The organism is Kribbella sp. NBC_00889, from assembly GCF_045207705.1.
In the GTDB taxonomy this organism is placed as follows: Bacteria; Actinomycetota; Actinomycetes; order Propionibacteriales; family Kribbellaceae; genus Kribbella.
In genome coordinates this window covers 2,788,580-3,014,069 of sequence record NZ_CP108783.1, presented here as the reverse complement: position 1 = coordinate 3,014,069, position 225,490 = coordinate 2,788,580, and the positions used below count along the sequence as shown (strand labels likewise).

Genomic DNA, 225,490 nt, shown 5'->3' with positions numbered 1-225,490 from the left:
ACGGCGAGGTGCCGGTGTTCCTGCTGTCGTTGAAGGCGGCCGGGACCGGGCTGAACCTGACCCGGGCGGATCACGTCGTGCACTACGACCGGTGGTGGAATCCGGCGGTCGAGGATCAGGCGACGGACCGCGCGTACCGGATCGGGCAGACGCGGCCTGTGCAGGTGCACCGCTTGATTGCCGAAGGCACCATCGAGGACCGCATCGCCACGATGCTGAGCAGCAAGCGTGAACTCGCCGAAGCCGTCCTGACCGGCGGCGAGGCGGCCCTCACCGAACTCTCCGACACCGAACTCGCCGACCTCGTTGAGCTAAGAGGTGCACGATGACGGAGGCTCAGGGATTTCCTGCCTTTCCGGCACAGCGGCGGAGTACTCAAGGACGGTCGTGGTGGGCGCGGACGTGGGTGCAGGCACTCGAGGACACCTCGCTCGATGCGGACCAGCTGCGGAAGGGACGGCGGTACGCGAACTCCGGTCAGGTCGGGACGATCACGATCAGCCCGGGCCGGATCGCGGCGACCGTCTACTCCCCCGACGACACCTTCGAGGCCGTCGTTCACGTCGATGAGTTGAGTGACTCCGACTGGAGCCGCTTCCTCGACCAGGTAGCCGCTCGCGCAGGTCACATCGCCGCGCTCCTCGACGGTGAGATGCCGCACGACCTGGTGGAAGCGGCCGCCGACGCGGGCGTCTCGCTGCTCCCCGGTATCGGCGACCTCGACCCCAGCTGTACCTGCGACGGCTGGGAACTCCCCTGCCGGCACGCGGCCGCCCTCTGCTACCAAGTTGCCTGGCTACTCGACTCCGACCCGTTCGTCCTCCTCCTTCTCCGCGGCACCTCCCGCGACGACTTGCTCGACCAATTGCAAACGAGGAGCCAGACGGCACCGGCTGACGAAGCTGACGAAGCCGGCGCGTCACTGCACGACGTACTCGCGACTCCGGTCGGCGCGCTGCCCGACGTTCCGGACCTGCCGGGGAAGGTCGTCATCGACGAGCTGGCGGTCACTGGGATCGAGGCGCCCGCAGGCTTCGGGCCGACTCTGTTGCCGCTGCTCGTGTTGGACGCCGCTCGGCGGGCTCGCGCGTTGTTGAGTGCGCTTCTCAGCGGCGCCGGCGAGCCGCAGAGGCTCGACGAATGGCAGGACGCCGTACGACTGGCCGCGGACTTCCCCGAGTTAAGTGACGCTCTGGCCAACGCAACCGGGCGGAGCGAAGAGCTTGCCCTGGGCATCCAAGCCTGGCGGTACGGCGGAGCGCCCGGCCTCGACGTCCTCGAGCACACCTGGACACCCGATCCCGCCGAGCTCGCCCGCGCCCGGACCGAACTGCTTGCCGCCGACGACGAGCTCACCATCCAGGTCCTCGGCAACCAACTCGTCCTCGGGCGGGACACCCAGCTCAGACTCGACCACCACGGCCGTTGGCACGCGTACCGCCTGGTCGACGACACCTGGACCCCAACGGCGCCCGCCACGACCGATCCCCTTACCGCCCTGGCCACCGAGTCGTAAATCCGGTGCGGCCACCTGACAACGTGGCTAAGGTGGCGGGAACTTCGGAGCATCGAGGAGGTGAGTTGATGTCGGCGCGAACGAGTGCTGCCGCACGCCCGGCAGCCGACACGCTCATCCAACTCACCCCGGGTTCTGTCTGACCAAGACCGGCGGAACCCCTTGCCCGAAAGGGATTCTCCGTTGTCCATCACCTGGAACACCCGCGCCGAGACGCCGGCCGACGCCGACACGGTCCGTGACATCACCTGGCAGGCCTTCGGCCGCCAGTTCGAGGTCGACTTCCTCGATGCCTTGCGTTCGGACCCGAGCGCCATCCTGCCGGGGTTGTCGCTCGTGGCAACCACCCCGGACGACCGACCGGTTGCCTACGCGGTGCTCACCCGCGCCCACGTCGGCGACACCCCGATCGTGTCCCTGGGTCCGGTTGCCGTACTTCCGGCGTACCAGAGACAAGGCGCAGGGAGCGCGGCGGTCATCGCGGCGCTCGACACCGCGCGTGATCGTGATGAGCAGACTGTCATCGTGCTCGGTCACGACACGTACTACCCGAGGTTCGGATTCCGGCAGGCGACCGAGTTCGGTATCCATCATCCGCAGTACGACGGACCGAACCTGATGGCGCTCGCCCTCGGTGATCAGCGACCGCCCATTGGTGACCTCACGTATCCAGTGACGACCTGATCGACCGCGGGGCCGCCGGGGCGTAACACAGTCTCCGGCGGCCTCGCGGCGGTCGGCACTCGGGCGTTCGGCAGTGACTACGGCAGGCGGTCGTAAAAGGTTCAGCCAAACTCGCCGAATCACTTGCGCACCTGCCTTGTATACATGAAACAGTCGACAGGACCGCCTACTCAGGAGCACGCGATGACTCGTCGACTTCCGTCCTTACTGAACCGCTCCAGCAGGAGCTACCGCCGCCCGATGGTCGCCGGAACCATGGTGGGGGTGATCGCGCTCGCGCTCGTCGGAACGGCTTGTTCTCCCGTCGAGCCGGCCGGCAATGACGGGGGCGGGGAAACCCAGTCGGCGGAGGGCAAAGACGTGTTCGGCGACCCGGCCGACCCGGCACAGGTCAAGCAGGGCGGCACGCTCACGGTCGCGCTGTCCGCGGACCCGGACAAGCTGGATCCGTCGCTGTCGCGCAGCCTGTACTCGCGCTACGTCTTCCACACCATGTGCGAGAAGCTGTACGACCTCGGCCCGGACGCGAAGGTCGTGCCGCAACTGGCCACCGCGCTGCCGACCATCTCGGCCGACGGGCTGAGCCTGACCATCCCGCTGAAGCAGGGCGTGAAGTTCGCCGACGGCGGGACGATGGACTCGAACGCGGTGAAGATCTCGATCGAGCGCGGCCTGACGATCGCCGGTTCCGGCCGCAAGAGCGAACTCGGCCCGATCACCTCGATCGAGACGCCGGACCCGAACACCGTGGTGATCAAGCTGTCGAAGCCGTTCGCCCCGCTGACCGCCGCGCTGGCCGACCGGGCCGGTATGGTGCTGAGCCCGGCCGCGGTGTCGAAGCTCGGCGCGAACTTCTCCAACGCACCGGTGTGTGTCGGACCGTTCAAGTTCGCCAGCCGGGTCGCGCAGAACTCGATCAAGGTGGTCAAGGACCCGCTGTACTACGACGCCGCCAAGGTGCACCTGGACGCGATCGAGTACCGGATCATCACCGACTCCAGCATCCGTTCGGCCAACCTGAAGTCCGGTGACGCGCAGATCGCCGACTCGCTGTCGACGCAGGACGCGCCGCAGCTGCAGAAGGACAGCACGATGACCGTGCTGCAGTCGCAGTCGCTGGGGTACCAGGGCCTGACCATCAACGTCGCGAACGCGAACGGCATCGGCAAGCCGCTCAAGCCGCTCGACACCCCGATCGCGAAGGACCCGCGGGTCCGGCAGGCGCTGGCGCTGTCGATCGACCGGGAGGCCTTGGTGAAGACGATCTTCAACGGGCTGAACACGGTCGCCTGCTCGCCTGTCTCACCGAAGAGCGAGTTCACCTCCGACGCCGCGCAGGTCTGCCCGCCGCACGACCCGGCGAAGGCGAAGCAACTGCTGGCCGACGCCGGCGTGCCCACGCCGTACAAGGTCAGCATGATCACCTCCAACAACCCGGACAGTCTGCGGCTCGCGCAGGCGCTGCAGGCGATGGTGAAGGACGGCGGGTTCGAGCTGGAGATCAAGCCGGTCGAGTACGCGTCACTGCTCGACCAGCAGGACCGTGGTGAGTTCGAGCTGTTGCAGCTCGGCTGGTCCGGCCGGGTCGACCCGGACGCGAACATCTACAACTTCGTCGGCTCGGAAGGCAGCCAGAACGTCGCCGGCTACAGCAGCCCCGACGTGGACAAGCTGCTGACCGACGCGCGGCAGTCGACCGACAAGGCGCAGCGGATCAAGCTGTACGGCGATGTCGTGAGCAAGCTGCAGGAGGACGACCCGCTGATCTACATGTACCGCCAGCGCAACCTGACCGGCGTCTCGAAGAAGCTCCTGGGTGTCCAGACGTTCCCGGACGGCGTGATCCGGACGGCGTTCGCCGGATTCGCCAAGTGAGCGTTCTCTCCGCCTGCGGGCGGCGGGAACGGGCGAGGTGGTGGGGTTCGTGAGGCGATACCTCTTCCATCGGCTGTGGCAGTCGGCCGTCACGTTGGTGCTGGCAACGATCGTGGTCTTCGCCGGCGTACGGGCGTTGCCGGGTGACCCGGCGCTCGCCCTCGCCGGTGAGGACCGGGATCCGGAGTCGTTGCGGGCGATCCGGGAGCAGTACGGGCTGGACCAGTCGTGGCTCGTGCAGTTCTGGCAGTTCGTCAGTCACGCGGCCCGGGGCGACCTGGGCCAGTCGATCCGGACCGGTGCGCCGGTGCGCGGGATGATCGGTAGTGCGTTGCCGGTGACGATCGAGCTGTCCGTGCTGGCGATCCTGATCGCCAGCCTGATCGGTGTCGGCGCCGGGGTGGTCGCGGCTGTCCGCCGCGGCCGTCCGGCCGAGTGGGCTGCCAACGCGTTGGCGTTGCTCGGCCTGTCGGTGCCGCACTTCTGGCTCGGCCTGATGGCGATCCTGTACCTGTCCGTTGCCCTCGGCCTCTTCCCGGCGTCCGGATTCGTACCGTTCTTCAGCGACCCGGCCGGCAACCTGCACCACCTGGTCCTGCCCGCGCTGATCCTCGGCACCGGTCTCGCCGCGGTCATCATGCGGCAGACCAGATCGTCGATGCTCGACGCCCTCTCGGCCGACTACATCCGGACGGCCGAGGCGAAGGGCCTGCCACCCAAGTCGGTGATCGGCAAACATGCCTTACGCAACAGCCTGATCGTGGTGGTCACGATCGTCGGCCTGCAGCTCGGTGCGTTGATCTCCGGCGCGGTCGTCACCGAGCGCATCTTCGCCCTGCCGGGATTCGGCAAGCTCACCGTCGATGCGGTCTTCCAGCGCGACTACCCCGTGATCCAGGCGGTCGTCCTGGTGACCGCGACGGCGTACATCGTGATCAATCTGCTGGTCGACCTGCTGTACTCCGTGATCGACCCGCGCATCCGCGTGCGAGGTGACGCGTGATGGCCGTCGCCGAAGCAATCACCGCCGGTACGCCGCTGCGCAGCAACCGCAGCAAGGTGGTACGGCGGATCCTCCGCAACCCGCTCGCGATCAGCGGTCTCGTGGTGCTCGTGATCGCGGTGATCCTGGCGGTGTTCGCGCCCTGGCTGGCACCGCACGAGCCGACCCAGACGAATCTCGGTCAGGCCTTCGCGCCCCCGGGTACGCCGGGACACCTGCTCGGCACCGACGACCTCGGCCGCGATGTGCTGTCCCGGATCATGTTCGGTCTGCGAGCCTCGCTCCACGTCGCCCTGCTCGCGGTTGCGACGTCGCTCGTGGTCGGCGTACCCCTCGGATTGCTGGCCGGGTACTTCCGGGCGATCGACGCGCTGATCTCTCGCATGACCGATCTGGTGCTCGCGTTCCCGTTCCTGATCCTGGCGGTCGGACTGGCCGCGATCCGCGGTGCCAGCCTCGGCAACGCGGCGATCGCGATCGGGATCGCGCAGATCCCCGGCATGATCCGGATCGTTCGATCCGAGACCTTGCGGCTCAAGTCACTGGACTTCGTCGCGGCCGCGATCGTCGAGGGCGCCGGAGATGTCTGGGTGATGGGCCGGCACATCCTCCCGAACGCAGCCTCAGTGGTCATCGTCCAGACCACGGTCGGGCTCCCGGCCGCGATCCTGGGCGAGGCGGTGCTGTCGTTCCTCGGTCTCGGCATCCAGCCACCGGCACCCAGCCTCGGCACGATGCTGGCCGATGCGCAGCAGTTCGCGTCCCGCGCACCGTGGGCCGCGGTGATGCCCGGCGTCGCGATCATGCTGCTGACGTTGGCGTTCAACGTCGTCGGCGACAGCCTGCGCGACGCGCTCGACCCGAAAGCGAGCCGCCGATGACCGCAGGAATCACCACAGCTCCGGTTCTCCAGGTGAACGACCTCTCGATCACCTTCCGGACCGAGGACGGCCTGGTGTCGGCTGTCGACCGCGTCAGCTTCGAGGTCGGCGACGGCGAGGTCCTCGCGGTCGTCGGCGAGTCGGGCTGCGGAAAGAGCGTCACCGCGATGAGTCTGGCCGGGCTGCTCCCCCGTACCGCCACGGTCGGCGGCTCGGTACGGCTCGACGGCGTCGAGTTGATCGGCGCCGACAAACGCACGCTCCGTACGATCCGCGGCCGCGAGGTGGCGTACATCTTCCAGGAGCCGATGACGTCGCTGAACCCGGTCTTCACAGTCGGGCGCCAGATCGGCGAGGTCCTCCGTACGCACATCGGACTGAACCGGCAGGCTGCCCGGGACCGCTCGATCGAGCTTCTCAAGCTCGTCGGCATCCCGTCGGCCGAGCGCCGCATCAGCGACTACCCGCACCAACTGTCCGGCGGCATGCGCCAGCGCGTGATGATCGCGATGGCGGTCGCCTGCGATCCGAAGGTACTGATCGCCGACGAGCCGACCACCGCGCTCGACGTGACGATCCAGGCCGGCATCCTCGACGTACTGCGCGAACTGCGCGAACGGCTCGGGACCAGCATCGTCCTGATCACGCACGACCTCGGAGTGGTCGCGGACCTCGCCGACCGAGTGGCGGTCATGTACGCCGGACGCGTCGTCGAGACAGCCGATGTGCACGAACTGTTCGCGCATCCGCAGCACCCCTACACGTCCGGCCTGCTCGGTGCCTCACCCGCCGCCGGGCGCCATGCGGAGAGCCATCGGCTGAACGAGATCCCTGGTCTGGTGCCGGTCCTCACCCAACAGCCGGACGCCTGCACCTTCGCCGACCGCTGCCCGCGAGCAATCGACACCTGTACGGCGACCGAGCCGGACCTGACCCCTGGTCACCACCGGGTCGCATGCTGGAACCCGGTCAGAGAATCAGTGGAGGTCCGATGAGCACCCTCGCTCTGGAGGTAGAAGACCTCGTCATGCACTTCGGTCCGGTCCGGGCGGTCGACGGGGTGACCCTGCGGATCCGCCAAGGCTCTGTGGTCGCTCTGGTCGGTGAGAGCGGCTCCGGGAAGTCCACGGTGGGGCGCTGCATCGTCCGGCTGCTGGAGCCGACCGGTGGGACGGTCCGACTCGCCGATGCCGATGTCACGCACCTCACCCGCCGGCAGTTGCGTCCACACCGCCGGAACGTGTCGATCGTCTTTCAGGACCCAGCGGGCTCGCTCGACCCGCGGCTGTCCGTCGGAGACATCGTCGGAGAGCCACTGCGGCTCATGCACCGCAAAGACATCTCAGCCAAGGTGTCCGAGTCGCTGCGTCGCGTCGGACTGCGCCCAGAGGTCGCCCAGCGCTCACCACACGAGCTGTCCGGAGGGCAGCGTCAGCGCGTCAGCATCGCTCGCGCTCTGATCTCAGAGCCGCGTCTGCTGGTCGCGGACGAACCGACGAGCGCACTGGACGTGTCGGTCCAGGCGTCGGTCCTCAACCTGCTCGCCGACCTTCAGCGCGACCTCGGCTTCGCCTGCCTCTTCATCACTCACGACCTGTCCGCGGTCGAGTACCTGGCCGACGAGGTCGCCGTGATGTACCTGGGGCAGCTGGTCGAACAAGGCCCGCGTTCGCGCATCTTCGGCGTACCGGCGCATCCCTACACGCAGGCGCTGCTGTCCGCGGCGCCCGTGCCCGATCCGGCCGAGCAGCGGGCGCGGAGGCCCGTACTGCTCGGTGACGACCTGCCGTCGGCGATCGACCCGCCGTCCGGGTGCCGATTCCACACCAGATGTCCGGTAGCGGTCGACACATGCCGGACAGTCATCCCGGAGCCGCGCGTGATCGGAGAAGGTGGACACCAGGTCGCCTGTCATCTGGTCGACGACAACGGCACCGGTCCCGATGTTCGTACTGGAGAGGGAGTTGCCCGATGACCTTCACCACCCGGCCCACGCTGCGCGGCACGTTCGGGATGGTTTCGTCCACGCACTGGCTGGCGTCTCAGTCGGCGATGCGCATCCTCGAGCTCGGAGGCAATGCGTTCGACGCCGCCGTGGCCGCGGGGTTCGTGCTGCACGTGGTGGAGCCGCACCTCAACGGCCCAGGTGGTGAGGTTCCGGGGATCATCGCGACCGCCGACAACCCCACACCGCGCGTGCTGTGCGGTCAGGGCGTCGCTCCGGCCGGCGCGACGATCGACCACTACACCTCGCTCGGCCTGACGCTCGTACCCGGCTCTGGACCGCTGGCTGCGACGGTACCGGGTGCAGTCGACGCCTGGCTGCTCCTGCTGCACGACCACGGGACACTGCCGCTGCGCGTCGTACTCGAGCCGGCCATCGACTACGCCCGCAACGGCCACCCGCTGGTGCCGCGGGTCGGTGAGACGGTCAGCACCGTGCAGGAGCTCTTCGAGGAGAACTGGAAGACGTCTGCCGCACTGTGGCTGCGTGACGGGCGACCGCCGACCGGCATGTTCCGCAACGAGGCGTACGCCGCCACCCTCGAGCGACTGCTCACCGAGGGCGAAGCGGCCGGCGCGGATCGGCAGGCGCAGGTCGAGCAGGCCCGCAAGACCTGGCGTGAAGGCTTCGTCGCCGAGGCAGTCGACAAGTTCTCCAAGCTGCCGCATCGAGACTCCAGCGGCGAGGACCACGCCGGACTCATCACGGGCGACGACATGGCCGCGTTCCAGGCGACCTGGGAGGACCCGGCCACGCTGGACTGGAACGGCTACACCGTCGCCAAGACCGGACCCTGGGGGCAAGGTCCGGCTCTGCTGCAGTCGCTCGCCGTACTGGCCGAGCTCGGCGACGTCGACCTGGACAGCGCGGACGGCGTACACACCACCGTCGAGGTGATGAAGCTGTCGTACGCCGACCGCGAGGCCTGGTACGGCGACGACGCCGACGTACCGCTGAAGACCCTCCTCTCCCCCGCGTACGCCGCGGAGCGGGCGAAGCTGGTCGGCCCGGAGGCAACGCGCGAGCTTCGTCCCGGCCATCCGGACGGCCGGAAGCCCGTGCTGCATTCGATTGCCGTGGGCAATGACCTCGGCGACGCCACGACCGGTGAGCCGACCGTCTCCTCGGACGGGGTGACGCGGGGCGACACCTGCCACGTCGACGTGATCGACCGCTGGGGCAACATCATCTCCGCCACGCCCAGCGGCGGTTGGCTGCAGTCGTCGCCGACGATTCCGGAGCTCGGGTTCTGTCTCGGCAGCCGGGCACAGATGTTCTGGCTCGAGGATGGACTGCCCGCGTCGCTCGCACCCGGCAGGCGTCCGCGGACCACACTCACGCCGACGCTCGTACTGCGCGACGGGCAGCCGGTGATGGCCTGCGGTTCGCCGGGTGGCGACCAGCAGGACCAGTGGCAGCTGCTCTTCCTGCTGCGGCACCTCGGCGCCGGTATGGATCTGCAGGAGGCGATCGACGCACCCGCCTGGCACACCACGGGCTTCCCGTCGTCGTTCTACCCGAGGGCGACCGAGCCGGGCGGTCTGGTGATGGAGAGCCGCCTCGGCTCAGCCGTGCGCGACGAGCTGGTACGGCGCGGGCACGTCGTCACCGAAGGCGATGCGTGGAGCCTCGGCCGGCTGTGCGCCGTACGCAAGGAGGCCGACGGCGTGCTGGCCGCGGCCGCCAACCCGCGCGGGATGCAGGGCTATGCGGTAGGACGCTGACCTAGAGCCGCCTTCGCCGCAGCCGCCACGTGCAGGGCGGCTGCGGTGCTGGCGGCGTCCGGATCCTTGGCTGCGATGGCGTCGACCAGGCGAATGTGCTCTTCCGTGGAGTGTGGCGCCCGCTGGGCGGCGCCGACGCGGAACACCCAGTGGACGTGGTGATACATCGCTGTCGAGATCGAGTGCAGCCAGCGGTTGCCGCTGACCTCGATCACCGCGCGGTGGAACGCGCTGTTCAGCTCGGCGAGCTGGTCGAAATCCTTGGCCTCACTCGCCTTGTTCGCGTCCTCGAGCAGCCGCTGCAACTGCGCGACGTCGGCGGCGTCCGCGCGCTCCGCCGCGAGTCCGGCGGCCAGCGTCTCCAGTTGCTGCCGTACGGCGAACAGGTCGCGCACGGCGGTGTCGTCGAGGGTGGCGACCACCGCACCACGCCGCGGCAGGATCTGGACGAAGCCCTCGGCCTCCACCACCCGCAGCGCCTCACGCACCGGGTTGCGCGACACCCCGAAGTCGTCCGCGAGCCGGGTCTCGGTCAGCCGCTCGCCCTGCCCGTATTCGCCGTCCACGATCCGGCGACGCAGCTCCGTCAGTACCTGCTCGCGCAAGGCGACATGGTCCGCACCGATCGTCCGCATCTTGGCCCCACCCGGCTGATCCACCCGGTGCTCCTCTCCCCGTCGGCTCCGAAGCACGGTAGCCGATCGAGCGAGCCAGTGTCCGAAATCTCACGTCGAACTCCCGACTCAGGACACTTAGGGCACGTGATCCACCGGCGCGATATGTTGCCGCCTTGAGCATCACGCTGACTCCCCTGACGGATCCTGACTTCCGGCCGTTCAGCCGCCGGATCGCCTGGCTCGCCGCGGACGCCGACGGCAACCCGGTCGGATCGGCCTTCCTCCGGCTCAACAGCCGCGAGTCCCATGCCCATCTGGCCGAGCTCGAGCTGAACGTGCACCCAGCCGAGCGCCGCCGCGGCATCGGCGCCCGTCTCCTCGACGCGGTCGTCGCCGCGGCCCGTGCGCACGAGGTCCGGACCATCCTGGCCGATACCCCGGACGACTCCCCGGCGTACCACTTCCTGACGGCACGCGGTTTCACGATCGGCCTGACGCTCGTCTACGCGCGTCTGCGGCTGGCCGACCTCAACGACGCCGTACTGATCGTTCCTCAGGACCCGGGCTACCGGTTGCAGTCGTGGGCAGGTGTCGTGCCCGATGAGTTGGCGCAGACGTTCACGGACGCGCGGTCCGGGATGGACGACGCGCCCTCCGGAGACATCGCGTACGGCGCTGACACGTGGGATCTGGAGCGGACCCGGCACGCGGCCCGGGTGATCGAGCAGCGCGGTGATCACCTCTCGACCGTGGCGGCCGTGGACAGGTCGACCGGGACGATCGTGGGTTTCACCGAACTCGTCGTACCGGGGAACGGCAAGGGCGATGCGCAGCACTACGGCACCGCGGTCCTCCCGGCGCATCGTGGTCGCGGTCTCGCTCTGTGGATGAAGGCCGAGCAGGTCCGCTCGGTCCGCACCCACTTCCCCGACCTCGACGGCCTCCTGACCGACACGGTCAGCACGAACCTGCCGATGCAGCGAGTCAACAACCACCTCGGCTACCTACCGACCGAGACCACCCATCGCTGCACCCTGGACGTCTGTACCTACTAGTATGTCGGCATGCCACTGATCCGGATCGACGCCCTCCGGGCCGCCCCCGACCGTCTCGCCGGCCTCGGCCGCGCCGTGCACGACGCGCTGGTCGAGACGATCGGCATCCCGCCCGACGATCTCTTCCAGGTGCTCACCAGCCACGACGGCACCACCAGCACACTGCGGTACGGCGGCTTCCCCGGCATCGAGCGCGACGACGATGTCGTGTTCATCGTCATCACGTTGCGAGCCGGCCGACCTGACGAGGTCAAGCAGGCGATGTACCGCCGGATCGCCGAGCTCGTCCACGACTACACCGGCACCGACCCGCGCAACGTCCTCATCACGCTCACCGAGAACGCATCCCCCGACTGGTCCTTCGCCAACGGCGAAGCGCAGTATCTCTGACCTGTGCAGCTCGACAGGATGTGTCGCCGGTGACCCCGGACTGGTGAGGCTCACGGGCCAGGCCAATCGTCGAATCCAGGGGGACACGTCCTGTCGAGCTGCACGCTGATCAGGTGGTGGGTGCTAGAGCAAGCGGTACAGGACCAGGGGGCCGGCGACCGCGACGTTGAGGCTGGCTCCGGTGGCCATCGTCGACTGTGGTTCGTCGTCTGCCTACGCGAGCCCGAGCTCGCCTGGTCACTCGCCGAGGATCTTCTGGACGGCGGCGGTGGTGATGGGGTGGTAGCCGGGGCGCGCCTTGGCGAAGACCTCGGCTGCGAACTCGCGGTCGGTGCCGGCCAGCGCTCGGTAGACCGGCAGGACCAGCTTCATGCGGCCGACGTTCGTGAGGAACCCGGCCAGCTCGGCGTACGCCGCCTCGTAGCTGCTGGCGGCAACGATCTGGTACCAGCGGCGGGCGATCTCGCCGTTCGCCGTACCGGTCAGGCCGAACTCCCGGTCGAGCTGCTGCAGCTGCACCGCACCCAGCACGTCCGGCGCCGCGTCCAGGAACCGCAGCCACTCCTGCGTCGTCCACGCCGCCGCGCCCTGCGGCAGTTCGCCCGTGCCGAGCCACCTGTCCCGCGCCTCGTCGACCGCCTCGAAGCGCTCCGACACCGCCCGCGCCGCGAACGCCGGAATGCCTGCCTCGTCCAGCCATGCCGCGACCTCGGCGTCCGTCACCACGCCCGGGTGCGGCTCCAGCAGGTGCTCGCGCAGGTGCGCCACGAAGTCCTCGGAGTTGATGCTGCGGAACGCGAACCGGTCGAAGTAGCCACGCAGGAACGGGTCGAACACCTCGCGCGTGAACCGCTCCTCGAGCCAGGACAGGAACCACGACCCCTTCAGCGGGCCGCACGACGTCGTGCCGTGGTACTCGGACCGGTGATTCAGCCCGGGCAGCTCCACCGCCAGTTCGGCCGGCGTCAGCGGGTCCAGCTTCACCACGGTCGCATGCTGCTTGATCGCCGTCTCCATCACCGCGAACTCGGTGCCGTAGACCGCCTCGACGATCCGGTTCTCGACGTACGACGTGAAGCCCTCGTTCAGCCAGATGTCGTCCCAGCTGTCCTGGGTGACCAGGTTGCCGGACCAGCTGTGCGCCAACTCGTGCGCGACCACGCTGACCAGCGACTTGTCACCGATCACCACGGTCGGCGTCGCGAACGTCATCCGCGGGTTCTCCATGCCGCCGTACGGGAACGACGGCGGCAGCACGAGGATGTCGTAGCGGCCCCAGCGATACGGCCCGAAGAGCGCCTCGGTGACCCGCATCATCTCCTCGGTGTCGGCGAACTCGGTCGCCGCCCGCCGGGCCATCTCCGGCTCGGCCCACACGCCGGACCGCTCACCGATCGGCTCGAACACCAGGTCGCCCGCGGCGATCGCCAGCAGGTACGACGGGATCGGCTCAGGCATCACCACGTCGTACGAACCGGTGCGCCGGGATGTCGTCCCGTTGTCGGCGCTCATCAGCACCATCAGCTCGGGCGGTGCGGTGACATGAGCGGCGTAGCTGAAGCGGACGCTCGGAGTGTCCTGCACCGGCACCCAGCTGCGGGCGTGGATCGCCTGCGACTGGCTGAACATGAACGGCATGACGCCGCCCGCGGTCATGGACGGCTCCAGCCACTGCAGTCCGGTCGCGGTCGGCGCGGTCCGGTAGCTGATGCGCACCCGCTGGTGCTGGGGTGTGCGGATCGTCAGCGCGGCGCCGAGCTCCTTGTCGGGTACGGCGACGCTGTACTCGAGCGGCTCCCAGCCGTCGGCCGTCGCACCCTCGACCGCCAGCACGGTCAGATCCCGCGTGTCGAGCACGAGCCGGTCACTGGTGCCGGTCCAGGCGAGCGTGTGCGTGGCCGTGCCGGCCAGCACCTTCTCGTCGAAGTCCAGCTCGAGGTCGAGGTCGAGATGGGTGGTCCGAACCAAGGCAGGTTCGGCATAGGAATGCCGGTCGTACGTCACAGAGTCTCCCCGAGAGAGGTGGTCCGGGGAACAGTACCCAGGCTGGAGCATGATCAGGCGGCCAATCTGAGCCAACAGCACCACCGTGCCAAAACACTGCTGTCTTGGTGCGGCCCGGCACCATGGAGACATGCGGGCCGCGTTGGCCGCCATCCTCGTCCTGCTGGCCGCCGCGTGCACCAGCAGCACCCCGCCACGCCTCCCTTCTCCCGCACCATCCTCGAGCGCACCTCAACCCCGACCGACGCCCACTCCCACGCCCACCCCTCGGCCGACCCCAGCTGTCTTCGACACCCGCGCCGCACTGCAGACGGTCGGCCACCTCGCGGGCCTAGGTCCACGTGAGGCGACCGGTCCGGCGTACCTGCGCGCTCTCACCTGGCTGGAGCAGCGCTTCCGCGCCGCCGGCTACCAGACCACGCGTCAGCCTGTGCGCGTGCCGTCAGGGGTCTCCTGGGGCGTGCCGGTCCGCGCCGGGACCAGCTGGAACCTGATCGCCGCCAAACCAGGTTTCACACCGTCAGCGCCGCACCGCATCGTCGGCGCCCACCTGGACACAGTCCCCCAGGCACCCGGCGCCGAGGACAACGCTTCGGGCGTCTCCGTCCTGCTCGGCACCGCTCAGCTCTACCAACGCCGGGCACCGAGGTTCCCGACCATCTTTGTTGCCTTCGGCGCCGAGGAGCCACGTGGCGACGGCGACAACCGCCACCACTACGGCTCGCGCACCTATGTGGCCGCGCTGCCGCCCGCACAGCGCAGAGCGCTTCGCGGCATGGTGTCCCTCGACCGCGTCGGCGTAGGAACCGTCGTACCGATCTGCTCTGCTCAAGCGAACGCCGTCGCGTTGCGGAACGAGCTTCGGACGGTCGCAGCGCGCGCTCGCGTGCCGAGTCGAGCGTGTGTGAACAGGTCGAGTGACCACTGGTCGTTCGTCCGCTCCGGACTACCAGGCGTCCGGCTGGGAAGCACGCCGTACGCCGAGTATCACAGCGCCCGCGACCTCCCTCGGGTTGTGTCGCCCGCCCAGCTCGGCCGGATGGGTCGTGTGGTGACCACCTGGCTCGACAGCTAGCGGATGTCCGACAGGATCTGCTCCGCCCGGGCGCCGGTCACGACCCGCGGGCTGAAGTCACTACCGATCACGTACGGCGTGAGCCGCGCGGCCTTGAGTGACTTGCCCCAATAGGTGAGCTCCAGCAGGACGCCCTCCTGGGTCTGCTGGGAGAAGTCCATGTCGAACACCAGGTTGCCCAGCGCGTGCGCGACCACCTTCCCGGCCGCGAACTGCACGTCCTGCACCCAGTGCGGATGCCCGCCGATCACCAGATCCGCCCCAGCATTGGTCAGCGCAGACGCAACCGTCCGCTGCGCCGGAACGGGTGTGTGCGTGTACTGCTGGCCCCAATGCGGCAGTACGACGACAACGTCGACGGCAGACTTCACCGTTGCCACGACCTTCGTGAGCGCAGCCAGGTCGCCGGCGTTCAGCGGTCCTGTCCGTGGCGGCATCCGCACGCTGAGCGCACCGGGACTCGTTGACGTCGCGCGTGGCGTCTCGCCGATCGCGTTGAACGCGAGGAAGCCGAACCGAACTCCATCGCGCTCGACGATCGCCGGGCGGAGAGCCTCCGCGACGTTGCGTCCGGCCCCTACCGGGTGGACGCCGCCGGCTCGCACCAACCGGACCGTCTCCAGCAGGGCGCGATCCTGGAAGTCGCCGGTGTGGTTGTTGGCCAACGACAGCACATCGACGCCGGCGTCCCGCAGACCCTTCACCACGCCTGGTGGCGCGGCGAAAGAGTCACCGCCTTGCTGCGCCGTTCCTGCCCGGGACAGTGTGCTCTCCAGGTTCACGACGGTGACGTCGGCTGCGGCCAGCCTCGGTCCGATGACGCGCAGCGGTCCGGACACATCACCGGTCCTGGCCGCCGCAGTCGCCACCCGTCGGCCGAGCATGACGTCACCGCCGAACGTCACGTCGACGACCGGCCCTGCAGGCTTCGGCCCCGATGTGCGAAGTGGATACCGCGCGGGTTGCTTCAGCGGGTCGATCCCGCCGACCGTCACCGGCCGCACACTCGGCCCGACCACGGCAGCAGGCACGACGGCGAGTGCGCTGGTGGATCGTTGCGCGTCCCGCAACGATGTGACGCGGAATCCCCGCCAGGACTTGGTCGTTCCCCGCGCGATCGCCTTCGCGGTCGCCAGGTCGATGTCCTGTGCCGCCCGGGTCGGATGAATAACGAGAACGAGCGGTTGAGTTTCTTTGACGGTGGGAGTCGGTTGCGGACGGCTCGGCGAAGACTTCGGCGTACTCGCAGGGCTGGGCGAGGGCCGCGTTGTGGTGTTGTCCGAGCAGGCGACCAGGGCTGCCGCCGCAGCAGCCAGCGAGACACGCCGCCATACCGCCATGGATCCACGGTAGCCAGACTCGCCAAGGAATAAGACGGTTGCGGGAACCGGGGTGGTTGCTAGCAGACTGTCACCATGATGTCCGAGGGACGACCCGAACTCGTGCTGAAGCGGCGGCCGTTCGGATCGTGGTTGCTCGGACCGGCCGACCAGAGTACGACGCTGCTGCGGTTCCGGCTGCAGGTGCTGATGACAACTTTCTCGATCGTCACCAACCTGATCGGTGCCGCGGTCGTGTTCGTGCTGGCCGTCTTCGTGCTGCCCGGACCACCGCTGGTCGACGAGCTCCAGCTCGCCGAGGCGATCGTGATCCCGCTGTACTTCCTTCTCGCGGTGGCGATCGGCTGCATCTGGAGCACGCGGCTCACTCGCCACGTCACCCGGTGGGTCGACGAAGAACGGCCCGCCACCCGGAAGGAGCAGCTCGCGACGCTCCAGCTACCGCTGCGGCTGACGTTGATCGAGGTGCTGCTCTGGTCGTTCGCCGGGGTGATCTTCACCGCGATGACACTCGCCCTCCAGCCGGAGAACGCGCTCCGCGTCGCGGCCACGGTCTTCGACGGCATGATCATCACCTGCACGATCTCCTACCTGTTGACCGAGTTCGCGCTCCGGCCGGTCGCCGCGCGGGCGCTGGCCGACTCCTCACCGCCGCGCCGGGTGCTCGCGGCGGGCCTCAAAGCCCGCATCGTGATCTTCTGGGCGGTCGGCTCCGGCGTACCAGTGGCCGGCCTGATGCTGGCGGCCATCGTCGCCCTGTTCGAGAAGGACCTCTCCACGACCCGGCTCTCGGTCGTGATCCTTGCCCTGGGCATCGTGGCCATCGGCAACGGCTGGTTGCTCACCGTACTGTCGGCCCGGTCGGTGGTCGCGCCGGTGCGCTCGGTCCGCAACGCGCTCACGCTGATCGGCGAGGGAGAGCTGAACATCCGCATCCCGGTCTTCGACGGTACCGAGCTCGGCTCGCTGCAGTCGGGCTTCAACCAGATGGCGGAAGGCCTGCGCGAGCGCGAGCGGATCCGGGATGTCTTCGGCCGGTACGTCGGTCCGGATGTCGTGCAGGAGGCACTGGCGAGTGATCGGCTCGGCGGTGAGGAACGCTTCGTCGCCGTACTCTTCGTCGACCTGATCGGCTCGACGGAGCTGGCCGCCGAGCACCCACCGGCCGAGGTGGTGCAGTTGCTGAACCGCTTCTTCACGATCGTGGTCGACGAGGTCGACCAGCAAGGCGGGTTCGTCAACAAGTTCGCCGGCGACGCCGCACTCGCGATCTTCGGCGCCCCGGCCGAGCTCCCGGACGCGGCCGGGAGTGCTCTCCGGGCCGCCCGCACGCTGGCCGCCCGGCTCGACGACGAGCTGCCCGAGGTCACAGCCGGCATCGGGGTCACCGCCGGCATCGTGGTCGCGGGCACGGTCGGCGACGTACGCCGGCACGAGTACACGGTCATCGGCGACCCCGTGAACGAAGCCGCCCGCCTCAGCGAACTCGCCAAGTCGACGCCCGGCCGGCTGATCGCCTCGATGACCGCCGTCTCGGAGGCAGTCCCGACGGAGGCGCAGAACTGGCACTCAAGTGACCAGGTGACCGTCAGGGGCCGCGCCGCCCCGACCCATCTGGCCATCCCGCACTGACTTCTCCTGGAGGAGCTGGTGCAGCAAGGCCGCGCCGTGGAGCATCGCATTCGTCTGACGGTTGTGCGCGACCCGGCGCTCGGCAATCGCACTGCGAAGAGCCTCGGTGCTGCCGGTACGACGGAGGCCGTCGAGGACAGGCCTGATCTGCTCGAAGTAGTAGCGTCCCTGCCGCAGCATGTGGATGATCCGGGCATCACGGATCTGCTCCGGTCCGTACTTCCGGTACTTCGTCCCGGGCTCCCGCGTCGGCGACAGGAGCCCAGCCGCCTCCCAGACCCGCAGCGCCGAGGTACGCACTCCCAGCTGATGCGCCAGCTCACCGACCAGCAACGACGGACCATTGGCCGGTGTCTCGTCCAGGAACTCGGCCGCCATCGCCCGGAGCGCCTCGCTGGCCTCATCGGTCGCCAGCCGTTGCTGGTGGAGTCCGGCATGCGCGGCGTCGACCAGCCGGTAGGCCAGCTCGTGATTCCCCGCATGTACGGCCTGCATGATCGACGTCGCCACCTCAGGCGCGAACCCAGGTGCCAGCGCCCGATAGGTCAACAGCGCGGTCAGATGCTCATCGCCGTACTGGCGGTACCCGCTCGCACTCCGCGGCGCCGGCGGCAGGATCCCGGCCGCCTCGTAGTTGCGCACCAACTGTGTTGAGACCCCAGCCCGCCGCGCCAGATCCACCGGCCGCAACCCCACGCCACACCTCCTTCCGGCAACAGCTCTGGCGGTCAGCGGCCGCCGGAGACGTCGAGGGTGGTGCCGGTCATGTAGGAGGAGCGATCGGAAGCGAGGAAGGCGATCGCCTCGGCAACCTCCTCCGGCTTGCCAGGGCGGGCCAGTGGCGGCGTGGTTCCGATGCGGTCCAGCCGGCCGGGCTCGTGGATGTCGGTCTCGATCAGTCCGGGGCGGACGCCGAGGACGCGAACGCCCTCCTCCGCCACCTCGCTCGCCAGGCCGATCGTGAGCGCATCGACGGCGGCCTTGCTCGCGGCGTAGTCGACGTACTCGCCCGCCGAGCCGAGCACGGCTGCTCGCGACGACACGTTGACGATCACGCCCCCGGTACCGCCGTACGCCGTGGACATCCGCCGTACCGCGGCGCCCGCGACCAGGAAGGCGCTGATCGAGTTGATCCGGAACACCCGGTCCAGCCGTTCGGCGTCGTACTCTGCCACCCGGCCCAACGGCGAGACGATGCCGGCATTGTTGATCACGGCACCGATCGGCCCGAGTGCGGCGGCGACGGTGTCGAAGAGGTGCTCGATCTGGTCCGCCTCGAGCACGTCGGCCTGGACAGCGACCGCGCGCCGGCCGAGCCGCGCGCACGCCTTCACGACGCGTGCTGCCTCGTCCGCACGAGTTCGGTAGTTCACGCCCATGTCCCAGCCGTCGGCCGCCAGAGCGATCGACGCCGCTGCACCGATGCCGCGGCTCCCACCGGTGATCAGAGCGACCCCGCGCCGTCCGTCAGTACCAGTCATGCCCCTACCCTGCCATGCCTCACGAAGCAGGCGGCAGGGTGAACTGCAGCTGGGTTTCCGTGTCCTGGAAGCCGAGCGCGCGATACAGCCTGATCGCGAGGTACTCCGGGTCCGCCACCATCACCAGCGTCCGCGCACCACCGTCGGTCAGCCCGTACGTCGACGCGTGGTGGACCAGCGTGCTCGCGATGCCACGGTTGCGGTCGTCCGGGTGGGTCTGCACGTGCTGGAATCGGGCGAGACCCTTGCCGTCGAACATCAGCCCGAGCGAGCTCTGCAACCGGTCATCGTCGAATGCGCCGAACCACTTCCCGTGCCCGGCCTCCACCAGCGCACGATGCGCCGCGTCCCTGCGCCGGGTGAACTCGACGTACCCGTCGTCGACCTCCATCGTCGCGGTCGCCAGGCCGAGCTGGGTCACCTGCTCCCAGTCGTCGTCACTGGTGATGAACCGGTACGTCGACTCGTCATTGGGCCGGTGGGGTGCGACGACGTGACTCGCGGTCATCACCACGTTCCGGTCGACCGTGAAGCCGGCGGCGGCGACCTCGTCCTCGGCGCCGATCTCGCCGTCGACGCTGTCGATGCCGAAGGCAACATGCTTCCCGGCCGGGAACTCGGCGCGGTACGTCTCCAGCCGGGACTTCACGTCACCGGCGGCGAAGATCGAGCGGTACAGCAGGAAGTTCCCCCACCAGTACGTCGGGTTCGCCGGCGTCCGGATCACGACGTACTCACCGGCGTCATGGAATTCGCTGTCGCTCAGCTCCAGTAGCAACAGATCGGTCCGGTAGCCGAGGCTCTTGATCTCCACCCGCTCATCCTCCAGTGCACGTCAATCGGATTCGAGCATTGACATGCAGCCGGTTGGCTGCCTATTGTCGTCATGCAGCCAGACGGCTGCATATCCCGATCGGAGTGCGATGGACGACGAGGTGTTCCGCGCCCTGGCCGACCCCAGCCGCCGGCAGTTGCTCGACATGCTGAACGCGCGCAACGGCCAGACGCTGCGAGAGCTCTGCGCCGGCCTCGACATGGCCCGGCAGTCGGTGAGCAAGCACCTCACCGTCCTCGAGACGGCGAACCTCGTCACCACCGTGTGGCGGGGCCGGGAGAAGCTGCACCACCTGAACGCCGAGCCGATCAACGCCATCGCCGAGCGCTGGATCAACCGGTACGACCGCCGGCGGGTCGAGCTGTTCGCCGATCTCAAGACGGTTCTGGAGGCCGAAACCATGGGCGACAACGACTTCGTCTACACCACGTACATCAAGACCACGCCGGAGCGGCTGTGGCAGGCACTGACCGACCCGAAGTTCACCGAGCAGTACTGGGGCGTCCAGTTCGAGACCGACTGGACCGCCGGCTCCGAGTTGGTCTGGCACCAGGGTGACGTCACGATGGCTGGGCCGGGCCAGGTCGTGCTGGAGCACGACCCCTACACGCGGCTGTCCTACGCCTGGCATCACATGACGCCCGAGTTCGCCAAGGCGGTGGAGATGGATGACGACCTCTACCGCAGAGCCAGCGCCGAGCCGCTGTCCACGGCGACCTTCGAGCTCGTGCCGACCGGCGACCAGGTCAAGCTGACCGTCGTCCACAGCGGCTTCGGGCCGGGCAGCGCCATCCGCGAGATGGTCAGCGAGGGCTGGGTCGCACTGCTGTCCGACCTCAAGTCCTTCGTCGAATCCACCCCTGAACTCGCGGCCGTGAAGTAGTCCCTACGGACGCTTGTGGATGAGAAGTGGGAGGACTGCTGCCGCACCGGATTCGCGGAGCTTGGCGGCCGCGACGGTGACGGGCCACTGGGAGGAACTGGCGTCGACGAGGAGAAGTACGGTGCGGCCCGTGACCGACTGTGCGGTCTGGTCGTCGACGTGGAGGCCGTCCCGCCAGACCTTGGCCTCCTCGGCTGAGGACAGGTCGTCGGTGAAGCCGGTCGGGTTGATCGTGAGCTCGGCGAGGTCCAGGTGGCCGACGGATGCGACGTGGTCGGCGAGTGCCGAGGTCAGTCGGCCGTGGCCCGCGGCCGGCAGCGGTACAACGACCTCGGGGCGACCCGACCAGCTGCTGCGCCAGCGCGACAGCGCGGCGACAGCGCCGGACTTCAAGGCTTCGAGAGGCTCGGCCGGGAGCTCGGCATCTGCGTTGAGGGTGGCACGGAGGACCTCGCGCCATTCGGGAGCGTCGGCGTAGATGAGGCTCCGGCCGGGCTCGGCCATCAGCTCCGCGGGGATGCGCCCCTTCGCACCGAACGCGCCACCCGGCCACATCTTCCGCGGCTCCAGCACATGCACCTCGCCGCGCAACAACCGGATGACCGTCGCCACCGTCTCCGCCTGCGCCGAAGGCAGCAGCGGATCCGGCAACGCCCCGAGACAGACCGAGCATCGCCCGCACGGCTCGGCCGACGGGTCGTCCAGCGACTCCTGGAGCAGTTGCATCAGGCAACGGTCGCCACGCGTGTAGGCGCGCATGATGTCCGCCTCGCGCCGCCGTACCGCGACGATCCCGTCGTAGTGCGCGGCGTCGAAGCTCCACTCCACGCCGGTCCGCACCCAGCCGCGCTCGACCCGGTCGACCGCACCGTCGACCGCCAACTGCTTCAGCATCAACTCGACCCGCGTCCGGCGCAGTCCGGTCTCCGCCTCGAGCATGGGAACAGTGGCCGGCTGATCAGGCCCGTAGCCTTCGAGCGCCTGCAGCAGACGATTCACGTTCTCCGGAACAGGGATGGTCGCGGTCGCGAAGTAGTCCCACACACCGGCATCCGCGTCCGATGGCAGCAGCGCCACAATCGCGTGGTCGATGCCACGCCCGGCCCGCCCGACCTGCTGGTAGTACGACACCGGCGACGGCGGCGATCCGACGTGCACCACGAACCCCAGGTCCGGCTTGTCGTAGCCCATGCCGAGCGCCGAGGTCGCGATCAGCGCCTTCAACTGGTTCGCGCGCAGCGCGTCCTCGAGACTCTCCCGCTCCCCCGCCTCCAACCCGCCCGTGTACGCCGCCACTGGCACATCGCGCCCGTGGACCTCCTGGATGGTCGCCGCCAGCCGCTGCGCGTCGGCCACGGTGAGCGTGTAGACGATCCCGGATCCCGGCAGCTTCGGCAGGTGATCGACGACCCACGCGAACCGATCCAGCGGCGACAGCGCATCGACCACCGCCAGCTGCAGGCTCGATCGCGCCAGCGGACCTCGCAGTACCAGCGTGGACTCGCCCAACTGATGCGCGACGTCGTCGGTGACGCGTGAGTTCGCTGTCGCCGTGGTCGCGAGAACCGGGGTCTTCGGGTTCAGCTGCTGCAGTACGTCGGACACCCGGCGATAGTCCGGCCGGAAGTCGTGACCCCAGTCCGACACCGCATGCGCCTCGTCGATCACCAGCAGCCCGACCTGGCCGGCCAGCCCGTCGAGCACCCGCCTCCCGAACCCCGGATTCGCGAGCCGCTCAGGCGACACCAGCAGTACGTCGATGCCCCCGGAACGCAGGTCGTGCTCGATGCTCGACCATTCGTCGATGTTGTTCGAGTTCAGTGTCGCCGCGCGCAGCCCGGCACGGCTCGCGGCCGCGACCTGGTCCCGCATCAACGACAGCAACGGCGACACGACAAGCGTCGGCCCAGCCCCCTCGGCCCGGCGAATCGCGGTCGCCGCCCAGTACACAGCCGACTTCCCCCACCCGGTCGCTTGGACGACCAGCACTCGCGCGCCCGCCTCGCACAGGGCGGCGACCGCCGTCTCCTGATCGGGCCGCAACCGCGCGCTCTCCCCCGCGATCGCCTGGATCAGGCCGCCCGCGATCCCTGCGCGCGTGTCGGTCAGAGTGAGCGTCGCACTGGAGTCAGCCATGCCGAAACCCTAGACGCCTGCACCCCCAGTTCGCTGGGCGCGGCCGCCAACCTGTGGAAAACCCTCGGTCAGGCGCACTTTCCGGGATGACACGGCTCGCCGTTCGCCGCCATCAGTCGCTGCGGGCCGGGTCCGTTCGCGGACAGAGCGTCGTACGGGTTGGCGAGGGCGCAGCGGTCGAGGGACAGGCAGCCGCAGCCGACGCACTCCTTGAAGTCGTCCCGGAGTTGTTCGAGGTGCAGGATGCGCTTGTCCAGTTCGGCCTGCCAGCACTCCGAGATGCGCTCCCAGTCCTGCCGGGTCGGCGTGCGGCTCTCGGGCAGCAACGCCAGGATCGCCGCCACCTCCGCGAGCGGGATTCCGACCCTCTGGGCGATCCGGATCAAGGCGACCCGGCGCAGCGTGTCGCGCTTGTACCGGCGCTGGTTGCCCGACGTACGGCGACTCACGATCAGGTGCTGCCGCTCGTAGAAGTGCAGCGCCGAGATCGCCACGCCACTGCGCTGCGACAGCTGCCCGACCGTCAACTCACCTGGCTCGATGTCCACCGCTCCGCCCTCCGACCTCAACCTAGATCGAGGCTAGCTCAGAGGGTCAGGCGGTCACGAGTCGGCGTCCGATGCTCGCGGACATCAGCGCGGCCGCCGCGCACAGTCCCCCGGCCAGGTACCAGGCGAGGTTGTAGCTGCCCTGCGCGTCGCGGATCACGCCCGCTCCGGTGGCTGCCAGCGCGGCTCCGATCTGGTGCGACGCGAACACCCAGCCGAACACGATCGGCCCGTCCACTCCGAACCATTCCCGGCACAGCGCGACCGTCGGCGGCACGGTCGCGACCCAGTCGAGGCCGTAGAAGACGATGAACACCCAGACGCTCGGTTGCGCGGTCGGACCGAGCAGCGACGGCAGGATCAGCAGCGACAGCCCGCGCAGCGAGTAGTAGCCGATCAGCAGGTACCGCGGATCCCACCGGTCCGTCAGCCAGCCGGATACGATCGTCCCGCCGACGTCGAACACACCCACCAGCGCCAGCAGCGACGCCGCAGTCGTGGCCGGCATGCCATGGTCGTGCGCAGCCGTGACGAAGTGCGTGCCGATCAGACCGTTGGTCGACGCTCCACAGATCGCGAACCCACCCGCGAGCAACCAGAACGCCGGCCGCCGCATCGCGGTCCACAACGCGGTCACCGCGCGCACTGCGCTGCTCCCGGTCGACTCGACCCGTTGCCCGGCCGTGCTCCCCTCCGGAGCGCCGTACGCCCTCAGTCCGACGTCGCTCGGGTAGTCGCGCAGGAACAGCAACACCAGCGGCACGACGGCCAGTGCAGTGCCGGCCGCGACCAGGGCCGGCACACGCCAGCCATAGTCGGTCGCCAGGTTCGCGATCAGCGGTAGGAAGATGAGCTGCCCGGTCGCACCGGCAGCTGTGAGGATCCCGGTGACCAGTCCGCGGCGGGCAACGAACCAGCGACCGGTGATGGTCGCGACGAACGTCATGGACATCGATCCGGTGCCCACACCGACGAGCAGACCCCAGCAGAGCAGCAACTGCCAGGACGAGTTCATGAAGATCGTCAGTCCGCTGCCGAGAGCGATCAGCACCAGCGCACCGCTGACCACCCGGCGCAGACCGAGCCGGTCCATGAGCGCGGCGGCGAACGGCGAGATCAGGCCGTACAGCAGCAGGTTGATCGACACCGCCGACGAGATCGTCGCGTGCGACCAGCCGAACTCGTCGTGCAGCGGGTCGAGCAGCACGCTCGGCACGGACCGGAACCCGGCCGCGCCGATCAGGGTCACGAACCCAACAGCGGCGACTGCCCAGGCCAGATGGACCCGGGCAGCCTTTTTCGTCGGCAGAATCTGCGTCACCCGCCTAGATTGCCGCCCGGAGCGTCGCCGAACCAGTGGCCATGCCGCCACCATGTGTCAAGATATGGCCATGACAGCGCGAGGCAAGCGGCATCTGGCCGCGGTCGGCCCGCACCGGGTCGCCGTCCTGGCCCTCGAACCGGTGGTCGGTTTCGACCTGACCATCCCACCGGCCGTGCTCGGCGCCGCGGCCCGCGCAGACGGCAAGCCGCTGTACGACGTCCGCGTCTGCGGCCTGGACAGGTCGCCGGTCCGGACCAGCGCCGGATTCAGCCTGCTCCCGGACTACGGACCCGAGGAACTCGCGGAAGCCGACACGGTCATCATCCCGGGGACCTACTACCCGAAGCCGCGTAACGAGGGCATCCTGCCCGACGACCTCGCCGCCGCCCTCGCCACGATCCGTCCCGGAACGCGGATCGCCTCGATCTGCACCGGTGCGTTCGTGCTCGCCGCGGCGGGCTACCTGGACGGGCGGCCGGCCACGACGCATTGGAAGCGGGCCGAGCTGTTCCGCCGCATCTACCCGCACATCGACCTGCAGGAGGAGTTGCTGTTCGTCGACGACGGTGACGTGGTCACGTCCGCCGGTCTGGCCGCAGGCGTCGACATGTGCCTGCACCTGGTCCGCCGCGACTTCGGCAGCGAGGTCGCCAACCGCGCTGCGCGGAGCTGCGTCGTACCGCCGTGGCGCGACGGTGGCCAGTCCCAGTTCATCGAGCGCGTCGTACCGGACGAAGGCACCGACGGTACGGCGCCCACCCGGGCCTGGGCGCTGCGGCGGCTCGACGAGGAGCTGACCTTGCCGGGGCTGGCCGCGCACGCCCGGATGAGCGTGCGCACGTTCAGCCGCCGGTTCAAGGCCGAGACCGGGCAGTCACCAGGAGCGTGGCTGTTGCAGCAACGCGTGCGGCATGCCTGTGAGCTGCTGGAGACGACCGACCTCTCTGTGGACCGCGTCGCCGACGCTGCCGGCCTGGGCACCGCGGCGTCGTTGCGGCACCACCTCCGGTCCGAGCTCGGGGTGTCGCCGCTCGCCTACCGCAAGACCTTCCGCGCCGGCTGACGGGCGTCAGAGCACGACGAGGTCGTGCGGCCGCTGGTTCATCGGCTCGACGCCGTCCTCGGTGACGACCACGATGTCCTCGATCCGTGCACCCCACCGGCCCGGCTGGTAGATGCCTGGTTCGACGCTGAACGCCATCCCCGGCTCGAGCAGCAGTCCGTTCCCACCGACGATGTACGGCTCCTCGTGGACGTCGAGCCCGATCCCGTGACCGGTCCGGTGGATGAAGAAGTCGCCGAAGCCGGCTGCCGTGATCACCTCCCGCGCCGCCGCGTCGATCGATTCCGCGGACACCCCCGGCCGCACCGCGTCCACCGCCGCTTGCTGCGCATCCCGCAGTACGGCGTACGTCGCGGCGACGTCGGCGTCACGCGGTGTGCCCACGGCGTACGTCCGGGTCGAGTCCGAGTTGTAGCCCTCAGCAACGGGTCCGCCGATGTCGACCACCACGACGTCGCCCGCCTGGATGACCCGATCGGACAGGGCGTGGTGCGGGCTCGCACCGTTCGGTCCGCTGGCGACGATGACGAAGTCGGCCACGACGTGACCCTCCTCGACGATCGCGTCCGCGATGTCCGCGCCGACCTCCGCCTCGGTCCGGCCGGGCCGCAGCCACTCGCCGACCCGGGCGTGCACGCGGTCGATCGCCGCGCCTGCCTTCCGCAGAGCCTCGACCTCCGCCGCGTCCTTCCGCATCCGCAACTCACGCACGATCGGACCGGCCAGCGTCTGCTCCGCCTTGGGCAGTGCGTCCCTCAGCGCCAGCACGTGGAGCGCGGGCGTGAAGTCGCTGACCGCGACCCGGTCCGAACCGCGCAGCCGATCCGCCGCCAGGCCGTACGCATCCTCGCCGTCGACCCACGTGACGACCTCGACCCCGAGTTCCCCCAGCGGCAGCCCGTCGTACCCAGGTGCTTCCAGCTTCGGTACGACAAGCGCCGGGGCCCCGTCGGCGGGGATCACCAACGTCGTGAGGCGTTCGAAGGATCCGCCGGGCTGACCGAGGAGATAGCGCAGGTCGGAACCCGGCGCGATCAGAAGGCCGGTGCCGGCCGCGGCCTCTCGGGCACGCTCCAGGCGGGAACGGAGAACCGCGGATTCAGGGACAGGACCAAGGGGTGAGCGACGAGCCATGGGTCGACTCTAGAACTGTCGGCGGCGATTGTTACAACTTGTTTCGCCCTGACCGGGCTTGGCGAAAGGCGATTCTGATGACACTGCACCACGTGTCCTACGGCGACGGCACTCCCGTGCTGGCGCTGCACGGCTGGACTCCCGACCACCGGCTGATGACCGGCTGCCTCGAGCCGATCTTCACCGATCTGCCCGGCTATCGCCGGCTCTACCCCGACCTGCCCGGCATGGGGCAGAGCCCTGCCGGCGACATCGACAGCTCGGACGGGATCCTCGCGGCCGTGCAGAGCTTCGTCGACGAGCAGATCGGCGCCGAGCCCTTCCTGCTCATCGGGGAGTCGTACGGCGGCTACCTGGCGCGAGCCCTGGCTCGGGAGAGACCGGACCAGGTGCTCGGTCTCAGCCTGATCTGCCCGATCGGCACGGTCGTCGAGAACGCGGACCGCACCGTGCCCGAGCACGTCGTGCTGCGATCGGAGCCAGGCGTCGTCGAGTCGCTGACCGAGGGTGAGGACTTCACCGAGCTGGCCGTCGTGCGGACCGCCACGGCCTTGGCGGCGTACCGGAAGGACGTTGCGCCAGGGCTCGCGATCGCCGACACCGCAGCGCTCGATCGTATCGAGAGGAAGCGCAGGCTGTCAGTCGATCCGGAGAGCGGTCCCGTCTGGACCCGCCCGACGCTGATCGTCTGCGGCCGGCAGGACTCGATCACCGGATACGAGGACACCTATGTCCTGCTCCCCCACTACCCGCGGGCGAGCCTCGCCGTCCTCGACGTGGCGGGGCACAACCTCCAACTCGAGCAACCGGAGCTGTTCGCTGCTCTGACCCGCGAGTGGTTGCAGCGGGTCGCCGACGACGCGCAGGGCCTGCCGCAGCCGCCTACCAGCGGGTAATGTCACGGTCATGGTGACTGGGAAGCGGTCGATCGGGTGGTCGTTGCTTGTCGCGCTGACCAACGGGCGGGCGCGCATCGGCGACGACCAGCTAGCCGCTGCCGTCGGTGGACAGGTCATCCTGGTGACCGGGGCGTCGTACGGGATCGGCGAAGCGACCGCGCGGCGACTCGCCCGGGCCGGAGCGACCGTGCTGCTAGTGGCTCGGACGGCCGACCAACTGGAGGTGGTGGCCGGCGAGATCCGGGCAGCAGGAGGTACGGCGTTCGTCTACCCCACCAACCTGGCTGATCCGGCTGCTGTCGAGGAGCTCGTGCGGACAGTGCTGACCGAGCACGGATATGTTGACGTGCTCGTGAGCAACGCGGGCAAGTCGATCCGCCGATCGATCGCCGACTCCTACCAACGCTTCCACGACATCGAGCGGACGAACGCGGTCAACTACCTCGGCCCGGCCAAGCTCGTCCTCGAGCTGCTCCCGTCGATGCGCGAACGCCGCTCCGGCCACATCGTGAACGTCTCGACCGCTGGGGTCCGGACACCACCGATGGCGCGCTGGTCGGCGTACCTGGCCTCGAAGAGCGCGTTCGACGTGTGGCTGCGGTCCGTGGCGCAGGAGATCCGCGGCGACGGAGTCACTACGTCGACCGTCTACATGGGTCTCGTGCACACGCGGATGAGCGAGCCGACCCCCTTGCTGAACAAGATGCCCGGACTGTCGCCCGAGCAGGCCGCCGATCAGGTGTGTACGGCGGTCGCCGAACGGCCGCACAACATCACGCCACCGATGGTCCGGCCGGCCGATGCCTTGGGCAACCTGTTGCGCGTGCCCACCGACCGGCTCTTCGAGCAGTACTTCCGACGTACCGACGGGAGATCCAAACGCAGGGGGCAGCCGTGAGGGCGCCGCGGCCGATCGCGCCGATCCGGCCGCCGGACTGGCTGGTCCAGGGCGCGGCCGAGGTCGGCGGTGTGTCCGTCGCGTTGCTCAGGTCCGGAGTCTGGCGGTCCGCGCGACCTTCACACCTCATCGGGATCGAGCGAGCTCTGCGCCACTGGGGCCAGTCGATGGCCGCACTGGGCGTGATCGCCGCGATCCGCTACCCCGATCGCCCCGCCGTGATCGACGAGGACGGCAGTACGACGTACGCCGAGCTGGACCACCGGTGCGAACGGATCGCGGCGGCGATGCACGCCCGGCACAAGATCGTTGCCGGCAGCAAGGTGGCGGTGCTGTGCCGGAACCACCGTGGCTTCCTCGAGGCGACGCTGTCTGCTTCCCGGGTGGGCGCGGACGTGTTGTTCGTGAACACCGATTTCGCTCCCCCGCAGCTGGCCGCGGTGCTGGCGCGGCATCGACCCGATCTACTCATCCACGACGCGGAATTCAACCCACCGGCGGACATCCCGTCCGTGCTCTCGGATCTCGACGAGCTCGCCGCATCCGATGCACCTGAAGCGCCGAAGCCGGAATCGCCCGGGCACATCACCATCCTCACCTCCGGCACGACCGGGGCGCCGAAGGCCGCGCCCCGGGTGCCGACCGCGCTCGGCCTCGCCGGACTGACCGCGAGTGCGCTCAATCGCATCGGGCTGCGGTCGGGCGAGCCGATGGTGATCTGCCCGCCGCTGTTCCACGGACTCGGTCTGCTGACCTCGATGCTCGCGCTCTTCCTCGGCTCGCCGCTGGTGCTGGCCCGCCGGTTCGACGCCGGCGCGGTGCTCGCCTCGGTCGAACGGACCAGAGCCGGCTCGATGGTCGCCGTACCGGTGATGCTGCGGCGGATGCTGGAGCTCGGCCCGACGGAGATCGCGACGCACGATCTGCGGTCGCTGCGGGCGGTGATCTCCGGTGCGTCCGCGCTCGGCGCGCCACTGGCCGAGCGGTTCATCACGCAGTTCGGGCCGGTGTTGTGTGACGCCTACGGATCGAGCGAGGTCGGCATCGCGACCATTGCGACGTCCGCCGACCTGATCGCCGCGCCCGGGACGGTCGGGCGGCCGTGTCTCGGCAGCTCGATCCGGATCCTCGACGACGACGATCGACCGGTGCCCACCGGCGAGACCGGTCGGATCTTCGCCGGCGGCGGGCTCGTGTTCGGCGGCTACTCCGATGGCTCCAGCAAGACGATCGTCGACGGGCGGATGAGCACCGGCGACCTCGGTCACCTGGACCGGATCGGTCGGCTGTTCGTGGACGGGCGCGAGGACGACATGATCGTGTCAGGCGGCGAGAACGTGTACCCGGTCGAGGTCGAGGAGTGCCTGGCCAGTCACCCCGCGGTCGCCGAGGCCGCGGTGGTCGGCGTACCGGACGAGGAGTTCGGCCAACGCCTGATCGCGTACGTCGTACTGCGCGAACCGGTGTCGGAGGACGACCTGATGGCGCACGTCCGCGCGAACCTGGCCCGCTACAAGACGCCCCGCGAGATCCGCATCGTGGACGAGTTTCCCCGCAACGCCACCGGCAAGGTTCTTCGCAATCGGCTACTCGACGGCTAGTCCGAAAGCGTCGCGGAAGCGGGTCATGCGGTCCAGGGTTCGGTTGTGGTCGCCGAAGGAGACCGCCAGGGAATCGGCGCCGGCTTCGGTGAGTTCGGTGCCCTGCCGGACGACGGCGTCGAGTTCTGACGCTGCACCGGACCAGTGCAGGCGCCTGCCGACCCTGACTTGACGGTCTGTCTGAGCGCGGATCTTCGCGACGGCCGCGCGGAAGGACGATGAATCGAGGCCCAAGCCCTGCCACTCGTCGCCGAAACGTGCGACGCGACGGAGGGCCGGCGCACTGTCGCCACCGATCATGATCGGGAGCGGGGCCTGCAGCTTCGGCTCGAACACACCGCCGCGGTCCTCACCGTCGAACAACCCCCGGATGATCTCCAGCGACTCGTCCGTCCGTCGCCCCCGCTCGCGGAACGGAGCACCGACAGCGGCGAACTCGGACTCGGTCCACCCCACGCCGACGCCGAGCACCACTCGCTCCCCGGACAGCCGATGCAGGGTCGCTGCCTGCTTCGCGACGACGTACGGGTTGCGCAGCGGGAGGATCATCACCGAGGTCCCGAACCGGATCCGCGTCGTCCGTGCCGCGAGGTAGCCGATCGTCACCAGCGGCTCGTACACCCCGCCGTACTCCGAGCCGAACTCGCCCGGCGGCAGGATGTGATCGGGCAACCACGCCGTACCGTAGCCGAGTTCCTCCGCGGCGACGGCCAGTTCGACCAGCCGTTCGGGCGGCATGGTCGCCGATTCGTCCGGCAGCACCACTTGCAGTTCGACCATGCGGTCGACGCTATCGCCTCACACCGGTGTCAGAGTCAAGCAACCGGGGTGGGGCGGACGTGCGCCACTCCACAACCCACGCGGATCGCCTGGACGAGGCGCTGGATGAGCGTGAGCCGGTCGGCTTCCGCGTCGTTGATGAGTGGCACAGGTCCGGAGATGGGAGAGTGAACCTGTGAAGATCCTGGTCGGTTATGTGCCAACTCCCGAGGGTGAGGCCGCGCTCACGGCGGCGGCTGTGGAGGCCGAGCTGCGGGGGGCGTCGGTGCTGCTGCTGAACACCAGCCGTGGCGACGCGTACATCGACGCTCGCTATGCCAACGCCGACGAGCTGGCCGCCGCCGCGGCTCGGCTTGGGGAGCGTGGCGTCGAGGTGACGATCCAGCAGGCCGTCTCCTCGGGCGACGTGGCCGGCGAACTCCTCAAGGCAGCCGGCGCTGAAGACGTCGGCCTAATCGTTCTGGGCCTCCGCCGCCGCAGCCCGGTCGGCAAACTCATCCTCGGCAGCACCGCCCAAAGGGTCCTCCTCGAGTCCCCCGTCCCCGTGCTCGCCGTGAAGGCGTCGTCTCGGGACGAAGACTGAGGAGCCGGACCTCCACGCCATCACAATCCACGCGGACGGGACGTTCGCCCGCGTAGGCCGGTGCGGAGGCGACGGTTGTGATGGCCTGGCGGTCCACTAAACCCAGGTGAGGCGCTGGGGTGGGGCGCCTAAACTGGTGGGGTTATGCCAGAAGCCCGGACCGAGTCCCCCAGTCCCTACCCTGCTCCCACCAACCGGCGTCCCCGTCGCCGGGGGCGTGGCCCGAAACCGCCATCGGATCAGACTCCGGCCGCTGAGCTGAATCTGGGTGACGTGGTGGCGCGGCTCGAGGGGCTTTCGGTGTACGACCGGGAGCAGCTCGGGCGCAGACTGGAGCGGGTTCGGAGTACGAAGGAAGCTCACAAGCGCGAGCAGGCGTTGCAGGGTGTGCTCGGGGCGGTGGAGCAGGCCGAGCAGCGGGTGGAGTTGCGCCGGCTGGCAGTGCCCGAGATCACGTATCCGCCGGAGCTGCCCGTCAGTCAGCTGAAGGACGACATCGCGGCCGCGATCCGGGACCACCAGGTCGTGGTCGTCGCCGGCGAGACCGGCTCCGGGAAGACGACCCAGCTACCGAAGATCTGCCTCGAGCTCGGCCGCGGCATCCAGGGCATGATCGGTCACACCCAGCCCCGGCGTCTCGCCGCACGCACCGTGGCGGAGCGGATCGCGCAGGAGCTCGGCACGGAGCTCGGCGAGACCATCGGGTTCGCCGTACGGTTCACCGACAAGGTCAGTGAGCGCTCGCTGGTGAAGCTCATGACCGACGGCATCCTGCTGAACGAACTGCAGCGCGATCGCGACCTGAGCCGGTACGACACGCTCATCATCGACGAGGCGCACGAGCGCAGCCTGAACATCGACTTCATCCTCGGCTACCTCAGGCGCCTGCTCCCCCGCCGCCCGGACCTCAAGGTCATCATCACCTCCGCGACGATCGACCCGGAGCGGTTCGCCGAACACTTCTCCGACAGCCAGGGCAACCCCGCGCCCATCGTCGAGGTCTCCGGCCGGACCTACCCGGTCGAGGTGCGCTACCGCCCGATCAACGACCCGGACGACCCGAGCACGCTGGACCGCGACCAGACCCAGGCGATCCTGGACGCCGTCGACGAACTCGAGCACGAGGCCTCGGGCGACGTACTGGTGTTCCTCAGCGGTGAGCGGGAGATCCGCGACACCGCCGACGCGCTCAACGACAAGTACGCCGGCCAGCGCGGCCGGCCCGGGGCCGTCGAGGTCCTGCCGCTCTACGCCAGACTCTCCAACGCCGAACAGCACCGCGTCTTCCAGCCGCACTCGAACCGCCGCATCGTCCTCGCGACCAACGTCGCCGAGACCTCGCTGACCGTCCCCGGCATCAAGTACGTCGTCGACCCCGGTACGGCGCGGATCTCGCGGTACAGCCATCGCACCAAGGTCCAGCACCTGCCGATCGAGTCCGTCTCGCAGGCCAGCGCCAACCAGCGCAAGGGCCGCTCCGGACGGACCAGCGACGGCATCTGTATCCGGCTGTACTCCGAGGAGCACTTCGAGAGCCGGCCCGAGTTCACCGACCCCGAGATCCTGCGGACCAATCTCGCGTCCGTCATTCTCCAGATGACCTCGATCGGGCTCGGCGACATCGCCGCGTTCCCGTTCATCGACGAGCCGGACAAGCGCAGCATCACCGACGGCCTGCAACTGCTCACCGAGCTCGGCGCGATCGAGTCCGCGAAGGCGACCGAGCGGCACCGCAGGCTCACCCCGATCGGCCGCCAGCTGGCCCAGATCCCGCTGGACCCGCGGTTGGCCCGGATGATCGTCGAGGCGGACAAGCACGGCTGTGTCCGCGAGGTGATGGTGATCGCCGCCGCGCTGTCGATCCAGGATCCGCGCGAGCGGCCGACGGACGCCGAGGCGCAGGCGCAGCAGGCGCACGCTCGTTTCCGCGATCCCACCAGCGACTTCCTCGGGTTCCTGAACCTCTGGAACTACCTGAAGAAGCAGCAGAAAGAGCTGTCCGGCAACCAGTTCCGCCGGATGTGCCGCAGCGAGTACCTCAACTATCTGCGCGTCCGGGAGTGGCAAGACATCTTCGCCCAGCTCCGCCAGGTCGCGTCCCAGATCGGCGTCACGCTGAACAGCGGCGAGGCGGCCGACCCACAGGCCGTCCACGTCTCGCTGATGTCCGGTCTGCTGTCCCATCTCGGCATGAAGGACCCGGCCAACCAGCACCAGTACCTCGGTGCCCGCGGCACCAAGTTCGCGATCTTCCCCGGCTCCGGACTGTTCAAGAAGCCGCCGCAGTTCGTGATGGCCGCCGAGCTGGTCGAGACCTCGCGGCTGTGGGCGCGGGTGAACGCCAAGATCGAGCCCGAGTGGGCCGAGAACATCGCGCAGCACCTGATCAAACGCACGTACTCCGAGCCGCACTGGGAGCGCAAGGCCGGCGCGGTGATGGCCTACGAGAAGGTCACCCTGTACGGCGTACCGATCGTGGCGCGGCGCAAGGTCAATTACGGCAAGGTCGACCCCGAGGTCTCCCGCGAGCTGTTCATCCGGCACGCGCTGGTCGAGGGCGACTGGGACACGCACCACAAGTTCTTCCACGAGAACCGCAAGCTGGTCGAGGAAGTCGAGGAGCTCGAGGAGCGGACCCGGCGGCGCGACCTGCTGGTCGACGACGAGACGCTGTTCACCTTCTACGACGAACGCGTCGGCGCGGAGGTCGTCACCGGTCGGCACTTCGACACCTGGTGGAAGAACGCCCGGCAGCGTGACGCCGACCTGCTCGACTTCGAGCGGTCCCTGGTCGTCCGCGAGGGTGCCGAGGTCAAGGAGGAGGAGTTCCCGCTGCACTGGATGCAGAACGGGATGACCTTCGACCTCACCTACGCCTTCGAGCCGGGCACCGACGCGGACGGCGTGACCGTACACATCCCACTGCTGGTGCTGAACCAGGTCACCGCGGACGGCTTCGAGTGGAGCGTGCCCGGCTTCCGCGAGGAGCTCGTCACCACCCTGATCAAGTCTTTGCCCAAGGCAATCCGGCGGAACATCGTGCCGGCCCCGGACCACGCCCGCCAGATCCTCCCCCACCTCGACCCGGCCTCCGGTCCGCTCACCGACGCGATGGCGCGTGAACTGCGCAACCTGCGCGATGTGGTGATCGAGCCGGGCGACTGGGACTGGAGCAGGGTGCCGGAGCACCTGCGGATGACGTTCCGGGTGATCGACGACAAGCGCAAGACGGTGGCCGAGGGCAAGGATCTGGCCAAGCTCAAGGAACGCCTCAAGCCGAAGACCAAGGCCGCCATCTCGCAGGTCGCGTCGAAGGCTGTCAGCGGGCTGGAGCGGTCCGGCCTGACCGACTGGACGTTCGGCGACCTGCCGCGCAGCTTCTCCGAGCACCGCAACGGGCTCACGGTCGCCGGCTACCCAGCGCTGGTCGACGAGGGCAAGACCGTCGCGATCAGACTGCAGGAGACCGAGCGGGACCAGTCGGCTGCGATGTGGAACGGCACCCGCCGGCTCCTGCTGCTGACGATGCCGTCCGTGATCGACGTGGTCCAGCGCAACCTGACCAACCAGCAGAAGATGACGCTGATGGCTGGCCCGCACCGCAACGTCGGTGAACTGCTCGAGGACGCGATCTCCGCGGCCGTCGACCAGTTGATGACCGCGGCGCACGGCCCGGCGTGGAACCTGACGGCGTTCTCCGTACTGCGGGACGCCGTACGGTCGGAGCTCGCCGACACGGTGCTGACGATCCTGCGCCAGGTCGAGCAGGTGCTGGCCCACGCGCGCACGGTGGACAAGCTGATCTCGCGGGCATCGAGCCCGGCGCTGCTCGCGGCGTTGTCCGACGTTCGCGGCCAGCTGGAAGGTCTGGTCCACCCGGGCTTCATCACCGAGACCGGAGCCACCCGGCTGCCCGATCTCGTCCGCTACCTGCGCGGGATCGAGCAACGGCTCGACAAGATCGGCGCCAACGCGATGCGCGACCGCTCGGGCATGGCGATCATCCAAACGCTCGATGCCGACTATCGCGCCCGGTTGAACGCCGTACCGACCGGCAAGTACCCGAGCCCGGAGCTTCTCGAGGTGCGGTGGATGCTCGAGGAGCTGCGGATCAGTCTGTTCGCGCAGACCCTCGGTACGCCGTACCCGGTCTCGGAGAAGCGGATCCGCAAGGCGCTCGCGACGGCTTGATCGATCGTTGATGCCGGCGCGGGATCGTCGGGTCATGACTGGACGATTCTTGAGGGTGCGGGCCCTGTGCGCGCTCGCTGCGCTTGTCATGACGCCGCTGGTGGCTGTGGGTACAGCCCCGGCGAGCGCCGTCGCGACCGGTGACTGGACCCAGTTCCGCAACGGGCCTGCTCACCAGGGCGTCAACACTGCCGAGACAGCGCTGTCGGTGTCGACCGTCGGCGGATTGCGGCAGCAGTGGGTGACCAAGATCGGAGGGAGCGTCTGGTCGTCGCCGGCGACCGCCGACGGCCGGGTGTACGTCGGCGGGCTGGACGGCCGGCTGCACGCGCTCGACGCGGCCACTGGCCAGCAGCTCTGGGCGAAGCCAGACAGCGCGCTGACCGGCGACTGGACGTTCACGTCGCCGGCCATCGGCGACGGCGTGGTCTACCTGGGGATCAACCGGCCGGCCGCCGAGATCTGGGCCTTCGACGCGGTGACCGGAGCGACCCGGTGGCGCACTGGAGCCTCGGTCAGCAACATCAACGGATCGCCCGTGGTCGCCGGCGGAGTGCTGTACGCCGCCACCACCGAGGACCAGGTGCTGGCCCTGGACGCCGCCACCGGTGCGCGGATCTGGGACGCCAAGCCCAACGGCGGTCGTGGTTCCGGCTTCTACTCGAGCCCGACTGTTGCCGGTGGCAAGGTGTTCGCGGCCTCGCTCAACCAGCAGGTCTATGCCCTGGATGCGGCGACCGGCGCCGTTGTGTGGTCGTTCCCGACCGGCGGGCACAACTCCTCGACACCGGCCGTGGTCGACGGCACCGTGTACTTCGGCTCGCGGGACGGCAATGTGTACGCCGTAAACGCCGAGACCGGCGTACAGCGGTGGAAGGTGCGGTACGGCACGAACATCCTCGCGTCGTTCCAGTCCTCGCCGGCAGTCGTCAACGGCACGGTCTACATCGGCACGAACAACGACCGCCGGGTGCTCGCACTCGACGCGGCGACCGGCGCCATCAAGTGGAGCTTCCGTACTGGCGGCGTGGTGATGTCATCGCCCGTGGTGGCGAACGGCGTCGTGTACGTCGGGTCGGACGACCGCAGCGTCTACGCACTGCGCGCAACCAACGGGCAGCGGCTGTGGTCGGCTCGGGTGTCCGGCGCGGTCGACTCCGGACCGGTCGTGGCCCAGGGCAAGGTATACGCAGGAACGTACGGCGACAACGGCGGCGGGAACGTCTACTCGTTCGCACTCAGTCGTTGACCCTTGCCATGCGGCCCGGCCTGGCGAAGGGTCTCGCGGATCAGCCGTAGGCACCGCGCCGCACCACGCTGGTCGTCGGTGCGCTCACAGATCGCCAGCGCGGACCGCAGACACTCGAGCGCTTGGTCGACGCGGCCCAGGTCGCGATGGGCGAGGCCGAGGTGGGTCAGGCAATGCTCCTGGCCCGCCTCGTCGGCCAGCTCGCGGAAGATCGCGAGTCCCGCGGTGAACCTAGGGAGCGCCTCGCCGGGTGAGCCGGCGGCTTCGTGGACCTCACCGAGATTCGTGACTGCCGCCGCCTGGCCGCGACGGTTGCCCAGCTCGGCGAAGATCGCCCCTGACTCGGCGAGATACCGCAAGGCTTCGGCGTACCGGCCGAGCTGCCCCAAGACCGGCCCGAGGTTGTTCAGGTAGACGCCCTGGCTGTGCGGGTCGCCGAGCCGGCGGGCGATCGACAGCGCCTGCGAGAGGCAATCCGCAGCCTGGTCGTAGCGTTGCAGGCTGTCGTAGACAGTGCCGAGGCCGTTCAGACACGAGGCCTGCCCGGTGTCGTCACCCGCCTCGGTGAACAGTTGCAGGCCAGCCCGCAGATACCCCGCGGCCTGATCGAAATCGCCTTGCAGTTCGTAGGCCGCACCCAGGTCGCGATGCGCGAACCCTTCGGCGTACGCATCCTTCGTACGGCGTGCGACCGCCAACGCAGTCTGGTTGAGCCGGATCCAGTCGGCCCGATGACCGCGAATGTGGAAGAACGCGAACAGCGCCCGCGCCAACTGGCCAGGGATCTCGTCCGGTACGCCGTCCGTCGCGGCGGCCTGCTCGGCACTGGCCAGCAGGTTGGCCCGCTCGGTCTCGAACCACTCCAGCGCCTGCCTGACCCCGTTGAACGCCGTGCCTCCAGCGGCCCACGCGCCGGCGGTGTCCAACCGTGGGTCGCCCGGGCGCAGCATGGCGTACCCACTCCAGGCGGTGGCGACTTGCCAGCGCATCGCGCGGGTCAGTGCGGCGGTCCTCTCGTCAACGGATCGCTCGGCGCCGACCTCACGGGCCAGTAGCCGCAGCAGCTCGTGCAGCCGATAGCGACCCGGCGCAGGACTCTCCAGCAACTGCGCATCTACCAGCAACTCCAGCACCGGCGTCGCGTCCACTGCTCCGAGCAACCGTTCGGCGAACGGCGGACTCAGGTCCGCTGCGTCGGGCAGGCCGAGCAACCCAAAGGCCGATGCAGCTGCACGCTCCTCCACCGATCCGGCCGCCAGCAACCGGTGACCGACCTGCAGGGAGGCCCGGACGTCGAGATCATCCGCGCGCAGCTCGTCGAGGCGGCTGCGGGCATTCGCAAGCCGATCGGTCAGGGTGCGCACCGGCCAGGTGGGCCGTGCCGCCAACCGGGCGCCGGCAATCCGCACCGCCAACGGCAGTCCCCCGCACAACCCGACCAGCTTCCGCGCGGCGGCCGGATCCGCGGCGATTCGGTCAGCCCCGGCCAACCGGCCGAGCAGCGTCGTGGACTCGCCAGGAGCCAACGGGCGAAGGTGCAGGTGACGTACGCCGTCCAGCGTCGCAAGCACCCGGCGACTGGTGACCAGCACCGCACACCCAGGTCCGGCCGGCAGCAACTGCCGCACCTGCGCGCATCCGTCGCGTTGTCCAGTACGACGAGCGCTACGGCACGAACGCTCGCTGCGAGCGACGGCGGAAGTCCCGGGGCGAGAGCTGGTGGGCGGCGGTGAAGCAGCGGGTGAAGTACGACTGACTGGTGAAACCGCAGCGGGCCGCGATCGCGGCGACCGGGTGATTGGTTGCTGCGAGCAACGATGCGGCGTGTTCCAGGCGGAGGTCGGCGACGAAGGCGGTCGGCGTACGTCCGTAGGCCGCCCGCATCGAGCGGGACAGGTGGGCCGGGCTGACACCGGACAGCTCGAGGAGCCGCGGCACTCCTCCGCGCAGATTCTCCTCGGCCCGCATCGACCGGCAGGCCTTCGACAGCCAGTCCGGTGCGATGGGCGTGCCCGCGGGTGAGGCGAGTTCCCCGGGCGAGACCAGTGGCAGCAGGTCGATCCAGAAACGCATCAGATCGTAGGCGCCGGGCTCGTCCTGGAAACGGTCCAGGGCGTGTTCGAACACGGCGATCGCGGCGGGCGTGTGGAAGGCCACCGGCCCACGCGCGGTGGCCCAGCTTCCGGTCGGGTTGGTCCTGGTCAGGTCGAGGAAGCCTTGCCAGGCCGAACTCGGGAAGGCGACGTTCACGAACTCCAGCCCGTCAGGTGCCGCACCGCGGACGGCGTGCCGATCCTGCGGCCGCACGAGTACGACGTCGCCGGCCACGAGGCTCTGCGTACCTGTGGTCAACAGGTGCTCTCCGCTGCCGGACACCACGCCCATCAACTCATGGAAGTCCGCATGGGTGTGCAGTTCGGTGTCGCGCGCTCGCGCGGCGATCCGGACGCGGGCCGCGTGATACGGACGGCCGAACGCGTGCGACTCGAAGCGCAGCGCCTGATCCACATCAACACGCTACAAGTTCTCGTCAGCTTGCTGCTAGTAGCCGCTGTCGCCACACCGCAGCATGGAGACATGTTCGAAGACGACGGCTCTGTGATCTTCCGCGATGTCATCGATCCGGCCCTGATCAAGGAAGTGAATGATCATGTCGAGTGGCTGCAGGCCCGGCACCCCGACGTACGGCCGGAACAACTCGGGCACGTGTACCTGCGCGACGACCCGTTCTGGGTGCGGTTGGTGAGTGACGAACGGCTGCTCGACATCGCGTCGCAGTTCGTCGGACCCGATCTCGCGCTGTTCGCGTCGCACTACATCTCCAAGCCGCCGTACTCCGGGCAGCCGGTGCTGTGGCACCAGGACGCGGCGTTCTGGCCGCTCGACCCGATGAAGGTCGTGACGCTCTGGCTGGCGGTCGACCACTCCACGCCGGAGAACGGCTGCGTGCGGGTGATCCCGGGCAGCCATCGCTCGGGGGTGGCCGGGATGCGCGACAACACCGAGGTGGAGAGCGTTCTCGGTCAGGAGATCGCGGTCGAGGTCGACGAGTCCGCGGCCGTCGACATGGTGCTCGCGCCGGGTGACGTCGAGGTGCACCACCCGAACATCGTGCACGGCAGCAACGCGAACACGTCGCCGAACCGGCGGTGCGGACTGACGATCCGCTACATCCCCACGTCGACGCGGATCACGGATCCCGAGGTGCCGTACCCGAGCGCCTTCCACCTGCGCGGTGAGCCGGGGGTCAACAGCTACCAGCCACGGCCGAAGTACGTCGAAGGTACGCATTTCCCTTTCACCGGAAGCAGCGCGTGGGTCTGACACAGCGAGCGCCCGCCCCGGCCGATAGCTGGGGCGGGCGCTGGACGGTCGCCTTACTCGAGGCAGATCCGGAACGGGTGCCCTGCGGGGTCGGCGTAGATCCGCCAGCCGCGACCGTTGCCGGCCGGTGGCGGGTCCAGGGGGTCGAGCGGTTCGGCCCCGAGGGCGACCACGGTCGCGTGGCCGCTGGAAATGTCCTCGACGATGAGGTCGAGATGGAGATCCTGCGCGTCGGTGCCGGGCCAGGTGGCCGGCACGTACTCCTCCGAGCGGCGGAAGGCCAGCACCGAGTTGCCCAGCGACGAACCGGGGCCGGTCAGGCTCCGCCAGTCGTCGTCACCGTTCTCGTCGATGTCCAGCCCCAGCAGCGCTGAGTAGAACTGGGCGAGCTCGAGTGGGTCCGGGCAATCCAGCACCACCGAGCCGAGCCGCCCGGCAGTACTGCCCGGCTGCTCTGCCACCTGCGTCATCTGTCCTCCAGCTTCTGTTCACCAACTGCCCGCCCCTGTCTGGGGCAGGACCGGCCAGGCCCGTCGTGTTCGGAAGGCCCGGCCGCCTACGATGACAGGTCCGACGGACACTTCGCATCTTTCGACACGCCTTCTTGACGGGTCAGCCGGTCGCGGACAGTGAGCAGCCGCCAGGACTACCGGCATAACTCCTAGACACTGGTAGCGCGCCGCCGCTCGGACAGCTTGCGGATCTTCGCGCGGGTGCCGCAGTCCTCCATCGAGCACCAGCGGCGTGATCCGTTCCGGCTCCGGTCGAGGAACAGCCAGCCGCACCCACCCTCGTCGGTCGGGCAGGCGCGCAAATGCCGCAGCTCGACGGTCCGGAGCAGCTCGATCGCGGCGGCCACCAACCGGTCCGGGATCATCAACGCCGGTGCGGTGCCGACGCGCAGGTCGACGACCCCGGAACCGTCGGTCCGCGCGACCAGCATCGAGCGTGCGGCCGCAGCGGCCCAGCGCAGCATCAACCGTTCGTAGACGGACGCCTGCGAGGTTTCCGCCGGCAGCGCAGAAGCCCCGCCCGCGCGCGGAGCCAGGACGGCGTACGTCGCCTCGCGGATCTCGTCCGTCGCCCGGAGAGCCTTCTCGGCCAGGTCCGGGGCACCCTCCCAGACCGCCGCGATCGCCTCACCCTCGGCCGGGTCGACGAGCTCGATCCGGCGACTCCAGTCGAGCAGGTCCGTCGGCCGTCTCAGATAGTCGCGCAGGTCGGGACGGCCCGGAATCCGGGGCGTTACCGTGTTCACGAGGTCCAGGGCCGGATGCCCACCGACAATCCTGAGCTCGTCGCGAAAACTGTCGGTCATGGGTGAGATGCTACCACCATACAGTCCTTCAGTGGAATCACAGGTGAAGTCATGCCCATCACATCCCGTCGGGCCAACGCGGCCCTGCTCATGCTCGCCGTCAGCACCTTCTCGTACGTGACGATCGAAGTTCTCCCGATCGGCCTGCTGACCGTGATCGCCGGCGACCTCGATCGATCCCGGTCCGAGGTCGGCCTCCTGGTGACCGGGTACGCCGCCGTCGTGGTGGTGGCCTCGATCCCGCTCGCCCGTCTGACGCTGCGGCTGCCCCGCCGCCTTGTGCTGGGCAGCACGCTCGGCGTCCTGGCCGTGTCGACTGCGCTCTCCGCCGCCGCGCCGACGTACCAGATCCTCTTCGCCAGCCGGCTGCTCACCGCGCTCTCCCAGGCACTGTTCTGGGCGATCGCGCCGCCGATCGCGACCAGCCTGTTCCCACCGCAGGTCCGCGGCCGGGTGGTGGCCAGGCTGGCGATCGGCACGGCGCTCGCGCCGGTCCTCGGCATCCCACTCGGCACCTGGCTCGGCGAGCAGGCCGGCTGGCGGGTCCCACTCGCCGTGATGGCCGTTCTCGGCGCCATCGCGTGCGCCGGCATCCTCTTGCTGCTTCCGGCCGTCGAGGGTCGCAACAGAGCAACCGGTCGCGGCAGTTCGCCCGACTTCCGGCGGTACGGCGTGATCCTCGCCAGCTCGGCGATCGGGGTGACCGGCTTCCTGACGTTCAACACCTACGTCACGCCCTTCCTGCTGGACATCACCGGCCTGCCCCGGGATGCCCTTGGCCCGATGCTGTTCGCGAGTGGACTGGGTGGCCTGGCCGGGACGCTGATCGTGGGCCGGATCCTTGATCGATTTCCGTGGGGATCGGTGGTCGTCTCCTATGCGCTCCTCAGCTCTGCGCTCGCGGGCCTCTACGTCTTCGGCAGTCACCTGGTGGCCACAGTCGCCCTGATCGCTGTCACCGGCCTCGCCTTCATGGGGATGGCCGTCGCAGTGCAGAACCGCACACTGCAGGTCGCTCCAGGCAGCACCGACCTCGCCTCGGCCGGCACGAGCTCCGCGTTCAACGTGGGCATCGCTGCGGGTGCGTTCATCGGTGGTGGCCTGGTCGACGGTGTCGGAGTGCGCAGCGTGGCCCTGGTCGGCGCCCTGCTGGCCGCCGCAGCGGTTCTGACGCTGTTGGCCGAGCCGGTGCTGGCTCGGCGCCCGGTCCGGGTGGCAGAGTGCGAACATGACCGTCCTGAGCGACAGGTTTGTGAAGAGGCGGCATGACGCGCCCCACGGGTTCTTCGAGGTCGAGGCCGCCGGCCTGCACTGGCTCGCCGTACCGGGCGGTGTGCCGGTGGCCACGCCGGTCGATGTCTCCAGCGACCACCTGAGCACTGTCCGGCTCGACCTCGTTCCGCCGACCGGAGCGGCCGCGGACGAGTTCGGCCGGCGGCTTGCGGTCACCCACGACGCCGGCGCGCGGCACTTCGGCGTACCGCCGGATGGGTGGGACGGCGACGGCTACATCGGCACGATCGGGTTGCCGCACGCGCTGGAGCCGCTGAAGCCGTGGGGTGAGTTCTTCGCCAACCTCCGGCTCCGGCCGTACCTGCGGGCGGCGTACGACCGAGGCACGATCGACGGGCACCAACTGGAGGTGTTCGAGCTGGTGTGCAGGCGGCTGGCGGCCGGCCAGTACGACGACCCGTCGGAGCCGCCGAGCCGGATCCACGGTGACCTCTGGTCGGGCAACGTCCTCTGGAGGGCGGACGGCGTACACCTGATCGACCCTGCCGCGCACGGCGGTCACCGCGAGACGGACCTGGCCATGCTCGGCCTCTTCGGCATGCCGCAGCTCGAGCGAGTCCTGCGTGTGTACGACGAGGTGCATCCGCTTGCGGAGGGTTGGCGTGACCGGGTCGGACTGCACCGGCTGCACCCCTTGCTGACCCACGTGGTGATGTTCGGCGGGAGCTATGTCGCGCAGGCGATCGCCATCGCGCACAAATATGGATAAGACTCTTCCAAACAACCCACGCGATCACCGGAGCCCACCCTGATTCCGCAGCCTGTCACCCAGACCCCCCTGCCCGACCAGACCTTCACGCTGCAGTCCTCGGCGACTGTCGGCGTACTCAGCACCGACGAGGCGGCCACCTCGGTGGCTGACCAGCTCGCCGCTCAGCTCCGCCTGTCCACCGGCTTCGCCTTGCCTGTGGAGCCGGGCACCGGCACCATCACGCTCTCGACCGACGGGCCGAGCTCGCTCGGCGCGGAGGGCTACGAGCTCCGCGTGGACAGCTCGGCGGTGACGCTCACCGCGGCCACGGCCGAGGGCCTCTTCCGGGCCGTGACCACGCTCCGCCAGCTGCTTCCGGCCATGGCGGATGCCGGCACGGAGCAGTCCGGCCCCTGGGAGATCGCCGGTACGACGATCGCCGACGCACCGCGCTACCCGTACCGCGGCGTCATGCTCGACGTGTCCCGGCACTTCCGCTCGGTCGCCGAGGTCAAGCGCTGCATCGACCTCGCGTCGCTCTACAAGCTCAACCGGCTCCACCTGCATCTGTCCGACGACCAGGGCTGGCGAGTCCAGGTGGACTCCTGGCCGGAGCTGACCAAGCACGGAGCCAGCTCCGAGGTCGGGGGCGGCCCAGGTGGCCACTACACCAAGGCGGACTTCGCCGAGATCATCCTGTACGCCGCGGAGCGGTTCGTCACCGTGGTCCCGGAGATCGACACCCCGGGACACACCAACGCGGCGCTGACGTCGTACCCCGAGCTGAACGCCGACGGCGAGGCCACGGAGTACTTCACCGGCACCGAGGTCGGATTCAGCTCGCTCGCCGTGCACAAGGACGTCACCTACGACTTCCTGGACGATGTCTTCCGGGAGGTGGCCGAGCAGACGCCGGGCGACGTCATCCACCTCGGTGGGGACGAGGCACACTCGACTCCGCACTCGGACTACCTCACGTTCGTGCCGAAGGCGGCCGAACTGGTCGTCAAGCACGGCAAGCGCGTGATGGGCTGGCACGAGATCGCCGATGCACCGCTGCCCGCCGGAAGCATCGTGCAGTACTGGGGTACCGACGACGACCGGTCGCGGGAGCTGACCCGCAACGCGGCGGCCAACGGCGCCGAGGTGGTGATGTCACCGGCCAACCGGGCGTACTTGGACATGAAGTACGACCAGGACACGCCGTACGGCCTCGACTGGGCCGGTCTGGTGAGTGTGGAGAAGGCCTATCGCTGGGACCCCGCGACGCTGATCCCGAACCTGCCGGAGAGCGCCGTGATCGGCGTGGAGGCGCCGCTGTGGTCGGAGACCTTCGACGACATGTCGAAGATCGAGTACATGGCGTTCCCGCGGCTGCCGGGCATCGCCGAGCTCGGGTGGTCGCGGGCGTCCGCGCTGGACTGGGAGTCGTACAGGGCACGGCTGGCCGGACAGGCGGCGCGCTGGGACGTGCTGAACGTGAACTACTACCGCGCTCCTGAGGTCGACTGGCGCTAGGGGTTGTCAGACACGCCCTTAGTGCCCCAGGACGCGGTCCAGCAGCCATGCGGTGGTCTGGTCCACGTCCTGTTCGGCGACGGTGAGGTGCGTGGCATCCGCTCCTGTGGTGTCACGCACCTCGAGCCGGTAGACGTACCGGTCCGGTTGCGGACGGCCGGTGCCGAGCTTGTCCTGGTCGAGCGCACGCACCGCGGCCTCCAGCTCGCCGGCGTCCGGTTCGGCGCTCGTGTCGAGTTCACCGTGTGCCATCAGGCCGGCGAAACCGCCACTGCGGGTCACTTTGACGATCAAGAGTGCCTCCTCGGGCACACCATTGCGTGCCGCGCAACGAATGTCCAGAGCCGCGCGACACGCCGGGAAACCCGCTCAGGTTCGCGCGACCATCACCCGGCGTACCGGCGAAATGTCCTTCGTTGCCATCGGCCGGAACCCGGCGCCGGCCGCGAATCAGCAGGTCGGCGCGGGATTCGGCGTACGCCGGGGTCCCGGAGAGGCTGGATCGAGCGCACACACAGCGTCGCAGGCGGCGACTATTAGCGACACGTGTTCGTGGTCACCCCTTCCACGCGGCCCCAGATCGGCTACAGTTGTCGCGTTGCACTTTTGGACTCCCACTGACTTTCGCTGTGCTGCATGGCCGGTTCTGTCTTCTGGGGCCTTTCGGCGACACGTGGCTCATGAGGTGTGGGTCGCGGTTTGTTACAAGCCATCAAGGAGATAGACACAAATGGCTGTCGGTACTGTCAAGTGGTTCAACGCTGACAAGGGCTTCGGCTTCATCACCCCGGATGACGGTGGCGCGGACGTGTTCGCGCACTACTCGGCCATCCAGACCTCGGGCTTCCGCTCGCTGGACGAGAACCAGCGCGTCGAGTTCGAGATCACCCAGGGCCAGAAGGGCCTGCAGGCGGAGAACATCCGCCCGATCTGATCTCTGGATCACCCTTCTCGAAACTGAAATGAAAGAGCCGCACACCGCCCGGTGTGCGGCTCTTTCGCCACCCCGGCGCCCTAGCGGTAGCGGGGAACGACCTCGGCGACAACCTGCTCCAGGACGTCCTCGCTGCTCGCGTAGACGCCTTCGGAGCGGGGCCAATGGGTGATGACGTCGGTGAAGCCCAGCTCCCCCGCACGGCCGACGACGTCCTCGAAGGCGGCCACGCTGGACAGTGAGTAGCGAGCCGAGTCCAAGGCCAGGTAGCGGTCGAACGACTTGCCCTGGAGTACGTCGTCCAGCCGGTGGCTGAGATCGACGACGGACGCGAACCAGGTGTCGAAGTCCGGCGACTTCAGGCCCGTCGTCACCCAGCCGGTGCCGTACTTCGTGGCGAGCCGGAGCGACCGTGGTCCGTTCGCGGCCATGATGAACGGCACCCGCGGCTGCTGCACGCATCCCGGCAGAGTGCGGCCGTTGCGGGTCTCGAAGTACTCGCCGAGGTAGTCGACACCGTCGGTCGTCAGCAGCTTGTCCAGCACCTCGACGAACTCCGTCAGCCGGTCCACCTTCTCCCGCGCGGTCAGCTCCGGACCGCCCTGGATCGTCGCGTCGATGCCGCCGCCCGACCCGATGCCGCACAGGAAGCGCCCGCCGGACACGTCGTCGAGGGCCAGGATGTCGCGGGTCAGCGCGAGTGGATGACGGAAGTTCGGCGACGTCACGAACGTGCCCAGCCGGATCGTCGACGTCACCAGCGCCGCCGCGGTCAGCGTCGGCGTCGTGCCGTACCACGGCGAGTCCTGCAGGCCGCCCCAGGTCAGGTGGTCGTAGGTCCAGACATGGTCGAAGCCGAGCTCCTCCGCCCGCCGCCACCGCGGCGCCGCGTCCTTCCACCGGTACTCCGGCAGGATCGTGATCCCGAATCGCATGCCCGCACCCTAGTACGCCGGCTGTTTCCCGAGTTTGCCGAAGGCATCCAATGGCTGCGTCTTCTGCTAGCGCGCCGGGGTCGGGAAGCTGGCCAGGGAGCTCGTGCCGATGCTGCCCAGCCAGACTTTGCCGTCCCGCTCGCGCACCCCGGTGGGCATGTGGAAGTCCGGGTGTTTGGCGCGGAGGTCGTGCACCAGCGTGCCGTTGTCGTCGTACGCCTGGATCTCGATGATGTCGGCGGCCTTCGGTTTGAGGGCTTCGGGCAACTGCCAGACGAGCTTGCGGAAGACTGGCTGCTTCGGCAGCAGGAGGTCGAGGAGCGCGTTGCGAGGCGAGCCGATCGCCACCCAGATCAGGCCGTCCGAGCCACGCGCGATGTTGTCCGGGAGCCCTGGGATCGCGGCCACCTGTACCGGATCGGCTTCAGGATCCACGAGGTCGAGCTTGAACAGCCCGTACGTCGCGGTCTCGGCCCAGAAGAGCGTACGGCGATCACCGCTGAGCGCCACGCCGTTGGGGAACGAACGGCCAGTGGCCAGCTGGGTGATCTGACCGTCCGGGGTCAGCCGGTACACACTGCCCGTCGAGGAATGCTCCAGCAGGTCGGCCATCCACTCGTCGACGCCGAAGCGCGTGGACGAGTCGGTGAAGTAGATCGTGCCGTCCGGCATCACGTCCGCGTTGTTGCAGAAACGCATCGGGCGGCCGTCGATCTCGGCCAGCAGCGTCGCGATCCGGCCGTCCTTGTCCAGCGTCAGCAGACCGCGGTTCGCGTCGCAGACCAGCACCTTGCCGTCCGGCAACCACTCGAGACCGAGTGGCCGCCCACCGGTGTCCGCCACCGTGGTGATCGTCTTCCCGTCCCCGCTGACCCGCAGGATCCGCCCGTCGAACAGACCGGTCAGCACACTCCCGTCGTCATCGATCAGCGTGTCCTCCGGCCCCTTCCCCGGCATCGCCACCGTCTCCACAGCGACGTTCTTCGGGTGACGAGCCGCGGCAGCCGGCGGCGGCGTCCAACGCACCGGCGAGATCGAAGACTTCATGCCGCCGACCTTAACGCGTATGTCGCACTGCCTGTCAGTGGGTCAGCACGAAACGCGACAGCCCGGGCCGATCGGCGATCGGTCCGGGCTGGGCGTTGCAGATCAGAAGATGACCTCGCCGCGGGCGCGGCGGGCGCGGAGTTTTTCGAGGGCCTCTTCGAGGATCTCGGCGGCCTCCTGCTCGCTGCGCCGTTCCTTCACGTAGGCCAGGTGCGTCTTGTAGGGCTCGATCTTCGGCGGCGGGGGCGGGTTGTTCACATCGGTGCTGGTCGGCAGACCGCACCGCGGACAATCCCACGCCTCCGGGATCGCTGCCTCGACGGCGAACACCGTCGCGGTCTCGTGCCCGTTCGCACAGAAGAACACGATGCGCTGCCGGGGCGCGCTGTCGCCGCGCTCCGCCTCGCCCATCGGGCCCGCACCGACCCGGCTGCCACGAATCGCACTACCACCACCAGCCACGGGAACCTACTCCCCCTCAGCCGAGCTTGTAGAGCAGGCCGAGCGCCACGATGGCAGCGAACCAGACCAGACCGATGCCGATCGTGATCCGGTCCAGGTTCCGCTCCGCGACCGATGAGCCGCCCAGGCTGGACGACACACCGCCACCGAACAGGTCGGACAGACCGCCACCGCGGCCTTTGTGCAGCAGCACGAGCAGCGTGAGGATCAGGCTGCAGATGATCACGACGATCGAGAAAGCGAGAATCACGAGGAGTAGCCTAACTGAAGGTCCAGGTAACGGCAGATTCCGGCGAACTCGTCGACCTGCAGGCTGGCACCGCCCACCAGGCAACCGTCCACGTCCGGTTGGGCCATGATGCCACCTGCGCTGGCCATCTTCACCGATCCGCCGTAAAGAATCCGTACCGAGTCGGCCACCGAGGGTGAGAACGTCTCCTCCAGCCGGCCGCGGATCCCCGCGATGACCTCCTGCGCGTCCTCCGGGGTGGCCACCTCGCCGGTGCCGATCGCCCAGACCGGCTCGTAGGCGATGACGAGCTTGCGAACGTCGTCCGCCTTCAGCCCGGCGAGCGCGCCGTCGATCTGGTTCACGCAGTGCTCGACGTGACCGTTGGCCTGCCGGACCTCGAGGCCCTCGCCGACACAGACGATCGGGATCAGTCCGGCCTCGAGCACCTTGGCCGCCTTGGCGTTCACCACCGCATCGGTCTCGTGGTGGTACTGCCTGCGCTCGGAGTGCCCGGCCAGCACATAGGTGCAGCCGAGCTTGGACAGCATCGCCGCCGAGATCTCACCGGTGTAGGCGCCCGCGTCATGCACCGACACGTCCTGGGCGCCGTACTTGATCTTCATCCGGTCACCGTCGACCAGCGTCTGCACGCTGCGGATGTCGGTGAACGGCGGCAGCACCGCGACCTCGACCCGATCGAAGTCGTGCTTCTTGTCCTGCAGCGTCCACGACAGCTTCTGTAGCAGGTGCACGGCCTCAACATGGTTGAGGTTCATCTTCCAGTTGCCCGCCATGAGTGGCGTACGGGCAGCATCTGCCATCGTGCTCAGTCCTCTTCCAGTACTGCGAGACCCGGGAGCTCCTTGCCCTCCAGATATTCGAGCGACGCCCCACCACCGGTGGAGATGTGCCCGAACGCGTCGTCCGCGAAGCCTAGCTGGCGCACGGCCGCGGCGGAGTCACCGCCACCCACCACGCTCAGCCCGTCCACCTCGGTCAACGCCTGCGCGACGGCCTTCGTTCCGCCCGCGAACGCCTCCATCTCGAAGACGCCCATCGGGCCGTTCCAGAACACCGTCTTCGCCCCGGCGATCTCGGCGGCGAACGCCTTGCCGGACTCCGGGCCGATGTCGAGGCCGAGCTGGTCGGCCGGGATCGCGTCCGCGGCCACGACAGTCGCCGGCGAATCGGCCTTGAACTCGGGCGCGACCACGATGTCGGTCGGCAGCACGATCTCGACGCCCTTGGCCTTCGCGGTCTCCAGGTAGCCCTTGACCGTGTCCAGCTGGTCGTCCTCGAGCAGGCTCTTGCCGACCTCGTGCCCCTGCGCCTTCAGGAAGGTGAAGACCATGCCGCCACCGATCAGCAGCTTGTCGGCCTTGGCCAGCAGGTTGTCGATCACCGCGAGCTTGTCCGACACCTTCGCGCCGCCGAGCACGACGACGTACGGGCGCTGCGGGCTCTCGGTCAGCTTCTTCAGTACGTCGACCTCCGCCAGCACCAGGCCGCCCGCGGCGTGCGGCAGCTGGCGTGCGACGTCGTACACACTGGCCTGCTTGCGGTGCACCACACCGAAGCCATCGCTGACGAACACATCGGCCAGCGCGGCCAGCTCTTCGGCCAACGCACCCCGCTGCGTCTCGTCCTTGCTCTCCTCGCGCGGGTCGTACCGCACGTTCTCGAGCAGCAGCACCTCGCCCTCGTCCAGCTCCTGGACGGCCTCCTGCGCGCTGTCACCGGTGACGTCGGCCGCGAAGCGCACGGTGATGCCCTCGGGCTGCAGGAGCTCGCCGAGCCGCTTGGCCACCGGGGCCAGGGTGAACTTCGGGTCCGGCGTGCCCTTCGGGCGGCCGAGGTGCGCGGTGACGATCACCTTCGCGCCGGCCTTGGCCAGCTGGACCAGCGTCGGCAGCGACGCGCGGATCCGGCCGTCGTCGCCGATCGTGTCGCCGTCGATCGGCACATTCAGGTCGGAGCGGACCAGCACCCGCAGGCCGGCCACGTCGCCCAGTTCTTCAATCGTCTTCACTGTCAGCTTCCTTCGAAGAAACGGCTAACGTCCGGAGAACTGTGGCACGAAGCCACAGTTCTCCGGACGCAACGTGAACGGGACGCGTCAGAGCGAGGCGCCGACGTGGTTGACCAGGTCGACGAGGCGGTTCGAGTAGCCCCACTCGTTGTCGTACCAGCCGACGACCTTGACCTGGTTGCCGATCACCTTGGTCAGGCCCGCGTCGAAGATGCAGGACGCCGGGTCGGTGACGATGTCGGTGGAGACGATCTCGTCCTCGGTGTAGGTCAGGTAGCCCTTCAGGCTGCCCTCGGCGGCGGCGGCCTTGTAGGCCTCCTTGACCTCGTCGGCGGTGACCTCGCGGCCGACGGTGACGGTGAGGTCGGTGGCCGAGCCGGTCGGGACCGGGACGCGCAGCGCGTAGCCGTCCAGCTTGCCCTTGAGCTCGGGCAGCACCAGGCCGATCGCCTTCGCGGCGCCGGTGGAGGTCGGCACGATGTTCAGCGCGGCGGCGCGGGCGCGACGCAGGTCCTTGTGCGGGCCGTCCTGCAGGTTCTGGTCCTGCGTGTACGCGTGGATCGTGGTCATCAGACCCTTCTCGATCGTGAACGCGTCGTGCAGGACCTTGGCCAGCGGGGCGATGCAGTTGGTGGTGCAGGACGCGTTCGAGATCACGGTGTGCTTCTCGGCGTCGTACAGGTCGTGGTTCACGCCCATCACCACGGTCAGGTCCTCGTTCTTCGCCGGGGCGGAGATGATGACCTTCTTGGCTCCGTTGTCGGCGTGCGTCTTGGCCTTGGTGGCGTCGGTGAAGAAGCCGGTCGACTCGATCACGACGTCGGCGCCGACGTCGGCCCACTTCAGGTTCGAGGGGTCGCGCTCGGCGAACGCCTTGAAGCTGTGACCGGAGACGGTGATGTCGTCGTCGGTCGCGGAGACCTCACCAGGGAAGCGGCCCAGGATCGAGTCGTACTTCAGCAGGTGAGCGAGGGTCTGGTTGTCGGTCAGGTCGTTGACGGCGACGACCTCGATGTCGGCACCGGACGCCTGCGCGGCGCGGAAGAAGTTACGGCCGATCCGGCCGAAGCCGTTGATACCTACGCGTACGGTCACGGGACTGCGTCTCCTCAGAACTAGCTTTCGAGCACTGCCGCTTCACCCCGAACACTAGCCCAAGAGCCCACTCGGCCAACTGGTAGCGTCCACAGCAGACCAGCGCCGCTCGCGACGGCCCGACGGGCGGACCAGCGGCACGCACAACGGCCCCGGAAACCTTCCGGGGCCGCCATGTGAATACCAGTTGACTGGCTGGTACTGGATCAGGCCGGGTCGAGCATCTCCGGCGTCAGGTTCGCCTCGGTGTTCGGGATGCCGAGGTCGGCGGCGCGCTTGTCCGCCATCGCCAGCAGGCGGCGGATGCGGCCGGCGACCGCGTCCTTGGTGAGGGCCGGCTCGTGCAGCTGGCCGAGCTCCTCCAGACTCGCCTGCTTGTGCTCGAGCCGCAGCTTGCCCGCCACCTGCAGATGGTCGGGTACGTCGTCGCCCAGGATCTCCAGCGCACGCTCGACGCGTGCACCGGCCGCGACCGCTGCACGCGCGGAGCGGCGCAGATTCGCGTCGTCGAAGTTGGCCAGCCGGTTCGCTGTCGCGCGGACCTCGCGGCGCATCCGCCGCTCCTCCCACGCCAGCACGGACTCGTGCGCACCGAGGCGGGTCAGCAGTGCACCGATCGCGTCGCCGTCGCGGATCACCACGCGGTCGACGTTGCGTACTTCGCGGGCCTTCGAACCGATGCCGAGTCGCCGGGCAGCGCCGACCAGCGCCAGAGCAGCCTCGGGACCGGGGCAGGTCACCTCGAGCGAGGACGACCGGCCGGGCTCGGTCAGCGAGCCGTGCGCGAGGAAGGCACCACGCCACGCGGCCACCGCATCGCAGGAGGCGCCCGACACGACGGCCGGCGGAAGGCCGCGGACCGGACGGCCGCGGTTGTCGACCAGCCCGGTCTGGCGGGCCAGCGCGTCACCGTCGCGCACCACGCGGACGACGTACTTCGTCTGCTTCCGGATTCCGGACGGGGAGATCACGACGACGTCCGACGGGTGGCCGAAGATCTCGGCGATGTCCTTGCGCAGCCGGCGAGCGGCGGCGCCGCTGTCCAGTTCGGCTTCGATGACGATCCGCCCGGACACCAGGTGCAGACCGCCCGCGAAGCGTAGGACGGAGGACACCTCGGCCTTGCGGCAACAGGGTTTCGTGACCTGAATACTGGTCAACTCGGACTTCACCTGTGCTGTCATCGCCATGAACGCCATCCTCCCACCGCTGTCAAAGACCCTCGGGCTGCAACTCCAACGGCCACCCGGCCGATCTGTTACGGGCGGTGCAACCTTCCGAACAACTCGCCGCATTCCCTCATCGACACCTGTGAGGAGGCTGGATGAGACGACGCGACGAGGACGAGTTCACCGAGTTCGCCGCGCTGACCATGCCCAGGCTGCGCCGTACGGCGTACCTGATGTGCGGCGACTGGCATCGCGCTGAGGACGCCGCCCAGGACGCACTCGTGAGTGTGTACCGGCGCTGGAACCGGATCGAGCGCGGGGACGGTCTGCTGGGGTACGCCCACCGCTGCGTGGTGAACGCCGTGCTGACGCAGGCCCGCCGCCCCTGGCGCCGCGAACGCCTCGACGACATCACCGACGAGAGCACCGCACCGCTGCGGGATGCCGTCGGGGCCGTTGACGACCGTCTGCTCGTGGTGCGGGCACTCGCCGCACTGCCGCCGAGTCAGCGGGCCTGCGTCGTCCTACGGCACTACGCGGACCTGAGCCTCGAACAGACCGCCGAAGTCCTCGGTGTCGGCATCGGCGGAGTGAAGAGCCAGACCTCTCGCGGCCTGGCCCGCCTCCGCGAACTACTCGACCAGACCGTGAGGAGCACACCGTGAGCACCGACCTCGAACAGCTGATGATCCAGGCCGCCGACGACACTGATCACCCACTGCAGACGTCCGTCGACGACATCGTTCGCCGCGGCCGCCGGACGACGCGGATCACTCGGGCCGCGACCGCCGCCACCACCCTTGTCACCACCGCCGCGGTGGTCGCAGGCATCACCGCGTGGACCGGACACCGCCCCGACGGCGTCCAGCCGGCCGGTGTCCCGGGTGCCGGGCCGACGCTCCAGCCGGCAGCCAGCCATCTCACCGACGCGCAGATCGTCAGTCGCTGCAGACCTCTCGACGACCAATGGCAGCTCGGCAACCACAAGGCCGGCGGCGGCACAGGATCGATCGCCGGCTGGAAGGTCGCCATCAGCCAGGCGGCCGACAACTGGATCCGGGCGATCCTGGTGTCCCCCGACAAGAAGAAATGGGCGATCTGCCAGGAGAACTCCAACGCCGGCGCCCCCACCGACTACTACCTGCGCGAGGACCTCAAGTTCCAGGAGGCCTTCGTGAACTGGACCGACAACAACGGCACGGAAGGACCCGTGCCCAAGAGCGTCGCTTCGGTCGAGATCCAGATCGACGGCGTCACCAGCGAGGCCGCGGTGAAGAACGGCTTCATGCTCTGGTACGCCGATCTCACCCCCCTCAAGGTGCGGGACAAGCCGATCTGGGCGATCTACTACGACAAGAACGGCCGGGAGCTCGCGCGGTTCGACACGAACATCTACAACCCGTGGGAGGGGGAAAGCTCGCACCGCAAACCGGTCTACCCGCGGTGAGTCACTCGAAGAGTTCGCGGTAGATCTTGGCCAGTTTGCCTGGGTCGTGGTGGAGCTGGCGGTCCTCGGCGGCGATGTCGGCGATCACCAGGTCGGCGCCGAGGGCTTGCGCAGTACGGCGCAGCGACTCCGGGTCGGGGACATGTTGTTCGTCGGCGAGGACGACATCGATGCGCAGATCCGGCGCATGAGCCGCCAGCACTTCGAGGTGCGTTTCCGGCGAGAAACCGTCGGTCTCGCCCTTCTGTTCACCGAGGTTCAGGGTGAGCAACCGGCGAGCGCTCGTTTCCTGGAGGCCGCGAGACAGTTCGGGAACCAGCAAGTTCGGGATCACTGACGTGAACCACGAGCCCGGGCCGACCACCACCCAGTCGGCCTCCGCGATGGCCACCAGAGCCTCGGGACAGGCCGGCGGATCAGCCGGGTCGAGTGTGACATCGACGACGTGACCCTCGGTCGTCGCCACCTCGGCCTGGCCGCGGATCTCCGCGATCGCCTCCGGATGCTCCGGATCCAGCCCGAGCACGCGCGCGGTGATGTCCAGCGGTACGGCGGACATCGGCAGGACGCGGCCTTGTGCGCCGAGTAGCCGGGCCACCCAGTCGAGTCCGTCGACTGCTTCGCCGAGCAACTCCCACAACGCGACGATCAGCAGGTTGCCGACCGCGTGATCGTGCAATTCACCGTTACTGCGGAACCTGTGCTGCAGTACGTCGGCCCACGTCCTGCCCCACTCGTCGTCGCGGCACAGCGCGGCCAGCGCCATCCGCAGATCACCAGGCGGCAGCACACCGAGCTCGCGACGCAACCGTCCGGATGAGCCACCGTTGTCGGCGACCGTGACGACCGCGGTCAGCTGGTCGGTGACATGACGGAGTGCGGACAGAGAGGCTGCCAGGCCATGCCCCCCACCCAGAGCGACGACCCGCGGGGCTGAGCGGGGGTCTGTGGGTCGCCCCCCAGCCGGCACGTCAGAGCGCCCCGGCCCGTGCTCTCCGCGGGCAGAGTCGTCCCAGACGCCCTGGCTCACTCCCGCCCCAGATCCCGGTGTACGACCAACGTCGGCGACCCTCTCTCGCGCAGCCTGCGGGCGATCTCCTCGGCCATCGCGACACTGCGGTGCTTACCCCCGGTGCATCCGATCGCGACGGTGACGAAGCGCTTGCCCTCGTTCAGGTAGCCGGTCCGCAGGGTGTCCAGCACGTCCACGTAATTCTGCAGGAACTGCTGGGCCAGCGGATGGCCGAGGACGAAGTCTGACACAGGCTTGTCCTGCCCGGTCATCGGGCGCAGATCCGGCTGCCAGTACGGGTTCGGGATGAACCGCATGTCGGCCACCACGTCGGCGTCCACCGGGATGCCGTACTTGAACCCGAACGACACCACGGTCGCCCGCAGCTCGGCGTTCTCCTCGTCGCCGAAGGCGTTCACGATCTTCGCGGCGAGCTGGTGGATGTTCATGTTCGAGGTGTCGATGACCAGGTCCGCGCCGGCCCGGATGTCGCCGAGCAGTTCACGCTCGCGCTGGATCCCGGTCAGCAGCCGGCCCTCGCCCTGCAGCGGGTGCGGCCGGCGGACGCTCTCCTGCCGGCGCACGATCACGTCGTCGGAGGCCTCGAGGAACAGCGTCAGCGGCCGGTACCCCTTCAGCCGCAGGTCGTGGATCGCCGAGCTCAGCTCGTCGAAGAACAGCCCGGTCCGTACGTCGACGACGATCGCGAGCCGCGGCGCCGCGCCGGTGCCGACGACCTGCTCGACGAGGGTCGTCAGGAACATCGGTGGCAGGTTGTCGACCACGAACCAGCCGAGGTCCTCCAGTACGTCCGCGACCGAGCTCCGTCCCGCGCCGGACATACCGGACACGATGATGAGATTGCCGCCCGAGTCGTCCATCAGCTCTCAGTTCTCCCTGGGTCCCCGTCGGGCGCCCCGGCCGGCGCCGGGACGTCGTCATCCAGTATCTCGCCTGTGGCGGTGTTCACCGACGGCGCCCGGCCGGTATCGGCCTTCGTTGCCGCAGCGTTCACCGCGAGTACGACGGACTCCGCCGTCCGACGACCGAACCCGGGCAGGTCGGCGACCTCGTCCACGGTCGCCTGCCGCAGCTTCTTCAAGGACCCGAAATGCCGCAGCAGCGTCTTGCGCCGCACCTCGCCCAGGCCAGAGACCTCGTCGAGGACGCTCTCCACCATCGACTTCGACCGCCGGCTGCGGTGATGGGTGATGGCGAACCGGTGCGCCTCGTCGCGCAGTCTCTGCAGGAGATACAGCCCTTCGGACGTGCGGGAGAAGATGACCGGGTCCTCCTCGTCCGGGACCCAGACCTCCTCGAGCCGCTTGGCCAGGCCGACGACCGGAATGTCGCCGAGGCCGAGCTCGTCCATCGCCTGTCGCGCGGCCGCGACCTGCGGCGGACCGCCGTCGACCACGACCAGGCCGGGCGCGTAGGAGAACTTCCGCGCGCGACCGGTCTCCGGGTCGATCAGGCCGGCAACCGGGTCCTCGTCCTCCTGCAACGTGGCCCGCTCGTCCAGCAGCCGCTTGAACCTCCGGGTCAGCACCTCGGCGATCGAGGCGACGTCGTTCTGTCCGTCGACACCCTTGATGACGAACCGCCGGTACTCGCTCTTGCGGGGCAGGCCGTCCTCGAAGACGACCATCGAGGCGACCACCTCGGTGCCCTGCAGGTTCGAGACGTCGTAACACTCCAGCCGCAGCGGCGCCTCCGGCAGATCGAGCGCGGCCTGGATCTCCTCCAGCGCCAGGTTGCGAGTGGTCAGATCGCTGGCCCGCTTGGTCTTGTGCATGGTCAGCGTCTGCAGCGCGTTCCGCCCGACCGTCTCCATCAGCGCCTTCTTGTCACCGCGCTGCGGGACCCGGATGAACACCTTCGAGCCGCGCAGCTCCGACAGCCACTCGGTCAGCGCCTCGGCGTCGTCCGGCTCGGTCGGGACCAGGATCTCGCGCGGGATCACGTCGCCCGAGTCCCCGGCGTACGTCTGCTGGATGAACCGCGAGACCAGGTCGCCGGTGGTCGCCGTACCGTCGGCCTTGTCCGCGATCCAGCCGCGCTCACCGCGGATCCGGCCGCCGCGCACGTAGAAGATCTGCACCGCGACCTCGAGCGGGTCCTCGCTGAGGGCGATCACGTCGGTGTCGGTCCCGTCGCCGAGGACCACCGCGTTCTTTGCCAGCGCCTTCTCCAGCGCGGCCAGGTCGTCGCGGATCTTCGCGGCCCGCTCGTACTCCAGCTCGGCCGCCGCGGCCTTCATCTCCTTCTCCAGCCGGCGCACGTACGTCGCGGTCTGGCCGGAAAGGAAGGCGGCGAAGTCGTCGACGATCTTGCGGTGCTCCTCCTGGCTCACCTGACCGGTGCAGGGCGCGGCGCACTTGCCGATGTAGCCGAGCAGGCACGGACGGCCGATCTGGCGGTGCCGGTTGAACACGCCCTTGCTGCACGAGCGCATCGGGAACACCCGCAGCAGCAGGTCGACGGTCTCGCGGATCGCCCAGGCGTGGCTGTACGGACCGAAGTACCGGACGCCCTTCTTCTTCTGGCCCCGGCCGACCATCACCCGCGGGTAGTCCTCGTTGAGGGTGATGGCGAGCCACGGGTACGACTTGTCGTCGCGGTACTTCACGTTGAAGCGCGGGTCGTACTCCTTGATCCAGGAGTATTCGAGCTGCAGCGACTCGACCTCGCTGCCGACCACGGTCCACTCGACCTTCGAGGCCGTCGTGACCATCGCCTGGGTGCGCGGGTGCAGGTTGATCAGGTCCTGGAAGTACGACGACAACCGGGCCCGCAGGTTCTTCGCCTTGCCGACGTAGATCACCCGTCCGGCGGCATCACTGAAGCGGTAGACACCGGGTGAGTCGGGGATCGACCCTGGAGCGGGACGGTACGAGGACGGATCAGCCACCCAACCACCCTAGTTCGGTTCGCCGACAAATCCGGAATTCCGCAAAAGTCTCTACTGCAGATTCAATGACACACTTGAAGGCATGAACGTCGACGAACTGGATCGGCTGATCCGCGCGGACGACGGCCTGCGGGTACTCGAGGCCCAGGACGACCTGTTCTACCTGTACGACCCGGCCGCGGACCTGCCGCCGGAGCGGCAGCAACCCTTCGCCACGATTGTCACCGGCGACCACTACGAGAAGGTCTCCCGGCTGGACGAGTCCGGCGCGTGGCGACTGAACATCGGCCTGACCAAAGCGACGTACACCTCACTGTTCGGACCGGTGCCGACCGAGCGGGATATCGACTGGGTGCTCGACTCGGGCCACGACTACACCCAACGCGACAAGCTGATGCCGCATCCCTTCTACGCCTCGCAGTACTGGGTCTGCATCGTCTCCCCCACCGAACTCGACCCGTTGAAGCCGTTGCTGACCGAGGCCTACGCGTTCGCGGTCCGCAAGTACGACCGGCATCGGGCCCGGCAAACCAAGTGAACATTGCGGTCGTGTTGCGGGTTGTCCCATAAGGCCGGTCTGACCCCCGGTTGGGATGAGCGGGCTCTCTAGCGTGTGACTCAGGGTAGACAGGCAGGTCCTTTGCGTGAGGCAACAAGGCCTTGCGCTGACTCGAGGGAGTTCCGCCCATGTCCCTATCCGTACGCAGGCCACGTGCCGTTCTCGGCGCCGTGGCAGCGGCCGCGCTTGCCGCCACAGCGATCGTCGCCACCGCTGCCGGCAGTGATGCCGCACAGCAGGCCGACGTGACGATCCGCGGCGCCGGCACGGCAGACGCGATCCCAGGCAGCTACATCGTCGTACTCGCGGGCCAGCGCTCGCAGGCCCAGACCAGGGCCACCAACCAGAGCCTGGCGAGCAGCTACGACGTGAAGGTCCGCGACCAGTACGACGCGTCGATCAAGGGCTTCTCGGCGAGCATGAGTGAGGAGCAGGCGAAGAAGCTGGCCGGCGACGAGCGAGTCGCCTACGTACAGCAGAACCAGAAGATCACGGTGAGCCAGGACGACCCGCCGTGGGGCCTGGACCGGGCCGACCAGCGCGATCTGCCGCTGGACAAGAAGTACGAGGCAGCCACCACCGCCGACAACGTGAACGTCTACGTGATCGACACCGGCATCTACGCCGAGCACAAGGACTTCGGCGGCCGCGCGTCGGTCGGCACCGACACCGTCGGCGACGGCCAGAACGGCGTCGACTGCATGGGGCACGGCAGCCACGTGGCCGGCACCATCGCCGGTACGACGTACGGTCTCGCCAAGGGCGCCAAGGTGTTCGGCGTCCGGGTGCTCGACTGCAGCGGCTCGGGTTCGACCGAGTCCGTGGTGGCCGGGATCGACTGGGTGACCAAGAACGCGAAGAAGCCCGCGGTGGCGAACATGAGCCTGGGCGGCGGCGCGGACGACGCGCTCGACGCGGCGGTGAAGGCGTCGGTCGACTCCGGCGTCACGTACGCCGTTGCCGCGGGCAACGAGAGTTCGGACGCGTGCGGTGGCTCGCCGGCCAAGGAGCCGTCCGCGATCACGGTCGGCGCGACCGACGACCAGGACCAGAAGGCGACGTTCTCGAACTGGGGCACGTGCGTCGACCTGTTCGCGCCTGGTGTCGACATCACGTCGGTCGGCATCACCGACCCGGACGCGACCGCCAAGATGAGCGGTACGTCGATGGCCACGCCGCACGTGGCCGGTGGGGTCGCGCTCTACCTGGCCGACCACCCGGACGCGACGCCGGCTGACGTCGCCACCGCCCTGGTCGGCGCCTCGACGCCGGACAAGGTGGGCGACCCGGGCACCGGTTCGCCGAACAAGCTCCTGTTCGTCGGCAAGGCCGACCCGGCACAGGGCTGACCGGTGTGAAGGCCCGGCCGCTCTCTGGGAGTGGCCGGGCCTTTCGCTGTTGTCAGGCGGACTGCACGATGTTGCTGCCCTCGACGGCCACGTTGACCGCCGGGAGCGGGCGCTGCGCCGGACCACTGGTCGGGCTGCCGTCGCTGATGCTGAAGTGGCTGCCGTGGAACGGGCAGACGATCTGTCCGCTCTCGATCGAGCCCACCGGGTTGCCCTGGTGGGTGCAGACCGCGGAGAAGCCCTTGAACTGGCCCGCGGCCGGCTGCGTCACGACCACCTTCGCGTCGGTGAAGATCTTGCCGCCACCGACCGGTACGTCGGACACCGGGCCGAGGACTGTGCCCCCGCTCGCACTGGACGGCGGCGCCGAGCTGGTCCCGCTGGTCGGTGCCGAGCTGGTGCCCGTCGTCGGTGCTGAGCTGGTGCCGGTCGTCGGCGCGGAGCTGCTGGTGCCGCCTCCCGCCGTGTCGTTGCCACCACCACAGGCCGCGAGAATCGGGGCGCTGGCACCTACGAGTGCAGCCATGGCCGCACAGCGCAACACCGTCCTCCGGTCGCGCACGTCCTCGGGCGCAGGGGTCGCCTCGGTCGACTGCGGGGTGGGTGGTGCCATGGTGTCATCGCTCATGAATCTGGACCTCCAGGAGCTTGCTGGTCGAAGTAATTGAATGCTCTGCTTCTTTGCTGTCTACCCGACCCCTCCAAACGGGCGGATACCGAGTCAAACGACCAGCTGAGGCGAACGGTTCAACCGCTACGGGATTCAACCGCGATTTGAAAGTTTGCTGAGAATCAGCTGGCAGTGCGGGAGACCGTGTCGACCACCCGGGCGGCCAGGTCCAGCACAGCGCGCCGCGTCTCGGCCTGGAGCTCCTCGGTATGTATCGGCCAGGCCTGCGCGATGTGGACGTCGTACGGCAGCACGATCGGCTCCAGACCGCGTTGCCGGAAGGCCTCGACCAGCCAGTTGATCGAGCCCGAGTGGACGTTCTCGACCATGGTGATGACGACGACGCCGCGGCTCAGCAGCACGTCCTGTCCGTCCGGCGTCAGCTGGTCGAGCTGCGTCAGGCAGTAGTTCGCCACCTGCTGCGCGGACGGCACCACGAGCACCGCGCAGTGCCCCGAGGACGCCATCATGGTGGCGATCTCGTCGAACATGGTCCCCGGGCAGTCCACCACGGCCAGACCGACGTCCCGCGCGCCTTGGCCCTGCACCTCGGCGAGCGTCGTACGCACCGCGTCGGCGCTGGCGTCGCTTCGGACCAGACTGACGCCCTCGATCGGACCGGCGCCCAGCGACAGCTCGAGCCGTCGCGACAGCTCCGCACCGGCCGGGTCGACGTCCACCGCGACCACGCGGTCGCTGCGTTGCGCCGCAAGCATGGTGGCGAGCAGCGCGGTGACAGTCGACGTACCGCCGTCGGTGACCGGACTCAGCACGCCGACGCGACGCATGATGGCGATCGGACGGCGGATGGTCGCGATGTGGTCGACGTCGCGCTGCATCCGTCCGGACGCGCCGATCAGGTACGCCGCCTCGGACGCGATCCGGCGGAAGTGCCGGAACACCGAGTCGCCCTCGTCCCCCTCCTGCTGCGGCTGCGGCGCTCCCCACCCGTCCTGCTGAGGTTGAGGCGGCGGCTGCTGCGGTGGGTACTGCTGGGGCGGCGGCGCCTCCTGGTACGGAGGAGGTGGCGGCGGCATGTACTGATACGGATCTGGCTGCGGCGACGGGTACTGGCCCTGGCCGTACTGCTGCGGGTACTGCTGTGGTGGGTATTGCTCCTGCGGATACGGCTGCTGCGGGTACTGCTCGTACGGCTGCTGTGGCGGGTAGTACTGCTGCGGCGGGTACGGCTGCTGGTCGTACGGCGGCGGCGGGTACTGCTCCTGGGGGTAGGGCTGGGGCGGGTGCTGCTGTTGCGGTGGCGCCGGGGCAGGCGGTACTTCCGGACCCGGTTCCGCGGGAGCCGGCGGGTTGTCGGTGCGGGCCTGTTCTTCGGCCGGTGGCTGCTCCGCCATCTGGCGCAGCATGTCACCCTGCCAGTTCGATTCAGTCATTCCATCCGGTCGTCAGAACGCGTGCAGCAGTTTGGAGTAGACGCCGAACACACCCAGCGCCAGGGGGACCGTCACGATGATCGCCCCGACCTCAAGATAGTCGAGCAGTTGCGTGAGCCGCGCGCGGACATGCTCCGCCGGTGCGAAACCGAGACCGAAGGCGCAGAACATCGCCACCAGCACCAGCAACCCGAGCGCGATGAACGCACCGCCCTGACCGTTCAGCGCCGCGATCAGCACGCACCCCGTCACGATCGTGAACGCGGCCGCGAACAGAACAGCCACCTCACTCACCAGCGGGTACAACCGCGACCGCGACGCCAGCAGGAACGCCAGCACCAGCGCAAGTGCGACCGCCCACGCACCACTCTGCCGGAGCAGCATGATCCCGGCGACTGCCGACGACACTGCGATCGGCACGGTCGCCAACGCGAGACCCAGGTGCGCCGCGTTCAGCGCACTCTGAACGTCGCCTCGCATGATCTCCTGGCCGGACGCGCGACGGTCGTCCAGGTTGGACAGTCCGGACAGCGCCAGCGCCATCCGCGGCAGCAGTCCGAGCAGCAGTACGGCGAGCAGTGCCGCGAGCGCACCGACCCGCTCGGTGGCCAGTCCGGTGCCGACACCGATCATCCAGACCGCGACGAACAGGATCGACGTCGCGGAAGCGACCGCGCCACCACCGGCCACGCCCGCGGCGGCGTACAGCAACGGTCCGAAGGCAAGGCAGAGTGCGCCGAGCGTGATGACGAGCCCGAGATCCCATCCCGCGTCGAGCGCCCAGAAGCCCACCGACAGCGCCAGCAGCACCGTCGCGACCGTGACCAGCGGGATCGCGACCACCTTGCTGCCGCCGCGACCGAGGGCGATGCCGATGAAGGCACAGATCGCGGCCAGCACCACCAGGATCGCCGCGGTCAGCGCGTTCGGCGCGGCCACCAGCAGCGAGATCGCGCCGGCGATGATCGAGAACACCAGCCCGGCTCCGGCCAGGATCCGCCGGTGCGCGGGCTTGAACGTCGTACCGCGGCGCTTGAGGTCCTCGACGGCTTCCTCGGTGACGTCGTACACGGTCGGAGGCGGAGGCAGCTCACCCTCGGCCGCGAGCCGCAGCACCGTGCCGTCGATGATCTGCGCGGACGCGAGCGTGCCCTCCGGTGGAACCAACGCACCGGCCGCGGTGGTGAGGAAGCGCCGCTGAGGTGTCTGCTGGAGCGGCTCGTCCAGCATCCGCAGCAGGTCCGGCAGCAGTACGCCGAGCGGTTCGTCGGCGGGCAGCACCGCATCCAGCCGACGGCGCTGACCGATCACCGTCACCCGGCTGTACACGCTCATCCTTGTCTACTCCCGTCGTACTCGTTCGTCACTTCCGGCCGGCCAGCGCCTCGGCCGGGATGAGCTTCTTCATCAGCGCCGCGTACTTCTCCCAGTCGCGCGGATCCCGCCCGTTCCCGATCGGGTACCAGATCGCGGGCGAGTGCGCCGGGCCGATGGCCAGCGCCTTGCTGATCCCCTCGACCTTCACCATCTCCGCCACGCTGGAACCCTCGACCGCCTCGTGGCCGGCCGCGATCCCGATCGGGCTCGCCATCGCGACGAACCGCGGCTGGTAGGTCCCGTCGGCGGCGCCGTACGACCCCATCACCATCGCCGAGATCAGCTCGAAATTGTCGGCGATCTCGTCGATCCAGTCGCCGACCTTGTTCACGTCGGGAAAGTCCATCCCGGGCTGGGCGACCGCCAGCGTCACCGTCTCGTCCAGGCCGGACTGGGTCCGGCGAGCCTCCAAGGTGCCGACCGCGGGCCGGAACTCCGCGCCGGGCTGCCCCGCGAGGATCAACCAGGTCGGATCCGGCACCCGGCCACGGCAGTACTCGGTCAGCGCCTCCGGGCTCCAGGGCTGGGTGACCGGCTCGGACGTCGACCAGCCGGCCGGTCCGGTGCCGGTGGTCGCGGTGAACAGTCGTTCGGCGACGCGGCCCAGCACCAGGCTCGCAACCGGCTTGTGCCGGACCCGCACGGTGAACTGCAACTGGCCGAACAAGTCCTCCTGGACGGCGAAGTCAGGATGCAGATCCGACGTCTGCTCCCCTGGCTTGGCCGTCGACCGGGCCAGGAACTGCTCGCCGTTCCACTTCAGCCGGACCCCGTTGAGGCCGTCGAAGTACTCCCCGTCGTCGGCGGTGACGACCCACTTCGCGTTCAGGCCGCCGAACAGCGTCGAGCGGACCGGCCAGGTCAGCCGGGACGTCTTCGGCGTGATCAGCTGGACGTCGCGCCCGGCCGCCTTGGCCGACGTCAGCGCGTCGCTGAGCCAGGCCGACATGCCGATCACCGGGCGGTCCTGCATGACGACGGCGACCTTGTCCGTGATCAGGTCGACGCCCGGGCTGAAGGTCAGGTCGTTCGGCATCTCAGTTCGTCCCTTCGGTCTCGGGTGCCCCGACGCCCGCGGACGTCCAGACCTTGCCGCCGAGCCGGTCGATCAGCGAGTTCGCGTACTTCTCCGCCACGTCGCGGCCACCCTTGGTCGCCGTCGCGCGGATCTCCACCCACCACGCCGGCGTCTGCACCGGACCGACGCCGGGACCGAGCATCCGCTCGACCTCACCCGGCACCTGGATCAGCAACGGCAGCTCGACCGACACCAGCGGCAGGTCGTCGGCGTCGCAGAGCTGGACGACGGCCCCGTCGCTGACCGCGCGTACACCGAGCTCCTCCCCCGCGGCCTGCAGCCCCGCCAGGATGTCGTCGCTCGACGGGCGCCCGTTCACGAGCGCCACCAGGTCGTAGGTCATGTCGTTCCTCCGCTGCTCTGGGCGACGGCCGGTGCCGGATCCGCCATCGCCGTCTGGACCAGCTCCGGCCCGTCTCCCCGCCGTACGAACAAACCGCGGCCGGGCGGGTAGTCGCCCGGGTAGGCTCCGGTGAAGAGCTGTCCCTCGCTGCGGTCGCCGGACAGGACCAGGCCGGCCGCTCCGGACTCGAGCACTGCGGACATGAACGGCTCGTACATCTGCCGCGACGCACCCGAGGCGCGCCTGGTGACGATGAAGTGCAGCTTGATGTCGCGGCCCGACGCGACGTACGGCAGGAACGCGTCCATCGGCGACTGGCCGCCCGATGTCAGCAGGTCGTAGTCGTCGGCCAGCACGACGATCCGCGGGCCGCCCTGCCCTGCCTCGGGGATCGCGCCGGTGTCGTCCGGCATCCGCTTCGCCAGCTCCTCCGACACCCCGTTGGCGAGCCCGGCGGCGACCCGGCCCGTCGGCGCGTAGCCACCGACGTACGCCTCCGGGACGAACTCGCGCAGGCCGCGTCGCGGGTCCATCACCGCGAACACGAGCTGGTCCGAGGTGTGCTGGTCGATCAGCTGCTGCACGACCAGCCGGACGATGTTCGTCTTGCCGGAACCGCTGTCGCCGAAGACGACCAGGTTGGTGTCCCGGCCGGCCAGGTCGAGATACACCGGTGCCAGCGCCCGCTCGTCCACACCGATCGGGACGACGGCCGGCTGCCGGACCTCGTCGGCCACCTGGTTGCGCGGCAGCTGCAGCGGCAGGATCCGGATCTGCGGTGCCCGCGGACCCTGCCAGGTGGACCGCGCCGCCACGGCCTGGGCCTCGAGTACGTCGGTCAGGTTCGTGTCGTCGGCCGCACCGTCGATCTGGGGCAGTGCGAACTGGGCGTACAGCTTGCTGCCCGGGATCAGCATTCGGCCCGGGCCTGCCTTGCGCAGCACGTCCTGCAGGCGCCGGTCGATAGTGGAGTCCGACGGGTCGTTCAGCCGGAGCTCGAGCATCGTCCCGAACATCGACTGGTTCTGCATCCGGATGTCGTTCCACCGCATCATCGCCGTGACCACGTGCACGCCGTAGCTGCTGCCCCGCTGGAGGATGTCGGTGATCGGCTCGTCCAGTTCGTCGAACGTCGTCCGGATCGCGCCGAAGTTGTCGATCACGAGGACAACGTCCGCCGTCGGCAGCTCCGGGAGGCTGCCGGCCGCGTGGTCCGCGCGCAGCGCCTCCATCGTGTCGATGGCGTGGTTGCGGAACACCCGCTCGCGCTGGTCGATCATGCCGCGGATCTCTTCGACCGTCCGCCGGATCCGCTCCCGGTCGGTGCGCAGCGCGACACCGCCGACGTGCGGAAGCTCGGACAGCGCCTGCATACCGCCACCGGCGAGATCGAGCGCGTAGATCGCGACCTCTTGCGGGGTGTGGGTGTGCGCCAGCGAGGTCACCAGCGTCCGCAGCGCAGTCGTCTTGCCGGACTGCGGGCCGCCGACGATCGCGGCGTGACCACCGGCCCGGGTCAGGTCCAGCCGGAGGACCTCCTGGCGCTGGTTGGCCGGGTCGTCGACCACGCCCACCGGCGGGCACATCTGCGGCGATCGGACGGCCAGCTGCAGCCCACGGCCGTCGATGTAGTCCGCACGGCCGGCCAGACCGTCCAGCGTGCAGGAGGCCGGCAGCGGCGGCAGCCAGATCTTCAGCACCGGCTGAGCAGTACGGCGTACCTGGTCGACGAACACGTTCAGCACCGTCGGACCGGTCGTCCGCTCGGTCGCCTTCTCCGCGACCGGCATGCGGGCCTCCAGCTCCGCCTCGGACTGCTGGTACGGCGTCAGCTCGTGCGGCCGGACGTACTCGCCCTGGTCCTCGACGACCTCGTCGGCCGGCGGGACGTACGGGCCGGAGATGTACGCCGCCCGGAACCGCTGGTAGACGCTCGTGTCGACCTTCAGGAACCCGAAGCCCGGCAGCGGCGGCAGGTGGAACGCGTCGGTGGTGTCCAGCACCGTCCGGCTCTCTTCCTCGGAGAACGTCCGCAGGCCGAGCCGGTACGACAGGTAGGTCTCGAGCCCGCGCAGCTTGCCGGACTCGATCCGCTGGCTGGACAGCAGCAGGTGCACACCGATCGACCGGCCGATCCGGCCGATCGAAAGGAACAGATCGATGAAGTCCGGCCGCTCGTTCAGCAACTCGCCGAACTCGTCGATGATCACGAACAGGTGCGGCAGCGCCGGCAGGTCCGGGTTCTGCTCGCGGTGCAGCCGGTAGTCGGTGATGTTGGCGATGTTGCCCGCGTCCTTCAGCACCTGCTGGCGGCGCAGCACCTCGCCTTCCAGGCTCTTGTACGCGCGCTCGATCAGACTGGCGTCGTCACGCAGGTTGGTGATGATGCCGGCCACGTGCGGCACACCGGCGAACGGCGCGAACGACGCACCACCCTTGAAGTCGACCAGAACCAGAGCGAGATCCTCCGGACTGTGCGTGGCCAGCAGAGCCAGCACCATGGTCCGCAGTACCTCGGACTTGCCCGAACCGGTCGCACCGATGCACAGGCCGTGCGGGCCCATACCGAGCTGGGCGGATTCCTTCAGGTCGACCAGGACGACGGCGCCGTTGTCGTCGACCCCCAGCGGGACCCGCAGGAACTGCCGATCGGACCGCGGCTTCCACAGCTGGCTGAAGTCCAGCTCGGCGACGTCCCCGATGCCGATCAGGCCCATGAAGTCGACGTCATCGAGCTGGGCGTCCTCCTCCAGGGACTCCGCCGACAGCCGCAGCGGCGCGAGCTCGCGGGCCACCCCCTCGGCCACCGCGGCGTCCAGGCGGTCGACCTGGCCGCTGGCGACCATCGGGTACTGCCCGCGCAGGTCCTCGATGCGGACGTCGTCGCCGTACACGGTGATGCGCATCGTCACCGAGCTCGGCTCCTGGACGCGGTCGGCGACCAGGTGCAGCACGGTGACACCGAGCTCGCCGGGGACGAGGGAGTCGTCGGCCTGCGGGCGGACCTCCGCCGCGACGTCGCCGTACGTGTCGTGCAGGACCAGGATCCGCTGGGTCAGCTTGCGGCGGTCCTCGAAGCTCACCGAGCCGCGGCGCGACTCGGTCGCCCACTGGACCCGCTCGGACAGGTCGTCGGTGAGCAGTTGCGACAGCTTCTGCGGCGTGTCGGCGATCCGGCGGAACGGCGTCGGGCCGTCCGCGCGCTCCGGGTCCTGGACATGCGGCAGCCAGCTCAGCCACTGCCAGTCCGGGAGCGCGGCCCGCGGATACGCGGCCGCCAGGATCACGTCCTCCGGTGCCTGGAACACCGCCGTCTGCACGAGCAGTGACCGAGCCACCCGGACGACGCCCTCGCGGTCACCGATGATGCTGACATTGCCGACATGGTCCAGCGGGACCGTCAGCGGCATGTCCGGCATCAGCGTGAACCGCCGGACCAGCGCGTTGGCCTCCGCCATCATGAACTGGTCCGGGGGCTCCATCGCGGAACCGCCCTGGCCTACCGACGCCGGGACCACCGGCACCCGGCCGCTACCGCAGCGCGGCTGCAGGAAGTCACTGTCGGTACGGCGCCGCTCCCACAGCCGGGACACGTCCACGACGCAGTCGAGCAGCGCGTCCGGTGGCGGGTTCAGCTCGAGCGCCTGGGCCCGGGCCTTCCGCTCCTCTTTCGAGAAGTCGTCCCGCATCCGCTCCAGGTAGTCCAGGTAGCGGGTGCGCTGCTGCTTGCGGTCCTTGCCACCCTTGCCCCGAGACGCGATCATGCCGCCGATGGAACCGACCATGGTGAGCGCCAGCAGTCCGACACCGACCATGACCATCGGACCGGAGCGGCCCATCGTCATCATCGCGACCGAACCGATGCTGCCGACCATCGGCAGCAGCATCTGCATGGCGCCGCCGCCTCCACCGCCGCCGGCACCGCCGAGACTCGGTGCGACCTCGATCACTCGCTGCTGCTGCACCCTGGGGGCAGGTGTACGCCGCGCCGGGCGGTGCACGATCCGGCTTGCCACTAAGGTTTTCCTCCGCTGGACCAGCCCGCGGTTGCGCGGGGGACTTCGTACTTCTTACCGACGGACGTGCGAGACACTCTAGTGGTGGGTGAGGTCAAGGGATGACGGGCGCGAACGATTCCACCGTGGTGGAAATGATTTCGGATCTCGCACCGATCTGGTTACCGGGTTGCGTGGTGGACGCCGACGAGCGGACCGTGGAGGTCGGCTGGGGCCGGGGTGCACTGCAGATGTCCGCGGTGGTCGGCGTCGGCGAGATCGTCAATCGTTGCCTCCAGCTACCACAGCCGCGCTGGCCGGAGCAGATCGAGGCCTGGCTGCGGGCCGTCGTCGCGGAGGGTGAGCTCGCCACCGAGGAGCACCGGTACGGCGACGTCGGCGAACGTCAGCGTGCCCTGCTGGTGCAGCGCGGCTGGTCCGCCCGGACGGCAGGCCCGGTCGCCGACGCGTTGATCCCGTTCGGGGACCACTTCGAGGTCGTCGTCTTCGTCCGTACCGGCGACGAATTGCGCCGGCTGACCGTGGTCCGGCGCGCGATGCTCGGGCTCGCCGATCCCGGCGTACCGTCACCGGTGCAGTTGTCCCTGGCCGAGATCACCGACCTGGAGCCGCAGCAGCACGATGGCTTCACTGTTCTCGGCCGCGACGACGACCCGCTGGTCTCGATGGCGATCGTGGACCGGGAACACTTGTTGCCACAGGCATCGATGGGAGCGGGCCTGTTGATCGGCGTACCCCGATTGAGCACGCTCGCGTACTGCCCCGCCGACGCCGGGCAGGCGCGCGCCGACGCGCTCGCCCGGTGGGTCGCCGAGAGCTACCAGGGCGCGCCGGACCGATGCTCGCCGGATCTCTTCTGGTTGCAGGGCGACCAGATGGTCCAGGTTCCCGTGACGCTGGCGACACCGCCGACCGCGGTACTCCCGGCCGCGGTCAAGCCACAACCGCGGCGGACCTGGCTTCGGCACCTGTTCGGTCGCTGAGGCCGGCTACTTCTTCGACGGTGACGGACTGACCGGGCCGGAGGTCGTTGCCGTCGGCACCGGCTGCTGGTTCTTCTCGTTCTCCTTGGCCATCGAGGTCTTGAAGTACGAGACTCCGGCACACCCGGCACAGGCGACCGCCCCGATCATCACGCTGGCGAACACCTTCCCGGTCTGCTCGGTCAGCGTGTTCCTGGCCCGTTCGGCCCCGAACAACCAGGCCTCCCGCAACCGCCGCCGCCGGACCGCGACCGACTCGATGACCTGCGTACCGTAGTTCCCGGACATCTCAGCCCTCCCGGTCCAACGCGTCCAACGACGCCGCGTCGATCGGTTGCGGCGCAAGCGAAGCCCGCTCTGCCACCGACAGGATCGGGAGCGTGCCGTAGCCCAGCTCGATCGCGCCGTTCGCCACCGTGTACGCACCGCCACGGCCGAACATCACCAGCAACGGCTCGTACGGATCAGCCAGCTCTGGGAACCGTTGCCGCGGGAGGCTCCCGAGCGCTGCCCACCGCACGATCACCGCGGCATCCGTCGGACGGACCGGAAACTCGCCCGCGGTCGCCGCGTCGAGCGCGAGCCTGGCCTGCAGCGCCGGGTCGACAGCGACCGCCGGATCCACGGCGCCGGCCAGATCGCCGAACGGCCAACTCTCGATCGCTCCGACGGCCAGCGCCCACTGCGCCGTCCGTCGCAGGAACTCGCTCGCCAGCCGTGCGCGGGAGCGGCGCCGCTGGTAGGCGACGTCGTCGTCCCACTTCACGGCGAGGAGGCGGTCGACCATGCGCTCCGCGGCGGTCGTGTCGGTCACCATCCCATCCCCTCGATCGCAGCTCGGACGACCTCGTCCAGGTTCGACAGATCAGGCGCGATCCCACCGGGAGGAGGGGTCAGCCCGAGCGTTCTCCAGTGTTTCAGCAAGTCCGCCTCGTCCCAGCTCTGCAACGACCGGGGTGCCACCTGATGCGCACCCGCGTGCTCGCGACTGAAGTCGTAGTACTTGTCCGGTCCCCACAGCTTCGGTTCGGCGAAGTTGTACGGTACCCCGGCCTCGATCAGCTTGGCTTCCACGACCTCGTGGGCGATCAGTGACCGCAGCATGTTGACCTTGTCGCGGGACAACTGCTTCCCCGACGCCGCTTCCTTCCACAGGTCGGCGATCACCTCGTCCGCTCTGAAGTTCCCGTGCCGGACATCGCCAGGGCCGATCGCGACATCGTGGGTGTTCACGAAGAGGTTCCGCCTCGCTGTGTCCACCAGCGACGGATCGAGGTTCGCCGCCGCGGCGACGTTCGGAACGTCATCCGTCATGTTCCGGACGTCGCGGAACCCGGCCTCCGCCTTCGGGGTGTCGTTCTCGACGAACTCGTTGTGGTCCGGTTCGCGCACCGGGTACTCAGAGTTTCGCTGGGCCGCCGGCGAGGCACCCTCCGGCGCGGTCCCGTGCGTTGGCTGTTCACTGTGCGTTGGCCGCTCACCGTGCGTCGGCTGCTCGCCGTGGCCGGCGTGTGACGAGTAGTCCGGCTGCGGACCTTCCGGCGCGGATCCGTATCCGCTCTGCCGCGGCGGCTGGTCGTGGCGGGCGTACGGCCCGTGTTCCTGCGGCGAGTACCCCGGCTGCTGCTGCGGGTTGTGCGGCTGCTGCGGGTTGTGCGGCTGCTGCGGGTTGTAGGGCTGCTGCGGGTTATGCGGCTGCTGCGGGTTGTGCGGCTGCTGATGCCGTTGCTGCGGCGGCCCGTACGGCGACTCCGGCTGACGCGGAGGCCCGTACGGATCATGCCCCGCCGGCCCAAACGGCTCCTGCCCCGGGTGATACGGCGGCTGCCCCGGCTGCTCCCCTGGGTGATACGGCGGCTGCCCCGGGTGGTGCGGGGGTCGGCCCGGCTGCGGCGGATGCGGCTGCCCAGGCTGATTCGGCGCATGCGGCTGCTGATGGCCCGGCCCGTACGGCGGCCGCTGATGAGGCGGGCCGTACGCCTGGTGCGGCTGCCCCGGACCGAACCCCGGCTCCCCCGGTTGGCCCGGCTGGTACGGCTGCCCCGGCTGCTGCCCCGGGTACCCCGGCTGCTCCGGCTCCCGATGCCCCGGACCGAACCCCGGCTCCCCCGGTTGCCGATGTCCTGGACCAAACCCCGGCTGCCCGGGTTGGCCCGGCTGGTTCGGCGCATGCGGCTGCTGATGCGGTGGCCCGTATGGCTGATGCGGCTGCCCCGGCTGCTGATGCCCCGGGTACTGCTGATGTGGTTGCTGCCCTGGCTGGTTCCCCGGCTGCTGCGGCCCGTAGTCCGGCTCCGGATGGGGCGGACCGTAGCCAGGCTGCTGCTGCCCAGGCCCAAACGACTCACCCGGCTGATGCGACTGCCCAGGTCCGTACGACTCACCCGGCTGGTGCTGGCCCGGACCGAACGACTGCCCCGGCTGAGGCGGCTGAGGCGGCCCATAGTCCGGCTGACCCGGACCGAACGACTGCCCCGGCTGGGGCGGGCCGTAGTTCGGCTGGCCTGGGCCGTAGGGCTGCTGGTGCTGGCTCGGGGCGAACGGGTCGGCTGGCTGGTGCGGCTGGCCGGGGCCGAACGGTGCCGTCGGGTGCACAGGCTGGCCGGGAACGGACAGGTCTACCGGAGGCTGCGGCGACGGGTAGCGGCTCTCCGCCTGCTGCCGCCAGTACGAACTCGTGTTGTCAGGCTCCACCACAACCCGCGGCGCTTCGCCGACGGGCGCGTCGACCGGCCCACCGTGGTCACGCACATGCACGTGCCACGTCTTGGTCTCCGGATCGAACTCCAGCTTCGTCGGGTAGAACGACGTGTGCGGCGGGTGGATGACCTCGTCCACACCGAGGTCCGGATCACGCAGGAACGACATGTCCTTGCCGTGGTGAGCATCGATGTGCATGACCACCCGAGCCGGCGCGTACTGCCCGCCGCTGAAGATCTCGGCGCCGGCCGGGTCCTTGTCCGAGTGTGTGAACGCCGGCTCCCGGACGGTGTTGCCCGGTGTGTACCGGTCCAGGAACGCCTGCAGTTCGCCGGGTGTGTCGAAGGTGATCCCTCGATGGATCTCCCCCACGTGGTCAGGCAGTCTGTTCATCGCCGACGTCGCCACGCGGACGAGCGGCATCCGCTCGACAGTCGGGTCGCCTGCACGGAACGCTCGGTTGATGTCCTGATGGGGCATCCCGAGCATCTCTTCCATGGCATTGAGCTCGACGTCCGACAGGTCGTCGATCTGATCCCCGAGCTGGGCTCGCCCACGCCCCCGGTGCTCGGCCATCTTGGCCCGGTCGATCGACCGCAACGTGGCCCGGTACGCCGCCTCGTCCTGCGCCGAAGCCCGGAACCCCCGATCAGCCAACTCCGATCCCGCAAACGGTCCGCCATCGTCCACCCGCCCAACCCCGAACTGCTGAGCCCCACGCCCCTCCGGCGCATACGTGCCGGAAGTGTGCGTGTCCGGGGCACGCGTCTCTGCCGCATTTGTATCCGGCGAATGCCCCTCCGGCACATGCGTCTCTGCCGCATGTGTATCCGGCGTGCGCGCGTCCGGAGTGTGCCCATCCGGCGTACGCCCGTCGGCCCCCGGTGTACGCCCCGTCGGGGTGTGCGTTTCCGGGGTACGCCCGTCAGGCGCATGCGTCTCCGGCGCACGACCCTCCGCCGCACGCGTCTCCGGCGTACGACCCTCCGGCGCACGCGTCTTCGGAGTGTGCCCATCCGGCGTACGCCCGTCGGCCCCCGAGGTACGCGCCGCCGGGGTGTGCCGATCCGGCGCACGACCCTCCGGCGCACGCGTCTCCGGAGTGTGCCCATCCGGCGTACGCCCGTCGGCCCCCGGGGTATGCCCCGCCGGGGTACGCCCCTCCGGCGCGTGCGGATCTGGTGTGCGGCCCTCCGGTGCGTGCTGGTCTGGCGTGTGGGCGTCCGGTGCATGCGTTTCCGGGGCGTGGTGTGGCTGCTCCGGGGTGCGGGATTCCGGTTGATCCGTGTGACGGGGCGTTTCGGACTGCGGAGCGTCGGACCGCGAACTCGGCGTACCGGACTCTGGTGCACGCCCCTCGGGGCGTGAGGTTATTGGTGACGCCGGGTCCGGGGTGCGGGCTGGCGCGTCTGGTGGGTTGAGGCGGTCCGCGATGGGCGGGGACGCGTTGGGTACGTCGGGAGCGCCCGAGACGGGACGTACGTCGCGCTGGAAGCGCAGCTGGGACGCCGGCGGGGTGTTCGGCGAGCGCGGGATGCCGTCCCAGCGTCCGCCTGGTTCACGGGTGGCGAACATGATGGAGTCGATGTCCACCGGCCGGCCGTTGGCGTCGTGGTACGGGTTCACCGGGTGCGGGGACGTGTGTCCGGGCGGGAACGAGTCGACCAGCCTGCCGCCCGGAGGCTGCGCGTCCAGGAACTTGACCCGGCCGCCCTCGTCGACGAAGGCGTTGAAGACGTGCCCGCCGGTCCCGCCCTTCCAGGTCACGAAGATGTTCGCGTGCGTGCCCGGCGGCTTACCGGTCAGCGCGTCGTACACCCGGCGGTACGCCGCATTCGTGAAGTCCGCCGGGTTGTGCGGGCCCTGCGGCGCCGCCATCTTGTGCTCCGGCCGGAAGTCGTCCAGGTCCATCCACTCGAGGGTCCCCTCGGGATCCTCGCCGCTCTTGAACGCGTTCCCGGACGCCAGCCGCGGCTCACCGCCGTTCAGGATGTCGGCGACGTTCCGCGAGATGTCCGGGCAGTTCATCCGGTAGTGCGGGCTCAGGTCGTGGTCCGGATTGACCCGGCCCACCCAGTCCGGCACGTTGCTCACCGGCGGGTCGCCGACCGAATCGTTCAGCTCGCCCCAGCGCGGATCCTCCCGCCGCGCCGGAATGTGCTGGTGCGGGTCGACCATCGAGCGCGGCTTTCCCGGCTCCGGACGCAGATAGTCCGGCTTCAACCGGTCGAGCTCGACCTGCCGGCGCAGCGGGTCGTCCCACGTCGGATCGTTCGCCGCGTCATGCGGCCGATTCGGCGCACCCGGCGCGTTGGAGTGCGGCGCGTTCGGCGTCCCCGGGGCGTTGGGATGCGGGGCATTCGGCGTCCCCGGCGCGTTGGAATGCGGGGCATTCGGTGCGCCGTGCGGTCCGCCGACGTGCCCTGGTACGCCGGGGTGCACCGGCATGACCGGCTGGACCACGGGGTCGGCGTTCCTCGCCGCAGGTGCCACGTCCGGCGCCCGCGCCGGCCCCGGCTCAGGCGTGCGGGGCGCCTCCGGCGTGTGCGTACCGGGGGTCTCCGGGGAGCGCGTACCGGGGGTCTCCGGGGAGCGCGTACCGGGCGTCTCCGAGGTGTGCGTGCTCGGTGTCGTCGACTCAGGTGTGCGACCCGGGGTGGTCGATTCCGGCGTATGCGGAGTCCCGCTTTCCGGCGTGCGCGGAGTGTGCGTGCCCGGGGTCTCCGGGGAGCGTGTGCCGGGGGTCTCCGAGGTGTGCGTGCCGGGTGAGTCCGGCGTGTGGCTGGTCCCCGGCGTGTGCGAGCTCGGCGTAGACGGCTCGGGCGTGCGTGTGGTTCCCGGAGTCGTGGTGGAGTCCGGGGTACGCGTGGTGCTCGGCGACGTGGAATCCGGCGTGCGGGTTCCGCTGGGCGTGGTCGAGTCGGGCGCGCGGGTCGAACCAGGTGCCGAGGACTCCGGCCCGCGGGACGTGCCCGGCGTCGTCTGCCCGTCGGGACTGCGCGTCGTCCCCGGCGTGGTCGAGTCCGGCGCACGCGACGTGGACGGCGTGCTCGACTCCGGCGCACGCGACGTGGACGGAGTGCTCGACTCCGGCGCACGCGACGTGGACGGAGTGCTCGACTCCGGCGCACGCGACGTGCTCGGCGTACCGGACTCCGGCGCACGGGACGTGGACGGCGTGGTCGGCTCCGGGCCGCGCGACGTGCTCGGCGTACCGGACTCCGGTGCGCGGGAGGTGCCTGGCGTGGGCTGGGTGTCGGGGGCGTGAGTGGTTGGCGCCGACATTTGGGTTGTCGGGGCCGGGGAGTTGCCGCCGGGTGTGGTGGTGGCGGGGCCGGTGTGCGCGGCGGGCGACGTCGTACTCGGGTCGGCGTGCGACAGCGGAGCCGACGGGGCATCGCTGACCGGACTCTGCGGCGTGCCGCCTGTGTCGTGTACCGCAGGCGTGTCCACCGATGGACTGTCGACCGTCGGCGCATCCGCGCGGGCCGCAGGCGTGCTGACATCCGGGGTGTGCGTCGGCGTGCTGACATCCGGGGTGTCCGACGAACTGACGTCCGGAGTGTGCGTCGACGGTACGTCGATGTTCGGGACGCCCTGCAGCTTGAAGGTGTCGCCGACGATCGGGATCTTCGACAGGCCGCCGACCACGTCGCCGACCTTCGGGATCTTCGTCACCGCGCCGAGGACGCCGTCGTGCATGGCGATCCTGGTCCCCTGCGCGAACTCGGCCACCTTGGCGACCTTCGCCACCGCCATGCTCGCTGCGCCGAACTTGCCGGCCATCGCCGCGGTCTTGATCGCACCGGCACTACCACCGCTGGCCACGGTCGCGACCACGTTGGTAAGCGCCATGCCGAACGCCTTGCCCGGGTTCTTCGCCCACTCGTCCCAAGCGACGAAGCCCTTGACCATGCCCAGACCCATCTGGGCGCCCTGCTCGCTGTACGACTTCACCGCGTCAGGCCGGGTGTCCAGGCCGGTGAGCTGATCGAAGCCCCACCAGGCGAGCTCAATGGGCGCGGTCGCAAGATGGGCGACCATCAGGCCCAGGCCCTTCCAGGCGTTGCCCGCGTCCTCCCAGGTGGGCATGTCCCACCCGAGCTTGTCCTTCGCCCAGTCCCGGACGCCGGGGATGCTGGCGATCGCGGGCAGCACCGGGATCAGGGTCAGCAGACCCTCGAGCGTCTCACCGACCACGGTGGCGACACCGACGACGAAGTTCACCGGGAACTCGAGGCAGTCCTGCCACAGCGGCTTGTCCCGATCCTCGGACGTTCCCCACGCCTCCGGCGGCGGATCGCCGTCCTGCTCCTTCTGCTCCGGCGGCTTCTCGCCCTCGCGCACACCGGTCTTCGAGTCCCAGGGCTTACCGCCGTGCAGCTTGACGATCTCGTTGGCGGCGGAGAAGCAGAGGTTCGGAATCTCCTCCCGGACGATCCGGCGGACGTCCTCGACCATCCGGTTGTTGTCGTCGATCATGTCCTGATCGTTCTTCCACTCCGGGTTGCGGTTCTTCCGCCGATGCCACTCGTAGGCCTCCTCCCGGATGTCCTTCAGCGTGCCGAGCTTGCCCCGGACGTCGCCGGTCAGGTTGGTCAGATGCCGCGACATGGCCGGCAGACTCGGACCGAACTCGGTCAGGTTCGTCTGGATCTTCTTCGTCGAGTTGACCAGGACCTCACGCTCAGGCGCGTGGTACACCCCGTTCAGGCGCTGGAAGGTGTTGTGGACGTTGTTGCCCAGGTCGGTGAACTTCTGCCCGAGGCCGCTGAGTCCTGGCACGTTCTGCTCGAGCGCCGTGACCACGGTCGAGATCTTCTCGATCGGGATGCCGTTCGGTTCGATCATGTCGGTTCAATTCCTCGGTCGCGCTGGGTCAACAGGATGCTGGTTCCGCCGGGGGGCCTACCGGGTACGGCGACGTACGCTCAGGCCCGTGGCCGAGCCGCAGCCATCGCCTCTTCGAGCGACTGCTCGCTCGGGGCGAACGAGCTGACACCGTGCTCGGCCACCAGGAACACCTGGTTGGCGTAGCCCGGCGGCACGAAGACCAGGAACTCCTCGGCGGGTCGCGCCTGCCAGTCGGCCAGATCCTCCGGCGTCGCGCCCAGATCCGGCGACGGCGCCTGCGCGGTCAGCCACTCGGCCAGCCGGACCCGGCCCGCCTCGATCACCTCGGCCGGCACCTCGGCCGGCTGCTGCTCACTCATTCCGCCCTGCTCCCCGCGGTCCGCCGGGTCGAGCCGGGCGGCTTCGGGATCTCGCCCCGCCCCGCGGCCTGCTGCGCGTTCAGGACCATGTCGTGCTGGCCGTTCATGTAGGCCTTGACCGCGTTCGACGCGCCGGTCAGGGAGGAGCCGACCTGCTTGGCGGCGGCCTCGATCGTCGGCTGCCAGTGCTGGGCGTACTCCCCGATCGCGACCGCGACGACCGCGAAGGCGTCGTACTTCAACGGGGTGATCAGGTTGGTCAGCTTGTCGCCGTAGTCCTTCGACAGCTTGTTGAACGGCTCGGCCGCCGTCTGTGTGTCCGTGAGGACCTTGCTGGTGCCGGCGACATCGATATCCCAGTCCACTCTTGCTCCTCCGAGGGGTCGGGGGCCAACTTGGGCTCACAAACCGGCCCGGACGCAGCCAGTCGCTGGCCGGCGTCCGGGGCCGTGCGGATCCGACGGTGCGTCAGCCGATTCCGTCGACCGCGGCGGACGCTTTCTTCAGCGTCGCGGCGGCGGTGGCGTCGTTCGCCGACATGGTGTCCTGGAGCGACTTGATGATCGCCAGCGTCGACGCGGCGGCCTTGTCGAAGCGCGCCTCGACACCGCGGTACTTCTCGGTCACGTCGGTGGCCGAGGCGTCCCCGAGCGCGGCGGCGACGTTCTTCTTGTGCGCCGCGATCAGACCCTCGATCTGGCCGGAGAGGTTCTTGATGGTCGTCTGCACCTCGCCGGAGGCGGCAGTGTCGTAGCTGTTGCGGTTCGCCATCGTCAGTTCCTCTCTCAGCGCTTGCCGAACTTGGCGGCGTTGAAGTCCGCGCCGCCCTGGTTCTTCTTCGCGGTGTCGGCCATCTCCGTGTCACCGCCGCGAAAGGCGGTGTCCATCCCCGACTGGCCCTGGTTGATCGCCGCGAGGCCGGCGTTCAGGTCGCCCGCAATGCTGTCGACGTTGGCCTTGAAGGCCATGAACGCCTGCTTGCCGGAGCCGTTCATCTTGCCTTCCAGCGGTTGCGCCGCGGCGACCAGTTGCTTCACCAAGCCGCCGAGGTCCTGCGTTCCGGTCGTGGTCTTCTTGGCCAGTTGGCCCAGGGTGTCCTGGCCCATGTCCCAGCGTCCGCTCACAGTCTCTCCTTCGCAGTGTCGTTGCGCCGCACCGTCAGGTTAGTGGTCGCAGCGGGTCACTCGGCGAACCTTGTCGGCAGACCCGTCACTTTCGGCTCAGGTCGACCAGAGCGATCGCGCAACACCCGGAACTCGTTGCCTTAGCCAACTTGTTTCCGGGTACACCGACGCCCTCAGCCCGATATGAGCTGAGGGTCGGCCGGCCGCAGGGACTAGCTCGCGACGCGCTTCCTCGCCGCGGTCTTCTTCACAGCCGTCGTCTTCTTCGCCGCGCTGGACTTCGCTGCCGCCGTCTTCTTGGCTGCCGTCTTCTTCGCGGCGACTGCCTTCTTGGCCGGCACCTTCTTCGCTGCGGCTGCCTGCTTCGCACCTGGCTTGGCCGCGCGACCGGCCAGGATCTCCTTCAGGAACTCCCCCGTGTACGACGCCGGGTTCTCCGAGACCTCCTCCGGCGTACCTTCAGCGACCAGCGTTCCGCCGCGACGCCCACCATCGGGTCCGAGGTCGATGATCCAGTCCGCGGTCTTGATCACGTCGAGGTTGTGCTCGATGACCAGCACCGAGTTGCCCTTGTCCACCAGGCCGCCGAGGACGCCCAGCAGCTTGCGGATGTCCTCGAAGTGCAGACCCGTCGTCGGCTCGTCCAGCACGTACACGGTCCGGCCGGTGGAACGCCGCTGCAGCTCCGACGCCAGCTTGACCCGCTGCGCCTCACCACCGGACAGCGTCGGCGCCGGCTGCCCGAGCCGGACGTACCCGAGGCCGACCTCGACCAGAGTCTTCAGGTGTCGCGAGATCGCCGGGATCGCAGCGAAGAACTCCGACGCTTCCTCGATCGGCATATCCAGTACGTCGGCGACCGTCTTGCTCTTGTAGTGCACCTCGAGCGTCTCGCGGTTGTACCGCGCGCCGTGGCACACCTCGCACGGCACGTAGACGTCCGGGAGGAAGTTCATCTCGATCTTCAGCGTGCCGTCACCCGAGCACGCCTCGCACCGGCCGCCCTTGACGTTGAACGAGAACCGGCCCTGCTGGTATCCGCGGACCTTCGCCTCCGGGGTGTCCGCGAACAGCTTGCGGATGTGGTCCCAAACCCCGGTGTACGTCGCCGGGTTGGATCGCGGCGTCCGGCCGATCGGCGACTGGTCCACATGGATGACCTTGTCGACCAACTCCATGCCGGAGATCTTCGTGTGCCGCCCCGGCACCGTGCGGGCGCCGTAGATGTGCCGCGCCAGCGACGTGTAGAGGATGTCGTTGACCAGCGTCGACTTGCCCGAGCCGGACACCCCGGTGACTGCGACGAAGACCCCGAGCGGGATCGTCACGTCGATGTCCTTGAGGTTGTTCTGCCGGGCGCCGTACACGGTCAGCTCGCGGCCCTCTGTCAGCGGCCGGCGGACCGCCGGCATCGGGATCTCCCGGCGGCCGGAGATGTACGCGCCGGTGATCGAGTCCGGGTGGTTGCGCAGGTCGTCGACCGTGCCGGAGACGACGACCTGGCCGCCGTGCTCGCCGGCGCCGGGGCCGATGTCGACCACCCAGTCGGCGTGGTCGATGGTGTCCTCGTCGTGCTCGACGACGATCAACGTGTTGCCCAGGTTCTTCAGGCGCACGAGGGTGTCGATCAGCCGCCGGTTGTCGCGCTGGTGCAGACCGATCGACGGCTCGTCCAGCACGTACAGCACGCCGACCAGGCCGGAGCCGATCTGCGTCGCGAGCCGGATCCGCTGCGCCTCGCCGCCGGACAGCGAGCCGGCCGGGCGGTTCAGCGCCAGGTAGTCGAGACCGACGTCGAGCAGGAACCGCAGCCGCTCGCCGATCTCCTTGACCACCCGCTCCGCGATCTGCTTCTCCCGCGGGCTCAGCTCCATGTCCACGAGGAACGCGTGCACCTCGTCGATCGACATCGCGCTGACCTCGGCGATGTTCTTGCCACCCATCGTCACGGCGAGCGAGATCGGCTTCAGCCGAGCGCCGTTGCAGGCCAGGCACGGCACCTCGCGCATGTACTCCTCGAAGCGCTCCCGCCCGGTGTCGCTGGACGCCTCGGCGTGCCGGCGCTCGACGTACGGGATCACGCCCTCGAACGTCGTGTAGTACGACCGCTCGCGACCGTACCGGTTCTTGTAGGAGACGTGGACCTGCTTGTCGTGCCCGGTCAGCAGCGACTTCTTCGCCTTCGCCGGCAGCTCGCCGAACGGCGTGGTGGTCTTGATCTTCAGGTCCTTGGCCAGCGCCGCGAGCAGTCTCTCGAAGTACTGCGAGACGTTCGCGCCGGACCACGGCTGGATCGCGCCCTCGTCGAGTGACTTCGACGGGTCCGGGACCAGCAGCTCCGGGTCGACCTCCATCCGGGTGCCCAGACCGGTGCACACCGGGCAGGCGCCGTACGGCGAGTTGAACGAGAACGACCGCGGCTCCAGCTCGTCGATCGCCAGGGGGTGATCGTTCGGGCAGGCCAGCTTCTCGGAGAAGCGGCGCTCGCGATGCGGGTCGTCCTCCGGCAGGTCGACGAAGTCCAGCACGAGCAGACCGCTGGCCAGGCCGAGCGCGGTCTCGACCGAGTCGGTCAGACGCTGCTTCGCCGAGCTCTTCACCGCGAGCCGGTCGACGACCACATCGATGTCGTGCTTCTTCTGCTTGTCGAGCTTCGGCGGATCGGTGAGCTGGATCGTCTCGCCGTCCACCCTGGCCCGCGACAACCCCTGACCGCTCAGCTGGCGGAACAGATCGAGGTACTCCCCCTTGCGGCCGCGGACGACCGGCGCGAGCACCTGGAACCGGGTGCCCTCCTCGAGCTCCAGCACGCGGTCGACGATCTGCTGCGGCGTCTGCCGCGCGATCGGCTCGCCACACTCCGGACAGTGCGGCCGGCCGGCGCGGGCGAACAGCAGACGGAGGTAGTCGTACACCTCGGTGATCGTGCCGACGGTCGACCGCGGGTTGCGCGAAGTCGACTTCTGGTCGATCGAAACGGCCGGCGACAGGCCCTCGATGAAGTCGACGTCGGGCTTGTCCATCTGGCCGAGGAACTGCCGCGCGTACGCCGACAGTGACTCGACGTACCGCCGCTGGCCCTCGGCGAAGATCGTGTCGAAGGCGAGACTGGACTTACCGGACCCCGAGAGTCCGGTGAAGACGATCATGGAGTCCCGAGGCAGGTCGACCGAGACGTCCTTCAGGTTGTGCTCGCGTGCTCCGCGCACGATCAGACGGTCAGACACAAGCTCACTCTCAGCCGTTCTCGAGGGTTACCGGGGACATGCCCCGTCATGCTAACGAGGCCCACCGACAAAAACTTCCGGCGCTGTGGCGGAGGCGCCGGAAGGGCCGGGAGACCGGTGCTGTCCCCCGGCCGCTTCGAAAGTATATTCGATCGTGACGGGTGGTTCGCGCAACCCGGGCCGGACATGACCGGAACGCCTCCGGGGTGCGAGGATCGGCGGTATCACCGACATCCAGGGAGAGGGCGCATGCCGGAGTACCACGGAAACGTCAAGGTCGGCGGACCAGCGCAGACACACGAGCTGGCCCAGTTGATGATCACCAAGGTCGCGGTCGGGCCGATGGACAACAACGCCTACCTGCTGCTTTGCCGGCAGACCGACGAACAGGTGCTGATCGACGCCGCCAACGAGGCCGGCACGCTGCTGAAGCTGATCGGCGACGGCGACCTGGCCAGCATCGTCACCACCCACCGCCACCAGGACCACTGGCAGGCCCTCGCCGAGGTCGTCGCCCGGACCAGCGCCACCACGGTGGCCGGCCGGTACGACGCCGAAGGCATCGAGGTCCCCACCGACCAACTCGTCGACGAGGGCGACCACATCTCTGTCGGCAACTGCAGCCTGCGCGTCATCCACCTGGTCGGCCACACGCCCGGCTCCATCGCCCTCGTGTACGACGACCCGGACGGCCCGCCCCATCTGTTCACCGGCGACTGCCTGTTCCCCGGCGGCGTCGGCAACACGCAGGGCGACGCGGAGCGCTTCACCTCGCTCATCAACGACGTCGAGACCAAACTCTTCGGCACCCTTCCCGACGAGACCTGGGTCTACCCGGGCCACGGTGCCGACACCACTCTCGGCGCCGAGCGCCCGAAGCTAGGCGAGTGGCGAGCACGCGGTTGGTGAGAGGGTTCGGCGTTGACGATCCTGCGTGACGGCGCGTCGCGGTGAAATCACCCACAGCGGATCATGCGCGCCGGTGCGGAGGATCCTATCGTCGAGGCAATGGCGCGATGGCCGCGCACGGGAAAGGGAGCCTCGGATGCGTTCCTCGTTCGACAAACTCATCTCGTGGACCGGCTTGTTGCTCGCCGCCACACTCTTGCTGGCGGGCGGTCTGCTGACCTGGGCCTACGTTTTCATCAACAACGAGGTCGAGGGTCAGCTGTCCATCCAGGGCATCACGATGCCTGAGGGTCAGGCGCTGGAGTCGCTGCCCCCTGACGACCGCGACGCGCTCGACCAGTACGCCGGCAGCCCCATGGACACCGGCCCCGAGGCCAAGGCCTACGCCGACCACTACATCCTCGTGCACATGAACGCCGCCTCCAACGGCCGCACCTACCAGGAGGTCAGCGGCGCGTACCTGGCCATGAGCCCCGCAGAGAAGGTTTCCCCGCAGGGTCAGGCGCTCGCCGGACTGCGCGAGACCTTGTTCCAAGGCAATACGCTGCGCGGCCTGCTCCTCTACGGCTACGCGTTCGCGACGATGGGCACCATCGCCGGCATCGCGGCAATCGGTGCGTACATCGTCGCGATCATCCTGCTGGTTCTCGGCGTGCTGGGCCTGCGCCATGCCCGCCGGGCCGCGGCAGCGGAGCAGGCGAACGCCGCCGGGGTCTCACCGCCCGTCACGACCTGAGACAACCTCAGAACGGGACACGATGGCGTAGCGCCAGGTCCCGGCCAGCTTGCGGAACGGTTCCTCCAGGCCGCCGTCGGTCAGCGGGCGTTGGCCAAAAGGCCGCGCGGGTGGTCGGTGCGGACGCTAGGGTCGTGAACGTGTTGAGCTCACCGGTGAGTAGGGACGTGGTCGTCGTCGGCGCCGGCATTGTCGGCGCATCGGTGGCCTATCACGCCGCCCGGGCGGGCGCCACCGTGACGTTGGTCGACGCCGGGCGGCCAGGCGCCGGCGTGACGGCGGACTCGTTCGCCTGGGTCACGCTCGCCGGGCCGAGCGGAGCGTCTGGCGTGCACAAGGGTCCGGCCGCCGGGCTGCGGGCCACCGCAACGGCGGAGTACCACCGACTCGGCGTCGAGTTGCCGGGACTCCCGGTGAGCTGGTCCGGCTCGCTGAGCTGGACCGGGGAGGACAGTGCGCCGGACGCCGGGCCCGGGCAGACGATCGTGGACGCGGCCACCGTGGCGACGCTCGAGCCCACCGTTCGGCAGCCTCCGGAGTGGGCAGTCTGGGCGCCGGCTGACGGCGCTGTTGACTCGGTGGGCGTGACCGAGCGGCTGGTCGCGGGCGCTCGCACCCATGGAGCACGGGTACACCTGGACACGCCGGTTACCGCGGTCCGCCGGGATACGGCCGGCCGGATTGCCGGGGTTGAGACGGCAGCCGGACCGCTCTCCGGTGCGACGGTGGTGCTGGCGGCCGGGGTTGCCACGGCTGCGCTGGCCGCGCCGCTCGGCGTGCACGTCCCGGTCGAACCGTCGCCGTGCCCGCTGTTCCGGCTCCGCGCCCCGGCCGGTCTGGTCCGCGGTGTGGTCAACACCGAGGACTTCGATCTTCGGCAGGTCGCCGCGGACCGGCTGATAGCCGCCGCGGACTCGCCCGAACGGACCCTTGCCGCAGTCCGGTCCACCTTCCGTGGCGCCGGGAGCGTCGAACTGCTCAGCACCCGACTCGGAGTGCGTCCGATGCCGGCTGACGGTGACCCGATCGTCGGTCCGGTCGCCGAGGTCCCCGGCCTCTACGTCGCAGTGATGCACTCAGCGGTCACGCTCGCCGCGGCCATGGGCCGCCTGATCGCGCGGGAGTTGGTCGACGGAACCGTCGAGTCGGCTCTGTCAGGTTGCCGCCCGGCCCGCTTCTGATGGATGTGCGTGCTGCTCCGCGCCATCCGTGAACGAGATTCAGTCGCGGGACACTAGATGCCGGAACGGGCAGCCTCGATCTGCTCGCTGACCTTGGCGGCTCCGGCTGACGCCGCCAGCTCCTGCGCCTCATCGGCCAAGGCACGGGCGTCGGCTGGGCGGTCCTGAGCGATGGCTACGTAGATGAGGCCGACAAAGTTGGCGGCGACGCCTGCGGTGAAGCCGAGGGTACGACGGAGTGCTGTCGACTCCTCGAGGAGCGCACGGGCGCCGTCGAGATCGCCGGAGATGTGCGCCGCGATGCCGAGGTGCCGGAGGGCATAGGACAGCGTCAGGTCGTCCCCGGCCGCCCTCGCCAGGTCCCGCGACGTCGTCAGCGGCTGAATCGAGGCCGCGATGTCGTCGCGCACGACCTGGTGGAAGCACCCGATCCAGAACTGCGCCTCTGCCTCGCCGCGCCGGTCACCCAGCGCCTTGCAGAGCTCGGCCGCCTGCTCGAACAGCGTGAGCTCCTGCGCGTCCTCAACGCGGTTGTCCAGGAACCGCGCGTGCAACACCTTCCCGCGAGCGAGTGCGAGATCCACCTGCACACCATCGAGCTCCCGCTCGGCCGCGGTCAGCTCCTCGAACTCCCCGTTGAAGATCGCTCGCTCGCAAAGCTCCGCGGCACGCACCATTCGCTCGTCCATCGGTGGATTCTAGGCTGACGTAATGAGCGGGTTCGCGGACTACGAGCCGGAGACTGACCGCCGGGCGTTAGGTGCCGAGGTACAGACACGACCGGCGAAGGAGGCCGATCTCGATGCCTGCGCGCGGCTGATCGTGGCCCGCACGGGCGGGTCGGTCGACGGCCGCCGCCGACGGTTGCTCGGCGATCTGCAGGATCCACGTCGGTACTCCGCGGTCGCGTGCGTGAGCGACGAGGTGGTCGGGTACGGCGGCGTGATCTGGCATGAGGCCACCTCCGCCGATCCACCGACGACGGCACCGACCGGGTACTACCTGGTCGGCCTGATCGTGTCACCGGCCTGGCGCCGGCACGGTATCGGCGAACTCCTGACAATCGAGCGCATGCGGTGGACTGCAGAGCGCGCCGATACCATCCACTACTTCGCCAACCTCGCAAACGGCCCCACCCTGGACCTCCACGCCCGCCTCGGCTTCACGGAGCTGACCCGAGACTTCACCTTCCCCGGCAACCCCCTGAAACCCGGCACCGGCGTCCTACTCCGAGCCGCACTCACGAAGGACCACTGAGCCGTCACTCAGCCGTGAACAAACGTCGGCCCCGAGCGGTTTCCCGAACCCGGATCCACGACTCGGCACTGGTGACGCTATCTGTCGGTTAGTTCGGTTGGGTGGGCCACTACGTCTACCAGGGCGTTGTTGCGGATGGCTGTGATCTCGGTACGTCGTCCGATGGCGTCGGCGAAGAGTTGGCGTTGGAGGGATTGGGCGTCGCGGAGGGGTGCGCCGTCGACGGCCAGGACGAGGTCACCTTGACGGAGGCCGGCTTGTGCGGCGGGGCTGCCCGTAATGACCTCGACGACGCGCAGCGCACTGCGTTGGTCGAAGCGTTCAGCCAACTGGGGCCGCAGGGGTGCGGGGGTCGTCACCAGCCCCAGGTACGCACGGCGTACCCGCCCGTCATGCAACAGCGAGTAGATGATCCGGCGAGTCGTCGGATTGACGGGGACCGCGAGACCGAGACCGATGCCGGCGACGGCTGTGTTGATGCCGATCACCCGTCCGTTGCCGTCGGCAAGGGCTCCGCCGGAGTTGCCTGGGTTCAGCGCGGCGTCGGTCTGGATGACGTCCTCGATGATCCGTTGCGCGGACCCGCTGCGTACCGGCAGTGACCGCCCGAGTGCGCTGACCACGCCGGCGGTGACGCTGCCGGCCAGCCCCAATGGGTTGCCGACGGCAACCACCAGGTTCCCGACCTTCAGGCCGTCCGCGTCGCCGTACTCCGGCGGGTCCGGGATGTCGCGGTCGGCGCGCAGTACGGCGAGGTCCGACAACCGGTCGACGCCGATCACCCGGGCTTCGGCCGAAGTCCCGTCGGCGAACTCCGCGGTCGCGTGCTCGCCCTCGCCGACCACGTGGGCGTTCGTGAGCAGGTGCCCGTCCGCGGTCAGTACCACTGCCGATCCGGACGAGTCGCCCCGCCGGCTCCGGATCCGCAGGCTCGCGACCCGCGGGATCAAGTGTTCCGCCACTCCCGAGACCACCCGGGAGTACGCGTCCAGTACGTCGTCCTCCGCCATCTCCGCCTCCTGATTACAGCATTACACCGCAATCAACCCAGCGCACCAGACGTGAGCCGCAGCACAGATCTGACCGATCGGTTGAAAACTGGCCGATCGGTCAGGAAGGATGGCTTCATGGCAGCCACGCCGGTCCGGGAGCGCACCCGGCACGAGATCGTCCGGCAGGCGATGCACCTGTTCCAGGACAGGGGCTACAACGCCACGTCCCTGCAGGACATCGCCTCCGCCGCCGGTTGTTCGAAGGCGACGGTGCTGTACCACTTCAACGGCAAGCCCGCCGTCCTGGCCGCCGTGCTCGAGCCGGCGGCCGCGGACCTGGCCGGGCTGATGGACTCCGCCGCCGGGCTGTCGCAGGCCGAGGCCCAGGAGTTCGCGATCCAGCAGTTCACCGACCTCGCGGTCCGGTACCGCGGCGTGATCGACGTACTGCAGGACATCCTGCCGGTGATCGACGAGGTACCCGAGATCGCCCAGTTGGTTGCTGACGGCATCAGGCTGACCGATCTGCTGGCCGGGAGCGACGATCCCCTCGAGCGGGATCTGGCCAAGTTCGCCATCAACGGCCTGCTCGGCGAGTGCCGCCATCCCGGTGAACGCACCGACGACGAACTCCGCAAGCTCTGCGACATCGCCCTCCGCAGAATCCTCAGATCCGCCTGACCTCGACTCCGATCGCCCCGGCTCCGCCCCGAACGCCGCGCTCCTCTGCCCGCCTGTACGACCCGAACGGACGCCTACCCGATGGCCAATCTGCTGTACCGGCTCGGCCGGTTCTCGTACCAGCGCCGGCGGCTCGTCGCCGCCGTCTGGGCGGTCTTCCTCGTTGCGCTGGGGGTCGCTGCGCTGACTCTCGGCGGCAAGACCGCGAACACGTTCTCGATCCCCGGCACCGAGTCGCAGCGAGCGCTCGACGCTCTCAAGCAGGAGTTGCCTGCGGCCAGCGGCGCGTCGGCCACGGTCGTGGTGAAGGCTCCCGACGGCAAGACCCTCGCCGACCCGACCGTGAAGGCCGCCGTCGGCGCGACCGTCGCCAAGGTCGCGAAGGTGCCCGAGGTCATCGGCGCGATCGACCCGTTCACCAGCAAGGCGATCAGCCCGGACGGCACCACCGGCCTCATCAGCGTCCAGTTCAGCAAACCGGCCGATGAGCTCTCCAAACAGAGCACCGAGGCGTACGACGGCCTGAGCGGACTCAGCTCCGGAGACCTCAAGGTCGTCCCGGGCGGCCAGGTCGTCGGCGGCGTACCCGAGATCGGGTCAACCGAGGTGATCGGCGTGGTCGTCGCCGGAATCGTCTTGGTCGTCACGTTCGGTTCGCTGGTCGCGGCCGGGATGACCCTGCTGACGGCGCTGCTCGGGGTGCTGGCCGGGATGGCCGGCCTGTTCATCGTGACCGCGTTCACTGATGTGTCGTCGACGGCACCGATCCTGGCGCTGATGCTCGGGCTCGCTGTCGGTATCGACTACGCGTTGTTCATCAGCTCGCGGCACCGCAGCCAGCTCGCCGAGGGGATGGATCCCGAGGAGTCCGTTGCCCGGGCGGCGGCGACCGCCGGATCGGCGGTGCTGTTCGCGGGTGCGACCGTCGTGATCGCGCTGGCCGGTCTGTCCGTGGTCGGCGTTCCGTTCCTCACGGCCATGGGATTCGCGGCTGCCGCGACAGTGCTGACCGCCGTACTGGTCGCGCTCACGCTGCTGCCCGCGATGCTCGGGTTCGTCGGAAACCGGATCCTCCCCCGCAAGATCCGCAAGGCGCCGGCGACTGCGCCGGTCGAGGGTGCCGGCTTCCGCTGGGGGCGGCTGGTCACCCGGTTCCGCGTCCCGATCGTTGCCATCGGCATCATCGGATTGGGACTGCTGGCGATTCCGGCCAAGGACATGCGGCTCGCGCTGCCCGACGGTGCATCGGCCGCGGCCGGGTCGAACCAGCGGGTCGCGTACGACCTGACCGCTGAGGCATTCGGAGCAGGCGCCAATGGTCCGCTCGTCGTCGTTGTGAAGAGCAACGACCCGGCGCAGTCCGCCGCGCTGGTCCAGCAGGTGCTCGCGAAGACGCAGGGCATGCACGACGTGGTCGCGGCGCAGCCCGGCCCGGCGAGCCAGGACGGATCGACCCGGCTGCTGCAGATCATCCCGCAGAGCGGACCGGCCACCGAAGCGACCGCGGACCTGGTGAAGGACCTGCGGTCTGCGGTCAAGCCGCTCGCCACCGGCGACGCGAGTATCTCGGTGACCGGCAACACGGCCGTCGGGGTCGACGTGTCGAACAAGCTGTCCGATGCATTGCCGACGTACCTGTTCGTGGTCATCGGGCTCTCGTTCCTGCTGTTGCTGCTGGCGTTCCGGTCGCTGCTGGTGCCGCTGAAGGCGACGCTCGGATTCGTGCTGACGATTGGCGCGACGTTCGGCATCACCGTCGCCGTGTTCCAGCAGGGCTGGGCGGCCGGCCTGGTCGGGGTGGACTCCCCCGGACCTCTGGTCAGCTTCCTGCCGATCATCATGATGGGCGTGCTGTTCGGGCTGGCGATGGACTACGAAGTCTTCATCGTGTCCCGGGTGCGGGAGGAGTTCGTGCACGGGCGGCACGCGACCGACGCGACGATCGAGGGCATCGGGCACGGCGCTCGGGTGGTGACCGCTGCTGCGCTCATCATGGCGTCGGTGTTCGCCGGGTTCATCCTGGTGCACGACCCGATCATCAAGGCGATCGGCTTCGGCCTGACCATCGGCGTACTGATCGACGCCTTCGTGGTCCGGATGACGCTGGTCCCGGCCGTACTCAGCCTGCTCGGCGACCGCGCCTGGTGGTTCCCGCAGTGGCTCGACCGCATCACCCCGAAGGTCGACATCGAAGGCGAGTCCCTCCGCATCGACGAAAACCCCGACCCCAAGAAACTCGCCGGCATCCACTGAACACCCTGAGGGGCATCGGCCGACCAACCGGTGCCCTTCACCGCATCAGTCCCGATACATCACCAACCTGGTACGGCGCGTAGGTCTCCGCGTGGATGCCGATGCGGCCGGCCAGGACCGAACTGGGGATGACATAGACGCGGCCGTCGCCCAGCACGATGAAGAAGAGATCAATCGTGTCGGGGTCGTACGGCATTTTGCTCGCGGACTTGTCGAGCACGTAGGGACGGCGCCCGATACCGACATGCCAGTAGCCCGTGCGGGTGCGCGATGAGCACGACTTCACCTGCACTCGCTGGACTCCGTTGCTCGTCGTCACCAGCAGGTCGTACTCCTGAGGCTCGACCGGCAGGGCAACCGCGCACCCGTGCAAGCTGAACCAGGCCATCGCCAACGCCGATGCCGCTGTTCGGAGCGCCTCCGGCCGGACCGGTTGTTTGAACGCATCCTCTGGCGGCACCGACCGATCGAGCGCCTTCAGATGTGCGCAGTCCAGACCCAACCGGACAGCGTGCCCCTTGACCCGAACTCGATTCTCAGGGTGATCTGCGACCCCGAGAGCGGCGAGCACATCGGTCCAACAGCTCGAACCCGGCACTGCTTCACGCAACTGACCATCGGACCACCTTCGTTGTCCAGTGAAATGCGACGTGTCGAGGTCGAGCCGGGCAGCGTGTCGTTTGACTGTTCGGATCACACCTGCGGACTTGTCCTTCAGTCCGAGCCGGCGTGCGACCGCCCGCCACGTCGGACAGTCCTCCACCGCCTGCCGCAGCTCGTCATCGGTCCACGTTCGCGTATCCCCAGTGGCGTTCATAGTGCCCAACGTAAAGAGGGGCACCGACAGAATCGGCGCCCCTTGAGGGTCGGGCTGACAGGATTTGAACCTGCGGTCTTCTGGCCCCCAGCCAGACGCGTTACCAAACTACGCCACAGCCCGGCGCTCGCTCCTAGGAGCGAGCCGGGGTAAACCTTACCCCATCTGGTGGGGTGGTTCTTACCGGGTTGATTCAGCGCTTGGACTTCTTCTGGCGGGCTCGGATCTGGACGTGGACGGGGCTGCCGACGAAGCCGAAGTCCTCGCGGAGGCGGCGCTCGATGAAGCGCTGGTACGACGGCTCGATCTGGCCGGAGGTGAAGATCGCGAACGTCGGCGGCATCGTCGTGGCCTGGGTGCCGAACAGGATCTTCGGCTGCTTGCCGGAGCGGACCGGGTGTGGATGCGCTGCCACCAGCCGGCCGAGGAAGGCGTTCAGTTGGCCGGTCGGGACGCGGGTCTGCCAGCCCTCAAGGGCTGCCTCGATAGCCGGCACGAGCTTCTCCATGTGCCGCCCGGTCAGCGCACTGATGTTCACCCGCGGTGCCCAGCGGAACTGCACCAAGTCGCGGTCGATCTCGCGCTCCAGGTAGTAGCGCCGGTCCTCGTCGACCAGGTCCCACTTGTTGTACGCGATCACGAGGGCCTTGCCGGCCTCCTCGACCGCGTTCATGATCCGGATGTCCTGCTCCGACATCGTCTCCGACGCGTCCACCACGACCACGACGACCTCGGCCCGCTCGATCGCCGCGTTGGTCCGCAGCGAGGCGTAGTACTCGTGCCCCTGGGCGTTCTTCACCTTGCGCCGGATGCCGGCGGTGTCGATGAACCGCCACTCCTTGCCCGCCAGCGTGATCAGCTCGTCCACCGGGTCGACCGTCGTACCGGCGACGTCGCTGACGACGACCCGGTCCTCCTTCGCCACCTTGTTCAGCAGCGAGGACTTGCCCACGTTCGGCTTGCCGACGATCGCGATCCGGCGCGGTCCGGCGGCCTCGCCGTCCCGCTCCGGCGGCGCCTCGGGCAGCGCCGCGAGGACCGCGTCGAGCATGTCGCCGGTGCCGCGGCCGTGCATACCCGAGACCGGGAACGGCTCGCCGATGCCGAGGCTCCACAGGTTCATCGCCTCGGACTCGATCCGCTGGTCGTCGACCTTGTTCGCGGCCAGCACGACCGGCTTGCCGGACTTGCGCAGTACCCGGACGACCGCTTCGTCGGCGTCGGTGATTCCGACCGTCGCGTCCACCACGAACAGGACCGCGTCGGCGGCGTTGATGGCCACCTCGGCCTGGGCGGCGACCAGCGCGGCCATCCCGACCGCGTCCGGGTCCCAGCCGCCGGTGTCGACGACGGTGAAGCCCCGGCCGGCCCAGTTCGCGTCGTAGGAGACGCGGTCGCGGGTGACACCCGGAGTGTCCTCGACGACGGCCTCGCGGCGGCCGATGATGCGGTTCACCAGCGTGGACTTGCCCACGTTCGGCCGGCCGACGATCGCGAGCACCGGCAGCGGGCCGGTGTCCTCGCGCTCGTGCGTTGGCTCGGCGAAGTCGTAGCCGGTGGGCAGGTCACTCATCAGGGTCCTTCTTGTCTGGCTCGCCCGGGAGGGGGTGGCCGGTGGCTTCGACGGCCGCCTTCATATGGGCTCGCAGCACGTCGCCGATCTGGTCGGCAACCGCTCGTACGTCGGAGTGCCTCCGGGGAAATGGTACGCGGTCAACCGCGAACACCTCGCCATAGATGACATCGATCCGGCTCCCGGCCGGTGGGAAGCCCTCCACATCGCCGTGCGGCAGCCGGGTCCCGAGCAGCGCCACCGGCAGGATCGGCGCCCCCGTCACCATGGCCAGATACGCCACCCCGCCCCGGATCCGGCCGAAGTCGCCCGCGCCACGAGTCCCCTCCGGGTAGATGTTCAGCACCCGGCCGTCCCGTAGCACCTGGATCGACTTCCGCACCGCGAGCGGGTCGTACGACGACCTGTCGACGGGGATCTGCCCGATCCGGCGCAGCAACCAGCCCTGCAGGCCACCGAACACCTCGATCTTGCCGAGCTGGTGCAGCATCCGGGGCGCCATCGCCCCGAGCAGTGGTGCGTCCAGCAGGCTGAGGTGGTTCGGAGTCATCAGCACCGGCCCCGTCAGCGGGAACCGGTCCTCGTGGTGGACGGTCAGCTTGTACTTGCGCCGGAAGTAGGGCCTGGCGACCTTGCGCAGCGGCGACGCGAGCCGGTACGGCAACGGGCGCAGGTCTGCGGTGCTGGGCAACTCCAGGTGCCCGGTGACTTCGGCTGTCATGACTCCCGGCGCGCGGCCTCGGCCTCCTTCGCGAGCCGGCTGATCACGTCGATGACCTCCTCCAGGGAGAGGTGCGTCGAGTCGATGGTGACCGCGCCGTCGGAGGCGACCTGGAACTCAGACACGGTCGCGTCGTCGGCGTCCCGGCGAACGATCTGGTCGCGGAGCTGCTCGGCTGTCACCGAACCGGCCGCAAGTTCCGCGCCACGACGCGCCATCCGGGCGTCCTGGTCGGCGGTGAGCAGCACCTTCAGCTCGGCGTCGGTCGCGACCACGGTGGCGATGTCCCGGCCCTCGACCACGATCCCGCCGCTTGGCTGGGCGGCATCGATGACGGCGCGCTGCCGCCGGATCAGCTCCTTGCGGACGTCCAGGTTGGTGGCGATCTTGGAGACCGTCTCGCTGATCCGAGGCTCCCGGATCGCGGCCGTCACGTCGGTGCCGTCGGCGATGACGAACTGCCGCGTGGGGTCGGTGCTGATCTCCAGCCGCAGCTCCCGCGCCCGCTCGGCGACCGCCGCGGTGTCGTCGAGATCGAGACCGTGCTCCATCGCCGACCACGTCACCGCGCGGTACGTCGCACCGGTGTCCAGAAAGCGCAACCCCAGCCGGCTGGCGACGCCGCGGGCGGTACTCGACTTGCCGGAGCCGCTCGGGCCGTCCACAGCGATGATCATGGCCCAGAGATTACCTGTGGCCGGGGACAACCTCGGCACCTACCGGTGCACGACCCAGCCTCGGTCGGTCAGTACGTCGACCAGCTGGTCGACCGAGGCGGGTTTGACCGCCAACTCGACCTCACCGACCGGGCGGCCGGGGCTGTGGTCGATCCGCAGGTCCTCGACGTTCGCACCGGACTCGGCGGCGTCGGCGAACAGCCGGGCCAGCTGTCCCGGCCGGTCCGGGATCGTGACCAGAACGGTGACGAGATCGATGTGCGGCGTACCGTGCTTGCCTGGTACGCGGACCGCACCGGACACGCCCTGGCCCAGAATCGAGGTCAGCTCCTCGCCCGCCTCTTCCTTGCCCAGAGCAACGAGAACGCGGTCGAGTTCGCCGCGGATCTGCTCGAGCAGGCCGGTCAGCGCGGTCGAGTTCGCGGACACGATCTGGGTCCACAACTTCGGGTCGCCGGCCGCGATCCGGGTGACGTCACGGACACCTTGGCCCGACAGTTGCAGGTGTGAGCTCGGGGCGTCGGCCAGCGTCCCGGCAGCGAGCGCCGACATCAGATGTGGCAGGTGCGACACCCGGGCGACGGCGAGGTCGTGGTCCTCGACCGACAGCTCGACAGTCCGCGCGCCCGACGCCTCGGCCAGCCGCCGAACCAACTCGACCGCCTCCGGAGCGCTGGTCTCGTGCGGCGTGATCGCCCAGGTCGCGCCGTCGAACAGGTCGGCGCGTCCGGCCAACGGGCCGTTCCGCTCCGACCCTGCCATCGGGTGGCTCCCGACGTACCGGCTGAGGTCGGTCGTGAGCTTGCGCGCGTCGGCCAGCGGCTTGGACTTCACGCTGGCCGCGTCGGTCACGATCGCGTCGGTCTGCCCGAGCTGCTCCGCGATCACCGCGCCGACATGGTCAGGCGGTACGGCGACGACCACGAGCTGTGGCTCGATCTGGACCAGCCGGGAGCCAGCCCCGATCCGCTCGGCCATCAGCGCGCTGTCCGGGTTGGCGTCGACCAGCTCCACGACCACGCCGAGCCGGGCCAGCGCCAGGCCGATCGACGTACCGATCAGGCCGGTCCCGACGATCCGGACCGGACCCCGCAGCTCACTCATTGGTCACTGGGCGCCCGTCAGATCCGGGCGGAGCGCGACGGCGCCGTGCAGGTAGACATGCTGGATCTTCTCCCGCGACCGCGGGGTCTCGGTGTGCACCATCATCCGGACCACCCGCGGCAGTGCGTGCGGTACCGCGATCTCCTGCATGCACATCAGCGGTACGTCGGTCAGGCCGATCTGCCGGCCCGCCACCGCCGGGAACTCCGAGTGCAGGTCCGGCGTGACGGTGAACAGGATGCTGATCAGATCCTCGTTCTCCAGATCGTTCGCCTCCAGGACCGCCCGCACCAGCTCGGCGGACCGCTCGAGCAGATGCTCGCGCTCGTCCACGTCGAGCTGGGTGGCACCCCGGATCGCCCGTACCGCCACGTGTCGGCCTCCTCGCTCAGGTCTTCTTGTCTGTCTCAACACTAGGCCAGAGCCGCCACAGAGTGGACAGCCGTCTCGGATTCCGCGCTCCTGCAGACCCCTGGAGTCAGCCACTCCGGGCCGCCTCCAGCAGCCGCCTAGCCACCGGAAGCAGCCCGGCCTCGCGGACCGGCGCGAGCGGATCGGACAGCTGCCGTCGACGCCGGAACGTGCCCGGTGGTTCGCCGTATGCGAGGGAGAAGCGGCGTGAGAAGTGGTACGGATTGCTGTAGCCGCCGTCGGACGCGATCTCCGCGATCGTCGCGTTGGTGCGCAGCAGAGCGGTCGCCGCGCGGGCCAGCCGGATCAGATCCAGCGCGTACGCCGGTCCGCAGTCGTACCGCTCCCGGAAGAGCCGGTGCAGGTGTCCGGCCGACAGGTTCGCCGCGGCGGCCAACTCGGGGACGGAAATGATCCGCGGCCCGCGCCTGGCCCAGACGCTCGCCACGTGGTCGATCATGCGCCGAACGCCATCCGGCAGCTCGTCACGCGACGGGCCGACCGGAGCACTGACGAAGACCTCCAGCATCGTCGCCACGAGCCGGTCGCTGTGTCCCGGATCCGACTCCGGCACGCCGGTCAGGTCCAGTAGATAGGTGCACAGTTCGTCGAGCAGCCCCGGATCGGATCTCGATCGCACCGAGGGCCAACTCGACGCAGCGCCGAGTCCGCCGAAGTCCTCGATCTGGAAGTGCACGTAGGCGTGCCGGGACCAGTGATCACAGTCCCAGATATAGGAGTCCCGGTCGCCGCGCCGGGCCAACGCCACCGTTCCGGGGCGCAACTCCTCCTCCACCGTCGCCTGATGGACCCCGGCGTCGTCGTACAGCTCGGTCCGCCAGAGCGCCGAACCGTGCAGGAGCCAGAGCAATTCGAAGTTCGGCAACCAGCGCGGACCGTACGTTGCCCCGGGCGCATAGTCCGCGACCTGGACCACGGAGTTCACGCTGATCACCGGTGGTCGCGATGTCACGAACAGATAGTAGAGCGCGCGCCGGCGACATTGGCCGTCCGGTCGTGCTCTGAGATTGTGAAGCCGGTCATCGCCAACCCCAGGCCGGATGGAGCGCCCCAATGCAGCCTGTCACCGCCGTACGCAGGTTCACCGAGGTCACCGACGAGTTGATCGAGTCGTTCCGGCGCGACGGCTTCGTGGTCCTCGATCAGGCCCTTCCACCCGACCAGGTCGCCGCGCTCCACACAGCGGCCGAGCACCTGTGCCGCGGCGACCTCGGAGCCGTCGAAGGCAGCCCGAGCACGGAGCCGGGCGAGGACGTCGTGCGCAAGTACCTGTGCATTCACCAGCCCCACAAGGTGTCCGAGGTGGCGCTGACCGCGTTGCGCGCACCGCGCGTGGTGACCGCACTGACCGCGCTGATCGGGCCGAACGTGAAGGCGATGCAGTCGATGCTGTTCATCAAGTCCGAGGGCAAGCCGGGCCAGGCCTGGCACCAGGACGAGTTCTTCATCCCGACCAGGGACCGCTCGCTGACCGCGGTGTGGATCGCGCTCGACGACGCCACCGTGGAGAACGGCTGCCTCTGGGTGCTTCCGGGCTCGCACCGGCGCGGTGTCATCTATCCCGATCGGGAGCAGGACGATCTCCGCTTCGACTGCACGGTGGAGTTGTTCGACTTCCCCTACACCGACGACGACGCAGTACCGGTCGAGGTGCCGGCGGGTTCGGCGGTGATCTTCAACGGCTACCTGCTGCACCGATCACTGCCGAACACCACGCGGCGCGGACTCCGCCGGGCCCTCGCCAACCACTACATGAGCGCGGAGTCGCTGCTGCCGTGGCAGACGGTGCCGGCCGGCGTCCATGTCGGCAAGCACGACTACCGCGACATCGTGATGGTGGCCGGAACCGACCCGTACGCCTACAAGGGCATCGACGACATCGCCCGCCCGCATTCCCGCGCCGACAAGGACGGCGGCTGCGACCGCTAGGGCACGTCTCTAGAGCCGTGCCCTAGCGGGTCTGTGCCTCGGCGGCGTCGACGGCCTGCTCCAGGAGCAGGGCGATCGTCATCGGGCCGACCCCGCCGGGGACCGGTGTGATCAGGCTCGCGACCTCGGCCGCGGCGGCGAAGTCGACGTCCCCGACGTTGCCCTCGTTGTAGCCGGCGTCGACGACGACGGCGCCGGGCTTGAGCCAGTCGCCCTGGACGAAGTTCGGCCGGCCGACCGCGGCCACCACGATGTCCGCGGTCCGGACGATCGCGGGCAGGTCGGTGGTTCGGGAGTGCGTGTAGGTGACGGTCGCGTTCGATGCCAGCAGCAACATCCCGGCCGGCTTGCCGAGAATCGGGCTGCGGCCGATCACGACCGCGTGCGCCCCGGCGATCGGTACGTCGTACGCCTCGAGCAGGCGCATGATCCCGCCGGGCGTCGCGGACCGGAAGCCGGGTTCACCGAACGCCATCGCACCGAACGACCGCGTGGTCACACCGTCGACGTCCTTGGCAGGGTCGATCGCCTCGAACGCGGCCCGCTCATCGATCTGCGCAGGCACCGGGTGCTGCAGCAGGATCCCGTGCACCGCCGCGTCCTGGGACAGCTTGGTCAGCTCAGCGACCAGCTCCTCGGTCGTTGTCTCCGCGGGCAATACCACGCTGAGCGACCCGATGCCCGCCTTCTTCGACCGGTTCTGCTTCATCCGCACGTACGTCGCCGACGCGGGGTCGTCACCGACCAGCACGGTGGCCAGGCACGCCTGGACCCCGGTCCGCTCCTGCAGTGCACGGGCCCGGTCGGCCGTCTTCGCCACGATCTCGGCGGCAACGTCGGTACCGGTCATCAAAGTGGCAGTCATAGCGCGCGCTCCTTGGGCGTCGACAACAGGTCAAGTGCCCAGGCGCGCGGCTCGGCCGGATCCTCCGGCGGACCGTTCCCCGGTGGTCGTCCACCTCAGCGCCAGTCGCGGTCCACCGCTCAGGATACCCGGCCGCCCTCCGTCGCCTCGGTCAGGAAGGTCTCGATGACAGGGTCACCGAGTTGGGGATGAGTCTTGGAGTGTGGCAGCCGGGTGTCGCGGATCGTCTTGGCCTGGGTGACCAGGTGGTCGATCTGGTCCCGGGTCGTGGCGGCGTCCGAGCTGTTGCCTTCGGCCACTGCTTCGAGGTGCCGGAGGGACTCGCGGAGTGCTTGCGCCCAGAGGAAGGTCGCATCGAGCCAGGCTCCGGCCTCGTCGGCGAACGACGGGTCGGACACCCCGGCGCGGATCCGGGCCGGAGCGTTCTCGATCGCCTCGAGGTACGGCTCGAGCTGCGCGATGGCCCCGGCCAGGTCGCCCGTCTTCCAGGTCTTCCAGAACGCGGCGGTCTGCGCGGCCAGGACCGGCGCGTTCACCAGGTGCAGCCGGCCGTCATAGGTGGTGAGGTCGGCGAAGACCTCCAGCGCCGCGATCGTCTCGGCGTCTCCCCCGGCCCGCTCGGCGAGCGCGCGGTGCCACGAGGCCTGCTCGTCGTACGTCGCCGGGTTCCAGCCGAACTCGGCGAACGAGTAGAGCGCGATCTTGCTGGCCCCGGCCTGGTTCATCGGGTTCGAGATCACGCCGACGACCAGGTCGGCCAGGCCAGGCTCGCGACCGCTGTAGGCCGCGAGCAGGATCCGGGCGGCCGCGTAGTCGTTGACCGGGTAGTTGTCCCAGATCAGGATGTCGTGCCCGAACACGGCCTTCGCCTCGGCCGCTTGTGCGCCCGTGATCGTCTCCGGTACGACGCCGATACCGGTCCAGTGCACGACCACCGCGCTGTCCAGCTGTTCCCGTAGCGCCTGCTTGTACGGCGTCTCGTCGACGTTGTAGTACTCGGTCGGGACCATCTGCAGCGGGGCGAGGTCCGGCTTGGTCGCGACCCACTCGCGCTGGATCCGGTTCAGCAACTCGCTCTGCGCGCGCCCGGCTCCGCCACCGCCGGCGCCGTACTTCTCCTCGTCCTCGGCGCCGTGCCACTTCTCGTACTCGATGTCGTCCAGGGCGACGTTGAACGCGCGCGCACCCAGCGCGTACAGGGCCTCGAACTTGGCGATCAGTGCCTGGAAGTCGCTGTCGTCGGTGTAGCGGATCGACAGGCCGGGTGACAGCGCGAAGGTGAAGTCGACCTTGTTCCGCACCGCGCGCTCGACCAGCTCGCCGAGCTCGGCCAGCTTGTCGGCCGGGTACGGGTCGCGCCACTGCTCGCGGTGGTACGGGTCGTCCTTCGGCGCGTACTCGTAGGTGTTCATCCGGTGCGTGCCGAGGTAGTCCAGATGGTCGAGCCGGTCGGCGTGCGACCACGGCGTACCGTAGAAGCCTTCGATCGAGCCGCGGTACCGCATCGTCGGCCAGTCGCGGATCTCGACGCCCTCCACATGGTTGCCCTGGACAAGCTGTGCGAAGGTCTGCGCGGCGTAGAAGGTGCCGCGCTGATCGACACCGTCCAGGACGACCTGGTCGTCGCCGACGGCAACGACGTACCCCTCGGGCGGCAACCCGCCGGCCGCCGCGTTCGTGCCTCCGAGTCGCACAGTGACAGCAGATTCGCCGTCGGTGATCGTCTGTACGCCGGCCCGTGCCAGCGTCTCGCGAACGACGCGCTCGGCGTCCGCATCGGTCGTCGGGCCGTGCACCAGCCCGACGGTGTCGCCGAGGTCGAAGCCATCGTCGCGGTGGGTGGTCTGCTGAGGCTCAGGCGTCATTGCCCTACTACAGCAGTCCGGCGTGATCCAGCGCTAGATAGGCCGCGTCGACTCCGGTCATCGCACCTGGTGTGCGCAGCTCGGCACGGAACGCATCGACAGTGAGCTCGACCGGCACACAGTCCTCGGTCTCGTCCAGTGACTGCTTGCCGTCCGGCCGGCAGCCGCGCGCGATCGCAATGTACTTCCGGTACGTCGACGACGCCGAGGACCACTGCCAGCCGACCAGGTCGAGCGTCTCGCAGGTGTACCCGGTCTCTTCCTCGAGCTCCCGCGCACCGGCCAGCGCCGGGTCCTCCCCCGGCTCGACCAGCCCACCTGGCAGGTTCGTCACGATCCGGTCGGGTCCGGCCCGGAACATCCGGATCGTCACGATCCGTCCCTCCGGCGTCAACGGCAGCACCGTGACTCCGGCGCTGATCCCAGCGTCGGACTTCGGGCCGAACACGTCCCACTCGACCTCACGCCCGTCCGGCAGCCGGTACCGACGCAACTTCACCGTCAGGAACCGGTGGAAGCCCAGCTCCTCACCCACCAACTCCCAGGCCGTCGGGTCGCCGGGCCGAGACAGTTCAGCCGCCGCGGAGTCCGCGGCGGCTGAACGCCATTCCGGCTCGCTCACAGCGGCCGGTCGTCGTCCGGCTCCTCCGGTGGAGCAATGGGTACGTCGTCCGCCGGCGGGGCGTCGTCGGACGAGGAGGATGCTGTGCTGTCCTCCGCGACCGGGGTGTCCTCGCTCGCCTTGCCGTCGGCCGCGGGCTTCGCGTCCTCGGCCGGGCGGGACTCGGACAGGATGCGCTCCAGCGTCTCCACGGAGATCCGCTTGAACTTCCGCACCTGGGTCCGGGTCCGGTCCAGAACCGCGACCTCGATCTGGTCCGACGTCAACTGCCGGACCTCGGTGCCGTCGTGGCCGAGCGCATCCACAGCCAGCCGGAGCGCCCCGGCCAGCGAGATGCCCTCCTGGAAGTGCTCGCCGACGTACTCCGCGACCTGCTCGGCCGGCCCGCCCATCACGGCGTACCCGCGGACGTCCGCGATCGAGCCGTCGTAGGTCAGCCGGTAGACCTGGTCATCGGCGGTGCTGGCACCGACCTCGGCGACCAGGATCTCCACCTCGAGCGGCTTCTCACCGCCGGAGGAGAAGATCGCGCCCAGTGTCTGCGCGTAGGCGTTGGCGAGCGCCCGGCCGGTCACGTCGCGCCGGTCGTAGGAGTACCCACGCATGTCGGCCAGCCGGACGCCGGCGATCCGCAGGTTCTCGAACTCGTTGTACCGGCCGACCGCGGCGAACGCCATCCGGTCGTAGATCTCGGCCACCTTGTGCAGCGCGGGCGAGCGGTTCTCCGCGACGAACAGGATGCCGTCGGCGTACTGCAGCGCGATCGCGCTGCGGCCCTTGGCGATGCCCTTGCGGGCGAAGTCGGCCCGGTCCCGCATCAGCTGTTCGGGCGAGACGTAGAACGGAACGCTCATCGAAGGTGTCGTCCTCTATCGGTCGATGGGGTCAGGTCAGGTGAGGGAGGCCGAGGCCGGGCCGTCGGGGCGCTGGTGCCGCTCGGCCCAGACGCGGTCCACGATCGCGGCCACGTCGTCCTCGGGCAGCCGTTTGTAGCCGTCCGCCGTGACCACGCCGACCACCGGGAAGATCCGCCGCAGCATGTCCGGGCCACCGGTCGCCGAGTCGTCGTCAGCGGCGTCGATCAGGGACTGGATCACCACCGTCACGCAGTCGGTCGCGGACAGGTCCTCGCGGTACAGCTTCTTCAGCGCGCCGCGGGCGAAGAGCGAGCCCGAGCCGACACTGTGGAAGTGGGTCTCCTCGTAGCGCCCGCCGGTCGGGTCGTAGGAGAAGATCCGGCCGCCCTTGATGTCCTCGTCGTAGCCCGCGAACAACGGGACCACGGCCAGGCCCTGCATCGCCATCGCCAGGTTGCCCCGGATCAGCGCGCTCAACCGGTTGGACTTGCCGTCCAGGCTGAGGGTCGCGCCCTCGAGCTTCTCGTAGTGCTCGAGCTCGACCTGGAACAGCCGGACCATCTCGATCCCGAAGCCGGCCGAGCCCGCGAACGCGACCGCGGAGTACTCGTCGGCGGGGAACACCTTCTCGATGTCACGCTGGGCGATGATGTTGCCCATCGTGGCCCGCCGGTCGCCGGCCATCACCACGCCACCGGGGAAGGTGGCCGCGACGATCGTCGTACCGTGCGGGACGTCGTGCGAGAAATCGGCCGACCCCAGGCTGCGCCGTCCAGGCAACAGGTCGGGCGCGTGCCCGGCCAGGAAGTCCATGAACGACGAGCCACCTGGGATCAGGAAGGCTTCCGGCAACCGGCCGGAGGCATCAAAAGTCATCGAGCGGTTCACTCCCCACCCTTTTGCACGAATCCGCGGACGAACTCCTCGGCGTTCTCCTCGAGCACCTCGTCGATCTCGTCCAGGATCGAATCGACGTCCTCGTCGAGCCGTTCCTTGCGCTCCTGGACGTCCTCGGACGCCTCGACCTGCTCGACCTCTTCCTCGGTCGACGAACGCTTCGGCTGCTTGTGCTGCTGACCGCCGTCCTTCGCCATGGCACACACACCTCCTAGAACCGCCGCCTGCGGCGGCCGCCCAACCGACCCCCGCAGTGTTTCCTTATACGGCGACCCTACCCGGCGGCGCCCCCAGTAATGGTGCGAACCAGGTCACTCGCGGTGTCGCATTGGTCAAGAAGTGCCCCGACATGCGCCTTCGTGCCCCTCAGCGGGTCCAGTGTCGGGATCCGCTGCAGCGACTCCTTGCCGGGCAGATCGAAGATCACCGAGTCCCAGGAGGCGGCCGCGACCTGCGGCGCGTACTGCTGCATGCACCGGCCGCGGAAGTACGCGCGAGTGTCGGTCGGCGGGTGTGAGACCGCCATCCGGATCTCCTCGTCGGAGACGAGTCGCTGCATCCGGCCGGCCTTCACCAATTTGTAGTACAGCCCCTTGTCCGGGCGCAGGTCGGCATACTGCAGGTCGACCAGGTGCAGCTTCGGGTCGTCCCACTCCAGGCCGTCGCGGTCGCGGTAGGACTGGAGCAGCTTGTACTTCGCCACCCAGTCGAGCTGGTCGGCCAGCTTCATCGGGTCGATGGCCAGCTGGTCCAGGATCTGCTCCCAGCGGCGCAGCACGTCCTTGGTCTGCCGGTCCGCGTCGTCGCCGTACTTGTCCTCGACGTACTTGCGGGCCTGCTCCAGGTACTCCGTCTGCAGCTGGACGGCGGTGAGCTTGCGGCCGTCCTTCAGCGTCATCAGGTGCGTACAGGTGGGGTCGTGGCTGACCTCGTGCAGCGCGGTGACCGGGCGGTCCACGCTGAGGTCGTCGGTCAGCCAGCCGTCCTCGATCATCGCCAGCACCAGCGATGCGGTGCCGACCTTCAGGTACGTCGAGATCTCGGACAGGTTCGCGTCGCCGATGATCACGTGCAGCCGGCGGTACCGGTCCGGATTCGCGTGCGGCTCGTCGCGGGTGTTGATGATCGGGCGTTTCAGCGTCGTCTCCAGGCCGACCTCGACCTCGAAGTAGTCGGCCCGCTGGCTGATCTGGAAACCGTTCGCGGCGCCGTCCTGGCCGATCCCGACGCGGCCGGCGCCGGTGACCACCTGACGGCTCACGAAGAACGGCGTCAGATGCCGCACGATCGAGGCGAACGGGGTGGACCGGCGCATCAGGTAGTTCTCGTGCGAGCCGTACGACGCACCCTTGTTGTCGACGTTGTTCTTGTACAGGTTCAGCGGCGGGGCGCCGGGGATCTGCCGGGCCTGCCGCGCGCCCTCCATGATCACCAGTTCGCCGGCCTTGTCCCAGACCACCACGTCGCGCGGATTGGTCGTCTCGGGCGCCGAGTACTCCGGGTGGGCGTGGTCGACGTACAGCCTCGCGCCGTTGGTGAGGATCACGTTCGCCAGCCCGGTCTCCTCGTCGGTGAGCTGGCTCGAATCGGCCACCTCCCGGCTCAGATCGAAGCCGCGCGCGTCCCGCAGCGGGTGCTCCTCGTCGAAGTCCCATCGGGTCTTGCGCGCGAGCGGCTGCGTCTGCGCGTAGCCGTTCACCACCTGGCTCGAGGTCAGCATCGGGTTCGCCCCGGGCTGGCCTGGTACCGAGATCCCGAACTCTGTCTCGGTTCCCATGATCCGCCGAACACTCATGCGAACGAGCCTACGCGGTGTCCGCGACGAAATCCGTTGCCGTGTCCACAGGGTTACGTGTGAGACTTCGCGGGTGGACGAAATGGTGGCCATTCTGGACGACGACAACGTGGTCATCGGCGCGCGGCCACGGTCGGAGATGCGACGGGACAACCTGCGACACTCCGCGACCGGCGTACTCGTCCGGAATGCGGCCGGTGAGATCTACGTGCATCGCCGTACGCCGACCAAGGATCTCTACCCGAGCCGATACGACTTCTCGGCCGGCGGCGTCGTCGCGGCCGGCGAGGACCCGTACGACGCCGTCGTACGGGAGCTGGCCGAGGAGCTGGGGATCACCGGCGCCGAGCTGACCCGGCTGCCGGAGGACGACTTCGCCGACGACCACACCAGGTACCACGCGTACCTGTACACGTGCGTCTGGGACGGCCCGGTGAAGCACCAGCCGGAGGAGGTCGAGTGGGGAGCCTGGATGTCCCCCGCCGACCTCGTCGCCAAGCTGGACGACCCCGAGTGGTCGTTCATGCCCGACACCGCCGCCCTGCTCGGTCCGCTGATCGGGCGTCTGGTGTGACCATCATCGAGGGCTGGGACAGCCATGCCTGGATCGAAGGTCCATGGATCTATCGCTCACCACGCCGCCCGGCTGTCCGTCCCCGCCTGCTGGCTGAGGCCACTCTGATGCCCTGGCTCGCACCACAGTTGCCGCTGCCCGTCCCAGTGCCGGAGACGACGGAGGACGGCGTACGGCACCTGCTGCTGCCGGGCACGCCCCTTGAGGACGGCGGTACGGACATCGGTCGCCAGATTGGGTCGTTCCTCCGGGCACTGCATGCCGTGGACCCGGCCGAGGCGGAAGCACATGGGGTCCCCGGAGCGGCAACTGCGGCTGCTGACAAGGCGGTCGGCCTGGACGAGTTCCGGACTCAGATCGTGCCGCTTCTGCCTGCCGAGCTGCGGTCGTCAGCCTTGGCACTGCTCGACCGTGTGGCCAGGGTTCGGAGCAGCCTGGTGCACTGCGACTTCGGTCCGGAGCACATCCTGGTCACGGACGGGCGGATCACCGGCATCATCGACTGGACCGACGCCGAGATCGGTGATCCCGCACTCGATCTGTGCTGGGCTCTCAACGGTGCCGCGGACGCACTGGCCGATGGTGTGGCCGAGACCTACGACATCACTCCGGAGTTGCGCGACCGCGCGCGGGACTGGGCGCGCCTCTCGCCCTGGTATGGCGTCCACCGCGGCCTGCTGCTGGATCTGCCTGACGACATGACGAACGGGCTCAGAGACATCGTCTCCAGGCTCTGAGCGCCCGTCAGCGAGAGTTGCGGCGGCCGATGGTGCGGGCGAAGTTGATGGCGACCAGGCCCGCCCAGCACACGATGAGGCCGGGCATGCCGAGCATGTCGGCCGAGATGGCGGTGATCGGGATGGCGACGCTGACCGACACGATCGCCAGCGCCAGGCCGCCGGGGTCGGTCTCGCGGGGCTTCAGGCCGGCGACCTCCAGGCCCTGATCCTGCTGGTGACGCGCGGCGTCCCGGGCGTCGAGCTTCTCCAGGAAACCGTCGATGATCTCAGCCTCGTACTCCGGCCCCAGCTCCTGCCGGGCAGCCACCGCCGCGCGCAGGTCCTTGCGCATCTCGTCCGCCGTCATACCTCCCAAGTTAAGCCTGCCCGAGGCCCGGACGGATCAGGGGAAACCCCGGTCGCACCCTTCAGCTGTGCCCGGACATTCGGTGGGCGATCGCAGCGGCCTCGATCCGGTTGGCCGCGCCGAGTTTCTGCAGAATGTGCGACACGTGGACGCCGACCGTCCGGACACTGATCACCAGCGTCACGGCGATCTCGCGGTCGGTGCTGCCGCGGGACAGCAGCCTCAACACCTCGGCCTCGCGTGCTGTCAGGCCGAGAATCTCGTCAAGACCTCCGGCGGGTTCAGCCTCGGCCGGCGGGGTCGCGATCCGCAGGCGGGCCAGTTCGGCGAGTAGCTCGAGCTCTCGCTGCAACGGCTGCGCACCGATCCGGACCGCAACGTCGTACGCCGAGCGGGCCGGAATGCTCGCCTCGGCCCGCGGCCCTCCGGCCGTGACCAAGGCCTCTGCTTGGCGCCACTGACAGTAGGCGGTGAGCGGTGCACGCTCCAGATGTGCCCAGCGGTCCGCGGCGTCGGCCCACATTCCAGGACCGGCGACGCCCCGGGTGCGCTCGTACTCGGCCTCGGCCAACCCCAGCCAGGCGCTGCTGATCGGCGTCACCGGTGCGGCGTCCTCGGCAGCACGACGGGCGACCGCGATCAGTTGATCAGCGTGATCGAGCACCCTCCGCTCCGCGTCGGCATCGCGTCGGGTCCTGGTCACCGCGGCGAGGTCAGCCTGTGCCCGCAAACCCTTTGCACAGAACCACACCCGAAGCTGTGCGGCCCCAACAGACCCCATCGATTCCAAGGCCGCGTTCGTGTGATCCGCCGCGTCGGCCCACCGCCGCTCCCACAGCGCGAGTTCGGCCAGGTAGACGTCGTAGATGCCCAGCCCACGGTCCGGGCGCAGCGTTTCGAGCGCGGCGTCGAGGTGCTCCCGAGCCGCGACGAAGTCTCCGCGGCCGACCTCGAGATCGGCTCGGAGCATCAGCAGCATGTACGGGAAGCTCGCCATCGTCGACCGCAGCGCGGCCGTGCTCAGCGCATCGGCCTCGTCCCACTCGCCCAGGGCCAACAGCGCCTCGATCAGATTCGAGACCAGTACGGCGCTGTTGATGCCGTAGCGGTGGATCGCCGCCAGACCCTCGCGGCCGACCTGAACGGACTCCCGTAGCCGACCGAGCATCGTCAGGGCGTCGGTCAGATTGGTATACACCCGATCCAGTCCGATCCGGTCACCGATCTCCTCGGCCAGCCGCAGCGCCTCGCGTAGATCGGACAGCCCCTCCTCTGCCCTGCCCAGATAGACGTGGCTGGCGCCACGCACAGTCAGCGCCCGAACCCGAGCCTTGCCGGCACCGGCGTCACGCGCGAGCGCCAACGCCTCCTCGGCGAGCCGTGCGGATGCCGCGTGGCGCCAGGCGACCATCAGGCCGCCGGCGAGCGAGGCGAGCACGTACGCCCGATCCGGCAACGGCTCGGCCGGCGCGAGCTCGACCGCTCGCTCGAGCGCCGCGAGTCCGGACAGATCGCTGCCGACCCCGTGGAGGTATTCGCCCAGGCGTACCTGCAGCAGCGCCGCCCGGCGCCGATCGCGGACTCCCGCCAGGTCGATCGCACGCTGGGCCAGCTCGACCGCCCGCCCCGCTTCGGCTGTCTCGCCGGCGAGCTCGGCCGCCCACGAACAGATGCCGCCCAGATCGGACCCGGCGAGCTCGGCCGCGTTCGCCACCGCGGGCCACAGCGAGATCGCTCTCTCCAGATGGGCACGTGCCTCGGCGAGACCGGCGACGGCCACGGCCTCGTGGGCGGCGACGACCGACGCAGCCAGCGCCTCGGCCGCGCGCCCCGCGGCTGCCCAATGCGGTGCCAGCTCGGCTGGCCCGGCCGCGCCGGAGCGCGCGAGCTCCTCGGCGAGGTGTTCGTGAATCTCCTCGCGCTCCCCCGGCAGCAGAGTCGCGTACACCGCCTCGGCCAGCAACGCATGCCGGAACCGAAAGCTGCTCGTCGCCGGTTCGGCGACCAGCACGCCGTGCTCGACCGCCTGCCGCAGCGCTGCGCGAACGTCCTGCTCGGGCATCACGGCGACCGCCCGCAGGAGCGAGTATCCGACCTCCCGGCCTGCGGCCGAGGCAATCCGGACGACCGCCCGGGCCCGCTGCTCGAGCCGGTCGACCCGCTGCAGCAAGAGCTCACGCAGGCCTCGCGGCAGACCACCGTCGCCGGCCGCGGCGATCAGTTCCTGCGCGAAGAACGGGTTGCCCTCGGACCGGACCACGATCGCCTCAGCGATGGCAGCGGCCCGTGGCGGGGCGGCGAACGCCGAGACAAGTGCGGCCAGGTCGTCGCGGTCGAGCGGTCCGAGGTCCACGAGCAGAGCCGATCCCGAACGCCGTACTCCGTTGGCGAGCCGGAGCATGCGCTCGGCCGATGATCGCTCGTCCGCCCGGTAGGTCCCGACCAACAGCACCGGCCGGTCGTCGACGTACTGCGCGAGGTACACCACGAGATCGAGCGTGGACGTGTCAGCCCAGTGCAGGTCTTCGAGGACGAGCAGCACCGGCGCGGACTCCGCCAACTCCGTCAGGACCCCCAGGATGTGCTCGAAGACGCGGAACTGCTGGCCGTCTGCCCGAGGGAGGTCACCGACCGGACGCAGCGCCTGCGCGAACGGCTGGTAGGGCAATTCGGTCCCGACCAGGTCGATCGAGCGCCCGAGCAGGACTTCGAAGCCGGCGTCCCGGGCGCGTGCGGACAGCTCGGACGTCAGCCGGGTCTTACCGATGCCGGCCTCGCCCGCGATCAGGACGGTCCCTCCGCGGAAGGCCCGGGCAGCGTCCAGCGCGCCCACGAGCGCCTCGAGTTCACGGGCGCGCCCGACGAACACATCGTCGCTCGGGCCGACCTTCATCTCGTCAGTATCACGCCGCCGTCGTCGCCACGGAACGCGTTCCCAGGCATCAGTGCCGGCCGGATACGTAGGCGGTGGGCCAGGGATACGTAGCTCGTTCCCGATGCCGTCCTCGCCCTCGCCCGGTGACGATCGAGTCGACCGAACGAACCAAGGAGGGGCCATGACTGCAGTCATCGAGCAGCCGACGATCCACACTGTGCGCGGCGGTGGCGGTCTGCGCCTGCACGTGCGCGAATGGGGCCGGCCGGACGGGCCGCCGATCGTGTTCATCCACGGCCTGTCGCAGAGCCATCTGTGCTGGCAGAAGCAGTACGAGAGCACGCTGGCCGGACAGTTCCGGCTCGTCGCGTACGACCTGCGCGGTCACGGCATGTCAGAGGCGCCGCTGGAGCAGGAGCGCTACACCGACGCCCGCCTGTGGGCCGACGACCTCGCCGCGGTCATCGAGCAGTTGCGCCTCGACCGGCCGGTCGTGGTGGGCTGGTCGTACGGCGCCTTCGTCATCTGCGACTACGTGCGAGCGTACGGCGAGGACCGGATCGGCGGGATCGACCTCGTCGGCGGCACGGTCCGGCTCGGTCCGGCGGCGTTCGGCACACTAATCGGCCCCGGCTTCCTGGACAACTTCCCCGATTTGATCGCCGACGACCTGCCGACCAACATCCGTGGGGCGCGCGGTCTGATCAGCGCCTTCCCGGCCACCCCGTTCACGGCCGACGACACGGAGCTGCTGCTCGCGGCGAGCATGACCGTCCCGGCCCGGATCCGGGCCAACCTGGCGGCCCGCGAGATCAACGAGGACGACGTACTGCGGACCCTCACGGTGCCGCTGCTGGTCACCCACGGCCGGGCCGACACTGTGGTGCTCCCGGCAATGGCAGAACACGTGCTCGCGACCTGCCCGACCGCCGAGGCCGCTTGGTACGACGGAGTCGGACACACCGTGCATCTGGAGCAGCCCGACCACTTCAACCGTGAGCTCGCCGACCTGACCCGCCGCGTCGCTGCGTCCTGAGCCTCGTTCCAGGTTCCTGCCACAGACGGACGACCGCCCCTGGACAGTGTGTCCAGGGGCGGTCGTCGTACGACGTTGTCTTACAGGTACTGACCCGTGTTCGTGGCCGTGTCGATGGAGCGGCCGGGCTCGGTGCCCTGCTTGCCGGAGATGAGCGTCCGGATGTAGACGATCCGCTCGCCCTTCTTGCCGGAGATGCGGGCCCAGTCGTCCGGGTTGGTCGTGTTCGGAAGGTCCTCGTTCTCCTTGAACTCGTCCACGCACGCCTGCAGCAGGTGCTGCACCCGCAGACCCTTCTGGTTCTCGTCCAGGTAGGCCTTGATCGCCATCTTCTTGGCCCGGTCGACGATGTTCTGGATCATCGCGCCCGAGTTGAAGTCCTTGAAGTACAGGACTTCCTTGTCACCGTTGGCGTAGGTGACCTCGAGGAACCGGTTCTCATCGGCCTCGGTGTACATCCGCTCGACGGTGCGCTGGATCATCCCGTTCACGCACTCCGCCTTGTCGCCGCCGAACTCGCTCAGGTCGTCGGTGTGCAGCGGCAGGGTGGTGGTCAGGTACTTCGAGAAGATGTCCCGGGCCGCCTCGGCGTCCGGGCGCTCGATCTTGATCTTCACGTCCAGCCGGCCGGGTCGCAGGATGGCCGGGTCGATCATGTCCTCACGGTTCGAGGCACCGATGACCAGGACGTTCTCCAGGCCCTCGACACCGTCGATCTCGCTCAGCAACTGCGGGACGATGGTGTTCTCGACATCGGAGGAGACACCACTTCCGCGGGTGCGGAACAGCGAGTCCATCTCGTCGAAGAACACGATCACCGGCATGCCTTCGGAGGCCTTCTCACGGGCCCGCTGGAAGACCAGCCGGATGTGCCGCTCGGTCTCGCCGACGTACTTGTTCAGCAGCTCCGGGCCCTTGATGTTGAGGAAGAAGGACTTCTGCCCGTCCACCCCGGTCCGCTCGGCCACCTTCTTCGCCAGCGAGTTGGCCACCGCCTTCGCGATCAGGGTCTTGCCACAGCCCGGCGGGCCGTACAGCAGGACGCCCTTCGGCGGCTTCAGCTCGTGCTCGAGGAACAGGTCCTTGTGCAGGTACGGCAGCTCGACCGCGTCCCGGATCTGCTCGATCTGACCGGACAGACCACCGATCTGCGTGTAGTCGATGTCCGGCACCTCTTCGAGGATCAGCTCCTCGACCTCGGACTTCGGGATCTTCTCGTAGACGTATCCGGAGCGTGGCTCCAGCAGCAGCGAGTCACCGGCCCGCAGTGCGATGTCGAGCAGCGGCGAGGCGAGCCGGACGACCCGTTCCTCGTCGGCCTGCGCGATCACGAGCGCCCGCTCGCCGTCGGCGAGCAGTTCCTTGAGCATCACCACGTCGCCGACGACCTCGAAATCGCAGGCCTCGACCACGTTCAGCGCCTCGTTCAGCATCAGCTCCTGGCCGAGCTTCAGCCCGTCCAGGTCGACCGAGGGGCTGGCCGCGACCCGGAGCTTGCGGCCCCCGGTGAACACGTCCAGCGTGTCGTCGTCATTGCGGCCGAGGAAGGTGCCGAAACCGGACGGCGGTTGGGCCAGCCGGTCGACCTCCTCCTTCAGGGCGATGATCTTCTCTCGCGCCTCCCGTAGCGTCTCTGCCAGCCGCTCGTTCTGAGCGGTGACACTCGCCAAGGAGGCCTGGGTTTCGGACAGCCTGCTCTCGAGCGACCGGCTGTCAGCCGGATGCTCCAGCAACCGACGCCGCAACGCTGCGACCTCGGCTTCCAGGTAACGGACCTGGTTACGCAGCTCTGCCGCGGTAGGACTCTCGTCTCCAGCCACGATCATCACCTCACCATGTGGGGCTCGACCTTATGGACCTTACCCAGAAAACGTCGCTGGGCAAGCTGAATCCCATCACGTGTCGGTTGCGGATGAATCAGTTGCTTTCGGCACGTCTTCCGATCTCTCGGCGCGACGCGGTCCGGCGTAGTCGTCGCCGTACGCACCCGGCGCCGGCCGGCGCTTCTTGCGCGGCGCCTGAACTCCGTGTGCCATCCGTCGCGCGGTGACCAGGAAAGCGGTGTGCCCCTGCATCCGGTGGCCCGGGCGAACGGCCAGACCCTCGACATGCCAATCCCGCACCAGTGACTCCCAGGCGCGCGGCTCGGTGAACTCACCATGTGCCCTCAGCGTCTCCACAACACGGCTCAGCTGCGTCGTGGTGGCTACATAGGCACAGAACACCCCACCGGGCGACAGGGCTTCAGCGGCGGCGTCAACGCACTCCCACGGCGCCAGCATGTCGAGGATGATGCGGTCCACATCCTGCTCGTTCAGCTTCTCGACCAGGTCGCCGACCTCGAGCCTCCAAGCCGGGTGCTCAGCACCGAAGAAGCCGGTCACGTTCTTGCGCGCGACCTCGGCGAAGTCCTCGCGCCGCTCGAACGAGATGACCTGGCCCTGGATGCCGACCGCGCGCAGCAGTGCCGTGGTCAGCGCGCCGGAGCCGGCGCCGGCCTCGACCACCTTCGCACCTGGGAAGATGTCGGCCATCGTGACGATCTGCGCGGTGTCCTTGGGGTAGATCACGGCCGCGCCACGCGGCATCGAAACCGAGTAGTCAGCCATCAGCGGGCGCAGCGCGAGGTACTCCACGCCGCCCTTGGACTTGATCACCACGGCGTCCGGCCCGTCGATCAGGTCGTCGTGCGCGATCCCGCCCTTGGTGGTGTGGAAGACCTTCCCGCGCTCCAGGAAGACCGAGTGCCGGCGGCCCTTGGAGTCCTGCAGGGTGATCCACTCCCCCGCCTGCAAGGGGCCGTGATGGACCCCGGAGTACGCCTGGTCGGGAAAGTCGCGCAAGTCAGCCATAAGGCGCTCACCTTAACTTTCAGTCACCGCGATCCCCGAATCCCGCCCCTCCCCACCAACCTCTCACGGGTTGACCCACCAGACCCATCACGACGACGAGCAGCCTCTCGGTGGATGGCGGCTTTCGTCACCGCGGCCGGGTTCGTACGGCGCCAGCCACGAAACAACCCGCCAGTCGACCACCTCCCACACGCACCACTCGAATCCCACGCAGGCATGCCGCCCGGGCAAAGGGTCAGCCAGGCAGCTGGTGGGTTGGCCAACCGGGTGCCGTGGGCCAACCCGCCAGCTGATGGGCCAACCCACCAGCCGAGGCGAGGCGGGGCGCGCGCGGGGGCTGGCGGAGGATGGGCGGGCGCGGGGCAGGGGACGCCGAGAGTGGGCCGAGGGGGTTGGGAGGGGGTGGCTCAGCGGCCGCGGAAGGCTCGTTCGATGTCGCTGGTCGCCAGCACGCCGTACACCGCGCCGGCCGCGTCCAGGACCAGGTACTCCGATGCCGGGTGCTCACGGATGGTCTTGAGGATCTCCTCACCGGTGTCGTTGATCCCGATGATGTGGCTCGCGCCGATGCGGGTCGAAACCTCGCTGACGGTGGTCCAGGGGCGTTGGTTCGGCGCGACCGCACTCACCGCGGTCTCCGACACGAGCGCGTGCGGCTTGCCCTCGCCGTCGATCACCACGACTGCCCCAGCCTGCGCGTCCGCGGCCAGCCGGACCGCCTCGGAGATCGGCGTACCGGAGTGGACGGCGATCGCGCGGCGGGCCATCGTGCGGACCTGGAGCGCGGGCAGTTTGCGGCGGAGCCGCGCCTGCATCAGTGACGCGGTCGACCCCATCCAGAGGAAGAACCCGACCGCGAGCGCGATCAGGAAGTCGATCATGGTCGGTGGCCGGTTCCAGACCTCTTCGAGGATCACCGGGGCCGCCAGCACCAGCATCGCGAGGATCCGGCCGGCCCACGCCGCCACGATCGTGCCGGTGTGCATGTTGCCGGTGACCTTCCAGACCACCGCGCGCAGCACCCAGCCGCCGTCCAGCGGCAGGCCGGGCAGCAGGTTGGTCACACCGACGATGAGGTTCGCGATGCCGAGTTCCCACAGAGCGACGTACCCGACGCCCTCGTCGAACGCGCGCGAGCCGAGGTACGCGAGCCCGCCGACGACCAGGGACGCGACCGGGCCGACCACCGAGACCGCGAATTCCTCGAGCGGTGACTTCCGCTCCCCCTCGATGTGCGTGCCGGCCGCGAAGAAGCCGAGGTTGATCTCCGAGACCCCGATGCCGAACCGCATCGCCATCAGGGCGTGCGCCAGCTCATGGACCAGGATCGACAGCGTGAACGCGACGACGAACGCGAGCGCGGCCAGATAGCGCCAGCCGCCGAGGGAGGGGAACTGCTGCCCGATGATCGCGGCGAACCCGATCGCGAGCAGCATCGCCACCGGCAGCCAGGTGAATCGCATGGTGAGCCGGATGCCGCGGATACGACCAAGCACCCAGGTCCCGGGCGGCGGCGGGCCGGCCGGCTGGGCGGGATTCTGAGGATCACGCGATTCTGGCATCGACCCAACGCTACTTGCCCGCAGGTAACTCCGTGCTACACACCCACCTGTAGCGACGCGACATACCCCTTGCCCACGTCGCCGCTGACCGTGGCGAGCTGATGGACACCGCCGTCGTCGCCGAACACGTTGTCGTTCTCGAGCGACGTCCTGGACATGTTCTCGGCGCTGCCGTCGTACCCGTCGGTGGCGTAGACGGTGTCGCAGACGTCCTTCGGCAAGGCCAGTTGCGACGTACGGGTGATCTTGCCGGCCGCGGTGGCCTCGGACAGGCTCGCGTAGACCTCGAAGTGGATGTGCGGCCAGCGGCCCATGTACGCCGCCGGAAAGATCGTCGTGAAGGTGACCTTGCCGGACGAGTCCGCCGCCTGGACACCTCGCAGGTAGTTCTCGTTGGTGGCGCCGTCGGAGTAGAGGGAGTAGCGACCCTGTGCGTCGCAGTGCCAGAGGTAGACGGCCGCACCTTCCAGTGGGGTGTCCTCGTCGGCGTCCAGAATCGACAGCGTCACGGTCAGCGGTACGCCGGTGGCCACGCCGGACGCGGAGCCGAAGGACTTGGTGAGATCGCGGCGGACGATGCCGGACTCGGTCAGCACGTTCGGCCCGTTGGAGCCGTCGCCCGGATAGGGTCCGCCGGTCTCCTGTGGGATCTCGTCGACGTCGGTGCTGCTGGTCGTCGTACTGCCCGAGGGAGTACTGGCCGAGGGCGTGCTCGATGTCGTGGTCGTCGTCGAGCCGGACGTGGCCGAGTCGGTGGCGTCGTCCGGCGTACAGCCGGCCACCGCAACCAGGCCGGCGCCGGCGAAGAGGCCGAGGAACCGCCGGCGGTGCAGGGTGCCGAGGTCGTATTCCAGGCCCAGATCGTGTTGACGGGGTGGTTTCGGTGGTGGCGTCATGAGTCGAGCGTGACAAAGGCAGCCGATGGTTTCCCGAAAGCCGGCTGGGAGTTCGCTGCGAACGGTTTTCCACAGGTCCGGGTGTGCACCGACGAAGTGTCGGTGGACTCGCCTAGGGTGCTGGCATGAGTGTTGCAGCCGAAGTCGACGTGCACGGGCATCCACGCGGAGCCCTGTCGCCGTCGCGGGCCGCGGACTTCATGAGCTGCCCGCTGAAGTACCGCTTCCGCGTCATCGACCGGCTGCCGGAGAAGCCGTCCTCGGCCGCGGTCCGGGGCACGGTGGTGCACGGTGTGCTGGAGCGTTTGTTCGACCTGCCTCGCGGGCAGCGCACGCTGGAGCAGGCGGCGGAGCTGCTGGAGCCGCAGTGGCAGCACGTGCTCGAGGAGGAGCCGGAGGTCGCGGAGCTGTTCGCCGAGGACGCGAGCGGCGAGGAGCTGGCCAAGTGGCTCGCCGAGGCGCACCAGCTGCTCGGGAAGTACTTCACGCTCGAGGACCCGAACGCGCTGGAGCCCGCCGAGCGCGAGCTGTACGTCGAGACCGAGCTCGAGTCCGGCCTGGTACTGCGGGGCTACGTGGACCGGCTCGATGTCGCGCCGACCGGCGAGATCAGGGTGGTCGACTACAAGACCGGCCGGTCGCCGTCGGAGTTCTTCGAGGCCAAGGCTCTGTTCCAGATGAAGTTCTACGCGCTGGTCCTGTGGCGGCTGCGGGGCGTCGTGCCGGCGATGCTGCAGCTCGTCTATCTCGGCAACGGGGAGATCGTCCGGTATGTGCCCGACGAGGCGGATCTGCGCGCGTGTGAGCGGAAGGTCTCGGCGTTGTGGACGGCGATCAGCCGAGCGCTCGAGTCCGGCGACTGGCGGCCCAGCCCTGGTCCGCTCTGCGAGTGGTGCGACCACAAGGCGATCTGCCCCGCCTGGGGAGGCACCCCGCCGCCGCTCCCGACCCGTTCGGTCGAAGAGGTCGCCGCCGAGTCGGCGGGCGTGGACCTCGTCGATGTCGACGGCTGAACGCGATCGTTGCCTCGCGGTCCGCAAGGGCGACTTGGCCTACAGCCACACGTCGAATTCCTAGATAGCCTGCCATTGTGCCGGGCACAGTGCAGTCCATCGAGCGGGCTGCCGCTGTGCTGCGACTGCTCGCGGCCGCACCGGACGGGCTCGGCGTCGCCGACCTCGGCAACGCGCTCGGCCTGGCGAAGCCGACCGTCCACGGGATACTCCGGACACTGCAGCAGGTCGGGTTCGTGGAGCAGGACCACACCGGAGCGCACTACCACCTGAGCGACATCTTCGGTCGGCTCGGCGAGAGCTACCTGGACCCGAACGAGTTGCGCAGCCGTGCGATCAACTGGGCCGACTCGCTCGCCTCCCGCAGCGGTGAGGTCGTCCGGGTCGGCAGACTCGTCGACGGCAAGGTCGAGGTCGTCCACCACGTCTTCCGCCCCGACGACAGCGACCAGGACCTCGACGTCGGTACGACGCTCCCGCCCCACGCCACCGCCCTCGGGAAGGCCGTGCTGGCGTTCGACACCAGCGGAGCCGCCCGACCGCGCCGGCTGGAGGCGTACACGACCCGGACGATCACTGATCCGAACCGCCTGGCCGAGGAGCTCGCCACCGTTCGTGCCCGGGGGTGGGCCAGTGAGTTCGAGGAACACACCGTCGAACTCGCCAGCATCGCGGCCCCGATCCGCGGGCTGGGCGGTCTGGTCGTCGGTGCGGTCGGTCTCGCCGGCCGGCTCGAACGCATCTGTGACAGCAAGCTCCGCCACCGCCCCGACCTGATCAGTATGGTCCGGGCCACCGCCGAAGCCATCGCGCGTGACCTCCGGGAGGACACTTGACGAGAAGGCGGCCGGTTCGACCTGAGCGATCCGGCCGGCGAGAGATCGGGGGGTGGCTCGATGGCTGAGCAATACGTGGCCGCGGTGGACCAGGGAACCAACTCGACGCGGTGCATCCTGTTCGACCGCCGCGGGCGGTTGGTGTCGGTCGCACAGCGCGAGCACCGGCAACTGTTTCCGAGACCGGGCTGGGTGGAGCACGACGCGGCCGAGATCTGGCGGAACGTGACCCGGGTGGTCCCGACCGCGGTCCGGCAGATCGGCGCCGAGCCGTCGCAGATCGTTGCCATCGGCATCGCCAATCAACGCGAGACGAGCCTGCTGTGGGACCGCTCGACCGGCTGGCCGATCGGCAATGCGGTGGTCTGGCAGGACACCAGGACCTCTCGGCTGGTGAGCGACCTGGCCGGCACCGAGGGCCCGGACCGGTTCGCCGACCTGTGTGGTCTGCCGCTGACGACGTACTTCTCGGCGCCGCGGCTGAAGTGGATGCTCGACCACACCCCGGGCCTGCGGCAGCGCGCCGAGCGGGGCGAGGTGTACTTCGGCACGATGGAGTCCTGGCTGATCTGGAACTTCACCGGCGGCGCGAACGGCGGGCTGCACGTCACCGACGTGACGAACGCGAGCCGCACGATGCTGATGAACATCGAGACCCTCGAGTGGGACGACAAGTTGCTCGAGGCGTTCGACGTACCGCGGGCTGTGCTGCCGGACATCCGCCCGTCGTCGGGGGTGTTCGCGACGGCGACCGACGTACTGCCTGGGGTGCGGATCGGGGCGGCGCTCGGGGATCAGCAGGCCGCGTTGTTCGGGCAGACCTGCTTCAGCCCCGGTGAGGCGAAGTGCACGTATGGCACGGGGTCGTTCCTGCTGCTGCACACCGGCCACGAGATCGTCCGGTCCACGCACGGGATGCTGACTACGGTCGCGTACCAGATCGGCGACGAGAAGGCGTCGTACGCACTCGAAGGGTCGATGGCGGTCACCGGTTCGCTCGTGCAGTGGTTCCGCGATGGGCTCGGGCTGATCCACACCGCCGCAGAGATCGAGACGCTGGCCCGGACGGTCGAGGACAACGGCGGCGCGTACATCGTGCCGGCGTTCTCCGGACTCTTCGCGCCGCACTGGCGGAGCGAGGCGCGCGGGGTGATCGCGGGCCTCACCGGCTACATCACCAAGGGGCACCTGGCCCGCGCGGTGCTGGAGGCGACCGGTTTCCAGACCCTCGAGGTGGTCGACGCGATGAACGCCGACTCCGGCATCGCGCTGACCGCGTTGAAGGTCGACGGCGGCATGACCGCGAACAACCTGCTGATGCAGTTCCTCGCCGACCTGCTCGACGTCCCCGTGGTCCGCCCGATGGTGACCGAGACCGTCTCCCTCGGCGCCGCGTACGCCGCTGGGCTGGCCGTCGGCTACTGGCCCGATCTGGAAGGACTACGGAGCAACTGGCACCGCGCCGGTCAGTGGCTGCCGCATATGGATCCGGACCGCCGCGCCACCGAGTACGCCAACTGGAAGGCCGCAGTCCAACGCACCTTCGGCTGGATCCGCCCCGAACAGGTCGCCGAGTAACCCGCCTCAGGCCGGGGACACGATGTCCGGGGCCTCCAGGCGGACCTTGTCGGCGGACTCGTCGTCGGGCTGGTCCTGGGAGGCGCGTTCAGACTGGACGCGGCGGATGTAGAACGAGACCTCACGCTCGATCGTCGCCTCGTCCCAGCCGAGGATCGGGGCCACCAGCCGGGCGGCCGCCTCGGCTGCCCCGACCCCACGGTCCCAGGCCTCGATCGAGATCCGGGTCCGGCGGGCCAGGATGTCGTCCAGGTGCCGTGCCCCTTCGGCCTTCGCGCCGTACACGATCTCGGCCTTCAGGTAGTCCTGCGTGCCGGGCAGCTGCTCACCCAGCGACGGGTCGTCCTCGACGAGTTGCAGTACCTCGTCGACCAGGGCGCCGTACCGATTGAGCAGGTGCTCGATCCGGGCCACGTGCAGGCCGGAGCGTTGCGCGATCAGGTGCCGCTGGTTCCACAGCGCGTGGTAGCCGTCGGCACCGACCAGCGGCGTGGTCTTGGTGACCGACTTCGGCACCCGGCCGTCCAGCGCCGCGGCGGCCGCGTCGATCGCGTCCTTGGCCATCACCCGGTACGTCGTGTACTTGCCGCCGGCAACCACCACGAGACCCGGCGCCGCGTGCGCCACGACGTGTTCACGGGACAGCTTCGAGGTGCTTTCGGACTCACCCGCGAGCAGCGGCCGGAGTCCGGCGTACACGCCCTCGACGTCCTCCCGGGTCAGCGGCGTGGTGAGTACGGCGTTCACGTGGTCGAGCAGGTACTCGATGTCCTTGCTGGTCGCGGCCGGGTGGGCCTTGTCCAGGTTCCAGTCGGTGTCGGTGGTGCCGATCAGCCAGTGCCGGCCCCACGGGATGATGAACAGCACGGACTTCTCGGTCCGCAGGATCATCCCGGTGCTGGACTGGATCCGGTCCTTCGGAACCACCAGGTGGATCCCCTTCGAGGCCCGGACGTGGTACTGGCCGCGCTCCCCCACCATCGCCTGGGTGTCGTCGGTCCAGACACCGGTCGCGTTCACGACCTGCTTCGCCCGGACCTCGAACTCGCGGCCGCTCTCCAGGTCCTTCGCCTGCACCCCCGTGACCCGCTCACCCTGGCGCAGGAACCCGGTGACCTTGACCCGGTTCGCGACATGAGCGCCGTACGACGCCGCCGTCCGGGCCAGCTCCATCGTGTGGCGGGCATCGTCGACCTGGGCGTCGTAGTACTGCAATGCGCCGACCAGGGCCGACTTCTTCAGGCTCGGCACCAGCCGCATCGCGCCACGCCGGGTCAGGTGCCGGTGGAGCGGGAGCCCGGCGCCGTGCCCGGAGCTGACGGCCATGCCGTCGTACAGGGCGACACCGGCTCCGGCGTAGAACCGCTCCCACCAGCGGTGCTGGAGCGGGTAGAGGAACGGCACCGGCTTCACCAGGTGCGGTGCCAGGCGTTGCAGGAGCAGGCCGCGCTCCTGCAACGCCTCGTGCACCAATCGGAAGTCGAGCATCTCCAGGTAGCGCAGGCCACCGTGCATCAACTTGCTGGACCGGCTGGAGGTGCCGCTCGCGTAGTCGCGCGCCTCCAGCAGTCCGGTGGTCAGGCCCCGGGTGGCGGCATCGAGCGCCGACCCCGTGCCGACCACCCCGCCACCGATCACCAGGACGTCCAGTTCCCGTCCGTCGGCCATCGCGTCGATCGCGTCGGCCCTCGCTTGCGGTGACAGAGCCACTACGCCCACTGTGCTGTTCCTTCCGATTCCGTTGCGTTGCCTACCGAGCGGGCAGGGTCAGTCGACGTCGACCCAGTCCAGCGTCCGCTGGACCGCCTTCTGCCAGCCGGCGTACCCCTTGGTCCGCTGCTCGTCCGTCCACTGCGGCTCCCACCGCTTGTCCTCGTTCCAGTTCTGGACCAGCTCGTCGGTGTTCTTCCAGAAGCCGACCGCCAGGCCGGCCGCGTACGCCGCACCGAGCGCGGTGGTCTCCGCGACGACCGGCTTGCTCACCGGGACGCCGAGGATGTCGGCCTGCATCTGCATGGCCAGCTCGTTCGCCGTCACGCCGCCGTCGACCTTGAGCACGTCGAGCTTCACGCCCGAGTCCTTCTCCATCGCGTCGGCGACGTCCTTGCTCTGGTAGCAGATCGCTTCCAGTGTTGCTCGGGCCAGGTGCGCGTTGGTGTTGAACCGGGACAGACCGACGATGGCGCCGCGGGCGTCGGACCGCCAGTACGGCGCGAACAGTCCGGAGAACGCCGGCACGAAGTACACGCCGCCGTTGTCCTCGACCTGCCGGGCCAGCGTCTCGGTCTCACTCGCACCGGAGATGATGCCGAGCTGGTCGCGCAGCCACTGGACCGCCGACCCGGTCACCGCGATCGATCCCTCGAGCGCGTAGATCGGCGCCGCGTCGCCGAACTTGTAGCACATCGTGCTGAGCAGACCGGCCTTCGACCGGACCAGCTCGGTGCCGGTGTTCAACAACATGAAGTTGCCGGTGCCGTAGGTGTTCTTGGCCTCGCCCGGGTTGAAGCAGACCTGGCCGACGGTCGCCGCCTGCTGGTCGCCGAGGTCGCCGGTCAGTGCCACCACGCCGCCGACCGGACCGTTCGCGAGGGTCTCGCCGTACTTGTTCGGATCCGACGACGGCCGGATCTCCGGCAGCATCTGCCGCGGGATGTTGAAGAACGAGATCAGCTCGTCGTCCCAGTCGAGCGTCTCGAGGTTCATCAGCATGGTCCGGCTGGCGTTGGTGACGTCGGTGATGTGTACGCCGCCGTCCGTCCCGCCGGTCAGGTTCCACAGCAGCCAGGTGTCGGTGTTGCCGAAGACGGCGTCACCGGCCTCGGCCGCTTCGCGCACCCCGTCGACGTTCTCCAGGATCCACTGCACCTTGCCGGCCGAGAAGTACGTCGCCGGCGGGAGACCGGCCTTCTGCCGGATCACGTCGCCCTTGCCCTCGCGCTCCAGCGCGGAGGCGATCCGGTCGGTCCGGGTGTCCTGCCAGACGATCGCGTTGTAGTAGGGCCGCCCGGTCTTGCGGTTCCAGACCACCGCCGTCTCGCGCTGGTTGGTGATGCCGAGCGCGGCGAGGTCGCTTGCCTGCAACCCCTTCGCGTTCATCGCGGTCCGGACGACCGAGTTGGTCCGCTCCCAGATCTCGACCGGGTTGTGCTCCACCCAGCCGGCCTGCGGCAGGATCTGCTCGTGCTCCAGCTGGTGGATGCCCACCTCGTTGCCGGAGTGGTCGAAGATCATGAAACGGGTGCTCGTGGTGCCCTGGTCGACGGCACCGACGAAGTCAGCCATGGAAAGTCCTCTCCTCACACTGCTCAGTGGTACGGCGCGTCACGCCGTGGTCTCCTCGTCGGGCACGCGGCCCGGCTCCTCGTCCGCGTCGCTCACCGGCAGATGCCGGCCGACCAGCAGGTCGTAGAGGAACGCGCCGATGAGCGCGCCGATGATCGGTCCCACGATCGGGACCCAGAAATAGGGATCGCCGAACTGGTCCTTGAACGCTCCCCCGTACCCGGTCAGGTAGGACGCCAACCGCGGACCGAAGTCACGGGCCGGGTTGATCGCGTAGCCAGCCAGCGTGCCCCAGGCCATGCCGATGCCGACGACCAGAAGACCGATCATGAACGGGCCGAGGTTCGCCATCGGCGCGGTGTTGCGGAGGTCGACGATGGCCAGGATGACCAGCATCAGGATCGCCGTACCGATGATCTGGTCCAGGAATCCACCCCACATGCCGACACCGAGCTCCGTGCTGCCGTTGCCAGGCAGGGTCGAGAACACGCCCTGACTCTTGATGGTCAGGCCGGGGTCGAACTTCTCCAGGACCTTGTCGTAGTTCCAGCGGACCACCAGCGCCGCCGCGAACGCACCGAGGAACTGTGCGCCGATGTACGGCAGCACTTTCCGCCAGGCGAACCCGCGGAACGCCGCGAGGGCGATCGTGACCGCGGGGTTGATGTGGGCACCGCTGATCCGGGCCGACACGTACACGCCCATGGTCACGCCGATACCCCACGCCCACGAGATCGAGTCGTGATCCCCGATACCACCGGCGACCACTTGGGCCACCACACCCACGCCGAACAGGATCAGGATGAATGTCCCCGCGAACTCCGCCGAGCATTCAGCCAGAAGGGTTCTTGCCTTGACTGTTTCCGTCGTAGCCATGCCGAACCTCCCCTCCACGCCGTGACGACCACGGCTGGCTGGAATGTAGAAGCGTTAGCGGGGCGGCACAACGCCGGTCGTTCGACATTGTCGAACGCCGCAAGCCCACCACGCGGCTGCGACACTCAGTGATCGCGCGTACGCACAAACTGGTCGAGCGAGCACCCAAACGGGGCCGTCCGGCCCGCTGAGCGGTGGCCTGCCAGAATCTGGGCGACGAAAGGGGCAGGGTGGAGGACACGTTCGCGGCGCGGCTGCGGGACGCACGCCGGGCCAGGGGTCTGACCCAGGAGAGTCTGGCGGAGCTGGCAGGTCTCAGCGCGCAGGCCATCGGTCTGCTGGAACGCGGCGTCCGCCGGTTCCCGCACCCGACCACGATCGACAAGCTGGACAAGGCGCTCCAGCTCACCCCGGAGGAGCTCGCGGCGTTCAAGCGGCTGGCCTCACGCGGCGCTGCCGGCCCGACAGCCACCCAAGCCAAGCCCGCAGGTCCGGCCTGGGTCGTGGCTCGCCAGTTGCCGTCCGCGAACGCGGGGTTCGCCGGCCGCACGCAGCAGGTCGACCAGCTGACCGAGCTTCTCAGCGGAACTCCGGCACAGCCCGGCTCACCCATCGTCGCCACGATCCGCGGCATGGCAGGCGTCGGAAAGACCGCACTGGCGATCCACGCCGCCCACGCGAGCGCTGACCTGTACCCCGACGGCACCCTGCTGGTAAACCTGCGCGGCTTCGGCGCCGGCACGCCGGTCAGCCCGCTGCACGCGATCGGTCAGCTCCTGCGCGGAACCGGCGTACCGCCGGATGCCGTGCCGGGCAGTCTCGCCGAGGCCGTCGCGGCCCTTCGAAGCCGGTTGGCCGACCGCCGCGTGCTGCTGGTCCTCGACAACGCGCAGGACGTCGGTCAGGTCGCCGACCTCATCCCGGCCGCGAGCGGGTCCGCCGTACTCATCACCAGTCGCGCCACGCTGACGGCCCTGCCTGCGAGCCTGCACCTGCAGCTTGAACCGATGCCGGTGGATGAGTCACTCCGTCTGCTCGAGACCATCGCCGGAGCAGACCGGCTCGCCTCGGCCGCGGCTCGCGTCGCGGAGCTGTGTGGGCACCTCCCCCTCGCGCTCTCGGTGGCCGGCGCGTGGCTCGTCCGGCATCCGTCCGCTTCCGGCACCGAGTTGGCGCAGCGACTGGACGACGAGTCCCGCCGGCTCGACCTCCTCGGCGTCGACGACCTCGACGTCCGGGCGAGCCTCTCGCTGTCGATCGAGCAGTTGACCCGCAGCTCCGACCCACTCGACCACAGCGCCGCACAAGCCCTCACGTTGCTCAGCCTCAGCGACGCCGAAGACTTCACCCCGGAGACGGCAGCGGCCCTCATCGACACGCGGCCGGCCGACGCCGACCGCTGGCTGGAACGCCTGACTGACCTGCACCTGCTCGAGTCCCGTGCGCCCGGTCGCTACCAGTTCCACGACCTCGTCCGCGCCTTCGGCCGCGAGCTCGCCGCCCGGCTCCCCGAGGACGAGCAGGCCGCCGCGCTCGACCGTAGCCTCGCGTTCTACGTCGCCGTCGCCTGGCGGGCGACCAGCATCGGCGATCCGAACGCCGCCCGGATGGCCTGGCCCGGCCGTCCACCGGCGCCGGCCTCTCCGGCGTTCGACCGCTCGGAGCAGGCGCTGGCGTGGATCGACGACGAGCTCCGCAACTGCCTGGCCCTGATCGACCAGGTCCGCGACCTCGGTGGCCGCGACGAACTCGCGGCCGGCCTCATCGTCGGCCTCTACAACTACTTCGCGATGCGCGGCAGCATGTCCGACTGGCTGCCGGCGATCGACCGGGTCGCCGCCGGGCAGCTCGACCGCTGGACCCTGGCCCAGCTCCACGCCGACGCTGCCATCGCCCTGGCCGAGCTGGCACGGTACGACGAGTCGGCGGTGCGCTTCGGTCTCGCCCGCGACCTCTTCGAGTCGATCGGCAATCTCCGCGGGGTGTCACTCGCGACGAACAACAAGGCGCGGCTGCTGATCCGGATGCATCGCTACCGCGAGGCCTTGCCACTCGTCGAGCACGCGCTGGCCGTCAACCAGCAGCTGGACAACCAACGGGGGCTGGCGGCAACCAACCTCACGTTGACCGAGGTCTACACCGAGCTCGGCGACTGGACCGCGGCCGAGGCTGCCAGCACCGCCGCGATGCAACTGTTCGCCGCGGTCGGCGACAAGGGAGGCGCCGCCAACGGCAGGATCGACCGGGCCTGGGCGCGGGCGAAGTCGGGCCGGCCCGAGTCCGCCGTACCCGAGATCGTCCAGGCGACGGCTGAGCTCGAAGCGCTCGGCCACCGCAAGAACGTCAGCGACGCGCACTACGTCCTCGGCCTGGTCCATGCCCGGCTCGGCGACTTCGAGTCGGCGATCGAGCAGACCGAACACGCCCTCGAGATCGCCTTGGACGTGGGTGACCTCCGGCGCGAGGCGCAGACCCGGCTGGAGCTCGGCCGGGTGCTGAACGACATCGGTGAGCACGACGACGCCGTACCGAACCTGGAGTTCGCACTCGGCTTCTATCGCGAGCACGACAGCGCGCTGGCCGAGCAGACCGAGGATCTGCTCGCCGCGGCCAGGAAAGGACTCAGCGCCTGACGCCGACCGTCAGGCGCTGAGCAGTCAACTCGCGTCAGTGACCGGAGGCTCGACCTGCTTGGCGGGCTGGTTCTCCGGGAAGTGGCAGGCGGTCTGGTGACCGGGAGCCAGCTGCAGCAGCGGCGGCTCCTCCGTCTTGCAGATCTCCTGGGCCTTCCAGCACCGGGTGTGGAAGCGGCACGCGGGTGGCGGGTTGATCGGGCTCGGCACGTCACCCTGCAGGCGGATGCGCTCCTGCTTGGCCTTCCGCTTGGTGTCCGGCACCGGGACCGCCGAGAGCAACGCGACCGTGTACGGGTGCATCGGCTTCTCGTACAGGCTGACCCGGTCGGCGATCTCGACGATCTTGCCCAGGTACATCACCGCGACGCGGTCCGACACGTGCCGTACGACGGACAGGTCGTGGGCGATCATCACGTACGTCAGGTCGAACTCGTTCTGCAGGTCCTCCAGCAGGTTCACGACCTGGGCCTGGATCGACACGTCCAGCGCGGAGACCGGCTCGTCGGCGACGATCAGCTTCGGACGCAACGCCAGGGTGCGGGCGATACCGATGCGCTGCCGCTGACCGCCGGAGAACTCGTGCGGGTAGCGGTTGTAGTGCTCCGGGCTCAGACCGACCAGTTCGAGCAACTCCTGGACCGCCTTCTTCACGCCGTGCTCGGTCTTGACGTGCTGCAGCCGGTACGGCGCGCCGACGATCTTGCCGACCGTGTGCCGCGGGTTCAGCGAGCCGTACGGGTCCTGGAAGATCATCTGTACGTCGCGCCGCAGCGGCCGCATCTGGCCCTCGCGGAGGTGGCTGATGTCGCGGCCCTCGAGCACGATCCGGCCGGACGTCGGCTCCAGCAGGCGGGTCAGCAGCCGGCCGGTTGTGGTCTTACCGCAGCCGGACTCCCCCACCAGCGAGAACGTCTCGCCGCGAGTGACGCTGAAGGTCAGCCCGTCGACCGCCTGGACGGCGCCGGTCTGGCGCTGCAGCACGCCCTTGCGGATCGGGAAGTGCTTCACCAGGCTGTCGACCGACAGGAGCTCCTCGCCCATCGCCGGTTCGATCACGCCCGGGACGGCGTCGGATTCGGTGTCAGCAGTCGTCACAGTCGTCGTCCCGTTCACAGCTTCGGCTTGATGTCGGTCTCCCACGCCTGCTGGCGGTTCTTCGGGGAGAGATGGCAGGCAACCATGTGGCCGTCGCCGACGTCGAGCAGCTCGGGCCGGTCGGTCTCACTGGCGCCGCCGTTCAGGTGGGCGTAGTTGCAGCGTGGATTGAACGCGCACCCGGTCGGCACATGGATCAGGCTGGGCGGCGTGCCCTTGATCGGGATCAGCCGTTCACTGCGCTCCCGGTCGATCCGCGGCATCGAGCCGAGCAGACCCCAGGTGTACGGGTGCTGCGGCCGGTCGAAGATGTCCTCCGCGGTGCTGTACTCGACCGCGCGGCCGGCGTACATCACCTGGATGTCGTCGGCCAGCTCGGCAACCACGCCGAGGTCGTGGGTGATGATGATGACCGCGGAGTTGAACTCGCGCTGCAGGTCCCGGATCAGGTCCAGGATCTGCGCCTGGACGGTGACGTCGAGGGCCGTGGTCGGCTCGTCCGCGATCAGCAGGTCCGGGTCGCAGGACAGCGCCATCGCGATCATCGCGCGCTGCCGCATGCCACCGGAGAACTGGTGCGGATAGGCGTCCACCCGTCGGTCCGGCTGCGGGATGCCGACCCGGTCGAGCATCTCGATCGCGTGCTTGCGCGCGACCGACTTGCTCACCTCGTTGTGCACCCGGTACGCCTCGATGATCTGCTGCCCGACGGTGTAGAACGGGTGCATCGCCGACAGCGGGTCCTGGAAGATCATCGCCATCCGCTTGCCGCGCAGCAGCCGGACCTCTTCGCGGCTCGACGAGACCAGGTCCTGGCCGTCGAGGAAGATCTCGCCGCTGATCTCGGCCACACCCGGCGGGTGCAGGCCCATGATCGACAGGCTGGTCACGCTCTTGCCGGAGCCGGACTCCCCCACGATGCCGAGCGTCTTGCCCCGCTCGAGCTTGAACGAGATCCCGTCCACCGACTTCACCAGACCGTCGTCGGTCGGGAACTGCACCCTGAGATCGCGGACGTCGAGGAACGCCTCGCCGCGGGGAATCCGCTGGACGGTGTCCTGCGGCGGAGTCTGGTCCTGGGGCTCGGTCACGTCTTGGGGCTCGGTCACGAGATCCGCACTCTCGGGTCGACGACGGCGTACAGGAGATCGACGATCAGGTTCGCCAGCACGATGAAGAAGGCGGCGACCAGAGTCACGCCGAGCACCTTGGGCAGGTCGTTCGCCCGCAGCGCGATCACGGCGTACTGGCCGATCCCGGGCAGCGAGAACGTCGTCTCGGTGAGGATCGCGCCGCCCATCAGCAGACCCAGGTCGAGACCGAAGATGGTCAGGATCGGGGTCAGCGCCGAGCGCAGGCCGTGCCTCATCACCACCGTGCGTTCGGTCAGGCCCTTGGCCCGGGCGGTGCGGACGTAGTCCTCGTTCATCGTCTCGAGCATGCCGGCCCGGGTGAGGCGTGCGTACGCCGCGGCGTAGAGGAAGGCCAGCGTGACCCAGGGAAGGATCAGGTCGTAGGCCCACCAGATCGGATTGGTTTCGTCCATCGGGTTGGTGCCGCCCTGGGCGGTCCAGCCGAGGCCGTAACTGAAGATCGACAACGCCAGCAGACCGGTGAAGAAGATCGGCAGCGAGACACCGGCCAGCGCCACCGACATGAATGATCGGTCCAAGGCAGACCCGCGTCTGAGTGCCGAGATCACGCCGGTACCGACACCGGTGACCAGCCAGATGAACGCGGCACCGCCCGCCAGCGAGGCGGTCACCGGTATTCGCGCGACCAGGTCCGGCCAGACCGGTTGCGAGGTCAGGAACGAGTAGCCGAAGCACGGTGCCGGGCAGTGCTCGATCCCCGCGCCGTAGTCGTAGTCCGATCCGACCATCAGGCCCTTCACGAAGCGCCCGTACTGGACATAGAGAGGGTCGGTGAAGCCGAGTCGCACCGCCGTGTCGTGGATCTGTGCCTCACCCGCGCTCTTGCCGACGTAGCGCGAGGCCAGGTCGTCGGCGGTCGCACCGCCGAGCTTGGGTACCAGGAAGAAGATCCCGAACGTGACGGCCGTGACGATGAAGAGCAGGATCACTGCTCCGATCACCCGGCGGACCAGATATGCGAACACCGTGCTCGGCGTGGTGACCGGTGATCATCGCTGATCACCGGCCACCGTCAGCCTTCACCTACCTCTGCTGGCGAAATGATGGTTGGTCAGGGCAACCGACGACTACTTCAGACCGATCGCGGCGTAGTCGTACATGCTCTGACCGTCGTTGGAGAACACGTTGGCCAGGGTGTCCGGGCGGTACAGCAGGCCCTTGGCCCAGATTCCCGGCAGCGCCGCCGCCTGCTCCATGACCTTCTTGTCGACGTCAACCCAGATCTGGTTGCGCGCCGCCTCGTCGGTGGTGGACAGCGCCTTGTCGATCAGCTGGTCGACCTCGGGGATCTTGATCCCGAGGTTGGAGTTACCACCGGTCGGCTTGATCACCCGGCTGTCGACGATCTGGCTCAGGAAGCCGAAGCCGTCGCTCCAGTCCGCACCCCAGCTGTAGACGATCAGGCCGAGCTTGTTGTTCTTCGCGAAGTCCGGCTTGCCCGCGTACAGCTTGGTGTAGTCACCGGTCGGGTAGGGCTTGGTGCTCAGGGTGATGCCGGCCCGCTTCAGCGACTGCTGCAGCGTCTCGGCGACAGCCTTCTCCTTGGGCCGGTCGGCCCGGTAGGTGATGTTGGTGGCGAAGCCGTTCGGCTGACCGCACTGCTTCAGCTCGTCCTTCGCCTTGTCGACGTTGCCGTTCTTGTCGGTCAAGAAGCCGTAGTCGTCGAACTTCTGCGCACCGGTCACGAGCGGCGGCATCAGGTTCGTCGCGATGTCACCACCGATCGGACCACCGTACGCACGCTGGTAGCCCTCGTGGTCGGCGGCGTACAGGACCGCCTTGCGGCAGTGCAGGTTGTCCAGCGGCGGGACGTCGCTGTTCAGCACGGTGAAGTTGAGTCGCGGCGCCGGCACGTTGTCGGTGTGCGCCTTCAGCTTCGGGTCGGCCAGCACCTTCGCCTGGGTCTCGGCCTGAACACCGGTGCCGGCGATGTCGACGTCGAGGTCACCGGCGATCAGCCGGTTGTCGATGTCGGTGCCGTTCACGTTGAACGCGACCGTGATCTTGTCCGGCAGCGCCTTACGCCCGGAGTCCGGGTCGGTCGAGGCGTCGTACTGATCGTTGCGGATCAGTGCCATGCCCTTGTTCGCGTCGTAGCTCTCGAACTTGTACGGGCCGGTCGCGATCGGGTGTTCCTTGTACTTCGCGCCGGTGTCCTTGGCCTGCGGCACCGGAGCCGTCGACGGGAGCTGGGCGAAGTAGTCGAAGCCGGCGAACGGCTTCTTCAGGTGGAAGACGATGGTCTGGTCGTCCGGCGTCTCGATCGCCTTGGCCACACCGGCCAGCGACTTGTCCTTGTAGACGCTGTAGTTCGCCGGGACGTCCAGCAGGAAGTCGTTGAAGTACGTCGGGCCGCTCGGCAGCGTCGCCTTGTCCAGTGAGCGCGCGACCCCGTACTTCACGTCCTTCGAGGTGACCTCGGTGCCGTCCTCGAACTTCACGCCCTTGCGGATCTTGTAGGTCCACGTCTTGGCGTCGTCGCTCGGCACACCGGGAGCCTCGGCGAGGTCCGGGACCGGCTTGGCGCCCTCGGCGCCCGGAGCGGCCTTGAACGTCATCAGCGGCCGGACGTAGTTCCGAACCAGGTTCCAGGACAGGCCGTAGTAGGTGTCACCGGGGTCTGTGGAGTCCCACAGCTCGGTGATCGCCATCCGCAGCGTGCCGCCCTTCTTGTCGCTCGGGCTGAACACCTTGTTCACAGCCGCGTTGGCCTCCGGGGTAGCGGCGCCTTCGCTGCTGGTCCCTCCTCCGGGCGTCGCCTTGGGTCCCCCGCAAGCCACCAGGCTCAAGGCGACGGCCGCACTGACGGCGGTTGCCGTCCTGATGCGATTCCATCTCATCTCTTGTTGCACCCCTTTTTTCGTGAGAGCTGTGACATCCGTGGGCTCCCTGGTTGGAGAGAAGTCCTATCGCGACCGCGGGTCCAGCGCGTCGCGCAATCCGTCGCCGAACAGGTTGAAGGCCAGCACCGTCAGGAAGATCGCCAGGCCGGGCGGGACCATGTACATCGGGTCGACCTGGTACCAGTTCGCGGCGATCGACAGCATGTCGCCCCAGCTGGCCGTCGGCGGGCGGATGCCGACACCCAGGTACGACAGGCCGGCCTCGAAGAGCACGTTCGTCGGGATCAGCAGCGTCGCGTACACCAGGATCGGGGCGATCAGGTTCGGCAGCAGCTCGGTGAACAGGATGTACGGACGCCGGGCACCGAGGCTCCGGGCGGCGTCGACGAACTCCCGCTCCCGCAGCGACAGTGTCTGCCCGCGGATGATCCGGCCGATGTAGGGCCAACTGAAGAAGCCGATGATGAAGACGACCAGCGCCACCCGCAGCGCGTCACCCTGGATGCCGAGCAGCTTGTCCGGGAGGGCACCGACCAGCGCGAGCGCGAACAGCAACAGCGGGAAGGCGAGGAAGATGTCCATGATCCGGCTGAGCAGCGAGTCGATCCAGCCGCCGAAGTACCCCGCGACGACGCCCACCACGACGCCGATCACGACCGACACCATCGTGGCCAGGAACGCGATCAGCAATGAGATCCGGGCGCCGTAGACGATCCGGGCGAAGATGTCGCGGCCGTTCACCGGCTCGATCCCGAGCGGGTGGTCCGCGCTGATCCCACCCCACTTGCCGATCGGGGTCTGCAGTGACGGGTCGACCAGATCCTGGTGGAAGTCGTTCGGGGTGACGCCGAGGAGCTTGCACAACAGCGGGGCGAAGATCGCGACCAGGACCAGGAAGACCACGAAGGCGCCGCCGGCGAGCGCGACCTTGTCGCGCTTCAGCCGCATCCAGGAGATCTGCCACAGAGAGCGACCCTCGATCTTGCCGGCGCCCTTGAGGATGGCCTCAGGCTGCGCTGCCGATGCTCCCGGCTCGACCTCGAGTGGCGTGCTCACGCGATGGGTTCCCCTGCCTCGATGTTCGATGGAACCGGGACGAATCCGGTATGGCTGCCGCCTTAACCTGCCGCCATTACAGGCTGGAGTCAAACGCGGAAAGTGCTGCGTTGCCCGATCGTGACCGTCAGGAAATCGTCCCGTATCGTGGACATTCCGCAGTAAACCACGGCGCCGTACCCACGGTCGCCGGAGCCTTGCGAACCGTTACTGTCATGGCATCTTTGTGTCACGCGGCGGTGATTACTTGCGGAGACCGGACAGGTACAGGAACGACAGCGAATTGAGCGCCGCGGGCACATTCTCGATGTCCTTGCCGGCCGCCACCGTGAACCGGCCCTGCCACGCCGGGACCGCCGGAACCTCCTGGGCCAGCACTCCCTGTAGCTGACCGATCAGGTCGTCGCGTTCCAGCCCGTTCTGCTCCGTCGTCTCCTGCTGCAGCAGCTTGGCCGCCGCCGAGGACCGGTAGCCGTTCTGGAACACGCCACCGGTCCGGACGAACGGCGCGAGGTAGTCGTCGGCATCCGGGGACTCCGGGATCCAGCTCCCGTAGTAGAGGTCGTACGCACCCGCGCGGGCCAGCGTCTGGTACTCCGGCCAGTCCGCGTTCCGCAACGTCACCCGGAACAGCCCGGACGCGTCGAGCTGGCGCTTCAGCTCGAGCACCTCCGCCTTCGCGGTCGTGCCGTACTGCAGCGGTGTCCACCCCACTGTCAGCGCCACCGGTACGGTGATGCCGGCCTCCTTGAGGATCGCGGCTGCGGCGACCTTGTTCGGCTGCTTGTACTCCGTCTTGAACGCGTCCACCTGCCCGCCGAACCCGGGCGGCACCAGTGAGAACAGCGGCGAGACGTGGTCGCCGTACACCTTCTTCACCAGCGTCTGCCGGTCGAGCAGCTGCGCGAAGGCACGGCGTACTGCGAGCTTGCGCGACGTCAGCGACTTCATCTGGAAGGAATAGAACTGGATCGCCGCGGAGTCGGACTCGACCAGCTGGACCCGGTCCGACGTCCGCAGCTTGTCCAGCAGGTTCGGCCCGAACCCATGGAACGCAAGGTCCGTCTTGCCCGTCGTCATCGCCTGGTACAGCGCGGTCGAGTCCTTCACGAACGTGATCTCGGCGCCATCGTTCTGCGGTCCGCGCGGGCCGCGGTACCCGTCGAAGCGGGCCAGCATGATCCGCTCCCCCGGCCGGTACGCCGTCAGCTGGTACGGGCCGCTGCCCATCGCCTTGGTGTCGAGCAGCTTGTTCGCCGGGTAGTACTCCTCGTCCACGATCGACCCGGCCGTCGTGGTCAGCAGGTACGGCAGCCGCGCATCCGGGGTCTTCAGGTGGAACACCGCGGTGAGGTCGTCCGGCGTACTGACCGAGGTCAGCGACGAGAACAGCGGGGCCGGGCCGTTCGGGGTCTTCAGCTTCAGCATCCGCTCGAAGCTGAACTTCACGTCCGACGAGGTCAGTTTGTGCCCGTTCGGGAACTTCAGCCCTTCCTTCAGGCTGCAGGTGTACGTCGTCGGCGAGTCGAACTGGCAGTCGGCTGCGTCCGGAACCGGAGTCGGTTTGCCCGGCATGATCGTGAGCAGCGTCTGGTACAGGTTCGCCTGGACGGTCCGCGAACCCACGCCGTACGGACCGGCCGGGTCCAGCGAAGTGACCTGGTCCGTAGTCGCGAGCCGGAGCACCATCGCCTTCGGCGTCGGCTCACCCGGATGCGGCGCGTTGTCGTCCGGCTCACCACACGCCACCAACGACACGCTCAGCACACCCACCGCGGCCGTCACCGCACCCCGGCGCCACCACTCGGTCAACATCTCACCCTTCCCCAGCCCGCTACCCGAACAACGCCCCCGAGGGCACCAAGTGACGGTAACCCGTCAACGGAGCAGGTCGCGCAGGGCCTCCGGTGTGAGCGGCTCGAGCGAACGCGCCACCAGCCGTCGCGGCGCGTCCGGAATCGTCACCCACTGCGGAACGGCGACCACGTACGCGCCGGCCGCCGTACCGGACTCGGTGCCCGTGTTCGAGTCCTCGATCACCACGCACCGGGCCGGGTCGACGCCCAGCTTGCGGGCCGCGGTCAGGTACGGCTCCGGATGCGGCTTGCCGTGCGTCACCTCGTCACCGGCCACGATCACGTCGAACGGGTCGGGCGGCAGATGGCCGAGCACCGCGTCGATCATCACCCGGTACGACGCCGACACCAGCGCGCACGGGATGTCCTCCTTGCGCAGTGCCTGGAGCAGCTCGACCGCGCCCGGCTGGAAGCTGACCTCCTTGCGGAGCTCGTCCACCACCCGGCCGAACATCTGCTCGGCCAGCTCGTCGGCGGTGATCACACCGGCCGGGACCCGCGCCATCCAGACCTCGACGGCGTCCCGCAGGTCACTGCCGATGAGGGTCAGGCAGTCCTGCTCGGTCCAGGTCACCCCGAGCTCGGCGAGGAACCGGATCTGCACCTCGGCCCAGGTCTTCTCGGAGTCGACCAAGGTCCCGTCCATGTCCCAGAGCACCGCTTGGAGGGATTGTTCCGGGTGCAAGTGCAGCTCCTTCGTGAGGCCTGGCGCGATCGGTTCGCGGAACCATTTTCCTTTGTCCACCCGGACCGGCCGCCGCCGGGTCCGGCTCACGGACGGCGACACGTTCCGCTGGGCGTGAAACCCGGCACGCCCGTCGGCGCGACCACGTAGGCTGGCAGTCCGGATTCCGGCGACCCCGCCGGATGGCACACAGACGACAGGGGGCCTGCGAGTGGTTGACCTCGCGAACCTGAGGGACCCGGTCGTGATCGCCGCGTTCGAGGGCTGGAACGACGCGGCCGAGGCGGCCACCGGCGCGGTCGACCACCTGATCGACGAGTGGGACGCGGAGCTCGTCACCGCGATCGACCCCGAGGACTACTACGACTTCCAGGTGAACCGCCCGATGGTCGGCTTCGACGAGGACGGCGGGCGGCAGCTGACCTGGCCGACCACCCGGGTGTACGTCGCCCGGCCCGAGGACACCGACCGCGACGTGCTGCTGATCCGCGGCATCGAGCCGAACATGCGCTGGCGCGGCTTCTGCCAGGAGCTGCTCGAGGTCGTCGACGAGTCGAACGCCCAGCTCGTGGTGGTGCTCGGTGCACTGCTCGCGGACTCCCCGCACACCCGGCCGATCCCGGTCTCGGCGACCTCGTCCGACCCCGAGCTGTCTGCTTCGTGGAGCCTCGAGCCGTCGACGTACGAGGGCCCGACCGGGATCACCGGCGTCTTCGCCGACGTGTGCAGCACGCTCGGCGCGCCGTCGGTGTCGATCTGGTCCGCGATCCCCCACTACATCGCCAGTACGCCGTGCCCGAAGGCATCCCTCGCGCTGCTGACCAAGATCGAGGCACTGCTGGACCTGCAGATCCCGGAAGGCGATCTGCCCGAGCTGGCCCGCGCCTGGCAGCGCGGCGCCGACGAACTCAGCGAGGAAGACCCGGAGGTCGCGGAGTACGTGCACTCGCTCGAGGAGCAGCGCGACACCGCGGATCTGCCCGAGGCCACCGGCGACGCGATCGCCGCCGAGTTCGAGCGCTACCTACGACGGCGGAACAAGAACCACCCAAGCGATTAGGTCGTGTCGGGATTGCCAGACACGGCCTACAGCTCCTGGGCGGCCGTGGTGATGACGTCGTCCAGGACCGCGCGGGACGTGGCCAGGTCGGCGATCATGCGGTCGATGCGGTCGCGCTCGGCGGTCAGGTCGGTGACGAGTTGCGGGGTGGCTCGTTCGTTCGGGCCGCCGTCCGGGTCGCGCATGCACGGGAGCAGCTCAGCGATCTTCTTGCTGTGCAGGCCGGCCGCGAACAGCTCCTGGATCAGGATCACCCGGTCGACGGCGCGCTCGGCGTACTCGCGCTGTCCGCCGGGAGTCCGCTCCGACACCAGCAGTCCCTGCTGCTCGTAGTACCGCAGCGACCGCTCGCTCACCCCGGTCCGCCGGGCCAGCTCACCGATCCGCATCGCCGATCCTTCCGCGGGACTTGAACTTGACACTGATGTCAGATTCTACCGTGCCGGTATGACACTCGAACTCTTCGACTACAGCCCCATCACCGAACGCCCCAAGCTCACCTGGCCGGGCGGCAAGAAGGTCGCCTTCTACGTCGGCCTGAACGTCGAGCACTTCCTCGTCGACCGGCCGTCCACCAGCATCTGGCCACTCGACGTGGTCCCGGACCCGCTCAACTACGGCTGGCGCGACTACGGCGCCCGGGTCGGCATCTGGCGCGTCATCGACATCTTGGACAAGCACGGCCTCCGGGCCAGCACGCTGCTCAACTCGATGGTTGCCGAGCACAACCCGCAGATCGTCACGGCCGGGGTCGAGCGCGACTGGGCGTGGCTCGCCCACGGCAGCACGAACTCGATCCTGCACACGGGCCTGGAGTCGGACGAGGAGCGCAAGGTCCTGACCGAGATCGTCGAGACGATCGAGAACGCCACCGGGAACCGGCCGAAGGGCTGGATGGGCCCCGCTCTCACCCAGACGTTCAAGACGCCCGAACTACTCGCCGAACTCGGCCTGCAGTACGTGCTCGACTGGACCAACGACGACCAGCCCTACCGGCTGAACGTCCCCGGCATGCTCAGCGTCCCGTACACCCTCGGGCTGAACGATCTCGGCCTGTTCCTCCGCGGTACGTCCGGGCCCGAGTTCCTCCAGATGGTCAAGGACCAGTACGACGTACTCCGGGCCGACTCCGAGCACACCGGCCGGGTGATGGCGCTCGCGCTGCACCCGTTCGTGATCGGTCAGCCGTTCCTGGCGAAGTACCTCGACCTCGCGCTCGAGTACATTGCCTCGCAGAGCGACGTCTGGCTGACCACGAGTGACGAGATCGCGGCACACTATGTGACAGCCTGATCACGGGGAGCGGGTTATGGGCGAGGGGAAGGGCGGGAGCTCGGCTCCGGCCTTGCCCCGACGCCGGTCAAGACCCACCAGCCGGTGACGGGCTGACCGCTACACCTACAGCTTGACGCCGAGCAGAGCGTCGATCGCCAGGGCCACCAGAGCTGGGGCCTCGGGGTCGTCGCCGTTGGTCTCGGCCCAGGTGTCGATCGCGGACAGCGCGGCGACGCTGTCCAGGTCGTTCGTCAGCGCGGCCCGTACGGCGTCGACCGCGGCCGCACCGTCGGGACCCGAACCCCGGCTGACCGCACCGCGCCAGACGTCCAACCGCTCCTGCGCATCGAGCAGCACCGACTCGGTCCAGAACCACTCGGTGCGGTAGTGGTGCGCGAGCAGCGCCAGCCGGATCGCCATCGGGTCCGACCCGGCCTGCCGCTCCTTCGAGACCAGCACCAGGTTGCCCTTGGACTTCGACATCTTCTCGCCGTCCAAACCGACCATCGCCTGATGCACGTACGCGCGGGCGAACGGGTGCTCGCCGGTCGCGACCTGCGCGCCGCTGGCCGACATCTCGTGGTGCGGGAAGATCAGGTCGGTCCCGCCGCCCTGGACGTCGAACGACATCCCGAGGTACTCCAGTGCGATCGCCGAGCACTCGACGTGCCAGCCGGGCCGGCCGCGGCCGACGGGCGAATCCCAGGCCGGCTCCCCCGGCCGCTCGTGACGCCACAGCAGGCTGTCCAGCGGGTCCCGCTTGCCCTCACGCTCCGGGTCGCCGCCGCGCTCGGCGAACAGCTCCGTCATCGTCTGGCGGTCGTACCCGGACACGCCGCCGAACGCCGCGTCCGCCTTCACCGCGAAGTACAGGTCGCCGTCGACCGAGTAGACCGCGCCGGCCCGGCGCAGCTCGTCGACCGCGTTCGCCACCAGGTCGACCGACTCGACCACGCCGATGTAGTGCTGCGGCGGGATCACCCGCAACGACGTCATGTCGTCGCGGAACAACTGGATCTCGCGGTGCGCCAGATCGGTCCAGTCGATCCCGGTCTCGGCCGCCCGCTCGAGCAACGGGTCGTCGACGTCGGTGATGTTCTGCGTGTAGCGGACGTCGTACCCGGCGTCGCGCCACATCCGGTTGATCAGGTCGAACGTCACGTACGTCGCCGCATGGCCCATATGCGTGGCGTCGTACGGCGTGATGCCGCACACATACATCCGGGCGGTGCCGCCGTCGGCCGGTGGTACCTCGACCAGTCCGCCCGAGGCGGTGTCGTGGAGCCGCAGCCGCCGGGCCGGACCCGGGACGACCGGGATGTCTGGAGTTGTCCACGCCTGCATGTCCTGGAGCTTATGCCAGCCCCGATTTCAGTGCCGCGACACGGTTCCACACTCCGGTCGCCTCCCACCCGAAGATTCATCCGGGCCGGGTGACGTTGCACGGTCGTTCGGCGCACACGATGGGGTTGCGACGGCGACGCTCGCCGCGCGTTCCGGGCGCGCGTTCGGTTCGATCGACGGCAACTCGACGGCAAGGAGTGCACCATGACCGCCTTTACGGTGTGGAAGTTCGATGGTCCGGACGGCGCCGGGCACGCCGAATCCGTTCTCAAGGGCTGCGAGCGGGACGGACTGGTGAAGATCCTCGATCACGCGATCATCTCGTGGCCGAAGGACGATTCGCATCCGACCACCAAGCAGGGGCACGAAGACACCTGGCGCGGGACCGGCTGGGGGGCTTTGTGGGGCGTCCTCCTCGGTGCCCTCTTCTTCGTGCCGCTGATCGGTGGCGTCGCCGGGGCCGCGATCGGCGCGATCAGCAAGTCGACCCAGGATGCCGGCATCACCAAGGAGCAGCTGCAGAAGATCCGCACCGAGGTGACGCCGGGAACCTCGGCCCTGTTCGTGGTCACCGAGCAGGGCGATCTCGACCGGGTGGGCGAACGGTTCCATGGCATGCACAGCAAGCTCATCGACACGAACCTCACCGATGCCGAGCGTCAGGTGCTGCTGGAGACCTTCGGCGGCCGCTGACGTCGGACTAGAACGCCGGCCAGGGGATGGCCGGCCAGTCCTCGCTGGGGTACGGGTAAATCCCGGTCTTCAGGAGCGACGCACACCGCTCGCGGGTCGCGGTCAACTCCACCGCCGTGATCAGCTCGCACAGCTGCGTCCCGAGCCCACCGGCGAGCCGGTCGGCCAGCGTCCGTACGTCGTCCAGCAGGTCGGCCGGGATCGGATCACCGGCCCAGCCCCACAACACGGTCCGCAGCTTGTCGTCGGCGTTGAAGGTGACCCCGTGGTCGACCCCGAACACGCGGCCGTCCCCCGGGTTCAGCACATGGCCGCCCTTGCGGTCGGCATTGTTGACCACGGCATCGAACACCGCCATCCGCTGCAGCGCCAGGTTGTCCGCGTGCACCAGCGTCACCGGGTTGTGCCGGCCGTCGAGCGCGTCGAAGACGCCGACCCATCCCTTCGGCACCCGGCCCTGCGGGACGATGTCGACCAGCTCGGTCTCCCCCGCCGGCAGCTCGACCTCGTCGATCCACAGCTGCACCATGCCCTCGCCGAGCGGCCCGTCCCGCAGCAGCGTCGGCGGCACGACCGACCAGCCCAGAGCCTCGGACACGACGTACGCCGCGTACTCGCGCTGGGCCAGCGTGCCGTCGGGGAAGTCCCACAGCGGCCGCTCGCCCTGGACCGGTTTGTAGACCACCGTCGCCGTACGGTCCTCGAGACTCACCGAGCCCTGGAACGTCCCGTTCGACGCGGCCACCAAGCGGCCGTGCAGGGACAGCTCCCCGTGGGTGAGCAGGTCCTGGTCGATCATTCCGGCAGGTGCCTGCGGTAGCCGTTGGCGCGCGGGCAGATGTGCCCCTCCGGGTCGATCGGCCGGCCGCAGAACGGGCAGCTCGGCCGCCCGGACGCGACCAGCGCGACGGCCCGCCGGGCGAACGCCCGGGCCTGCTCCTCGCTGATCCGGACGATGAACACCTCGGCGTCCTCGGAGTCCATCGCGGCCTGGACCGGGTCGGTCTCCTCCAGCTCGGCCTGTTCGCCGGGCACGACCGAGAACACCTCGATCACCACGCGCTCGGCGTCGGCCTCCCAGGCCAGCGTCATGGTGCCGGCCCGGAACTCCTCCTCGATCGGCTGCTCCAGCGGGTCGGTGTCGTCCGCTCCGGCCGGTGTGACCGGATCCCGGTCGAACCGCCGGGCCACCTCGTCCAGCATCACGTCCAGCCGCTCCGCGAGCGCCATCACCTGCTCCTTCTCACAGGCCACCGATGTCAGCCGGGCACCGGCCCGGGCCTGCAGGAAGAAAGTCCTGGCACCGGGTTCCCCCACGGTGCCGGCGACGAACCGATCCGGATCGTCGTACGAATGAACAACGCGCGCCATATGTCGAACCCTATTACCGTCCACCGACCACTGCGTCGGAAGACTGCTTCTTGGTCCGGCCCTTGGCCGGGGGTTTGGGGATCAGGGACTCCAGTTCGCTGCCGGAGTCGTTGAGTCGAACCAGGAAGGGGCGGGTCGCGGTGTAGGTGATGATCGTCGTCGACGCCGTGTCGACCACGATCCGCTGGAACGTGTCCAGGTGCTGGCCGAGTGCGTCCGCCACGATCGCCTTGATCACATCTCCGTGCGACACCGCCACCCACAGAGCGCCGGGGCCATGGCTCTTCGCCAGCGCAGCGTCGTGCGCCCGGACCGCGTCCACCGCGCGCTGCTGCATCGCCCGCATCGACTCGCCACCCGGGAACGTCACCGCGGACGGGTGCTGCTGCACGACCGCCCACAGCGGGTCCTTCGCCAGCGTGGCGATCTTCTTCCCGGTCCAGTCGCCGTACCCGCACTCGGTCAGCCGCCGGTCCGTTGCCGGACGCAACCCTTCGTGGAGTTTCGCGATCGCTGCCGCGGTCTGCTTGCACCGCTCCAGCGGCGAGGTGACGATCGCAGCCAGCGGCAGCCCGGCCAGTCGTTGTGCGACCGCCTCCGCCTGGCGCACGCCGGTCTCGTCCAGCTTCACTCCGGGAGTGCGGCCGGCCAGCGTGCCGGAGGTGTTCGCGGCGCTGCGGCCGTGGCGGACCAGAATCACCGTGGGCATGACCTGCACGTTATCCGGTGCGCGCAAGTCACGGTGCCATGATGGGGCTGTGATCGTGGACTGCGGGGTGTACGCCGACGGCGAACGCCAGGACCTGCCCAAGGACCCCGAGACCGTTGCCCAGGCCATCGACGACCACGGCGAGTGCTTCGGCTGGGTCGGCCTGCACGAGCCGTCGGACGCCGAGATGCGCCGCGTCCAGCGGCTGTTCGACCTGCACGAACTCGCCGTCGAGGACGCACTCAAGGCCCACCAGCGACCCAAGGTCGAGCGGTTCGGCGACGCGATCGTCGTCGTACTCCGCACCCTCTGGTACGTCGACGACGGCGACGCCGTCGAGACCGGCCAGCTCAGCGTCTTCATCGGCCCGCGGTACGTCGTCACCGTCCGGCACGGCGAAGGCGGTGAGCTGGCAACGACCCGGCAGGATCTCGAGGAACGCGCCTCGATGCTCGGCCACGGCCCGGCCGCGGTGCTGTGGGCGATCTGTGACTCGGTCGTCGACGGGTACGAGACGGTCGCCGAGTCGGTCGAGGTCGACGTCGACGAGATCGAGTCGTCGGTCTTCTCCGCGGACCGGACCAGCGACGCGGAGCGGATCTACCGGCTCAAGCGCGAGGTGCTCGAGATGCGTCGCGCGGTCCTGCCGCTGCGCGAGCCGATGGAGCAGTTCGCGCACGGCGTCCCCGGGATCAACCCGAAGGCGGCGCCGTTCTTCCGCGACGTCGCCGACCATGTCAACCGAGTGGCCGACCAGACGGAATCCATCGACACGCTGCTCAGTTCGGCGCTCGGCGCCCACCTGGCTCGCGTCTCGGTGCAGCAGAACGACGATATGCGCCGGATCTCGGCATGGATCGCAATCGCCGCGGTGCCGACCATGCTGGCCGGCATCTACGGGATGAACTTCGACTACATGCCCGAGCTCACCTGGCACTACGGGTACTACGGCATCCTGCTCCTGATGGCCACCGTCTGCTTCACCCTGTACCGCTTCTTCCGCAAGGTCGGCTGGCTCTAGGTCCCTCAGGTCGCGGTGATCGTGCTGGTCGCGAGCAGGATCACCAGGACGATGCCGAGCAGCAACCGGTAGAACGCGAAGACCTCGATCGTGTGCTTGGCGACGAACCGCAGGAGCCACGCGACCGACGCGTACGCGACCACGAAGCTCACGATGGTCCCGACGATCAGCGGCACCGCACCGACGTCGCCGTTCAGGGCGTCCTTGAGCTCGTAGACGCCGGCGCCGACCAGCGCCGGGATGCCGAGCAGGAACGAGATCCGGGTGGCTGCGACTCGTTCGAGACCGCAGAACAACCCGGCCGAGATCGTCGCACCCGAGCGGGAGATGCCAGGGATCAGTGCCAGGCACTGGACCAGGCCCATCACGATCGCGTCGACCAGCGTGATCCGGGTCAGCGGCCGGGACTTGCTGCCCACCCGCTCGGCCGCCACCATCACGACCGACCAGCCGATCAGGGCCGCGGCCACCCACCACAGGCTGCGGAGCGGGCCCGAAATGATGTCGCGGGCAAGGAACCCGACGATGACGATCGGCGTCGAGCCGACGATCACGTACCAGCCCATCCGGTGATCGAACTCGCCGCGGTGCTCGGGCTTGACCAGACCGCGCACCCAGGCGATCGCGATCCGCTGGATGTCCTTCCAGAAGAACAGCACGACCGCCGCGATCGCACCGATCTGGATCACCGCGGTGAAGCCCGTGATCGACGGGTCGTCGATCTGCAGGCCGAGCATCTTCGCCACGATGGTCAGATGGCCGGTGCTCGAGACCGGGAGGAATTCGGTCAGGCCCTCGACGATGCCGAGGATGATGGAGTCCCAGATCGTCATCAGTTGCCGACTCCGGCGAGTTCGAGCGCCTCGGCGACCGTGCGCAGGTCGGCGATCCGCTGGTCCACGGTGGACGCGAACGGGGTGATCGCGACGGTCGTCGCGCCGGCCTCGGCGTACGCGGTCAGCTTCTCGGCCATCCGCTCCTTGCTGCCGAGCAGCGAGATCGAGTCGATGAACCCGTGCGGTACGGCGGCCATCGCCTCGCGGTGCTTCCTGTCCAGGTACAGGTCCTGGATCTCCTTGGCCTCCTCGGCGTACCCCATCCGGATCGCAAGGGCGTTGTAGAAGTTCTTCTCCCGGCTGCCCATGCCGCCGATGTACAAGGCGGCGTACCCACGGATCGGGTCGGCCGCGGCGTGCAGGTCGTCGCCGGTCATCACCGGCACAGACGCGACGACGTCGAAGTCGTCGAGTCCTTGCTGACGGATCTCGCGACCCGACTTGATGTGCTTCAACTGCTCTCCCAGATAGGCGGGGTCGTTGAGGATACCGAGCCAGCCGTCGGCGATCTCACCGGCCAGCTCGAGGTTCTTCGGGCCGACGGCGGCCAGGTAGACGGGTACATGGTCGCGGATCGGGTGCACGGTCAGCTTCAGCGCCTTGCCGGGGCCATCGGGCAGCGGCAGCGTGAAGTACTTGCCCTCGAAGGTCACGGTCTCGCGGCGGAGGGCGGAGTTCACGATGGCAACGTACTCACGCGTCCTGAGCAACGGCTGAGCGAACCGGACGCCGTGCCAGCCCTCGGACACCTGTGGGCCGGACACGCCGAGGCCGAGCCGGAACCGGCCGTTCGAGAGGCGGTCCAGGGTGGCCGCCGTCATCGCGGTCATCGCCGGCGTCCGGGCCGGGATCTGGAAGACCGCCGCGCCGACGTCGATGGTGGAGGTCTGGGCGGCGATCCAGGTCAGCAGCGTGGCGGCGTCCGAGCCGTACGCCTCCGCGGCCCAGGTGACCGAGAAGCCGAGTCGCTCGGCCTCCTGGACCAGCCTCAGATGATCCAGATGATCGGTGCCACCGAAGACGAAGCCGATGTTGAGTCCGAGTCGCATGACAGGCGAGCCTAACGAGCCGTTGTCGGTCCTCCGCAATAGGCTCGGCACATGCAGCAGCGCTATCTCGGTCACAGTGGCCTGGCGGTGAGCCGGCTCGGCCTGGGCACCATGTCCTGGGGCCGCGACACCGATGAGCACGAGGCGCGTGAGCAGCTGGCCGCATTCGTGGCCGCCGGTGGCACGCTGATCGACACCGCTGCGGCGTACGGCGACGGCGACAGCGAGCGACTGATCGGATCGCTGCTGGGAGACGTGGTGGAGCGGGACGACCTGGTCATCGCGACCAAGGCCGGGTTCAGCGTCCGCCGGGGTGAGCGGATCACCGACACGTCCCGGGGCGCCCTGCTGCGCGACCTGGAGGGCTCGCTGCGGCGGCTGAACGTCGACCACATCGACCTGTGGCAGCTGCACACCTGGTCCGACGACGTACCGCTGGAGGAGACGCTGTCGGCGCTCGACCACGCGGTGAACTCGGGCAAGGTGCGGTATGTCGGCGTCTCGAACTACGCCGGCTGGAAGTCGGCCAGGGCGGTGACCTGGCAGCAGGCGTGGCCCGGGCGCGCGGTCCCGGTGTCCAACCAGGTGGAGTACTCGTTGCTCGCTCGGGATGCCGAGGCGGACGCGATCCGGGCGGCCGGCGGGCTGGGCATCGGCGTACTCGCGTGGTCGCCTCTCGGGCGCGGTGTGTTGACTGGAAAGTACCGCACGGGCATCCCGGCGGACTCGCGGGCAGCGTCTCAGCATCTGTCCAGATTCGTCGACCCCTACCTCGACGGCCGCGGTTCGGGCATCGTGGAAGCGGTCGCGCGAGCCGCCGACGGGCTCGGCTGGACCCCGCTCGAGGTGGCACTCACCTGGGTGCGGGACCGGCCGGGGGTGTCGGCGGCGATCGTCGGGGCCCGGACGGCGATGCAACTGAAGTCCGTGCTCGGTGTGGAGGAACTCACTCTTCCGCCGGCCATCGCGGCGGCGCTGGAGGATGTGTCGTGAGGTAGATGTCGTTGGGCAGGTGGAGGTGCGGATGGCCGAATACGAACTGCAGCAGTTCGAGTTGTCCAGGACGGAGTCGCGTGGCGCGGTGCGCCGGTTGCTGACCGAGCACGCCGAGTACGGCGGCTGGGAACTGGCCCGACTTCGTCGCTATCCGGACGGCACTCGCCGAGTCTGGCTCCGCCGCCGCATCATCCGCGTGATGCGGACCCTCTGAGCAACGCGGTCACCAGCTCGCGGCGACTGCCGACACCGACCTTCTCGTACGCCGCCCGGACGTGTTCCTGCACGGTGTGTGGTGAGAGGCACAACCGCTCGACGATCTGCCGCGTGGAATACCCCCGCAGCAACAGCTCCGTCACCCGCTGCTGAGCGGGCGACAACCCGTGCAGATCGAACAGCAGCGACCCGAGCTGCGCCGGTCACCGGCTCGATCACGACGACCATCTGCCCGTCCTCGCCGAGCCTCGACGCATGCAGTGCGAGCCATCGACTGCCTCGAGTCCTGACCTTCAACTGGGGCGCCGGCCCAGGTGTCAGCCTGGCTGCGACCGCTCTGACAGCGACCGGTAGCTCCGTCCGCCGATCCGGCTGCAACTCGGCCACCCAGTGCTCGCCTTCCGCGTTCGCCGACAGTTGGTGCAGGCCGGCATCGAGCACGATCACGCCTGGGCCGACCTCACCGTCCTCGCCGGACCGCCTGAGCAGACCACGCCGTAGTCCCTCGGCCACGTGCGGTCCAAGACGTCGTACCAGTTGGAGCTCCTGCTCCGAGAACCCGGTCGCGGCGTCCTCCCGGTGCAGGCAGATCACGCCCAGCAGCGGCCGTTCGAGATCAGCGCGGCCCGGAGCTCGTCACCGAAGCCGATCGGCCGCATCACCTCGACGTACCGGCTGCTGCTCTGCCAGTCGCCCTTCGTCGCGTGGGTGAGCGAGCTGACCGGATCACGCCCGGCGGCGAGCGTGACGAACTTGTTGACGTCCGGCTGGCCGAACTCGTTCGCGAGGAACTGCTCGGTCACCTCGCCGAGCGGCGCGTCCGCGCTCGCAGAGGTGAACAGGAGGGTGGCCGGGTCGACGGTCGCGAAGAACGCGGCGTCGATCGTCATCAGGGACCGCAGCCGGGTCAGCAGCTCGGACCGCAGCTCATCGGCGTCCAGCCCCGCGTAACAGCGCTGGATCAGCACCTCCAGGCGATCCGCCGCCCCCATGATCGCGATGCTACGCCGGTACGACGCCGAGCTGCCGCAGGAAGCCGAGCTCGTCCAGGCAGCCCCAGCGCTCGACGATCCGGCCGTCGCGCAGCCGGAAGATGTTGATCCCGGGCAGGCTGACCGTCTTCCCGGTCGGGCCGACGCCCATCACCTCGCCCTCGTGCGTCCCCGCGGCCGTGAAGCGCTCGACCACGATCTCGCCCTCGGCAACGAGCGCGTGCAACTCGCTGTGCCAGTCGGGGAACGCGGACCGCATCAGGTCGCCGGCCGCCCGCATCCCCTCGCGATCCGGCGTGACCCCGAACGGCGGGTCGTGGTTGATGAAGTCCTCGGCGAGGTACACGTCGACCGCGCCCGGGTCCCCCTTGGTGAACAGCCCGTCGATGAAGTCCCTGACGACGGCTTTGTTGCTCTCTGTCGTACTCATGTCTTCGATGCTGCGGCCGTTCGCCGGAGCGTCGTACCCCGCATAGTTGGGGTTCGTCTTCGTGTCGCGGAAATATCTCTGCGACAGAGGTATCGTGGACGCGTGAACACCACCGACGTCCTCGCGGAGGAGTTGCTGGCTGCGATCGGGCTGGTCCGCCGACACCTGCGCCGATCGGCTGGGAGACCCTCGCCGCTGTCGGCACTGACCAGTTCACAGGCCGAGCTGGTGCGGACGGTGCGCCGCAACCCCGGCATCTCGGTCGCCGAGGCCGCCGCCGAGCTGGGGCTGGTCGCGAACACGGTGTCGACCCTGGTCGGACAGCTCACCGAGCGCGGGCTGCTGCGGCGGGCACCAGACGAGTCCGACCGCCGCGTCGCCCGGCTCACGTTGACCGAGCCGGCCCGCGAGCAGGTCGAGGCCTGGCGCGACCGCCGTACCGCGCGCGTCACTCAAGCCCTCGACGGCCTCGAGCGGGACGAGCGTGAGGCACTGCGGGCAGCACTACCGGTCCTCGGCGTACTGGCGGAGCGACTGCATCCCGAGATCGAGCAGAGCAAGGAGCGCGTATGAGTTCGGAAGAGGCGATCGAGCCGGTGCCGGCCGTGCGGATCGACGGGTTGAGCCACCGGTTCGGCGATCATCTCGCCGTCGAGGACCTGGACCTGACCGTGTCGCCGGGCGAGTGCTTCGGTCTGCTCGGTCCGAACGGTGCCGGCAAGACGACCACGCTCCGGGTGCTCAACACCCTCTACCCGCCGCAGTCCGGCACGGTCCGGGTCTTCGGGCTGGACGTGCGTTCCCAGGCGATGGCCGTACGACGGATGCTCGGCTACGTCCCGCAGCAGCTGTCGATCGAGGGAGCGTTGACCGGCCGGGAGAACGTGTCCTGGTTCGCGCGCCTGTTCGACGTACCGCGCCGGGAACGGGCCGGTCGGGTCGCCGAGGTGCTGGAGATCGTTGACCTGACCGACGCCGCTGACCGGCTGGCCTCGACGTACTCCGGCGGAATGGTGCGCCGTCTGGAGCTGGCGCAGGCGCTGGTCAACCGGCCGGCGCTGCTCGTGCTGGACGAGCCAACGGTCGGTCTCGACCCGGTCGCGCGGGATTCCGTCTGGGCGCGCGTTCAGGACATGCAGGACAAGTACGGGATGACCGTGCTGCTGACCACGCACTACATGGAGGAGGCCGACATCCTGTGTGACCGGGTCGCCCTGATGCACCTCGGCCGGCTGCGCGCTGTCGGGAGTCCGGCCGATCTCAAGACCGAGCTGGGACCCGACGCCAGCCTCGAAGACGTCTTCCGTCACCACACCGGCGAGAGCCTTGCCGCCGGCGAGAAGGGAGGTCTGCGCGATGTCCGTGGCACCCGCCGCACCGCCCAGCGCATGGGCTGAGACCCGGCTCCGGGCCACGACCCGGTTGTTCTCCCGGATCGCCACGTTCTGCCTGGTCGAGTTGCAGAAGCTGAAGCACGACCGGACCGAGCTGATCACCCGGGCGATCCAGCCGATCCTGTGGCTGGTCATCTTCGGCCAGACCTTCAGCCGGATCCGCGCGATCCCGACCGGAGACGTGCCGTACCTGGACTATCTCGCGCCGGGCATCATCGCGCAGTCCGCCTTGTTCGTCGCGATCTTCTACGGCATCCAGATCATCTGGGAACGCGACGCGGGCATCCTCACCAAGCTCCTCGTCACGCCCAGCCCGCGGTCCGCGCTGGTGGCGGGGAAGGCGTTCGCGGCCGGCGTACGGACGATCTCCCAGGCGATCGTCGTCATCATCGTCGCCGCGCTGCTCGGCGTCAGTATGACCTGGAATCCGCTGAAGCTGCTGGCGGTTCTCGTGGTGGTTGTCCTCGGTGCGGCGTTCTTCTCGTGCCTGTCGATGACCATCGCTGGTCTGGTACTGCGGCGTGATCGGCTGATGGGGATCGGGCAGGCAATCACGATGCCGCTGTTCTTCGCGTCCAGCGCGCTGTACCCGATCGCGATCATGCCCGGCTGGCTGAAGGTCCTCAGCCATGCCAATCCGCTCACCTACGAGGTCAGCGCGCTGCGCGGGTTGCTGATCGGGCAGCCCACCAACTACTGGCTGGACTTCGGAGTACTCATTGTGGCTGCTGTCGCCGGCATCTGCGCGGCTTCCTCACTGCTGCACCGGCTTGCTCGCTGAGGCTCAGAGGTCGTGGCGGATCCAGACGTTGGGCTCGACGTACACCGCGTGATCGTGCTCGACGTCGACATGCACGGGCACGAGCGCCTTCGGCACGATGACGTCCCCGGTGGTGTCGAACGGCAGGCTGGTCCACTCGCGCCACTCGGCCAGGCTGCCGGCGATGACCATCGATCGTGGCGCGACCTGCACGATCGTCCCACCGGCCTTCACATGCACGCGCAGCCATGGATCCATGGGGAGACCGTCCTCCCTGACCTGCTTGATGTACTCCGTCATCGGTAGCTGGGCGTCTGTCTTCCCGTTCGGACGGACGGGTGCGAACAGTGCGGTGTGGCCCTTGGCCTTCACCGCAGCGCGCATGGCCTGGAGCATCTCGTGCGACAGGCCGCGGCCCAGGTGCGTGGGCCGGATCAGGATCTCCAACGCGCTCGAGACGTTCGGCTCGCGTCCGTTGCGCAGGTCCATGAAGCCCCAGTGCAGGACCCGGTCCCAGCCGCCGGTCGGCAGTTCGGTGCGGTGCTCGTCCGGGAACACGAACGGGATGCTCCGGCCGTGCGCGATCAGTTCACCGTCCTCGGTGGCGACGACGCACTGGTCCGGGAAGTGGCGCGGTACCTGACCCATGAAGGCGTTGCCGATCGGGTCGTTGTGCATGAAGGCCGGCCACGCGTCGGCGAACTCGTACATCCGCTCGAGGTACTCAGGCCGCGCGGCGAGGGTGGTGATCACGATCTCCGACATGCTCGGCAGTCTGACAGCGCACCAGGACGCCTGTCGCGACAATTGCCGTCAGCAGTCCGGCACCGACGAGCGTGCTCTCGGCTCCGGCGACCGCGATGATCGGCCCGCCGATCAGCAGGCCGGCAGAGCTCCCCGCGTTCACCACGACCGTCTGGCCGGACAACAGCGTTCTGCGCTCGGCGCCCGTTGACGACCGGGTGATGAGGATCGAGATCGCCGCGATGCCCTGTACGACGGCGACACCCGCGAGCGCCCCGAGCACCGCGATCACCGGTGGGGTGCTCCACAGGCCCATACCGATCCAGCACCCGCCCATCCAGATCCAGGCGAAGGCCGCGAGCCGCACCGGCGGGATACGACGTACGACGGCGAGCGAGATTGCGGTGCCGATGACGGAGCCGACGCCGTACCCGGTCATCCCGGCGGCCAGGTAGAGGCCCGGCCGGTCCCTCTCGGCACCGATGACCGACAGACCGAGGGTGAACGCGAACCACGTCACGCAGCCGGTCCCGCGGGTGATCCATCCGTAGAGCACGTCGCGGCGACCTGTGAGGCTGGCACGGATCGAGGGTGGCTCGCTGGTAGCGGGCGTGCGCTCGGCTTTCACCGTGCAGGCCAGGAGGCCTGACCCGAGCACCGCCACAGCTTCGGTCCACAGGAGGCCGTTGGTCACGCCGGCGGACACCGCGAATGCTGCGATCATCGGGCCGATCGTCATACCGATCCTGCGGAGGCCGTCCTGCCAGGTGAGGAGCACGACGGCTCTGTCCTTGGCCCAGCGGTCTCCGGTGTCGGCAAGGAGCGCCGACCTGCCGGGCCCGGCGAGTGCCTCACCGCAACCGAGCAGCAGGCCGCTGACGATCAGGATCCCGGGGGTGAGCAGGTCGAGGGCCGCAACTGCGGGCACCATTGCCAACGCGACGGCCTGAACCACCGCGATGACCGCCAGCCGGGTGCCGGAGTCGACCCATTGGCGGGCTCTGCGGGCCCACCATGGCGAGAGCAGCACTGGTACGCCGGCGGCACCACCGACCAGACCGGTCGCGGCGACCGAGCCGGTCTCGTGCAGGATGACCAGCGGCAACGCGACCTGCGTGAACCGGAGCGCGAGGTCCGCCACTCCCCCGCCGGCCAGTAACGCCAGCGCCTCGGTCCGCGCTCTCATGCCCTTGATTCTTTGACGTATCAGCTGCCCTCGGTAGGTATCCGATGCTTGGTGCTTGCCATAGGCTGAACCTATGACCTCATTGCCATCGGTCGAGGATCTCCAGCTGGTGCAGACGATCGTGCGGACCGGCGCGGTCGGCACCGCCGCGCGTGAACTGCGCATCTCCCAACCGTCCGCGTCCCAGCGACTGGCCCGCCTCGAACGCATGTGCGGCACCAAGCTGTTCGAGCGCGACACCCGCGGCGCCCGGCCGACCTCAGCCGGCGCCGAGCTCAGCCGCCGGGCCGACCACATCCTCGGCCACCTCGAGGAGGTGTACGACGCCACCCGAGCGGCCGCGACCGGTCAGCGGCTGGTGGTCGGAACGTTCGCCAGCATCGCGGCCATCCTGTTCCCGATCCTGGACGCCGACCTGCCGGACCTGGACATCGAGCAGCAGGTCGACCACGGCCATTTCCTGGTCGAACGTGTTGCCGAGGGCACCATGGACGCTGCCTTCATCGCGATCGCCGACCAGATGACGCTCCCCCGCGGCGCCGTCGCCCGCCGCGTCGGCCGCGACGAACTCGTCCTGTTCGTCCCACCCGGCGCCCGCCCGCCGGGCCGGGGAAAGCATCCGCTGAAGGACCGCCAGATCGCGTTCTCCACCTACGACCGGGGCGCCGAGGACATCCACGCCCGGCTGGTCGCGCTCGGCGCGCTCCCCCGCCGTGGCGTCACCCTCAACACCACCGTCGCGATGGCTCGCCGCCGCTCCCAACTCGCCCTCGTCCCCCGCAGCGCCTTGGCCACCGAACTCCGCCCCGGCGAACACCTCACCGCCGCGCCCTTCCGCTACCGCCTCACGCTCTCGCTGATCACGACCCCAACCCCGCCCAAGCCGCTCATCCGCCACCTCCCCCATCTCCGGGCCACGTTGAACTTGTCGTGAACTCCGGCCGCGAGACGCTTGAAGTGCGGCAGACTCGGCGGCATGAACCTGGGGCGGTTGGCGCGCGGGCGACGGCTGTTGACGGCGTTCTGGGGTACGACGGTCGTGCAGGTGGCGGCCGTTGCCTTCGACGTCAAGATCCTCAAGCAGGCGAGCAAGGCGTCACTGATGCCGCTGCTGTGGTCGTGGTCCCGGAGTCAGGACGCTCCCCCGCTGCTGCAGGCGGCGCTGCTGGCGTCCGCGGCTGGGGACCTGCTGCTCGAGACCGACCTCCAGTTGGCCGGCATGGCTGCGTTCGCCGCGGCTCACGCCTGCTACCTGGCTGTCTTCCTCGCCAATCCCGGACAACGGTCCGTACGCGTAGTTGCGGCGTACGCAGCGCTCTGGGCGGCTCTCGTCGCGGTGCTCGCGCCGAGCCTGGGCAACCAGCGCGTCCCGGTCGCGGCATACGCGTTGTTGCTCACAGCAACCGCAATCGCTTCCCGCTGGCACATCCCACGCAGCGGTCTGGGAGGAACGTTCTTCCTGATCTCGGACGCGCTGATCGCTCTCCGGCTGGCCGGGCGCGACTTCCCCGGCCGAGGCGCACTGTGCATGTCGACGTACGCAGTCGGCCAGTACCTCTTGACCTCAGGCCTCGTCGAGAAAGCGGTCGAGCACCCTAGAGCCGAACTCTAGAGACGAGGTCGGAACCCGCTCGTCGATGCCGTGGAACATGCCCATGAAGTCCAGCTCAGGCGGCAACTGCAGCGGCACGAACCCGAAGCAGCGCACACCCAGGCGGCTCCACGACTTCGCGTCGGTACCGCCCGACATCAGCAGCGGTGCGAACCGGCTCTGCGGGTCCTCGGCCGTGACGCACGCCTTCATCGCCTCGACCAGACCGCCGCTGAACTCCGTCTCCAGGGCAATGTCCGTGACCACGGTCTCGCGCTGCACCTTGTCGCCGATCAGCTCGTCGAGCGTCGCGTAGAACTCTTCCTCGTAGCCCGGCAGGAAGCGCCCGTCGATGTGTGCCTCGGCGTCGCCCGGGATCACGTTCACCTTGTAGCCGGCGTTCAGCATCGTCGGGTTCGTGGTGTTGCGGATGGTCGCGCCGAACATCCGGCTGAACGTGCCGAGCTTCGCCAGCGTCGAGGTCATGTCGTCGGGGTCGAGCTCGATCCCGAGCACATCTTCCAACGTCTTCAGGAACTCGCGCACAGTCGGCGTCACCCGCAGCGGCCACTCGTGGTTGCCGATCCGGGCGACCGCCTCGACCAGGTTGGTGACCGCGTTGTCGTTGTTCACCATCGACCCGTGACCCGCCGTACCGCGGGCCTTGAGCCGCATCCAGTTCATGCCCTTCTCGGCGGTCTCGATCAGGTACAGCCGCAGGTCGTCCTTCACCGTGACCGAGAAGCCACCGACCTCGCCGATGGCCTCGGTGCAGTCCGCGATCGTGTCTGGGTGGTTGTTGATCAGCCACTGCGCGCCGTACACGCCGCCGGCCTCCTCGTCGGCGGTGAAGACCAGCCGGACCGGACGCCGCGGCTTCACGCCGGCCCGCTGCCGGGCCCGGACCACCGACAGCACCATCGCGTCGAAGTCCTTCATGTCGACCGCGCCGCGGCCCCAGACGCAGCCGTCGAAGATCTCACCGGCGAACGGGTCGACCTTCCAGTCCTTCGGATCGGCCGGTACGACGTCCAGGTGGCCGTGCACGAGCAGCGGATCGGCCGACTGGTCCTCACCCTCCCAGTGCGCCACCAGCGTGGCCCGGCCCGGCTCTGCCTCGTAGATCGTGGACTCGATCCCGACCTCGTCCAGCTTGGCCGCGACGTACTCGGCCGCGACCCGCTCGCCGTTGCTCTTGCCGTTGCCGTAGTTCGTGGTGTCGATGCGGATCAGCTCACTGCACAGCTCCACCACCTCGGCGTCAGGGGTGTACGACGGACGGTCGCTGGGGGTCGGAGAAGTCATGGGCCCATCCTCTCCCACGCCTCCGGTCAGAGCACTTTGAGGCCGTACATCTCCCCCAGCGGGTCCGCGATCAGCTCGATCCGCGCGCCGTCGGGGTCGCGGAAGTAGATCGACGTACCGCTCTCCTCCAGGTACTCCACCCCCGCCGTGTCCAGGTTGTGCTTGAGCCGCTCCCACTTGCCCGGCTCGACCGAGATCGCCAGGTGGTGCAGTCCGCCGAGGACTTCGGCGTACGGGCCGAGGTCGAGGCCGGGGAAGTCGAAGAACGCGAGCAGGTTCCCGTTCCCGATGTCGAAGAAGAAGTGGTTCGAACCCTCGTAGTCCCGGTTCCCGACGATCTCCGTGAGCGGGAACTCCAGCACCCCCTGGTAGAACCGGATGGTGCGCTCGACGTCGGCGCAGAGGATCGCGACGTGGTGCAGCCCCCGGGCCGAACTCGTTCCGCCCTCCTTCAGGTACGCCGTCCTGATCCGGTCGCGCTCGGCCTCGATCGCGGGCAGGTCGATATCGGTCATACGGGTCCCCCTCAGATCCGGAAGAACAGGTTGAGATAGCGGTCGGCGACCGCACGATCGCCCCGGATCGTACCGGCGTTGCTCCGGCCGAACGCGGTCAGCACGAAGCTGCCTGGGTCGAACTCGATCACGGTGGCCAGGCCGTCGACGTTCCCGGGCTCGTAGTCCATACCGTCCGGGCCGACCTTCACGCGGGTGTCGCCGGCGTTCGGGCCGCTGGTGATCCGGATGCCGAGCTCGCACGGATCCTTGGCGCCGGTGGTGTACTTCCACAGCACGAACATGAACGGCACCAGCAGATCCGCCGCGTCACCCGAGAGCCCGTGCGCCCGGCCGGTTCCCTGCCGGATGTCCCAGGAGTGGACGCCGTAGTCCATCAACTGGAACGCGGGAAAGAAGAACGACGGCAGCGGCCCCATGTAGAAGTGCGGCACGTTGAACCCGCCCCACTCCTCCGGCCCGAGCGCGTCGAAGATCTCCATCGCCTTGTCGAAATCCCCACGCAGCCGCTCGACCAACTCGGCCCGCGGCACGGACCGCAGCGCCAGCGCCTGCTTGTCCACCCGCTCAGCCATCCCCGGCAGCCCGTACGCCGCCGGCACTTCCGCATGCGCCCGGGCGGCATCGAACGCGACGAAGTACGCCTCGGTGGTGTCCGCGATATGCGCCACCACGTCCCGCACCTGCCAGTGACCGGCTCCGGTCGGCTCCTCCCAGACGTCGTCGCTGTCCACCATCTCGAAGAACCGCCCGGCCTCCGCCCGCACCACCCCGAGCAACGTCTCCTTGCCCTCGAACACCATCCCGTTCCAGCCGCTCACGCCCGTACACCTCCCACCCACGACCCGCTCCTTGAATTTCAAACTACGCCTCCCCGAACCCCCTCCAACACCCCCACCAGCCTCGATGTGAATTCCACCCGTGGTCTTTGCTACTGTTCTCCGGTCAGCACCGACCCCGGTGCGACCACTCGTCCGGGTGGCGGAATAGGCAGACGCGCTAGCTTGAGGTGCTAGTGCCCTTCACAGGGCGTGGGGGTTCAAGTCCCCCCTCGGACACAGGCCTTATCCACACGGTCACCCATCGGGTCGACCTCAACGTCGACCGTCTGGTCGTCGTGGTGGTACTTGAGCGAGAGCCGCAGTGATCCGTAAAGCTGATTCAGCTCCTCCGGGCTGGCGGCGTCCAGAGCCCGTCCGATGTCGCCCAGCTCGTCGATCCACGCCTCGAGCTGTCCACGGGAAATCGTCACCTGAGTCGGCAATGAAGCCAGAGCCTTCTCCGCCACCTGCTTCTCCGCCGCCGCCGCGTTGTACTACTCTCGCAGCTCGACCGGGTCCCAGCCTGCATCGAGAGCCCTCCGGACCCGATCCATGGTGATCTTTGCCGCACGGACACGCCCCTGAAGGTCCTCGACAAGTTGGATCCGACGATCATAGCCATCGTCCTCGATCAGAAGCGCCTCGATCGTCTCGGAGCGATGCACCGGATCGAACAGCGAACCGATCCACCGATTGACAGCAGGCGTCACGACATCCTCCCGCAAGTAGATCTGCCGAGGATGCGCCAACGCACTCGCGGACCCTGCAACCATCGTCCGGGCATTGCACCGGTAGTAGACAACGTCTTGCCGCCGCGCTGCCCCTTCCATCTTGCGAGCGCACATCCCCACCTCACCAGGCCACGCAGCGCGTACACGCGTTTCGGCGACGTACGGCGCCGCTCGACCGCAGACCACTTCTGGATCCCATCGGACTTCCGCTTCCGCTGCCGCAACTGAGCCGCAGTAAAGGTCTCCACCGAGATGATTGCCGGGTGTGCCAGCTCCCTCGATCGCACGATCTTCGCGTGCGGCGACCTCCGAAACCTCACCACGTAGCCGGCGGCAACATCGTCCGGATCAAGGAGCTCCTCGACCTTCTGCCACCGCCCGTAGACGGCGTACCCGGTGTACCGCGGATTGTTGAGAATGGCCACGACCGTCGAGTGCTGCCAACCATCCATCGTCCGATGCCGATTCTGCTGTGGCGAATGCGCCGACGGACACGGCACGCCCTCCCCGTTGAGCTGCTCAACAATCGCCTTTCTCCCCCACCCCTCCAGATACAAGTCGAAGATCCGGCGCACCACCGCGGCCGCAAAATCATCAATCGCCAGCACCCGCAGCCGCTGCCCTTCAGCTGCTTTCCTCGGATGCGGATGCGGTCCGCCGTCCACCACGACATACCCGTACGGCGGATGCCCGCCCTGGTACCGCCCGTCGATCAGCACCTGCGCAGCCATCGCAGCCCGGACCCGACGCTGCACATGCTGCCGCTCCGATTTCGACAGCCCACCCGTAATCGTCATTGCCATGTCATGGACTGTGTTCTCCGGGTCGAACCTTCCCCCGAGACTCGGTATCCACAGGGACACGCCATACCGATCGAACTTCGGCCAGGTCAGGCTGAACTGATTGCCGAACCAGCAGCGAGTCGCCTCCCCTACGACCAGTCCATCCCAGCCTCGGCCTGGATCCTTCAGTGCCCGGAGAACCCTGCTGGCATCGTCCCGCCGCTCCCACGGCAACGACCGCGGCTGACCGATGTCGAAGAACTCCTCGACGATCTCGCCGCCAAGCGGCTCGACAAACCGAGCTGCCTCGCCGACCTGCCAGGCCTTTGAGGTCGCGGGATCCTGGTTGTCCTCCGTCGAGCAGCGTCCGTAGAAGGCGAGCCTCCCGATCCCATCCCCCGTCACAGACTGGTTCGCCAGCGCCTCCTTACCCAACAGCTCATCCAGAGTCGCCCACGCGTCGACTGCGTCCCCACTCAAGATGCCTTTCCTCCGCGTCTGGTACTTCCTTCTTCTCGCGCACAAGCATCACCTGCCGTACGACGATCCGGCGGAGCACACGAGCGGCCTGTGGATAAAGCACAGGAGGACACCGCGGAACCCCAACCTCGATCCCCGACTCATGGCACGCACCTGAGCCCGCCCCAGCGCCGTCCTCCCGCCGTTCCTTCATACCCGCTCAACGGTCGGACACCCAGAGTGATCATGCTCTCGCATTCCCACTCGTCGTCTCCAAGATCCGACACCCCGAGCCAGATTCCGCCGCCTAGCTAGACGTCTGGCGGAGACCGCTTGTCCCGGGTCATCCGCAGGGCGCAGGCATGCCTCAAATCGTGCATCGAGCAGGTCGACCCCAGCCCATCGTTGGCTGGCGCATGAGAGGACACTCATCGCGGCGACAGCGACGCAGGGGCCTCCACACCCGCTCGTCCGCCGGCGGCGAACTCCGGCGCCGGCCTCGACCGATTTGCAGGTTGCCGTCGACGAATGCAGCGCCGTCGCGGTGGACGGCGAGCAGGTAACGCCGCGCGCCTTGTTGGGCCGCAGTCGGCCCTGGCGGGTCGGTCATACCGCCGAAACGACATTGCGGTCCTGCGAATCACCACAGGCGGGCACCCACCGGCGGAACCGGGTGGTCTCTCGACGAACTGGAACAGATCGAAGACATCGAGGCAGCGCCACGACGAAGGAGAACTGACCATGGCGCAGCGCATCCCCAACGGAACCCTTGTGACGACGCACGACGAACTAACTGAGCTGGTGTCGTGGGCAATGACCCCGGTCGTGATCGACCACGCCGGCTGGCCCTGGATCGTGTTCAGACCGAAGACGGCGACGACTACGCCGTCACGGCGGCATGCCCGGACGACGACATTCCAGACCGTACGGACTTCGACGGTTTGTGCGACCGCGGCCCGCTGCGCGTGGTGTTCAACGGCGACGCCAGCGCCGCCGCCTGGCCCGCCGCGAACCGCGAGCAGGAGGCAACGGTATGACCATCAAGGTCCGACTGTCCTGAGAACTCGACGAAATCGCCCGCCTGGTCGAGCAGCTACGACAGCAGTTCGAGGTCGCCGTCGCCGACTGCGCCTACCCCAACCGTGGATCGTTCGGCGTCCGCGTGTACCTCGAACTCCGCGAAACCCACCCAGGGCGGGGACGACGCGTTGAAGTACGACGGCCTGCTCCCCACGCCGGCGCTCGGTCTGGCACGTCGCACCTCGACCGCCTCCTCGGGCGACGTGTCTCAGGCCAGCACCAGCGCCAGCCACCGTCGGAAAGGCCGCCGTCTGCTTCAGCCAGCCAACAAACTCCATGGCGGCGGACAGACGCACCCATGAGGGCGGCTCTCAAACGAGCGGATCGCGGCACGCCCTCCCAGGGACCCGCTTCCATCTCCGGCTGAACCTCGGAGTTCGTCAGGCTGGGAGTGCCAGGTTCCGGCGGCGCAGGGCCACGACGCTTGCGGCGGCCAGCACAACGCAGGCCAGGCCCAGACCCAGGATCGGTCCGGCGGTGATGGCGACGGCCGGTGCGTTGGGCACATGGGTGAAGGGCGACAGGTCCAGCAGCCACGTCGGCAACCCCAGTGCGGGTCCGAACATCGGCCCGACGAAGATCGAGCCCACCACCAGCGCCCAGGACAGACCGACCGACCAACGCGGCAGCAACATGACCACCGTGACGACCGCGGCACCCAGGACGCCGATGGCGGGGAGCTGGACCAGCGCGGCGCTGACCAGATCACGCAACAGCGGTGCAGCGCCGCCGAGCACCTGACCGCCTGTGATGCCCATCGCCACTGCGAAGACCAGAATCAGCAACATGGCCCCGGCCAGCGCGTTGACGGCGTACGCGCCCAGCCAGCGAAGTCGGGAGACTGCGGTGCCGAGCACCGACTCGAGCGTGCCCTGCGCTTCGTCGAGGTGCAGGCGAAGCAAGAGCGTGACTACGTAGATCGCCACCGCCATTCCCGCCATCTGCATCATCGAGGCCCAATACGCGCCGAGCAGGTCGGCAGCACCGCCGAAGGTGGCGTACCACTCCGTGGCCGCTCCCTCGAGTCCCCCGATCTGGTCACTGAGCGCACCGAAGATCAGGCCGAAGCCGAACAGGCCGAGCGCCCAGCCCAGCAGCGTTCCACGCTGCAGCCGCCAGACCAAGCCAGCCGGGCTCAGCAGGGCCGGGCTCGCGTGGGCGGCACCCCTGCGTTCGGGCCACATTCCCCGACCGACGTCGCGACTGCCGACCAGGACGATGGCCAACGAGAACAGGGCAGCCAGGACCAGTACGGCGAGCCCGAGCGGCCACCACAGGTTGTCGGCGAACGGCCGCATCTGCTGGCCCCAGCCGATCGGTGAGAGCCACGCCGGCCACGCGCTGTTGGCCCGGAGGGCGTCGGAGTCCACGCTCCCGAGCATGTTGCCCAGCGCCGCAAGCATGAAGGCAACGCCAATGCCCGCACCGGCAAGACCGATCGCACCGCGGGTGGTCGACGCGAGCTGTGACGCCACCGCAGCGACGCCGGTGAAGGCGACTCCTACCAGGGCGATCGACGTACCGGCGACCAGAGACCCGGCCGCGGGTTGTCCCGCAACCACCATCCCAAGCCCGAGCAGTACGGCCAGGACGAGGTTCGCAGCGAGCGCGACGATCACCGCCGCGGACAGCGAGGCGTAGCGGCCGACCACGCCGGCCCCCAGCATCTCCTCGCGACCGAGCTCCTCGGCCTGGCGGGTGTGTCGTACGACTGCAAGGACGCTCATCATGGCGGCGAGCACAGCGAGGGTCAGGGCATCCCGGTGCAGGGTGTAGCCCCCGACGCTGGAGCCTGTCACCAGGCCGAGCACGCGCATGCCGGGGTTCTCTGTGACGATGCGGGTGTCCGGCTCCAGAAGCTGGGGGTGTTTGGAGTAGTTGTCCTCGAACATGGCGGTCGTCGCAGCCAGGAATCCGGCCATGCCGAGGATCCAGGCGGGCAGGGTGATCCGGTCACGCCGCAGCGCGAGGCGGACCAGCCTCATCGTGCCTGTGAAGCCGCTCATCGTGCCGTCACCACCTCGGTATCTGCATCCCGCGCAGGCGCGGCGATGTCCTCGCCGTAGTGCCGCATGAACAGCTCCTCGAGGGTGGGCGGCGAGGTCGTCATCGACCGCACCTCGAGGTCGACCAGGTGCTCGAGGACGTGGTTCAGCTCGCCCGGGTCGACGCTGAACTCCGCGTGGCCGTCGTGCACCCGGGCGTCGTGGACGCCGGGCCACCGTGTCACCGACTCCAGCGGCTTGGCCGTGTCGACGACCACCGAGGTGCGGGTGAGGTGACGCAGTTCGTCGAAGGTGCCGGTCTCGGCAGCCCGGCCCGCTCGGATGATGGTGACGCGGTCGCACAGCGCCTCGACCTCGGAGAGGATGTGGCTGGAGAGCAGAATGCTCCGCCCGGCGGTGCGCAGCTGCTGTACGACGTCCTGGAAGACGGCCTCCATGAGCGGGTCCAGCCCCGACGTGGGCTCGTCCAGCAGGTAGAGCTCCACAGGGGAGCAGAACGCGGCCACGAGGGCCACCTTCTGCCGGTTTCCCTTGGAGTAGGCGCGGATCTTCTTGGTCGGGTCGAGCTGGAAGCGCTCGAGGAGCTCCTCCCGGTGCTCCGGGTCAAGTCCTCCCCGAAGGTCGCCGAGCAGGTCGATCACCTCGCCGCCGGTGAGGTTGGGCCACAGGTTCACCTCACCGGGCACGTAGGCCAGACGCCGGTGCAACGCCACCGCGTCGCGCCACGGGTCACCGCCGAGCAGGGCGACGTGCCCGTCGTCGGCGCGCAGCAATCCGAGCAGGACCCGGATGGTGGTGGTCTTCCCGGCGCCGTTGGGCCCGAGGAACCCGTGCACCTCACCGGTCTCGACGTGCAGGTCGAGATGGTCAAGGGCCCGGGTCCTGGGGCCGAAGTCCTTCACAAGTCCGGAGACCGCTATCGCAGCCGTCACTGAGATCACTTCCCTTGGCACTGCTCGCCAGTCCAGACGTCCCCAACTCTCAGCACATCGCAACCGCACACGGGCGGGCACGGCCGAACGCCACCGAGAAGCGGTCCTTAGGTCATCTGCAAGGAGGGCCGGTGGCGCAAGACCGTCGGCCCGTGCAGCCGCCGGTGCAGCGCAGGCTGGCCAGCGCGACGGCGGATGTTCCTCGAGCGCTTGGGGGTTCCGGCGATGGCTGCCCGCACGGCCCCTGTCATGGGTGGTGCGAACGCGGTGTGCCGCCGGCCCACAGCCTGAGCAGCCCGACCGCGATCGCGATAAACGCCGAGCCGATGATGACCCCGAGAATCACGTCGCTGGCTAGAACAGCTACCACGACGCCGGTCACGACGCCGATCGCGGTTAGGGCGGTCGTGGCGGTTTTGCTGGGTCCTTGATCTGTGCGTGACATGGTTGTGCCTCCGCTCGCCGTCGCTTCGATCTTGCGCACCGCGCAGCGAGCGGCTGCTCGGCGACTACTCCGATGCTGCGCGCGCCCGGTGCCGCCCGCAGGGGGCGTTCGGCTCTCCATCTGGTGGACTGTGGGCCTGGCGTGCGAGGCCCGCGGTAGGCACTTCGACTCCAGCCGAGACCGCCTTCCGGACCTGGTCACGCGAGCATGCCGCTTGCAGGCTGGTAACAGGGAGTGGGGAGTTGACCGTGCTCGAGTTGATCGGCGTCTCGAAGCGCTACGGCGAGGTCGAAGCGCTAGCTCGGTGCACGTTCCAGGTGCGGCCTGGCCGCCTCACCGGGTTCGTCGGCCCTAACGGGGCGGGGAAGACGACCGCGATGCGCGCCGTGTTCGGTCTTGTTACCCCGGATGAGGGGGCCGTCCGGTGGCGCGGGGGCCCCGTCACGGCCACCGACCGGCGCCGGTTCGGCTATATGCCGGAGGAGCGCGGGCTGTACCCGCGGATGCGGGTGCTCGACCAGCTCGTGTTCCTCGGCCGACTGTCGGGGCTGTCGGCGGCAGCCGCGGCCCGGGAGGCGACCCGTTGGCTGGACGCGCTCGGGCTCGCCGACCGCGCGAACTCCCGGCTGGACGACCTCTCACACGGCAACCAGCAGCGTGTCCAGCTCGCCGCCGCGTTAGTGCACGCGCCCGACCTGCTGGTGCTCGACGAACCGTTTTCAGGGCTGGACCCGATCGCGATGGACGCGATGTCCGGGCTGCTCGGCGACATCGCGCATAGCGGCGCCGGCGTGCTGTTCTCTAGCCACCAGCTCGACATCGTCGAGCACCTGTGTGAGGACGTCGTCGTCATCGAGGGCGGCCGTGTGGTGCTGAGCGGCGACCTCGACGCGATTCGGGACGCCGCTGCCGACCGCTATCTCGAGATCACGGTTGCGGGGGACGCCGAGCGGCTGCTGCACCTCACGGATGCCGCCGTCGTGGCCCATGACGGCAAACGGGTCCGTCTGCGCATCCCCCGTGCCGTCGACCCGGTGACTCTGCTCGCGGGTGTCGGTGGTGACGTCGTCAGGCTCGCCTACGAGCCGCCGACGCTGTCCGAGCTGTTCCGTGCGGCTGTCGCGGGGTCAGCACTGACGACCCGGGAGGTGTCCGGTGTTGCGCGCTGACGTTCGCGAGGGCTGGCGGCGAATCTGGGTCGTCGCGCTGCGGGAGATCCGCGAGCGTGGCGGCAGCCGCGCCTATCGGATATCCACCGTGCTCGGCGTCATCCTCGTCGTTGCGATCATCCTCGTGCCGTCACTGCTCGAGAAGTCGACGACGTACCACGTCGGCATGAGCGGGGCCGCCCCCGACGGAGTAGTGACAGCTCTTGTCGAACAGGCCAGGGCGGTCAATCACGGCCTCGAGGTGACCCGCTACCCGAGCGTCGCTGATGGCGAACGCGCCGTCCGGGACAAGAAGATCGACGTGCTGCTCGTGGACGGCACTCGCGTCGAGTGGCGGACAGAGTCGGACAGCACCCTGACGGCGGCGATCGCCAGTGCGGTACAGGCGGTTCACGTCCGCGACCAGGCGGACCGGCTCGGTATCTCCTCCGACAAACTCGCCCAGCTACTCGTCCCCGTCAGTCTCACCAGTCGCACGCTCGGGGCCGCACACACCGCCGACAAGGACGCGAATACCGTCGGGTTCATCGCAGTCGGAGTGATGTACGTCGCGATCAGTTTCTACGCCGGATTCGTGCTCACCGGCGTCGTACAGGAGAAGGCGAACCGCGTCGCGGAAGTCCTGCTCGCCAGAATGCCTGCCCGTGAGATTCTCGCCGGCAAGGTCGTCGGCATCGGCGTCGTCGGGCTCGCACAGCTCGCCGTGATCGGCGGCGCGGCCGTCACCACCGCCGCGTTCAGGGGCGGCGCGGACGCGCCCAGCATCCCCGGCGACGTACTGGCCTGGACCTGCCTATGGTTCGTCCTCGGCTACCTGTTCTACAGCGTGCTGTACGCCGCCATCGGCGCGACCACGTCCCGAATCGAGGACGCCCAAGCGGCCATCGCCCCGATCACCGGCCTCATGCTCCTCAGCTACTTCGGCGTCATCTACGCCGAGGAGAACCCCGACGCCGTCGTCACGATCCTATTGTCGTACTTCCCGCCGACCGCACCCGTCGTAATGACCTACCGCGTCGCCGTTCACGCAGTCCCGGGCTGGCAGATGATGACGGCAGCGACCTTCATGGTCATTGCGATGTGGGGCCTGATCCGCCTCGCCGGCCGCATCTACTCCGGAGCGCTCCTTCGGTTCGGAGGCCGAGTCCCGCTGCGCGACCTGGTCCGTACACACGAGTGAACGGCGCGAGGTGCTAACCCGTGCCGCCGCACTAGCGCGCTAGCGCCTCGACAGCCTCGCGATTCTGCACGCAACGGTGACCGCCCAGGCGAGTATCCGCTCATCGGCTGCTTGGGACGCACGGATCGCCTGCTGGCCTCCGGCCTGTGACGCCGTCTCACCTTCGTGGCGACGGCTGCAGTCCGTTGAAGATCAGACGCCGCGTTCACCGCGCCACGGAAGACGACCGGCCGGGAATAGGTGCTCTGCGCCGGTACCGGACCGAGACCGAGGCGATCACCCTGGCCGCCGACCTGGAGTTGCAGTACACCGTTCACGGACCACGCCACCAGGCGACCGTCCGGCGGATCAATCCTCCAGTGCCGGTCGATGGGTGGAACCGGCACCTCGGCGAGTTGGACGATCAGCGAGGGTGGCCAGTGGCTTGGGCGCGTCGGTATTCCGATGGGAGTGGCTGCGCACTTGCATATCGACCCGAAGGACCCGGCAGCCTTCGCAGGACCTGGACCGCCCGAGAGAACTGGCCGACGAACGCCGCACTGTCGCGGTACTGGCCGCCGAGCAGCGACACGGCATCGCCCGGGCGCTGCTGAGGCACGTGCTGGGTGGGCTGCACCGGTCCGGGTTCGACGCCGCCACGGCCGAGGTCGACGAGACCAACACCGCCGCGATCGCGCTGTTCGAGGGGCTCGGCGCACGCCGTACGGGCCGCAGTCTGGAACTGATCCTCCGGCCCCGGAAAGGCCTGACGATGCCCAGAACAGCAGGCGGCATCGAAGTCGAAGACACCGTCATCGAGTGCCTCCGCAACGCCAACTTCCGGGTCGAACTCACCAACGGCCAGCAGGTCCTGGCCCACATCAGCGGAGAGATCCGGAAGAACTACATCAAGATCCTCCCCGAAGACCGCGTCCTCGTGGAACTCAGCCCCTACGACATGACCCGAGGCCGAATCATCTTCCGCTACCGAACCTGACCCCACCCCAACCTCATGGCCACAGTCGACATGCTGACCGGTCGGCGACCTCGACGGACGTCGAGCGTCGCGTTCTGGAGTCATCGGGTTAGCCGCCCGCCCCCGTCACCGACGCAGCGGTCAGAGCCCCGGACCATCGACGTCCTCGGCAGGCCGATGCTCTGTGATGTCGTAGTACGGCGCCCTGTCAGTCCAGGAGTATCCGGTCTCGACGCTGACGCTCTTCCGGTTCACCCGGGCTACCTTCCGCCAGTGTCCGCTGATCCGGACGTAGTCGCCCTTGTTGATCGTCTCGTGCGAGTACGTCGGTTGATCCGCGGCGAGCTCATCGCGGACGCCAGTCCAGTACTTGAGTTGGTCCTGCAAATCGATGCGTTGCAGCCCCAGACGCTCAGCCCGGTCACCGGTTGCAGGCGGGTGGATCGTTGAGTATCCGCCGACGACGCGGCTGTAGCCGCCCAACTCGCGTTCGACCCTCCGCAACTCGGTCCCCAGACGCGTGATCCGACGCCCGACTGCCTTGACCGAGTATCGACGCTCCGCCTCGCCCGACAACACGTCGGCCCGACGTTCATCTGCCTCGGCCGCCCGCGTCTGCTCGACCGACTTACCCGCCAGGCTCTGAATGCGCTCGAGATCCCGGCGGTGGCGCGGCTCCGAATGGTGGCCGACAAGGATCGGCTGGCCCAGTGGGATGCCGTCGGCGACCTGGCGGGACGCGTCCCACGAGGCATCGGCCGATTCCCGTCGGCGCAGGGCTCGATTGCGCAAGAGCTCGGAGCGCGCTTGGGCACGCGTCGCGCGGTCGGTCTCCCGCTCTTCCACAGGCCTGGACTCCGCATCATCAATCTCGACAGATACCTCGAAGCCCGCCGCTGACAGCGCGTCCTGTGTCGCCATGAGGATGTTCGTCTTGGCCAACTGATCGCGCGACCTCGGCAGGTACCACAGCTCGAGCTGACGAGACCATCGCCAGTTGTTGGCCTTCAGCATCTCCGCCGACCCGTCGCCTCGCCTCGTGCCGCTGACCAGGCTGCCGTCAGCGTGCGTGTGAACGATCTCGATCTGAGCGGTCACGTGTCCCACCTGTCGTCGAGGAGGTGATCATCAAGACTGGCGAACCAGTCGATGACTTCGCTGGCGCGATAGCGGATGTATCGGCCGACGCGTCTGCCGGGAGGGCCGTAGCCGAGGGTCCGCCAGCGGTAGAGAGTTCGTTTGGGTACGCGAAGGTAGGCCGCGACCTGGTCTACGTCCCAGAGTGGTCCGAATCATGAACGGCGGACATCGATGCCTCCATCCCTTGGCGAGACCTCGTCGGAGTTGCGCGGAGCTGGCGATACAGATCCCGTTTCTCGTTCCCGCTCGGCTTTGACTACTCGTCTGAGGTGACGCACGGACCAGCCCAGGATCTCGGCGGCGGCCTCGGCGGATCCGCAGATCTTGGCTAGCTCGGCCGTCTCGGTGGCGGAGACTGCCTCGGCGTCGGCGACCCGTTCGTCGTACCGCTCGATAGCGAGAGAGACCTGGCTTCGATCGCGCGGTCCAGCGACGCCTGCGCTCTGATCGTCCGCGCAGTCGCTGCTTCGATCCGGGCCTGACGTTCGCGCGCCCGTCGCATCGCCGCAACTCGCTCACTGGCTCCCATGGGCTACTCAGATCCACAGTTACAGCGTCAGGGTGTTGAGGTCAGGTGGAAGGAAGGCCGAGTCGAGAGGCCGTGCCGCCACAGGAGCCATAGGCTCCCGGTTGGCCTTCAAGTACTTGTTCGTCGAGTCGATGAGCTGCCTGGCGGTGTTGACCACACGGGCGCCAGTCGCCCGCTCGGTATCTGGCACTACCGAACGGCCTGACTTGGCCGCTACTCCGACTTGCGCCCGAACACTCGCTTGGCGACGGAGCCGGTGCCGAAAGCGGCGAACAGGGCGACAAAGACCCCCGAGGGAATGGTGCTGAAACTCGTATCGACGCTGTGGAAGGTCGCCGCGCCTCCATAAACGCCAACGAACAGCACGGCCACCCACATCGCGACGATCGCCAGCGTGGCCCACATCTCGCGAACAAGGATCCGTGAAGCCCAGCCTCCACGTGGGGACCGAACTGAGGACTGATCTTGCATGGTTGTTGTCATGACTGCCTCCCGGGGTCCACTCCTAGTCTGATCCGGTTGCTAAACCCGCCGGTAGAGCCGGAGGTCAGGCACCGCGTAGGCAGAAGGGCCTAACCGGCTATTCCCAGAGACAGCGACGCTTCGCGACTGTCGTGCTGTCGCGCCAACATCCGTAGCCGCGATCCGCGTGGCCCATGCCGATGAGGAACGGTCTCCATAGCGTCCAAGATCGACGGCCCGAACGGTGCAAGAAGCTGGACCAGCGCATCAAGGACTGCGCGCCCGACTGCAGCCCGGGCGTCGGCAGCGGGCGCTGAAAGGTGACTGCTCGGCGATGCGCGCGTCGCAACAACGTACGACGGCCTCCGGTGCGCACGATCCGCCCGGCGGCGATCGATGGGTGGCCTGGCAGGCGGCCGACCTGGTCCTGACCGAGTACGACGTCCGCACGGTGGGTCGAGCGCGGCCGAGCCACCCCTGGCCGGCCAGACGCTGGCTGTCACCGTCGCCAACTGATAGGGGCGGCGACGGCTCGGGACGGCGGTGAACGGTGCCGTCCGGAACGCCGACGTCGAGCGCAACCGGAACAGTCCGGCCGGCATCTCACCGACCCGTCCGCAACGGTTGCTGACGGCAACCTCATGGTCGCGACGACCACCTGACAGTCACTCCACCGGTCGCCGTCGGGACGCAGACCATCGCCGGCCACAACGGATCGCCGATCACGAGGTGGATCTCCCGGTCGGACGCGACCTGCACTTCTGCCGAGGTCGCTCCCCTGTACTGACCCTACGCATGCTGGTGTCGCCGCAGCACCTGACCTTCCAACTGATCAGCTTCGCGGTTGGCGACCGTAGACGAAGTACGCGATCGGCACCGCGCCGACCGAGTTGATCAGAGTGATCGCGACCGCCGGCTTCGAGGCGGGCGATCGGGACGCGGTACGGAGAGCAGGAGACATAGTCCAGACCGGCCTCGGCGAAAAAGGCGATCGACGCAGGGTCGCCGCCGTGCTCACCGCAGACACCGATGACCAGGTCGGGGTTGCCGCGGCGTCCCTCGGCGACGGCCAGCCTGACAAGCCGGCCAACCCCCGCGACGTCCAGCGACTCGAAGGGCGAGACCGCGAAGATCCCGGCGTCGAAGTAGCGCGGGAAGATCGACGCCTCCACGTCGTCGCGGCTGAACGCCCACGTCAGCTGGGTCAGATCGTTGGTGCCGAACGAGAAGAAGTCGGCGGAACGCGCGATCTGCTCGGCGCCCAGCGCAGCCCTGGGGACCTCGATCATCGCGCCGATCCGGGTCGGGACGGTGCAGCCGGTTCGAGTCGCCACCTCGGCGAGGACGCCTTCGATCTCCCGCCGTACCAGACGCAGCTCTACCTCGCCGGCGACCAACGGCACCATGATCTCCGGACGCACCACATTGCCCTCCGCCGACACGATGGCAGCCGTCTCGGCGATCGCCCTGGCCTGCATGGCGAACAGTCCCGGGATGACGATCCCCAGCCGGACACCGCGCAGCCCCAGCATCGGGTTGCTCTCGTGCATCCGCTGGACGGCCGGCAGCAGGCGCTCCGCGTCGATATCGGGCGTACCGGTGGCTCGGCCGACCGCTGCCCGCACCGATAGTGCGGTCAGGTCGGGCAGAAACTCATGCAACGGCGGGTCGAACGCGTGGCCGTGTTCCGCCCCATCGTTCGCCCGGACACGGCGATGCACGGCGGCCGTGACTACGTCCTGGATCTGCTCACAGCCCACGACGCAGTCCAGCTCGCGTACGACGACTGCCTCGGCGTGAGGTACGACGAGGTGCACGCGGACCCCGACGCCGCGCTGGACGAGATCGTGCAGCGCTACCACCAGATTGCCGACCGGGCCGACGCCGTACTCGTCGTCGGCAGCGACTACACCGATGTGGGTAGTCCGACGGAGTTCTCCTACAACGCCAGGATCGCCGCCAACCTGGGTACGCCGGTCCTGCTGGTCCTCAACGGGTTCCAGCACAGCCCGCATGACCTTCGAGCCATCGCCGACATGGCGGTCGGTGAGCTCAGGGAGAACCACGGTTCACTCGCGGCAGTGCTTGCCAATCGCGTCGACCCCCAGCAGCTCGACGATGCGGTCGCCGCACTGGCCGGCGTCGGCGGATCGGCCTTCGCCCTGCCAGAGGAGCCTCTGCTGAGCCAACCCACGGTCGCCGACCTGCTGCCCCCGGTCAACGGTCGCCTGCTGAGCGGTGACCCCGCCCTGCTGACACGAGAGGTCACCGGCCTCGTCGTCGCCGGCATGACGATGCCGAACGTGCTCGACCGGCTGTTCGACGGAGCCGCGGTGGTGACCGCCGCTGGGGACGGTGCGGCGGTCGGTGTCGTGAATCGGTCAGGAGGCGGCCACGATTTCCAGGAAGGGAATCGGTCGCCTGGGCCGCCGCCACAACGCCCCAGGGCCTTACGGCTGTGGGTTCCTATTCGTGCGTTCGACGGCGAAGACAGCTGCTTCGGTGCGGCGTTCGAGGTTGAGTTTGCGCAGGAGGGAGGAGACGTAGTTCTTGACTGTCTTCTCGGCCAGGAAGAGCGACTGAGCGATCTGGCGATTCGTCTTGCCTTCGGCGATCTCGGCGAGGATCCGGCGTTCCTGCTCGGTCAGGGAGGCGTACCTCGGGTCCTCCTCGGCAACTGGGTGGCGGAGGCGTTCCAGGACCTTCATCGTCATGGCCGGGTCCAGAAGCGATTCGCCGACGGCGAGGCGGCGTACGGCGTCGATCAGGGCGTCGCCGTGGATCTGCTTCAGCAAATAGCCCGCCGCGCCGGCCATGATCGCGGTGAAGAGTGCCTGGTCGTCGGAGTACGACGTCAGCATCAGGCAGGCCGGCGGATTGTCCATCGACGAACGGATCTCCCGGCAGACGGTGATGCCGTCGCCGTCGGGCAGCCGGACGTCCAGGACGGCGACATCCGGGCGTACGGCGGGGATCCGCGCGATCGCCTCCGCGGCGGTCGAGGCGTCACCGACGACGTCGATGTCCGGCTCACCGTCGAGTAGTTGGTGCAGTCCCAACCGGACCACCTCATGGTCGTCCAGCAGAAACACCTTGATCGTCATCACTGCCCCCTTCGGCTCCCACCCCGCCGTACGAGGTTCGTCAGGCGAGCTTCCGGCAGCATCTCGTCCTCGGCACGGCATGTGCCAGGGACGACGATCCCACCTTGACCGGGACCTTCGGTGCGGACGTGCCGACCGGCCCCGGTCCTTCAGGACATCATGCCCTGACCGCCGTGGCGACTGCCTGATTGTCTGGAATTGCCGAGATCGAGGGAAGGCGGACTCCGATGAACACCAAGTCACAGACCGCGGGCAGGCCGAGCGACCTCGGCATCCGGATCAGGCGACGCCGGCTCGCCCTCGGCCTGAGCATGGCAGAAGTCGCCCAGCGAACCGGTCTGAGCACGGACCGCGTCGAGCACATCGAGACCCGCCCGTTCGCGCTGACCGGTGGAGAGCTCGTCCGGCTGGCGCGGGCCCTCGACATCAGCATCGAGGACCTGACCAGGCTGGACCACGCCAGGACTCCGCGGCATCAGCCGGTCTCGCCCATACTCGAGCCGATGCGCGAGGAGGAGTGCCTGAAACTCATCGACGCGGGGGGTGTCGGCAGGATCGCCTACAACGGAGCCGACGACCTCGTGGTCATCCCGGTCAACTACTGCTACCTCAATAACCTGATCATCTTCCGGACCGCGGCAGACAGTGCGGTCGCGCAGTACGGCCTGGCACCGATCGCCTTCCAGATCGACTTCGTCGACAAGGGTTTGCAGGACGGTTGGAGCGTCCTGGTGAACGGCATGGTCCGCCCTGCCACCGCGCAGGAGACGGACGCCGCCCGCGACCGGGTCGAGCCCTGGGCCGGAGGAACGCGAGACTCCTACATGGCCATCGAACCCCACCGCACCAGCGGCCGCCGCATCCGCTCCTGGTGACCTCCGACCGCCGGACGGTTCTTGGTGATCTTTTGAGGACTTCAACCCCGCAGATGGGCCGCGTCCAGGGCGGACTGCAGTGAGCGCCGGCGCAAACGCGCTGATCTCCCGGTCGCGTCCTCCCGACGACGGATAGGCGAGCGCGGTCACGGCGACCAGTCGGTGCGAACGGACAGTGACGCGGACCTGCACCGGTCCGTAGCGGGTCCCTGCCGATGTGCCGTTCACCGTGAGGTCACCACTCGCCGATCCAGTGCTGACCACCCCGGGCTTGGCCACGGTGGCGGTTGGAGAGTCTGTGCGGTTCGTACTCGTCGGATACAGGAACAGCAGGCCAAGCAACACACCAGTGGCCCCGACGACCGCCGCATTGCGCCGCAGCCGCACCGAGTGGCTCGTCATCGGGCGCCGGCCCGATGAGCCGCGTCGAGCGCCGACTGCAGCGACTGCCGGTATCCCTGCGACGTGAAGGTGGCTCCGGACACGGTGTCGATCTGCGCACTCTGCGCGGCAAGCGACTCCTGGTCGAGCTGAGGTACGGCGTAGCTGTTGATCGCGTCGGTCTGTCCGTCCCCGCTAGGCCGGGCAAGCGCGCGAGCCCGGGTGATCTCCCCGCCCTGCACGCTGATCTCGACCTGCAACCGCCCGTACTGCGTCTGGACGACGTCTCCCGCGACGGTCACGGACGCGACATGCGCGGGGCTCGGGCGTGCCGATGGATGGACGGCGGGACTCGATCGGCTCGGCGGCACGGTCTGACCGCCGTACCGGCTCGGAGGCCGGGGCGTGGGACGCGCGGGGGCATGCCGCGGCGGGCCGGGCGGTGCTGCCGACACCACGCCGGCCGCCGCGCGCGGGTGCGGCTTGCCCGCAGAGCCACACCGACGACCACCAGGGACGCGGCCGACATGACCAGTTTCATCCCGCGCTTCACGCAGGTACTCCTCTCACCACGAGAACCGCTCCTGATGAAGCTGCTTCAGCGGAAGACCGAGTCCGGCAGCCGCCACGCACACCGCGTCCAACCACGGATCAGGTCCGCGTACGTAGACGTCGTACTGGCTGATGCCGGGGACGAGCCGCCGCATCGCATCCTCGTCGGTCCACGCCGCGGCGCTCTCCGGCAGCCAGGACTGCCGGTTCCGTATCCGCCGCCCGAGCAGGTAATGCGTGGTGATGCCGCGGCGGTGGGCCAGCTGGTCGAGCTCGTCATGGAACACCAGGTCGTCGAGATCGTGCGCGCGATACACCAGGACTGCGTCGCCTGGTTCGTACGGGAGCTCCTCCAGCAGCGCCCGCAGCGGTGTGATGCCGATGCCGCAGGCAAACATCGCCACCTTGCGAGTGACGCGTCGCTCGCCGGTCAGCCGACCGTACGGCCCTTCGATCGCAACCTTGGTGCCCGGCCGCAACCCGGCCAGCCGGCTGCTGCCGTCACCGGCCGCCTTGGCGGTCACCCGCAGCCGGTCGGGCGCGGGCGACGCCGACAGCGAATACGGATTGCCGCGCGACCATCCCGGACCGTCGAGGAACCGGAACACGAAGTACTGACCTGCCTGCACCGGCATCCGCTGCAGACCACGACCGGCGAGCAGAACCGTCACCACGCCGGGACCCTCTCGCACGACCTCTCGCACGGTCAGTCCGTGCCGAAGTGTGCGCCAGACCGGCAACGCCACGCGGTAGACGAGGATCGCGATCAGTGCGACAGCGTACGCCGACCACCAATACGCCCGCGCCACCGCCGAGGTCGTGAAGTCCGCGCCGGTCCAGATCTCGTGCGGCACGGACAGCCCCACCCCGACATACGCGTACAGGTGCAGCAGGTGCCACGACTCGTAACGCAAGGCCCGGCGAGCGACCCGGACCGAGGTAAGCACGACGACCGTCAGCGCGATGCTTCCCGCGACGGCCAGCAGCATTCCGCCGTACGTCGTGACGACGCTCCACGTCTCGTGCAGGACATCGTTGTGATCCCGCAACGTGTATCCAGCAAGGATCAAGGCGACATGGACCATCAGCAGGTTGAAGGACCAGAAGCCGACCAGCCGGTGCCTGCGGGCCAGCTCGTCCTGACCGTAGCTGCGCTCGATCATCGGCACCCGCGCCATCAGGAACACCTGAACCAGCAACAGGTCCGCCGCCACCAGACCGGACAACCGACCGAGCGATGTCAGCAGGTCGGCCGGCCCGGCCGCGAGCAACTGGAGACCGCGTCCGGACGCTGTGGGCCTTGCTCCTCGCCGTGGCCGAACTGACCATCGCCGTACTCCTGGTCAAGAGCCCGCGCGCCGGTTATCTCGCGGTCATCGCCTTCCATCTCGCCCTGATGTGCTTCGGCTGGGGCTTCTGGCTCTGGACCGTGCCAGCCCTGTGCGTCGCGCTCCCGGCGGCCCGGCACGCCTTCCGGGTCGAGCGGTAGCGCCAATGTGAGTGGTTTCTTCGTCCTGCTGAACTCCGGCCGGATCCCCCGCCCCAAGAAGTCCGTCCCTCCGGCATCCGGGTCATGAGCACGGCCATCTGCGGCAACAGGCCAGCCCTCTCCGGCCTGCGCTCAACCCTGCAGGTGAATGTGCTCGTGAGTGATCTGCTCGATGTCGGACGTGGCTGCGTCGAGCAGCGCGTGGGCGAGGCTCGACAGGGCCCGCGCAACGGCGAGCTCGTCGCCGATCTCGGCGATGTCGGTGTCGTTCGGATTCCGGCGGGCGGTACCCCGGCCGATCAGATGCGTCTTGTCGTTCGTGTGCAGCCGGGCCTCTGCGTGGGTGGTCCGCTCGTCCTCGTGCTCGTCGATGAAGATCTCGACGCTCCAGTGCCTGCTCGCGATCATGATGCTCGCCCCTCCCATCGATAGACCCCTGTAGAGCCATGGTCCGAAGGCGCCGGAGTCCGCGCCAGGGCCGTCCGGACCACCTCGCCGGGCACTTCTGCCCTTCCGCGCGACCACAGGCGGGCGTGTGCTGGAGGTGCAAGAAGGGAGCCGACCATGAAAGACATCGACAAACAACGCACGCAGCGCGACGCGCAGCGCAATGTGGCCGGCCGAGCCACTATCGGGTCGTCCCGATTCGAGCAGGCCATGCTGCGCTACCTCGGGGTCGAGCTCTACAAGGAGCGTCACCGCCGAGCCAACGCGGTCGACGGAGCCGATGCGGAGCAGCGGACCGATCAGCGCCCTGCCCACTGACGCGGAGGGCATCTGCGCTCAGTTCACCGGCACTCGGGCTCGGGCGGTGCCCCTCGGGGAAGATCTCCACGATCTCACCCGTCCGGACATCGCTACATCACGTATGCAACGCCTTCCAGCTGTCTGGCGCGACTTCCTCACCTATGGCATCGGTACTTCGTTGCCGAGCATGCGCAGACCGGCCGCCCTCGATCGAGTGGTGTCGTCTACACGAGCCGGTACGGCGTGGCGGTCTGATGGCTCATCCCGGCGACCGGCCAGGTCACGGTGCACAGCGAACGACGCCTTGGCAATCTGTCGCCAGATCACGTCCCTGCTCGGTCGCCGACGATCTCCATTGCCGATCGCAACCTTCTGCTCTGCCTGCCTACCTGTCTTGGTCACCTTCGTTGCTCCTGTCTTCAGTCGTCGCCCAGTCAGCTGAGTCAGTCCGGCGGCGGACGGCCCTCGCGGACCGCGCCCCGGGTGCGGTTGGGCGGGCTGAGACGACAGCGCTGACGGTGGCGCCGGACCTTCCTGAAGGGAGGGGCCGGTTCGGGGGCGACTGGCGTCTGGGCGTGCGTGCCGGCACTGGGCGTCGGGCCAGGCGCCCGGCGCTGCCTCGGGCTCGCGGACGACTCGGTGCCCGTGTCGGTCGATGCGAACAGCGGAGCCGCGGCAGGTTCGTCGAGTTCGGTCATCGGGTCATCCAGCACGACCAGCTCCGGCTTGTGCATCACGGCCTGGACGAATCCCAGGCGCCGCAGCTGGCCGCGAGACAGCACAGCCATCGGGAGGTCCAGGTCCAGTCCCAGTCGCTCAGCGAGTTCATGCGCGTACGACGTGCACTCGCGAACGGCGGCGCAGATGTCGAGAACGTCCCGGGAGGTCAGCGAACCCATCGTCTCCAGGTCCTTGATCAGGAAGCCCATACGCCGTTTGAGGTCCGCTGCGTCGTCGATCGGGTCCATCGCCAGCACCCGAGCCGACCCGCCAACGGCCAGATCGCCGACGATCGCGGCCGAGCCGCGCCGGCTGGCGTAAACCTGCTGAATTTGGGACGGCAAGTGCGCGCCCGACCCTCGCGGACGGCGCGTCCGAGTTGGCTGCGCCGTACAGGCGATCACCCCGACGCGGCCGATGCCCTCATTCCCAGGGGTAGGCCTCTGAGCGACTTCCTCTGGGTGTTCTGTCCCTACAGCTGCGCCACGATCTTCGCGGTCGGGCGCTTATGACGCTACCGATACGACAGGTTCGCTGGACCCACCGGCCGCTGACGGACCATCCGACCCTGGCGATCCGGGTCCGAGGTCTCTGCAGGGCGAGCATCGGCCGATGCACGATCAAATCATGGGTACTTCGGCGCCGGCCTGTCCGCGTGCTGAAGGAAGGAGATGGATGATGTCCAACAAGGTATTGGTTGCCTACGCCACCAAGATGGGTTCGACCGGGACCATGGCAGCTGTCATCGGCTCGGAGCTTCGCGCCGCCGGCCACCAGGTCGATGTCCACGAGATCGGCGCCGTCCTGGCCGTCAGCGAGTACGACGCCGTCATCGTCGGTAGTGCGATCTACCAAGGCCGTTGGCGCCCCGAGGCCGTCCGCTTCCTCCGCGACCATGAGCGGCAGCTCCGTAACCGCCGGGTCTGGCTCTTCCACAGCGGTCCGATCGGCCGCAGCAAGAGCCAGGATCAGCCCACCCCACCCGACGTCGCACGGCTGGCACGCCTCATCGAGGCAGCACCGGTCAAGACCTTCGCCGGCGAACTCCAGGCCGATGCGATCACCGAACGCCTGTCTCGCCGGGCCGAACTCGACCACCTGATCGGCGACTCCAGGGACTGGCCGAAGATCCGCGCCTGGTCCCGCGAAGTCGCCACCGCCCTGCAGACGGCGCGAGTACAACCTTGACCGTCCGCGGCGGGTACCGGTCGATCCCGGATCCCGATGGCCTGCTGGTCTGATCGCCGCCGTCGACTACCTCGCGCGGGCGCGGACAGCGACGGGTGGCGGTCAGGCGAGGGCGAGGAAGAGTTTTTCCATCTTTTTGAGGTCGGCTTGGCCTGCGGCTGACTCGTCGGCCAGGCATTGCTGCAGGCCGGTGGCGATGATCGCGAAGCCTGCGCGGTCGAGAGCCTTCGAGACGGCGGCGAGCTGGGTGACGACCTCGTCGCACTCACGTCCTTCCTCCAGCATCCGCAGGACGCCGGCGAGTTGGCCCTGCGCGCGCTTGATGCGGTTGATGACCGGGGTCATCTCAGCGGGTTCCAACTGCATCAGTTCTCCTGTTCCACAACGGCAAGGGCGGCGGCGAGACGTGTCCTCGCCTCGGCCGCGACGTCATTCAGGGTCGTCGTACCTGCGAGGGCGATCATCGCGGAGGGATCGAACGCTTCGACCACCGTGGTCTCCGCATCGACCGAGCGGACAACGACGTTGCACGGCAGCACAGCCGCGATGGACGGCTCGGCCCGCAGCGCCCGGTAGGCCAGGGCCGGCCTGCAGGCACCAAGGATGATCTCAGGCTGTACGTCGACGTCGAGCTTGCTCTTCAACGTCGCTTTGAGATCGATCTCGGTCAGGATGCCGAATCCTTGGCCGGCCAGCGCATCACGAACAGCCGCGAGAGTGCGATCGTACGGCCGGCGCACCGTCGACGAGAGGGTGAAGGCAGTCATCAGGCGCTCCGCTGTTCTGCCTCGGCGCGAGCCTTCTCGAGATCGAGCTCACGCACCGCGGTGATCAACTGCTCCAACGCCGCCGCAGGCAACGCACCTGGCTGCGAGAAGACCAGATTGCCCTGTTTGAAGGCCATCAGTGTCGGGATCGAAGTGATCCGGGCGGCCGCTGCGAGCGCCTGCTCGGCCTCGGTGTCGACCTTCGCGAAGACGATGTCGGAGTGGTTCTGAGATGCTCTGTCGTAGACGGGCGCGAACATGCGGCACGGACCGCACCACGCCGCCCAGAAGTCGACCAGGACGATGTCGTTCCCGGTGATGGTCTTGTCGAACTCGGCTGCGGTCAGGTCCATGGTGGCCACGATGCTGCTCCTTCGGACGTGGAGTGTCCTCGACTTGAGGATACCGCCGGGGGTGTCTACAGTGGAGAACGACAATACCCCCCTCGGTATTCCGGAGGTCAGGCATCGTGACACAGCAAGCCCTGTCCGCCACGGCGACGGGCGTGCCCACCGGTCAGGCACGGACCGTGCACGGGCTCACTGTCATTGCGATCGACACGCCGTCCCTGGGCGATCGCAGCTACGTCGCTCACGACGGCGAGGTCGCGTTCGTCATCGACCCGCAGCGGGACGTCGACCGCATCCTGACCGTCCTGTCCGACGCCGCCGTACAGCTCACCCACGTGTTCGAGACCCACATCCACAACGACTACGTGACCGGCGGCTTCGCCCTGGCTCGGCACACGGGCGCCCGGTACGTCGTCAACGCCGAGGACGATGTCTCGTTCGACCGCACCCCGATCCGCGACGGTGAAACCGTCCGGATCGGACGAATGCGCGTCACCGCTCTGGCCACACCAGGTCACACCTTCACTCATCTCTCGTATGTGCTCTCCGACGCCACCACCAACCAGCAGATCGCCGTGTTCTCGGGCGGTTCGCTGCTGTACGGATCGACCGGTCGACCTGACCTGCTCGGCGACGATCACACCGCGGACCTCGTCCGGCATCAGCACGCCTCTGCGCAACGACTCGCGGCGCTCCTGCCCGACGAAGCGGAGCTCTACCCCACCCACGGCTTCGGCTCCTTCTGCTCGTCGACACAATCCGCTGCGAACGCCTCCACGATCGGCGTCGAGAAGACGTCCAATCCGGCGCTCACCAGGGACGAGGAGACCTACGTGCAGGAACTCCTCGGCGGACTCGGCGCCTATCCGGCGTACTACGCTCACATGGCGCCGCGGAACTCGGCCGGCCCGGAGGCACCCGACCTGTCCCTGCCCGCCAAGGCCGACCCCGTCGAGCTCCGGCGGCGGATCGAGGACGGCGAGTGGATCGTCGACTTGCGAACGCGGACCGCCTTCGCCGCCGGGCACACTCCCGGCTCGCTGAACTTCGGTCTCGACGGAGCCTTCGCCACCTATCTCGGCTGGCTGATCGAGTGGGGCACACCGGTCACCTTGCTGGGCGAGACCGCCGATGACGTCGCGCGGGCACAACGAGAGCTGGTCCGGATCGGCATCGACCGCCCGGCCGCGTACTCCACCGGAGGTCCGGCGCTGTGGACCGACGGTGAGAGGGCGTCGTTCCCGCTCGCCACTTTCGCGGAGCTCGACCACGTGCTTCGGCACCGGCCGGTCGTCGTACTCGATGTACGCCGTACCGAGGAGTGTGTCGCGGGCCGCATCGAAGGCGCGGTCAACCTTCCACTGCACGAACTCTTCGCGCGACTTGACGACGTACCGGCCGGCGAACTGTGGATCCACTGCGCCCACGGCTATCGCGCCTCCATCGCCGCCTCGATCCTCAGCGCGGGGGGACGCCGGCTCGTCGCTGTCGACGACGCCTTCGACAACGCGTCCGAGACCGGCCTGCCACTCGTCAGTGGGCAACCATGACGGTGCTCTCACCGTGGCCGCCGGGGATGCTGATCGCCGCGAGTCAGCAACCACCCTGTCGGCACCCTTTAGCGTGGCCGACCACACCACCGCACGCGTTATCTCACCCATCGTCTGATCCACCACACCAAGGAGTCCACGTCATGTGCAGAGCAGTCACCTGCAAAACCTGTTCCAAGATCACCTGGTCCGGCTGCGGTATGCACGTCGATCAGGTTCTGGCCGCCGTACCGCCATCTGCCCGCTGCCCCGGCCATCCCGAAGACAACCGCCAAGGTCTCCTGTCCCGCATCCTCGGCCGCCGCTGACCTGGCTCGAGATTCCGCGCTCCTGGTATCTCAGGTGATGCCCAGGACGATGATGGCGGTGGTCACTGCGACGGCGACTGCAACGCTCGCGACACGGGCGATCTCGGCGGGAATGACGCCGTAGTCGCGGCGCACGACCCCGGTCTGCGGGGTCACGCCCCGCCGTCGGGCGATCCAGATCGCCACCGAGACCAGCAGGCCGCCGGCGACCAGCAGCGCGATCGCGGCGGCGACCTCGCCGGGGAACCACTCGTTGATCGCGATCGGCAGGAACTGCAGAGCACCCCAGGCACCGAGCGCGAGCACGAGCAAGTCGCGCGCCAGGACTGCCAGCACGACCAGCGCGGTCACGGTGGTCAGCGCCACTACGATCCCGCCGTCGGCCGGCATTGTCATGCCGGAGCCGATCATCAACCCGAACCCACCGAGCAACAACGCGGTCCAACGCGGCAGCACGATTCCACCCCAACCCAGCACGAACCAGATCGCCCCGACACCCCAGATGGCCAATCCTGGCAGTTGGTCCGCGCGCGCGTGGAACTCCGCCGCCGCGGCGCCCGCCGCACCTGCCAGTCCCGCGACCACCGCCGCCTGCTGCAGTGCTGTCGGCAACCGCCACCACAGCGCCGCGGCGAGCGCCGTCACGCCGACGAAGACCAACAGTGCGAGGTCTTCGTCGTACCAACCGAGCACCTCATCACCGAACAGGCCGAGGAGGCCGGCTGTGGCGACCGTTGCCCCAAGCCACAGTACGGCGTGCATCCGGGTTCCGGCCCGGCCGAGTCGCTCGGGTACGACGAACCCGGCCAGCAAGAGCGTGCCGGCGGCCCCGCCGATGATGATCAACTGGCCGACGGTCGACAGATCGTCCCAGTACTCCGAAGCCAGCAGCAATGAAGCGACGACGATCAGTACACTGCCGAGGTAGCCGAGCGCTTCGATCGCGAGCGAAGCCTGTCGGTGTTCGGTCTCCGGTGACGCAGGCGGCATCGACGGGCCGACATCCGCCCGCATCCGCGCGGCTTGTTCGGGCGTGATCACACCTGCCGCGATCCAGTGCTCGAGCAGAGCCGGCAGGTCAGCCGGAGGTTGCACCGAGGAGTGCCTCATAGCACCACGATTGATCGGCCTTGTCCGGCTGCCCAGGGCCGAATGTCACCTACCTGCCAGCCCTACGGGCTGCTCGGCGCGATCTGGACGGACATGCCGGTCAGCAAGCACTCGACCCAGGTGTTTCCAGGTGCCAGCAACAGCTTGCCGTCCGGAGTGGTGAAACTGAATGGTTCGTTGACCCCGCGCTTGTTCCAGCATCCGTCGACGACCGTGCCTCCGGTGAACAGCTGCACCGGTCCGGCCGAGTCGACGAGATCGAGAATCGTCATCGACGGCTCCGCCTGCCGGAAGCTGGTGTCGCGGTCGGCCGTCAGCACGAGAACGTTCTGAGCGGACACGTGAGGCGATGCGCCGACCACTTCTCGGCACGCAGCCACCGGCCGGAGCCTGCGTCGTAGCGCCAGGCGGCAGTCGCTGAGGCGCCGTACCCCACGGTCACCGATCCAGCGATCCGACCGCTGCCCCTGGGCGGTGGACCGACCGACGTCCGCGGAGTAGCTGAAATACGGCGCCGGCGGAGCGCGCTGCGGTCCGTCAACGGCCGCGATGAGCCGAAAGGCCCCAGCGACCCGGGACCCTTGCCGCTGGTAGCCGCTTCGCGACGGCCACAGGCTGGGAACACGCGAAGTTCTCCCGGCGAGGAGGCCCTGATGCTCGACGAGCAGCTGACGACCGAAGCGCTCGGCGTGCTGCTCGACGCCGCCACCGATCCCGACCGCGGCGAGTCCGGGCGCTCCTGGAGACTCGAGGTGAACGGCCACCTGCTCGACGTCTACCTGGACGGATCACACCCCCTGCCGACCGCCGATCCGGCCGCGCGGGCTCTGCGGATCGCAGCCGGCGTCGCGGTCTTCGACCTGCGCTGTGCGGCCGCGTCACTGAGCTTCGACAGCTGGTTCAGCCTGTGCCCTTACCGGCACGACCCGGATCTGCTCGCGCGGATCGTGATCGAACCGACCGGCCTCCCCGATCAGGAGCTGCGAAAGCTATACCGCGCGATCCGCTCACGGCACCTGACCCGGCCACCCGCAGGACCGGACAAGGCCGTCCGGCTCGCACTCGCCCGGGCAGCAGAGCTCGAGAACACCAGGCTGGGCTGGCTTCCGGTCTCCTTCGCACCGCTTGCTGTCCTGTCCACCGATCGCGATGAGCGCTCGGACCAAGTCGCGGCAGGCATCGCCCTGGAGCGCATCCTGCTCACCGCCATCCGGTACGACGTCGCGGCGTCGCACCTGCCCCAGCCGATCCGCCGAGCTGAGCTGCGTCGCTGCGCTCAAGAATTGACCGGAACCTCAGGTTTCGCCCAGACATTGATCCGATTCGGCCGTGCCCCGGCCGACCGACTCTGAGACTCAGACACAAGGAGACCCACCATGTCGACACAGCCCGCCCCCATCATCGTCGGGTACGACGGTTCGCCCGCGAGTCACGACGCGTTGCGCTGGGCAACAGCCGCAGCCGTGCGGGCGATGGCACCGTTGCGCATCGTCGAGGCCTTCGAACTCGTTGTCTACTCACGTCCGTCGCCGGGCCAAGTCGTACCGCTCCAGGGGCTGCAGACAGCCCGCGAGAAGGGACTCAGCGCGCTCGCCGAGGGCATCCGCCTGCACCAGCCCGACCTGACCGTTGAAACGGTTCTCGCCGGCGGCTCAGCCGCGGGAGCCCTGCTGGCCGAAGCCGAGCACGCCCGCCTCGTCGTGCTCGGTTCACGCGGCCTCGGAGGCTGGACCGGCCTGCTGGTCGGATCGGTCGCGGTCCAGGTGACCACGCACGCACAGTGCCCGGTGATCGTCATCCCGCCTGATCTGCGCCCACATGCTCACGAAGGCCCGACGGTGGTGATCGGTGTGGACGGCTCGAAGGCTTCGGCCCGGGCGATCGAGTTCGCCTTCGACCAGGCCGAGGCACTGAACGCCCGAGTCGTCGCCATCCACACCTGGACGAGTCCGTTCCTCACCTTCGCGAACGGCGCGTCGATGCTCCAGTTCGACGCGGAGAAAGTCGAAGCCGAGAGTCGGCTGCTGGTTGCTGAGTCCGTGGCCGGCGCTGCCGCCGACCACCCGGACGTACCGTGGACGACCGAACTGGCGAGCGGCTCCGCCGCCCGGGCCCTCGTCCGTCGCTCCGAGTCAGCGGACCTGGTCGTGGTGGGCTCACGCGGGCGAGGCGGATTCACCGGACTGCTTCTCGGTTCGGTCAGCCAGAGCGTCCTGCACCACACCCAGTCCCCGATCGCCGTCGTCCGCTGACGACAGAGCCCCGCCGCACCGATCTCAGTGCTGTGTTACCCGGTCGACGGGCCGGTCGGGTGATGGGCAACGGGGCAACGCCGGTTCCCGCACTTCGACGAGGTAGAGCACGCCGGAGCCGTCTTGGCCCACGCCCCACTCGGGGTCGGCTCACCCGTCACTCCTGTCCGGCGGCCGCGTCGTCGGGCATCGTGACGTCGGCGAGCGGGCGGCGTGGCGTCGGCGGAACCGGTGGACCGTAGCCGAACCGGATGACGGACTGCGGACGGAGCTCAGGGTCGAGGGGGTCGTCGAGCTCGCGGCGGAGGTCCTCGTGCTCGATCACCTGGTTCAGCAGCGAGGTCGACACACCGTGAGCCGTCGCCTCGAGGAGAACACGCTCCAGGGCCTGGCCGGCGCGCAGCCATTCCGCCGGACCGTCGTACCGGGTCGACAGCACCGCGAGTTGCGGCTCAGATTCAAAGAGGGCCATCGGCCGCGTCGCGTCGGCCAGGGTGGCGGCAAACTCGCGCACCACCGCCTCGCCTCCCGCGGACCTGGGTCCGAGCGCAGTGGACGGGATCCCGTCGGCGTCCCTGTCACCGCCGACCCACCGCCGCCGTTCCGCGGTCCGCTGCGCATCCGCGTCATCAGTCGCCGCCGCTTCGTTCGTTGCCATGTGCAACCACCACCGCCGGAGCGGGCGGTCGAGCCACTGCAGCTCGGCGCCCTCGCTCCGAGCACTCTCCACGAGTTCCGCCCGAACCTGGCCAGGCAGTCGCTGACCGGTGAACGGCTGCCGGTTCGTCCGGCGGTGGATCAGGCACGGAGCCAGCAGTTGGAGCTGGCCGGAATGCGGTCCGCCCAGCTCGACCACGGCCACCAGATCCGGCCGCTGCGGGTCCGTCAGCTGACGGACCCGAGAACCGTACCCACGGGCTGCCGCTTCGACACGCAGGTTGAAGATCGCCGCGCCCAACGACAGGAAGAGCATCCGCCGATCCGGGTCCTCCGCCGGGAGCTCGCGTTCCTTGTCCCGGTACACCTCGACCACCCAGCCGTGGAATCGGAACCGCCAGGGCTGTGTGTTGTGCATGGACGGTGCAATCACCGCCGCCCGCAGCATCGCGTCCCGATCTCTTGCCGAGAGTTCGATCATCGGACTCACCGCCTTCACCACGAGACCACCTCACTTCGACCGTCTCCCGTCATCGGCCCGGTGAGCAGAGGCGTCGTGCCCGATGCACCAGGACCTTCAGCCGCACGTGGGTCGAGCGGCGCCACAGACCCGAGCATTCAGGCATACCGCGATCTCCGCGGCGAGCTGCGGGACCTGCTGGGCGTGCGGCTCCCGAGCTGGCCGGTGCCAAGCGCCGTCCGAGTACCGGCCCAGTGAAGTCAGCCGACAGTAGGGCCTATCGGCGACCAGCACCGAGACCTCCGGCCCTGGGGCCGACAGGAACGCGATCAGACAGTTGGACGTGTAGCTCAACGACGGAGGAGGACGACAATGGGCAGGCTTGACGACCGGGTTGCGCTGGTAACAGGCGCGGCGAGCGGGATCGGGAAGGCAACCGCATGGCGGCTCGCCGCAGAGGGTGCCGCCGTACTGGTGACGGACATCGCGGTCGAGGCCGGTGATGCGCTGGCAGAAGCCCTCCGGGACTCCGGGGCACGTGCGGTCTTCGTCCGGCACGACGTCGCCAGCGAAGCGGACTGGGAAACCGCCTGCGCCAAGGCCGCCGAGGAGTTCGGCGGCATCGACATCCTCGTCAACAACGCCGGCATGGGGGACCTCGCCACGATCGAGGAGACCAGCCTGAAGGACTGGCAGCACACCATCGACGTCGACCAGACCGGTGTCTTCCTCGGAATGCGCACGGCCGCGCCGTACCTGAAGGCGTCCCGGCACGCGTCGGTGGTCAACATCAGCTCGATCTTCGGCACTAGTGGCGGATTCGGTACGTCGCCCGCCTACCACGCGGCCAAGGGCGCGGTCCGCACCCTGACCAAGAACGCCGCTCTGCACTGGGCAGCCGAAGGCATCCGGGTGAACTCGATCCATCCCGGCTTCATCGACACCCCGATCCTCGACAGCGCCCGGGACACGCCGTTCTGGGACGTGATGACGCAGCTCACGCCGATGGGCCGGCTCGGCCGGCCGGACGAGATCGCCGCCGGTGTCGCCTACCTGGCCAGCGAGGACGCCTCGTTCGTCACGGGCCTCGAGCTCTACATCGACGGCGGCTACCTGGCCCGCTGACGTGAACAGGTCGGTGTGCGGGCCTGGTGACCGCTGACTGCGTCAACTCTGCAGGCGAAGGTGTTCGCTGGTGATCTGCTCGATGTCGGAGGCGGCGGCGTGGAGTAGTTCGTGCGCCAGGTCGGACAGCGCCCGCGCGACCGCCAGCTCGCCGCCGATCTCGGCGATGTCGGTGTCCTTCGGGTTCCGGCGAGCCGTGCCGCGGCCGATCAGCTGCGTCTGGTCGTTCGTGTGCAGCCGGGCTTCCGCATGGGTCGTCATCTCGGTGTCGTTCTCGTCGATGAAGATCTCGACGCTCCAACGCTTACTCGCGATCATGGTCGCTCCCCGTTCCTGCTCCCGGCGTTGCTCATGGTGGACTCCTCGGTGATCGGTGCGAAAGGCCGCCGCTCGCCAGGATCGAGTGCCCGTCATGATGACGGTGATCTTGTGTCCCGGAACTCTGCCGGCCACCTGCTGTTCGATCCGTTCCCGGCGAGTCGGTCAGCTTCCCTGCAGTCGCTACGGTGTCGCGCCGCCAGGGCGGCAGACAGGGCCGAACGTCCCAGCCTGACAGACGACAGGCCACGCCACGACGGGCCTGCCGTCGGGACCTTCGACTCTGTGTCGTACAGCTCAACGTCGCCAGAGTCGAATCATGAGACCACCGCGTGCGTACCCCGCGATGCCCCGTCACCAGGGAGGAGCAATGCGCGCCATCCACCACCCCGAGTCACGCACCGTCCCCGAGCAACCAACTGCTGTTGTGCGGGCGACACTGCGCCACGACGAGTTGGGCGACTGGGTCGGCACCGCCTGCGCCCAGATCGCCCACTACCTGCACCGCCACGGTGTCGCGTCCTGCGGCTTCCCCTTCGCCCGCTACCACCTCCGGCGGGACGGCAGCTTCGAGGTCGAGGCCGGGTTACCGGTCCCGGCCCCGATCGTCGGTGACGCCCGGGTCCGACCGTCCAGCTTGCCGGGTGGCCCTGTCGTCGCGGTCTGGCACATCGGTCCCTACGAACAACTGGGTACGGCGTACCAGGCGCTGAACGACTGGCTGAGGATCGAGCACGGCGTCCACACCGGCGACCCGTGGGAGGTCTACCACGGTCCGGTCCGTCGCGACCCCCAGTCCTGGCGCACCGAAGTCATTCAGCCGTTCGTCCTGGTCCGGGCCGAAGTCGACGCCGGTGGGTCGTAGCACGCCGGTCCCGCCACAACCACCAGGAGATCTCGGATGAGTGTCCAGCTGACCGCTCCGCACGGCCTGACCGATGTCGGGGCCGCGCAGCAACTCGCCGAACACGGACCCAACTCGATCGCCTCTCCCAAACCTCCCTCTCCGGTCTTCCGGGTGCTGGCCCAGTTGCGGGACCCGATGATCCTGCTTCTGCTGGGCGCAGCCGTCCTCACGGCCGCGCTCCACGACCTCACGGACCTTGCGGTCATCCTCATCGTGATCGTGCTCAACACCACGGTCGGTGTGGTGCAGGAGCTGAGGGCAGAACGGGCGCTGGCCGCTCTGAACCGGCTCGCCGCGCCGCAGGCGACAGTTCTGCGTTCCGGCCGTACGACGGTGATCGCCGCGGCTGACGTCGTGCCGGGCGATCTGGTCCTGCTGGAAGCCGGCGACATCGTGCCGGCGGATCTCGAGCTCAGCGGCGCCGTCCGCCCACAGACCGACGAATCCGCGCTGACCGGTGAGTCGGTTCCGGTCGAGAAGGACTCCGGCAATGAGGTGTTCTCCGGCACAGTGGTGACCCGCGGCCGGGGTTCCGGCGTCGTCACCCGGACCGGTCCGGACAGCGCGCTCGGCCGGATCGCCGGGCTGATCTCCAGCCAACGTCCGCGTCCGACGCCGCTGCAGGTCCGCCTCCGGTCGCTCAGCCGCATCCTCAGCATCGTCGCACTCGGGCTGTCCGGCGTCGTCGCAGCAGCCGGACTGCTCCGAGGCCTTCCAGCAGCCGACATGATCGTCACCGCGGTCAGCCTGACCGTGGCCGCGGTACCCGAATCCCTGCCTGCGGTCGTCACCCTCGCGCTGGCCATCGGTGCTCACCGGATGGCCAAGCGATCGGCCGTCGTACGGCAGCTGCCTGCTGTGGAAACACTCGGATCGGTCACCGTGGTCGCCGCGGACAAGACCGGTACCCTGACCGAAGGTGTGATGCTGGCCGAGCGCACCTGGACCGAGGGCGGCGAGTTCATTGCCAGTGGCAACGGCTACTCCCCCGTCGGCGGCCTGGTCCCACTCGGAGACGCCGAACCGCCGACAACGCTGCTCCGGGACATCGTGCTGTGCAACGACGCCGACCTTCGGCCGCCCGGACCGGACCAGCCAGACTGGCTGCCGCTCGGCGATCCCACCGAGGCAGCCCTGCTGACGCTGGCCCACCGTGGCGCGACCGATCCGGCGCCACTCCGAGCGACCTATCCGAGAATCGGAGAGATGCCGTTCGACAGCGTCCGCAAGCGCATGACTACGTTCCACCGGATGCCCGGCGTCGACGGCGAACTCGCTGTCGGAAAGGGCGCACCCGAGGTCATGCTCGATCCGGCGGTCACGCCGTACGGTGACATCGACACAGCCCGGGCGGTCGCTGCAGAACTGTCGGCGGACGGCTACCGGGTGCTCGCGGTCACCGACCGGATGTTGCCACCTGGCACCAGCCGTACCGAGGACGGCATGCGACTCGTCGGCTTGGTGGCACTCACCGACCCGGTCAGGCACAACGCCCCGGAGGTCATCACCTCCTTCCGCCAGGCAGGAGTCGATCTCCTGCTGATCACCGGTGACGCCCCCGGCACCGCGCAGGCAGTCGCCGAGCGGGTCGGCCTGCACACCGACGCAGTCGTGACCGGCAGCGACATCGACGGTGGCGCCGATCCAGCGTCCGGGCGCGTATTCGCCCGGATCCGGCCGGAGCAGAAGCTCGACATCGTGCAGGCCTGGCAGCAGCAAGGGCACGTGGTCGCCATGACCGGTGACGGAGTCAACGACGCTCCCGCACTGCGGCGAGCCGACATCGGCGTCGCGATGGGCAAGGACGGCACCGAGGTCGCCCGGCAGGCGGCGGACTTGATCCTCACCGACGACGACCTGGGCACAGTGGTCGCGGCGATCGAGGAAGGCCGCCGGATCTACTCGAACGTGCGCACCTTCCTGCGCTACGCGCTCAGCGGCGGGCTGGCCGAAGTCCTGGTGATGCTGATCGGCCCGCTGCTCGGACTGGCGGCACCGCTGCTGCCCGCCCAGATCCTCTGGATCAACATGCTGACCCACGGCCTGCCGGGCGTCGCCATCGGCGCCGAGCCCGCGGATCCGCAGGCGATGCGGCGTGGTCCGCGTTCACCGGACGAACAGGTCCTTGGTGCGGGCCTTTGGCAACGAGTTGCCTGGACCGGTGCACTGATCACTGCGGTGACTCTCGCCGCCGCCCTCTGGGCTCGCTCGATCGGAGCACCCTGGCAGACGATGGCGTACATCGTTCTCGGCGTGGCCCAACTGGGTGTCGCGATCGCACTGCGCAGGCCCCGCCCGGACGGTGAGCGCCGGCTGCGGTTCCTCGACGTAGCTGTCCTGGGCGCACTTGTAGCCCAGGTCGGACCGCTGTTCGTACCGCCACTGCGCGACCTGCTCAGCCTACAGGCGCTGTCTGTATCCGAGCTCGCCGTGGCCGTCGGCTTCGCGATCCTCCCCGGCCTGGTCGTGGCAGTCCGCCGCGTCCGCAAGACCAGGCGGCAGCCATGATCGAAACCGGCGTTCGGATCCGGCCCACTGGCCACCGTGACCAGGACCTGCTCTCGATCGCGGTGTACTTCACCGCGATCACCCTAGTGACTAGCTGACAGGAGTACGGCGATGGGCGAATGGAAGACCGACGCGCTGCGGCGCTACGCGGACCGATTCGGCCGAGATCTCGGTGCCGTCCGGGATCGGTTACTGGCGGAGGACGGGACACCGGCACCGCAGCTCGCGACGGACCACGGCCTACCCGCCGCCGCGGGCAGCGGACCGGCAACGTTCTACGCCGACTTCACCGCACCACGCGGGAAGCGTCACATCCGTATCTGTGGTGCGGCCGCGTGCACAGCCGCGAGCGCCGGAACCCACGTCGCCGACATCGAAGCCACGCTTGGCGTGGCCATGGATACTTGTCGAGACGACGGTCAGGTCTCGCTGCAGGAGGTCCGCTGTCTCGGCTACTGCTATGCAGGCCCGGCCGCACTGGACGGCGACAAGGCCCACGCCGGCCAGGACCTCACCGGCCAACTCACCGGCTTTCGACCACGTCAGGATCCACCGATCAGCGTCCAAGCGGCCTGCCCCCAGCCCGTGGTGACAGCTGGTCTCGTCGCCGGGGAGTGCAGTTGGTCGGTCTGGCCCGAAGTCGTCTGCACGTCAGACCCGGTCGATGTCCTGGCCGAGGTCGCTGCCGCGCGGTTGCGCGGCCGCGGCGGTGCGGGGTTCCCCGCTGCGCGTAAGTGGGCTGCGGCCAGGAGGTATCCGCCACCACGAGTGGTGATCGCGAACGGCGACGAAGGCGACCCGGGCTCGTATGTCGACCGGCTGCTGATGGAGTGGGATCCGGACCGGGTGCTCGAAGGCCTCGCGCTGGCGTCGTTCGCGGTGGAAGCAGAGCAGGCCGTGATCTTCATCCGGGCCGAGTATCCGCGGGCGCATGAACGGGTCGAGTCCGCGATCGGCAGGGCGTACGCCGACGGCCACTTCGGCCGGAATGTGCACGGCAGCGGCCGCTCACTCGACGTACGCGTCGAATCCGGGGCCGGGTCGTATGTCTCCGGTGAGGAGACCGCCCTGCTGAACGCCATCGAGGGTCTGCGTGGGGTGGTCCGGCCGCGTCCGCCGTACCCGGTCGAACACGGCTTCGGCGGCAGGCCGACCGTGGTGAACAACGTCGAGACTCTCGCCACCGTCCCGTGGATCATCCGGCACGGCGGCGCGGCCTACGCCCGGTTCGGCACCACCGAGGAGAGCGGCACCGTGGTTGCCTGTTTGTCCGAACGCTTCGCCCGGCCCGCTGCCTACGAGGTGGAGAGCGGCACACCGGTGCGCCACCTGGTCGAGGACCTCGGCGGCGGCCTCCGCGACGGCGCTGTCCTGCGGTCGATCCAGGTCGGCGGACCGTTGGGCGGATTCCTCAGCCCGGATGATCTCGATCTACCACTCAGTGAGGCTGCCTTGTCGTCGCGGGGCGCGGCGCTCGGTCACGCCGGCATCGTCGCCTTCGACGATCGGCTCACCGGCGCCGACGTACTGCGTCATGTCTGGCGGTTCGCCGCGGCCGAGAGCTGTGGTGAATGTTCACCGTGCCGCGTCGGCACCAGCCGTGGTCTCCGGCTGTCGGAACTGGACGCCACCACCGACGTCGTGCGCGCGCGGTCCGATGTGCTGCGGACCTTGGCGTCCGGAAGCCTTTGCGCGTTCGGCAGGCGGGTCCCAGCCGCGATCCGCAGCGTGGTGGAGGTCTACGGCTTGGAGGGATGGAAATGACCCACGTATTCGTCGACGGGACTCCCGTCGAGGTCCCGCCCGGATCGACCCTCCTGGAGGCGATCCGGGCCGCCGGGCGATCGGTGCCGACCCTCTGTCACGACGACCGGCTGACACCGGCCGGGTCCTGCCGGACCTGCCTGGTCGATGCCGACGGCAACGGACCGGTCGCCGCCTGCACCACACCGGTCCGCGAAAACCTCCGGATCGGGCTCGCGGCCGGCGAATCCTGGCGTCGGGATGCACTCGCCAGCGTGACGGCGGGGTTGCCGGCACGAGCCCTCGACGTGCCCGGCGACCGTAGTGAGCTCGTCCGCCTCTGCGAACAGATGAGCATCACGTCCGAGACGCTGCCGCTGCTCAACAGCCCACGCGGTGTCGATCATTCACACCCGTACGTCAAGCTGGATCGCGACCTGTGCATCGCCTGCGGCCGCTGCGTTCGCGCGTGCTCGGAGATCCAGGGCACGTTCGCGCTGACGCTGACCGGACGTGGCCCCGACACCGTCGTTGCGCCGGGAACCGGCGGACTCTGGTCCGATTCGGACTGTGTCAGTTGCGGCGCCTGCGTCGACACCTGTCCGACCGGAGCCCTGTCCGAGCCCGGCCTGCTCGACCTGCGGCCGATCGAGCAGTGGACCCGGACCACCTGCGGGTACTGCGGCGTCGGCTGCACCCTCGACATCGCGACCCGCGACCACGAGATCGTCACCGTCCGGCCAGTCTCGGACGGCTCCGTCAATCGCGGTCATGCCTGTGTCAAGGGGCGGTTCGCACACGGCTTCGTCAGCTCGCCGGACCGGCTTCGCACCCCACTGGTACGACGCGATGGCGAACTCGTCCCGGTGTCGTGGAACGAGGCCCTCGACCTCGTCGCCGACCACCTTCACGCGCTGCGTCGTCCCGACGCCTTCGCGGTGATCTCGTCGGCGCGTGCCACCAACGAGGAGAACTACCTGATCCAGAAGTTCGCCCGCGTCGCGATCGGCACCAACAACGTCGACAACTGCGCCCGGCTGTGCCACGCACCGTCGGCGGCCGGCCTGGCGGCGACGTTCGGACTCGGCGGCGGAACCAACACCTTCGACGACCTGGACCGGTGCGACGCTGTCCTGCTGGCCGGCGCCAACCCCACCGACGCCCACCCGGTGGTCGGGTCACGCATCCTGCAGCGCGTCATCGATGGCGCACGGCTCGTCGTGATCGATCCTCGCCGGACCGAGCTGGCCCGGCACGCCGACGTCCACCTGCGGCCCCGGCCGGGCACGAATGTCGCTGTCTTCAACGGTCTGGCCAACCTGTTGATCCGGGACGGCCTGATCGACCAGGCCTTCCTGCAGGATCGGGCCACCGGCTACGGCGAACTGCGGGATCTGGTCAGCGATTACCCACCCGATCGGGTTCGCGACATCAGCGGAGTACCGGTTGACGACCTGGTGGCAGCCGCCCACCTGTACGGCGGCGCGACGGCGCCGGCGATCTTCTACGGCCTCGGTGTCACCGAGCATCTGCACGGAACCGACGGCGTGCGCACGCTGGCGAATCTCGCCGTCCTTCGCGGCGCCGTCGGCACCGCCACGGGCGGCGGCGTCAACCCCTTGCGGGGGCAGAACAACGTCCAGGGCGCCTGCGACATGGGCGCTCTGCCCGACCTGTTGCCGGGCTACCAGAAGGTTGCCGACGACACCGTTCGGCGACGGTTCGAGGCAGGTTGGCACACCTCGTTGCCGGGTACGCCCGGGTTGCGCATTCCACGGATGTTCGACGCAGCACGACAGGGCCGGCTCGACGCGTTGTGGGTGGTCGGTGAGGACGTGCTGTCCACCGATCCCGACACCGCCGCCGTACGCGCGGCACTGGATGCCTGCCCCCTGGTGATCTGCAACGACCTGTTCCTGTCCACGACGGCACAGGCCGCGGACGTGGTGTTCCCGGTCGCTTCCTGGCTCGAGAAGGACGGCACCTTCGTCAACTTCGATCGGCGGTTCCAGCGGGTCCGCCGAGTCGTCGACCCGCCGGACGGCGTACGTACCGATCTCGAGGTCTTCCAGCAGGTAGCCGCCCGCCTCGGCATCAATCTCGGCTGCGCCACGCCGGCCGCTGCCCTCGCCGAATGTGCCGCACTCGCACCGCTGTTCGGTGGAGTTTCGGAGCAGCGGCTCGACGCCGACGGCGCACTGCACTGGCCGTGTGAGGCGAGGGACGACCCCGGCCGGGCGACGCTGTACCTCGACGGCTTCGCGACCGCGGACGGGCGGGCCCAGCTCGCGGTCAGGCCGTATCTCCCCCCGGGAGCCGAGCCCGATGCTGCGTTCCCCTACATCCTCGTCACCGGCCGCCGGGCCGAACATTACAACTCGGGTGAGATGACCCGCCGGACACCCAACGTGCGACTGCGCGCCGACGAACCGTTGGATCTCGAGCCGTCGGACGCCGCCGCGCTCGGACTCCGCGACGGCGATCCCGTCGAGATCACCAGCCGCTTCGGTCAGGCCGTGCTGCCGGCCCGCATCACCACCGAACTCGCGCCCGGGCAGGTGTTCGCCGGTTTCCACTTCCCCGCGGCGGGCGTCAACGAACTCACCTCACCGCTGGGTGACGACGTTACCGGTTGCCCGGAGTACAAGGTCACAGCCGTCCGGCTACGGCCCCTGCCGGCAACTCCCCAAGGAGGCACATCATGACTACCGTCCGAGCCGACATCCCCATCCGATTGACACTTCGCGGGGCCGTTCCCCCGGGGCCGGTCGCCTACGTGCTGCGGAAGGTGGAGCATCTGGTCCGCCGACCGCCGGCCGCTGCCCGGCAGGTGCAGGTCGTCATCACGCTCGACGCGAACCCCGCCAATGAGCGGCCGGTCCGGATCGAGGTGAGCGCTGTCGTCGCCGGCAAGCCGGTTCGTGCGCATGTCGAGGCCACTGAGGTGGCGGAGGCCGGCGACCTGGTCGTGGACCGCCTGCGGCAGCGACTCGACCAGGCACGTGAGCGGACTCGGACCACACGCCGCCGGAGCCGGGCCGTCGTGGCGCACGAGTGGAGGCACGGTGGATTGCCGCCGTATCCCACCGCCGGCCATCGTGGTGAGCCGGACGACGGCTCGCGACCGGTGGTCAAACGCAAGACCTATCTCCTCGAACCGATGACCCCGGAACAGGCCGTCGACGAGATGGACCTGCTCGACCACGACTTCTATCTGTTCGTCGACGCGGACACGGGAGCGGATGCGCTCGTTCACCGTCGTCACGACGGCAGCTTCGGCGTGCTCGGTCCGACCGCCGGTGCGACCAGCGGGCACGAGTTCAGCGGAGCGCCGCCGGTACTCACCGTCGCCCAGGCCAAGGAGCGCCTCGGGGTCACCGCCGATCGCTTTCTCTTCTACCGCGAACCGGGTGACGACCGGGCCCGTGTCCTCTATCGCCGGTACGACGGCCGCTTCGGTCTGCTGGTCGCCTCCTGACCAGCGCTCGGCTCCTGACGTAGCAGGACTTTCGGTCGCACGAGTGGGGCCGGGCGGCTCTGCACCACGGTGTGCCGGTGGGAAACGCTGGAATGGACCGGTCTGCCGCCCCGGGCACGAAAGGACCGTATCATGAACCTCCCCGACAGCTGCGCAACCCCCAAACGCTGGTCGAGATCGGCGTCGACAAGAACTCGACCGTCGTCTTCCCAGCTCCGCTGATGAGCACCATCGGCAAACTGGACGCCTTCCTGACCGGCGAGTCGGCCGCGGCCGCCCGACCGGCACCGGGCACGACCGACAACACCGTCCATGGCTCGCCGGGCGTCACCGACAGTACCGTCAATGGTTCGCCGGTCGTCACCGCCAGCTGAGCGGGCCACTCCGCCTACCGCGACGTCGGCGCGGAAGCGCTCGACGCCCGGGCGGTGGAGCCACCGCGACCGCGCTCTCTGCGGCGGTGGCGATCCGGGAGCGGTCTCGGCTGGCCGAGCCGGCCAAGCGCGCCTTCCGATTCGCCCTGCACAGGTTGCCGCGCAGACTACGGCCGCGGGCGCAGGCGGTGGCGTACCAACTGAAGGCGCTGCTCACCGACCGAGACGTGCGAGCGGCCTTCGTGCTCTGGCCGACAGCGAACTGGCTGCTCGACGCGGCGGCTCTGTGGGCATTCCTGGCTGCCTACGGACACGCGATGGAACCGGTAGCTCTCCTGCTCGCCTAAGGCATCGCTTCTCTGCTGGCCATCGTACCGTTCACTCCCGGCGGGCTCGGCATCATCGAAGGAGTTCTCATCCCCGGCCTGATTGGCTTCGGGGTCCCCGGCGGGGTCGCCGTACTCGGTGTCGTGTCCTGGCGCCTGTTCCAGTTCTGGGCGCCGATCCCAGTCGCCGGTCTCTGCTACCTGTCCCTTCGAACACCAGGCTGGCGCGACAGGATCCCTGCCCGGACTCCATGCTGAAGTCCGGACTCAACCACACCAGGTCTCGGGAGTACGACGGCCCCGAGGTCTCGGGACCTTCGCCCCTGCAGAGCACCGCGTCGGCGGCGCACGGTGAGAGTGGAGCGGAGGAGGCGGGATGGGACGCAGACCGGTGGAAGCGGCTCACGACATGGCACTCCAGTTGCCGTCGGCATCGAACTTGGCGGACTACGACGAAGCCCGGTGGGCCCACGGTCACGGGTCTTCATCTTGCTCACCCGGCAAACCCCAGTTGTACGTCGCCGCGCTCGGCTGCTGGAAGGACCTGGGCGGCTGCATCACCTTCCTCAGCAATGGAGTCCAACATGACGAGCAACAGCCCTGACCAGCTCCCGGGCATCGATCCGGGACGACTGGGCCGGATGACCCGGCGGATGTGGATCGCGGTCGTCGTCGCGGCGGTCACGAGCATCGCGTTGATCGGCGTGCTGGCTGTGGTGTTCCTTCGTGACTCGGGTCCGGAGCCTGGGACCGCGCCGCCTCCGTCGGCGAGCGCCACTCCATCCGCCGGCGCGTCGCCGACACCGACGACAAGCGAACCGTCACCGGGACCCACCACCACGAGGCGAACACCCAGCCCAACGGTACGGCCGTTCGCCTACCAGCCTCTTTGGCCGTTCAGCTCGGCCGCCGCGGCAGCCGCGTGGCAGCGGAGCTACCGCGCGAGTGGACAGCAGCCCTGGCACCTTGACGCCGAGCAGACGGCACTGTCGTTCACGACCGGCTACCTGGGCTTCACCGAGGTCGACCGGATCGTGTCCACCTCGGTCATCGGTGACCAGGCGCGGATCGGCGTCGGCTTCCAGGGCGAAGGGCACGCCAGTCTGGCCGCGATGCTGCACCTGGTGAAGCTCGGTCAGGGACAGGATGCGCCGTGGGAGGTCGTCGGCACCATCGACAGCACACTCACCCTCGATCGCCCCCGGTACGGCGCGAAGGCGAGCTCACCGATGACGGTCGGCGGGCGGATCACCGGCGTGGACGAGTCCATCCGCGTCGAGGTACGCCAATCGTCGTCCGCCGAGCCGATCGGCACGTTCTGCTGCGTTCCGGCCGGCGGTGAGCGGCAGCCTTGGTCGGCCCGTGTGGCGTTTGCCGGCGCGGCCGACCCCGCCCTCACGGTCGTGGTCTCCACCGGCGGGCACCTTCAAGGCGTGGAGCGCTTCGCCATCACCGCCGTACGCCGCGCCGCCACCAGTTGACCGCACCCGTCCATCGGCGGGACCGACGGGGTCAGCTGCTGAGTCTGCGTTGGAGAACGGTCGAGGCCAGGACCAGCATCCCCAGGGCGAATCCGGCCAGAACCGCCAACTCGGTGCCGATGTCGGTGATGTCACCCGCGCGGGACAACACGGTGATCCAGGCGTCCACCGCCCAGGCGTGCGGTGTCGCGTGACCGAGTGTGCGGACCGTGTCCGGGACGATCTCGAGGGGCCACATGCAGCCGCCGAGCATGGCGAAGGCGATGCCGACGACCGGCCCGATCGCCGACGCCTGGTCCGGCGTCTTGAAGACGGCGCCACTCAGCATCCCGGCACCGGTGCCCACGAGGGCCCAGGTGACGACCAGTGCGATCGCCGCCGGCAGGTTGCCCCAGGCGACGCCGAACAGGAGTGAGCCGGTGCCGATGATCAACGCCGACTGCAGGAGCGAGAACGTCAAGCAGCACAGGCCCTCACCAAGAAGCAGCGTCCGAGCGCGGACTGGTGCGGCCAGCGCTCGTTGGTGGATCCCGAGCTGGCGGGTCTGCACGATCGCGGCTCCGCCTGCCAGAGCATTGATGAACACGAACAGCACCAGCATCGTCGGTGCGCTGTACCCGAACCCCAGTGGCAGGTAGTCGCTGCCACTGGCTACGTTCTCTGTCTTGACCGCGATGCGAGGAGTCGCCTGCTGCAGAGCAGTGGCCCTGGGCAACTGCTCCGCGATAGTGCTGTCAGTCGTCCGGGCCGCGAAGGCGGCCGCCTGGACCCGCTCGGCATGCCGCGCCACCGCGGCGGAGATCGCGGAACGTACGGCGGCCTGCGTCGACTCCGCGCCACCGGCCAGCACGGGAATCGCCAGATCGTCGCCACTCAGCAGCCTCGTGTCCAGGTCTGCCGGGACCAAGACCACCGCGTCGAGCTCGCCGCGTCTCAGCGCCGTACGGGCGGTCTCCTCGTCCGTCAGGGTACGGACCGGCCCCACCGTCGCGAGGTCCTCGACCAGAGCCGCCGCAAGGGATCGGCCCGAGGGTTGCCCACTGAGCACGCCGATCCGGAAGCCGCCTGGGTTCTCGACCACGGTGCCGATGATCGCGATGACGAGGACGGGCAGGAGCACGATGAAGAACAGCGCAGTCCGATCCCGGAGCATCCGGCGCAGCGAGGCGCCGGCCACGGCAAGTGCAGTCATGACGCAGCCCTCCAGCGGCCTATGGCTGCAGCCAGCACGCCGATCACCGCCGCCATGCCCAGGATGGCGAGAACAGGTCGAACGGCGCTCGTCGCGGCAGCACCCGTGGCGAGGTCGGTGAAGCCACGCAAGGCCCAGCCGTTGGGTGTCAGCAGAGCCAGCTTGCGCAGGATCTCAGGCGCTTGGCTGATCAGTACGAAGTTCCCGCCGAGCAGTAGCAGAGTGAAGGTGATGATCATCGCGATCCCGTCCGCCTGCCGTTCCGTCCGCGACACCGCGATCACCAGCGCGGTCAGTGCGACCAGAGCCGCCGACATCGCCATGATCAGCGTGAAGGCCGGGATCGGAGACCCCCACTGCGCGTCGAACGCCACGGAGGTCACCACGGCCAGGCTGGTCAGACTGACAACGCTGTAGGCGAACGCGGCGAGTGACTTGCCCAGCAGTACGGCGCCACGACCGACCGGCGCGGTGCTGATCCGCTCGAGCGTGCCGGCCCGCTGTTCGGCGAAGAATCCGTGGGCCGTGAATCCGATCGCGAACAGGACGAACATGATGCCCATCGCGGGTGCGTAGTAACTGGCCGTCGTCAGCTGCCGGTAGCCGGTGGGCCGCTCCTCGACGGACTCAGGCAGTCTCAAACCGGCCACTGCTTTGGCCAACTCTTCGGTCCGGGCCGGCGACACGCCAGCGGCCAGCGCTGCGTGCACCGAGAGCCTGTCGGCATTGAGCTGTGCGATGTACGCGTCGGCGATTGCTCGGGCGACCTGGGCCTGCAGCGGGTTGTCCGGACTGCCGAGAACAGTAACGCCCACCGGTTCGTCACCGATGGCCGCTGTACTGAATCCCTTGGGGATGACCAAGCCGGCGCCGACCTCGCCGTCGTCCACCAGTTGGCGGGCCTGCTGCTCGTTCTCGGTCGGCTTGACGGTCAGCACGTCGGACAACTCGGGGCTGGTGAGCGCCGTGCGCAAGGCGACGGCGATCTGGCCGCGATCGTTGTCCACCAGCGCGACGTCGGCGTGAAAGGCCTCCACCGAGGAGAAGGCGAAGCTCATCAGGCCGGCGACCAGAATTGGCGCGACGAAGCCGAGGACAAGTGCCGACCGGTCCCGGAAGCGCTGGCGCAGGTCCTTGGCGGCGATCACGAGTGCGGCGGGCACGATCACTCCCGCAGGGCGGTGCCGGTCAGGTGCAGGAACACAGCCTCCAGGTCGGGCTCGGCCACCTCGACCGATCGGACCGGCGTACCGATCCGCTCCGCGGCGTCGAGGACCGCGGGCAGCACACGGCGCCCGTCGCGGGCGAGCAGCTGCACCTGGCCGTCCTTCACATCCGCACCGTCGATCCCTTCCAGGATGCGGCAGCGATCTGCCAGGACGCCGAGGTCGCCAGTGGCGGAGAGCTGGATGCGGTCGTGCTCGCCCAGCTTCGCCACCAGCTCACGACGGGTGCCCTCGGCAACCAGATGGCCGTGGTCGATGATGCCGACCCGATCGCACAACCGCTCGGCCTCTTCCATGTAGTGCGTGGTGTAGAGCACCGCCATCCCGGCGGCGCCGAAGGACCGGACACTCTCCATCACGGCGTGCCGGCTCTGCGGATCCACACCCACGGTCGGCTCGTCCAGAACCAGCAAGGTTGGCTCGTGGAGCAGCCCGGCGCCGATGTTGAGCCGCCGCTTCATCCCGCCCGAGAACGACTCGACCCGATCGCGCCCTCGCTCTGACAAGCCGATCAACTCCAGGACCTTGCCGACCCTGTGGTTCAGCGCCTTGCCGTGCAGTCCGTAGAGGCGCCCGAAGAAGCGCAGGTTCTCCCGCGCGGTCAGATCGGGGTAGAGCGCGATCTCCTGCGGCACATAACCGACGTACCGCTTCGCCGAGGTGTCCGTCGTACTGACGCGGCGGCCCGCGATCACGACCTCACCGGCGTCCGGTCGTAGCAGGCCACAGACCAGGCGGATCGTCGTCGTCTTGCCGGCGCCGTTCGGCCCAAGCAGCCCGTACGTCTCCCCCGCCGCGATCTCGAAGCTGACATTGTCGACCGCGATCCGGTCCCCGAACCGCTTGCCGAGCTGCGACGCGACCAGCGCCTGCGCAGCAGTCGGACCTGCTTCGGCAGGAACGGTCTCGACAGCTTCCATACCTATACCCTCGCCTCCCCACCTGCCTTCGCAGCAGGGCCAACGGTCCCGTCTGCGGAGCCGAATGCGCCATCGAGGCCGCAGCTCCTCGTCGCGCAGGCGCGTGACATGGGGCCATTCGGACCTTGACGGAGGGAACTTGGTCCCTGCTCGACACGCTCAGCCGGTGCTGTGCTGGGTTTGGGCCCGATGGCGGGCCGTCAATCGGAGGGAGCGGGACGATGAAGGCAGCACCGGGTGACTGGCTGATGATCGAGGGCACCCACCTCAGCGACCGCAAACGGCACGGACTGATCCTGGAAGTGCACGGTCCTGACGGCTCTCCGCCGTACCTCGTCCGCTGGGACGACACCGAGACCGAAACCCTGGTCATCCCGAGCACCGGGGCCCACATCCTCACCCCTGAACAGATGAAGCAAACCCACAGCCACTGATCCAGACATCACGGCGGGGGGTTTCATGGACACGGTACAACTCACGGCACCCGTGCTCGGGCGGACCGTGGCCGATGTGTGCTGATTACACAAGGCTTGGACTGGAGGAGCGACGATGGCAGCGACCGAGCAGCCGAGCGGCGGAGATCTCGCCGGGCGCGTCCGCCGCCGCCGTGGCGTGCTGGGTCTTACCCGGGAAGGGGTCGCCGCGCGGGCCCGGATGGACCCCGCCTACCTTGCCCACGTCGAGCAGGCTCCAGTCGCCATGACCACGGGCGCCCTGATCCGTCTCGCCGACGCACTCGACACCACCGTCTCCGGTCTCCTTGGCGCGGACCCCACTCGCCCCCCGGATCACGGCCGCACCGCGCTGCACCCGATCCTCGATGAGATGCGGGAGCAGGAGAGCCTGCACCTGATCGAATCCGGCGGCATCGGCAGGATCGCGTTCGCGTCCGCCGGACGGCTGACCGTCGTACCGGTGAACTTCATCGTCCACCACGGCGACATCGTCTTCCGGTCCGCGGCGACGAGCGCGATCGGACAGTACGACGCGGGCAAGGTCGAAGGCGTCCGATCATGACGCCCAGCATCGTCGCCGGGTACGACGGTTCGCCGGCCAGCGAGACCGCGGTCTGGTGGGCGGCGGCCGAGGCTGAGCGCCGGCATGCGAACCTCCGGGTGACCTACGCGGTGTCCTTGCCGCTGATCAACGCTCCGCTGGGGATCCCGTCCGTACCGCTGCCGACCGATCTGCTGCGTGATGCGGCCGAACACCTGGTGGCCGAGCTCGCCCAACGGATCCGCGAGACCCATCCGCGGCTCGCCGTCGACGCCATCGTGACCTTCGCCGGCGCCGCGCACACTTTGTTGCGGGAAGCAACCAGCGCCGTGCTGATCGTGGTCGGGTCCCGGGGCCGGGGCGCATTCCGTGGCCTTCTGCTCGGTTCGACCAGCCGAGCCCTCGTGCACCACCCACCATGCCCGGTCGCGGTTGTGCGCTGACGCAAGCTTCAGGAGATGACCATGAGCACTGACATCACCGCCGTACCACGACCACTCGAGGCCGGCGCCGAGATGCGAGATCTCGCCCGCTTCCACCGCGACATCACGTGGAGCGGGACGATCCAGCCGGGCGGAATGGGACCGGGCAGTCCTCGGATGACGGCTGTCGGTGAAGGACGGCACGAGCTGATCCAGGACGGCCTGTGGATCGTCGGCAACTACCAGCAGGACCAGTTCCTCACCGACGGCACGTTCGTCCTCCGCTGGCATCTGCACTGGGTCGCCGGCTGGGACCCGACCGTGCAGGAGTACCGCGCAACGGTGGCCGACAACTATGGACACACCGAGATCCTGCGCGGGTGGATCGACGGTGATCTGCTCACCTTCGAGAGCATCGGCACCCCGCCTGTCCGGATCCGGTTGTTCTGGCACATCGCGGACGCGCACACCATCATCTGGCGCAACGAGGCCTCGATCGACCGCCAACCGTTCAAGCTTGTCGAGCGCTACGAGTGCCACCCCGTCGAGCCGTGATGCGGAGCACGCTGGAGCGATGAGGACGGAAACGCTCGACGCTGCCTGGCCGGCTCTTCCCGACGGGCCGGGACCGTATCCCGGGGTGGTGGTCATCCATGAGGCCTTCGGACTCAACGACAACATCCGCGACGTCTGCCGGCGGTTCGCGGCTGAGGGGTATGCCGCGCTGGGCATCGACCTGTTCGAGGGCCGCAGTCGCGTCGTGTGCATGGCGCGGATGTTCGCAGGCGCGATCGCCGGCAATCTCGACCACTACGGCGTGCCGGCCCTCAAAGACGCGCTCACTCGACTGGGCAACCATCCCGACGTCGATGCCGACCGGATCGGCGCCATCGGCTTCTGCCTGGGAGGGTCCATCGTCTTGACCTGGGCTTGTAGCGACGAGCGGCTCTGTGCGATCGCGCCGTTCTACGGCGCCGCACCCAGGCCCCGGGAGGCAATCCGTCGCCTGTGTCCGGTCGTTGGATCATGGCCCGGCAGGGATTTCACCACCAAGGCCGCCAGGATCCTGCAGACGCACCTGACGACGGCCGGTGTGCCACACGATCTGAAGGTCTATCCAGGTGCGAAGCACTCCTTCTTCAACGACCAATGGCGCAACTACGATGCCGCCGCGGCATCGGATTCCTGGCAGCGAGTCCGGGCGTTCTTCGCCGAGCACGTCGGGCCCGGCGCGCCAGGAACGGCCGGCAGCAGCTGACCCTGCAACGAGTGCTGATCACTGGTCCCGGTGCGTTCCGCCAGTACGGAGGTCGGCCGGCCGCGTAGCTACGAGTCGGCGATGAGTGAGGAGCGGCCTGATAGCCGCCATCGGTTCAGCCCGGAGCCCCGCTGGAAGGTCAGCCGGCTCCGACGAGGCGCAGCCAAGCATTGAGCTTCGCAGCGCCTTTCGGGCCCGAGCGGTAACCGATATAGCCATCCGGACGGACGGCGAGGACTTCGGGTCCTGGTCCACCGGTCAGGCGATGGACGTGAACTCGCGGGCCCGGCGAGTCGACCAGGTCCACGTCGCCGGACAGCAGGAGATGTATGCCGGGTGCCGCGGTGAGCTCGTGCAACCGAACCGCTCCACCGTCACAAATCACTGTTGCGTCTGGCAATCGATCGCCTGACCTGAGGTTTTGGCCGGACGACGGCGTGCCGTCTTGCGAGAGCACGCTGGAGCGGTGGTTCACCCGGAGCTGGGAAAGCGTGCGGATCGTCTCGGCCAAGAACTGCTCATGCCGCAGCAGCAGTGGTGCGGCCGGTGCCAGCAGAGGTGCCAAGGTGCCGCGCAGCAGGGCGGGAAGCGGATGTGTCGACGCCTCGGCGAAGAAGATCGCGTGCGTCATCGCGAGCACCCGGCGTGCGACCGGCCGGCGTTCCTGGTCATAGGAGTCGAGCAGGTCGCCGTAGGCGCTCCCGTCGCCCGCTGCGTAGGCCAACTTCCAGCCGAGGTTGATCGCGTCCTGGATGCCGGTGTTCATCCCCTGCGCCCCGGCCGGGGAGTGCGTGTGGGCGGCATCCCCCGCGAGGAACAGCTGCCGGTACCGATACGTCGCGGCGAGCCGGTGCTGCAGGGGCACCTTGGCCGACCACCGCAACTCTTGTACGGCGACGCCGAGACCCGATTGGTCGAGCAACTGCTGGATCTCCGCTGCCGGAACACCTTCGCCGGGTTGCCCGAAGTCGTTCTCGACAGGCCCTCCAGCCGGCCGGGTCGCGAGCACGCGCCAGGTCGCGCCCTCGCCGAGCGCGAACAGGAACAGCAACCCGGTGCGGCCGGCGGCGACATGCAGGGCATTCGGGGTCAGCTCGCCACCGAGCTCCACATCGGCCAGCACGACCTCCTGCCGGTACGAAGCACCTCGCCAGCCGATCCCGGCAAGGGAACGCACAGTGCTCGTGGCCCCATCACAACCGACGACGAACCGGCAGGGTGCCTCCTCAATTCCGGAGCTCGACCGCAGTGCGGCCCCTACGACGCCCTCCGCGGTCGCGATGTCCGCCAGCTCCACCCCGCGCTCGACCGTGACGCCTCGATGGGTCAGCGCCTGTGCCAGGACGGTTTCGACATCCATCTGCCGCACCAGGGTCAGATGTGGGAACGCGGTGTCGGGCAAGGCCAGTTCGGACAGCTGGACGCTGACCCGTCTGCGCCCCAGATGCACCTCCGCGCGGGGCGAGATGTCTGCCCTGTCAAGCAGTGCGTCGGTCACGCCGAGCGGCCGCAGACATTCCAGCGTGCGCGGGTGCATGATCATCGCGCGCGACGGCCGGAAGACCTCCGTCCGGCGTTCCACCACCCGCACTGTGGCACCGTGGCCGTGGGCCTGAAGAGCCGCGGCCAGTCCGGTCGGCCCAGCACCGACGACCAGAACATCCACCGGCTCGGTCAGGCCGCGTCGATCAACCGCCACCAGGACCTCTCACCGGTAGGTTCGATCGGATCCAGAATGTGAGCGTCTGCCAGCAGGTCCTCGCACCGCAGGTCTGGAATCACGCGGTAGCGGACGCAGCCAGTCACGCTCACCAGCTCGAGTACTCGCCACAGCGCACGAGCGTACGCCTCCGCTGCCTGAGGCCCGTCCCACTCGTAGACACCTCGATAGAAGCCGTGGTCGTCGTGAGCCAGCCACAGCTTCGAGACGAATCCCTCGAAGCCGACGAACAGCGGGAGGTTCAGCCAAGACTCCCACCGAAACAGCGTGTGCCCACGACCATGCACACCGCGCAACAGGAAGGCCACCACCAGAACGCACGGTTCGGCGGCCGGCGGCCGATCGACCACGGTTTCCCGGTAGACCCGGCCGCGAGTTCCGTCGGCGAACCACAAACGCCGGCCGACGTGCTCACGTGGCTGATGTATGCGTCGCTGCACCAGCAGCTTCCCGCTGGCCACAACGCACCGCACCACCGCGGCGAACGCGGTGGCCCAGGGCAACGGCCCTTGCTGAGTCATCAAGTCCTCCTTCGATCAGGGCGCACAACAGGTCGCGTGACGCCGCCGCGAGGTCACGCGTAGCGGGCGCCCGTGCCCGGCGCGGGCACCGTGTCGTCGAAGGCCCACGTGAGCTGGTTGACGACGCCGACCACTCCGTCGACCCCACGCGTCAGCTTCCCTGCGATCGAGACCATGCTGCGATGGTCGAGCTGGCCGGTCAGAGTCACGACCCCGTCATCGACCGTCACCTCGACCCCGAACGGGTCCTCCCACAACGCGTGCTCGACGACATCGCGCCGCACCCGCTGGAGAATCCGCTCGTCCGGTACCAGGAAGGCCGTCAGCAAGTCCGATCGCGTCACGATGCCCGTCAGGACCTCGCCGTCGGTGACGATCAGTCTGGTGATTCCGCGTGCGGCCATCAGCTTGGCCGCCTCGGGGATCGTCGAGCCTTGCTCGATCGTCACCGCCGGGCCTGTCATCACATCCCCCGCCCGCAGGCCGGCAGCCTTGGCACGAGCCCGGCGATGCCACCAGCGCAGTGCCCACGGCAACGACGGCGAGCGCTGGAACTCCTCCTTGCGGAGCAGGTCCGTCTCCGAGACCACGCCGCCGACGCCGCCGTACCGGTTGATCACCGGTAGCGCGCTGATGTGGTGCTCGGCCATCAAAGCCACGAGCGTCTTGTACGGCGTGTCCTCGGCCACCGTGATCACGTCAGTCGTCATCACGTCCGAGACTGTCAGCAAATGCCTCATCGCCTTCTCCGTTCTTCACTCGCTCGGATGGGCCGCGAGGACCTCGCGCAGCGACTCGACGAAGCGCAACGAGTCGTCGTACCCGCGCTGCCACACATTGCGGCCGAAGATCAGACCGAGGCCGTCCGCGTCCAGCGCCTGCCGAGCCATGCGCAGCATCGCCTCGTCGCCCGCCTTCTCACCGCCCAGGGCCAGGCGATCCCGGGCTGATTCATCAGACGTCAGATGAAGAGCAACTGGGCGCCTTCGGTCTTTTCGATGAAGTCGGCTGCGCTGATGATGCCTTCGACCTCGTCGTACAGATCGGACTCGTCGAGCTGCATCATGTCCGCCGACATCCGGCAGGCCCACAGGTGACCGCCCGAGGCGACGATCTGCTCGAGGAACTCCGGTACGTCGGGGACGCCGACCTCCTCGATCTGCTTCTTCATCTGGCGGGTGGCCAGCGCGGTCATTCCCGGCAGGCCGCCGAGTCCCTGTGGCATATGGGTCGCGGTGTTGCCCAGCATCGTGAACTTCAGCTCGTGCATCCGCGACTTGGTGATCATGTCGAAGCCCCAGAACGTGAAGAACAGATGCGTCTCCACGCCCTCGCCAAGGGCCGCATTCGCCAGGATCAGGCCCGGGTAGGCCATGTCCAGGTTGCCCTTGGAGCAGATGATGGCCAGCTTGCGGCCCTCGGCCTGGTCACCGAAGTCGGGTACGACAGCCAGTGTCTCGGTCATGACGATCTCCTTCACACACAACCACGCGGTTTGGGCAGGCCGGCGACGTAGGCCATCTTCTTGGCCGGCTTGACCGGGAACAGGACGAACAGTTGCTTGATCGGGATGCCGGCCAGTGTGGACACCCGCCGCAGCGTCGCCGTCTCGCCGTGCGAGGGGAAGTCCGACCGGAGGAACCTGATCGCCTTCCAGTGCTCGTCGGTCAGCTCGATGCCGATCTGGGCGGCCAACTGTTCCGCGAGCGGTTCGTTCCATTCGCCGTACTCTGTCAGGAATCCCTCGGCGTCGACGTGGACGTCGGCGGAGCCGATGGTGAGGACAGGCATGATCAGTTCTCCTTGTCGGGTCGATGTTTGCCGGTCATGGACATGTTGCTCGGCAGCGGTAGCCGGCGGCCGGGCAACAGCAGGTGCCAATAGATCCACCGGAACGCCAACTTGCCCCAGTGATTGCGGGCGGTCTCCCGCAGGAGGGTGAACGGGCCGACTCGCGGCAGCGGGTACTCGCCGGGCAACGGCTCGGTGTCGTAGTTGAAGTCGATCAGCAGGCCCTTGCCGTCTCCGGACTCGACGAAGCAGTTGGCGTGCCCGTCGAACCGCGCGGTCATCGCCGTACCCTCGACGTACTCGCGGAAGTTCTCGGTGAACACCTCGACCGAGAAGTGTGCCACCGAGCCGGCTTTGGACGTCGGCAGGTCGTTGGCGTCGCCGATCGCGAAGATGTCCGGGTACGCCGTCGACTGCATGGTGCGGCGATCGACCGGGACGTAGTTCAGCTCGTCACCGAGACCGGACCGGGCGACGAAGTCTGCGCCCATGTTCAGCGGGACGGTGACGAGGAGATCGAACGGGATCTCGCGCTCGTCGTACGACACCAGCACTTTGCGCTCGGGGTCGATCCGCTCGACCAGGAAGTCGGTCTCCAGCGTGATCTTGCGATCCTCGAGCATCCCGCCCAGCCGCTCGGCGGCGATCGGCTTGGTGAAGGCGTCGGACAGCGGCGTCACGTAGACGATCTCCACCTGGTCGCGTGTTCCGTGCTGCCGGAACCAGGCTTCGGCCAGGAAGGTGAACTCCAGTGGTGCGACCGGGCACTTGATCGGCTGATCGACGATGTGCACCACCAAGCGGCCGCCGCGGAACGACTCCAGCGCGCCGGCCAGGGCGGCCGCACCGTCGTAGCTGTAGAAATCGAAGATGCTGCGGCGCCACTCGGTGCCCAGCATGCCAGGTGTCTGGTCCGGCCGTGGCGAGGTACCGCTGGCGATCACCAGGTAGTCGTAGCCGAGCGCGTCACCATCGGTGAGCTTGACGACCTTGCCCACGGGGTCGATCCGGTCGACCTCGGCGAGCTGGAGCCGGATTCCGGGGCGCAGGAGACGCCGCCGGGGCTTCCGCAGTTGCTCGGGCCGATAGTGCCCGAACGGGAGGAACAACAAGCCGGGCTGGTACAGGTGGACGTCGTCACGGTCGAGGACGGTGATCTGCCACTCGTCCATGGCCAGATGGCGGCGGAGTTTGTTCGCCGCCATCGTGCCCGCGGTTCCAGCACCCAAGATGACCAAGCGCTTCACGACATCACCGCAGCCAGGGGTAACGGTGGACGATGTCGAGACGTCCCCACTGCTTGCCCAAGCCCCACACGTTGCCAGCAGCAACCAGAGCCAGAACCACCAGCGTGATCGCACCGAGAATGTGCTCGTCCAGCACCGGGTTGTTTTCCGGCGGCAGGTTCGCGGTCCACATCAACACATACAGCAGACCCCCCGCCACCGCGGCAATCCGCATCCCGATCCCCAACGTCAGCGCCACACCAATAGCGACCAGACCAACCATGAACAACGGACTAACCCACCAATCACCCACCAGCGACTGATAGAAGTCCGCGAACGGTCCGCTCGTGCCTTTCCCCAGGAACCCGGCCGTCGGATCGCCACCATCGACCCAGCCCTTGCCCTCCGCAGTCGCATATCCGAACCCGAACAACTTGTCCACAAAAGCCCACAAGAACGTCAGGCCGAAAGCAATCCGCAGCACCGCGAGCGCACGGCCCGCCGCAGTAGTGATGACCGGATACCGATCACCATCAGGCTCCATCACAGGAGCCGGCACATCACGCCGACGCGGAGTCGTGGTCATTGTCATGTCCTTTCCTCGTTCCGTTGCCTTCATCGTCCGGTCGCGGAGCCTCGCCAGGTCAGGGGCCGCGGTCACCGCTCGGTATGCCGAAGGACCCCCCCACCTCGGGACCGAAGCCCGCAGCACGGCGGCGCTCCGGTGACCCAAGCTGAAGTAGCGACGCGGCTCGACGCACCGAAGGGAGCCTGCGATGAGTACTCCCGTGCTGACATTCCTCGGCGCGGCCGGAACGGTCACGGGCAGCAAGTTCCTGCTCGAGTACCAGAACCACCGGACGCTGATCGACTGCGGGCTGTTCCAGGGCGAGGCACGCTGGCGGCGCCGGAACTGGGACAGCTTCCCGATCGATCCCCACACGCTCGACGCCGTCGTACTCACTCATGCTCATCTCGACCACTGCGGCTACCTGCCGGCCCTGGTCCGGCAGGGCTTCCACGGCCCGGTGATCTGCTCGCCGGCGACCGCCGAGGTCGCCGCGATCGTGCTCCGCGACGCCGCACACCTGCAGATGGAGGACGCGGGCCACGCCAGGGCCGGCGGCTACTCGCGGCACGATCCGCCGTTGCCGCTGTTCGACAGCGCCGATGCCGAGCGGGCGATCAGGCACTTCCGCCCAACGCCGGAGTCCGGCATGTCCGAATTGTTCGGAGGCGGCACCGTCACCCTCTACCGGGCCGGCCACATCCTCGGGTCGGCCTTCGCCGTCGTCGAGCTGGGAGGCCGTCGGTTGGCGGTCAGCGGCGACCTCGGCCGACAGGACCATCCGCTTCTGCTCCCACCCGAGCCCTTGCCCGACGTCGACGCGGTGGTGATCGAGTCGACGTACGGCAACCGGCTGCACCTGCCCGTCGACCATGCCCGGTTGGCCCGGCTGATCACATCGACAGTCGAACGCGGAGGCGTGGTGCTCATCCCCGCCTTTGCCGTCGACCGCACCGCCGTCATCCTGCACGAGCTCGCCGTACTGACCACAGAGCGCCTGATCCCACACCTGCCGATCTACGTGAACAGCCCGATGTCGCTGGCCGCGCTGAACGTCTATCGCACCGCGGTGGAAAACAAGTCCGACGAGCTACGACCGGAGATCCTCACCGGGGACGACCCCTTCGACCCCGGCGACCTGCGACTCGTGCAATCGGTCGACGAGTCGATACGGATCAACAACCCCGGCAGACCCTGCATCATCGTTTCCGCCTCCGGGATGGCCACTGGCGGCCGAGTCCTGTACCACCTGGAACGCCTCCTGCCCCAGACGAAGAACACGGTTCTCCTTCCCGGCTACCAGGTTGCCGGCACCCGTGGTCGCCAACTGCTCGACGGCGCCCGGTCGGTCAAGATCCACGGCCGCTACGTCCCCGTCCGCGCCCGGGTCACCGACATGCCCGAGTTCTCCGCCCACGCCGACGCCGACGAACTCGTCAACTGGCTGTCGACCGCGCGTCGAGAGCCTGACGCCGTGTACGTGGTCCACGGCGAGGACGACGCCCGGCATGCCCTCGCGGACCGGATCGGCGACGAACTCGGCTGGACGGCCGTGACACCTCATCACCTCGAACGGGTCCGGTTGTAGCCGACCCCGCACCAAGGAGCACAACCATGAGCAGAGCGACATCGTTGACCCAGGACGAGGTGGGCATCTTACTGGCCTCGGCAGTTCACGCACCGTCGATGCACAACACCCAGCCCTGGCGGTTCGAGGTCGCCGGTCAGGTGATCGACGTACACCTCGACGAGGACCGCGTCCTGCCGGCTGAGGATCCGTCCGGACGGCAGATCCGGATCGGACTGGGCGCAGCGGCCTTCAACCTCCGGGTGGCGGCCGCGATGCTCGGGCACGAGTCGACCTTCGCCGTCACACCCGACCCCGCCGAGCCGACCGTGGCCGCCAGGATCTTCCTGGCCGACTCGCTCGGCCCGGTGCCTGAGCTGGCCACCCTGTACCGCGAGATCGGCCGTCGACACACCTATCGCGGCCCGATGCGCGACCTGCCCATCCCGCCGATGGTGATCAGCCGGCTGTCGAGGGCTGCGACCGCGGAGGGGGCGGAGCTGCACCGGCTGGACGAGGACTCGATACGTCAGCTCGCCAGGATACTGCGGCAGGCCGACGACCTTGACCTGCACGACGAGGACCGCCTGCACGAACGTTCCCGGTGGATCGGCGGCGAACGGGCGGACGACGGCATACCGTCCACCGCCCTCGGTCCGCTCCCCACCGGACCGGCGATGGTCAGAGATCTCGCCGCCGGATACCACATCGAGGGCCGGGAGCAGACGGCGTTCGAAGCGAGGCCGGTGATCGCCGTGCTGAGTACCGACAACGAGGACAGGGCCGCCTGGGTGCGGGCCGGGCTGGCCCTGCAGCGAGTGTTGCTGGCGGCAACGTCGTCGGTCCTGGTCGTGTCGTTCCTGAATCAGGCGCTGGAGCGCCCGGACTTGCGCCGGCAGGTCCGCGACCTGATCGGCGGCGCCTGGCCCCAGATGATCCTCCGAATCGGCTACCCGGCCGAAGCAGAAACCAGCACCAGCCGCATCCCGTGGCAGCACTCACTCGATCGCTCGTTCTGATCGGCGGACATGAGCCATGAACGACTGGATCCATCGGTTCAGCGGGTACGAGCCGTCCGACGAGCGGCGGCGTGAGGCGCTCTGCACCGTCGGCAACGGGTACTTCGCCACCCGCGGCGCCTGGGCCGGATCCTCGGCGACGGATCATCACTACCCCGGGACCTATCTGGCCGGCTACTACAACCGCCTCATCGACGACGTCGACGACCATTTGGTAGAGAACGAGAGTCTGGTCAACCTGCCCGACTGGCTTCCCCTGACGGTCGCCATCAACGACGGCGACTGGATCACACCGGACACCTGCGAGGTCCTCGAACACGACCAGGAACTTGACCTGCTGCGAGGCGTACTGACGCGGCGCTTCCGGCTGCGGGATCCACTCGGCCGGGAGATCAGCGGTGTCGAGCGGCGCTTCGCCAGCATGGCCGATCCACACCTGGCGGGCCAGACACTGGCCATCACGGTGACGGGCTGGGCCGGCCACCTCCGGCTCGGATCCGCGGTCAACGGGGCGGTGCGCAACTGTGGCGTCGAGCGGTACCGGAAGTTGTCCGGCCGGCATCTGACCGAAGTGAGCCCAACGGTTGACGATGGAAACCTCATGGTCGCGGCGGCTACCTCGCAGTCGCGTCACCGGGTGGCCGTCGGCATCCGCACCGTTGCCGCCCACAACGGATCGCCGGTTGCCGGCTGGACCACGCGGACGGATTCGGACTCCGCGTACGCCGAGCTCGTCGTACCCGTCCAGGCTGGAGATGTCGTCACGGCCGAGAAGGTCGCGGCGATTCATGGCTCTCGAGACGTCGGCATCTCGGAACCACTGCTCGCAACGCAGACGGCGTTGGCCCACGCACCCGGCTTCGACCAACTCCGCGAAGCCCACGTACTCGCCTGGTCCCAGCTCTGGCAGGGCTTCTCGATCGAGCTCGAGGAGCCCTTCGACGGCACTATGGCCGCTGTCCGGCTGAACCTGTTCCACCTGCTGCAGTCGGTCTCCGCGCACAGTGGCGACACCGATGCCGGCGTACCTGCCCGTGGTCTGCACGGCGAGGCATACCGCGGTCACATCTTCTGGGACGAACTTTTCGTCTTCCCGCTGCTGACTCTGCGGATGCCGGCACTGACCCGCTCGCTGCTGCGCTACCGGTATCGACGGCTCCCGGCCGCCCGGCAGGCAGCACGGCAGGCCGGCTACCCCGGGGCGATGTTTCCGTGGCAATCAGGCAGCGACGGCCGCGAGGAGAGCCAGCGTCTGCATCTCAACCCGCTGTCGGGCCGATGGACCGAGGACGCGACCTTCCGGCAGCGTCACGTCGGCCTGGCGATCGCGTACACGATGTGGCAGTACGTCGAAATGACCGGCGACCTGGAGTTCCTCGGCGACCGGGGTGCCGAGGTCATCATCGAGGTGGCCCGGTTCTTCGCCGGACTCGCGGAGTACGACCAGGGTCGCGACCGCTATGTGATCCGGGGTGTGGTCGGGCCGGACGAGTTCCACACCGGCTATCCCAGTCGGCCCGCCGCCGGGATCGACAACAATTCCTACACGAACGTGCTGGCCGTCTGGTTGTTCGGAGTCGCCGCAAAGGCACTCCAGCGGCTGCCGGCCTGGCGGCGGGCGGAGCTGTCCGCCACACTCGGCCTGCGCTCCGAGGAACTGAGCCACTGGGACGAGCTGACCCGGAGGATGTACGTTCCCTTCCACGACGGCGTGATCAGCCAGTTCGAGGGGTACGAGCAGCTGACCGAGCTCGACTGGCAGCACTACCGCTCGACGTACGGCGACATCCGCCGGCTCGATCGGATCCTGGAAGCCGAGGGCCGCGACGTTACGTCGTACCAGGTCTCCAAGCAAGCCGATGTCCTGATGCTGTTGTACCTGCTGCCTCGTCGCGAGTTGCACGACCTGATGGAACGTCTCGGGTACCCGTTCACAGCCAACACCGTGCGCGCCACGGTCGAGTACTACCTGGCCCGGACCTGCCACGGCTCGTCACTCAGCGCGGTCGTGCACGCGTGGGGCCTGGCGATGCTGGATCCCGACCGTGCGCTCGAATTCCTCGAGCAGGCCTTGCACAGCGACGCCGGCGACCCCAGTCGGACCGGCACGGCAGCGGAGGGCATCCACCTCGGCGCGATGGCTGGCAGCATCGATCTCATCCAGCGCTGCTTCACCGGGTTGGGCGGCACCAACGACGTCCTCCGGTTCGGGCCTCGCTGGCCGGCCAAGCTCGGCACCCTCAGGATGGTCTTTCGCTATCGCGGGCACCGTATCGTCGCCAAGGTCTCGACCAGTGAGGTCACTCTCACCGTCGACCCTGGCACTGGACCTGCGATCGCAGTTCGATGCTTCGGCCGCACCCGGCCACTGAGGCCCGGGGAGTCACGCACGTGGTCGAGCCGCGGCGGCTGACCTCCGGGCGGCCCGATGAACCAGCTTCGCGATCGTGTCGACCGCGATCAGCACCACACTCAGCCTCTTGGTTGACGCTAGAGACGCCGCGCGCAGCAAGTCAGAGGCACAAGTCCCGCGGCCGAGGGCCGAACGACGCGTGTCGCAGTCTGAGCTCGGTTATGAGTCAGATGTCTATTTCGTGCTCGTGGAGGCGGGCCCGGGCTTCGTCGAAGTCTTCGCGCGTGATCTTCCCCGCGGCGTAGCGACGCTCGAGGATGTCCAATGGTGACGGGAGCACCTCGGGTGGTGGCGGGTGGTGGATGGTGCGGATCGCCAGCACGATCGCGCCGCCGATCGCCGCCAGCCAGATCGTCAACCCGAACACGATCCAGCCGAGCGTAGGGTCGATACCGTTGTGCATCACGCGGATCGCCTGCTTGCGCGCGAGATGGTGCCGAGTACGGACCGGAGCTCCTGGCCCAGCTCCTCGCCCCACCGGCGCGCCCGCTCCAGTTCGCGGTCGTCGATCGGGCCGGTGGTGTCGTCGACGAAGAAGCTTGCCGGTGGCACCATTGCCCTGAAGTCCCGGCGATGCAGGATCTTCGCCGCGGACTTGGCGGCCGACCCCGGCAGGCGCCGGACTTTGGTGATGCGGGTGTCGAAGGTTGCGGAGATCGTCTTGGTGGTGCGGACCGGCAAGGAGCCAAGCCACTCGCGGATCCCGGTGTCGACCGGCATCGTGACGTCGCCCTGCTTGCCGGCGTCCGTCCGCGTCGACGGCCGGCTCATGCTGAACGCGTGCGTCGGTCCGCCGACGACGAGCAGCCGGGCGTCCGTGGGGATCCGGCCCGGCATCCGGTCGACACGGACCAGGTCGGTGTCGATGATGGTGCTCAGTCCGTCGCGAATCGCGGCCGCGACCTTCTCGGTGTTGCCGAACATCGATTCGTACACGATGAGGGCACGTGGTGTCTCGGACATGGTCAACTCCTTGCTTCGGTCGTGGTCCCCGTACGGTCCCGGAAGGCTTGTACGGCGGTGGGTAGCGTGAAGAACACGTGGTCGCGGCCGAGCCGATCGAGGAACCCCGCAGCCTGGAGATCGTCGGACAGATCCTGCTTGACGCGTGCCATCGCCAGCACGACCCCGCGGTTGGACAACTCCTGTCGAAGCGCGTCGAGCGCGTCGATGGCGGTGATGTCGATCTCGACATTCGCCTCGGCATTCAGCAGCAGCCAATGCACCGGCGGATCGGCGTTGTCGACCGCGGCGAGCGCACGGCGCCGGAAGTCCTCGGCATTCGCGAAGAACAGTGGTGAGTCGTAGCGGTATACGACCAGGCCTGGAACCGGGCGCGCATCCGGATAGTCGTCCACGTCATGCATGCCTGCGATCCCAGGAACGATGCCGAGGATACCGTCGTGCGGCCGCGCGACCCGGCGCAGTACGTCGAGGACGGACAACCCGACCGCGACGAGGACGCCGTACAGGACATCCAGAGCGACGACGCCGGCTGTGGTGGCCAGGGCGATGATCAGTTCGGTACGGCGGAAGGCGGAGAACCTGCGGAATTCGTCCAGATCCACCAGCCGCAACGCCGCAAAGACCACCAGAGCACCCAGCGCCGCCGACGGGAACATCGACAGCAACGGTCCGGCGAACAGTAGGGTCATGACCACGACCACCGCGGTAACCAGTGAATAGACCTGGCTCTTCGCGCCGGTCGCGTCCGCGATCGCCGTCCGGCTGCCACTACTGCTGATCGGGAATCCGCGGAGCAGACCGGACGACAGGTTGCCGACGCCCATGGCCAGCAACTCACGATTCGAATCGATCCGCTCGTGATGGCGTTGCCCGAACGCACGACCGGTCAGCACGGTGTCGGTGTAGCCGACCAATGCGACGCCGAACGCCGGAAGAAGCAGCATGCGCAGATCCGCCGCAGACGCCTGCGGAAGTTCGGGCACGGGGATCCCTGACGGGACTGCCCCGACCAGCTTGACGTCCAGACCGGTCGCCCAGACCACGACCGATGCCAACACCACCATGACAAGTGGTCCAGGTAGGCGCGGCAGCCACCGCGCGGAAACCAGTAGCAAACCCAACACCGCCACTGACACAACAACCGTCGGCGTGTGCCACGAGCCGATCTGCCGGGCGGCTGAGACGACCTCCTCGACCGAGGAATCGCCGCTGACGCGTACGCCGGCCAGCCTCCCCAGCTGGCCGGTCATCATGATGACCGCGATCCCGGCCATGTATCCGACCAGCACCGGTTTGGACAGCAGATCCGCCAGGAACCCCAATCTGGCCAGCCACGCGATCAGGTAGACCCCGGCGACGAGGAGCGCCAGTACTGCCGCGAGCATCGCGTACCGGGTCGGATCCCCGGCCGCCAGTGGACCGATCGCCGCGGCAGTCATCAACGCCGTCGTCGACTCGGGACCGAGGGAGAGCAGCCGCGAGGAACCGAGCACGAAGTACACCAGCAGCGGACCGAGTGCCGCCCACAGCCCAGCGACGGCCGGGAGCCCGGCCACCTGCGCATAGGCCATCACCTGCGGTACCAGGTACGCCGCGACCGTCACGCCGGCGAGTACGTCGGCCCGCATCCAGGAGACCTGGTAGTGGCGGAGAGCGGCGATCCCGGTCGTAGCCATCTCAGTACATCGGTGTCACGATGTCGGGCCGACGGGGCTCCAGCAGGCGCTCCCGCTCGACGACGGTCAGGTGATGCGGAACGATCGCTACGGGGCACGGCATCGCTGCCACACAGCGCCGCGCCACCGGGTCCGTGGCCGGCACGGAGCCGTGCGCGCCCACGACGATCAGACCGGCATCCTTGCTCTCGTGCAGGATCGCCTCCACGGCAGGCCGGCTGCTGAGGAACCGGGTCACCCGCACCTGCGGGAACTCACTGGTCCATGCGGCCACTGCCTCGCTGATCGTGTGGTCGGCCCGGCTGATCCACGAGTGCTCGACATCGTCGTCGTTGAACGCGTGGTCGGGCGGCAGGCCGGCGCGAACCACGATCAGGTCGCCCTCACGGGCCACAGCAGCCCGGAACGCGAATTCCACCGCCTCGGCCGACTGCCCCGAGCCGTCGATGCCGACAGCGACCTTGCGATCCACCTGGGACGGACGCCAGGACAGCGGTACAACCACGACCGGGCAACCGACCCGGGCCGCCAGGTTCAGATTCGTCTGAGCGGCGACCAGGCGCTGCGGCCCGCGCTTCGGTGTCCGTCCGATGATGAGCATCCGCGCGTGCCGGGCAATCTCCGCGAGCACTCTCGCCCGCGAGCCTTCCTTCGACACGGCCTCGAGCTGCAGGCCGTAGCCATATCGATGCCTGACATGCGCAACTGCCAACCGCAGCGCCATGTCGGCCAGGTCGCCAGGCGGCTTCGGCAGCTCGGTCGGCCGCATCGGGGAGAAGGTGCCGTGCGCGCGGTAGGGAGCAGCGAGCACTAGGTCGGCACCGGACCGCAGCGCCTCCACGCACGCGTAGTCGACCACGCGCATCCCCTCGGCCGTGCCATCTACCTCGACGACGACAGGTCCGTTCCGCACCCAGCTCTTCATCTCATGCCTCCTTCGACTTTCCTCACCTTGAGCGTCGCTCGTGGACATCTCCGCCGGCAGAGGCGCGGTACCTCGGCGTCCAGGCCGGACAGCGACAGCTGGAAGGACTTTCGTCCTCCCAGCTGTAGCTGTGACGATCGATCGGCCGACGCAAGTCGGTGCCGTGCGGCCTGTCCGCCACGGGCCGCACGGCACCTTGCTGGTTCGCGCCCCTCAGCACGTTCCAGCGTCTGCGGCGTCGTCTCGACGATCGTGGACGACGGCGATTGGGCAGGTCGCGTGGTGAAGGATGCCCCGGGCAACGGACCCCAGCAGCATGGAGGTCAGCCGGCGGTCCCCGACGACCAGCAGCTAGGCGCCGCTCTCCTCAGAGGCGGTGACGATCGAGTCGACCGGGTGACCTCGCCGTACGTCGATCGCCTCGAAGACATCCGCCGCGACCTGGTCGCCACCGGACCGACCCCCAAGCTGCAAACCCAGCTGAGCGAAACTCTTGCGGTCCTCCGCGTCCTCGCCAGAATCGCTCTGCGCGACCAGCCCGCCCGCTGAGCGGTCAGTCCAGCAATACGTCGGAGATCGGACGGCGAGGCGTCGCCGGGACGGGTGGGCCATAGCCGACGCGGATGATGACTTGCGGGCGGTACGAGGGACCGAGCGGGTCGTTGATCAGCCAACGGAGCTCGTCGTGCTCCAGCGCCTGGTTCAGCAAGGACGTCGACAGTCCCAGAGCAGTCGCTTCCAAGAGCACCCGCTCCATCGCCTGACCGGCCCGGAGCCATTCGGGACGACCGTCGTGGCGAGTCGACAGCACCGCCAGTTGCGGTTCCGCCTCGAACGCGATGACCGTCCGGCTCTCGTCCGCGGGAGTTGCGGCCAGATCCCGGACCGGCGAGATTTCCCCCTCGCTGCGTGGCCCGAGCGCGTTGCTCGGAACACCGTCCCGGGCACGTGCGCCGCCGACCCACCGACGACGTTCGGCGCTCCTGGCCGCGTCCTGATCGTCCAACGCGCCGGCATCGCTGCTTGCCAGCTGCAACCATCTCCGCCGGGCAGGTGCTTCCGCCCAGTCCAGCAGAGCGCCCTCCAGCCGGGCGGACAGCTCCAGCAACTTCTGGACCTCCGGCGTAACCCGTCGATCGCTGTAGGGCTGCCGGTTCGTGCGACGAAGCGGCACGTACGGCGCCAGCGCCGACAGCGACTGGATATCCGGCCCGGGAATGACCAGCTCGACCTCGGCGACGAGATCGGGATGCGCCCGATCCAGAACGCTCCTCGTGTCGGTGCCGTAGCCACAGAGCGCTGCTGCGACGCGCAGGTTGAACACCGCGGCGCCGAGCGACAGGTAGAGCATCCGCCGGTCGCGGTCCTCGGCCGGCAACTCCCGGTCGCGGTCGCGATGAACCTCGACCACCCAGCCGCGGAAGCGAAACCTCCACGGCTGGGTGTTGTGCACCGAGGGCGCCGCGACAGCCGCGCGGAGCAGCTGATCGCGGACGTCCTCGGCCGGCGTCGCCGTCACCGGCTGTCCTGCTCCGCACCTTCGGCGCTGAAGAGCGCGACCTTCAGCGCACCCGTCTCACCCGCGCGGGCGAACACGTCGTACGCGTCCTGCATCTCGTCCAGACCGAAGCGGTGCGTGATGAGTCCGGGCAGCTCCAGGCGACCGGCCGCAAGCATCGACAGCAGGCGAGGTGTCGACACAGTGTCGACCAAGCCGGTCGTGATGGTCACGTTCTTGATCCAGAGATCTTCGAGGTGCAGCGTCGCCGGCGCACCGTGCACACCGACATTGGCGACCGTCCCGCCCGGACGAACCACTCGGGTGCATAGCTCGAAGGTCGCCGGGATGCCGACGGCTTCGATCGCGACCTCGGCACCCAGGCCACCAGTCAACTCCCGCACGGCGCCCACGACGTCGTCGTCCGGACTCAACGCCACGTCGGCGCCCCGTTCGAGGGCGGCTTTCCGGCGGGAGTCTGCCACGTCGACGACGATGATCCGGGCGGGGCTGAACAACTTGCTGGTAGCGATCGCGGCCAGCCCGATCGGACCTGCGCCGACGATCACGACCGTGTCGCCAGGAGACACGCGCCCATTGAGCACGCCGACCTCATACGACGTCGGCAGGATGTCCGCCAGCAGCAGGGCAGCCTCGTCCGTGACGTTGTCCGGCAGTTTGTGCACCGAACGATCCGCGAACGGCACTCGGACCTGCTCGGCCTGCACACCGTCGATCAGGTGACCGAGAATCCAGCCACCGCCCCCGAGGCACTGCCCGTACTGGCCTTCGCGGCAGTACTCACAACGCCCACACGATGTGATGCACGAGATGAGCACCCGGTCGCCGGGGGTCAGCCCTCGTACTCCGGCACCAATGTCCAGGACGGTTCCCACTGCCTCGTGACCAAGGATCCGGCCGGGCTGGACCGTCGGCACGTCGCCTTTCAGGATGTGCAGATCCGTACCGCAGATGGTGACCGCGTCGACGCGGATGATCGCGTCCTCGGAGTCCTCGATGACCGGATCCGGCACCTCTTCCCAGCTGCGGCGCTCCGGACCGTGATAGACCAATGCTTTCATCTCACTTCTCCTTTCGACGGGGGTTCAGCGCAGATGCCGCGCGTACCAGTCGTGCGGGGGGCCGGCCGGGGTGATGTGCAGTTTCGCGTCGATCGCGACGGCTCCGGACGGAGCGGCGGTCAGCGGGTTGATGTCGAGCTCGGCGATCTCCGGCAGCGTCTCGGCCAGCCAGGCGACTCGGTGCAGTACGTCGAGAACCGCGGCCTCGTCGGCGGGTGCGCCGCCTCGGTAGCCGGCCAGTAGAGGCGCACAACGTAGTGACCGCACCATTTCGGCGGCGTCCAGATCGGTGAGGGGAAGGCCACGCCAACGGCGGTCGGCCATCAGGTCGGTCAGCACCCCACCGCTGCCGGCCATCACGATCGGACCGAACAACGCGTCGCGGACCATGCCGACGACCATCTCGGTCGAGGCCGGCGCCATCGCCTGGACGATGACACGCCGATCACCCGTCGCCGCGGCGATCTCGTCATATGCCGCTTCGACCGCGCGTTCGTCGGCCAAGCCGACGCGCACTCCCCCGACGTCGGTCTTGTGAACGATGGTTTCGGCGGCTGTCTTGACGACGACGGGATAGCCGACCCGACCGGCCGCGGTCCGCGCTTGCTCGCGGTCGCTCGCCCGGATCGAATGAACCACAGGGATTCCAGCACACTGCAGCAACTGCTCAGCCTGCTCCGGACCGAGCCAGCCGCCCTCTGGCCGGTGCTCGAGGAACCGTCGTACAACCGTCCGTGCACCCTCCGCGTCGATGCCGGCCAGCGTCGGTACGACGCCTTGCGGACGCGACCGCCAAGCGGCGTACCGGACGGCGTGCGCGAGCGCACGAACGGCGCTCTCCGGGAAGGGAAAGACCGGAAGGTGTGACCCGTTGGCCAACGGAACCCGCGGTTCGGCGTTCGGCGCACCGAGGCAGGTGACGAGGATCGGCACCTCCGAATCGGCCGACGCGGCCCCGATCGCCGCGTAGGTCTCGGACACGCTGCCGGCCCGTGTCGCGGCGTAGCAGACCAACACCGAATCGGCCTCGCCGCTGTCGAGCACCACGCGAAGCGCGCGTTCCAGGGTCTCTGGAGACGCCGCGGCGCCGAGGTCGACCGGGTTACCCGCGCCGACCGCGCCAGTAGCGGCCGTCAACTCCTGCTGGGTCGCGGTACTGAGTTCGGGAACCTCCAGACCGAGCCGCCCGGCCGCGTCCGCCGCCAGCACACCCGCGCCACCTGCGTTGCCGATCACGGCCAGCCGATGACCCTTCGGCAGCGGACGTCCGGCAAGCACCCGGGCCGTCTCGACGAGCTCCTCGAGCGTGTCCATCCGCAGTACGCCGGACTGCTCGAAGAGGGCGTCGACGGCGGTGTCCGGCGTCGACGCGGCGGCGGTGTGCGAGGCGCCCGCACGCCGGCCGCCGGTCGAGCGGCCGCCCTTCACCACCAGGACCGGCTTGGTCCGGCCGACCAGCCGGGCGAGCCGGCCGAACTTGACCGGGTTGCCGAACGACTCCAGATACAACGCGATCACGTCTGTCCGCGGATCGTTCCACCAGTGCAGCAGCAGGTCGTTGCCGCTGACATCGACCTTGTTGCCGAGGGAAACGAACTCCGAGATGCCCAGGCCGATCCGGCTCGCATGGTCCAGGACCGCAATGCCGACGGCGCCGGACTGCGCGGCGATTGCCAGTGAGCCGGGCAGCGGGGTCACGTCGGCGAACGTCGCATTGAGGGCGACGTCGGGTGCGGTGTTCACGATGCCGAGGCAGTTCGGGCCGATCAACCGGATGCTGTGCCGGCGGGCGATCGCGAGGATCTCGCTCTGCAGCCCGTTCGCACCGAGCTCGGAGAAGCCGGACGTGAGGATGACAGCGCCGGCAACGCCCTTGTGACCACATTCGGTGAGTACCTCGCTCACCTGCGCGGCGGGGACCGCGATGACCGCGAGGTCAACAGGTCCCGGCACCGCGAGGATCGACGGGTACGCCGCTACCTCGGCGATGCGGTCGGCTCGCGGGTTCACGGCGTACAACTCACCGCGATAGCCACCGCCGGCGAGCGTACGCAGTACTTCGTGGCCGATGCCGCCCGGCGTGCGACCGGCGCCGATCACCGCGACCGCTGCCGGGGAGAACAGCGGTCGAAGGGACTTGCCCTCGGCCTGGCGTTCGCGTTCGGCCATCCGGTCCAGGGTCCGCGCCGAGTACGACGTGTCGAGCATCAACTCGACCACCCCGCTGTCGAACCGGTGCGTCTGCTCGAATCCCGAGTCCGTGAAGACGCGCAGCATGGCAGCGTTCTCCGCCAAGGTGTCGGCGCGCAGACGGTGGATGCCGGCCTCGCGGGCAACCGCGGCCAACTGTTCCAGCAGCAGGGTGCCGATCCCCCGCCCGTGCACCGCGTCGTCCAGCAGGAATGCCATCTCCGCCTCGCCCGGGCGGAGTACTTCGTAGCTTGCGACCCCGACCACGCGCCCTGCGCATTCCGCGACCAGAGCCTGGTGCCCGGGACTACCGTCGGCCAGGTGGTGCGCGTGCTCGTCCGCGCCACGGCGGTCGAGCGCGAAGAACCGCAGGTACACCGAACGGTCCGAGAGCCGCTGGTTCATCGCTTTCAGGGCGGCCTCGTCGCCGGCGCCGATCGGCCGTATCCGAACGACTGCTCCATCCGTGGCAAGGGCGTCCCACCCAGCCTCGGAGAGCGCTGGGTGGGACGCGGGCCCCGGTGTGACGGGGCCCTGGCCCGATCCGGATGCGCCACCGGCCGGGTCAGTCACTGATGTGGTCATCTCGCTCCTAGATCGTCACCCCCAGCACATCGCTCGCCATCACCCAGCGACAGGGCCCTTGGAACCGCACGCGGCGGGACCTTCGGCTCACTCAGTTGACGCGTCGGCCGTAATTGCGGTCGAGGGCGACTGCCCAGGCTGCGAGTTGGCGGATCTCGGCGTTGTCGATGACGTAGCCGGCGCACTCGGCGGCGGTCGGGGCGAAGCCCGTGGACGTGACTGTGACCGGAGACGACTCGCGCTCGATCCCGATCGACACCGCGACATCGAATTGGCTCACCCGGCATGCCTCGCGCTCGGCGATCGCCTCAGCGGTGAACGGCGCCGCGAAGCATCGCCTGCAGGCCGCGAGTACGTCGTTCGTCGTCCTGACATCGTGGAAGACCTCTTGGTGGCCGGAGCCGAGGCTGCGTACCGTCACCGCGGTGCCGTCGCCGCCCAACCGTGCATAGCCGGCCGCGATCGCCCCCGCGACACCGACCGGCCACTCCGCGTCTGCGAAGGCGGTCCGGATGGCGGCACCGACGGCGATCAGATCCCGGCCAGCGCGTAACCGACGAAGCTCTCCGCCGATGAAGGGCCGCAGCCGCGCCGACCGAACGAACTCTCGATAGGCCGCAGAGGTCACGGCGAAGCCGGCGGACCCCTCAGGGTCGCGATGCCCCCTAGGCACCAGGCGCACCGGCCGGTCCGGCCAAGTAGTTCTGGACTCGTTCATGGCCGCCCCCTCCGGTCGCGGATGCTCACACCCTCATTCCATCGCCGGTCGCGATCTCACCCCAGGGCCGAAGGTCCCCGGTCCCTCCTGACCCGCAACGACGCGGCGGGTCGTTGGTCCCCCGCAGCAATGGCCTCCGACTCTGCTCGCTGCGAGGCCGGACGGGCTTCCCTGAAAGCAGACATTCGGAGGTGACTGTCATGTCCGCACAGGTACAACCGACGATCGTGGTAGGGATCGACGGGTCACGCGACGGCCTTCTCGCCCTGGATTGGGCCGCAGACCTGGCCGCCCGGAGGCACTGGGCTGTTCGCGCCGTTCACGTGGCCGACGATGACCGGCCGGGTCAGCCGCTGGTCGCCGTACCGCATCTCGAGGACAGCGCCGAGGTGCTGGAGGACGCGGCGGACGAACTGGCCAGGATCGGATTCACCGGCGCGAGCCTGGAGATCCGGCACGGTCACGCCGCCGAGGTTCTGCTGGACCTCGCCCGCATCGCGCGACTTCTGGTCATCGGCCGACGGGGCGGCGGCGGTTTCGCCGAGTTGACTCTCGGCTCCATCTCACAGGTGTGTACGGCGCTCGCGCGGACATCGACGGTCGTCGTACCGGACCACTGGAGCCGCGACGACGGTGACTCCGGCATGGTCGTCGTAGGCGTTGACGGCTCGGACGCATGCCAGGCCGCACTCGGATTCGCCTTCGAGTTCGCTGACGAACGGGGTTCCGAGCTCACCATCGTCCACGTGCCGCGCGCGCCTCAGGACTTCCCGCCTCCCGGCGTCTGGATCGACCCCGAGGACACCCCGTGGTACCACGACGCTCGGCAACTGATCACCGAATCGCTGGCCGGATGGCCGGAGAAGTACCCGGACGTGGAGTTCCACACCCATTATCGTCCGGGACATCCCGTCCAGGTGCTGGCGCAGCACTCGAAGGCCGCCGACCTGGTCGTCGTCGGAGGTGTCGGTCGCGCCAAGTTCACCGCGCTGCGGCTCGGCTCGGTTTCTCGCGGTCTCCTCCACCACACGCAATGCCCGGTCGCCATCGTGCACACCGACTCGCCCGGCTGACGCTGACCGAAGACCGCGATCGGGTGGGACCTTCGCCTCTGGGAGCCCGGCCCGCGGCGAGGGAGGGTGAAGTTGAAGGAGGCAACGATGACCAAGCGACGAGTGGTGGCAGGCATCGACGGTTCACCGGCCGCGGAGATCGCGATCAGGTGGGCCGCGACCGAAGCGGCGGCGCGCGGCGCCGAGCTGCGATTGGTCCACGCGTTCGTCTGGCCCCTGTTCCACGTGCCGCTCGGTGCGAGTGACGCGGCGCCTGGCCTGCGGGCCGCCGCCGACAGGATCGTCCGCGAGTCAGTCGAGTCGGCCAGGAAGTTCGAGCCCGGGATCACAGTCGAAGGACTGCGGGCCGACGGCTTCCCGGCGCCTGTGCTGATCGAGGCGTCAACGGACGCGGACGTGGTAGTGATCGGAAGCCGCGGCCTCGGCGTGACCCTGGGCGCATTGATCGGCTCGACCGGCCTCGACCTCACCGCCAACGCACACTGCCCGGTTGTCGTCGTCCACCCCGGCGAGACGACAGCGACCGAACTGGACGCTGTGCCCGGACCTGTGGTCATCGGTTACGACGGATCGTCGCCCAGCCTGAAGGCATTGGATTTCGGGCTGGAGTACGCCCGACGACACAGCCTGCCGGTGCGCGTGATCGCCGCTCGGCACCTCGCCGACGACGCCATGCACGACCCCGAATCAGAGCTGGCGGCCCGCGACGGCGGCAGCGATGCCGACATCGTCCGGGTCACCGGCCATCCCGCCGAAGAGATCCTCCGGCTGTCCGCGAACGCGAGCCTGATCGTACTCGGCTCCCGCGGCCGCGGTGGCTTCGCGGGCATGATGCTCGGCTCGGTCAGCCAGACCGTGCTGCACTATGCGACCTCGCCGGTCGCCGTGATCCCGGCCGCCACCGTCGGCGGCTGACCATCCAGAGTTTCGAGACCTTCGCACAACGAGGTGATGACGATGATGATCCGGGACCTGATGACCGCACCGGCGGTCACCGTGACCGCCGAGACGCCGATCAGCAAGGCGCTGCGACTCCTGGACGATCGTAAGATCACCGCGATGCCTGTTGTCGACAAGGGCGGCGTTCTCGCCGGAATCGTCAGTGAGGCAGACCTGGTACAGGACGCGGCATTGCTGAACGACCGCGTTCCCGTCGCCGCAGTCCGCACGACCGCTGAGACGCCGCCTCGCCGGGTGGCCGACGTGATGAGCTACCTGGTAGCCACTGTCGATGCCGAGGACGATCTCGAGGTCGCGATCGACTTGATGTGGTCGACGATGGTCAAGAGCCTGCCTGTGCTCGACAAGGGCCGCATCGTCGGCATGATCAGCCGCAGCGACATCGTCCACCTGCTGGCCGGCCGCGACGACCGGATCCGCACGGAGGTGCGCGAACTGATCGACGCCGAGTGCCCGGACTGGCAGGTGGAAGTCCACGACGGAATCGTCACCGTCACCGGCCCGTCCGATCCACACGAGTGCAAGCTCGCCGACGTGCTGGCCGGCACCGTCAAGGGTGTCGTCGCGGTCCGCATCCACTGACGTGAGCATGCGGCGCAGGGATCCGCTCGCCACCGGCCTGATACACCGGGACCTCGCCGCGACGTACGCAGCAGAAAGCCCCGCACTTGCGGGCTGCAAAGGTTCGGCCGGTACGACGTGGTTCGCCGCACCGGCCGGGTTGCAGGGTTCGGCTGGATCAGACCGGGTGACCGGCGTGCCACCAGCCGGCGTGGTCGATCAGCTCGGCGGCCAGAACGACCAGGATCGACCCCATGAAGATCGCCAGCAGCACCTCCGCTGCGGCGGTCTCCGCGAGGGCGAGCGCGACCAGCCCCAGTACTGCGGACAGCATCGCGAGCCCAGTCTCGATCTTGCCGGCGCGATCCCGCTTGTTCCCGCCGACCAGTACCGCGAACGCCACGGCTCCCAGCAGCAGTCCGACCGCGGCCATTCCACGAGCGTCCTGCACGAACGGCACATCGCCGTCGATCAGGTAACCGACATACGGCACGGCGATGGCAGCAACCAGCAGCATCGCGACAAGATCCCTCACCTTTAGCCTCATCAACCTCACCTCCTTCCCTACACCTCCACCGTCGTCCTGCGGGCAGCACCACAGCAGGGTCGAAGTCCTCACGGTGAGGGACCCAAAGGCCCCTGCATCCGCAGGCTCC

The 225,490-nt window shown here is 68.7% G+C and carries 221 protein-coding genes, 2 tRNA genes, 3 pseudogenes and 1 riboswitch (1 of these 227 only partly in view); of the genes and pseudogenes, 93 read left to right on the top strand and 133 right to left on the bottom strand.

Going from position 1 to position 225,490, the window contains the following annotated elements; genetic code table 11:
- From OG817_RS14575 to OG817_RS14535, 9 genes are all read left to right on the top strand, one after another.
- Positions 1–329, top strand: the end of a protein-coding gene (locus OG817_RS14575) for a DEAD/DEAH box helicase (protein WP_406054969.1). 2,530 nt of this gene lie to the left of the window's left edge; 329 of the gene's 2,859 nt are visible here — the last part of the coding sequence; its start codon lies off the left edge, out of view; it ends in the stop codon at positions 327–329.
- The gene (locus OG817_RS14570) at positions 326–1,516 is read left to right on the top strand and encodes an SWIM zinc finger family protein (RefSeq protein ID WP_406054967.1); all 1,191 of its coding nucleotides are present in this window, start codon (positions 326–328) and stop codon (positions 1,514–1,516) included. Before OG817_RS14575 ends, OG817_RS14570 begins: the two co-directional genes overlap by 4 nt.
- Before the next feature lie 183 nt (positions 1,517–1,699).
- The gene (locus OG817_RS14565) at positions 1,700–2,200 is read left to right on the top strand and encodes a GNAT family N-acetyltransferase (RefSeq protein ID WP_406054965.1); all 501 of its coding nucleotides are present in this window, start codon (positions 1,700–1,702) and stop codon (positions 2,198–2,200) included.
- Between the two features lie 183 nt (positions 2,201–2,383).
- Positions 2,384–4,075 (top strand): ABC transporter substrate-binding protein, encoded by a 1,692-nt coding sequence (locus OG817_RS14560; protein ID WP_406054963.1) that lies wholly within the window; start codon positions 2,384–2,386, stop codon positions 4,073–4,075.
- 49 nt (positions 4,076–4,124) lie between these two features.
- Positions 4,125–5,078, top strand: coding sequence for an ABC transporter permease (locus tag OG817_RS14555; protein WP_360447047.1), 954 nt, complete (start codon positions 4,125–4,127; stop codon positions 5,076–5,078).
- Positions 5,078–5,959: an ABC transporter permease gene (locus OG817_RS14550; RefSeq protein ID WP_406054961.1), complete on the top strand. Its 882-nt coding sequence runs from the start codon at positions 5,078–5,080 to the stop codon at positions 5,957–5,959. The genes OG817_RS14555 and OG817_RS14550 overlap by 1 nt, the downstream gene beginning before the upstream one ends.
- Entirely contained in the window at positions 5,956–6,954 is a 999-nt protein-coding gene (locus OG817_RS14545; RefSeq protein WP_406054959.1) for an ABC transporter ATP-binding protein, read from the top strand. The genes OG817_RS14550 and OG817_RS14545 overlap by 4 nt, the downstream gene beginning before the upstream one ends.
- Positions 6,951–7,934: an ABC transporter ATP-binding protein gene (locus OG817_RS14540; protein WP_393390023.1), complete on the top strand. Its 984-nt coding sequence runs from the start codon at positions 6,951–6,953 to the stop codon at positions 7,932–7,934. The genes OG817_RS14545 and OG817_RS14540 overlap by 4 nt, the downstream gene beginning before the upstream one ends.
- A complete protein-coding gene (locus OG817_RS14535; protein ID WP_406054956.1) occupies positions 7,931–9,688 on the top strand; it encodes a gamma-glutamyltransferase family protein in 1,758 nt (585 codons plus the stop codon). Before OG817_RS14540 ends, OG817_RS14535 begins: the two co-directional genes overlap by 4 nt.
- On the opposite strand, the gene OG817_RS14530 is transcribed toward OG817_RS14535, so the two are convergent.
- Positions 9,670–10,347, bottom strand: coding sequence for a GntR family transcriptional regulator (locus OG817_RS14530; protein WP_406054954.1), 678 nt, complete (start codon positions 10,345–10,347; stop codon positions 9,670–9,672). The two genes, OG817_RS14535 and OG817_RS14530, sit on opposite strands and share 19 nt — an antisense overlap.
- A gap of 131 nt (positions 10,348–10,478) precedes the next feature.
- On the opposite strand from OG817_RS14530, the gene OG817_RS14525 reads away from it, so the two are divergent.
- The gene (locus OG817_RS14525; protein WP_406054952.1) at positions 10,479–11,360 is read left to right on the top strand and encodes a GNAT family N-acetyltransferase; all 882 of its coding nucleotides are present in this window, start codon (positions 10,479–10,481) and stop codon (positions 11,358–11,360) included.
- A 9-nt stretch (positions 11,361–11,369) separates the two neighbouring features.
- The gene (locus tag OG817_RS14520; RefSeq protein WP_406054950.1) at positions 11,370–11,750 is read left to right on the top strand and encodes a tautomerase family protein; all 381 of its coding nucleotides are present in this window, start codon (positions 11,370–11,372) and stop codon (positions 11,748–11,750) included.
- Positions 11,751–11,987: 237 nt separating this feature from the next.
- On the opposite strand, the gene OG817_RS14515 is transcribed toward OG817_RS14520, so the two are convergent.
- A complete protein-coding gene (locus OG817_RS14515) occupies positions 11,988–13,754 on the bottom strand; it encodes a M1 family metallopeptidase (RefSeq protein WP_406054948.1) in 1,767 nt (588 codons plus the stop codon).
- A 130-nt stretch (positions 13,755–13,884) separates the two neighbouring features.
- Between OG817_RS14515 and OG817_RS14510 the strand changes: the two genes are divergently transcribed.
- Positions 13,885–14,829, top strand: a complete 945-nt coding sequence (locus OG817_RS14510; RefSeq protein WP_406054946.1) for a M28 family metallopeptidase — start codon at positions 13,885–13,887, stop codon at positions 14,827–14,829.
- Here OG817_RS14510 and OG817_RS14505 read toward each other — a convergent pair.
- Positions 14,826–16,169 carry a CapA family protein gene (locus OG817_RS14505; RefSeq protein WP_406054944.1) on the bottom strand — a complete coding sequence of 448 codons (1,344 nt, stop codon included), beginning with the start codon at positions 16,167–16,169 and terminating at the stop codon, positions 14,826–14,828. The two genes, OG817_RS14510 and OG817_RS14505, sit on opposite strands and share 4 nt — an antisense overlap.
- A 78-nt stretch (positions 16,170–16,247) precedes the next feature.
- On the opposite strand from OG817_RS14505, the gene OG817_RS14500 reads away from it, so the two are divergent.
- Positions 16,248–17,801 (top strand): adenylate/guanylate cyclase domain-containing protein, encoded by a 1,554-nt coding sequence (locus tag OG817_RS14500; RefSeq protein ID WP_406054942.1) that lies wholly within the window; start codon positions 16,248–16,250, stop codon positions 17,799–17,801.
- Here the strand turns inward: OG817_RS14500 and OG817_RS14495 are convergent.
- The 3 genes from OG817_RS14495 to OG817_RS14485 are packed head-to-tail and all read right to left on the bottom strand — an operon-like array spanning position 17,739 to position 20,096.
- Positions 17,739–18,497 (bottom strand): TioE family transcriptional regulator, encoded by a 759-nt coding sequence (locus tag OG817_RS14495; RefSeq protein ID WP_406054940.1) that lies wholly within the window; start codon positions 18,495–18,497, stop codon positions 17,739–17,741. The two genes, OG817_RS14500 and OG817_RS14495, sit on opposite strands and share 63 nt — an antisense overlap.
- Before the next feature lie 32 nt (positions 18,498–18,529).
- Positions 18,530–19,282 carry an SDR family oxidoreductase gene (locus tag OG817_RS14490; RefSeq protein WP_406054938.1) on the bottom strand — a complete coding sequence of 251 codons (753 nt, stop codon included), beginning with the start codon at positions 19,280–19,282 and terminating at the stop codon, positions 18,530–18,532.
- Between the two features lie 19 nt (positions 19,283–19,301).
- Positions 19,302–20,096 (bottom strand): GNAT family N-acetyltransferase, encoded by a 795-nt coding sequence (locus tag OG817_RS14485; RefSeq protein ID WP_406054936.1) that lies wholly within the window; start codon positions 20,094–20,096, stop codon positions 19,302–19,304.
- 109 nt (positions 20,097–20,205) lie between these two features.
- On the opposite strand from OG817_RS14485, the gene OG817_RS14480 reads away from it, so the two are divergent.
- Positions 20,206–21,000, top strand: coding sequence for an ArsR/SmtB family transcription factor (locus tag OG817_RS14480; protein WP_406054934.1), 795 nt, complete (start codon positions 20,206–20,208; stop codon positions 20,998–21,000).
- A gap of 3 nt (positions 21,001–21,003) precedes the next feature.
- On the opposite strand, the gene OG817_RS14475 is transcribed toward OG817_RS14480, so the two are convergent.
- The 3 genes from OG817_RS14475 to OG817_RS14465 form a co-directional block, all read right to left on the bottom strand.
- Positions 21,004–23,136 (bottom strand): RecQ family ATP-dependent DNA helicase, encoded by a 2,133-nt coding sequence (locus OG817_RS14475; protein WP_406054932.1) that lies wholly within the window; start codon positions 23,134–23,136, stop codon positions 21,004–21,006.
- A 68-nt stretch (positions 23,137–23,204) separates the two neighbouring features.
- Complete coding sequence (soxR, locus tag OG817_RS14470) at positions 23,205–23,684, bottom strand: redox-sensitive transcriptional activator SoxR (protein WP_406054930.1); 480 nt, start codon at positions 23,682–23,684, stop codon at positions 23,205–23,207.
- Positions 23,685–23,730: 46 nt separating this feature from the next.
- The gene (locus OG817_RS14465; RefSeq protein ID WP_406054928.1) at positions 23,731–25,059 is read right to left on the bottom strand and encodes an MFS transporter; all 1,329 of its coding nucleotides are present in this window, start codon (positions 25,057–25,059) and stop codon (positions 23,731–23,733) included.
- 16 nt (positions 25,060–25,075) lie between these two features.
- Between OG817_RS14465 and OG817_RS14460 the strand changes: the two genes are divergently transcribed.
- Complete coding sequence (locus OG817_RS14460; RefSeq protein WP_396390626.1) at positions 25,076–26,071, top strand: GlxA family transcriptional regulator; 996 nt, start codon at positions 25,076–25,078, stop codon at positions 26,069–26,071.
- Positions 26,072–26,077: 6 nt separating this feature from the next.
- On the opposite strand, the gene OG817_RS14455 is transcribed toward OG817_RS14460, so the two are convergent.
- On the bottom strand, positions 26,078–27,205 hold the full coding sequence (locus tag OG817_RS14455) for a M24 family metallopeptidase (RefSeq protein ID WP_406054925.1): 1,128 nt from the start codon (positions 27,203–27,205) through the stop codon (positions 26,078–26,080).
- 77 nt (positions 27,206–27,282) lie between these two features.
- Between OG817_RS14455 and OG817_RS14450 the strand changes: the two genes are divergently transcribed.
- The 3 genes from OG817_RS14450 to OG817_RS14440 are packed head-to-tail and all read left to right on the top strand — an operon-like array spanning position 27,283 to position 30,603.
- Positions 27,283–28,101, top strand: a complete 819-nt coding sequence (locus OG817_RS14450; protein ID WP_406054923.1) for an alpha/beta fold hydrolase — start codon at positions 27,283–27,285, stop codon at positions 28,099–28,101.
- Between the two features lie 10 nt (positions 28,102–28,111).
- Positions 28,112–29,002: an SDR family NAD(P)-dependent oxidoreductase gene (locus OG817_RS14445; RefSeq protein WP_406054921.1), complete on the top strand. Its 891-nt coding sequence runs from the start codon at positions 28,112–28,114 to the stop codon at positions 29,000–29,002.
- On the top strand, positions 28,999–30,603 hold the full coding sequence (locus tag OG817_RS14440) for an AMP-binding protein (protein WP_406054919.1): 1,605 nt from the start codon (positions 28,999–29,001) through the stop codon (positions 30,601–30,603). Before OG817_RS14445 ends, OG817_RS14440 begins: the two co-directional genes overlap by 4 nt.
- Here OG817_RS14440 and OG817_RS14435 read toward each other — a convergent pair.
- On the bottom strand, positions 30,589–31,383 hold the full coding sequence (locus OG817_RS14435) for a TIGR03619 family F420-dependent LLM class oxidoreductase (RefSeq protein WP_406054917.1): 795 nt from the start codon (positions 31,381–31,383) through the stop codon (positions 30,589–30,591). The two genes, OG817_RS14440 and OG817_RS14435, sit on opposite strands and share 15 nt — an antisense overlap.
- 175 nt (positions 31,384–31,558) lie before the next feature.
- Between OG817_RS14435 and OG817_RS14430 the strand changes: the two genes are divergently transcribed.
- The 3 genes from OG817_RS14430 (at position 31,559) to OG817_RS14420 (ending at position 37,406) form a co-directional block, all read left to right on the top strand.
- A complete protein-coding gene (locus OG817_RS14430; RefSeq protein WP_360446998.1) occupies positions 31,559–31,966 on the top strand; it encodes a universal stress protein in 408 nt (135 codons plus the stop codon).
- 276 nt (positions 31,967–32,242) lie between these two features.
- The gene (hrpA, locus tag OG817_RS14425) at positions 32,243–36,157 is read left to right on the top strand and encodes an ATP-dependent RNA helicase HrpA (protein WP_406054915.1); all 3,915 of its coding nucleotides are present in this window, start codon (positions 32,243–32,245) and stop codon (positions 36,155–36,157) included.
- 34 nt (positions 36,158–36,191) lie between these two features.
- Entirely contained in the window at positions 36,192–37,406 is a 1,215-nt protein-coding gene (locus OG817_RS14420) for a PQQ-binding-like beta-propeller repeat protein (protein WP_406054913.1), read from the top strand.
- On the opposite strand, the gene OG817_RS14415 is transcribed toward OG817_RS14420, so the two are convergent.
- Complete coding sequence (locus tag OG817_RS14415) at positions 37,382–39,034, bottom strand: tetratricopeptide repeat protein (RefSeq protein WP_406054911.1); 1,653 nt, start codon at positions 39,032–39,034, stop codon at positions 37,382–37,384. The genes OG817_RS14420 and OG817_RS14415 overlap by 25 nt on opposite strands.
- 37 nt (positions 39,035–39,071) lie before the next feature.
- A complete protein-coding gene (locus OG817_RS14410) occupies positions 39,072–39,914 on the bottom strand; it encodes an AraC family transcriptional regulator (RefSeq protein ID WP_406054909.1) in 843 nt (280 codons plus the stop codon).
- Positions 39,915–39,983: 69 nt separating this feature from the next.
- Between OG817_RS14410 and OG817_RS14405 the strand changes: the two genes are divergently transcribed.
- Positions 39,984–40,730 carry a phytanoyl-CoA dioxygenase family protein gene (locus tag OG817_RS14405; protein ID WP_406054907.1) on the top strand — a complete coding sequence of 249 codons (747 nt, stop codon included), beginning with the start codon at positions 39,984–39,986 and terminating at the stop codon, positions 40,728–40,730.
- 53 nt (positions 40,731–40,783) lie between these two features.
- Here OG817_RS14405 and OG817_RS14400 read toward each other — a convergent pair whose 3' ends face one another.
- The gene (locus OG817_RS14400; protein ID WP_396390646.1) at positions 40,784–41,200 is read right to left on the bottom strand and encodes a VOC family protein; all 417 of its coding nucleotides are present in this window, start codon (positions 41,198–41,200) and stop codon (positions 40,784–40,786) included.
- A gap of 191 nt (positions 41,201–41,391) precedes the next feature.
- Positions 41,392–42,048: a CGNR zinc finger domain-containing protein gene (locus OG817_RS14395; protein WP_406054905.1), complete on the bottom strand. Its 657-nt coding sequence runs from the start codon at positions 42,046–42,048 to the stop codon at positions 41,392–41,394.
- Between the two features lie 51 nt (positions 42,049–42,099).
- Here OG817_RS14395 and OG817_RS14390 point away from each other — a divergent pair, with 51 nt between their 5' ends.
- Genes OG817_RS14390 through OG817_RS14380 form a run of 3 tightly spaced genes read left to right on the top strand, consistent with a single transcriptional unit; the run spans position 42,100 to position 45,550 of the window.
- Positions 42,100–43,317 carry an MFS transporter gene (locus tag OG817_RS14390; protein WP_406054903.1) on the top strand — a complete coding sequence of 406 codons (1,218 nt, stop codon included), beginning with the start codon at positions 42,100–42,102 and terminating at the stop codon, positions 43,315–43,317.
- Entirely contained in the window at positions 43,277–44,050 is a 774-nt protein-coding gene (locus OG817_RS14385; protein ID WP_406054901.1) for a fructosamine kinase family protein, read from the top strand. The genes OG817_RS14390 and OG817_RS14385 overlap by 41 nt, the downstream gene beginning before the upstream one ends.
- 39 nt (positions 44,051–44,089) lie before the next feature.
- Positions 44,090–45,550: a beta-N-acetylhexosaminidase gene (locus tag OG817_RS14380; protein ID WP_406057444.1), complete on the top strand. Its 1,461-nt coding sequence runs from the start codon at positions 44,090–44,092 to the stop codon at positions 45,548–45,550.
- A gap of 18 nt (positions 45,551–45,568) precedes the next feature.
- Here OG817_RS14380 and OG817_RS14375 read toward each other — a convergent pair whose 3' ends face one another.
- Complete coding sequence (locus OG817_RS14375) at positions 45,569–45,844, bottom strand: protealysin inhibitor emfourin (protein ID WP_396390651.1); 276 nt, start codon at positions 45,842–45,844, stop codon at positions 45,569–45,571.
- Between the two features lie 436 nt (positions 45,845–46,280).
- Between OG817_RS14375 and OG817_RS14370 the strand changes: the two genes are divergently transcribed.
- A complete protein-coding gene (locus OG817_RS14370; RefSeq protein ID WP_012921273.1) occupies positions 46,281–46,484 on the top strand; it encodes a cold-shock protein in 204 nt (67 codons plus the stop codon).
- Positions 46,485–46,564: 80 nt separating this feature from the next.
- On the opposite strand, the gene OG817_RS14365 is transcribed toward OG817_RS14370, so the two are convergent.
- From OG817_RS14365 to whiA, 8 genes are all read right to left on the bottom strand, one after another.
- The gene (locus OG817_RS14365) at positions 46,565–47,419 is read right to left on the bottom strand and encodes an LLM class flavin-dependent oxidoreductase (RefSeq protein ID WP_406054897.1); all 855 of its coding nucleotides are present in this window, start codon (positions 47,417–47,419) and stop codon (positions 46,565–46,567) included.
- 66 nt (positions 47,420–47,485) lie between these two features.
- A complete protein-coding gene (locus OG817_RS14360; RefSeq protein ID WP_406054895.1) occupies positions 47,486–48,466 on the bottom strand; it encodes an SMP-30/gluconolactonase/LRE family protein in 981 nt (326 codons plus the stop codon).
- Between the two features lie 102 nt (positions 48,467–48,568).
- Positions 48,569–48,928, bottom strand: coding sequence for an RNA polymerase-binding protein RbpA (locus tag OG817_RS14355; protein WP_131356954.1), 360 nt, complete (start codon positions 48,926–48,928; stop codon positions 48,569–48,571).
- A gap of 16 nt (positions 48,929–48,944) precedes the next feature.
- The gene (gene secG / locus OG817_RS14350; protein ID WP_131356951.1) at positions 48,945–49,178 is read right to left on the bottom strand and encodes a preprotein translocase subunit SecG; all 234 of its coding nucleotides are present in this window, start codon (positions 49,176–49,178) and stop codon (positions 48,945–48,947) included.
- Positions 49,175–49,981 carry a triose-phosphate isomerase gene (gene tpiA, locus OG817_RS14345; RefSeq protein WP_406054892.1) on the bottom strand — a complete coding sequence of 269 codons (807 nt, stop codon included), beginning with the start codon at positions 49,979–49,981 and terminating at the stop codon, positions 49,175–49,177. The genes secG and tpiA overlap by 4 nt, the downstream gene beginning before the upstream one ends.
- A 5-nt stretch (positions 49,982–49,986) precedes the next feature.
- Positions 49,987–51,189: a phosphoglycerate kinase gene (locus OG817_RS14340; RefSeq protein ID WP_406054890.1), complete on the bottom strand. Its 1,203-nt coding sequence runs from the start codon at positions 51,187–51,189 to the stop codon at positions 49,987–49,989.
- An 87-nt stretch (positions 51,190–51,276) separates the two neighbouring features.
- The gene (gene gap / locus OG817_RS14335; RefSeq protein WP_396390661.1) at positions 51,277–52,284 is read right to left on the bottom strand and encodes a type I glyceraldehyde-3-phosphate dehydrogenase; all 1,008 of its coding nucleotides are present in this window, start codon (positions 52,282–52,284) and stop codon (positions 51,277–51,279) included.
- 206 nt (positions 52,285–52,490) lie between these two features.
- Positions 52,491–53,474, bottom strand: a complete 984-nt coding sequence (gene whiA / locus OG817_RS14330; RefSeq protein WP_131515928.1) for a DNA-binding protein WhiA — start codon at positions 53,472–53,474, stop codon at positions 52,491–52,493.
- Between the two features lie 134 nt (positions 53,475–53,608).
- Here whiA and OG817_RS14325 point away from each other — a divergent pair, with 134 nt between their 5' ends.
- Together OG817_RS14325 and OG817_RS14320 are read left to right on the top strand one after the other, a co-directional pair.
- The gene (locus OG817_RS14325) at positions 53,609–54,118 is read left to right on the top strand and encodes a SigE family RNA polymerase sigma factor (RefSeq protein ID WP_406054887.1); all 510 of its coding nucleotides are present in this window, start codon (positions 53,609–53,611) and stop codon (positions 54,116–54,118) included.
- On the top strand, positions 54,115–54,900 hold the full coding sequence (locus tag OG817_RS14320; RefSeq protein WP_406054885.1) for a hypothetical protein: 786 nt from the start codon (positions 54,115–54,117) through the stop codon (positions 54,898–54,900). Before OG817_RS14325 ends, OG817_RS14320 begins: the two co-directional genes overlap by 4 nt.
- Position 54,901: 1 nt before the next feature.
- Here the strand turns inward: OG817_RS14320 and yvcK are convergent, their stop codons facing one another.
- From yvcK to uvrC, 3 genes are read right to left on the bottom strand one after another with little or no spacing between them, the layout of a single operon-like run.
- The gene (yvcK, locus tag OG817_RS14315; protein ID WP_396390665.1) at positions 54,902–55,870 is read right to left on the bottom strand and encodes a uridine diphosphate-N-acetylglucosamine-binding protein YvcK; all 969 of its coding nucleotides are present in this window, start codon (positions 55,868–55,870) and stop codon (positions 54,902–54,904) included.
- A gap of 56 nt (positions 55,871–55,926) precedes the next feature.
- Positions 55,927–56,793 (bottom strand): RNase adapter RapZ, encoded by an 867-nt coding sequence (rapZ, locus tag OG817_RS14310; RefSeq protein WP_131515931.1) that lies wholly within the window; start codon positions 56,791–56,793, stop codon positions 55,927–55,929.
- Positions 56,793–58,823 carry an excinuclease ABC subunit UvrC gene (gene uvrC / locus OG817_RS14305; protein ID WP_393390129.1) on the bottom strand — a complete coding sequence of 677 codons (2,031 nt, stop codon included), beginning with the start codon at positions 58,821–58,823 and terminating at the stop codon, positions 56,793–56,795. The genes rapZ and uvrC overlap by 1 nt, the downstream gene beginning before the upstream one ends.
- 82 nt (positions 58,824–58,905) lie before the next feature.
- Between uvrC and OG817_RS14300 the strand changes: the two genes are divergently transcribed.
- Positions 58,906–59,361, top strand: a complete 456-nt coding sequence (locus tag OG817_RS14300) for a DUF6194 family protein (RefSeq protein ID WP_406054881.1) — start codon at positions 58,906–58,908, stop codon at positions 59,359–59,361.
- Positions 59,362–59,510: 149 nt separating this feature from the next.
- Positions 59,511–60,731, top strand: a complete 1,221-nt coding sequence (locus OG817_RS14295; RefSeq protein ID WP_406054879.1) for a S8 family peptidase — start codon at positions 59,511–59,513, stop codon at positions 60,729–60,731.
- Positions 60,732–60,783: 52 nt separating this feature from the next.
- Here the strand turns inward: OG817_RS14295 and OG817_RS14290 are convergent, their stop codons facing one another.
- The 6 genes from OG817_RS14290 to eccCa form a co-directional block, all read right to left on the bottom strand.
- Positions 60,784–61,359, bottom strand: coding sequence for a Rieske (2Fe-2S) protein (locus OG817_RS14290; RefSeq protein ID WP_360446955.1), 576 nt, complete (start codon positions 61,357–61,359; stop codon positions 60,784–60,786).
- 164 nt (positions 61,360–61,523) lie between these two features.
- Positions 61,524–62,795, bottom strand: a complete 1,272-nt coding sequence (locus OG817_RS14285; protein WP_406054877.1) for a MinD/ParA family protein — start codon at positions 62,793–62,795, stop codon at positions 61,524–61,526.
- Between the two features lie 12 nt (positions 62,796–62,807).
- Positions 62,808–64,130, bottom strand: coding sequence for an EsaB/YukD family protein (locus OG817_RS14280; protein ID WP_406054875.1), 1,323 nt, complete (start codon positions 64,128–64,130; stop codon positions 62,808–62,810).
- Positions 64,131–64,158: 28 nt separating this feature from the next.
- Positions 64,159–65,208, bottom strand: a complete 1,050-nt coding sequence (locus OG817_RS14275; protein ID WP_406054873.1) for a DUF6177 family protein — start codon at positions 65,206–65,208, stop codon at positions 64,159–64,161.
- A 1-nt stretch (position 65,209) separates the two neighbouring features.
- Complete coding sequence (locus OG817_RS14270; RefSeq protein ID WP_406054871.1) at positions 65,210–65,593, bottom strand: hypothetical protein; 384 nt, start codon at positions 65,591–65,593, stop codon at positions 65,210–65,212.
- Positions 65,590–69,558: a type VII secretion protein EccCa gene (gene eccCa, locus OG817_RS14265; RefSeq protein WP_406054869.1), complete on the bottom strand. Its 3,969-nt coding sequence runs from the start codon at positions 69,556–69,558 to the stop codon at positions 65,590–65,592. Before eccCa ends, OG817_RS14270 begins: the two co-directional genes overlap by 4 nt.
- Positions 69,559–69,743: 185 nt before the next feature.
- Here eccCa and OG817_RS14260 point away from each other — a divergent pair, with 185 nt between their 5' ends.
- A complete protein-coding gene (locus OG817_RS14260; protein ID WP_406054867.1) occupies positions 69,744–70,592 on the top strand; it encodes a hypothetical protein in 849 nt (282 codons plus the stop codon).
- A gap of 6 nt (positions 70,593–70,598) precedes the next feature.
- On the opposite strand, the gene OG817_RS14255 is transcribed toward OG817_RS14260, so the two are convergent.
- The 8 genes from OG817_RS14255 to uvrA all read right to left on the bottom strand — a co-directional run bounded on the left by OG817_RS14255 (position 70,599) and on the right by uvrA (position 82,856).
- Positions 70,599–70,880: a hypothetical protein gene (locus OG817_RS14255; protein WP_131356895.1), complete on the bottom strand. Its 282-nt coding sequence runs from the start codon at positions 70,878–70,880 to the stop codon at positions 70,599–70,601.
- Position 70,881: 1 nt separating this feature from the next.
- The gene (locus OG817_RS14250) at positions 70,882–71,406 is read right to left on the bottom strand and encodes a hypothetical protein (RefSeq protein WP_406054865.1); all 525 of its coding nucleotides are present in this window, start codon (positions 71,404–71,406) and stop codon (positions 70,882–70,884) included.
- Entirely contained in the window at positions 71,403–78,143 is a 6,741-nt protein-coding gene (locus OG817_RS14245) for a toxin glutamine deamidase domain-containing protein (protein ID WP_406054863.1), read from the bottom strand. The genes OG817_RS14250 and OG817_RS14245 overlap by 4 nt, the downstream gene beginning before the upstream one ends.
- 80 nt (positions 78,144–78,223) lie before the next feature.
- A complete protein-coding gene (locus OG817_RS14240; protein ID WP_360446937.1) occupies positions 78,224–78,505 on the bottom strand; it encodes a hypothetical protein in 282 nt (93 codons plus the stop codon).
- Positions 78,502–78,870: a DUF6507 family protein gene (locus OG817_RS14235; protein ID WP_396390676.1), complete on the bottom strand. Its 369-nt coding sequence runs from the start codon at positions 78,868–78,870 to the stop codon at positions 78,502–78,504. The genes OG817_RS14240 and OG817_RS14235 overlap by 4 nt, the downstream gene beginning before the upstream one ends.
- Positions 78,871–78,973: 103 nt before the next feature.
- A complete protein-coding gene (locus OG817_RS14230) occupies positions 78,974–79,276 on the bottom strand; it encodes a hypothetical protein (protein WP_131356880.1) in 303 nt (100 codons plus the stop codon).
- Between the two features lie 14 nt (positions 79,277–79,290).
- Complete coding sequence (locus OG817_RS14225) at positions 79,291–79,629, bottom strand: hypothetical protein (protein ID WP_360446933.1); 339 nt, start codon at positions 79,627–79,629, stop codon at positions 79,291–79,293.
- A 212-nt stretch (positions 79,630–79,841) separates the two neighbouring features.
- On the bottom strand, positions 79,842–82,856 hold the full coding sequence (uvrA, locus tag OG817_RS14220; protein WP_406054859.1) for an excinuclease ABC subunit UvrA: 3,015 nt from the start codon (positions 82,854–82,856) through the stop codon (positions 79,842–79,844).
- 249 nt (positions 82,857–83,105) lie between these two features.
- Here uvrA and OG817_RS14215 point away from each other — a divergent pair, with 249 nt between their 5' ends.
- The 3 genes from OG817_RS14215 (at position 83,106) to OG817_RS14205 (ending at position 85,682) form a co-directional block, all read left to right on the top strand.
- Positions 83,106–83,765, top strand: a complete 660-nt coding sequence (locus tag OG817_RS14215; protein WP_406054857.1) for an MBL fold metallo-hydrolase — start codon at positions 83,106–83,108, stop codon at positions 83,763–83,765.
- A gap of 136 nt (positions 83,766–83,901) precedes the next feature.
- Positions 83,902–84,501 carry a hypothetical protein gene (locus OG817_RS14210; protein WP_396390679.1) on the top strand — a complete coding sequence of 200 codons (600 nt, stop codon included), beginning with the start codon at positions 83,902–83,904 and terminating at the stop codon, positions 84,499–84,501.
- 155 nt (positions 84,502–84,656) lie between these two features.
- On the top strand, positions 84,657–85,682 hold the full coding sequence (locus tag OG817_RS14205) for an NAD(P)/FAD-dependent oxidoreductase (protein WP_406054855.1): 1,026 nt from the start codon (positions 84,657–84,659) through the stop codon (positions 85,680–85,682).
- Positions 85,683–85,735: 53 nt separating this feature from the next.
- Here OG817_RS14205 and OG817_RS14200 read toward each other — a convergent pair whose 3' ends face one another.
- Complete coding sequence (locus OG817_RS14200) at positions 85,736–86,371, bottom strand: tetratricopeptide repeat protein (protein ID WP_406054854.1); 636 nt, start codon at positions 86,369–86,371, stop codon at positions 85,736–85,738.
- 22 nt (positions 86,372–86,393) lie between these two features.
- On the opposite strand from OG817_RS14200, the gene OG817_RS14195 reads away from it, so the two are divergent.
- The gene (locus tag OG817_RS14195; protein WP_406054852.1) at positions 86,394–86,939 is read left to right on the top strand and encodes a GNAT family N-acetyltransferase; all 546 of its coding nucleotides are present in this window, start codon (positions 86,394–86,396) and stop codon (positions 86,937–86,939) included.
- A gap of 77 nt (positions 86,940–87,016) precedes the next feature.
- On the opposite strand, the gene OG817_RS14190 is transcribed toward OG817_RS14195, so the two are convergent.
- Positions 87,017–87,949 (bottom strand): S1C family serine protease, encoded by a 933-nt coding sequence (locus OG817_RS14190; protein WP_406054850.1) that lies wholly within the window; start codon positions 87,947–87,949, stop codon positions 87,017–87,019.
- Positions 87,950–88,066: 117 nt separating this feature from the next.
- Between OG817_RS14190 and OG817_RS14185 the strand changes: the two genes are divergently transcribed.
- Positions 88,067–88,612, top strand: a complete 546-nt coding sequence (locus OG817_RS14185) for a helix-turn-helix domain-containing protein (protein WP_360446919.1) — start codon at positions 88,067–88,069, stop codon at positions 88,610–88,612.
- Positions 88,613–88,693: 81 nt separating this feature from the next.
- Positions 88,694–90,865, top strand: a complete 2,172-nt coding sequence (locus OG817_RS14180; RefSeq protein WP_406054847.1) for an MMPL family transporter — start codon at positions 88,694–88,696, stop codon at positions 90,863–90,865.
- A 37-nt stretch (positions 90,866–90,902) separates the two neighbouring features.
- On the opposite strand, the gene OG817_RS14175 is transcribed toward OG817_RS14180, so the two are convergent.
- The 8 genes from OG817_RS14175 to OG817_RS14140 all read right to left on the bottom strand — a co-directional run bounded on the left by OG817_RS14175 (position 90,903) and on the right by OG817_RS14140 (position 97,141).
- On the bottom strand, positions 90,903–91,367 hold the full coding sequence (locus tag OG817_RS14175) for a group I intron-associated PD-(D/E)XK endonuclease (RefSeq protein ID WP_406054845.1): 465 nt from the start codon (positions 91,365–91,367) through the stop codon (positions 90,903–90,905).
- Between the two features lie 364 nt (positions 91,368–91,731).
- A tRNA-Pro gene (locus OG817_RS14170) sits at positions 91,732–91,805 on the bottom strand.
- 70 nt (positions 91,806–91,875) lie between these two features.
- Positions 91,876–93,255, bottom strand: coding sequence for a ribosome biogenesis GTPase Der (gene der / locus OG817_RS14165; protein ID WP_406054843.1), 1,380 nt, complete (start codon positions 93,253–93,255; stop codon positions 91,876–91,878).
- Positions 93,248–93,976: a lysophospholipid acyltransferase family protein gene (locus OG817_RS14160; protein WP_406054841.1), complete on the bottom strand. Its 729-nt coding sequence runs from the start codon at positions 93,974–93,976 to the stop codon at positions 93,248–93,250. The genes der and OG817_RS14160 overlap by 8 nt, the downstream gene beginning before the upstream one ends.
- Positions 93,973–94,653 carry a (d)CMP kinase gene (cmk, locus tag OG817_RS14155; protein ID WP_406054839.1) on the bottom strand — a complete coding sequence of 227 codons (681 nt, stop codon included), beginning with the start codon at positions 94,651–94,653 and terminating at the stop codon, positions 93,973–93,975. Before cmk ends, OG817_RS14160 begins: the two co-directional genes overlap by 4 nt.
- Positions 94,654–94,692: 39 nt before the next feature.
- Positions 94,693–95,757, bottom strand: a complete 1,065-nt coding sequence (locus OG817_RS14150; protein WP_406054837.1) for a prephenate dehydrogenase — start codon at positions 95,755–95,757, stop codon at positions 94,693–94,695.
- A gap of 3 nt (positions 95,758–95,760) precedes the next feature.
- Positions 95,761–96,129: a chorismate mutase gene (gene aroH / locus OG817_RS14145; protein ID WP_360446905.1), complete on the bottom strand. Its 369-nt coding sequence runs from the start codon at positions 96,127–96,129 to the stop codon at positions 95,761–95,763.
- 106 nt (positions 96,130–96,235) lie between these two features.
- Positions 96,236–97,141 (bottom strand): helix-turn-helix domain-containing protein, encoded by a 906-nt coding sequence (locus tag OG817_RS14140; protein WP_406054835.1) that lies wholly within the window; start codon positions 97,139–97,141, stop codon positions 96,236–96,238.
- A 101-nt stretch (positions 97,142–97,242) separates the two neighbouring features.
- Between OG817_RS14140 and OG817_RS14135 the strand changes: the two genes are divergently transcribed.
- Complete coding sequence (locus OG817_RS14135) at positions 97,243–98,118, top strand: phytanoyl-CoA dioxygenase family protein (protein ID WP_406054833.1); 876 nt, start codon at positions 97,243–97,245, stop codon at positions 98,116–98,118.
- A 22-nt stretch (positions 98,119–98,140) separates the two neighbouring features.
- On the opposite strand, the gene OG817_RS14130 is transcribed toward OG817_RS14135, so the two are convergent.
- From OG817_RS14130 to dop, 7 genes are all read right to left on the bottom strand, one after another.
- Positions 98,141–98,983, bottom strand: a complete 843-nt coding sequence (locus OG817_RS14130) for a bifunctional 5,10-methylenetetrahydrofolate dehydrogenase/5,10-methenyltetrahydrofolate cyclohydrolase (protein ID WP_406054831.1) — start codon at positions 98,981–98,983, stop codon at positions 98,141–98,143.
- A gap of 29 nt (positions 98,984–99,012) precedes the next feature.
- Positions 99,013–99,102, bottom strand: a riboswitch (ZMP/ZTP riboswitch).
- The gene (locus OG817_RS14125; protein WP_406054829.1) at positions 99,103–100,848 is read right to left on the bottom strand and encodes a beta-N-acetylglucosaminidase domain-containing protein; all 1,746 of its coding nucleotides are present in this window, start codon (positions 100,846–100,848) and stop codon (positions 99,103–99,105) included.
- 7 nt (positions 100,849–100,855) lie between these two features.
- The gene (locus OG817_RS14120; protein WP_360446895.1) at positions 100,856–101,470 is read right to left on the bottom strand and encodes an NUDIX hydrolase; all 615 of its coding nucleotides are present in this window, start codon (positions 101,468–101,470) and stop codon (positions 100,856–100,858) included.
- Entirely contained in the window at positions 101,467–102,324 is an 858-nt protein-coding gene (gene prcA, locus OG817_RS14115) for a proteasome subunit alpha (RefSeq protein ID WP_406054826.1), read from the bottom strand. The genes OG817_RS14120 and prcA overlap by 4 nt, the downstream gene beginning before the upstream one ends.
- A gap of 36 nt (positions 102,325–102,360) precedes the next feature.
- Entirely contained in the window at positions 102,361–103,203 is an 843-nt protein-coding gene (gene prcB, locus OG817_RS14110; RefSeq protein ID WP_406054824.1) for a proteasome subunit beta, read from the bottom strand.
- A gap of 8 nt (positions 103,204–103,211) precedes the next feature.
- Complete coding sequence (locus OG817_RS14105; RefSeq protein ID WP_130448384.1) at positions 103,212–103,421, bottom strand: ubiquitin-like protein Pup; 210 nt, start codon at positions 103,419–103,421, stop codon at positions 103,212–103,214.
- A 77-nt stretch (positions 103,422–103,498) separates the two neighbouring features.
- Positions 103,499–105,019 carry a depupylase/deamidase Dop gene (gene dop, locus OG817_RS14100; protein WP_406054821.1) on the bottom strand — a complete coding sequence of 507 codons (1,521 nt, stop codon included), beginning with the start codon at positions 105,017–105,019 and terminating at the stop codon, positions 103,499–103,501.
- Positions 105,020–105,101: 82 nt separating this feature from the next.
- On the opposite strand from dop, the gene OG817_RS14095 reads away from it, so the two are divergent.
- Together OG817_RS14095 and OG817_RS14090 are read left to right on the top strand one after the other, a co-directional pair.
- Positions 105,102–105,593: an NUDIX hydrolase gene (locus OG817_RS14095; RefSeq protein ID WP_406057442.1), complete on the top strand. Its 492-nt coding sequence runs from the start codon at positions 105,102–105,104 to the stop codon at positions 105,591–105,593.
- Entirely contained in the window at positions 105,590–106,330 is a 741-nt protein-coding gene (locus OG817_RS14090) for a phosphotransferase (RefSeq protein WP_406054819.1), read from the top strand. The genes OG817_RS14095 and OG817_RS14090 overlap by 4 nt, the downstream gene beginning before the upstream one ends.
- Before the next feature lie 7 nt (positions 106,331–106,337).
- Here OG817_RS14090 and OG817_RS14085 read toward each other — a convergent pair whose 3' ends face one another.
- Complete coding sequence (locus tag OG817_RS14085) at positions 106,338–106,679, bottom strand: hypothetical protein (RefSeq protein WP_406054817.1); 342 nt, start codon at positions 106,677–106,679, stop codon at positions 106,338–106,340.
- Between the two features lie 61 nt (positions 106,680–106,740).
- Positions 106,741–109,572: an ATP-binding protein gene (locus OG817_RS14080; protein ID WP_406054815.1), complete on the bottom strand. Its 2,832-nt coding sequence runs from the start codon at positions 109,570–109,572 to the stop codon at positions 106,741–106,743.
- A 163-nt stretch (positions 109,573–109,735) separates the two neighbouring features.
- On the opposite strand from OG817_RS14080, the gene OG817_RS14075 reads away from it, so the two are divergent.
- Complete coding sequence (locus tag OG817_RS14075) at positions 109,736–110,590, top strand: alpha/beta fold hydrolase (RefSeq protein WP_406054813.1); 855 nt, start codon at positions 109,736–109,738, stop codon at positions 110,588–110,590.
- Between the two features lie 80 nt (positions 110,591–110,670).
- Here OG817_RS14075 and arc read toward each other — a convergent pair whose 3' ends face one another.
- The 4 genes from arc to OG817_RS14055 all read right to left on the bottom strand — a co-directional run bounded on the left by arc (position 110,671) and on the right by OG817_RS14055 (position 115,900).
- On the bottom strand, positions 110,671–112,416 hold the full coding sequence (arc, locus tag OG817_RS14070) for a proteasome ATPase (RefSeq protein WP_396390697.1): 1,746 nt from the start codon (positions 112,414–112,416) through the stop codon (positions 110,671–110,673).
- Between the two features lie 69 nt (positions 112,417–112,485).
- Positions 112,486–113,442 carry a tRNA (adenine-N1)-methyltransferase gene (locus OG817_RS14065; protein WP_406054810.1) on the bottom strand — a complete coding sequence of 319 codons (957 nt, stop codon included), beginning with the start codon at positions 113,440–113,442 and terminating at the stop codon, positions 112,486–112,488.
- Between the two features lie 407 nt (positions 113,443–113,849).
- Positions 113,850–115,004, bottom strand: coding sequence for a site-2 protease family protein (locus OG817_RS14060; RefSeq protein ID WP_406054808.1), 1,155 nt, complete (start codon positions 115,002–115,004; stop codon positions 113,850–113,852).
- 35 nt (positions 115,005–115,039) lie between these two features.
- Positions 115,040–115,900: an intradiol ring-cleavage dioxygenase gene (locus tag OG817_RS14055; protein ID WP_406054806.1), complete on the bottom strand. Its 861-nt coding sequence runs from the start codon at positions 115,898–115,900 to the stop codon at positions 115,040–115,042.
- A gap of 125 nt (positions 115,901–116,025) precedes the next feature.
- Here OG817_RS14055 and OG817_RS14050 point away from each other — a divergent pair, with 125 nt between their 5' ends.
- The 3 genes from OG817_RS14050 (at position 116,026) to glpK (OG817_RS14040) (ending at position 119,327) form a co-directional block, all read left to right on the top strand.
- Positions 116,026–116,913, top strand: coding sequence for a RecB family exonuclease (locus tag OG817_RS14050; protein ID WP_406054804.1), 888 nt, complete (start codon positions 116,026–116,028; stop codon positions 116,911–116,913).
- 77 nt (positions 116,914–116,990) lie between these two features.
- Positions 116,991–117,749, top strand: coding sequence for an IclR family transcriptional regulator (locus OG817_RS14045; protein WP_360446871.1), 759 nt, complete (start codon positions 116,991–116,993; stop codon positions 117,747–117,749).
- 60 nt (positions 117,750–117,809) lie between these two features.
- Positions 117,810–119,327: a glycerol kinase GlpK gene (gene glpK, locus OG817_RS14040; protein WP_396390702.1), complete on the top strand. Its 1,518-nt coding sequence runs from the start codon at positions 117,810–117,812 to the stop codon at positions 119,325–119,327.
- A 6-nt stretch (positions 119,328–119,333) separates the two neighbouring features.
- Here the strand turns inward: glpK (OG817_RS14040) and OG817_RS14035 are convergent, their stop codons facing one another.
- Genes OG817_RS14035 through OG817_RS14025 form a run of 3 tightly spaced genes read right to left on the bottom strand, consistent with a single transcriptional unit; the run spans position 119,334 to position 123,488 of the window.
- Positions 119,334–121,046 carry a glycerol-3-phosphate dehydrogenase/oxidase gene (locus tag OG817_RS14035; RefSeq protein ID WP_406054801.1) on the bottom strand — a complete coding sequence of 571 codons (1,713 nt, stop codon included), beginning with the start codon at positions 121,044–121,046 and terminating at the stop codon, positions 119,334–119,336.
- A gap of 48 nt (positions 121,047–121,094) precedes the next feature.
- Entirely contained in the window at positions 121,095–122,612 is a 1,518-nt protein-coding gene (gene glpK / locus OG817_RS14030) for a glycerol kinase GlpK (protein ID WP_406054799.1), read from the bottom strand.
- A gap of 39 nt (positions 122,613–122,651) precedes the next feature.
- On the bottom strand, positions 122,652–123,488 hold the full coding sequence (locus tag OG817_RS14025) for an MIP/aquaporin family protein (RefSeq protein ID WP_406054797.1): 837 nt from the start codon (positions 123,486–123,488) through the stop codon (positions 122,652–122,654).
- 230 nt (positions 123,489–123,718) lie between these two features.
- Here OG817_RS14025 and OG817_RS14020 point away from each other — a divergent pair, with 230 nt between their 5' ends.
- Positions 123,719–126,121, top strand: coding sequence for a tetratricopeptide repeat protein (locus OG817_RS14020; protein WP_406054795.1), 2,403 nt, complete (start codon positions 123,719–123,721; stop codon positions 126,119–126,121).
- A gap of 24 nt (positions 126,122–126,145) precedes the next feature.
- Here the strand turns inward: OG817_RS14020 and OG817_RS14015 are convergent, their stop codons facing one another.
- From OG817_RS14015 to OG817_RS13985, 7 genes are all read right to left on the bottom strand, one after another.
- Positions 126,146–127,165, bottom strand: a complete 1,020-nt coding sequence (locus OG817_RS14015; protein ID WP_396390772.1) for an ABC transporter ATP-binding protein — start codon at positions 127,163–127,165, stop codon at positions 126,146–126,148.
- A 68-nt stretch (positions 127,166–127,233) separates the two neighbouring features.
- Positions 127,234–128,262: an ABC transporter ATP-binding protein gene (locus OG817_RS14010; RefSeq protein ID WP_396390773.1), complete on the bottom strand. Its 1,029-nt coding sequence runs from the start codon at positions 128,260–128,262 to the stop codon at positions 127,234–127,236.
- Between the two features lie 62 nt (positions 128,263–128,324).
- Complete coding sequence (locus OG817_RS14005) at positions 128,325–129,338, bottom strand: ABC transporter permease (protein ID WP_396390708.1); 1,014 nt, start codon at positions 129,336–129,338, stop codon at positions 128,325–128,327.
- Positions 129,339–129,440: 102 nt separating this feature from the next.
- Entirely contained in the window at positions 129,441–131,213 is a 1,773-nt protein-coding gene (locus OG817_RS14000; RefSeq protein ID WP_396390709.1) for an ABC transporter substrate-binding protein, read from the bottom strand.
- 66 nt (positions 131,214–131,279) lie between these two features.
- Positions 131,280–132,272, bottom strand: coding sequence for an ABC transporter permease (locus OG817_RS13995; RefSeq protein WP_396390711.1), 993 nt, complete (start codon positions 132,270–132,272; stop codon positions 131,280–131,282).
- Between the two features lie 243 nt (positions 132,273–132,515).
- The gene (locus tag OG817_RS13990; RefSeq protein WP_406054792.1) at positions 132,516–134,087 is read right to left on the bottom strand and encodes an ABC transporter substrate-binding protein; all 1,572 of its coding nucleotides are present in this window, start codon (positions 134,085–134,087) and stop codon (positions 132,516–132,518) included.
- A 63-nt stretch (positions 134,088–134,150) separates the two neighbouring features.
- Positions 134,151–134,903 carry an HAD family hydrolase gene (locus OG817_RS13985; protein ID WP_406054790.1) on the bottom strand — a complete coding sequence of 251 codons (753 nt, stop codon included), beginning with the start codon at positions 134,901–134,903 and terminating at the stop codon, positions 134,151–134,153.
- Positions 134,904–135,024: 121 nt separating this feature from the next.
- Between OG817_RS13985 and OG817_RS13980 the strand changes: the two genes are divergently transcribed.
- Complete coding sequence (locus tag OG817_RS13980) at positions 135,025–135,873, top strand: PAC2 family protein (RefSeq protein ID WP_396390713.1); 849 nt, start codon at positions 135,025–135,027, stop codon at positions 135,871–135,873.
- Positions 135,874–135,899: 26 nt separating this feature from the next.
- Here the strand turns inward: OG817_RS13980 and OG817_RS13975 are convergent, their stop codons facing one another.
- Entirely contained in the window at positions 135,900–136,262 is a 363-nt protein-coding gene (locus tag OG817_RS13975) for a MerR family transcriptional regulator (protein ID WP_406054787.1), read from the bottom strand.
- A gap of 58 nt (positions 136,263–136,320) precedes the next feature.
- Here OG817_RS13975 and OG817_RS13970 point away from each other — a divergent pair, with 58 nt between their 5' ends.
- Positions 136,321–137,166 carry a polysaccharide deacetylase family protein gene (locus OG817_RS13970; protein ID WP_406054785.1) on the top strand — a complete coding sequence of 282 codons (846 nt, stop codon included), beginning with the start codon at positions 136,321–136,323 and terminating at the stop codon, positions 137,164–137,166.
- Positions 137,167–137,271: 105 nt separating this feature from the next.
- Here the strand turns inward: OG817_RS13970 and mshC are convergent, their stop codons facing one another.
- Positions 137,272–138,492, bottom strand: coding sequence for a cysteine--1-D-myo-inosityl 2-amino-2-deoxy-alpha-D-glucopyranoside ligase (gene mshC / locus OG817_RS13965; protein WP_406054783.1), 1,221 nt, complete (start codon positions 138,490–138,492; stop codon positions 137,272–137,274).
- A 204-nt stretch (positions 138,493–138,696) separates the two neighbouring features.
- Here mshC and OG817_RS13960 point away from each other — a divergent pair, with 204 nt between their 5' ends.
- Positions 138,697–139,185, top strand: coding sequence for a DUF1269 domain-containing protein (locus OG817_RS13960; protein WP_406054781.1), 489 nt, complete (start codon positions 138,697–138,699; stop codon positions 139,183–139,185).
- A gap of 7 nt (positions 139,186–139,192) precedes the next feature.
- Here OG817_RS13960 and OG817_RS13955 read toward each other — a convergent pair whose 3' ends face one another.
- From OG817_RS13955 to OG817_RS13945, 3 genes are read right to left on the bottom strand one after another with little or no spacing between them, the layout of a single operon-like run.
- The gene (locus OG817_RS13955; RefSeq protein WP_406054779.1) at positions 139,193–139,984 is read right to left on the bottom strand and encodes an SCO1664 family protein; all 792 of its coding nucleotides are present in this window, start codon (positions 139,982–139,984) and stop codon (positions 139,193–139,195) included.
- On the bottom strand, positions 139,981–140,556 hold the full coding sequence (locus OG817_RS13950; protein ID WP_360446837.1) for a DUF3090 family protein: 576 nt from the start codon (positions 140,554–140,556) through the stop codon (positions 139,981–139,983). Before OG817_RS13950 ends, OG817_RS13955 begins: the two co-directional genes overlap by 4 nt.
- A 13-nt stretch (positions 140,557–140,569) precedes the next feature.
- Positions 140,570–141,265 (bottom strand): histidine phosphatase family protein, encoded by a 696-nt coding sequence (locus OG817_RS13945; RefSeq protein ID WP_406054776.1) that lies wholly within the window; start codon positions 141,263–141,265, stop codon positions 140,570–140,572.
- A gap of 49 nt (positions 141,266–141,314) precedes the next feature.
- Between OG817_RS13945 and OG817_RS13940 the strand changes: the two genes are divergently transcribed.
- The gene (locus OG817_RS13940; RefSeq protein ID WP_406054774.1) at positions 141,315–142,286 is read left to right on the top strand and encodes a magnesium and cobalt transport protein CorA; all 972 of its coding nucleotides are present in this window, start codon (positions 141,315–141,317) and stop codon (positions 142,284–142,286) included.
- Positions 142,287–142,291: 5 nt separating this feature from the next.
- Here the strand turns inward: OG817_RS13940 and OG817_RS13935 are convergent, their stop codons facing one another.
- Positions 142,292–143,119, bottom strand: coding sequence for an undecaprenyl-diphosphate phosphatase (locus OG817_RS13935; protein ID WP_396390720.1), 828 nt, complete (start codon positions 143,117–143,119; stop codon positions 142,292–142,294).
- Positions 143,119–144,171 carry an LLM class F420-dependent oxidoreductase gene (locus tag OG817_RS13930; protein ID WP_396390721.1) on the bottom strand — a complete coding sequence of 351 codons (1,053 nt, stop codon included), beginning with the start codon at positions 144,169–144,171 and terminating at the stop codon, positions 143,119–143,121. Before OG817_RS13930 ends, OG817_RS13935 begins: the two co-directional genes overlap by 1 nt.
- Before the next feature lie 51 nt (positions 144,172–144,222).
- Here OG817_RS13930 and OG817_RS13925 point away from each other — a divergent pair, with 51 nt between their 5' ends.
- Together OG817_RS13925 and OG817_RS13920 are read left to right on the top strand one after the other, a co-directional pair.
- Complete coding sequence (locus OG817_RS13925; protein WP_406054771.1) at positions 144,223–145,164, top strand: aldo/keto reductase; 942 nt, start codon at positions 144,223–144,225, stop codon at positions 145,162–145,164.
- Positions 145,165–145,195: 31 nt separating this feature from the next.
- Complete coding sequence (locus OG817_RS13920) at positions 145,196–145,381, top strand: DUF5703 family protein (RefSeq protein WP_131356698.1); 186 nt, start codon at positions 145,196–145,198, stop codon at positions 145,379–145,381.
- Here OG817_RS13920 and OG817_RS13915 read toward each other — a convergent pair.
- From OG817_RS13915 to OG817_RS13905, 3 genes are all read right to left on the bottom strand, one after another.
- Positions 145,356–145,547 carry a response regulator transcription factor gene (locus OG817_RS13915; protein ID WP_406054769.1) on the bottom strand — a complete coding sequence of 64 codons (192 nt, stop codon included), beginning with the start codon at positions 145,545–145,547 and terminating at the stop codon, positions 145,356–145,358. The two genes, OG817_RS13920 and OG817_RS13915, sit on opposite strands and share 26 nt — an antisense overlap.
- Before the next feature lie 426 nt (positions 145,548–145,973).
- Positions 145,974–146,375, bottom strand: coding sequence for a hypothetical protein (locus tag OG817_RS13910; RefSeq protein ID WP_406054767.1), 402 nt, complete (start codon positions 146,373–146,375; stop codon positions 145,974–145,976).
- 10 nt (positions 146,376–146,385) lie between these two features.
- Positions 146,386–146,805, bottom strand: a complete 420-nt coding sequence (locus tag OG817_RS13905) for an ester cyclase (protein WP_406054765.1) — start codon at positions 146,803–146,805, stop codon at positions 146,386–146,388.
- Between the two features lie 102 nt (positions 146,806–146,907).
- Between OG817_RS13905 and OG817_RS13900 the strand changes: the two genes are divergently transcribed.
- From OG817_RS13900 to OG817_RS13890, 3 genes are read left to right on the top strand one after another with little or no spacing between them, the layout of a single operon-like run.
- Positions 146,908–147,378, top strand: a complete 471-nt coding sequence (locus OG817_RS13900) for a MarR family winged helix-turn-helix transcriptional regulator (RefSeq protein WP_406054763.1) — start codon at positions 146,908–146,910, stop codon at positions 147,376–147,378.
- Positions 147,375–148,202, top strand: a complete 828-nt coding sequence (locus OG817_RS13895) for an ABC transporter ATP-binding protein (RefSeq protein ID WP_406054761.1) — start codon at positions 147,375–147,377, stop codon at positions 148,200–148,202. The genes OG817_RS13900 and OG817_RS13895 overlap by 4 nt, the downstream gene beginning before the upstream one ends.
- Complete coding sequence (locus OG817_RS13890; RefSeq protein WP_396390726.1) at positions 148,162–148,980, top strand: ABC transporter permease; 819 nt, start codon at positions 148,162–148,164, stop codon at positions 148,978–148,980. Before OG817_RS13895 ends, OG817_RS13890 begins: the two co-directional genes overlap by 41 nt.
- A 3-nt stretch (positions 148,981–148,983) precedes the next feature.
- Here the strand turns inward: OG817_RS13890 and OG817_RS13885 are convergent, their stop codons facing one another.
- Both OG817_RS13885 and OG817_RS13880 read right to left on the bottom strand, forming a co-directional pair.
- Complete coding sequence (locus OG817_RS13885) at positions 148,984–149,724, bottom strand: N-acetyltransferase (RefSeq protein WP_406054758.1); 741 nt, start codon at positions 149,722–149,724, stop codon at positions 148,984–148,986.
- Entirely contained in the window at positions 149,684–150,889 is a 1,206-nt protein-coding gene (locus OG817_RS13880; protein ID WP_406054756.1) for an MFS transporter, read from the bottom strand. Before OG817_RS13880 ends, OG817_RS13885 begins: the two co-directional genes overlap by 41 nt.
- A gap of 73 nt (positions 150,890–150,962) precedes the next feature.
- Between OG817_RS13880 and OG817_RS13875 the strand changes: the two genes are divergently transcribed.
- Together OG817_RS13875 and OG817_RS13870 are read left to right on the top strand one after the other, a co-directional pair.
- Positions 150,963–151,823: a LysR family transcriptional regulator gene (locus OG817_RS13875; protein ID WP_406054754.1), complete on the top strand. Its 861-nt coding sequence runs from the start codon at positions 150,963–150,965 to the stop codon at positions 151,821–151,823.
- Positions 151,824–151,865: 42 nt separating this feature from the next.
- Positions 151,866–152,501 carry a lysoplasmalogenase family protein gene (locus OG817_RS13870; protein ID WP_406054752.1) on the top strand — a complete coding sequence of 212 codons (636 nt, stop codon included), beginning with the start codon at positions 151,866–151,868 and terminating at the stop codon, positions 152,499–152,501.
- Here OG817_RS13870 and OG817_RS13865 read toward each other — a convergent pair.
- Genes OG817_RS13865 through OG817_RS13855 form a run of 3 tightly spaced genes read right to left on the bottom strand, consistent with a single transcriptional unit; the run spans position 152,454 to position 155,121 of the window.
- Positions 152,454–153,785, bottom strand: coding sequence for a M20/M25/M40 family metallo-hydrolase (locus OG817_RS13865; RefSeq protein ID WP_406054750.1), 1,332 nt, complete (start codon positions 153,783–153,785; stop codon positions 152,454–152,456). The two genes, OG817_RS13870 and OG817_RS13865, sit on opposite strands and share 48 nt — an antisense overlap.
- 26 nt (positions 153,786–153,811) lie before the next feature.
- Complete coding sequence (locus tag OG817_RS13860; RefSeq protein ID WP_360446808.1) at positions 153,812–154,300, bottom strand: VOC family protein; 489 nt, start codon at positions 154,298–154,300, stop codon at positions 153,812–153,814.
- A gap of 11 nt (positions 154,301–154,311) precedes the next feature.
- Positions 154,312–155,121, bottom strand: a complete 810-nt coding sequence (locus OG817_RS13855) for a maleylpyruvate isomerase family mycothiol-dependent enzyme (protein WP_406054748.1) — start codon at positions 155,119–155,121, stop codon at positions 154,312–154,314.
- Positions 155,122–155,272: 151 nt separating this feature from the next.
- Here OG817_RS13855 and OG817_RS13850 point away from each other — a divergent pair.
- Positions 155,273–155,358: transfer RNA gene (locus OG817_RS13850), tRNA-Leu, on the top strand.
- Here OG817_RS13850 and OG817_RS13845 read toward each other — a convergent pair.
- The 3 genes from OG817_RS13845 to OG817_RS13835 are packed head-to-tail and all read right to left on the bottom strand — an operon-like array spanning position 155,340 to position 157,114.
- Complete coding sequence (locus OG817_RS13845) at positions 155,340–155,588, bottom strand: hypothetical protein (RefSeq protein ID WP_406054746.1); 249 nt, start codon at positions 155,586–155,588, stop codon at positions 155,340–155,342. The two genes, OG817_RS13850 and OG817_RS13845, sit on opposite strands and share 19 nt — an antisense overlap.
- A 27-nt stretch (positions 155,589–155,615) precedes the next feature.
- Positions 155,616–155,846 (bottom strand): hypothetical protein, encoded by a 231-nt coding sequence (locus OG817_RS13840; protein WP_406054744.1) that lies wholly within the window; start codon positions 155,844–155,846, stop codon positions 155,616–155,618.
- Positions 155,828–157,114, bottom strand: coding sequence for a recombinase family protein (locus OG817_RS13835; protein WP_406054742.1), 1,287 nt, complete (start codon positions 157,112–157,114; stop codon positions 155,828–155,830). The genes OG817_RS13840 and OG817_RS13835 overlap by 19 nt, the downstream gene beginning before the upstream one ends.
- A 785-nt stretch (positions 157,115–157,899) precedes the next feature.
- Between OG817_RS13835 and OG817_RS13830 the strand changes: the two genes are divergently transcribed.
- Entirely contained in the window at positions 157,900–158,130 is a 231-nt protein-coding gene (locus OG817_RS13830) for a hypothetical protein (protein ID WP_406054740.1), read from the top strand.
- A gap of 56 nt (positions 158,131–158,186) precedes the next feature.
- Here OG817_RS13830 and OG817_RS13825 read toward each other — a convergent pair whose 3' ends face one another.
- The 4 genes from OG817_RS13825 to OG817_RS13810 form a co-directional block, all read right to left on the bottom strand.
- Positions 158,187–158,354 carry a hypothetical protein gene (locus tag OG817_RS13825; RefSeq protein WP_406054739.1) on the bottom strand — a complete coding sequence of 56 codons (168 nt, stop codon included), beginning with the start codon at positions 158,352–158,354 and terminating at the stop codon, positions 158,187–158,189.
- Positions 158,355–158,553: 199 nt separating this feature from the next.
- The gene (locus OG817_RS13820; protein ID WP_406054737.1) at positions 158,554–160,179 is read right to left on the bottom strand and encodes an ABC transporter permease; all 1,626 of its coding nucleotides are present in this window, start codon (positions 160,177–160,179) and stop codon (positions 158,554–158,556) included.
- On the bottom strand, positions 160,176–161,111 hold the full coding sequence (locus tag OG817_RS13815) for an ATP-binding cassette domain-containing protein (protein WP_406054735.1): 936 nt from the start codon (positions 161,109–161,111) through the stop codon (positions 160,176–160,178). The genes OG817_RS13820 and OG817_RS13815 overlap by 4 nt, the downstream gene beginning before the upstream one ends.
- Positions 161,112–161,358: 247 nt before the next feature.
- A complete protein-coding gene (locus tag OG817_RS13810) occupies positions 161,359–161,556 on the bottom strand; it encodes a hypothetical protein (RefSeq protein ID WP_406054733.1) in 198 nt (65 codons plus the stop codon).
- A gap of 248 nt (positions 161,557–161,804) precedes the next feature.
- On the opposite strand from OG817_RS13810, the gene OG817_RS13805 reads away from it, so the two are divergent.
- The 4 genes and pseudogenes from OG817_RS13805 (at position 161,805) to infA (ending at position 164,881) form a co-directional block, all read left to right on the top strand.
- Positions 161,805–162,725 (top strand): ABC transporter ATP-binding protein, encoded by a 921-nt coding sequence (locus OG817_RS13805; RefSeq protein ID WP_406054731.1) that lies wholly within the window; start codon positions 161,805–161,807, stop codon positions 162,723–162,725.
- Positions 162,715–163,905, top strand: coding sequence for an ABC transporter permease (locus tag OG817_RS13800; RefSeq protein WP_406054729.1), 1,191 nt, complete (start codon positions 162,715–162,717; stop codon positions 163,903–163,905). Before OG817_RS13805 ends, OG817_RS13800 begins: the two co-directional genes overlap by 11 nt.
- 76 nt (positions 163,906–163,981) lie before the next feature.
- Positions 163,982–164,587 (top strand): annotated as a pseudogene (locus OG817_RS13795) (GNAT family N-acetyltransferase); the annotation flags it as partial.
- Positions 164,588–164,656: 69 nt separating this feature from the next.
- Complete coding sequence (infA, locus tag OG817_RS13790; protein WP_406057439.1) at positions 164,657–164,881, top strand: translation initiation factor IF-1; 225 nt, start codon at positions 164,657–164,659, stop codon at positions 164,879–164,881.
- Between the two features lie 120 nt (positions 164,882–165,001).
- Here infA and OG817_RS13785 read toward each other — a convergent pair whose 3' ends face one another.
- From OG817_RS13785 to OG817_RS13775, 3 genes and pseudogenes are all read right to left on the bottom strand, one after another.
- Positions 165,002–165,958, bottom strand: coding sequence for a DUF3560 domain-containing protein (locus OG817_RS13785; RefSeq protein WP_406054727.1), 957 nt, complete (start codon positions 165,956–165,958; stop codon positions 165,002–165,004).
- Positions 165,955–166,125, bottom strand: a pseudogene (locus OG817_RS13780) (helix-turn-helix transcriptional regulator); the annotation flags it as partial. The pseudogene OG817_RS13780 and the gene OG817_RS13785, both read right to left, overlap by 4 nt.
- Before the next feature lie 617 nt (positions 166,126–166,742).
- On the bottom strand, positions 166,743–166,934 hold the full coding sequence (locus OG817_RS13775) for a hypothetical protein (protein WP_406054725.1): 192 nt from the start codon (positions 166,932–166,934) through the stop codon (positions 166,743–166,745).
- Positions 166,935–167,325: 391 nt separating this feature from the next.
- Here OG817_RS13775 and OG817_RS13770 point away from each other — a divergent pair, with 391 nt between their 5' ends.
- Positions 167,326–167,538, top strand: a complete 213-nt coding sequence (locus tag OG817_RS13770) for a hypothetical protein (RefSeq protein ID WP_406054723.1) — start codon at positions 167,326–167,328, stop codon at positions 167,536–167,538.
- A 175-nt stretch (positions 167,539–167,713) separates the two neighbouring features.
- Here OG817_RS13770 and OG817_RS13765 read toward each other — a convergent pair whose 3' ends face one another.
- Complete coding sequence (locus OG817_RS13765; protein ID WP_406054721.1) at positions 167,714–168,652, bottom strand: putative PEP-binding protein; 939 nt, start codon at positions 168,650–168,652, stop codon at positions 167,714–167,716.
- On the opposite strand from OG817_RS13765, the pseudogene OG817_RS13760 reads away from it, so the two are divergent.
- Positions 168,647–169,075, top strand: a pseudogene (locus OG817_RS13760) (AAA family ATPase); the annotation flags it as partial. The gene OG817_RS13765 and the pseudogene OG817_RS13760 sit on opposite strands and share 6 nt — an antisense overlap.
- Positions 169,076–169,441: 366 nt before the next feature.
- Here the strand turns inward: OG817_RS13760 and OG817_RS13755 are convergent.
- The gene (locus tag OG817_RS13755; RefSeq protein ID WP_406057436.1) at positions 169,442–170,095 is read right to left on the bottom strand and encodes a response regulator; all 654 of its coding nucleotides are present in this window, start codon (positions 170,093–170,095) and stop codon (positions 169,442–169,444) included.
- Between the two features lie 227 nt (positions 170,096–170,322).
- Here OG817_RS13755 and OG817_RS13750 point away from each other — a divergent pair, with 227 nt between their 5' ends.
- On the top strand, positions 170,323–170,970 hold the full coding sequence (locus OG817_RS13750; protein WP_406054719.1) for a pyridoxamine 5'-phosphate oxidase family protein: 648 nt from the start codon (positions 170,323–170,325) through the stop codon (positions 170,968–170,970).
- 398 nt (positions 170,971–171,368) lie between these two features.
- On the opposite strand, the gene OG817_RS13745 is transcribed toward OG817_RS13750, so the two are convergent.
- Both OG817_RS13745 and OG817_RS13740 read right to left on the bottom strand, forming a co-directional pair.
- Entirely contained in the window at positions 171,369–171,653 is a 285-nt protein-coding gene (locus OG817_RS13745) for an FMN-binding protein (protein WP_406054717.1), read from the bottom strand.
- 264 nt (positions 171,654–171,917) lie between these two features.
- Entirely contained in the window at positions 171,918–173,174 is a 1,257-nt protein-coding gene (locus OG817_RS13740) for a ferric reductase-like transmembrane domain-containing protein (protein ID WP_406054714.1), read from the bottom strand.
- 41 nt (positions 173,175–173,215) lie between these two features.
- On the opposite strand from OG817_RS13740, the gene OG817_RS13735 reads away from it, so the two are divergent.
- Positions 173,216–173,392: a hypothetical protein gene (locus tag OG817_RS13735; RefSeq protein ID WP_406054712.1), complete on the top strand. Its 177-nt coding sequence runs from the start codon at positions 173,216–173,218 to the stop codon at positions 173,390–173,392.
- Positions 173,393–173,524: 132 nt separating this feature from the next.
- Here the strand turns inward: OG817_RS13735 and OG817_RS13730 are convergent, their stop codons facing one another.
- Entirely contained in the window at positions 173,525–173,800 is a 276-nt protein-coding gene (locus OG817_RS13730; RefSeq protein WP_406054710.1) for a DUF1876 domain-containing protein, read from the bottom strand.
- A 156-nt stretch (positions 173,801–173,956) separates the two neighbouring features.
- Between OG817_RS13730 and OG817_RS13725 the strand changes: the two genes are divergently transcribed.
- On the top strand, positions 173,957–174,157 hold the full coding sequence (locus OG817_RS13725) for a hypothetical protein (RefSeq protein ID WP_406054708.1): 201 nt from the start codon (positions 173,957–173,959) through the stop codon (positions 174,155–174,157).
- 425 nt (positions 174,158–174,582) lie between these two features.
- On the opposite strand, the gene OG817_RS13720 is transcribed toward OG817_RS13725, so the two are convergent.
- Positions 174,583–175,203: an ATP-binding cassette domain-containing protein gene (locus OG817_RS13720; RefSeq protein WP_406054706.1), complete on the bottom strand. Its 621-nt coding sequence runs from the start codon at positions 175,201–175,203 to the stop codon at positions 174,583–174,585.
- A gap of 334 nt (positions 175,204–175,537) precedes the next feature.
- On the opposite strand from OG817_RS13720, the gene OG817_RS13715 reads away from it, so the two are divergent.
- Positions 175,538–176,047, top strand: coding sequence for a flavodoxin domain-containing protein (locus OG817_RS13715; RefSeq protein WP_406054704.1), 510 nt, complete (start codon positions 175,538–175,540; stop codon positions 176,045–176,047).
- 102 nt (positions 176,048–176,149) lie between these two features.
- On the opposite strand, the gene OG817_RS13710 is transcribed toward OG817_RS13715, so the two are convergent.
- Genes OG817_RS13710 through trxA form a run of 3 tightly spaced genes read right to left on the bottom strand, consistent with a single transcriptional unit; the run spans position 176,150 to position 177,176 of the window.
- Positions 176,150–176,413, bottom strand: coding sequence for a metal-sensitive transcriptional regulator (locus OG817_RS13710; RefSeq protein WP_360456723.1), 264 nt, complete (start codon positions 176,411–176,413; stop codon positions 176,150–176,152).
- Complete coding sequence (locus tag OG817_RS13705; RefSeq protein WP_406054702.1) at positions 176,413–176,814, bottom strand: DUF302 domain-containing protein; 402 nt, start codon at positions 176,812–176,814, stop codon at positions 176,413–176,415. The genes OG817_RS13710 and OG817_RS13705 overlap by 1 nt, the downstream gene beginning before the upstream one ends.
- A complete protein-coding gene (trxA, locus tag OG817_RS13700; protein WP_406054700.1) occupies positions 176,814–177,176 on the bottom strand; it encodes a thioredoxin in 363 nt (120 codons plus the stop codon). Before trxA ends, OG817_RS13705 begins: the two co-directional genes overlap by 1 nt.
- 107 nt (positions 177,177–177,283) lie before the next feature.
- On the opposite strand from trxA, the gene OG817_RS13695 reads away from it, so the two are divergent.
- Positions 177,284–178,714: a rhodanese-like domain-containing protein gene (locus OG817_RS13695; protein WP_406054698.1), complete on the top strand. Its 1,431-nt coding sequence runs from the start codon at positions 177,284–177,286 to the stop codon at positions 178,712–178,714.
- Positions 178,715–179,052: 338 nt separating this feature from the next.
- Here the strand turns inward: OG817_RS13695 and OG817_RS13690 are convergent, their stop codons facing one another.
- Both OG817_RS13690 and OG817_RS13685 read right to left on the bottom strand, forming a co-directional pair.
- Entirely contained in the window at positions 179,053–180,132 is a 1,080-nt protein-coding gene (locus OG817_RS13690; RefSeq protein ID WP_406054696.1) for a DUF2157 domain-containing protein, read from the bottom strand.
- Between the two features lie 62 nt (positions 180,133–180,194).
- Positions 180,195–180,473 (bottom strand): DUF3048 C-terminal domain-containing protein, encoded by a 279-nt coding sequence (locus OG817_RS13685; RefSeq protein WP_406054694.1) that lies wholly within the window; start codon positions 180,471–180,473, stop codon positions 180,195–180,197.
- A 312-nt stretch (positions 180,474–180,785) separates the two neighbouring features.
- Between OG817_RS13685 and OG817_RS13680 the strand changes: the two genes are divergently transcribed.
- The gene (locus OG817_RS13680) at positions 180,786–181,484 is read left to right on the top strand and encodes a hypothetical protein (protein ID WP_406054692.1); all 699 of its coding nucleotides are present in this window, start codon (positions 180,786–180,788) and stop codon (positions 181,482–181,484) included.
- Between the two features lie 24 nt (positions 181,485–181,508).
- Entirely contained in the window at positions 181,509–182,384 is an 876-nt protein-coding gene (locus OG817_RS13675) for a universal stress protein (RefSeq protein ID WP_406054690.1), read from the top strand.
- A gap of 157 nt (positions 182,385–182,541) precedes the next feature.
- Here the strand turns inward: OG817_RS13675 and OG817_RS13670 are convergent, their stop codons facing one another.
- Positions 182,542–183,543, bottom strand: a complete 1,002-nt coding sequence (locus OG817_RS13670; protein ID WP_406054688.1) for an Acg family FMN-binding oxidoreductase — start codon at positions 183,541–183,543, stop codon at positions 182,542–182,544.
- Between the two features lie 330 nt (positions 183,544–183,873).
- On the opposite strand from OG817_RS13670, the gene OG817_RS13665 reads away from it, so the two are divergent.
- Complete coding sequence (locus OG817_RS13665) at positions 183,874–184,626, top strand: SDR family NAD(P)-dependent oxidoreductase (protein WP_406054686.1); 753 nt, start codon at positions 183,874–183,876, stop codon at positions 184,624–184,626.
- A gap of 42 nt (positions 184,627–184,668) precedes the next feature.
- On the opposite strand, the gene OG817_RS13660 is transcribed toward OG817_RS13665, so the two are convergent.
- Positions 184,669–184,944 carry a DUF1876 domain-containing protein gene (locus OG817_RS13660; RefSeq protein ID WP_406054684.1) on the bottom strand — a complete coding sequence of 92 codons (276 nt, stop codon included), beginning with the start codon at positions 184,942–184,944 and terminating at the stop codon, positions 184,669–184,671.
- 370 nt (positions 184,945–185,314) lie between these two features.
- Between OG817_RS13660 and OG817_RS13655 the strand changes: the two genes are divergently transcribed.
- The 9 genes from OG817_RS13655 to OG817_RS13615 all read left to right on the top strand — a co-directional run bounded on the left by OG817_RS13655 (position 185,315) and on the right by OG817_RS13615 (position 195,761).
- On the top strand, positions 185,315–185,809 hold the full coding sequence (locus OG817_RS13655; RefSeq protein ID WP_406054682.1) for a GyrI-like domain-containing protein: 495 nt from the start codon (positions 185,315–185,317) through the stop codon (positions 185,807–185,809).
- A gap of 36 nt (positions 185,810–185,845) precedes the next feature.
- Positions 185,846–188,359 carry a cation-translocating P-type ATPase gene (locus OG817_RS13650; protein WP_406054680.1) on the top strand — a complete coding sequence of 838 codons (2,514 nt, stop codon included), beginning with the start codon at positions 185,846–185,848 and terminating at the stop codon, positions 188,357–188,359.
- Between the two features lie 111 nt (positions 188,360–188,470).
- Positions 188,471–190,123, top strand: a complete 1,653-nt coding sequence (locus OG817_RS13645) for an NAD(P)H-dependent oxidoreductase subunit E (protein WP_406054678.1) — start codon at positions 188,471–188,473, stop codon at positions 190,121–190,123.
- Positions 190,120–192,807 (top strand): formate dehydrogenase subunit alpha, encoded by a 2,688-nt coding sequence (gene fdhF, locus OG817_RS13640; protein WP_406054676.1) that lies wholly within the window; start codon positions 190,120–190,122, stop codon positions 192,805–192,807. Before OG817_RS13645 ends, fdhF begins: the two co-directional genes overlap by 4 nt.
- Entirely contained in the window at positions 192,804–193,580 is a 777-nt protein-coding gene (locus OG817_RS13635; RefSeq protein WP_406054674.1) for a sigma 54 modulation/S30EA ribosomal C-terminal domain-containing protein, read from the top strand. The genes fdhF and OG817_RS13635 overlap by 4 nt, the downstream gene beginning before the upstream one ends.
- 77 nt (positions 193,581–193,657) lie before the next feature.
- Complete coding sequence (locus tag OG817_RS13630) at positions 193,658–193,954, top strand: hypothetical protein (RefSeq protein WP_406054672.1); 297 nt, start codon at positions 193,658–193,660, stop codon at positions 193,952–193,954.
- A gap of 86 nt (positions 193,955–194,040) precedes the next feature.
- The gene (locus OG817_RS13625) at positions 194,041–194,301 is read left to right on the top strand and encodes a hypothetical protein (RefSeq protein WP_406054670.1); all 261 of its coding nucleotides are present in this window, start codon (positions 194,041–194,043) and stop codon (positions 194,299–194,301) included.
- 3 nt (positions 194,302–194,304) lie between these two features.
- The gene (locus OG817_RS13620; RefSeq protein ID WP_406057434.1) at positions 194,305–194,538 is read left to right on the top strand and encodes a lysylphosphatidylglycerol synthase domain-containing protein; all 234 of its coding nucleotides are present in this window, start codon (positions 194,305–194,307) and stop codon (positions 194,536–194,538) included.
- Between the two features lie 326 nt (positions 194,539–194,864).
- A complete protein-coding gene (locus OG817_RS13615; protein ID WP_406054668.1) occupies positions 194,865–195,761 on the top strand; it encodes a hypothetical protein in 897 nt (298 codons plus the stop codon).
- Positions 195,762–195,792: 31 nt separating this feature from the next.
- Here the strand turns inward: OG817_RS13615 and OG817_RS13610 are convergent, their stop codons facing one another.
- From OG817_RS13610 to OG817_RS13600, 3 genes are read right to left on the bottom strand one after another with little or no spacing between them, the layout of a single operon-like run.
- Positions 195,793–196,953 (bottom strand): ABC transporter permease, encoded by a 1,161-nt coding sequence (locus OG817_RS13610; protein ID WP_406054666.1) that lies wholly within the window; start codon positions 196,951–196,953, stop codon positions 195,793–195,795.
- Complete coding sequence (locus tag OG817_RS13605) at positions 196,950–198,116, bottom strand: ABC transporter permease (protein ID WP_406054664.1); 1,167 nt, start codon at positions 198,114–198,116, stop codon at positions 196,950–196,952. Before OG817_RS13605 ends, OG817_RS13610 begins: the two co-directional genes overlap by 4 nt.
- Positions 198,117–198,118: 2 nt before the next feature.
- Positions 198,119–199,099 (bottom strand): ATP-binding cassette domain-containing protein, encoded by a 981-nt coding sequence (locus OG817_RS13600; RefSeq protein ID WP_406054662.1) that lies wholly within the window; start codon positions 199,097–199,099, stop codon positions 198,119–198,121.
- A gap of 221 nt (positions 199,100–199,320) precedes the next feature.
- On the opposite strand from OG817_RS13600, the gene OG817_RS13595 reads away from it, so the two are divergent.
- The 5 genes from OG817_RS13595 (at position 199,321) to OG817_RS13575 (ending at position 201,775) form a co-directional block, all read left to right on the top strand.
- The gene (locus tag OG817_RS13595; protein WP_406054660.1) at positions 199,321–199,533 is read left to right on the top strand and encodes a DUF1918 domain-containing protein; all 213 of its coding nucleotides are present in this window, start codon (positions 199,321–199,323) and stop codon (positions 199,531–199,533) included.
- Between the two features lie 115 nt (positions 199,534–199,648).
- Positions 199,649–200,116, top strand: a complete 468-nt coding sequence (locus tag OG817_RS13590) for a pyridoxamine 5'-phosphate oxidase family protein (protein ID WP_406054658.1) — start codon at positions 199,649–199,651, stop codon at positions 200,114–200,116.
- Complete coding sequence (locus tag OG817_RS13585) at positions 200,113–200,538, top strand: universal stress protein (protein WP_406054656.1); 426 nt, start codon at positions 200,113–200,115, stop codon at positions 200,536–200,538. Before OG817_RS13590 ends, OG817_RS13585 begins: the two co-directional genes overlap by 4 nt.
- Positions 200,539–200,559: 21 nt before the next feature.
- Positions 200,560–201,072, top strand: coding sequence for a hypothetical protein (locus OG817_RS13580; RefSeq protein WP_406054654.1), 513 nt, complete (start codon positions 200,560–200,562; stop codon positions 201,070–201,072).
- A 19-nt stretch (positions 201,073–201,091) separates the two neighbouring features.
- Complete coding sequence (locus tag OG817_RS13575; protein WP_406054652.1) at positions 201,092–201,775, top strand: dienelactone hydrolase family protein; 684 nt, start codon at positions 201,092–201,094, stop codon at positions 201,773–201,775.
- A 139-nt stretch (positions 201,776–201,914) separates the two neighbouring features.
- Here OG817_RS13575 and OG817_RS13570 read toward each other — a convergent pair whose 3' ends face one another.
- The 8 genes from OG817_RS13570 to OG817_RS13535 all read right to left on the bottom strand — a co-directional run bounded on the left by OG817_RS13570 (position 201,915) and on the right by OG817_RS13535 (position 207,619).
- On the bottom strand, positions 201,915–203,474 hold the full coding sequence (locus OG817_RS13570; protein ID WP_406054650.1) for an FAD-dependent monooxygenase: 1,560 nt from the start codon (positions 203,472–203,474) through the stop codon (positions 201,915–201,917).
- Positions 203,450–204,016 (bottom strand): hypothetical protein, encoded by a 567-nt coding sequence (locus OG817_RS13565; protein WP_406054648.1) that lies wholly within the window; start codon positions 204,014–204,016, stop codon positions 203,450–203,452. The genes OG817_RS13570 and OG817_RS13565 overlap by 25 nt, the downstream gene beginning before the upstream one ends.
- A gap of 53 nt (positions 204,017–204,069) precedes the next feature.
- Positions 204,070–204,756 carry a CBS domain-containing protein gene (locus OG817_RS13560; RefSeq protein ID WP_406054646.1) on the bottom strand — a complete coding sequence of 229 codons (687 nt, stop codon included), beginning with the start codon at positions 204,754–204,756 and terminating at the stop codon, positions 204,070–204,072.
- 15 nt (positions 204,757–204,771) lie between these two features.
- Positions 204,772–204,906: a hypothetical protein gene (locus OG817_RS13555; RefSeq protein WP_406054644.1), complete on the bottom strand. Its 135-nt coding sequence runs from the start codon at positions 204,904–204,906 to the stop codon at positions 204,772–204,774.
- 71 nt (positions 204,907–204,977) lie between these two features.
- On the bottom strand, positions 204,978–205,481 hold the full coding sequence (locus OG817_RS13550; protein WP_360456795.1) for a DsrE/DsrF/DrsH-like family protein: 504 nt from the start codon (positions 205,479–205,481) through the stop codon (positions 204,978–204,980).
- Between the two features lie 11 nt (positions 205,482–205,492).
- The gene (locus tag OG817_RS13545) at positions 205,493–205,807 is read right to left on the bottom strand and encodes a TusE/DsrC/DsvC family sulfur relay protein (protein WP_406054641.1); all 315 of its coding nucleotides are present in this window, start codon (positions 205,805–205,807) and stop codon (positions 205,493–205,495) included.
- Between the two features lie 2 nt (positions 205,808–205,809).
- Entirely contained in the window at positions 205,810–207,054 is a 1,245-nt protein-coding gene (locus OG817_RS13540; RefSeq protein ID WP_406054639.1) for an NAD(P)/FAD-dependent oxidoreductase, read from the bottom strand.
- 4 nt (positions 207,055–207,058) lie between these two features.
- Complete coding sequence (locus OG817_RS13535; RefSeq protein WP_406054637.1) at positions 207,059–207,619, bottom strand: hypothetical protein; 561 nt, start codon at positions 207,617–207,619, stop codon at positions 207,059–207,061.
- A gap of 190 nt (positions 207,620–207,809) precedes the next feature.
- Here OG817_RS13535 and OG817_RS13530 point away from each other — a divergent pair, with 190 nt between their 5' ends.
- The 3 genes from OG817_RS13530 to OG817_RS13520 are packed head-to-tail and all read left to right on the top strand — an operon-like array spanning position 207,810 to position 212,600.
- Positions 207,810–209,189: an MBL fold metallo-hydrolase RNA specificity domain-containing protein gene (locus tag OG817_RS13530; protein ID WP_406054635.1), complete on the top strand. Its 1,380-nt coding sequence runs from the start codon at positions 207,810–207,812 to the stop codon at positions 209,187–209,189.
- Between the two features lie 59 nt (positions 209,190–209,248).
- Complete coding sequence (locus tag OG817_RS13525; protein ID WP_406054633.1) at positions 209,249–210,187, top strand: Acg family FMN-binding oxidoreductase; 939 nt, start codon at positions 209,249–209,251, stop codon at positions 210,185–210,187.
- A gap of 16 nt (positions 210,188–210,203) precedes the next feature.
- Positions 210,204–212,600: a glycoside hydrolase family 65 protein gene (locus tag OG817_RS13520; protein WP_406054631.1), complete on the top strand. Its 2,397-nt coding sequence runs from the start codon at positions 210,204–210,206 to the stop codon at positions 212,598–212,600.
- A 166-nt stretch (positions 212,601–212,766) separates the two neighbouring features.
- On the opposite strand, the gene OG817_RS13515 is transcribed toward OG817_RS13520, so the two are convergent.
- The 5 genes from OG817_RS13515 to OG817_RS13495 all read right to left on the bottom strand — a co-directional run bounded on the left by OG817_RS13515 (position 212,767) and on the right by OG817_RS13495 (position 216,485).
- Positions 212,767–213,006, bottom strand: coding sequence for an SHOCT domain-containing protein (locus OG817_RS13515; RefSeq protein ID WP_406054629.1), 240 nt, complete (start codon positions 213,004–213,006; stop codon positions 212,767–212,769).
- Positions 213,003–213,563 (bottom strand): flavodoxin family protein, encoded by a 561-nt coding sequence (locus tag OG817_RS13510; protein WP_406054627.1) that lies wholly within the window; start codon positions 213,561–213,563, stop codon positions 213,003–213,005. Before OG817_RS13510 ends, OG817_RS13515 begins: the two co-directional genes overlap by 4 nt.
- Positions 213,564–213,565: 2 nt before the next feature.
- Positions 213,566–215,242, bottom strand: a complete 1,677-nt coding sequence (locus OG817_RS13505; protein WP_406054625.1) for a SulP family inorganic anion transporter — start codon at positions 215,240–215,242, stop codon at positions 213,566–213,568.
- A gap of 1 nt (position 215,243) precedes the next feature.
- Positions 215,244–216,167: a universal stress protein gene (locus OG817_RS13500; RefSeq protein ID WP_406054623.1), complete on the bottom strand. Its 924-nt coding sequence runs from the start codon at positions 216,165–216,167 to the stop codon at positions 215,244–215,246.
- A 213-nt stretch (positions 216,168–216,380) separates the two neighbouring features.
- A complete protein-coding gene (locus OG817_RS13495; protein ID WP_406054621.1) occupies positions 216,381–216,485 on the bottom strand; it encodes a hypothetical protein in 105 nt (34 codons plus the stop codon).
- On the opposite strand from OG817_RS13495, the gene OG817_RS13490 reads away from it, so the two are divergent.
- Positions 216,447–216,716, top strand: a complete 270-nt coding sequence (locus OG817_RS13490; protein WP_406057681.1) for a hypothetical protein — start codon at positions 216,447–216,449, stop codon at positions 216,714–216,716. The two genes, OG817_RS13495 and OG817_RS13490, sit on opposite strands and share 39 nt — an antisense overlap.
- A 4-nt stretch (positions 216,717–216,720) precedes the next feature.
- Here OG817_RS13490 and OG817_RS13485 read toward each other — a convergent pair whose 3' ends face one another.
- From OG817_RS13485 to OG817_RS13470, 4 genes are all read right to left on the bottom strand, one after another.
- Positions 216,721–217,686 (bottom strand): Acg family FMN-binding oxidoreductase, encoded by a 966-nt coding sequence (locus OG817_RS13485; protein WP_406054619.1) that lies wholly within the window; start codon positions 217,684–217,686, stop codon positions 216,721–216,723.
- A complete protein-coding gene (locus OG817_RS13480) occupies positions 217,683–218,747 on the bottom strand; it encodes a zinc-dependent alcohol dehydrogenase family protein (protein ID WP_360456843.1) in 1,065 nt (354 codons plus the stop codon). The genes OG817_RS13485 and OG817_RS13480 overlap by 4 nt, the downstream gene beginning before the upstream one ends.
- A gap of 24 nt (positions 218,748–218,771) precedes the next feature.
- Complete coding sequence (locus OG817_RS13475) at positions 218,772–221,522, bottom strand: GNAT family N-acetyltransferase (RefSeq protein ID WP_406054616.1); 2,751 nt, start codon at positions 221,520–221,522, stop codon at positions 218,772–218,774.
- Between the two features lie 91 nt (positions 221,523–221,613).
- Positions 221,614–222,240, bottom strand: a complete 627-nt coding sequence (locus tag OG817_RS13470; protein WP_406054614.1) for a PEP/pyruvate-binding domain-containing protein — start codon at positions 222,238–222,240, stop codon at positions 221,614–221,616.
- 200 nt (positions 222,241–222,440) lie between these two features.
- Between OG817_RS13470 and OG817_RS13465 the strand changes: the two genes are divergently transcribed.
- The 3 genes from OG817_RS13465 to OG817_RS13455 all read left to right on the top strand — a co-directional run bounded on the left by OG817_RS13465 (position 222,441) and on the right by OG817_RS13455 (position 224,855).
- Positions 222,441–223,313, top strand: a complete 873-nt coding sequence (locus tag OG817_RS13465) for a universal stress protein (protein WP_406054612.1) — start codon at positions 222,441–222,443, stop codon at positions 223,311–223,313.
- A gap of 87 nt (positions 223,314–223,400) precedes the next feature.
- The gene (locus tag OG817_RS13460; protein WP_406054610.1) at positions 223,401–224,228 is read left to right on the top strand and encodes a universal stress protein; all 828 of its coding nucleotides are present in this window, start codon (positions 223,401–223,403) and stop codon (positions 224,226–224,228) included.
- A gap of 42 nt (positions 224,229–224,270) precedes the next feature.
- On the top strand, positions 224,271–224,855 hold the full coding sequence (locus tag OG817_RS13455; protein ID WP_406054608.1) for a CBS domain-containing protein: 585 nt from the start codon (positions 224,271–224,273) through the stop codon (positions 224,853–224,855).
- A gap of 157 nt (positions 224,856–225,012) precedes the next feature.
- On the opposite strand, the gene OG817_RS13450 is transcribed toward OG817_RS13455, so the two are convergent.
- A complete protein-coding gene (locus tag OG817_RS13450; RefSeq protein ID WP_406054606.1) occupies positions 225,013–225,381 on the bottom strand; it encodes a hypothetical protein in 369 nt (122 codons plus the stop codon).
- Between the last annotated feature and the right edge of the window lie 109 nt (positions 225,382–225,490).

Excerpts from the sequence above, each read along its gene's own strand:
- cmk (WP_406054839.1), bottom strand. The coding sequence starts at position 94,653 with ATGATCATCGCTGTGGACGGCCCGAGCGGCTCCGGCAAGTCGAGTACC.
- OG817_RS14510 (WP_406054946.1), top strand. The coding sequence starts at position 13,885 with ATGCGGGCCGCGTTGGCCGCCATCCTCGTCCTGCTGGCCGCCGCGTGC.
- OG817_RS14285 (WP_406054877.1), bottom strand. The coding sequence starts at position 62,795 with ATGACTGAATCGAACTGGCAGGGTGACATGCTGCGCCAGATGGCGGAG.
- OG817_RS14015 (WP_396390772.1), bottom strand. The coding sequence starts at position 127,165 with ATGGGCGAGGAGCTCCTGTCGGTCGACAGCCTGGTGAAGCACTTCCCG.
- OG817_RS13820 (WP_406054737.1), bottom strand. The coding sequence starts at position 160,179 with ATGAGCGGCTTCACAGGCACGATGAGGCTGGTCCGCCTCGCGCTGCGG.
- OG817_RS14075 (WP_406054813.1), top strand. The coding sequence starts at position 109,736 with ATGACTGCAGTCATCGAGCAGCCGACGATCCACACTGTGCGCGGCGGT.
- OG817_RS13580 (WP_406054654.1), top strand. The coding sequence starts at position 200,560 with ATGAGCACTGACATCACCGCCGTACCACGACCACTCGAGGCCGGCGCC.
- OG817_RS13750 (WP_406054719.1), top strand. The coding sequence starts at position 170,323 with ATGAACACCAAGTCACAGACCGCGGGCAGGCCGAGCGACCTCGGCATC.
- OG817_RS14480 (WP_406054934.1), top strand. The coding sequence starts at position 20,206 with ATGGACGACGAGGTGTTCCGCGCCCTGGCCGACCCCAGCCGCCGGCAG.
- OG817_RS14270 (WP_406054871.1), bottom strand. The coding sequence starts at position 65,593 with ATGACCTACGACCTGGTGGCGCTCGTGAACGGGCGCCCGTCGAGCGAC.
- OG817_RS14390 (WP_406054903.1), top strand. The coding sequence starts at position 42,100 with ATGCCCATCACATCCCGTCGGGCCAACGCGGCCCTGCTCATGCTCGCC.
- OG817_RS13870 (WP_406054752.1), top strand. The coding sequence starts at position 151,866 with ATGAACCTGGGGCGGTTGGCGCGCGGGCGACGGCTGTTGACGGCGTTC.
- OG817_RS14280 (WP_406054875.1), bottom strand. The coding sequence starts at position 64,130 with ATGAGCGTGTACAGCCGGGTGACGGTGATCGGTCAGCGCCGTCGGCTG.
- OG817_RS14455 (WP_406054925.1), bottom strand. The coding sequence starts at position 27,205 with ATGGCTCGTCGCTCACCCCTTGGTCCTGTCCCTGAATCCGCGGTTCTC.
- OG817_RS14540 (WP_393390023.1), top strand. The coding sequence starts at position 6,951 with ATGAGCACCCTCGCTCTGGAGGTAGAAGACCTCGTCATGCACTTCGGT.
- OG817_RS13875 (WP_406054754.1), top strand. The coding sequence starts at position 150,963 with ATGACCTCATTGCCATCGGTCGAGGATCTCCAGCTGGTGCAGACGATC.
- OG817_RS13725 (WP_406054708.1), top strand. The coding sequence starts at position 173,957 with ATGAAAGACATCGACAAACAACGCACGCAGCGCGACGCGCAGCGCAAT.
- OG817_RS13930 (WP_396390721.1), bottom strand. The coding sequence starts at position 144,171 with ATGCGACTCGGACTCAACATCGGCTTCGTCTTCGGTGGCACCGATCAT.
- OG817_RS13575 (WP_406054652.1), top strand. The coding sequence starts at position 201,092 with ATGAGGACGGAAACGCTCGACGCTGCCTGGCCGGCTCTTCCCGACGGG.
- OG817_RS14405 (WP_406054907.1), top strand. The coding sequence starts at position 39,984 with ATGTTCGAAGACGACGGCTCTGTGATCTTCCGCGATGTCATCGATCCG.
- OG817_RS13475 (WP_406054616.1), bottom strand. The coding sequence starts at position 221,522 with ATGACCACATCAGTGACTGACCCGGCCGGTGGCGCATCCGGATCGGGC.
- tpiA (WP_406054892.1), bottom strand. The coding sequence starts at position 49,981 with ATGGCAGATGCTGCCCGTACGCCACTCATGGCGGGCAACTGGAAGATG.
- OG817_RS14185 (WP_360446919.1), top strand. The coding sequence starts at position 88,067 with ATGGCAGCCACGCCGGTCCGGGAGCGCACCCGGCACGAGATCGTCCGG.
- OG817_RS14435 (WP_406054917.1), bottom strand. The coding sequence starts at position 31,383 with ATGGTCGAACTGCAAGTGGTGCTGCCGGACGAATCGGCGACCATGCCG.
- OG817_RS13535 (WP_406054637.1), bottom strand. The coding sequence starts at position 207,619 with ATGACCACGACTCCGCGTCGGCGTGATGTGCCGGCTCCTGTGATGGAG.
- OG817_RS14290 (WP_360446955.1), bottom strand. The coding sequence starts at position 61,359 with ATGAGCGATGACACCATGGCACCACCCACCCCGCAGTCGACCGAGGCG.
- OG817_RS13470 (WP_406054614.1), bottom strand. The coding sequence starts at position 222,240 with ATGAACGAGTCCAGAACTACTTGGCCGGACCGGCCGGTGCGCCTGGTG.
- OG817_RS13615 (WP_406054668.1), top strand. The coding sequence starts at position 194,865 with ATGACGAGCAACAGCCCTGACCAGCTCCCGGGCATCGATCCGGGACGA.
- OG817_RS14445 (WP_406054921.1), top strand. The coding sequence starts at position 28,112 with ATGGTGACTGGGAAGCGGTCGATCGGGTGGTCGTTGCTTGTCGCGCTG.
- OG817_RS13545 (WP_406054641.1), bottom strand. The coding sequence starts at position 205,807 with ATGCCTGTCCTCACCATCGGCTCCGCCGACGTCCACGTCGACGCCGAG.
- OG817_RS14190 (WP_406054850.1), bottom strand. The coding sequence starts at position 87,949 with ATGGCGGAGGACGACGTACTGGACGCGTACTCCCGGGTGGTCTCGGGA.
- OG817_RS13975 (WP_406054787.1), bottom strand. The coding sequence starts at position 136,262 with ATGCGGATCGGTGAGCTGGCCCGGCGGACCGGGGTGAGCGAGCGGTCG.
- OG817_RS14150 (WP_406054837.1), bottom strand. The coding sequence starts at position 95,757 with ATGAGTGAGCTGCGGGGTCCGGTCCGGATCGTCGGGACCGGCCTGATC.
- OG817_RS14105 (WP_130448384.1), bottom strand. The coding sequence starts at position 103,421 with ATGGCGAAGGACGGCGGTCAGCAGCACAAGCAGCCGAAGCGTTCGTCG.
- OG817_RS13755 (WP_406057436.1), bottom strand. The coding sequence starts at position 170,095 with ATGACGATCAAGGTGTTTCTGCTGGACGACCATGAGGTGGTCCGGTTG.
- OG817_RS13710 (WP_360456723.1), bottom strand. The coding sequence starts at position 176,413 with ATGCAGTTGGAACCCGCTGAGATGACCCCGGTCATCAACCGCATCAAG.
- OG817_RS14550 (WP_406054961.1), top strand. The coding sequence starts at position 5,078 with ATGGCCGTCGCCGAAGCAATCACCGCCGGTACGCCGCTGCGCAGCAAC.
- OG817_RS14210 (WP_396390679.1), top strand. The coding sequence starts at position 83,902 with ATGCGTTCCTCGTTCGACAAACTCATCTCGTGGACCGGCTTGTTGCTC.
- OG817_RS14065 (WP_406054810.1), bottom strand. The coding sequence starts at position 113,442 with ATGGCTGACTTGCGCGACTTTCCCGACCAGGCGTACTCCGGGGTCCAT.
- OG817_RS13810 (WP_406054733.1), bottom strand. The coding sequence starts at position 161,556 with ATGTCACGCACAGATCAAGGACCCAGCAAAACCGCCACGACCGCCCTA.
- OG817_RS13770 (WP_406054723.1), top strand. The coding sequence starts at position 167,326 with ATGCGCGCGTCGCAACAACGTACGACGGCCTCCGGTGCGCACGATCCG.
- OG817_RS14080 (WP_406054815.1), bottom strand. The coding sequence starts at position 109,572 with ATGAAGGTCGGCCCGAGCGACGATGTGTTCGTCGGGCGCGCCCGTGAA.
- OG817_RS13895 (WP_406054761.1), top strand. The coding sequence starts at position 147,375 with ATGAGTTCGGAAGAGGCGATCGAGCCGGTGCCGGCCGTGCGGATCGAC.
- OG817_RS14400 (WP_396390646.1), bottom strand. The coding sequence starts at position 41,200 with ATGACGCAGGTGGCAGAGCAGCCGGGCAGTACTGCCGGGCGGCTCGGC.
- OG817_RS13550 (WP_360456795.1), bottom strand. The coding sequence starts at position 205,481 with ATGACCGAGACACTGGCTGTCGTACCCGACTTCGGTGACCAGGCCGAG.
- OG817_RS13460 (WP_406054610.1), top strand. The coding sequence starts at position 223,401 with ATGACCAAGCGACGAGTGGTGGCAGGCATCGACGGTTCACCGGCCGCG.
- OG817_RS13880 (WP_406054756.1), bottom strand. The coding sequence starts at position 150,889 with ATGAGAGCGCGGACCGAGGCGCTGGCGTTACTGGCCGGCGGGGGAGTG.
- OG817_RS13660 (WP_406054684.1), bottom strand. The coding sequence starts at position 184,944 with ATGATCGCGAGTAAGCGTTGGAGCGTCGAGATCTTCATCGACGAGAAC.
- OG817_RS13555 (WP_406054644.1), bottom strand. The coding sequence starts at position 204,906 with ATGGCTCGGCAGGCGCTGGACGCGGACGGCCTCGGTCTGATCTTCGGC.
- OG817_RS13505 (WP_406054625.1), bottom strand. The coding sequence starts at position 215,242 with ATGGCTACGACCGGGATCGCCGCTCTCCGCCACTACCAGGTCTCCTGG.
- OG817_RS13910 (WP_406054767.1), bottom strand. The coding sequence starts at position 146,375 with ATGGGGGCGGCGGATCGCCTGGAGGTGCTGATCCAGCGCTGTTACGCG.
- OG817_RS13865 (WP_406054750.1), bottom strand. The coding sequence starts at position 153,785 with ATGACTTCTCCGACCCCCAGCGACCGTCCGTCGTACACCCCTGACGCC.
- OG817_RS14420 (WP_406054913.1), top strand. The coding sequence starts at position 36,192 with ATGACTGGACGATTCTTGAGGGTGCGGGCCCTGTGCGCGCTCGCTGCG.
- OG817_RS13925 (WP_406054771.1), top strand. The coding sequence starts at position 144,223 with ATGCAGCAGCGCTATCTCGGTCACAGTGGCCTGGCGGTGAGCCGGCTC.
- prcA (WP_406054826.1), bottom strand. The coding sequence starts at position 102,324 with ATGAGCGTTCCGTTCTACGTCTCGCCCGAACAGCTGATGCGGGACCGG.
- OG817_RS13680 (WP_406054692.1), top strand. The coding sequence starts at position 180,786 with ATGCTCGACGAGCAGCTGACGACCGAAGCGCTCGGCGTGCTGCTCGAC.
- OG817_RS13905 (WP_406054765.1), bottom strand. The coding sequence starts at position 146,805 with ATGAGTACGACAGAGAGCAACAAAGCCGTCGTCAGGGACTTCATCGAC.
- OG817_RS14300 (WP_406054881.1), top strand. The coding sequence starts at position 58,906 with ATGAACGTCGACGAACTGGATCGGCTGATCCGCGCGGACGACGGCCTG.
- OG817_RS14055 (WP_406054806.1), bottom strand. The coding sequence starts at position 115,900 with ATGACGCCACCACCGAAACCACCCCGTCAACACGATCTGGGCCTGGAA.
- OG817_RS14230 (WP_131356880.1), bottom strand. The coding sequence starts at position 79,276 with ATGGCGAACCGCAACAGCTACGACACTGCCGCCTCCGGCGAGGTGCAG.
- glpK (WP_406054799.1), bottom strand. The coding sequence starts at position 122,612 with ATGGCTGACTTCGTCGGTGCCGTCGACCAGGGCACCACGAGCACCCGT.
- OG817_RS14195 (WP_406054852.1), top strand. The coding sequence starts at position 86,394 with ATGAGCGGGTTCGCGGACTACGAGCCGGAGACTGACCGCCGGGCGTTA.
- OG817_RS14475 (WP_406054932.1), bottom strand. The coding sequence starts at position 23,136 with ATGGCTGACTCCAGTGCGACGCTCACTCTGACCGACACGCGCGCAGGG.
- OG817_RS14520 (WP_406054950.1), top strand. The coding sequence starts at position 11,370 with ATGCCACTGATCCGGATCGACGCCCTCCGGGCCGCCCCCGACCGTCTC.
- OG817_RS13565 (WP_406054648.1), bottom strand. The coding sequence starts at position 204,016 with ATGACTCAGCAAGGGCCGTTGCCCTGGGCCACCGCGTTCGCCGCGGTG.
- OG817_RS14360 (WP_406054895.1), bottom strand. The coding sequence starts at position 48,466 with ATGAAGTCTTCGATCTCGCCGGTGCGTTGGACGCCGCCGCCGGCTGCC.
- OG817_RS14460 (WP_396390626.1), top strand. The coding sequence starts at position 25,076 with ATGACAGCGCGAGGCAAGCGGCATCTGGCCGCGGTCGGCCCGCACCGG.
- OG817_RS14200 (WP_406054854.1), bottom strand. The coding sequence starts at position 86,371 with ATGGACGAGCGAATGGTGCGTGCCGCGGAGCTTTGCGAGCGAGCGATC.
- OG817_RS13645 (WP_406054678.1), top strand. The coding sequence starts at position 188,471 with ATGGGCGAATGGAAGACCGACGCGCTGCGGCGCTACGCGGACCGATTC.
- OG817_RS13585 (WP_406054656.1), top strand. The coding sequence starts at position 200,113 with ATGACGCCCAGCATCGTCGCCGGGTACGACGGTTCGCCGGCCAGCGAG.
- OG817_RS14260 (WP_406054867.1), top strand. The coding sequence starts at position 69,744 with ATGATTTCGGATCTCGCACCGATCTGGTTACCGGGTTGCGTGGTGGAC.
- OG817_RS13590 (WP_406054658.1), top strand. The coding sequence starts at position 199,649 with ATGGCAGCGACCGAGCAGCCGAGCGGCGGAGATCTCGCCGGGCGCGTC.
- OG817_RS14505 (WP_406054944.1), bottom strand. The coding sequence starts at position 16,169 with ATGGCGGTATGGCGGCGTGTCTCGCTGGCTGCTGCGGCGGCAGCCCTG.
- OG817_RS13960 (WP_406054781.1), top strand. The coding sequence starts at position 138,697 with ATGACCGCCTTTACGGTGTGGAAGTTCGATGGTCCGGACGGCGCCGGG.
- OG817_RS13450 (WP_406054606.1), bottom strand. The coding sequence starts at position 225,381 with ATGAGGCTAAAGGTGAGGGATCTTGTCGCGATGCTGCTGGTTGCTGCC.
- OG817_RS14095 (WP_406057442.1), top strand. The coding sequence starts at position 105,102 with ATGGTGGCCATTCTGGACGACGACAACGTGGTCATCGGCGCGCGGCCA.
- OG817_RS13955 (WP_406054779.1), bottom strand. The coding sequence starts at position 139,984 with ATGATCGACCAGGACCTGCTCACCCACGGGGAGCTGTCCCTGCACGGC.
- OG817_RS13510 (WP_406054627.1), bottom strand. The coding sequence starts at position 213,563 with ATGTCCGAGACACCACGTGCCCTCATCGTGTACGAATCGATGTTCGGC.
- OG817_RS13860 (WP_360446808.1), bottom strand. The coding sequence starts at position 154,300 with ATGACCGATATCGACCTGCCCGCGATCGAGGCCGAGCGCGACCGGATC.
- OG817_RS13775 (WP_406054725.1), bottom strand. The coding sequence starts at position 166,934 with ATGTGGGCCACGCTGGCGATCGTCGCGATGTGGGTGGCCGTGCTGTTC.
- OG817_RS13945 (WP_406054776.1), bottom strand. The coding sequence starts at position 141,265 with ATGCCCACGGTGATTCTGGTCCGCCACGGCCGCAGCGCCGCGAACACC.
- OG817_RS13690 (WP_406054696.1), bottom strand. The coding sequence starts at position 180,132 with ATGAGGCACTCCTCGGTGCAACCTCCGGCTGACCTGCCGGCTCTGCTC.
- OG817_RS13705 (WP_406054702.1), bottom strand. The coding sequence starts at position 176,814 with ATGACTGCCTTCACCCTCTCGTCGACGGTGCGCCGGCCGTACGATCGC.
- OG817_RS13650 (WP_406054680.1), top strand. The coding sequence starts at position 185,846 with ATGAGTGTCCAGCTGACCGCTCCGCACGGCCTGACCGATGTCGGGGCC.
- OG817_RS13715 (WP_406054704.1), top strand. The coding sequence starts at position 175,538 with ATGTCCAACAAGGTATTGGTTGCCTACGCCACCAAGATGGGTTCGACC.
- glpK (WP_396390702.1), top strand. The coding sequence starts at position 117,810 with ATGGCTGAGCAATACGTGGCCGCGGTGGACCAGGGAACCAACTCGACG.
- OG817_RS14385 (WP_406054901.1), top strand. The coding sequence starts at position 43,277 with ATGACCGTCCTGAGCGACAGGTTTGTGAAGAGGCGGCATGACGCGCCC.
- OG817_RS14085 (WP_406054817.1), bottom strand. The coding sequence starts at position 106,679 with ATGACGGCGGACGAGATGCGCAAGGACCTGCGCGCGGCGGTGGCTGCC.
- OG817_RS14465 (WP_406054928.1), bottom strand. The coding sequence starts at position 25,059 with ATGGTGGCGGCATGGCCACTGGTTCGGCGACGCTCCGGGCGGCAATCT.
- mshC (WP_406054783.1), bottom strand. The coding sequence starts at position 138,492 with ATGCAGGCGTGGACAACTCCAGACATCCCGGTCGTCCCGGGTCCGGCC.
- OG817_RS14050 (WP_406054804.1), top strand. The coding sequence starts at position 116,026 with ATGAGTGTTGCAGCCGAAGTCGACGTGCACGGGCATCCACGCGGAGCC.
- OG817_RS14535 (WP_406054956.1), top strand. The coding sequence starts at position 7,931 with ATGACCTTCACCACCCGGCCCACGCTGCGCGGCACGTTCGGGATGGTT.
- rapZ (WP_131515931.1), bottom strand. The coding sequence starts at position 56,793 with ATGGACGACTCGGGCGGCAATCTCATCATCGTGTCCGGTATGTCCGGC.
- arc (WP_396390697.1), bottom strand. The coding sequence starts at position 112,416 with ATGATCGTGGCTGGAGACGAGAGTCCTACCGCGGCAGAGCTGCGTAAC.
- OG817_RS14000 (WP_396390709.1), bottom strand. The coding sequence starts at position 131,213 with ATGAGATGGAATCGCATCAGGACGGCAACCGCCGTCAGTGCGGCCGTC.
- OG817_RS13495 (WP_406054621.1), bottom strand. The coding sequence starts at position 216,485 with ATGCTGCTGGGGTCCGTTGCCCGGGGCATCCTTCACCACGCGACCTGC.
- OG817_RS13730 (WP_406054710.1), bottom strand. The coding sequence starts at position 173,800 with ATGATCGCGAGCAGGCACTGGAGCGTCGAGATCTTCATCGACGAGCAC.
- OG817_RS13560 (WP_406054646.1), bottom strand. The coding sequence starts at position 204,756 with ATGAGGCATTTGCTGACAGTCTCGGACGTGATGACGACTGACGTGATC.
- OG817_RS14450 (WP_406054923.1), top strand. The coding sequence starts at position 27,283 with ATGACACTGCACCACGTGTCCTACGGCGACGGCACTCCCGTGCTGGCG.
- OG817_RS13480 (WP_360456843.1), bottom strand. The coding sequence starts at position 218,747 with ATGAAAGCATTGGTCTATCACGGTCCGGAGCGCCGCAGCTGGGAAGAG.
- OG817_RS13455 (WP_406054608.1), top strand. The coding sequence starts at position 224,271 with ATGATGATCCGGGACCTGATGACCGCACCGGCGGTCACCGTGACCGCC.
- OG817_RS14125 (WP_406054829.1), bottom strand. The coding sequence starts at position 100,848 with ATGACGCCTGAGCCTCAGCAGACCACCCACCGCGACGATGGCTTCGAC.
- OG817_RS14255 (WP_131356895.1), bottom strand. The coding sequence starts at position 70,880 with ATGTCCGGGAACTACGGTACGCAGGTCATCGAGTCGGTCGCGGTCCGG.
- OG817_RS13885 (WP_406054758.1), bottom strand. The coding sequence starts at position 149,724 with ATGTCGGAGATCGTGATCACCACCCTCGCCGCGCGGCCTGAGTACCTC.
- OG817_RS13920 (WP_131356698.1), top strand. The coding sequence starts at position 145,196 with ATGGCCGAATACGAACTGCAGCAGTTCGAGTTGTCCAGGACGGAGTCG.
- OG817_RS14275 (WP_406054873.1), bottom strand. The coding sequence starts at position 65,208 with ATGCCGAACGACCTGACCTTCAGCCCGGGCGTCGACCTGATCACGGAC.
- OG817_RS13890 (WP_396390726.1), top strand. The coding sequence starts at position 148,162 with ATGTCCGTGGCACCCGCCGCACCGCCCAGCGCATGGGCTGAGACCCGG.
- OG817_RS14240 (WP_360446937.1), bottom strand. The coding sequence starts at position 78,505 with ATGAGTGAGCAGCAGCCGGCCGAGGTGCCGGCCGAGGTGATCGAGGCG.
- OG817_RS13635 (WP_406054674.1), top strand. The coding sequence starts at position 192,804 with ATGACTACCGTCCGAGCCGACATCCCCATCCGATTGACACTTCGCGGG.
- OG817_RS13655 (WP_406054682.1), top strand. The coding sequence starts at position 185,315 with ATGCGCGCCATCCACCACCCCGAGTCACGCACCGTCCCCGAGCAACCA.
- OG817_RS13970 (WP_406054785.1), top strand. The coding sequence starts at position 136,321 with ATGACACTCGAACTCTTCGACTACAGCCCCATCACCGAACGCCCCAAG.
- OG817_RS14245 (WP_406054863.1), bottom strand. The coding sequence starts at position 78,143 with ATGATCGAACCGAACGGCATCCCGATCGAGAAGATCTCGACCGTGGTC.
- OG817_RS14180 (WP_406054847.1), top strand. The coding sequence starts at position 88,694 with ATGGCCAATCTGCTGTACCGGCTCGGCCGGTTCTCGTACCAGCGCCGG.
- OG817_RS14370 (WP_012921273.1), top strand. The coding sequence starts at position 46,281 with ATGGCTGTCGGTACTGTCAAGTGGTTCAACGCTGACAAGGGCTTCGGC.
- whiA (WP_131515928.1), bottom strand. The coding sequence starts at position 53,474 with ATGGCGATGACAGCACAGGTGAAGTCCGAGTTGACCAGTATTCAGGTC.
- OG817_RS13675 (WP_406054690.1), top strand. The coding sequence starts at position 181,509 with ATGTCGACACAGCCCGCCCCCATCATCGTCGGGTACGACGGTTCGCCC.
- OG817_RS13950 (WP_360446837.1), bottom strand. The coding sequence starts at position 140,556 with ATGGCGCGCGTTGTTCATTCGTACGACGATCCGGATCGGTTCGTCGCC.
- OG817_RS14130 (WP_406054831.1), bottom strand. The coding sequence starts at position 98,983 with ATGACTGCCACTTTGATGACCGGTACCGACGTTGCCGCCGAGATCGTG.
- der (WP_406054843.1), bottom strand. The coding sequence starts at position 93,255 with ATGAGTGACCTGCCCACCGGCTACGACTTCGCCGAGCCAACGCACGAG.
- OG817_RS13500 (WP_406054623.1), bottom strand. The coding sequence starts at position 216,167 with ATGAAGAGCTGGGTGCGGAACGGACCTGTCGTCGTCGAGGTAGATGGC.
- OG817_RS14570 (WP_406054967.1), top strand. The coding sequence starts at position 326 with ATGACGGAGGCTCAGGGATTTCCTGCCTTTCCGGCACAGCGGCGGAGT.
- OG817_RS13665 (WP_406054686.1), top strand. The coding sequence starts at position 183,874 with ATGGGCAGGCTTGACGACCGGGTTGCGCTGGTAACAGGCGCGGCGAGC.
- OG817_RS14135 (WP_406054833.1), top strand. The coding sequence starts at position 97,243 with ATGCAGCCTGTCACCGCCGTACGCAGGTTCACCGAGGTCACCGACGAG.
- OG817_RS13610 (WP_406054666.1), bottom strand. The coding sequence starts at position 196,953 with ATGACTGCACTTGCCGTGGCCGGCGCCTCGCTGCGCCGGATGCTCCGG.
- OG817_RS14500 (WP_406054942.1), top strand. The coding sequence starts at position 16,248 with ATGTCCGAGGGACGACCCGAACTCGTGCTGAAGCGGCGGCCGTTCGGA.
- OG817_RS14365 (WP_406054897.1), bottom strand. The coding sequence starts at position 47,419 with ATGCGATTCGGGATCACGATCCTGCCGGAGTACCGGTGGAAGGACGCG.
- OG817_RS14060 (WP_406054808.1), bottom strand. The coding sequence starts at position 115,004 with ATGCCAGAATCGCGTGATCCTCAGAATCCCGCCCAGCCGGCCGGCCCG.
- OG817_RS14160 (WP_406054841.1), bottom strand. The coding sequence starts at position 93,976 with ATGACAGCCGAAGTCACCGGGCACCTGGAGTTGCCCAGCACCGCAGAC.
- OG817_RS14325 (WP_406054887.1), top strand. The coding sequence starts at position 53,609 with ATGAGACGACGCGACGAGGACGAGTTCACCGAGTTCGCCGCGCTGACC.
- dop (WP_406054821.1), bottom strand. The coding sequence starts at position 105,019 with ATGAGTGTTCGGCGGATCATGGGAACCGAGACAGAGTTCGGGATCTCG.
- OG817_RS14560 (WP_406054963.1), top strand. The coding sequence starts at position 2,384 with ATGACTCGTCGACTTCCGTCCTTACTGAACCGCTCCAGCAGGAGCTAC.
- OG817_RS13465 (WP_406054612.1), top strand. The coding sequence starts at position 222,441 with ATGTCCGCACAGGTACAACCGACGATCGTGGTAGGGATCGACGGGTCA.
- OG817_RS14545 (WP_406054959.1), top strand. The coding sequence starts at position 5,956 with ATGACCGCAGGAATCACCACAGCTCCGGTTCTCCAGGTGAACGACCTC.
- OG817_RS13520 (WP_406054631.1), top strand. The coding sequence starts at position 210,204 with ATGAACGACTGGATCCATCGGTTCAGCGGGTACGAGCCGTCCGACGAG.
- OG817_RS14490 (WP_406054938.1), bottom strand. The coding sequence starts at position 19,282 with ATGACTGGTACTGACGGACGGCGCGGGGTCGCTCTGATCACCGGTGGG.
- prcB (WP_406054824.1), bottom strand. The coding sequence starts at position 103,203 with ATGACTTTTGATGCCTCCGGCCGGTTGCCGGAAGCCTTCCTGATCCCA.
- fdhF (WP_406054676.1), top strand. The coding sequence starts at position 190,120 with ATGACCCACGTATTCGTCGACGGGACTCCCGTCGAGGTCCCGCCCGGA.
- OG817_RS14025 (WP_406054797.1), bottom strand. The coding sequence starts at position 123,488 with ATGGCTACGACGGAAACAGTCAAGGCAAGAACCCTTCTGGCTGAATGC.
- OG817_RS13530 (WP_406054635.1), top strand. The coding sequence starts at position 207,810 with ATGAGTACTCCCGTGCTGACATTCCTCGGCGCGGCCGGAACGGTCACG.
- infA (WP_406057439.1), top strand. The coding sequence starts at position 164,657 with ATGCCCAGAACAGCAGGCGGCATCGAAGTCGAAGACACCGTCATCGAG.
- OG817_RS13935 (WP_396390720.1), bottom strand. The coding sequence starts at position 143,119 with ATGACGATCTGGGACTCCATCATCCTCGGCATCGTCGAGGGCCTGACC.
- OG817_RS13990 (WP_406054792.1), bottom strand. The coding sequence starts at position 134,087 with ATGTTGACCGAGTGGTGGCGCCGGGGTGCGGTGACGGCCGCGGTGGGT.
- OG817_RS13595 (WP_406054660.1), top strand. The coding sequence starts at position 199,321 with ATGAAGGCAGCACCGGGTGACTGGCTGATGATCGAGGGCACCCACCTC.
- OG817_RS14395 (WP_406054905.1), bottom strand. The coding sequence starts at position 42,048 with ATGACCGACAGTTTTCGCGACGAGCTCAGGATTGTCGGTGGGCATCCG.
- OG817_RS14295 (WP_406054879.1), top strand. The coding sequence starts at position 59,511 with ATGTCCCTATCCGTACGCAGGCCACGTGCCGTTCTCGGCGCCGTGGCA.
- OG817_RS13600 (WP_406054662.1), bottom strand. The coding sequence starts at position 199,099 with ATGGAAGCTGTCGAGACCGTTCCTGCCGAAGCAGGTCCGACTGCTGCG.
- OG817_RS14215 (WP_406054857.1), top strand. The coding sequence starts at position 83,106 with ATGCCGGAGTACCACGGAAACGTCAAGGTCGGCGGACCAGCGCAGACA.